The organism is Ruegeria sp. C11, from assembly GCF_056537725.1.
In genome coordinates this window covers 450,552-652,248 of sequence record NZ_JBQFSB010000001.1, presented here as the reverse complement: position 1 = coordinate 652,248, position 201,697 = coordinate 450,552, and the positions used below count along the sequence as shown (strand labels likewise).

Annotated in this window: 206 protein-coding genes, 1 tRNA gene, 1 pseudogene and 3 riboswitches (1 of these 211 running past the window's edge); of the genes and pseudogenes, 87 read left to right on the top strand and 121 right to left on the bottom strand. The window is 58.8% G+C overall.

Annotation, left to right across the window (positions count from 1 at the left end):
* Positions 1–481 (bottom strand): PLP-dependent aminotransferase family protein (locus ACR0NA_RS03305; RefSeq protein ID WP_480725959.1); only part of this gene is annotated, 481 nt, incomplete at its 3' end.
* 168 nt (positions 482–649) lie between these two features.
* On the opposite strand from ACR0NA_RS03305, the gene ACR0NA_RS03300 reads away from it, so the two are divergent.
* Positions 650–1,411: an NAD kinase gene (locus ACR0NA_RS03300; protein WP_480725956.1), complete on the top strand. Its 762-nt coding sequence runs from the start codon at positions 650–652 to the stop codon at positions 1,409–1,411.
* A 333-nt stretch (positions 1,412–1,744) separates the two neighbouring features.
* Here ACR0NA_RS03300 and ACR0NA_RS03295 read toward each other — a convergent pair whose 3' ends face one another.
* Both ACR0NA_RS03295 and prpE read right to left on the bottom strand, forming a co-directional pair.
* Positions 1,745–3,178 carry an amidase family protein gene (locus ACR0NA_RS03295; RefSeq protein ID WP_480725954.1) on the bottom strand — a complete coding sequence of 478 codons (1,434 nt, stop codon included), beginning with the start codon at positions 3,176–3,178 and terminating at the stop codon, positions 1,745–1,747.
* 89 nt (positions 3,179–3,267) lie between these two features.
* A complete protein-coding gene (gene prpE, locus ACR0NA_RS03290; RefSeq protein WP_480725952.1) occupies positions 3,268–5,157 on the bottom strand; it encodes a propionate-CoA ligase PrpE in 1,890 nt (629 codons plus the stop codon).
* Between the two features lie 424 nt (positions 5,158–5,581).
* Between prpE and ACR0NA_RS03285 the strand changes: the two genes are divergently transcribed.
* Entirely contained in the window at positions 5,582–5,935 is a 354-nt protein-coding gene (locus ACR0NA_RS03285) for a hypothetical protein (RefSeq protein WP_480725950.1), read from the top strand.
* A 44-nt stretch (positions 5,936–5,979) separates the two neighbouring features.
* Here the strand turns inward: ACR0NA_RS03285 and ACR0NA_RS03280 are convergent, their stop codons facing one another.
* Positions 5,980–6,369 (bottom strand): GFA family protein, encoded by a 390-nt coding sequence (locus tag ACR0NA_RS03280; protein ID WP_480725947.1) that lies wholly within the window; start codon positions 6,367–6,369, stop codon positions 5,980–5,982.
* Between the two features lie 45 nt (positions 6,370–6,414).
* Positions 6,415–8,688: an NADP-dependent malic enzyme gene (locus tag ACR0NA_RS03275; protein WP_480725945.1), complete on the bottom strand. Its 2,274-nt coding sequence runs from the start codon at positions 8,686–8,688 to the stop codon at positions 6,415–6,417.
* 143 nt (positions 8,689–8,831) lie between these two features.
* Between ACR0NA_RS03275 and ACR0NA_RS03270 the strand changes: the two genes are divergently transcribed.
* From ACR0NA_RS03270 to upp, 6 genes are all read left to right on the top strand, one after another.
* A complete protein-coding gene (locus tag ACR0NA_RS03270) occupies positions 8,832–9,917 on the top strand; it encodes a cupin domain-containing protein (RefSeq protein ID WP_480725942.1) in 1,086 nt (361 codons plus the stop codon).
* A 105-nt stretch (positions 9,918–10,022) separates the two neighbouring features.
* Positions 10,023–10,415 (top strand): cytidine deaminase, encoded by a 393-nt coding sequence (locus ACR0NA_RS03265; protein ID WP_170651537.1) that lies wholly within the window; start codon positions 10,023–10,025, stop codon positions 10,413–10,415.
* Positions 10,416–10,419: 4 nt separating this feature from the next.
* Positions 10,420–11,727, top strand: a complete 1,308-nt coding sequence (locus tag ACR0NA_RS03260) for a thymidine phosphorylase (protein WP_480725939.1) — start codon at positions 10,420–10,422, stop codon at positions 11,725–11,727.
* Positions 11,724–12,935, top strand: coding sequence for a phosphopentomutase (locus ACR0NA_RS03255; RefSeq protein ID WP_480725936.1), 1,212 nt, complete (start codon positions 11,724–11,726; stop codon positions 12,933–12,935). The genes ACR0NA_RS03260 and ACR0NA_RS03255 overlap by 4 nt, the downstream gene beginning before the upstream one ends.
* A complete protein-coding gene (locus ACR0NA_RS03250; RefSeq protein ID WP_480725933.1) occupies positions 12,932–13,918 on the top strand; it encodes an adenosine deaminase in 987 nt (328 codons plus the stop codon). Before ACR0NA_RS03255 ends, ACR0NA_RS03250 begins: the two co-directional genes overlap by 4 nt.
* The gene (gene upp, locus ACR0NA_RS03245) at positions 13,915–14,547 is read left to right on the top strand and encodes a uracil phosphoribosyltransferase (protein WP_170651541.1); all 633 of its coding nucleotides are present in this window, start codon (positions 13,915–13,917) and stop codon (positions 14,545–14,547) included. Before ACR0NA_RS03250 ends, upp begins: the two co-directional genes overlap by 4 nt.
* Positions 14,548–14,571: 24 nt before the next feature.
* Here the strand turns inward: upp and ACR0NA_RS03240 are convergent, their stop codons facing one another.
* Positions 14,572–15,585, bottom strand: coding sequence for a hypothetical protein (locus ACR0NA_RS03240; RefSeq protein ID WP_480725931.1), 1,014 nt, complete (start codon positions 15,583–15,585; stop codon positions 14,572–14,574).
* 153 nt (positions 15,586–15,738) lie between these two features.
* On the opposite strand from ACR0NA_RS03240, the gene ACR0NA_RS03235 reads away from it, so the two are divergent.
* The 3 genes from ACR0NA_RS03235 to ACR0NA_RS03225 all read left to right on the top strand — a co-directional run bounded on the left by ACR0NA_RS03235 (position 15,739) and on the right by ACR0NA_RS03225 (position 18,302).
* Positions 15,739–16,674 (top strand): DMT family transporter, encoded by a 936-nt coding sequence (locus ACR0NA_RS03235; RefSeq protein ID WP_480725929.1) that lies wholly within the window; start codon positions 15,739–15,741, stop codon positions 16,672–16,674.
* Between the two features lie 9 nt (positions 16,675–16,683).
* Positions 16,684–17,334: a sulfotransferase family 2 domain-containing protein gene (locus ACR0NA_RS03230; protein WP_480725928.1), complete on the top strand. Its 651-nt coding sequence runs from the start codon at positions 16,684–16,686 to the stop codon at positions 17,332–17,334.
* 185 nt (positions 17,335–17,519) lie between these two features.
* Positions 17,520–18,302 (top strand): Hint domain-containing protein, encoded by a 783-nt coding sequence (locus ACR0NA_RS03225; protein ID WP_480725926.1) that lies wholly within the window; start codon positions 17,520–17,522, stop codon positions 18,300–18,302.
* Positions 18,303–18,357: 55 nt separating this feature from the next.
* On the opposite strand, the gene ACR0NA_RS03220 is transcribed toward ACR0NA_RS03225, so the two are convergent.
* From ACR0NA_RS03220 to ACR0NA_RS03180, 9 genes are all read right to left on the bottom strand, one after another.
* The gene (locus ACR0NA_RS03220; protein ID WP_480725924.1) at positions 18,358–20,559 is read right to left on the bottom strand and encodes a 3-hydroxyacyl-CoA dehydrogenase NAD-binding domain-containing protein; all 2,202 of its coding nucleotides are present in this window, start codon (positions 20,557–20,559) and stop codon (positions 18,358–18,360) included.
* The gene (locus ACR0NA_RS03215; protein WP_480725922.1) at positions 20,552–21,040 is read right to left on the bottom strand and encodes a cupin domain-containing protein; all 489 of its coding nucleotides are present in this window, start codon (positions 21,038–21,040) and stop codon (positions 20,552–20,554) included. The genes ACR0NA_RS03220 and ACR0NA_RS03215 overlap by 8 nt, the downstream gene beginning before the upstream one ends.
* Positions 21,040–22,251 carry an acetyl-CoA C-acetyltransferase gene (locus ACR0NA_RS03210; RefSeq protein WP_480725920.1) on the bottom strand — a complete coding sequence of 404 codons (1,212 nt, stop codon included), beginning with the start codon at positions 22,249–22,251 and terminating at the stop codon, positions 21,040–21,042. Before ACR0NA_RS03210 ends, ACR0NA_RS03215 begins: the two co-directional genes overlap by 1 nt.
* Before the next feature lie 11 nt (positions 22,252–22,262).
* Positions 22,263–22,901: a glutathione S-transferase family protein gene (locus tag ACR0NA_RS03205; protein ID WP_480725918.1), complete on the bottom strand. Its 639-nt coding sequence runs from the start codon at positions 22,899–22,901 to the stop codon at positions 22,263–22,265.
* 315 nt (positions 22,902–23,216) lie between these two features.
* Positions 23,217–23,429 (bottom strand): hypothetical protein, encoded by a 213-nt coding sequence (locus ACR0NA_RS03200; protein ID WP_170651550.1) that lies wholly within the window; start codon positions 23,427–23,429, stop codon positions 23,217–23,219.
* 55 nt (positions 23,430–23,484) lie between these two features.
* Complete coding sequence (locus ACR0NA_RS03195) at positions 23,485–25,266, bottom strand: acyl-CoA dehydrogenase C-terminal domain-containing protein (protein ID WP_480725915.1); 1,782 nt, start codon at positions 25,264–25,266, stop codon at positions 23,485–23,487.
* 45 nt (positions 25,267–25,311) lie between these two features.
* Positions 25,312–25,713 (bottom strand): MerR family transcriptional regulator, encoded by a 402-nt coding sequence (locus ACR0NA_RS03190; RefSeq protein WP_170651552.1) that lies wholly within the window; start codon positions 25,711–25,713, stop codon positions 25,312–25,314.
* A 213-nt stretch (positions 25,714–25,926) separates the two neighbouring features.
* Entirely contained in the window at positions 25,927–26,115 is a 189-nt protein-coding gene (locus tag ACR0NA_RS03185) for a hypothetical protein (protein WP_170651553.1), read from the bottom strand.
* 151 nt (positions 26,116–26,266) lie between these two features.
* Positions 26,267–26,635 carry a MerR family transcriptional regulator gene (locus tag ACR0NA_RS03180; RefSeq protein ID WP_170651554.1) on the bottom strand — a complete coding sequence of 123 codons (369 nt, stop codon included), beginning with the start codon at positions 26,633–26,635 and terminating at the stop codon, positions 26,267–26,269.
* Positions 26,636–26,751: 116 nt separating this feature from the next.
* Here ACR0NA_RS03180 and ACR0NA_RS03175 point away from each other — a divergent pair, with 116 nt between their 5' ends.
* Genes ACR0NA_RS03175 through ACR0NA_RS03165 form a run of 3 tightly spaced genes read left to right on the top strand, consistent with a single transcriptional unit; the run spans position 26,752 to position 29,013 of the window.
* Positions 26,752–27,171, top strand: coding sequence for a PaaI family thioesterase (locus ACR0NA_RS03175; protein WP_480725910.1), 420 nt, complete (start codon positions 26,752–26,754; stop codon positions 27,169–27,171).
* Positions 27,172–27,690, top strand: coding sequence for a PaaI family thioesterase (locus ACR0NA_RS03170; protein WP_170651556.1), 519 nt, complete (start codon positions 27,172–27,174; stop codon positions 27,688–27,690).
* Between the two features lie 6 nt (positions 27,691–27,696).
* The gene (locus ACR0NA_RS03165) at positions 27,697–29,013 is read left to right on the top strand and encodes an MATE family efflux transporter (protein WP_480725908.1); all 1,317 of its coding nucleotides are present in this window, start codon (positions 27,697–27,699) and stop codon (positions 29,011–29,013) included.
* 3 nt (positions 29,014–29,016) lie between these two features.
* Here the strand turns inward: ACR0NA_RS03165 and arsC are convergent, their stop codons facing one another.
* The 4 genes from arsC to ACR0NA_RS03145 are packed head-to-tail and all read right to left on the bottom strand — an operon-like array spanning position 29,017 to position 31,176.
* Positions 29,017–29,358, bottom strand: a complete 342-nt coding sequence (gene arsC / locus ACR0NA_RS03160) for an arsenate reductase (glutaredoxin) (RefSeq protein ID WP_480725906.1) — start codon at positions 29,356–29,358, stop codon at positions 29,017–29,019.
* On the bottom strand, positions 29,355–30,413 hold the full coding sequence (locus ACR0NA_RS03155) for a quinone-dependent dihydroorotate dehydrogenase (RefSeq protein WP_480725904.1): 1,059 nt from the start codon (positions 30,411–30,413) through the stop codon (positions 29,355–29,357). The genes arsC and ACR0NA_RS03155 overlap by 4 nt, the downstream gene beginning before the upstream one ends.
* Positions 30,410–30,841, bottom strand: coding sequence for a DUF1330 domain-containing protein (locus tag ACR0NA_RS03150; RefSeq protein ID WP_480725902.1), 432 nt, complete (start codon positions 30,839–30,841; stop codon positions 30,410–30,412). The genes ACR0NA_RS03155 and ACR0NA_RS03150 overlap by 4 nt, the downstream gene beginning before the upstream one ends.
* Positions 30,838–31,176 (bottom strand): DUF952 domain-containing protein, encoded by a 339-nt coding sequence (locus ACR0NA_RS03145; RefSeq protein ID WP_480725900.1) that lies wholly within the window; start codon positions 31,174–31,176, stop codon positions 30,838–30,840. Before ACR0NA_RS03145 ends, ACR0NA_RS03150 begins: the two co-directional genes overlap by 4 nt.
* A 107-nt stretch (positions 31,177–31,283) precedes the next feature.
* Between ACR0NA_RS03145 and ACR0NA_RS03140 the strand changes: the two genes are divergently transcribed.
* The gene (locus ACR0NA_RS03140; protein WP_480725898.1) at positions 31,284–32,861 is read left to right on the top strand and encodes a bifunctional metallophosphatase/5'-nucleotidase; all 1,578 of its coding nucleotides are present in this window, start codon (positions 31,284–31,286) and stop codon (positions 32,859–32,861) included.
* A gap of 56 nt (positions 32,862–32,917) precedes the next feature.
* Here the strand turns inward: ACR0NA_RS03140 and ACR0NA_RS03135 are convergent, their stop codons facing one another.
* On the bottom strand, positions 32,918–34,663 hold the full coding sequence (locus tag ACR0NA_RS03135) for a tetratricopeptide repeat-containing sulfotransferase family protein (protein WP_480725896.1): 1,746 nt from the start codon (positions 34,661–34,663) through the stop codon (positions 32,918–32,920).
* A gap of 324 nt (positions 34,664–34,987) precedes the next feature.
* Between ACR0NA_RS03135 and mnmH the strand changes: the two genes are divergently transcribed.
* Positions 34,988–36,040: a tRNA 2-selenouridine(34) synthase MnmH gene (mnmH, locus tag ACR0NA_RS03130; protein ID WP_480725893.1), complete on the top strand. Its 1,053-nt coding sequence runs from the start codon at positions 34,988–34,990 to the stop codon at positions 36,038–36,040.
* On the opposite strand, the gene selD is transcribed toward mnmH, so the two are convergent.
* From selD to ACR0NA_RS03095, 7 genes are read right to left on the bottom strand one after another with little or no spacing between them, the layout of a single operon-like run.
* Positions 36,031–38,190: a selenide, water dikinase SelD gene (gene selD / locus ACR0NA_RS03125; protein WP_480725892.1), complete on the bottom strand. Its 2,160-nt coding sequence runs from the start codon at positions 38,188–38,190 to the stop codon at positions 36,031–36,033. The two genes, mnmH and selD, sit on opposite strands and share 10 nt — an antisense overlap.
* A gap of 5 nt (positions 38,191–38,195) precedes the next feature.
* Positions 38,196–38,582 carry a Na+/H+ antiporter subunit G gene (locus ACR0NA_RS03120; protein WP_170651566.1) on the bottom strand — a complete coding sequence of 129 codons (387 nt, stop codon included), beginning with the start codon at positions 38,580–38,582 and terminating at the stop codon, positions 38,196–38,198.
* A 7-nt stretch (positions 38,583–38,589) separates the two neighbouring features.
* Positions 38,590–38,859, bottom strand: a complete 270-nt coding sequence (locus tag ACR0NA_RS03115) for a K+/H+ antiporter subunit F (protein WP_480450125.1) — start codon at positions 38,857–38,859, stop codon at positions 38,590–38,592.
* Complete coding sequence (locus ACR0NA_RS03110; RefSeq protein ID WP_480726005.1) at positions 38,856–39,353, bottom strand: Na+/H+ antiporter subunit E; 498 nt, start codon at positions 39,351–39,353, stop codon at positions 38,856–38,858. Before ACR0NA_RS03110 ends, ACR0NA_RS03115 begins: the two co-directional genes overlap by 4 nt.
* Positions 39,353–40,897, bottom strand: coding sequence for a monovalent cation/H+ antiporter subunit D (locus ACR0NA_RS03105; protein WP_480725889.1), 1,545 nt, complete (start codon positions 40,895–40,897; stop codon positions 39,353–39,355). Before ACR0NA_RS03105 ends, ACR0NA_RS03110 begins: the two co-directional genes overlap by 1 nt.
* Entirely contained in the window at positions 40,894–41,253 is a 360-nt protein-coding gene (locus ACR0NA_RS03100; protein WP_170651569.1) for a Na+/H+ antiporter subunit C, read from the bottom strand. The genes ACR0NA_RS03105 and ACR0NA_RS03100 overlap by 4 nt, the downstream gene beginning before the upstream one ends.
* On the bottom strand, positions 41,253–44,123 hold the full coding sequence (locus ACR0NA_RS03095; RefSeq protein WP_170651570.1) for a monovalent cation/H+ antiporter subunit A: 2,871 nt from the start codon (positions 44,121–44,123) through the stop codon (positions 41,253–41,255). The genes ACR0NA_RS03100 and ACR0NA_RS03095 overlap by 1 nt, the downstream gene beginning before the upstream one ends.
* A gap of 224 nt (positions 44,124–44,347) precedes the next feature.
* Between ACR0NA_RS03095 and ACR0NA_RS03090 the strand changes: the two genes are divergently transcribed.
* On the top strand, positions 44,348–44,824 hold the full coding sequence (locus tag ACR0NA_RS03090) for a rhodanese-like domain-containing protein (protein WP_480725885.1): 477 nt from the start codon (positions 44,348–44,350) through the stop codon (positions 44,822–44,824).
* Positions 44,824–45,639 carry a CE1 family esterase gene (locus ACR0NA_RS03085; protein WP_480725883.1) on the top strand — a complete coding sequence of 272 codons (816 nt, stop codon included), beginning with the start codon at positions 44,824–44,826 and terminating at the stop codon, positions 45,637–45,639. The genes ACR0NA_RS03090 and ACR0NA_RS03085 overlap by 1 nt, the downstream gene beginning before the upstream one ends.
* Here ACR0NA_RS03085 and mdoH read toward each other — a convergent pair whose 3' ends face one another.
* The 7 genes from mdoH to ACR0NA_RS03050 form a co-directional block, all read right to left on the bottom strand.
* Complete coding sequence (mdoH, locus tag ACR0NA_RS03080; RefSeq protein WP_480725881.1) at positions 45,640–47,511, bottom strand: glucans biosynthesis glucosyltransferase MdoH; 1,872 nt, start codon at positions 47,509–47,511, stop codon at positions 45,640–45,642.
* Positions 47,508–49,007, bottom strand: a complete 1,500-nt coding sequence (locus ACR0NA_RS03075) for an OpgD/OpgG family glucan biosynthesis protein (protein WP_480725880.1) — start codon at positions 49,005–49,007, stop codon at positions 47,508–47,510. The genes mdoH and ACR0NA_RS03075 overlap by 4 nt, the downstream gene beginning before the upstream one ends.
* Positions 49,004–50,221 carry an OpgC family protein gene (locus ACR0NA_RS03070; protein ID WP_480725879.1) on the bottom strand — a complete coding sequence of 406 codons (1,218 nt, stop codon included), beginning with the start codon at positions 50,219–50,221 and terminating at the stop codon, positions 49,004–49,006. Before ACR0NA_RS03070 ends, ACR0NA_RS03075 begins: the two co-directional genes overlap by 4 nt.
* 29 nt (positions 50,222–50,250) lie before the next feature.
* Complete coding sequence (locus ACR0NA_RS03065) at positions 50,251–51,621, bottom strand: tetratricopeptide repeat protein (protein WP_480725878.1); 1,371 nt, start codon at positions 51,619–51,621, stop codon at positions 50,251–50,253.
* Between the two features lie 180 nt (positions 51,622–51,801).
* Positions 51,802–52,986: a CaiB/BaiF CoA transferase family protein gene (locus ACR0NA_RS03060; protein ID WP_480725877.1), complete on the bottom strand. Its 1,185-nt coding sequence runs from the start codon at positions 52,984–52,986 to the stop codon at positions 51,802–51,804.
* Entirely contained in the window at positions 52,973–54,592 is a 1,620-nt protein-coding gene (locus ACR0NA_RS03055; protein ID WP_480725876.1) for a thiamine pyrophosphate-binding protein, read from the bottom strand. Before ACR0NA_RS03055 ends, ACR0NA_RS03060 begins: the two co-directional genes overlap by 14 nt.
* Positions 54,593–54,670: 78 nt before the next feature.
* Positions 54,671–55,135 (bottom strand): DUF302 domain-containing protein, encoded by a 465-nt coding sequence (locus tag ACR0NA_RS03050; protein ID WP_480725875.1) that lies wholly within the window; start codon positions 55,133–55,135, stop codon positions 54,671–54,673.
* 130 nt (positions 55,136–55,265) lie between these two features.
* Here ACR0NA_RS03050 and ACR0NA_RS03045 point away from each other — a divergent pair, with 130 nt between their 5' ends.
* The gene (locus tag ACR0NA_RS03045; RefSeq protein ID WP_480725874.1) at positions 55,266–55,640 is read left to right on the top strand and encodes a DUF1636 family protein; all 375 of its coding nucleotides are present in this window, start codon (positions 55,266–55,268) and stop codon (positions 55,638–55,640) included.
* Here ACR0NA_RS03045 and ACR0NA_RS03040 read toward each other — a convergent pair.
* The 9 genes from ACR0NA_RS03040 to cbiE form a co-directional block, all read right to left on the bottom strand.
* Entirely contained in the window at positions 55,628–56,122 is a 495-nt protein-coding gene (locus ACR0NA_RS03040) for a hypothetical protein (protein ID WP_480725873.1), read from the bottom strand. The two genes, ACR0NA_RS03045 and ACR0NA_RS03040, sit on opposite strands and share 13 nt — an antisense overlap.
* Before the next feature lie 64 nt (positions 56,123–56,186).
* The gene (locus ACR0NA_RS03035) at positions 56,187–56,885 is read right to left on the bottom strand and encodes a CbtA family protein (protein WP_480725872.1); all 699 of its coding nucleotides are present in this window, start codon (positions 56,883–56,885) and stop codon (positions 56,187–56,189) included.
* Positions 56,886–56,889: 4 nt separating this feature from the next.
* On the bottom strand, positions 56,890–57,060 hold the full coding sequence (locus ACR0NA_RS03030) for a CbtB domain-containing protein (protein WP_170651581.1): 171 nt from the start codon (positions 57,058–57,060) through the stop codon (positions 56,890–56,892).
* Positions 57,061–57,096: 36 nt separating this feature from the next.
* A riboswitch (cobalamin riboswitch) is annotated at positions 57,097–57,304 on the bottom strand.
* A 43-nt stretch (positions 57,305–57,347) separates the two neighbouring features.
* Positions 57,348–58,091: a precorrin-6A synthase (deacetylating) gene (cobF, locus tag ACR0NA_RS03025; RefSeq protein ID WP_480725871.1), complete on the bottom strand. Its 744-nt coding sequence runs from the start codon at positions 58,089–58,091 to the stop codon at positions 57,348–57,350.
* Positions 58,084–58,812, bottom strand: a complete 729-nt coding sequence (gene cobA, locus ACR0NA_RS03020; RefSeq protein ID WP_480725870.1) for a uroporphyrinogen-III C-methyltransferase — start codon at positions 58,810–58,812, stop codon at positions 58,084–58,086. The genes cobF and cobA overlap by 8 nt, the downstream gene beginning before the upstream one ends.
* On the bottom strand, positions 58,809–60,131 hold the full coding sequence (locus tag ACR0NA_RS03015) for a cobyrinic acid a,c-diamide synthase CobB (protein ID WP_480726002.1): 1,323 nt from the start codon (positions 60,129–60,131) through the stop codon (positions 58,809–58,811). Before ACR0NA_RS03015 ends, cobA begins: the two co-directional genes overlap by 4 nt.
* A complete protein-coding gene (gene cobM, locus ACR0NA_RS03010) occupies positions 60,118–60,912 on the bottom strand; it encodes a precorrin-4 C(11)-methyltransferase (protein WP_480725869.1) in 795 nt (264 codons plus the stop codon). Before cobM ends, ACR0NA_RS03015 begins: the two co-directional genes overlap by 14 nt.
* Complete coding sequence (locus tag ACR0NA_RS03005) at positions 60,909–61,277, bottom strand: cobalamin biosynthesis protein (protein WP_480725868.1); 369 nt, start codon at positions 61,275–61,277, stop codon at positions 60,909–60,911. Before ACR0NA_RS03005 ends, cobM begins: the two co-directional genes overlap by 4 nt.
* Entirely contained in the window at positions 61,274–62,473 is a 1,200-nt protein-coding gene (gene cbiE / locus ACR0NA_RS03000) for a precorrin-6y C5,15-methyltransferase (decarboxylating) subunit CbiE (protein ID WP_480725867.1), read from the bottom strand. Before cbiE ends, ACR0NA_RS03005 begins: the two co-directional genes overlap by 4 nt.
* Here cbiE and ACR0NA_RS02995 point away from each other — a divergent pair.
* The gene (locus ACR0NA_RS02995) at positions 62,472–63,236 is read left to right on the top strand and encodes a cobalt-precorrin-6A reductase (RefSeq protein ID WP_480725866.1); all 765 of its coding nucleotides are present in this window, start codon (positions 62,472–62,474) and stop codon (positions 63,234–63,236) included. The two genes, cbiE and ACR0NA_RS02995, sit on opposite strands and share 2 nt — an antisense overlap.
* On the opposite strand, the gene cobJ is transcribed toward ACR0NA_RS02995, so the two are convergent.
* From cobJ to ACR0NA_RS02955, 8 genes are all read right to left on the bottom strand, one after another.
* Positions 63,209–63,961 (bottom strand): precorrin-3B C(17)-methyltransferase, encoded by a 753-nt coding sequence (cobJ, locus tag ACR0NA_RS02990; protein ID WP_480725865.1) that lies wholly within the window; start codon positions 63,959–63,961, stop codon positions 63,209–63,211. The genes ACR0NA_RS02995 and cobJ overlap by 28 nt on opposite strands.
* On the bottom strand, positions 63,958–64,686 hold the full coding sequence (locus ACR0NA_RS02985; protein ID WP_480725864.1) for a precorrin-2 C(20)-methyltransferase: 729 nt from the start codon (positions 64,684–64,686) through the stop codon (positions 63,958–63,960). Before ACR0NA_RS02985 ends, cobJ begins: the two co-directional genes overlap by 4 nt.
* A complete protein-coding gene (locus ACR0NA_RS02980; RefSeq protein WP_480725863.1) occupies positions 64,683–65,312 on the bottom strand; it encodes a precorrin-8X methylmutase in 630 nt (209 codons plus the stop codon). Before ACR0NA_RS02980 ends, ACR0NA_RS02985 begins: the two co-directional genes overlap by 4 nt.
* A complete protein-coding gene (locus tag ACR0NA_RS02975) occupies positions 65,312–66,439 on the bottom strand; it encodes a cobalamin biosynthesis protein CobG (protein WP_480725862.1) in 1,128 nt (375 codons plus the stop codon). Before ACR0NA_RS02975 ends, ACR0NA_RS02980 begins: the two co-directional genes overlap by 1 nt.
* A complete protein-coding gene (gene cobN, locus ACR0NA_RS02970) occupies positions 66,436–69,729 on the bottom strand; it encodes a cobaltochelatase subunit CobN (protein ID WP_480725861.1) in 3,294 nt (1,097 codons plus the stop codon). The genes ACR0NA_RS02975 and cobN overlap by 4 nt, the downstream gene beginning before the upstream one ends.
* 6 nt (positions 69,730–69,735) lie before the next feature.
* Complete coding sequence (cobW, locus tag ACR0NA_RS02965; RefSeq protein WP_480725860.1) at positions 69,736–70,791, bottom strand: cobalamin biosynthesis protein CobW; 1,056 nt, start codon at positions 70,789–70,791, stop codon at positions 69,736–69,738.
* Entirely contained in the window at positions 70,788–71,168 is a 381-nt protein-coding gene (locus tag ACR0NA_RS02960; protein WP_480725859.1) for a DUF1636 family protein, read from the bottom strand. The genes cobW and ACR0NA_RS02960 overlap by 4 nt, the downstream gene beginning before the upstream one ends.
* A 94-nt stretch (positions 71,169–71,262) precedes the next feature.
* A riboswitch (cobalamin riboswitch) is annotated at positions 71,263–71,471 on the bottom strand.
* Positions 71,472–71,543: 72 nt separating this feature from the next.
* Positions 71,544–72,428: a LysR substrate-binding domain-containing protein gene (locus tag ACR0NA_RS02955; RefSeq protein ID WP_480725858.1), complete on the bottom strand. Its 885-nt coding sequence runs from the start codon at positions 72,426–72,428 to the stop codon at positions 71,544–71,546.
* 121 nt (positions 72,429–72,549) lie between these two features.
* Here ACR0NA_RS02955 and ACR0NA_RS02950 point away from each other — a divergent pair, with 121 nt between their 5' ends.
* Positions 72,550–73,515, top strand: a complete 966-nt coding sequence (locus ACR0NA_RS02950; RefSeq protein WP_480725857.1) for an NAD(P)-dependent oxidoreductase — start codon at positions 72,550–72,552, stop codon at positions 73,513–73,515.
* 428 nt (positions 73,516–73,943) lie between these two features.
* Here the strand turns inward: ACR0NA_RS02950 and ACR0NA_RS02945 are convergent, their stop codons facing one another.
* The 3 genes from ACR0NA_RS02945 to ACR0NA_RS02935 form a co-directional block, all read right to left on the bottom strand.
* A complete protein-coding gene (locus tag ACR0NA_RS02945) occupies positions 73,944–75,038 on the bottom strand; it encodes a sterol desaturase family protein (protein ID WP_480725856.1) in 1,095 nt (364 codons plus the stop codon).
* A gap of 400 nt (positions 75,039–75,438) precedes the next feature.
* Positions 75,439–76,272: a heparin lyase I family protein gene (locus ACR0NA_RS02940; RefSeq protein ID WP_480725855.1), complete on the bottom strand. Its 834-nt coding sequence runs from the start codon at positions 76,270–76,272 to the stop codon at positions 75,439–75,441.
* Positions 76,273–76,621: 349 nt separating this feature from the next.
* Positions 76,622–76,695 (bottom strand) — tRNA-Cys (locus tag ACR0NA_RS02935).
* A gap of 267 nt (positions 76,696–76,962) precedes the next feature.
* Between ACR0NA_RS02935 and ACR0NA_RS02930 the strand changes: the two genes are divergently transcribed.
* The 3 genes from ACR0NA_RS02930 to ACR0NA_RS02920 all read left to right on the top strand — a co-directional run bounded on the left by ACR0NA_RS02930 (position 76,963) and on the right by ACR0NA_RS02920 (position 80,098).
* Entirely contained in the window at positions 76,963–77,616 is a 654-nt protein-coding gene (locus tag ACR0NA_RS02930; protein ID WP_480725854.1) for a protein-L-isoaspartate O-methyltransferase family protein, read from the top strand.
* Between the two features lie 94 nt (positions 77,617–77,710).
* Positions 77,711–79,129, top strand: a complete 1,419-nt coding sequence (locus ACR0NA_RS02925) for a TolC family outer membrane protein (protein ID WP_480725853.1) — start codon at positions 77,711–77,713, stop codon at positions 79,127–79,129.
* A gap of 75 nt (positions 79,130–79,204) precedes the next feature.
* Complete coding sequence (locus ACR0NA_RS02920; RefSeq protein WP_480725852.1) at positions 79,205–80,098, top strand: hypothetical protein; 894 nt, start codon at positions 79,205–79,207, stop codon at positions 80,096–80,098.
* Positions 80,099–80,101: 3 nt separating this feature from the next.
* Here the strand turns inward: ACR0NA_RS02920 and ACR0NA_RS02915 are convergent, their stop codons facing one another.
* Together ACR0NA_RS02915 and ACR0NA_RS02910 are read right to left on the bottom strand one after the other, a co-directional pair.
* A complete protein-coding gene (locus ACR0NA_RS02915) occupies positions 80,102–81,559 on the bottom strand; it encodes a cobyric acid synthase (RefSeq protein ID WP_480725851.1) in 1,458 nt (485 codons plus the stop codon).
* A gap of 160 nt (positions 81,560–81,719) precedes the next feature.
* On the bottom strand, positions 81,720–82,040 hold the full coding sequence (locus ACR0NA_RS02910; protein ID WP_146347248.1) for a DUF6280 family protein: 321 nt from the start codon (positions 82,038–82,040) through the stop codon (positions 81,720–81,722).
* Positions 82,041–82,259: 219 nt separating this feature from the next.
* Between ACR0NA_RS02910 and efp the strand changes: the two genes are divergently transcribed.
* Positions 82,260–82,823 (top strand): elongation factor P, encoded by a 564-nt coding sequence (gene efp / locus ACR0NA_RS02905; protein WP_170651600.1) that lies wholly within the window; start codon positions 82,260–82,262, stop codon positions 82,821–82,823.
* 78 nt (positions 82,824–82,901) lie between these two features.
* On the opposite strand, the gene ACR0NA_RS02900 is transcribed toward efp, so the two are convergent.
* Positions 82,902–83,846: an ABC transporter transmembrane domain-containing protein gene (locus tag ACR0NA_RS02900; RefSeq protein ID WP_480725850.1), complete on the bottom strand. Its 945-nt coding sequence runs from the start codon at positions 83,844–83,846 to the stop codon at positions 82,902–82,904.
* A gap of 113 nt (positions 83,847–83,959) precedes the next feature.
* Complete coding sequence (ygfZ, locus tag ACR0NA_RS02895) at positions 83,960–84,697, bottom strand: CAF17-like 4Fe-4S cluster assembly/insertion protein YgfZ (RefSeq protein WP_480725849.1); 738 nt, start codon at positions 84,695–84,697, stop codon at positions 83,960–83,962.
* A 73-nt stretch (positions 84,698–84,770) separates the two neighbouring features.
* On the opposite strand from ygfZ, the gene ACR0NA_RS02890 reads away from it, so the two are divergent.
* Positions 84,771–85,448: a TIGR04283 family arsenosugar biosynthesis glycosyltransferase gene (locus tag ACR0NA_RS02890; protein ID WP_480725848.1), complete on the top strand. Its 678-nt coding sequence runs from the start codon at positions 84,771–84,773 to the stop codon at positions 85,446–85,448.
* 7 nt (positions 85,449–85,455) lie between these two features.
* Here the strand turns inward: ACR0NA_RS02890 and ACR0NA_RS02885 are convergent.
* A pseudogene (locus ACR0NA_RS02885) lies at positions 85,456–86,211 on the bottom strand (hypothetical protein); the annotation flags it as partial.
* Positions 86,212–86,393: 182 nt separating this feature from the next.
* On the opposite strand from ACR0NA_RS02885, the gene ACR0NA_RS02880 reads away from it, so the two are divergent.
* Positions 86,394–87,164 (top strand): alpha/beta hydrolase, encoded by a 771-nt coding sequence (locus tag ACR0NA_RS02880; RefSeq protein WP_480725847.1) that lies wholly within the window; start codon positions 86,394–86,396, stop codon positions 87,162–87,164.
* Positions 87,165–87,182: 18 nt separating this feature from the next.
* On the opposite strand, the gene ACR0NA_RS02875 is transcribed toward ACR0NA_RS02880, so the two are convergent.
* A complete protein-coding gene (locus tag ACR0NA_RS02875; protein ID WP_480725846.1) occupies positions 87,183–87,464 on the bottom strand; it encodes a hypothetical protein in 282 nt (93 codons plus the stop codon).
* 359 nt (positions 87,465–87,823) lie between these two features.
* Here ACR0NA_RS02875 and ACR0NA_RS02870 point away from each other — a divergent pair, with 359 nt between their 5' ends.
* Both ACR0NA_RS02870 and ACR0NA_RS02865 read left to right on the top strand, forming a co-directional pair.
* Positions 87,824–88,060 (top strand): DUF2188 domain-containing protein, encoded by a 237-nt coding sequence (locus ACR0NA_RS02870; protein ID WP_480725845.1) that lies wholly within the window; start codon positions 87,824–87,826, stop codon positions 88,058–88,060.
* A gap of 2 nt (positions 88,061–88,062) precedes the next feature.
* Positions 88,063–88,701 carry a hypothetical protein gene (locus tag ACR0NA_RS02865; RefSeq protein ID WP_480725844.1) on the top strand — a complete coding sequence of 213 codons (639 nt, stop codon included), beginning with the start codon at positions 88,063–88,065 and terminating at the stop codon, positions 88,699–88,701.
* A gap of 24 nt (positions 88,702–88,725) precedes the next feature.
* Here ACR0NA_RS02865 and parE read toward each other — a convergent pair whose 3' ends face one another.
* Together parE and ACR0NA_RS02855 are read right to left on the bottom strand one after the other, a co-directional pair.
* On the bottom strand, positions 88,726–90,684 hold the full coding sequence (gene parE / locus ACR0NA_RS02860; RefSeq protein ID WP_480450072.1) for a DNA topoisomerase IV subunit B: 1,959 nt from the start codon (positions 90,682–90,684) through the stop codon (positions 88,726–88,728).
* Between the two features lie 146 nt (positions 90,685–90,830).
* Positions 90,831–91,652 (bottom strand): class I SAM-dependent methyltransferase, encoded by an 822-nt coding sequence (locus tag ACR0NA_RS02855; protein WP_480725843.1) that lies wholly within the window; start codon positions 91,650–91,652, stop codon positions 90,831–90,833.
* A 254-nt stretch (positions 91,653–91,906) separates the two neighbouring features.
* On the opposite strand from ACR0NA_RS02855, the gene ACR0NA_RS02850 reads away from it, so the two are divergent.
* Positions 91,907–92,515: a carboxymuconolactone decarboxylase family protein gene (locus ACR0NA_RS02850; protein WP_480450070.1), complete on the top strand. Its 609-nt coding sequence runs from the start codon at positions 91,907–91,909 to the stop codon at positions 92,513–92,515.
* A 66-nt stretch (positions 92,516–92,581) separates the two neighbouring features.
* On the opposite strand, the gene ACR0NA_RS02845 is transcribed toward ACR0NA_RS02850, so the two are convergent.
* A complete protein-coding gene (locus tag ACR0NA_RS02845) occupies positions 92,582–93,460 on the bottom strand; it encodes an alpha/beta fold hydrolase (RefSeq protein WP_480725842.1) in 879 nt (292 codons plus the stop codon).
* A gap of 154 nt (positions 93,461–93,614) precedes the next feature.
* Between ACR0NA_RS02845 and ppk2 the strand changes: the two genes are divergently transcribed.
* Entirely contained in the window at positions 93,615–94,544 is a 930-nt protein-coding gene (gene ppk2, locus ACR0NA_RS02840; protein WP_480725841.1) for a polyphosphate kinase 2, read from the top strand.
* Positions 94,545–94,548: 4 nt separating this feature from the next.
* Here the strand turns inward: ppk2 and ACR0NA_RS02835 are convergent, their stop codons facing one another.
* Positions 94,549–95,190 carry a TIGR02453 family protein gene (locus ACR0NA_RS02835; protein ID WP_480725840.1) on the bottom strand — a complete coding sequence of 214 codons (642 nt, stop codon included), beginning with the start codon at positions 95,188–95,190 and terminating at the stop codon, positions 94,549–94,551.
* A 103-nt stretch (positions 95,191–95,293) separates the two neighbouring features.
* Between ACR0NA_RS02835 and ACR0NA_RS02830 the strand changes: the two genes are divergently transcribed.
* Positions 95,294–96,658 carry an MATE family efflux transporter gene (locus tag ACR0NA_RS02830; protein WP_480725839.1) on the top strand — a complete coding sequence of 455 codons (1,365 nt, stop codon included), beginning with the start codon at positions 95,294–95,296 and terminating at the stop codon, positions 96,656–96,658.
* Positions 96,659–96,674: 16 nt separating this feature from the next.
* Here the strand turns inward: ACR0NA_RS02830 and ACR0NA_RS02825 are convergent, their stop codons facing one another.
* A complete protein-coding gene (locus ACR0NA_RS02825; protein WP_480450066.1) occupies positions 96,675–97,076 on the bottom strand; it encodes a hypothetical protein in 402 nt (133 codons plus the stop codon).
* 13 nt (positions 97,077–97,089) lie between these two features.
* A complete protein-coding gene (locus tag ACR0NA_RS02820; RefSeq protein WP_480726000.1) occupies positions 97,090–98,292 on the bottom strand; it encodes a pyridoxal phosphate-dependent aminotransferase in 1,203 nt (400 codons plus the stop codon).
* Between the two features lie 90 nt (positions 98,293–98,382).
* On the opposite strand from ACR0NA_RS02820, the gene ACR0NA_RS02815 reads away from it, so the two are divergent.
* The 3 genes from ACR0NA_RS02815 to ACR0NA_RS02805 all read left to right on the top strand — a co-directional run bounded on the left by ACR0NA_RS02815 (position 98,383) and on the right by ACR0NA_RS02805 (position 99,605).
* A complete protein-coding gene (locus ACR0NA_RS02815; protein WP_480725838.1) occupies positions 98,383–98,772 on the top strand; it encodes a helix-turn-helix domain-containing protein in 390 nt (129 codons plus the stop codon).
* Positions 98,772–99,029, top strand: coding sequence for an FAD assembly factor SdhE (locus tag ACR0NA_RS02810; protein WP_480725837.1), 258 nt, complete (start codon positions 98,772–98,774; stop codon positions 99,027–99,029). The genes ACR0NA_RS02815 and ACR0NA_RS02810 overlap by 1 nt, the downstream gene beginning before the upstream one ends.
* 78 nt (positions 99,030–99,107) lie before the next feature.
* On the top strand, positions 99,108–99,605 hold the full coding sequence (locus tag ACR0NA_RS02805) for a MarR family winged helix-turn-helix transcriptional regulator (protein WP_480450063.1): 498 nt from the start codon (positions 99,108–99,110) through the stop codon (positions 99,603–99,605).
* On the opposite strand, the gene ACR0NA_RS02800 is transcribed toward ACR0NA_RS02805, so the two are convergent.
* The 3 genes from ACR0NA_RS02800 to ACR0NA_RS02790 are packed head-to-tail and all read right to left on the bottom strand — an operon-like array spanning position 99,599 to position 101,465.
* Complete coding sequence (locus ACR0NA_RS02800) at positions 99,599–100,339, bottom strand: DUF1194 domain-containing protein (RefSeq protein ID WP_480725836.1); 741 nt, start codon at positions 100,337–100,339, stop codon at positions 99,599–99,601. The two genes, ACR0NA_RS02805 and ACR0NA_RS02800, sit on opposite strands and share 7 nt — an antisense overlap.
* Positions 100,336–101,040: a DUF1194 domain-containing protein gene (locus tag ACR0NA_RS02795; protein ID WP_480725835.1), complete on the bottom strand. Its 705-nt coding sequence runs from the start codon at positions 101,038–101,040 to the stop codon at positions 100,336–100,338. Before ACR0NA_RS02795 ends, ACR0NA_RS02800 begins: the two co-directional genes overlap by 4 nt.
* Positions 101,037–101,465 carry a VOC family protein gene (locus tag ACR0NA_RS02790; RefSeq protein ID WP_480725834.1) on the bottom strand — a complete coding sequence of 143 codons (429 nt, stop codon included), beginning with the start codon at positions 101,463–101,465 and terminating at the stop codon, positions 101,037–101,039. The genes ACR0NA_RS02795 and ACR0NA_RS02790 overlap by 4 nt, the downstream gene beginning before the upstream one ends.
* Before the next feature lie 200 nt (positions 101,466–101,665).
* Between ACR0NA_RS02790 and thyX the strand changes: the two genes are divergently transcribed.
* Complete coding sequence (gene thyX, locus ACR0NA_RS02785) at positions 101,666–102,577, top strand: FAD-dependent thymidylate synthase (protein WP_480450059.1); 912 nt, start codon at positions 101,666–101,668, stop codon at positions 102,575–102,577.
* Positions 102,578–102,637: 60 nt separating this feature from the next.
* The gene (locus ACR0NA_RS02780; protein ID WP_480725833.1) at positions 102,638–102,940 is read left to right on the top strand and encodes a hypothetical protein; all 303 of its coding nucleotides are present in this window, start codon (positions 102,638–102,640) and stop codon (positions 102,938–102,940) included.
* 97 nt (positions 102,941–103,037) lie between these two features.
* On the opposite strand, the gene ACR0NA_RS02775 is transcribed toward ACR0NA_RS02780, so the two are convergent.
* Entirely contained in the window at positions 103,038–103,244 is a 207-nt protein-coding gene (locus ACR0NA_RS02775; protein WP_170651631.1) for a cold-shock protein, read from the bottom strand.
* A 215-nt stretch (positions 103,245–103,459) separates the two neighbouring features.
* Here ACR0NA_RS02775 and ACR0NA_RS02770 point away from each other — a divergent pair, with 215 nt between their 5' ends.
* Entirely contained in the window at positions 103,460–103,777 is a 318-nt protein-coding gene (locus ACR0NA_RS02770; RefSeq protein WP_480450058.1) for an ArsC/Spx/MgsR family protein, read from the top strand.
* A gap of 41 nt (positions 103,778–103,818) precedes the next feature.
* Positions 103,819–104,187 carry a hypothetical protein gene (locus tag ACR0NA_RS02765; RefSeq protein ID WP_170651633.1) on the top strand — a complete coding sequence of 123 codons (369 nt, stop codon included), beginning with the start codon at positions 103,819–103,821 and terminating at the stop codon, positions 104,185–104,187.
* A 2-nt stretch (positions 104,188–104,189) separates the two neighbouring features.
* On the opposite strand, the gene ACR0NA_RS02760 is transcribed toward ACR0NA_RS02765, so the two are convergent.
* The 5 genes from ACR0NA_RS02760 to thrS form a co-directional block, all read right to left on the bottom strand.
* Positions 104,190–104,708, bottom strand: a complete 519-nt coding sequence (locus ACR0NA_RS02760) for a DoxX family protein (RefSeq protein ID WP_480450057.1) — start codon at positions 104,706–104,708, stop codon at positions 104,190–104,192.
* Positions 104,705–105,466, bottom strand: a complete 762-nt coding sequence (locus ACR0NA_RS02755; protein WP_480725832.1) for an HvfC/BufC N-terminal domain-containing protein — start codon at positions 105,464–105,466, stop codon at positions 104,705–104,707. Before ACR0NA_RS02755 ends, ACR0NA_RS02760 begins: the two co-directional genes overlap by 4 nt.
* Positions 105,463–106,320 (bottom strand): MNIO family bufferin maturase, encoded by an 858-nt coding sequence (gene bufB / locus ACR0NA_RS02750; RefSeq protein WP_480725831.1) that lies wholly within the window; start codon positions 106,318–106,320, stop codon positions 105,463–105,465. Before bufB ends, ACR0NA_RS02755 begins: the two co-directional genes overlap by 4 nt.
* A gap of 74 nt (positions 106,321–106,394) precedes the next feature.
* The gene (locus ACR0NA_RS02745) at positions 106,395–106,697 is read right to left on the bottom strand and encodes a BufA1 family periplasmic bufferin-type metallophore (protein ID WP_170651637.1); all 303 of its coding nucleotides are present in this window, start codon (positions 106,695–106,697) and stop codon (positions 106,395–106,397) included.
* A gap of 221 nt (positions 106,698–106,918) precedes the next feature.
* Complete coding sequence (gene thrS / locus ACR0NA_RS02740) at positions 106,919–108,877, bottom strand: threonine--tRNA ligase (RefSeq protein ID WP_480725830.1); 1,959 nt, start codon at positions 108,875–108,877, stop codon at positions 106,919–106,921.
* 202 nt (positions 108,878–109,079) lie between these two features.
* On the opposite strand from thrS, the gene ACR0NA_RS02735 reads away from it, so the two are divergent.
* The 5 genes from ACR0NA_RS02735 (at position 109,080) to ACR0NA_RS02715 (ending at position 112,661) form a co-directional block, all read left to right on the top strand.
* The gene (locus tag ACR0NA_RS02735) at positions 109,080–109,829 is read left to right on the top strand and encodes an alpha/beta fold hydrolase (protein ID WP_480725829.1); all 750 of its coding nucleotides are present in this window, start codon (positions 109,080–109,082) and stop codon (positions 109,827–109,829) included.
* The gene (locus ACR0NA_RS02730; RefSeq protein ID WP_480725828.1) at positions 109,829–110,821 is read left to right on the top strand and encodes an alpha/beta hydrolase; all 993 of its coding nucleotides are present in this window, start codon (positions 109,829–109,831) and stop codon (positions 110,819–110,821) included. The genes ACR0NA_RS02735 and ACR0NA_RS02730 overlap by 1 nt, the downstream gene beginning before the upstream one ends.
* Entirely contained in the window at positions 110,821–111,246 is a 426-nt protein-coding gene (locus tag ACR0NA_RS02725) for a VOC family protein (protein ID WP_480725827.1), read from the top strand. Before ACR0NA_RS02730 ends, ACR0NA_RS02725 begins: the two co-directional genes overlap by 1 nt.
* Before the next feature lie 20 nt (positions 111,247–111,266).
* Entirely contained in the window at positions 111,267–111,881 is a 615-nt protein-coding gene (locus tag ACR0NA_RS02720) for a hypothetical protein (RefSeq protein WP_480725998.1), read from the top strand.
* A gap of 69 nt (positions 111,882–111,950) precedes the next feature.
* Entirely contained in the window at positions 111,951–112,661 is a 711-nt protein-coding gene (locus tag ACR0NA_RS02715; RefSeq protein WP_480725826.1) for an alpha/beta fold hydrolase, read from the top strand.
* On the opposite strand, the gene ACR0NA_RS02710 is transcribed toward ACR0NA_RS02715, so the two are convergent.
* Complete coding sequence (locus ACR0NA_RS02710; RefSeq protein ID WP_480725825.1) at positions 112,658–113,242, bottom strand: DUF6151 family protein; 585 nt, start codon at positions 113,240–113,242, stop codon at positions 112,658–112,660. The two genes, ACR0NA_RS02715 and ACR0NA_RS02710, sit on opposite strands and share 4 nt — an antisense overlap.
* A 3-nt stretch (positions 113,243–113,245) precedes the next feature.
* A complete protein-coding gene (phaZ, locus tag ACR0NA_RS02705; protein WP_480725824.1) occupies positions 113,246–114,520 on the bottom strand; it encodes a polyhydroxyalkanoate depolymerase in 1,275 nt (424 codons plus the stop codon).
* Positions 114,521–114,619: 99 nt separating this feature from the next.
* Between phaZ and ACR0NA_RS02700 the strand changes: the two genes are divergently transcribed.
* The 4 genes from ACR0NA_RS02700 (at position 114,620) to ACR0NA_RS02685 (ending at position 118,469) form a co-directional block, all read left to right on the top strand.
* A complete protein-coding gene (locus tag ACR0NA_RS02700; protein ID WP_170651645.1) occupies positions 114,620–116,422 on the top strand; it encodes a class I poly(R)-hydroxyalkanoic acid synthase in 1,803 nt (600 codons plus the stop codon).
* Between the two features lie 132 nt (positions 116,423–116,554).
* A complete protein-coding gene (locus ACR0NA_RS02695; RefSeq protein WP_170651646.1) occupies positions 116,555–117,001 on the top strand; it encodes a phasin family protein in 447 nt (148 codons plus the stop codon).
* 136 nt (positions 117,002–117,137) lie between these two features.
* Positions 117,138–117,695, top strand: a complete 558-nt coding sequence (gene phaR, locus ACR0NA_RS02690; protein WP_480450048.1) for a polyhydroxyalkanoate synthesis repressor PhaR — start codon at positions 117,138–117,140, stop codon at positions 117,693–117,695.
* Between the two features lie 12 nt (positions 117,696–117,707).
* Positions 117,708–118,469 carry a trypsin-like serine peptidase gene (locus tag ACR0NA_RS02685; RefSeq protein WP_480725823.1) on the top strand — a complete coding sequence of 254 codons (762 nt, stop codon included), beginning with the start codon at positions 117,708–117,710 and terminating at the stop codon, positions 118,467–118,469.
* Positions 118,470–118,472: 3 nt separating this feature from the next.
* On the opposite strand, the gene ACR0NA_RS02680 is transcribed toward ACR0NA_RS02685, so the two are convergent.
* The 6 genes from ACR0NA_RS02680 to ACR0NA_RS02655 all read right to left on the bottom strand — a co-directional run bounded on the left by ACR0NA_RS02680 (position 118,473) and on the right by ACR0NA_RS02655 (position 124,891).
* A complete protein-coding gene (locus tag ACR0NA_RS02680) occupies positions 118,473–119,687 on the bottom strand; it encodes a DegT/DnrJ/EryC1/StrS family aminotransferase (RefSeq protein ID WP_480725822.1) in 1,215 nt (404 codons plus the stop codon).
* A gap of 112 nt (positions 119,688–119,799) precedes the next feature.
* Positions 119,800–121,104, bottom strand: a complete 1,305-nt coding sequence (locus ACR0NA_RS02675; protein ID WP_480725821.1) for an NAD(P)/FAD-dependent oxidoreductase — start codon at positions 121,102–121,104, stop codon at positions 119,800–119,802.
* 24 nt (positions 121,105–121,128) lie between these two features.
* On the bottom strand, positions 121,129–122,487 hold the full coding sequence (locus ACR0NA_RS02670; protein WP_170651651.1) for a glutamine synthetase family protein: 1,359 nt from the start codon (positions 122,485–122,487) through the stop codon (positions 121,129–121,131).
* A complete protein-coding gene (locus tag ACR0NA_RS02665) occupies positions 122,487–123,167 on the bottom strand; it encodes a type 1 glutamine amidotransferase (RefSeq protein ID WP_480725820.1) in 681 nt (226 codons plus the stop codon). The genes ACR0NA_RS02670 and ACR0NA_RS02665 overlap by 1 nt, the downstream gene beginning before the upstream one ends.
* A gap of 57 nt (positions 123,168–123,224) precedes the next feature.
* Positions 123,225–124,544, bottom strand: a complete 1,320-nt coding sequence (locus tag ACR0NA_RS02660; RefSeq protein ID WP_480725819.1) for a glutamine synthetase family protein — start codon at positions 124,542–124,544, stop codon at positions 123,225–123,227.
* A gap of 65 nt (positions 124,545–124,609) precedes the next feature.
* Positions 124,610–124,891: a GDCCVxC domain-containing (seleno)protein gene (locus ACR0NA_RS02655; protein WP_480725818.1), complete on the bottom strand. Its 282-nt coding sequence runs from the start codon at positions 124,889–124,891 to the stop codon at positions 124,610–124,612.
* A 265-nt stretch (positions 124,892–125,156) separates the two neighbouring features.
* On the opposite strand from ACR0NA_RS02655, the gene ACR0NA_RS02650 reads away from it, so the two are divergent.
* Positions 125,157–126,587, top strand: a complete 1,431-nt coding sequence (locus tag ACR0NA_RS02650; protein ID WP_480725817.1) for a tetratricopeptide repeat protein — start codon at positions 125,157–125,159, stop codon at positions 126,585–126,587.
* A 99-nt stretch (positions 126,588–126,686) separates the two neighbouring features.
* Here the strand turns inward: ACR0NA_RS02650 and ACR0NA_RS02645 are convergent, their stop codons facing one another.
* The 11 genes from ACR0NA_RS02645 to secG form a co-directional block, all read right to left on the bottom strand.
* The gene (locus tag ACR0NA_RS02645) at positions 126,687–127,493 is read right to left on the bottom strand and encodes an ABC transporter permease subunit (protein WP_170651655.1); all 807 of its coding nucleotides are present in this window, start codon (positions 127,491–127,493) and stop codon (positions 126,687–126,689) included.
* Positions 127,490–128,377, bottom strand: a complete 888-nt coding sequence (locus ACR0NA_RS02640; protein WP_480725997.1) for an ABC transporter permease — start codon at positions 128,375–128,377, stop codon at positions 127,490–127,492. The genes ACR0NA_RS02645 and ACR0NA_RS02640 overlap by 4 nt, the downstream gene beginning before the upstream one ends.
* 81 nt (positions 128,378–128,458) lie before the next feature.
* Positions 128,459–129,208 carry a transporter substrate-binding domain-containing protein gene (locus tag ACR0NA_RS02635; RefSeq protein ID WP_170651657.1) on the bottom strand — a complete coding sequence of 250 codons (750 nt, stop codon included), beginning with the start codon at positions 129,206–129,208 and terminating at the stop codon, positions 128,459–128,461.
* 32 nt (positions 129,209–129,240) lie between these two features.
* On the bottom strand, positions 129,241–130,017 hold the full coding sequence (locus ACR0NA_RS02630; protein WP_480725816.1) for an ABC transporter ATP-binding protein: 777 nt from the start codon (positions 130,015–130,017) through the stop codon (positions 129,241–129,243).
* A 128-nt stretch (positions 130,018–130,145) separates the two neighbouring features.
* Positions 130,146–130,898 carry a phosphate/phosphite/phosphonate ABC transporter substrate-binding protein gene (locus tag ACR0NA_RS02625; protein ID WP_480725815.1) on the bottom strand — a complete coding sequence of 251 codons (753 nt, stop codon included), beginning with the start codon at positions 130,896–130,898 and terminating at the stop codon, positions 130,146–130,148.
* On the bottom strand, positions 130,895–131,332 hold the full coding sequence (locus ACR0NA_RS02620; RefSeq protein ID WP_480725814.1) for a tellurite resistance TerB family protein: 438 nt from the start codon (positions 131,330–131,332) through the stop codon (positions 130,895–130,897). Before ACR0NA_RS02620 ends, ACR0NA_RS02625 begins: the two co-directional genes overlap by 4 nt.
* 20 nt (positions 131,333–131,352) lie before the next feature.
* Positions 131,353–131,802 (bottom strand): tellurite resistance TerB family protein, encoded by a 450-nt coding sequence (locus ACR0NA_RS02615; protein ID WP_480725813.1) that lies wholly within the window; start codon positions 131,800–131,802, stop codon positions 131,353–131,355.
* A 42-nt stretch (positions 131,803–131,844) separates the two neighbouring features.
* The gene (locus ACR0NA_RS02610) at positions 131,845–132,138 is read right to left on the bottom strand and encodes a DUF1330 domain-containing protein (protein WP_480725812.1); all 294 of its coding nucleotides are present in this window, start codon (positions 132,136–132,138) and stop codon (positions 131,845–131,847) included.
* Positions 132,139–132,204: 66 nt separating this feature from the next.
* A complete protein-coding gene (locus tag ACR0NA_RS02605) occupies positions 132,205–132,981 on the bottom strand; it encodes an isocitrate lyase/PEP mutase family protein (protein WP_480725811.1) in 777 nt (258 codons plus the stop codon).
* A gap of 106 nt (positions 132,982–133,087) precedes the next feature.
* A complete protein-coding gene (locus ACR0NA_RS02600) occupies positions 133,088–134,731 on the bottom strand; it encodes a CTP synthase (protein WP_480725810.1) in 1,644 nt (547 codons plus the stop codon).
* Positions 134,732–134,889: 158 nt separating this feature from the next.
* Positions 134,890–135,255: a preprotein translocase subunit SecG gene (secG, locus tag ACR0NA_RS02595; RefSeq protein ID WP_480725809.1), complete on the bottom strand. Its 366-nt coding sequence runs from the start codon at positions 135,253–135,255 to the stop codon at positions 134,890–134,892.
* Positions 135,256–135,405: 150 nt separating this feature from the next.
* On the opposite strand from secG, the gene nthA reads away from it, so the two are divergent.
* From nthA to ACR0NA_RS02570, 5 genes are all read left to right on the top strand, one after another.
* Positions 135,406–136,020 (top strand): nitrile hydratase subunit alpha, encoded by a 615-nt coding sequence (gene nthA, locus ACR0NA_RS02590; RefSeq protein WP_480725808.1) that lies wholly within the window; start codon positions 135,406–135,408, stop codon positions 136,018–136,020.
* A complete protein-coding gene (gene nthB, locus ACR0NA_RS02585) occupies positions 136,017–136,694 on the top strand; it encodes a nitrile hydratase subunit beta (protein WP_480725807.1) in 678 nt (225 codons plus the stop codon). The genes nthA and nthB overlap by 4 nt, the downstream gene beginning before the upstream one ends.
* A complete protein-coding gene (locus tag ACR0NA_RS02580; RefSeq protein ID WP_480725806.1) occupies positions 136,691–137,026 on the top strand; it encodes a nitrile hydratase accessory protein in 336 nt (111 codons plus the stop codon). The genes nthB and ACR0NA_RS02580 overlap by 4 nt, the downstream gene beginning before the upstream one ends.
* 225 nt (positions 137,027–137,251) lie before the next feature.
* On the top strand, positions 137,252–138,547 hold the full coding sequence (locus ACR0NA_RS02575; protein ID WP_480725805.1) for an adenylosuccinate synthase: 1,296 nt from the start codon (positions 137,252–137,254) through the stop codon (positions 138,545–138,547).
* On the top strand, positions 138,547–138,789 hold the full coding sequence (locus tag ACR0NA_RS02570) for a DUF2842 domain-containing protein (protein ID WP_480725804.1): 243 nt from the start codon (positions 138,547–138,549) through the stop codon (positions 138,787–138,789). Before ACR0NA_RS02575 ends, ACR0NA_RS02570 begins: the two co-directional genes overlap by 1 nt.
* Positions 138,790–138,915: 126 nt before the next feature.
* Here ACR0NA_RS02570 and rpiB read toward each other — a convergent pair whose 3' ends face one another.
* Together rpiB and ACR0NA_RS02560 are read right to left on the bottom strand one after the other, a co-directional pair.
* The gene (gene rpiB, locus ACR0NA_RS02565) at positions 138,916–139,365 is read right to left on the bottom strand and encodes a ribose 5-phosphate isomerase B (protein WP_480725803.1); all 450 of its coding nucleotides are present in this window, start codon (positions 139,363–139,365) and stop codon (positions 138,916–138,918) included.
* 239 nt (positions 139,366–139,604) lie between these two features.
* Entirely contained in the window at positions 139,605–141,296 is a 1,692-nt protein-coding gene (locus ACR0NA_RS02560) for a hypothetical protein (protein WP_480725802.1), read from the bottom strand.
* A gap of 122 nt (positions 141,297–141,418) precedes the next feature.
* On the opposite strand from ACR0NA_RS02560, the gene ACR0NA_RS02555 reads away from it, so the two are divergent.
* Complete coding sequence (locus ACR0NA_RS02555; protein WP_480725801.1) at positions 141,419–142,126, top strand: thiamine diphosphokinase; 708 nt, start codon at positions 141,419–141,421, stop codon at positions 142,124–142,126.
* Here ACR0NA_RS02555 and ACR0NA_RS02550 read toward each other — a convergent pair.
* The 4 genes from ACR0NA_RS02550 to ACR0NA_RS02535 form a co-directional block, all read right to left on the bottom strand.
* Entirely contained in the window at positions 142,071–142,979 is a 909-nt protein-coding gene (locus ACR0NA_RS02550) for a DMT family transporter (RefSeq protein ID WP_480725800.1), read from the bottom strand. The genes ACR0NA_RS02555 and ACR0NA_RS02550 overlap by 56 nt on opposite strands.
* Before the next feature lie 51 nt (positions 142,980–143,030).
* Entirely contained in the window at positions 143,031–144,404 is a 1,374-nt protein-coding gene (locus ACR0NA_RS02545; RefSeq protein ID WP_170651675.1) for an L-serine ammonia-lyase, read from the bottom strand.
* Between the two features lies 1 nt (position 144,405).
* Positions 144,406–145,107, bottom strand: a complete 702-nt coding sequence (locus tag ACR0NA_RS02540) for a glutathione S-transferase family protein (RefSeq protein WP_480725799.1) — start codon at positions 145,105–145,107, stop codon at positions 144,406–144,408.
* Between the two features lie 90 nt (positions 145,108–145,197).
* Positions 145,198–145,974: a methyltransferase domain-containing protein gene (locus ACR0NA_RS02535; RefSeq protein WP_480725798.1), complete on the bottom strand. Its 777-nt coding sequence runs from the start codon at positions 145,972–145,974 to the stop codon at positions 145,198–145,200.
* 127 nt (positions 145,975–146,101) lie between these two features.
* Between ACR0NA_RS02535 and rpiA the strand changes: the two genes are divergently transcribed.
* The 6 genes from rpiA (at position 146,102) to ACR0NA_RS02505 (ending at position 152,487) form a co-directional block, all read left to right on the top strand.
* On the top strand, positions 146,102–146,890 hold the full coding sequence (gene rpiA / locus ACR0NA_RS02530; protein ID WP_480725797.1) for a ribose-5-phosphate isomerase RpiA: 789 nt from the start codon (positions 146,102–146,104) through the stop codon (positions 146,888–146,890).
* 286 nt (positions 146,891–147,176) lie between these two features.
* Entirely contained in the window at positions 147,177–148,535 is a 1,359-nt protein-coding gene (gor, locus tag ACR0NA_RS02525; RefSeq protein ID WP_480725796.1) for a glutathione-disulfide reductase, read from the top strand.
* Positions 148,536–148,619: 84 nt separating this feature from the next.
* Positions 148,620–149,774, top strand: coding sequence for an FtsH protease activity modulator HflK (gene hflK / locus ACR0NA_RS02520; RefSeq protein ID WP_480725795.1), 1,155 nt, complete (start codon positions 148,620–148,622; stop codon positions 149,772–149,774).
* The gene (hflC, locus tag ACR0NA_RS02515) at positions 149,774–150,652 is read left to right on the top strand and encodes a protease modulator HflC (protein WP_480725794.1); all 879 of its coding nucleotides are present in this window, start codon (positions 149,774–149,776) and stop codon (positions 150,650–150,652) included. Before hflK ends, hflC begins: the two co-directional genes overlap by 1 nt.
* Positions 150,652–150,846 (top strand): DUF2065 domain-containing protein, encoded by a 195-nt coding sequence (locus ACR0NA_RS02510; RefSeq protein WP_480450019.1) that lies wholly within the window; start codon positions 150,652–150,654, stop codon positions 150,844–150,846. The genes hflC and ACR0NA_RS02510 overlap by 1 nt, the downstream gene beginning before the upstream one ends.
* A gap of 201 nt (positions 150,847–151,047) precedes the next feature.
* Positions 151,048–152,487 (top strand): DegQ family serine endoprotease, encoded by a 1,440-nt coding sequence (locus ACR0NA_RS02505; protein ID WP_480725995.1) that lies wholly within the window; start codon positions 151,048–151,050, stop codon positions 152,485–152,487.
* Positions 152,488–152,714: 227 nt separating this feature from the next.
* Here the strand turns inward: ACR0NA_RS02505 and ACR0NA_RS02500 are convergent, their stop codons facing one another.
* The 5 genes from ACR0NA_RS02500 to ACR0NA_RS02480 form a co-directional block, all read right to left on the bottom strand.
* On the bottom strand, positions 152,715–153,383 hold the full coding sequence (locus ACR0NA_RS02500) for a Crp/Fnr family transcriptional regulator (protein WP_480725793.1): 669 nt from the start codon (positions 153,381–153,383) through the stop codon (positions 152,715–152,717).
* Positions 153,384–153,515: 132 nt separating this feature from the next.
* Positions 153,516–154,121 carry an inner membrane-spanning protein YciB gene (locus ACR0NA_RS02495; protein ID WP_480725792.1) on the bottom strand — a complete coding sequence of 202 codons (606 nt, stop codon included), beginning with the start codon at positions 154,119–154,121 and terminating at the stop codon, positions 153,516–153,518.
* 17 nt (positions 154,122–154,138) lie between these two features.
* Entirely contained in the window at positions 154,139–155,041 is a 903-nt protein-coding gene (locus tag ACR0NA_RS02490) for an EamA family transporter (RefSeq protein ID WP_480725791.1), read from the bottom strand.
* An 88-nt stretch (positions 155,042–155,129) separates the two neighbouring features.
* Entirely contained in the window at positions 155,130–156,284 is a 1,155-nt protein-coding gene (gene ftsY, locus ACR0NA_RS02485) for a signal recognition particle-docking protein FtsY (RefSeq protein ID WP_480725790.1), read from the bottom strand.
* Positions 156,285–156,342: 58 nt separating this feature from the next.
* Positions 156,343–156,981: a lysoplasmalogenase gene (locus ACR0NA_RS02480; protein ID WP_480725789.1), complete on the bottom strand. Its 639-nt coding sequence runs from the start codon at positions 156,979–156,981 to the stop codon at positions 156,343–156,345.
* A 167-nt stretch (positions 156,982–157,148) separates the two neighbouring features.
* On the opposite strand from ACR0NA_RS02480, the gene ACR0NA_RS02475 reads away from it, so the two are divergent.
* On the top strand, positions 157,149–157,538 hold the full coding sequence (locus ACR0NA_RS02475) for a hypothetical protein (RefSeq protein WP_480725993.1): 390 nt from the start codon (positions 157,149–157,151) through the stop codon (positions 157,536–157,538).
* Positions 157,539–157,545: 7 nt separating this feature from the next.
* Here the strand turns inward: ACR0NA_RS02475 and ACR0NA_RS02470 are convergent, their stop codons facing one another.
* Positions 157,546–158,187, bottom strand: a complete 642-nt coding sequence (locus ACR0NA_RS02470; protein WP_480725788.1) for a glutathione S-transferase family protein — start codon at positions 158,185–158,187, stop codon at positions 157,546–157,548.
* A gap of 3 nt (positions 158,188–158,190) precedes the next feature.
* Positions 158,191–159,681, bottom strand: a complete 1,491-nt coding sequence (xseA, locus tag ACR0NA_RS02465; RefSeq protein WP_480725787.1) for an exodeoxyribonuclease VII large subunit — start codon at positions 159,679–159,681, stop codon at positions 158,191–158,193.
* 87 nt (positions 159,682–159,768) lie between these two features.
* On the opposite strand from xseA, the gene purD reads away from it, so the two are divergent.
* Both purD and ACR0NA_RS02455 read left to right on the top strand, forming a co-directional pair.
* A complete protein-coding gene (purD, locus tag ACR0NA_RS02460; protein WP_480725786.1) occupies positions 159,769–161,031 on the top strand; it encodes a phosphoribosylamine--glycine ligase in 1,263 nt (420 codons plus the stop codon).
* 158 nt (positions 161,032–161,189) lie between these two features.
* A complete protein-coding gene (locus tag ACR0NA_RS02455; protein WP_480725785.1) occupies positions 161,190–161,804 on the top strand; it encodes a LuxR C-terminal-related transcriptional regulator in 615 nt (204 codons plus the stop codon).
* A gap of 12 nt (positions 161,805–161,816) precedes the next feature.
* On the opposite strand, the gene ACR0NA_RS02450 is transcribed toward ACR0NA_RS02455, so the two are convergent.
* Both ACR0NA_RS02450 and ACR0NA_RS02445 read right to left on the bottom strand, forming a co-directional pair.
* Positions 161,817–162,683: an FG-GAP repeat domain-containing protein gene (locus tag ACR0NA_RS02450; protein WP_480725784.1), complete on the bottom strand. Its 867-nt coding sequence runs from the start codon at positions 162,681–162,683 to the stop codon at positions 161,817–161,819.
* Positions 162,683–163,006 carry a 2Fe-2S iron-sulfur cluster-binding protein gene (locus ACR0NA_RS02445; protein ID WP_170651693.1) on the bottom strand — a complete coding sequence of 108 codons (324 nt, stop codon included), beginning with the start codon at positions 163,004–163,006 and terminating at the stop codon, positions 162,683–162,685. Before ACR0NA_RS02445 ends, ACR0NA_RS02450 begins: the two co-directional genes overlap by 1 nt.
* Before the next feature lie 128 nt (positions 163,007–163,134).
* Between ACR0NA_RS02445 and ACR0NA_RS02440 the strand changes: the two genes are divergently transcribed.
* Positions 163,135–163,506, top strand: a complete 372-nt coding sequence (locus ACR0NA_RS02440) for an OB-fold nucleic acid binding domain-containing protein (protein WP_480725783.1) — start codon at positions 163,135–163,137, stop codon at positions 163,504–163,506.
* 115 nt (positions 163,507–163,621) lie between these two features.
* Positions 163,622–164,353, top strand: a complete 732-nt coding sequence (locus tag ACR0NA_RS02435; protein ID WP_480725782.1) for an NAD-dependent epimerase/dehydratase family protein — start codon at positions 163,622–163,624, stop codon at positions 164,351–164,353.
* A gap of 119 nt (positions 164,354–164,472) precedes the next feature.
* Here the strand turns inward: ACR0NA_RS02435 and ACR0NA_RS02430 are convergent, their stop codons facing one another.
* Complete coding sequence (locus ACR0NA_RS02430; RefSeq protein ID WP_480725781.1) at positions 164,473–165,180, bottom strand: creatininase family protein; 708 nt, start codon at positions 165,178–165,180, stop codon at positions 164,473–164,475.
* 189 nt (positions 165,181–165,369) lie between these two features.
* Positions 165,370–166,068 (bottom strand): glutathione S-transferase N-terminal domain-containing protein, encoded by a 699-nt coding sequence (locus ACR0NA_RS02425; protein ID WP_480725780.1) that lies wholly within the window; start codon positions 166,066–166,068, stop codon positions 165,370–165,372.
* A gap of 126 nt (positions 166,069–166,194) precedes the next feature.
* Positions 166,195–166,272: riboswitch (SAM riboswitch) on the top strand.
* Between the two features lie 64 nt (positions 166,273–166,336).
* On the opposite strand from ACR0NA_RS02425, the gene metZ reads away from it, so the two are divergent.
* From metZ to ACR0NA_RS02400, 5 genes are all read left to right on the top strand, one after another.
* Positions 166,337–167,527 (top strand): O-succinylhomoserine sulfhydrylase, encoded by a 1,191-nt coding sequence (gene metZ / locus ACR0NA_RS02420; RefSeq protein WP_480725779.1) that lies wholly within the window; start codon positions 166,337–166,339, stop codon positions 167,525–167,527.
* A 463-nt stretch (positions 167,528–167,990) separates the two neighbouring features.
* Complete coding sequence (gene folE2, locus ACR0NA_RS02415; RefSeq protein ID WP_480725778.1) at positions 167,991–169,094, top strand: GTP cyclohydrolase FolE2; 1,104 nt, start codon at positions 167,991–167,993, stop codon at positions 169,092–169,094.
* A gap of 301 nt (positions 169,095–169,395) precedes the next feature.
* On the top strand, positions 169,396–170,223 hold the full coding sequence (locus ACR0NA_RS02410; RefSeq protein ID WP_480725777.1) for a hypothetical protein: 828 nt from the start codon (positions 169,396–169,398) through the stop codon (positions 170,221–170,223).
* 52 nt (positions 170,224–170,275) lie between these two features.
* On the top strand, positions 170,276–171,724 hold the full coding sequence (locus tag ACR0NA_RS02405; protein ID WP_170651700.1) for a TrkH family potassium uptake protein: 1,449 nt from the start codon (positions 170,276–170,278) through the stop codon (positions 171,722–171,724).
* Positions 171,724–173,310, top strand: coding sequence for a thiamine pyrophosphate-binding protein (locus ACR0NA_RS02400; RefSeq protein ID WP_480725776.1), 1,587 nt, complete (start codon positions 171,724–171,726; stop codon positions 173,308–173,310). Before ACR0NA_RS02405 ends, ACR0NA_RS02400 begins: the two co-directional genes overlap by 1 nt.
* A gap of 56 nt (positions 173,311–173,366) precedes the next feature.
* On the opposite strand, the gene ACR0NA_RS02395 is transcribed toward ACR0NA_RS02400, so the two are convergent.
* Positions 173,367–175,112 (bottom strand): serine protease, encoded by a 1,746-nt coding sequence (locus tag ACR0NA_RS02395; RefSeq protein WP_480725775.1) that lies wholly within the window; start codon positions 175,110–175,112, stop codon positions 173,367–173,369.
* Positions 175,113–175,319: 207 nt separating this feature from the next.
* Here ACR0NA_RS02395 and ACR0NA_RS02390 point away from each other — a divergent pair, with 207 nt between their 5' ends.
* A complete protein-coding gene (locus ACR0NA_RS02390; protein ID WP_480725774.1) occupies positions 175,320–176,249 on the top strand; it encodes a glycine--tRNA ligase subunit alpha in 930 nt (309 codons plus the stop codon).
* Positions 176,250–176,257: 8 nt separating this feature from the next.
* Here the strand turns inward: ACR0NA_RS02390 and ACR0NA_RS02385 are convergent, their stop codons facing one another.
* Positions 176,258–176,890 carry a MarC family protein gene (locus ACR0NA_RS02385; protein WP_480725773.1) on the bottom strand — a complete coding sequence of 211 codons (633 nt, stop codon included), beginning with the start codon at positions 176,888–176,890 and terminating at the stop codon, positions 176,258–176,260.
* A 91-nt stretch (positions 176,891–176,981) separates the two neighbouring features.
* Here ACR0NA_RS02385 and ACR0NA_RS02380 point away from each other — a divergent pair, with 91 nt between their 5' ends.
* The 9 genes from ACR0NA_RS02380 to glmM all read left to right on the top strand — a co-directional run bounded on the left by ACR0NA_RS02380 (position 176,982) and on the right by glmM (position 189,276).
* Positions 176,982–177,509, top strand: a complete 528-nt coding sequence (locus ACR0NA_RS02380; protein WP_480725772.1) for a DUF6446 family protein — start codon at positions 176,982–176,984, stop codon at positions 177,507–177,509.
* 5 nt (positions 177,510–177,514) lie between these two features.
* Complete coding sequence (gltS, locus tag ACR0NA_RS02375) at positions 177,515–178,723, top strand: sodium/glutamate symporter (protein ID WP_480725991.1); 1,209 nt, start codon at positions 177,515–177,517, stop codon at positions 178,721–178,723.
* A 9-nt stretch (positions 178,724–178,732) separates the two neighbouring features.
* The gene (gene glyS, locus ACR0NA_RS02370) at positions 178,733–180,952 is read left to right on the top strand and encodes a glycine--tRNA ligase subunit beta (protein WP_480725771.1); all 2,220 of its coding nucleotides are present in this window, start codon (positions 178,733–178,735) and stop codon (positions 180,950–180,952) included.
* Between the two features lie 69 nt (positions 180,953–181,021).
* The gene (locus ACR0NA_RS02365) at positions 181,022–183,583 is read left to right on the top strand and encodes a putative PEP-binding protein (protein WP_480725770.1); all 2,562 of its coding nucleotides are present in this window, start codon (positions 181,022–181,024) and stop codon (positions 183,581–183,583) included.
* Between the two features lie 186 nt (positions 183,584–183,769).
* A complete protein-coding gene (locus ACR0NA_RS02360) occupies positions 183,770–184,423 on the top strand; it encodes a cell wall hydrolase (protein ID WP_480725769.1) in 654 nt (217 codons plus the stop codon).
* A gap of 73 nt (positions 184,424–184,496) precedes the next feature.
* Positions 184,497–185,873 (top strand): multicopper oxidase family protein, encoded by a 1,377-nt coding sequence (locus tag ACR0NA_RS02355; protein WP_480725768.1) that lies wholly within the window; start codon positions 184,497–184,499, stop codon positions 185,871–185,873.
* 104 nt (positions 185,874–185,977) lie between these two features.
* A complete protein-coding gene (locus ACR0NA_RS02350) occupies positions 185,978–186,898 on the top strand; it encodes a dihydroneopterin aldolase (protein WP_480725767.1) in 921 nt (306 codons plus the stop codon).
* Positions 186,895–187,893, top strand: coding sequence for a dihydropteroate synthase (gene folP, locus ACR0NA_RS02345; RefSeq protein WP_480725766.1), 999 nt, complete (start codon positions 186,895–186,897; stop codon positions 187,891–187,893). The genes ACR0NA_RS02350 and folP overlap by 4 nt, the downstream gene beginning before the upstream one ends.
* A gap of 36 nt (positions 187,894–187,929) precedes the next feature.
* Positions 187,930–189,276 carry a phosphoglucosamine mutase gene (gene glmM / locus ACR0NA_RS02340; protein ID WP_480725765.1) on the top strand — a complete coding sequence of 449 codons (1,347 nt, stop codon included), beginning with the start codon at positions 187,930–187,932 and terminating at the stop codon, positions 189,274–189,276.
* On the opposite strand, the gene ACR0NA_RS02335 is transcribed toward glmM, so the two are convergent.
* Complete coding sequence (locus ACR0NA_RS02335) at positions 189,273–190,193, bottom strand: DMT family transporter (protein WP_480725764.1); 921 nt, start codon at positions 190,191–190,193, stop codon at positions 189,273–189,275. The genes glmM and ACR0NA_RS02335 overlap by 4 nt on opposite strands.
* On the opposite strand from ACR0NA_RS02335, the gene ACR0NA_RS02330 reads away from it, so the two are divergent.
* Positions 190,192–190,830 carry a hypothetical protein gene (locus tag ACR0NA_RS02330; RefSeq protein ID WP_480725763.1) on the top strand — a complete coding sequence of 213 codons (639 nt, stop codon included), beginning with the start codon at positions 190,192–190,194 and terminating at the stop codon, positions 190,828–190,830. The two genes, ACR0NA_RS02335 and ACR0NA_RS02330, sit on opposite strands and share 2 nt — an antisense overlap.
* Before the next feature lie 62 nt (positions 190,831–190,892).
* On the opposite strand, the gene ilvC is transcribed toward ACR0NA_RS02330, so the two are convergent.
* Positions 190,893–191,915: a ketol-acid reductoisomerase gene (ilvC, locus tag ACR0NA_RS02325; RefSeq protein ID WP_170651715.1), complete on the bottom strand. Its 1,023-nt coding sequence runs from the start codon at positions 191,913–191,915 to the stop codon at positions 190,893–190,895.
* A gap of 131 nt (positions 191,916–192,046) precedes the next feature.
* On the opposite strand from ilvC, the gene ACR0NA_RS02320 reads away from it, so the two are divergent.
* Together ACR0NA_RS02320 and ACR0NA_RS02315 are read left to right on the top strand one after the other, a co-directional pair.
* Positions 192,047–192,502: an Lrp/AsnC family transcriptional regulator gene (locus tag ACR0NA_RS02320; protein WP_170651716.1), complete on the top strand. Its 456-nt coding sequence runs from the start codon at positions 192,047–192,049 to the stop codon at positions 192,500–192,502.
* Positions 192,499–192,957: an Lrp/AsnC family transcriptional regulator gene (locus ACR0NA_RS02315; RefSeq protein ID WP_170651717.1), complete on the top strand. Its 459-nt coding sequence runs from the start codon at positions 192,499–192,501 to the stop codon at positions 192,955–192,957. The genes ACR0NA_RS02320 and ACR0NA_RS02315 overlap by 4 nt, the downstream gene beginning before the upstream one ends.
* A 7-nt stretch (positions 192,958–192,964) precedes the next feature.
* Here the strand turns inward: ACR0NA_RS02315 and ACR0NA_RS02310 are convergent, their stop codons facing one another.
* Positions 192,965–193,666, bottom strand: coding sequence for a GntR family transcriptional regulator (locus ACR0NA_RS02310; RefSeq protein WP_170651718.1), 702 nt, complete (start codon positions 193,664–193,666; stop codon positions 192,965–192,967).
* 230 nt (positions 193,667–193,896) lie between these two features.
* Between ACR0NA_RS02310 and ACR0NA_RS02305 the strand changes: the two genes are divergently transcribed.
* Positions 193,897–195,024, top strand: a complete 1,128-nt coding sequence (locus ACR0NA_RS02305) for an aminotransferase class V-fold PLP-dependent enzyme (protein ID WP_480725762.1) — start codon at positions 193,897–193,899, stop codon at positions 195,022–195,024.
* A 13-nt stretch (positions 195,025–195,037) separates the two neighbouring features.
* On the opposite strand, the gene ACR0NA_RS02300 is transcribed toward ACR0NA_RS02305, so the two are convergent.
* The 3 genes from ACR0NA_RS02300 to ACR0NA_RS02290 all read right to left on the bottom strand — a co-directional run bounded on the left by ACR0NA_RS02300 (position 195,038) and on the right by ACR0NA_RS02290 (position 197,288).
* Positions 195,038–196,234: a UbiH/UbiF family hydroxylase gene (locus tag ACR0NA_RS02300; protein ID WP_480725761.1), complete on the bottom strand. Its 1,197-nt coding sequence runs from the start codon at positions 196,232–196,234 to the stop codon at positions 195,038–195,040.
* Positions 196,235–196,308: 74 nt separating this feature from the next.
* The gene (locus ACR0NA_RS02295) at positions 196,309–196,557 is read right to left on the bottom strand and encodes a hypothetical protein (protein WP_170651723.1); all 249 of its coding nucleotides are present in this window, start codon (positions 196,555–196,557) and stop codon (positions 196,309–196,311) included.
* An 86-nt stretch (positions 196,558–196,643) separates the two neighbouring features.
* A complete protein-coding gene (locus ACR0NA_RS02290; protein WP_480725760.1) occupies positions 196,644–197,288 on the bottom strand; it encodes a pyrimidine 5'-nucleotidase in 645 nt (214 codons plus the stop codon).
* A 99-nt stretch (positions 197,289–197,387) separates the two neighbouring features.
* Here ACR0NA_RS02290 and ACR0NA_RS02285 point away from each other — a divergent pair, with 99 nt between their 5' ends.
* Positions 197,388–198,029 (top strand): GntR family transcriptional regulator, encoded by a 642-nt coding sequence (locus ACR0NA_RS02285; protein WP_480725759.1) that lies wholly within the window; start codon positions 197,388–197,390, stop codon positions 198,027–198,029.
* Between the two features lie 3 nt (positions 198,030–198,032).
* Here ACR0NA_RS02285 and ACR0NA_RS02280 read toward each other — a convergent pair whose 3' ends face one another.
* Both ACR0NA_RS02280 and carA read right to left on the bottom strand, forming a co-directional pair.
* Positions 198,033–199,913: a glycosyltransferase gene (locus ACR0NA_RS02280; RefSeq protein WP_480725758.1), complete on the bottom strand. Its 1,881-nt coding sequence runs from the start codon at positions 199,911–199,913 to the stop codon at positions 198,033–198,035.
* An 81-nt stretch (positions 199,914–199,994) separates the two neighbouring features.
* A complete protein-coding gene (gene carA / locus ACR0NA_RS02275) occupies positions 199,995–201,161 on the bottom strand; it encodes a glutamine-hydrolyzing carbamoyl-phosphate synthase small subunit (RefSeq protein WP_480725757.1) in 1,167 nt (388 codons plus the stop codon).
* A 183-nt stretch (positions 201,162–201,344) separates the two neighbouring features.
* Between carA and ACR0NA_RS02270 the strand changes: the two genes are divergently transcribed.
* Positions 201,345–201,697 carry the 5' portion of a GatB/YqeY domain-containing protein gene (locus ACR0NA_RS02270; protein ID WP_480725756.1) on the top strand. It continues 133 nt past the right edge of the window, so the window shows 353 of its 486 coding nt (coding positions 1–353); the start codon lies at positions 201,345–201,347; its stop codon lies beyond the right edge, outside the window.

Below are 201,697 nucleotides of genomic sequence, written 5' to 3'. Positions count from 1 at the left end.
TCAGGTTGTCCTGCTGGCGCACGCCGTAATGCACCGCGTTGAACCACTTGCCCGACTGGTTGGGGGCCGCGCCGTGGGTCAGGTGACCGCCTGCATCAAGGCTCATGCCCAGAATGGTGTCGCCGGGTTTGATCAGTGCCTGAAACACACCCTGGTTGGCCTGGCTGCCCGAGTTCGGCTGAACGTTGGCAAAACCGCAGCCGAACAGTTCCTTGGCGCGGTCGATGGCCAGGTTCTCGGCGATATCGACGAACTGGCAACCACCATAATAGCGGCGACCGGGATAGCCTTCGGCGTATTTGTTGGTCATCACCGAGCCCTGCGCCTCCATCACGGCGGCGCTGACAATGTTCTCGCTGGCGATCAGCTCGATCTCGTCGCGCTGGCGGCCAAGTTCAGACGTGATCGAACCGAAAAGCTCGGGGTCACGATCCGAAAGAGACTGGGTAAAGAAACCGGTATCACGAAGATTGGCGTTCATGGGGGCTCCACATGGCTTGAGACTGTTTGGCGAATTTCCTATCGGAAACCGAGTGTCCGAGAAAGGCTGTAAAGCGACGAATTGGCCCGCAGTGGCGTCAACTCTGGCCTCTGGCGGAAAGGTATGTTTGTTTCGGAACCAAATGCGCAACACCGGAAACCGGAAAATATGAAAAAAAGAATCGCCTTTCTGGCCAGTGACGCCCAAGTCGCCCAATCGGCGCGCGAGATGCTGAAAGGCCGATACGGGAACGTCGCGCCCAGAGACGCCGATGTCATCGTGGCGCTGGGGGGGGATGGTTTCATGCTGCGAACACTTCACAGCACTCAGCATCTCAGAACGCCGGTCTATGGCATGAACCGGGGCACCATCGGATTCCTGATGAACGAATATGATGACACCGATCTGCTGACACGACTGTCCGAGGCGGAAGAGGAAATCATCAATCCGCTCGCCATGACCGCTATGGACCAGTCCGGAAAAATTCATGAGGCGCTGGCAATCAATGAGGTTTCGTTGCTGCGCGCAGGGCCGCAGGCAGCACGGTTGAAAATATCGGTGGATGGTCGATTGCGGTTGGCTGAACTTGTCTGCGACGGCGCGTTGCTGTCTACGCCAGCTGGTTCGACAGCCTATAATTATTCAGCACATGGGCCGATATTGCCCATTGGATCTGACGTTCTGGCTTTGACCGCCATTGCCGCGTTCCGTCCGCGTCGCTGGCGGGGCGCGCTCCTACCCAAGACGGCGCATGTACGGTTCGACGTCATGGAGGCAGACAAGCGTCCGGTGATGGCGGACGCTGACTCGATCTCGATTCCGGATATCGACTGGGTCGAGATTCGTTCCGAGCCAACCATCGAACATCGCATCCTTTTTGATCCGGGGCATGGTCTGGAAGAACGCCTGATTTCCGAGCAATTTACATAAACTTCACAATCTGAGCGGGATTTTCTTGTTCTTATGTGAACAAGATCACAGGCGGAACATTAAGTTTAAGATAATCTGAACTTGCCCGGAGATTACGTCCCGGTGGGAGTGAGTGGCCACCAAGCGACGTGTCAGATGATTGCGCAGTTTTCGCGCTGGCGAGGGTGGGTGGTACTACGCTCGTCATCACAATCCGGGAATATTTTAGAACGACAGGCCCCGGGTTGAGATCCCCGGGGTCTATTTTTTTGAAAAGACTGTTAAGGATGTACCGGCCGCTGCGCGTACGGGCCGGGTTTGATTTTCACATTGGACCAAACGCCTGTCTGCGCACTAACCGTCCATTTTTTTCCACAGCACTTCGGCCATTGCCCCAACACGGGCCTCGATTTCGATGGCGGCGTCAACGGCCAGATCTTCGCGCCATCGGCGCGCTGCCACCTGCACATTGATAGGTTGTGGGCCACTGGGAAGGTTTGCAAGACGGGCAGGAACGCAAGCAGCAGGCAGGCCGATAAAGTTCATCGCATAGGAATAGACTGCACACCCCAGAACTTCATGAACGCCTTCGACCCCTTCCGTGTCGCGGTCGGGTCTGAAAAACGGCTGCGGCAGGAACGGTGACAAAACCAGAGGGTAATCCTGCATGAACATCGACCATTCGCGGGCATAGTGGCTGCGTCGCGCCAGCATTTCGATCAGTTCTGTTCCGACAATCGGTGGGAATTCCTGAAAATAAACCTCGAAAATATCGCGGATGGTTTTCGATCCGGCCGCTTCGATATCCGACTGCATCAGGGTCAGAACTTCGCCCATCAAAGTGCGATAGCCTATGCGGCCACATTCGAAGACGTCGGGTGGTGAGACCTCTTCGACGTGATACCCGGCGTCAATCAGGGCGTCCCGAGCCGTATCCAGTGCCTTATCAACCTCGGGGTGCAATTCGTACCCGAAGGTGTTCTTTGTGAAGGCAACCTTTATCTGCTGATCCAGTGCCGGACCCCGCCAGGGAATGGGCGCATGGAAAGGGTCACGCGAATCCGGCGCGATCAGACTGGGCATGGAAAGATGCAGGTCCGCTGCCCGTCGTGTGATCAGGCCCTGAACCGACATGGATTGCGCCAGCAAGCCACGTTCTGCCTTTTGGCTGGGGTTCCATGCCGGTACGCGGCCCAGACCGGGTTTCACGGTGACCGCGCCGTTGGCCGCTGCCGGAAATCTCAAGCTGCCACCGATGTCGTTTCCATGTGCGAGTGCACCGATCCCGGCCATGACTGCAGCACCCGCCCCACCGGATGAGCCTCCCGGCGAGATGTGGCGCCCCCACGGGTTATGCGTCCGGCCATGAAGCGGATTGTCGGTGTCGGCGCGAAAGGAAAACTCTGGTGTGTTGGTTCGCCCGATCACAATGGCGCCTGCCATTTGCAGGTTGTTGACGACCGGGGCGTCATCAGGTGCGATCACATCTTTTAGGGCTACAACGCCATTGGTTGTTGCATGCCCCTTTTGATCAACGTTGACTTTGATAGTAACGGGGATGCCGTGCAAAGGCCCCGGACTGGCACCTTGCGCCCGGGCGACGTCCAGATTCCGGGCACGCTCAAGGGCTTCGCTGCTCAGGTCCTCGACAACCGCGTTCAGGTCGGGATTCACCTTGTTCATGCGGTCGATTGAGCTTTGGACCGCAGCTTCGGCGCTCAGGTCGCCGCTTCGTGTCAACTCGCTCAGTTCCGTGGCGCTCAAGCGCCATGTCTCATTTTGTGCCATGTGCCCTCCCTCTGAGGGCACAGTAGGTGGTGCGGGTCAAGTTGCAAGCGTATTGCGATGCCAGGGTGGTGTTTGACACCCTGGCGACATCACTGTGCGTATCCAATCGTCTGTAAGGCGGATTTGATTTCGTCCAGAATGGACGGATCGTCGATTGTGGCAGGCATCTTGTAGTCCTTGCTATCCGCAATCGATACCATGGTCCCTCGCAGGATCTTGCCCGAGCGGGTTTTGGGCAGCCGATCTATGACAACGGCCTGTTTGAATGCCGCGACCGGACCGATCTTTTCCCGCACCATCCTGACCACATCCTGTACCACGTCGCCGTGGTCGCGCTCTGATCCGGAATTTAGGCACAGAAAGCCGACGGGCATTTGTCCCTTTAACTGATCGGTGACGCCGATAACGGCGCATTCCGCGACGTCTGGATGCGCGGCCAGAACTTCTTCCATGGCGCCTGTAGACAAACGGTGCCCTGCAACGTTGATGACGTCATCCGTGCGCGCCATGATGTACAGGTACCCGTCCTCATCAATCATGCCCGCATCACCGGTTTCATAATATCCGGGGAAGTGCTCCAGATAGGATTTTTTGAACCGGTCTTCGGCATTCCACAAGGTTGGCAAAGTGCCCGGGGGCAAGGGCAGTTTGACCGCGATCGCACCCAGTTCACCGGGTTTCATCGGATGGCCGCCTTCGTCCAGAATCTGAACGTCGTAGCCGGGCATAGGTTTTGCGGGCGAGCCCAGTTTGACGGGCAGTTCTTCAATTCCCAGCGGGTTGCCCGCAATGGTCCAGCCGGTTTCCGTTTGCCACCAATGGTCGATCACAGGAACCTTCAGGGCATCCTGCGCCCATTCGATCGTATCGGGATCTGCGCGTTCACCTGCCAGATACAATGCGTTGAGGCAGGACAGGTCGTACGATTTCAGCAACTCTCCCTTCGGGTCTTCGCGCTTGACCGCACGGATAGCGGTCGGGGCGGTGAAAAAGCTTTTGACGTTGTGTTCGGAAATCACCCGCCAGAAAGTTCCGGCGTCAGGGGTGCCGACCGGCTTACCCTCAAACACGATTGTCGTGTTGCCGTGGATCAGAGGTGCATAGCAGATATAGGAATGGCCGACGACCCAACCCACATCCGAAGCTGCCCAGAATACGTCACCCGGATCGACGTTGTAGATGTTCTTCATCGTCCAGTTCAGCGCTACAAGGTGGCCTGCAGTCGGGCGCACAACGCCTTTGGGTGCGCCAGTCGTGCCAGAGGTATAAAGGATATACGCTGGATCATTGCCGGCGACGGGCACACATTCGGCGGGTTCGACACCGTATTGAAATCCGTGCCAGTTGAAATCCCGGCCTTCGACCAGTTGCGCCACTTCCTGTTCGCGCTGGAAAATTACGCAGAAGTCCGGCTTGTGGCTGGCCATGTCGATTGCGCCATCCAGCAGAGGTTTATAGTGCACCACGCGGCCCGGCTCCATCCCGCAGGAGGCGGCGATGATGGCCTTTGGTTTGGCATCATCAATGCGCACAGCCAGTTCGTTGCTGGCAAAACCGCCGAACACCACTGAGTGCACTGCGCCAAGACGCGCACAGGCCAACATCGCCTCCAGCGCCTCGGGAATCATCGGCATGTAAATAATGACGCGATCACCTTTTTCGACACCTTTTGAGCGCAAGGCACCGGCCAGATTTGCCACACGATTTCTCAGTTCGACATATGAAATTTCGCGTTTTGTGTGCGTAATCGGGCTGTCATAGATGATGGCCGCCTGTTCACCGCGCCCATTCTCGACATGACGGTCAACCGCATTCCAGCAGGTGTTCACCTTGGCATCGCAGAACCATTCATAGAGCGGGGCGTTCTCGTCAAAAAGCGCTTTGGTCGGCGCTTTTACCCAATCGATCCCCTTGGCTGCTTCCAGCCAGAATGCTTCGGGGTCGTTCTCCCAGCTCTGATAAACGTCCTGATATGCCATTGCGTCCTCCTCCCACTCAGCTTGCGGAATGTGTTAGGCATACTGAATGTATCGGGCAAGCGGCAGAAATGACGGCGCGTCAGTTTATCGCAAAAAATTTGCAATGATCACGTAATTTCAGTTGCAAATTTTTGCAAACTTCTGTTTTTTGGCGAAAATGACCGCAAATTTTCCACATTCTGAATAGTTGCAAATTTTCTTCTGCAAAACCAAACAACCCGCCACCTCAATATTGCCGATCCTAGTCGTCACAAATGCAAAAGTGGCTAGTTCGCGAAAGCGTTCGATTTACATTGTTACGCGGCGTCAGATTGTCGGATTTCCATTTTTTGCTGCCCTCCAAATCCTTATATGAGCTTTGCCAAGGCAGGAGAGAGCATCTTGAATACCGAGGCATAGTTCCAAAATTTCAAGGATTACCGCTATGAAAAAGCTTATGCTTGTCGCTTTTCTTGGTCTTTCTGCTTGTGCCCAATACCCGATGCAAAAACCTCTGGCAGTCGATGGCACGCGGAATGCTAATTTTGGCCTCGATGAAACAGAGTGTCGAGCATTGGCTGCGAACTATCAACCAGGCAAGCAGGGCGCGGACATTGCCTATGGCGCGGTTAGCGGAGCTGTCACGGGGTGGTCGTTGGGTGAAAGAGAGGACGTTGTAACAGGAGCCTTGGGCGGAGCGATTGTTGGAGCCGCCCGAGGACAATACAATGATGAACTGATCCGGCGGCAAGTATTGGTGAACTGCATGCAGGGTCGAGGACATAAAGTGATCGGTTGATAACTCCAGCCACGAATTCACGGACATTGAAGGCCACAGGGTTTTTACCCTGTGGTTTTCGCGTAGCGTGGTAATCTGTCTTGAATGTTCAGCCAATGCAGATGGTCGGAGTGAAAAACGTGAAACTTTGGCGGCAGATCGTCCGGGTTTTCCAGGGTCGCCGTATAAAGGTGGATGTTCACTGGGTCCCGTTCGGTTCGATAGGCCATCTGCGTTCCGCAGGTACTGCAAAACAGGCGCTCCACGCCTTGCGACGAGTTATAGACGCTTGGTGTCTGGCCAAGCCACCTGACCGAGTCATGTGGTAAACCCAAAAAGGCGGTAACTGGTGATGCGCAGTTCCGGCGGCAGTCGGCGCAGTGGCAATAGCAACTCCAGGCCGTTTCGCCATCGCTTTCCCAGCTCACCGCTTTGCAGTGGCAATGCCCTTTCATTTCTGACCTCCCTGAACAGGCGGCCGTCCATCGGGGCCGCCGCCGTCAACCGTAATGTGCGACAGGCGTTCCGGCAATGGCGGCCATGTTCAACAGTCCGCGCGCCGTGATGGAAGGCGTGACGATGTGCGCCTTGTTGCCCATGCCCATCAGGATTGGGCCAACCTCGATCCCGTCAGCTTTCATCTTGAGAATATTGCGAACACCGCTTGCTGCATCGGCATGGGCAAAGATCAGCACGTTGGCCGCCCCTTCAAGCCGGGAATTCGGGAAAATCCGTTGCCGCAGTTCAGGGTCAAGCGCGACGTCCAGATTCATCTCGCCCTCATAGGTGAAATCGCGCGGCTTGCTGTCGAGAATTTCGATAGCTTCACGCAGTCGCTTTCCCGAACCCTCAGCCTGGTTTCCGAATTGAGATTGCGAGCAAAAGGCGATTTTGGGTTCCAATCCGAAACGGCGCACATGGCGCGCCGCACCCAGTGTAATTTCGGCCAGTTCTTCCGGGTTGGGCAACTGCCGGACATGCGTATCGGCGATGAACAGAGGGCCATCCTCAAGGATCATAAGGGAAAGGGCGCCATGCGGGCGCAGATCGCCGTTGTTGAGTACCTGCTCGACATAATTCAGATGCCAGCGATACTCTCCGAACGTGCCGCAAATCATGCTGTCGGCTTCGCCTCGTTGCACCATGATCGCGCCAATGGCTGTTGAATTCGTGCGCATGATCGCCTTGGCCAGATCGGGCGTCACACCACGGCGTTCCATGATCTGGTGATACGAATTCCAATAGTCATAGTAGCGCGGATCGTGTTCCGGGTTCACGATCTGGAAATCCTGACCGGGGCGGACCACAAGGCCAAGCCGCTCGCAACGGGATTCGATCACTTCAGGACGGCCGATCAGAATTGGGGTTTCCGTGGTTTCTTCGAGGATCGCCTGAGCGGCGCGCAGCACGCGCTCGTCTTCACCTTCGGCAAACACAATCCTGCGCGACGCGACCGCGGCGGCCTCGAAAACGGGGCGCATCAGCAGAGCGGATTTGAAGACCGTCTGATTGAGACGTTCCTTGTAGGCTTCCAGATCGTCGATGGGCCGTTTGGCTACGCCGCTTTCCATCGCAGCCCTGGCAACCGACGACGAGACGACGCCGACGAGGCGCGGATCAAAGGGCTTGGGGATCAGGTAATCCGGTCCGAATGTTAGTTGCTCACCCTTATACGCTGCGGCCGCTTCGGCGCTTGTGGTTGCGCGGGCCATATCCGCGATGCCGTCCACGCAGGCGATTTGCATCTCATCATTGATCTCGGTTGCGCCGACGTCCAATGCCCCCCGGAAGATGAACGGAAAGCACAGCACATTGTTGACCTGATTGGGAAAGTCACTGCGGCCGGTGGCGATAATTGCATTCGGGGCCACTTCACGGGCAGCTTGCGGCAGGATCTCCGGGGTCGGGTTAGCCAGTGCAAAGATGATCGGCCTGTCCGCCATTTTCTCGACCATCTCGGGCTTCAGGACATTCGGACCTGACAGGCCAAGAAACAGATCGGCGCCTCCGATTACATCGTTCAGTGTCCGCAGATCGGATTTTTGCGCAAACTGGTCCTTGTGCGGGTTCATGTCCTCGGCTCGTCCTTCGTAGACAAGACCATGAATGTCGCAAAGCCAGATGTTCTCTCGTTTGACACCAAGCTTGACCAGCATGCTGAGGCAGGCAATGCCAGCCGCGCCGCCGCCCGTGGAGACGACCTTGATATCCTCGAATGACTTCCCGGCCACGTGGAGCGCGTTCTTGGCCGCTGCGCCCACAACAATCGCCGTGCCGTGCTGATCATCGTGAAAGACCGGAATGTTCATCCGCTCACGGCACAGCTTTTCCACGATGAAACAGTCAGGAGCTTTGATGTCCTCAAGATTGATCGCACCGAAAGTGGGCTCCAGTGAGCAGACAATATCCGCCAACTTCTCCGGGTCGGGTTCGTTCACTTCAATGTCGAAACAGTCGATACCGGCGAATTTCTTGAACAGAACCGCCTTGCCCTCCATGACGGGCTTGGATGCCAAGGCACCGATATTGCCCAGCCCCAGAACGGCGGTGCCGTTAGAAACAACCGCAACCAGATTGCCCCGCGCGGTATAGCGTTCTGCGTTGGTTGGGTTCTCCTTGATCTCAAGGCTCGCCTCGGCCACCCCCGGCGAATAGGCCCGCGCCAGATCGCGTCCGTTCGCCATCGGCTTGGTCGCCTTGATCTCGAGTTTTCCCGGTTTTGGAAATGCGTGATATTCAAGGGCTGCCTGGCGTAAACTTGGGGTGTCTGACATCTTGCAAGCTCCTTGTGGGATTTAGTTTAGTGCTAAACTAAATTTGACGTTGGGGGAACAGGGGAATTCAGGCCACAGGGTCGCAGGCGGCTTCTTGCAAATCTCGGGACCTGCGGCCAATCTCCGGCACAGAGGAGATTTGCATGACCGACACCATAGGCGAAATCCGTTTGCCAACCAATGAGCTGCGCGATGACATCCCGTTCTTTACAAAGGTGCTGGGGATGCGGATGGACATGATCTATCCCGCTGACGATCCGCGTGTGGCCGTTTTCTCCGGACATGGTTTGCGCCTGAGGATCGAGAAGGACGCGCCCGAGACACCCGGTACCATCCGAATTCTGACTGAAGACCCGGATGGCTTTGCGGATGGCACCCGCAGCATGGTTGCGCCAAATGGAACGCGAGTAGAAATCGAAGAGCGTAATCCGCCGATGGTCATGCCGGAAACAGTCCATTCGTTTGTCGTTAGGCGGCTCAAGGATCAGGCGCCTTGGATTATCGGCAGGGCAGGGATGCATTATCGGGATCTGGTGCCGTCGCGTCTGGGGGGCTCAATCATTGCCAGCCATATCCGCATTCCCGATGGCGGGCCGGTTCCGGATATGGTCCACTTTCACAAGGTCGGTTTTCAATTGATCTTTTGCATTCACGGCTGGGTAGACGTGGTCTACGAAGATCAGGGAGATAAGATGCGCCTGACGGCTGGAGACTGCTTTATCCAGCCGCCGGAAATCCGTCACCGCGTTCTGGAAGCATCAGATAACGTGCAGGTGATCGAAATAGGTGTCCCAGCCGAGCATGTGACCGAAATCGACCACGACATGGATTTGCCGACGCCACACTATCGTCCTGACCGGGAATGGCAGGGGCAGCGCTTTGTCTACAATCAGGCCAGAGACGCGGAATGGGTACCGTTCCGTCTGCCTGGATATATCTGCAGGGATACGACGATCGCGGAAAACACCAAGGGTGTTGCCGGGGTACAGGTTGTCCGCAAGGGAGATGGCGATCCGGAATGGGCAAGCCACGACGCCGACATACACTTTACGTTCGTGATGAATGGTGAGGTCACGCTTGAAGGCGAGGGGCGCGATTCATTTCGGCTGGAACAGGGCGATGCCTTTGTCATACCGCCTGGAATGCGAACCCGCCTTGGCGATCCGTCCGATGACGTAGAATTGCTAGAGGTCACTTTGCCGGGCACTTTCCAAACGATTTTGAACTAGGCTGAAAGCTGCGACGGAAAACGCGGTTCAGGGGCTTCAATTCCCAAGGTGCTTTCATTTAGGTTAGGGCATTCTGACCAGATGATCAAAAATTGGGGAATCGCCATGCAGCTCAAAGATGCCGCCCTGAAAGTCCGTGAAAATGCCCACGCACCCTATTCTAACTTCAAGGTGGGCGCGGCGATCCGTTCCGGTTCAGGGGCGGTCTTTTCGGGATGCAACGTTGAAAACGTGGCTTACCCTGAAGGTACATGCGCCGAGGCTGGCGCGATTGCCGCTATGGTTGCCGCCGGTGAAAAAGAACTGACCGAGGTCTATGTCGTGGCAGACAGTCCGGTCCCGGTCACGCCCTGTGGTGGCTGTCGGCAGAAACTTGCGGAGTTTGGTAAGGGTGATGTGGTTGTCACTATGGCGACCGTAAAAGGGGCTGAAGCCACGTTGACTATTTCTCAGCTCCTCCCGGGTGCCTTCGACGCTGCACAGATGGCGGAGTCCTGAAACGATGGATGCCCGTTCGATCATCTCGAAACTGCGCCGCCACGAAGTTCCCGGTCAGGAAGAACTGATTTGGTTCGCGCAGGGGCTGGCTGACGGCAGCGTCAGCGATGCACAGGCCGGAGCCTTTGCCATGGCCGTCTGCATGGGCGGGCTTGGGGCTGAGGGGCGTGCCGCATTGACCGTGGCCATGCGGGACAGTGGCGACGTGTTGCACTGGGATCTGGATGGTCCGGTGATCGACAAACATTCGACTGGTGGGGTTGGTGACTGCGTCTCTCTGGTGTTGGCACCTGCGCTTGCAGAATGTGGGGCCTATGTCCCAATGATTTCGGGGCGGGGTCTGGGCCACACAGGCGGAACTCTGGACAAGCTTGAGGCGATCCCCGGGGTGACGACACAGATCGGTCAGGATAGGCTGATTCAGATACTGCGGGAAACCGGCGCAGCGATTGTCGGGGCGACGGCGCAGATCGCGCCTGCGGACAAGCGGCTTTATGCAATTCGGGACGTGACTGCGACCGTAGAGAGCCTGGATCTGATCACGGCTTCGATCCTGTCCAAGAAACTGGCGGCCAGCCCGGATGCGCTGGTGCTGGACGTCAAGGTCGGCAGCGGCGCATTCATGAAAACGCCCGAGGACGCGCGAAAACTGGCCGTGGCCCTGTCGGAAACGGCAAACGCCGCAGGGTGCCGGACATCGGCTTTGATCACGGACATGAACCAACCTCTGGCGTCTTCGCTCGGTAACGCCTTGGAAATCAATGAGGTTATGAAGGTGCTGACCGGCGGGCGCGAAACGCCGCTTTCCAAGATATCTGCCGAACTGGGCGGTGTACTGCTGTCTGACGCGGGGATGACAGCGAACGCTCAGGAAGGTCGCGACAGGATTAGGGACGTGATCCGGGACGGGCGCGCCGCTGAGCGGTTCGGGCGGATGATGGCGGCAGTTGGCGGCCCTGTTCAATTCGTTGACACATGGTCCCGTTTTTTGCCCGAAGCCAACGTCATACAGGAAGTAACTGCGCCCATTGACGGGTATGTCACTGCAATTGATGGCGAGGCGCTGGGACTTGCCGTGGTCGCCCTTGGCGGCGGGCGTCAGGTCGAAAGCGATGTGATTGACCCGGCTGTCGGCCTCTCGAATATCGTTCGGCTGGGGGATAAAGTGTCAAAAGGCACCCCGATTGCCGTGGTTCATGCAGGGCGCGAGGATGCGGCGCGGCATGCTGCGCTGTCGGTGCTGCGCGCAATCCAAATTGGCCCTGATGCGGTTGTCACGCCTGAACTCGTCCACGAAAGGATTTCATCGTGACGCGCGCATTTGTGGTGGTGATGGATTCTGTAGGCATCGGCGGTGCGCCGGATGCCGGTCGGTTTTTCAATGGCGACGTGCCGGATACCGGCGCCAACACGGTAGCACATATCGCGCAGGCTTGTGCCGAAGGTCGGGGAGAGGAAGGCCGCTCGGGAGCGCTGCAGTTGCCGAACCTGACCGCTTTGGGATTGGGGGCGGCGGTTCGGTTGGCCTCTGGCGATCAAACACCCGGGCTGGGAACAGCTCCCAATGGTCTTTGGGGGTGCGCACGGGAACATTCGCCGGGCAAGGACACGCCTTCAGGGCATTGGGAACTGGCCGGATTGCCGGTGCCGTGGGACTGGCACTATTTCCCGGACACGGTTCCGGCTTTCCCCGAGATGCTCGGACAGGCAGCGGCAGAGTTTGCGGGTACAGACGGCATTCTTGGCAATTGCCACGCCTCCGGTACCTCGATCATCGCTGATCTCGGCGCTGAGCACATGCGAACGGGCTGGCCCATTTGCTACACATCGGCTGACAGTGTTTTCCAGATCGCCGCACACGAAGAGACATTTGGCCTCGAACGTTTGCTGGATTTGTGCAAAGCGCTCGCCCCGCGCCTGCATCAGATGAAAGTAGGCCGGGTCATTGCGCGGCCATTTGTCGGATCGCCCGAACAGGGTTTCACGCGCACGACCAATCGCAAGGATTTTGCCATCCTGCCGCCCGCGCCGGTTCTGACGAACTGGGTGCAGGATGCCGGACGGCGCGTTCACGCGGTGGGAAAGATTGGCGACATATTCTCGATGCAGGGGATCGACACATTGCGCAAGGGCTCGGACGCAGAACTCATGCGCCACTTGACCGACCTTGTGGATACGGCGGAAGAGGGCAGTCTTACCTTCGCCAATTTTGTGGAATTCGACAGCCTTTTTGGGCACCGGCGTGACATCAGTGGATATGCCCGCGCGCTTGAATGGTTTGATCGTGAAATCGGTGCGATTTTGCGGAAGCTGCGGCCGGGCGACCTGCTGCTGCTGACAGCGGACCACGGTAATGATCCATCTTGGACAGGTACGGATCACACGCGCGAACAGGTTCCGGTACTGATTGCCGGGCAGGGCAGTGGCGAGATCGGACAGATTGATTTTGCAGATGTCGCCGCGAGCGTCGCGCAGCATTTGGGCGTTCCGTCTCAGGGGCCGGGAAGGAGTTTTCTGTGAACGTCGCCGATTTACCCAAGGTCGAATTGCACCTGCACCACGAAGGCGCTGCGCCACCGGCATTCATTCGGCAGTTGGCGCACGAAAAGCGCATTGACCTGAGCGGGATATTCAAAGCCGACGGCACTTATGATTTCCGGGACTTTGCCCATTTTCTAAGTGTATATGAGGCCGCGTGCGAAGTTCTGAACTCTCCTGAGGATTTTCGGAGGCTGACCCTTGCCATTCTGGAAGAAAGTGCGGCGAACGGGGTGGTTTATTCCGAAACCTTCCTCAGCCCCGATTTTTGCGGTGGTGGTGATGTCCACGCCTGGCGTGATTATCTGAATGCGGTCAGGGATGCGGCGGATGAGGCCGAGCGAAAGTTTGATATTACGCTGCGCGGGGTCGTAACCTGCGTTCGGCATTTCGGGCCAGACAAGGCGAAACACAGCGCCGTCTGCGCGGCGGAAACGGCCGGGGACTGGATCACCGGTTTTGGTATGGGTGGCAACGAAGCTGTTGGGCGTCAGAGCGATTTTGCCTGGGCGTTTGATTGCGCGCGCGAGGCAGGTTTGCGCCTGACCACCCATGCAGGCGAATTTGGTGGTCCCGAAAGTGTACGCGAAGCGGTTCGCGATCTGCGGGTCGAGCGTATCGGCCATGGCGTGCGCTCCATCGAAGACCCGGACCTGGTCCATGAATTGGCAGATCGGGAAATAACGCTGGAGGTTTGCCCCGGATCGAACGTCGTGCTGGGACTTTTCCCCGATTTTGCGTCACACCCGATTGCCCGGTTGCGCGAGTGCGGGGTCAAGGTCACGGTATCAACCGATGATCCGCCGTTTTTCCATACCACCATGCGCCGTGAATATGAGATGCTGAACAAGGCTTTCGGCTGGGGCGTTGAAGATTTCGCCGCACTCAATGATACGGCACTGAATGCGTCATTTTGCGATGAGGAAACCCGTGCGCGGGTCAAGAAAAAACTGGAGAAGACATGAGCGAACATTTGACCGTCGTCGATCACCCACTGGTGCAACACAAACTGACGCTCATGCGGGACAAAGGCACGTCGACCGCATCGTTTCGCCAGCTTCTGCGTGAAATTACGCTGTTGCTGGCCTATGAGGTCACGCGTGAGATGCAATTGACAACGCGTCACATCGAAACCCCGATGGAGGAAATGGACGCGCCGATCCTTGCCGGTAAGAAACTGGCTCTGGTCTCGATTCTGCGCGCCGGAAACGGGATGCTGGACGGGGTTCTTGAACTGGTCCCTTCAGCTCGCGTAGGTTTTGTCGGTCTGTATCGTGACGAGGAAACGCTTGAGCCGGTTCAGTATTATTTTAAGGCTCCCGAAGGGTTGAAGGATCGTCTGGTCATCGCCGTTGATCCGATGCTTGCCACCGGCAATAGCTCAGCTGCGGCCATCGATTTGCTGAAAAAAGCCGGCGCGACCGACATCCGGTTCCTCTGCCTGCTGGCTGCCCCTGAAGGTGTCGCACGTATGAAAGAAGCTCACCCGGATGTAAAAATCGTGACCGCAGCGCTGGATCGCGAACTGAACTCCAAAGGTTACATCATGCCGGGTCTGGGGGATGCTGGCGATCGGATGTTCGGAACAAAGTAACGGGCAGGGCATCTGCCTCCCGAATTATTCGATGCAAATGTTCTGCAGCCGGACCCAATCACGGTCCGGCAGTACCTGTTCCAACGAACGGCCCGCCATCGGGTCAGCCTCGATCAGACCTAGAACGGTTTCTCCGGTAATGTCTCTGGCGTAGGCGTAGGGCGTCGAGGGCATTGCCGTTTGCGCAAAAACGGCAAGCAGTTCACTTTCGGGAATTTCAGGCCTTGGTTCGTTCAGAATTTTTTCACTGTACCGATCGACAATTTCCGGTGTCAGTTCTCCGGTGGTCAGTAACCGGAACGCGGCGGTTGGCCCGGCCCGATCCAGCAACTCGGTCAGGGGGTCGGAATTCTGAGAACGCGCGCGTTCGGCGATGACATAACCTGCGGCCACTGCGGGGTCTTCGTGATCTTCAACCAAAGCCCTGTTTAAAAGGACGATACCTCCGGGCAGGGCGAGGCTGTCCGTAACCCCTGCGGGCAAAATGACAATTTTGCGGATGCCGGTCCTTTGTGCCAGACGTTCCAGCGGAAGCTGCGCATCGTCGGAACGGCACGCACGCCCGGCGACCCGCTCAATTCGCTGCAGGATCATGTCACCGATGTCCTGTCTCTTGATTTCAGGCACGACCGAAACGACGTGGCTTTGCAGCGCTGCGGGTAACCACAGGATCATAACCGCAACCACTGCCGCAACAACACCAGCCACGCTGAGCCACCGCAAACGCCCGGGATGTGGGCGGGCCCGGTCGATGGCGCGTTGCAGCCGGTCAATTGCCTCGATCATCATGGTCTCGGATTGCTGCAGCTCCAGCGTTTCCCCGGGATCGCCGTCAGGATTGAAAACGGCCGGGTACTCTCCGGGGTTTTGCCGTTCAATTGCGGCCAGCGACCAGTGCGTTAGCGCCTTATCGTTAAAATCCGATATGGTCAGAGTGGCCTCGCCAATCGAAATGACAACCTCGCGCCGCTGTTCCTCGGGCGATGGTCTCCACAGACCGGTGGCTTCGATCCGTTCGTACTGTGTCAGTGCCGTCATTCGGGTGAAATATGCTCGTTATTATTTACCGGCAGCTTAGCATGCCAAAATCGTGTGGGGCAAACTTGTTGCACGAAGAACCAAAAATGTGGTCGATGGCATTTAGAGTATTTGAACGCCGGTTGGCTGTTGATGAACCCGGTAGGAGTGTGAATGCAGGCATCAGATCATTCTTCACCTGTCATGGCCTCGGTGCTGATGGTGGGCGCCATGGCAATCATCGGTGTCATCGACAACTTTGTTGTGCGCGTGGCAGAAACCCTTGGCCTGTGGCAGTTTCATTTTTCCCGTGCGTTGCTGATGCTTCCCCTGATCGGGTTGCTGTCACTGATTGGACTTGGCGGTTTGCGCCCGCAACGCCTTGGGTTTGTAGTACTCAGAAGCGTGTTGATCGCCACAGCGATGCTGTTTTACTTTAGCGCGCTGGCGCTTATGCCGATTGCGCAGGCGCTGGCTGGCCTGTTCACCTCTCCAATCTTTGTTCTTTTGATTTCTGCGCTGGCGATGAAACAGAAAATCGGACCCTGGCGAATAGGTGCAGTCATGGTCGGGTTTGTCGGAATTCTCTGCGTTTTGCAGCCCGACCCGAACGCATTCGATGTAAAAACTTTGATCCCGGTGGCTGGCGGATTTTTCTATGCGCTAAGCGCCATTATCACGCGCAGTCACTGCGCAGAGGAAAGCACTGTGTCCCTGTTAAGCGGCATGGTTTTGGCGCTGGGCCTGTCCGGTGCTGCCGGCCTTGTCCTGTTTTCCGTCTTTCCGGTTGAAACACCTGATGGCCCGGCCGGATTTGTTACGCGCGGTTGGGTTTGGCCAATTGAAGCGGCTGCCCCGTGGATCGCTATTCAGGCTGTGGGATCTACGCTTGCCGTTTTCATGCTGATCAAAGCCTATCAGTTGGGAGAGCCCTCTTATGTCGCGGTCTTTGAGTATTCTGTCATGATCTTCGGGCCGGTTTTTGCGTGGGTATCGCTTGGGCAATCGTTGGGTGTGTTGCAGATTGCAGGCATCGGCCTGATTGCATCCGCAGGCGGGATACTTGCCTGGCGATCGGGCCGGCTGGCGACCGAGGTTCAGCCTGGATAGACGATTGCAATGATCATCTCGACCGGCCGGAGATATGTTTTTGTTCACATCCCCAAAACTGGCGGTACATCGCTTGCGCAGGCGTTAGAGCAAAGGGCAATGAAGGACGACATACTGCTGGGCGATACACCCAAGGCCCGAAAGCGTCGAAAGCGCTCAAAGGCGTTTTCATCACAAGGACGGTTGTGGAAACACTCGACCCTGCGCGATATCGAGGGGGTGATCCCACCCGATCAGTTGTCCGACCTTTTTACGTTCACGTTGGTACGCAACCCGTGGGACCGGATCGTCAGCTATTATCATTGGCTAAGAGTGCAGAAGTTCGACCATCCAGCGGTTTCGCTATCTCAGAGATTAGATTTCCAGTCGTTTGTTCTGCATCCGTCGACCTTGGCATCATTCCGGAAAAGCCCGGCAAGTGCCTACATGCGTCGTGCTGCAGGGGCTGAACAGTGCGATCTCTATATCCGGATCGAACACTTTCGCGAAGATGTCGGTCCTTTGATCGATCATCTGGGTTTCTCATTTGAACTGCCGCATCTGAACCGATCCACGCGGGCGGCGGATTTCCGGCAGTATTATCGATCTGCAACCGCAGAGGCAGTCGCCGACGCCTGTTCGGAAGATATTCGAAGATTCGGATATCAGTTCAGTCAATGACGTGCGGCGTGTTTCTAGGGCTGGGTGAATTTCTGCCAAATTAGCGGCTTTGTTTCCTGATGCGTTGGAAATCGCTCAATCGGGGCGGGAAATAGACGCAAATGTGTCGAAAATAAGTCGGGCGTGCCACTGGCTGTGCTACCCAGTTTGGACAAAGGTTGTGTGCCAACAAGGGGGTAGGGCACGTGTTGGAGTTAAAGGGTATATCTGGTTATCCAATTTTATTGGAAGATGATGAGCAGGCAGTTTCAGAGACCTGCGCATCAAGTTGCGGCGCAGGTTTGCTGCACGGAACCAAAGTCGCGACAGTACGGGGGTGGAAACCGGTCGAGGGTCTGGTGGCCGGTGATCTGGTCAGGACACTAGATCAGGGGTTTCAGCAGGTACTGAGTGTAAATCACGAAGAGATGTTTCTGCCGACCGAAGGGTTGCTGGCCAGGCATCTGCCAGTCCATGTTCCCGCGAACACGGTTTATAACGGGCGTTCCGTTTGGTTGTTGCCCGACCAGAACATGCTGGTCGACACCCGCGGAACAGGAAGTGAGTGTGAAAGCCGTCATGCTGCTGTCCCTGCCCGAAATTTGAATGGTTTCCACGGCATGAAATCACATTACCCGGGGCAGCATCTGAAGGTCGCAACGCTGCTTTTTGCCCGGGAGGAAGTGGTTTTTATCGAAGGTGGCATGCTTGCACACTGCCGCTCGATCAGCCCGAGCTTGCGGGTGAGGCGGGCTAAGATTTCAGAGAAATATCCGGTTCTGGACGGTGAAGACGCGACAGAGCTGGTAAATAAGATTGCGCAAATGGGCGGTACCTCTGCCCTTGCAAACCAGTTGGGCGTTCTGCCAGCGCCCATAACGCAGGATCCGGTTTTTCCGTTGCGGCCAGTTGGTGGTGTCCGTCGTCCTCATCGACCCGGAAGGCCCAAACTGTTGCCGTTGTTCCTGCGGTCTGAATGGCAGATCTAACCAAGCACTAAAAGAAAGATGCAGGCGCCCGGTTTCGGGCGCCTGCATCACCATTTCAGGCGGCTTTGGCTTCGGGGTTAAACCGGCCGTAAAAGCTCTGGTTCTTCTCCGCCATTTCCCGCAACAGAGGCGGGCAGGCAAAACGCTCGCCATATTTCTCGGCCAATTGATCACAGCGCTCTGCCGCGTAGGGTGTGCCGATAATGTCCAGCCAGCTGAGTGGGCCACCGGACCAAGGTGCAAAGCCCCAGGCCAGGATCGCACCCACGTCGCCTTCGCGGATGTCTTCCAACACGCCTTCTTCCAGCGCGCGCACCGCCTCCAGCACCTGTGCGAACATCAGACGTTCCTGAACCTCGATCAGGTCGGGCTGTTCCTCGGCCAGCGGATACTTTTCCTGCAGACCTTTCCAGTATTCAACGCGTTTGCCCTTTTCGTCATAGTCGAAAAAGCCTGCGTTCGCCTTGCGGCCCAGACGGCCCTGTTCCTCCATCCAGAAGATCAGATCGTCTGCCGCGCTTGCAGGATAGGCATTTCCCATTGCGGCCTTGGTTGCACGGGCAATCTTGGCGCCCAGATCAATCGACGTTTCGTCGGTCAGTTGGATCGGACCCACAGGGAACCCCAGTTGCCGCGCCGCATTGTCGATGAGGGCAGGCGTCACACCTTCGGTAATCATCCGCGCGCCTTCGTTGACATAAGGAATGATGCAGCGGTTGCAGTAAAAGAAGCGTGCATCGTTGACCACGATCGGCGTTTTGCGGATCTGGCGCACGTAGTCCAGAGCCTTGGCGACCGCACGATCCCCGGTTTCTTTGCCCTTGATGATCTCGACGAGGAACATCTTTTCGACGGGCGAGAAGAAGTGGATGCCGATGAACTGATCCGGGCGCTCCGAGGCTTTGGCCAGATCGGTGATCGGCAGGGTCGATGTGTTCGAGGCAAAGATGCAATCTTCGGGGATGATCGCCTCGACCTTTTTGGTCATCTCAGCCTTGACGCCTACGTCTTCAAAAACAGCTTCGATGATCAGGTCACAACCCTTCAGGTGATCCAGATCCGGGGTCGCGGTGATGCGGGCCAGCATCGCCTCTTTCTTCTCAACCGTGGTCTTGCCGCGCTTGATACCCTTGTCCAGATGGGCCTCGGTATAGGCTTTGCCCTTGTCGGCGGCGGCCTGATCGCGGTCGATCAGAACCACTTCCATCCCCGCCTGTGCAGATACCAACGCAATACCTGCACCCATCATACCCGCGCCCAGAACGCCGATTTTATTGACCGACTGATCCGGCACGCCTTGCGGACGTACAGCGCCTTTCTCCAGTGCTTCCTTGTTCAGGAACAGCGAACGGATCATCGCGCCCGAAGACGGGTTCATCAGGACCGAGGTGAACCAACGCGCCTCAATCTTCAGGGCGGTGTCGAAATCGACCAGTGCGCCTTCGTACACCGCGCTCAGCAGAGCCTTGGCAGCGGGGAACGCTCCTTGTGTTTTGCCATTCACCATTGCCGAAGCACCGACGAAGTTCATAAAGCCCGCAGGGTGATAGGGCGCGCCGCCAGGCATTTTGTAACCCTTGGCGTCCCAAGGCTTGACCAGATCGGCGTCTTTTGCGTTCAACACCCATTCCTTCGCTGCAGCCATCGGGTCGGCGGCAATCTCGTCAATGTAGCCTGCGCCTTTCGCCTTTTTAACGTCCAGCATCTTGCCTTCCAGCAGCAGCGGAGCCGCCGCAATGGCACCAACCTTGCGCACCATCCGCGTTGTGCCGCCTGCGCCGGGGAAGATGCCGACCATGATTTCGGGCAGGCCGTACTTCGCCTTGGGGTTTTCGGCCGCAAAGATGCGGTGCGTGGACAGGGGCAGTTCCATACCGATGCCCGCTGCGGTGCCGGGCAGAACAGTGGCAATCGGCTTGCCGCCCTTCTTGGTCTTGGGATCCATGCCCGCCAGCTCGATCTTGCGCAACAGGGCGTGCATCTGCATCGTACCCTCGAACAGACCCTTGGCCGGATCGTCGCCCGCCTGTTCCTTCATCACCGCCAGCAGGTTCAGGTCCATGCCGCCCGCGAACGAGCCTTCCTTGCCTGACGTAACAACGATGCCTTTGATCTCGTCATCGGCAAGCGCCTGATCAATACAGTCGTTGAGTTGCTGGAGTCCTTCAAAGGACATCACGTTCATTGTTTTTCCGGGAACGTCCCAGGTGATGATCCCAACGCCATCTGTGTCTTTGGTCAGAGTGAAATCAGTCATTGTCATCTCCAATCTGGTCAGCCGTCAGCGGGCTGCCATCCTTGCGGGTGAAGGAGAATCCGTTCTCATCATCCTTCACCATCATGTCTATGTCGCTGTAATAGCCGGTCTCTGTCGGGGTCCGTGTGCCCACCACCAGAAAGGTTGCGGGCGCATCGGTCTTGTTCACAAGGTGATGGCCATTGGCCTCACCTGCGGGCCAGGCGGCGCAATCGCCGGGCTGCATCTCATGCTCACCATCGTCATCGATCAGCACGCAGGTGCCGCTGAGCATGATGGCAAATTCGTCCTGCTCCATATGGTAATGACGCAGCGAAGACATGCCTTGCGGTTCAAGCCGCACGACGTTGACCCCATATTGGGACAGCCCGCCCGCATCGCCCACACGCTGTACGAAACGACCCGCAGTCGCCTCGGCCAACTTACCGGGATAGGACGAGCCACCCTTGAACGGGATCTGAGAGAGATCCAGCTTGGGCATCAGACCCGCTCGATAATGGTTGCCGCACCCATGCCGGACGCGATGCAGAGCGTGGCCAGACCGGTTTCCTTGTCCTGACGCTCCAACTCATCCAGCAATGTGCCGATAATCATAGCGCCGGTCGCGCCCAGCGGGTGACCCATTGCGATGGAACCGCCATTGACGTTAACCAGTGCCGGATCGACGTCAAATGCCTGCTGGAACCGCAGAACGACCGAGGCGAAGGCTTCGTTCACTTCGAACAGGTCCAGATCGCTGATCTTCATGCCATTGTCGGCCAGTATCTTCTCGGTCACCGGAACAGGGCCGGTCAGCATGATGGTCGGATCGGTACCAATCTTGGCGGTTGCCTTGATGCGGGCGCGGGGCTTGAGGCCGTATTTCTCACCGAATTCCTTGTTGCCGATCAGTACAGCCGCCGCACCGTCCACGATGCCCGAGCTGTTGCCCGCATGGTGGATGTGATTCACGCGCTCAAGATGCGGGTATTTCAGCATCGCAACCTTGTCGAAGCCCGGCATCTGCTCACCCATCATCGCGAATGAGGGGTTCAGAGCGCCAAGGCTCTGCATGTCCGTTCCGGGCCGCATGTATTCGTCGCGGTCCAGAATGGTCAGGCCGTTTTGATCCCTGACGGTGATGACAGACTTTTCGAACCGATTGTCTGCCCATGCTTCTGCCGCACGTTTTTGCGATTCAACTGCCAGCGCGTCGGCTTCGTCACGGCTAAAGCCATACTCGGTGGCGATGATGTCGGCCGAGATGCCCTGAGGCACGAAGTAAGTGTCCATCGCCAACGAGGGGTCAACAGCGATCGCCGCGCCATCGCTGCCCATGGCCACGCGGCCCATCATCTCGACACCACCGGCGATGTATGCGTCGCCTGCGCCGCCTTTGACCTGGTTTGCTGCCAGATTGACGGCTTCCATTCCGCTCGCGCAAAAACGGTTGATCGCCAAGCCGGGGATCGACTGATCCAAATCCGAAGCGAGCACCGCCGAGCGCGCCAGACAGCCACCCTGTTCCATCACTTGTGTGACGTTGCCCCAGATCACGTCCTCAACGGCGTGGCCTTCCAGATTGTTCCGCTCTTTAATCGCGTTCAGGGTCAGGGCGGACAGGCGTACCGAGGTCACCTCGTGCAGGCTGCCATCCTTGCGGCCCTTGCCGCGCGGGGTGCGCAGGGCGTCATAGATATATGCTTCGGTCATGGGTCTTCTCCTCAAGCTCGATCCGACGGATTGCCGGGCATCAGGTCATAGGGGTGTTTCCAGCCGGGCTGCTCGGACAGGCGGGTCAGCCAGGCGTCGATATGGGGCCAGTCGGCGCGATCAAAGCCGAAAGGTTCAGGGTAATAGAGGTAGCCGCAACAACTGATATCGGCATTTGTCACACCGTCGCCAACGATCCAGTCGCGACCTTCAAGGTGATCATTCAGCACCTGATAGGCTGCCTTCAGCCGACCCTGATTAAATGCAATGACATCGGGATTTTGGTGCTGCTCGGGAAGGAAGTTGATCAGAAAACGCGTCAACCCGGCCATTGAGCTGAGCTTGTGATTGTCCCACAGCACCCAGCGCAGAATGTCATAGTTCTCTTCTCGCGATCCGCCACCAAACTTGCCAGATTTCTCAGTTACGTAAGCCTGAATCGCGCCTGACTGGCTGGTGCGAAAATCACCGTCAATCAGGACGGGAGCTTCGCCCATTTCGTTGACCTTTGCACGGTATTCCGGGGTGCGGGTTTCACCTTTGAAAAAGTCGACAAAGACCGGCTCCCAGTCCAGTCCGGACATTTCCAAAGCCAGCGCCGCTTTGTATGAATTTCCACTTTCTCCGAAGCAGTGAAGTTGGATGGCCATGCGATTGCCCCTCCCAAGGCGTGTGTGGTTAGGTCGGTATTTCCGTATTTGGAGCGAGAAGAAGTGTGAAGTACTCTTTTTCTCGTAATGATTTCCTGCAGTTAATGCCCTCTAATCCCTTGGGCGGTACAGGCTTCCGAGCCGATGACCGTACGAGGAGAAGCCCTGCTGTCCCGGCTGAGTGCCGCCAAGTGAGATCAGTTCCCGGATGGCGGGGTGGACATGCCCGTCCAATTTCTTCTTGTTCCAAATACAGCCGCCTGAGGCGGATGGAACATGTGGCACGGGCTTTGGGATGCTTGGGTCAGACATTGTTCACCGTTTGCGAGCTTCAAGTTCGGAATTGAAGATACGCAGCCGGTGGGTCAGATTTTCCTCATCAATGACACTGTTGAAGTTCTCAAACAGGAAAGACAGCGCCTCACCCTCGTCCAGCCCGGCCTCTCGTGCGAACCCCTTTAGTTTGCGGTATCCGTCCTCGGTCATTGCGATGGGAAAACGTCGGGTCAGGCGAAAGCGTTTTGGCATGTCTTGTCCTCTGGATGGCTGGTTCCGGATAACGGTATCCGGAACCAGACTGAGATCAGAAATTCGCCGCGTCCAGAGCCATAACCGTATCCGCGCCTGATTGAATTCGGGTCAGGTGCGTAGCGGTGGCCGGCAGGCGGCGTGCCATGTAGTAGCGGCCAGTGTTGATTTTGGTTTCGTAGAACTCTTTGTCTGTTGCACCTGCGTCAAGCATGGCTTGCGCAGCTTTCGCCATACGTGCCCATACCAGCCCCAGACAGACATGCCCGAACATGTGCATGAAGTCGTAAGATCCGGCCAGCGCATTGTTCGGGTTCGCCATGCCGTTTTGCATGAAATACATTCCCGCTGCCTGCAGGTCCTTGGATGCGGCTTTCAGAGGTTCGATGAACGCCTTGTCATAAGCCTCGTCTTGGCCAGCGTTTTCCTTGCAGAAGGTTTTGACCATCTCAAAGAACGCCATGACGTGCTTGCCGCCGTCCTGCGCCAGCTTACGACCAACAAGGTCCAGCGCCTGAACGCCGTTGGCACCTTCATAGATCATGGCGATGCGGGCGTCGCGGGTGTACTGTGACATGCCCCATTCTTCGATGTAGCCATGCCCGCCATAGACCTGCTGGGCCTGAACGGTCATGTCATAGCCTTCGTCCGTCAGAAAGCCCTTGATGACCGGTGTCAGAAGCGAAATCAGGCCATCGGCATCTTTTTCTCCGGAGCGATGCGCCTGGTCGAGCAATGTGGCGCCCCACAGAATGAAACCACGCGCGCCTTCCGTGAAGCTTTTTTGATCCATCAGGTTGCGGCGGATGTCAGGGTGCACAATCAGCGGGTCGGCCGGGCCGTCGGGATTTTTTACGCCTGTGACGTCACGTCCCTGCAGGCGGTCTTTGGCATACTCCAACGCATTCTGGAACGCGGCTTCGGCCTGGCTGAGGCCCTGCATGCCGACGCCCAGACGCGCTTCGTTCATCATGGTGAACATCGCGCGCATGCCTTTGTGCTCTTCGCCCAACAGCCAGCCAGTGGCTTCGTCATAGTTCATGACGCAGGTCGAATTGCCGTGGATGCCCATCTTTTCCTCGATCTTGCCGACCGAGACTCCGTTGCGTTCGCCCAGCGAACCGTCCTCTTTGATGAGGAATTTCGGCACGATGAACAACGATACACCTTTGATTCCCTCGGGGCCGCCCGGAATTTTGGCCAGCACCAGATGGATGATGTTATCCGCCATGTCGTGATCGCCGGACGAGATAAAGATTTTCTGGCCGGAAATTTTGTAGCTGCCGTCACTTTGAGGTTCCGCCTTGGTGCGCATCAGGCCCAGATCAGTACCGCAATGCGGTTCGGTCAGGTTCATGGTGCCGGTCCATTCACAGCTGACCATGTTGGGCAGGTAGGTATTTTTCTGCTCGTCAGTGCCATGCGCCAGAATGGCCGAGGCGGCGCCGTGGGTCAGGCCCTGATACATCACGAATGCCTGGTTCGCCGCCGAGAACATCTCGCCAACCGCCGACCCCAGAACGTACGGCATATTCTGTCCGCCGTATTCTTCGGGCATATCCAGGCCGGTCCATCCGCCTTCCTTCACTTGCTCGAACGCGTCCTTGAAACCCGTTGGCGTGTAGACCACACCATTTTCCAACCGGCAGCCTTCGGTGTCGCCGACCACGTTGAGTGGGTGGAGCACATTGCTTGCCAGCTTCCCGGCCTCCTCCAGCACGGCGCCGGTGAACTCGGCTTCCAACTCAGCGTAGCCGGGGATGTCGAGTTCCGAGACTTTCAACACTTCGTGCAGAATGAACTGGGTATCTTTTGTTGGCGCATTGTAGACGGGCATTGGGGACTCCCTGATTATTCACATGTACGGGGACGGGCGAGTGGATCACTCGGCCGCGTTTTTTTCCTGTTTCATCGAGGCGATCGCTTTTTCGCCCCATCTCAACTGTTCCTTCAGATCGTCAATCGCCTCATTCAGCTCGTCGCGGCGTGATTCCATGTCAGCAAGGCGTTCACAGGCGATTTCGTATGTGCGCGTCATCTGCGTCAGCTGCTGGTCTCCGACGTGATACAGGTCCAGAAGCTGGCGAATTTCCTCAAGGCTGAAGCCAAAGCGTTTGCCGCGCAGGATCAGTTTCAGGCGGGCGCGGTCGCGCTTGGTGAACAGCCGCTTTTGTCCTTCGCGGATCGGAAACAGCAGCTCTTTGGCTTCGTAAAACCGCAAAGTGCGCGGCGTGACGTTGTATGACTCGCACATTTCGCGAATGGTCATCAGATCTTCGGTCATTGTTCAAACTCTCATCGCTTGCGTCTTGAACTATGAGTTGCGCAGTCGATGTCCCATTTACAACATGACATTGACGTTTACGTAATGCAGACGCTGCGTCACAAAATTGTTGACGTAAGATCAATTCACGTAAAGCGACGTGGGAGTAGTTTTATTTCGTCGCGAACATGGATGTTCGCACCGTTTCCAGTGGAAATGGATTGGTTTTGCATACTATCGGGCCGTGCCACCACGCGAGCCGGAATAATGATCGCGCCTGGCCTGACGCCTTGCCCTGACCTGTGCATCCCACTCTTCCTGGGAAACACCGGGCGGTGCTGTGCCGTACCCAGAGGGGCCGACATCGCACCCGGCGGTTATGGCGGTAATTGCGCAAAGAAACAGGGCTTGCGTGAATTTCATCATCGGTTCTCCGATCACTCACTGCCGGTCAGGCGTGTATGAAAGTCCGCATCACCGGCCAAAATACCGGTATCAGCATGCGATGAGGAGTTGATCCAATCAACCTGTGACGAGCACAGCTAACGATCAAGTGAGGCGTCGTCAGAAACGCTTAGCCCAGTATTTTTGAGGTCTGGTCGCGAAGCCGCTGCAACTCTTCCATGGCTTCGTCCAGTTGCTGCCGCTGCTGGCGCAATTCATCCATCTGGCGGTCGGCCATTTCAACAAATGTCGCCATCTGCGCCTCGTTCCCCTGATCTTCGTAGATCAGCAGCCACTGACGAATCTCTTCCAGAGGGAAGCCGAATTTGCGCCCGCGCATGATCAGTTTCATTCGGGCACGCTCGCGGGCGCCGTAAAACCGGGATCGGCCTTCGCGATCCGGCTGCAGCAGCTCGATATATTCATAGTAGCGCAGGGTACGCGGAGTTACATCGAACTCGGCACACATCTCTTTGAATGACAAACGGTTGTCGGACATTCCTGTTCTCCTCGCGTGCAACCTAGGGCGTCGCGGCGGCAAGCGCAACAGGTGGGCTTGCCCTTTGCGCGGCCCGCGGCTCATAAAGGGGTAACGAGAGGACAGGACCAAACCGAATGGCCGACAAAACAGTACTTGCACGTCAATTCATCCAAGCGATCCCGCATGCAAAGGCCCTGGGGTTGACCTTGACGCACATTGGCGAGGGCGAAGCGGAAATATCCATGCCCTATAATGAGGATCTGATAGGTGACCCCAGAACCGGCGTCATCCATGGTGGCGCGGTATCGGCGATGCTTGATACGTGCTGCGGCGCGGCCGTGATGAGCCATCCTTCGGCACCGGGCGGCACTGCAACCATTGATCTGCGAATCGACTACATGCGTGCCGCGACGCCCGGACAAAGCATCACCACTCGCGCAACCTGTTACCAAATCACCCGCAATGTGGCCTTTGTACGGGCCACTGCAATGGACGATGATCAGGAACGTCCGGTTGCCGCTGCATCCGGTGCTTTCACCGTGGAGGGTCGTTAAATGGCGCGCCCCCGTCCCGAACCAATGCAGGTCGTCAAGCAACGTCGCGACGGTGCGCTCAAGGCACTTGTCGAAGGGGTGCCGTATATCCGGTTCCTCAACATCAGTTTTGACCGGCGCGGCGACGAACTGACTGGTGTGCTGAACTTTGACGAGAAGCTGATTGGAAACCCGTTTCTGCCAGCAATTCATGGCGGCGTGACGGCTGCATTCCTTGAGGTGACCGCTGTCATAACCCTCAGCTGGGAACATTTGTTTCCGAAAATCGAAAGCGGGGAGATCGACGCAAGTGAAATTCTGAATGACGAGAGCATCCGCTTTCCGAAAACCATTGATTTCACAGTGGACTATCTTCGCTCAGGTTTGCCGCGAGATGCCTACGCGAGGGCCTTTATCAACCGGGCAGGGCGGCGATATGCGTCCGTTCGGGTCGAAGCGTGGCAGGACAATCACGCCAAACTGTTTGCGCAGGGAACCGGCCATTTCCTGATGCCGCAACCTCGAACCACCAAGGCCTGAGAAAACATGCAGGACTCGTCCGCGCCCATCACGCACCGGCGGGTACTGAAGATCGCGCTACCCATCGTTTTATCCAATGCCACCGTTCCGATTCTGGGTGCGGTGGATACTGGCGTGGTCGGGCAAATGGGACAGGCCGCGCCGATTGGCGCCGTTGGTATTGGCGCGGTGATATTGGCCTCGATCTATTGGATTTTTGGCTTTCTCCGGATGGGCACGACCGGTCTGGCGGCTCAAGCCCGGGGGTCGGGCGATACAGCTGAAACAGGCGCCTTGCTCATGCGTGGCCTGATGCTGGGCGTCACTGCCGGGGTCGTGTTCATTCTGGCGCAAGTTGCTGTTTTCTGGGGGGCGTTTTCTCTGGCCCCTGCCAGTGCCGAAGTCGAGGCTTTGGCGCGGGATTATCTTGAAATCCGCATCTGGGGTGCTCCGGCCACCATCGCGCTTTACGCGGTTACCGGCTGGCTGATCGCGGTCGAGCGGACGCGCGGTGTCTTTATCCTGCAAATCTGGATGAACGGGTTGAACATCCTGCTCGACCTTTGGTTTGTTCTTGGTCTGGGATGGGGTGTCGAAGGCGTTGCTGCGGCCACATTGATTGCAGAGTGGACCGGTTTGGCCTTGGGACTGTGGCTGTGCAGGGACGCATTTGGCGGAAACCAGTGGAGGGATTGGCCCCGAATATTCGATCCCGCCCGTTTGCGCCGCATGTTACAGGTCAATGCCGACATCATGGTACGCTCGGTGTTGTTGACGGGGTCGTTTACGACGTTCCTGTTCGTCGGTTCCGATCTGGGCGACGTTAACCTCGCCGCCAATCAGGTGCTTTTGCAATTTCTGGAAATCACGGCCTTCGCTCTGGATGGGTTTGCGTTTTCAGCCGAGGCATTGGTTGGCAGCGCTGTTGGCGCAAAGGACCGCCATCAGGTCCGGCGCGCATCCATCATGGCGTCGCAGTGGGGCGCGGGCGGAGCGGTTGCACTGGGAGTGACGTTCTTTTTGGCCGGGCCGGTTCTCATCGACATTATGTCAACATCGCCTGAAGTTCGGGCGGCCGGTCGGGAATTCCTGTTCTGGGCAGCAATCGCGCCGGTTGTGGGGGTTGCCAGCTGGATGTTCGATGGAATCTATATTGGTGCCACGTGGACACGGGATATGCGGCAGGCAATGATCCAGTCGGTCGCCATATACGTCGTCGCGCTTTTCGTTCTGGTTCCGACCTTTGGCAACCACGGCTTGTGGGCAGCGCTTATGGTTCTGAACATCGCCCGCGGTCTGACACTGGGACTGCGTTACCCCAGACTTGAGGCCCGTGTGGCCTGAACCTTATATCAGATCCAACAGCCTTTCGGTCGGCCGCCCGATTACCGCTTTGCCACCTGAAATCGCCAATGGCCGTTCGATAAGTATGGGGTTCGCGGCCATTGCCCTGATCAGCGTTTCGTCGGAATCTGTCTTTGACAGATTGAGTTCCCTGAACAGCTTCTCACCGGTTCGCATCATTTCAACAGCCGGGATATTCAATGCCTGTTGCGTGGCTTTCAATTCCGGTTCTGAAGGTGCGTCCTCAAGATATTTCCGAACGGTCACATCGACCCGACGCTCTTCCAACAGAGCCAGCCCGGTACGAGACTTTGAACAACGCGGATTATGCCAGTATTCGATCAAAGCCAGTCCTTTCGTTTGGTGCCGACGGCCTCGGCCACGTTTGCAAATCCGTCACGGGCCAAAAGCTGATCCAGACCTCGTGCAATTTCAGCGGCCAGTGAAACACCACCAAAAACCATCGCCGTATAAAACTGTACTGCAGACGCACCGGCCTGAATTTTGGCGTAGGCTTGTTCGGCCGAACCTATACCGCCAACCCCGATCAACGGAATGTCTCCGCCTGTCAATTGACTCAGGCGGGCCAGCACGCGGGTCGATTTTTCAAAAAGCGGTTCGCCTGACAGCCCACCCGCCTCGTTGCTGTGGCTGCTTTTCAACCCTTCACGAGAAAGCGTTGTGTTTGTTGCGATCACGGCATCAACACCAGTTTCGCGCGCCACTTCTGCAATATCCTCAATCTCGGCGTCTGACAGATCCGGGGCGATTTTGAGAAAGATCGGCAGGCCTCGCGTCAGGCCGTTGCGGGTTTGAATCACGCCGGCAAGAAGGGCGCTCAGTGCCTCTTTGCCTTGCAGATCCCGCAGTTTTTCAGTGTTGGGCGAAGAGACATTGACCGTCGCAAAATCCAGATGATCCGCGCAATGGGCCAGCACTTTGGCAAAGTCACCGGGGCGGTCGGTGCTGTCTTTGTTTGCGCCCAGATTCAGGCCGATGACGGCGTCCGTGGGACGGTTTGCTAGCCGCCGGGCCATCACCTCCATCCCTTCATTGTTAAAGCCAAAGCGATTTATTGCGGCACTGTCCTCTGTCAGACGAAACAGGCGAGGCTTTGGGTTGCCGGGCTGCGGGCGGGGCGTTACTGCACCAACTTCAATAAACCCAAACCCCGAACGGGAGAGGGGGGTCAAAGCCTCGCCGTTCTTGTCAAAGCCAGCGGCAAGCCCAACCGGATTGGGTAGGTCCAGCCCTGCGACCTTGGTGCGCAGACGCGATGAGGTCACCGGCCCGGGAGTTGGTGTCAGGCCTGACTTCAGGGCCTTGATGGACAATCCATGCGCTACCTCGGGGTCCAGCCTGTGCAGGGCTGCCAGCCCAAGTTTCTCGACCAGTTTCATCCAAACGACTTCCCGCTATCTGCAGGGGCACATCGGATCAGGCGTGAAGTTTCCACCGCCGCCTGTCGGTGAACCACCGCTTTTCTATATTCAGGGTCCGTCACCATCTCTAGAAAGGCGTTTACGGTTGGGTAGCGTGCAACAAATATCTCGTCCCAATCTTCGGAATCCGGCCCGATGAGAATGGTCTGAAAAACTCCACGCCAGACGATTGAGGCCCCAAGACACGCAATGATCGGCGCCGTCTCGGCTCCGTAGCGCCCATAGGCTTCGGCCCCGGTAAGATCGGAACCGGCCAGGTCGTGCCCTTCGGGATAGGCGGCCTTTGCGCGGAATTTCACGAGATTCAGCATCTCGATCGGCTGATCCCGGTCCAGCGCCTTGAAGGTTTCGAACTGCTCGCGCTCGGGGTCTACATAGTTGCTCATTTCATATCCTCGGGGAATCTGTGTACGCCATCCTCAAACGGAAGGGGGGCAGACCAAACCACATCTGTCAGCCTGATATTGCGGTACAGATGAGGAAATAGCGCGCCGCCACGCGAGGGTTCCCATTTCAGATCACCGCCTAGGGTTTCGCTGTCACAGGCCAGAAGGGTTAACCCCTTTTCCCCGGCAAAGTGTTTTGCCGCAGTTTCTGCGGCCTGTTCCGCCGTTGAAAAATGGACGTACCCATCGGCCACGTCGATTGGCGCCCCCGAGGTTTCCCCGCATTTCTGCAGGGCATTCCATTCATCGGCCCGGAAAATCTTGTAAATCAGCATGTGGCTCTGATGCCTTGCGCAACGTCCGGAATCAAGTCGCATTTCCCTGTTTGACTCTTTCCCGCTGCCAGCGCACGATTTCCGCAATCAACTTCAGGGAGATATACATGTTCACCCGTTTTCTGGCTTCTGCTGCCGTTCTCGGCCTGACCGCAGGTATGGCCGCTGCCGAGTACAAACTGACCATTCTGCACACAAATGACTTTCACGCCCGGTTCGAGCCAATCAACAAGTATGACAGCGCCTGCGAATCCGAAGACAATGCCGAAGGAAAGTGCTTTGGCGGATCAGCCCGCCTTGTGACCGCGGTTCAGGATGCGCGTGAACGCGCCGGGAACTCGATCCTCGTGGATGGGGGCGACCAGTTTCAGGGATCGTTGTTCTACACGTACTACAAGGGGCAGATGGCTGCCGAGTTCATGAACCGCTTGGGTTACGATGCGATGACTGTCGGCAACCACGAATTCGACGATGGGCCGGAAGTGCTGCGTGGATTTGTCGATACCGTGGATTTTCCGGTTTTGATGTCAAACGCGGATATTCGGGATGAGGAACTGCTGACCGACAAGATCAAGAAATCGACCGTGATTGAGGTGGGCGGCGAAAAGATCGGCTTGATCGGACTGACGCCCGAAGACACCCATGAACTGGCCTCACCTGGACCGAATGTCACATTCAGCGACCCGGTTCCGGCAGTGCAGGCAGAAGTGGACAAGCTGACTGCCGAAGGCGTCAACAAGATCATCGTACTCAGCCACTCGGGTTATGGGGTGGATCAGCGCGTCGCGCAGGAGACCAGCGGCGTGGATGTGATCGTGGGCGGACACTCGAATACATATCTGTCCAACGTTTCCGAAAAGGCGGCCGGACCGTACCCGACGGTAGTCAACGGTGTTCAGATCGTGCAGGCCTATGCCTACGGGAAGTTTCTGGGCGAGTTGAACGTGACCTTTGATGATGAGGGGAACGTGGTCGAGGCGGCAGGTGAGCCACTGATCATGGACAACACGGTGACCGAGGATACCGCTGCGCTAGAGCGCATTGCGGAACTTGCCAAGCCGCTCGATGAAATCCGCAACAAAGTGGTGGCAAATGCGGCGGCGCCCATTGAAGGCGACCGCTCTGTCTGCCGGGTTCAGGAATGCGAAATGGGCAACCTTGTCGCTGATGCAATGCTGGATCGGGTGGCTGATCAGGGCGTGACAATCGCGATTGCCAACTCCGGCGGTTTGCGGGCGTCGATTGACCCCGGCGACGTGACCATGGGCGAAGTTCTTACCGTTCTGCCATTCCAGAACACGCTCTCGACATTTGAAATCAGCGGCCAAGGGGTCATCGACGCGCTGGAAAATGGCGTTAGCCAGGTGGAAGAGGTCAAGGGCCGTTTCCCGCAGGTGGCTGGCCTTACATTCACTTGGGACCCGGCGATTGCGCCCAATGAGGGGCGAGTGACCGAGGTCATGGTGGCTGACGGCGACAACTTCGTTCCCATCGATCCGGCAGCGACCTATCTGGTGGTGACCAACAACTATGTCCGCAACGGCGGCGATGGCTATTCGGTATTTTCGGGCGACGACAAAAACGCCTATGATTTCGGGCCTGATCTGGCGGATGTGACGGCCGAATACCTGGCCGCGAACGCACCGTACCAGCCCTATCTGGATGGCCGTATCCAACAGAAATAAATTTGCAAAAGGTCAGAGCGGCACTGTAACGCCGCTCTGCACCGTGGATTGGAAATTCACCCTAGGTTTGGCCAAAGTGATTTATCCAAACCCTCAATAAATGGCGCGAGCATCCTCTCATGCTCGCGCCACGCACCTACTGACCGGGTGTGCACAGGTTGCCTTACCTGAGTGGCGCTGAGCGTCAAAACCGCTCCGGCCGATTCATGAGGGCGGGTCATGCTCTCCAACCATTCCAACTTACAGAATTCTGCGATCCGTCGGCTGCTGGTGTCGATATCGGCCACCAAATCTTCATAGCTGACATCCAAAATTTGTTCGGGAAAAACGTTCTTCCAGTGGTTTGCCAGAGCCGCATACTGATTGAATTTATGCGCCATCGCTTTCAGATCGTATGCGTAAGACAAGGCCGATCCGGAAAAATGCGCCTGCCAGAGCGACAACGCCAGATCACGGGGATCACGGCGCATGTTGATGATCCTGCAACCCGGTAACGAGCTGATCAAAAAGCCGACCAGTCGATAATTCTCTGGCATCTTGTCTACACGAACGGTGGCGTTTTGGCTTTGGTCTGGCTGATCGACGTCATAAGAAATGCGAAATTCACTCTGCTCATTCGGCCCGAAAGGTTGGCCACTATTAATCACAGGCGCAAGCAGACGTCCCGCGGAGTTTCGTTCGCCCAGAGAATAGACGTTCGGGTGGCAAGCAAGTATCGCTTCCACCAAAGTCGTACCCGAGCGAGGCAAGCCGACAATAAAAACCGGTCGAGGACTGCCGCTTCCATGCGGTTCGCTAGGAGCGGGATGGCTCTGAAAACGCTCAATCAAAGATGAAGTCAGATTGTCTTCGTATTCCTGATTGTAAGAGTGAAAGGCTGCGAGATTTTCGTTGGCCTGACGTATATAGGCGGCGAAGTCACCTGAATTAGAAGATGATTTGGCGATGGTCGCCAAAGCGAAATTCAGGCTCGCTCTATCAATGCCAGGGTTTTCGGCGACCTTTAGCGCCTTTTTAGCTTCGGCTGAGATTCTTTCGCCGAACTTATCAGCGCTTAGCCTAGCCAGTTTCTCCAGTGCGGATGGTTGGCCGGGTTTCAGTTCCAGAATCGTCAGGCAGGTATCAACGGCCTCTTCCGTCTGACCGGTTTCCTCCTGATGAGCGGCAAATCGTAACAGCGCGGATACGTTTTCCGGGTCCATTTTTATTGCAGCCCGGATGGCCGTGTCCGCCTCGTCGTGCCGCCCCGAACGGGCCAGAAGTTGGGAGACCTCAACCAAAGCTTCGATACGATTTGGCTCAACCGCCAGAATTCGCTCATAATCGGCGATTGCCTCAGCCTCTTTCCCGAGTGCCATATGAATCCGCGCTCGCATCGAAATTGCGCGTAGGTTCTCGGGACTGGCCGTGGCAACAATGTTGACTTGGTCAAGGGCCGTTTGCGCATTGCCGTCTGCCAGACAGGCCTCGGCCTTTAGGAACCTTGCGGCAGTGTCTTTGGGATTTTTCTTCAACAAATCATCCAATTGCACCAATGCTGCTCCGGGACGGTTCAAAAATATCAATTCCTGGCCTAGATTGCGCCGAGCATCGTGAAATGCAGGTGCCAGCTTGAGCGCCTTTTGAAAGTGCAGGACAGCCTCTTTATGATGTCCTTTCGCGCTGGCAGCTATCCCGGCAATGTTCTGAAACTCGGGGCGATTGGGGAATTGCTTTATCCCACGCAAAGCGTGCTTCCGAGCAGTCACAAACTGCCCGGACTTTACGGCGTTCAGCGCTTTTCCAATGAGGTTTTGATACATGTCCGAAAGTCTTTGCTATTGAGCAATGTAACGGAAGTATGACGCTGAGCTTGCTGAGACAAGGCGAGAATGAACTATGATTTCAGCCAAAGCAGAAAATGATCACCGGATGTATGCGGGCAAAAAGCTGGAACAGATGCGCGTTATGATTTAGCCGGGTTGTGAGAACGCTTTTAACATTCTTAGTGTTGTGTTTGCCAGAAACTCAATCTGGCATGCGGATCAGAGTTGATCGCGCTGATCGAAAACAACGTAGTTTGATGGTGCAGGTCACAGAAAGTTCTGACCCTTTCCCTTTTACCCGGCGCGCGATACACCGCATCCATGGCCTTGAAATTCAATACTCTGCCTGAACTTTACGGGCATGCCTTCGACGCGGTGATCGACGTGCGCAGCCCGGCAGAATATGCCGAGGATCACCTGCCGGGCGCTATCAGCCTGCCGGTTCTGGACAATGATGAACGCGCCCGCGTTGGCACCATTTACGTGCAGCAAAGCCCTTTTCTGGCAAGAAAATTGGGTGCGGCGCTGGTGTTTCGCAACGCGGCCAACCACATCGAAAACAGCCTGAGTCACCACGAAGGTGCATGGCGGCCGCTGGTCTATTGCTGGCGTGGCGGTCAACGCTCGGGTTCGTTCACGTGGATGTTGCAACAGATTGGCTGGCGCGCCGAGGTGGTAGATGGCGGGTACCGAACTTATCGCCGTCTGGTGAACCGGTATCTCTATGATGATCCGCTGCCGTACCGCCTGATAGCGCTGGACGGTTATACCGGAACCGCCAAGACCGACCTGCTTGCGACCTTGCACGCAAGGGGGGTGCAGGTTGTGGATCTTGAGGCGCTGGCAAATCACCGGGGGTCGCTGCTGGGCGAAAAACCCGGCGGCCAGCCAAGTCAAAAGGCCTTTGAGTCTGCCGTGGCGGCCGCCTTTTGCAAACTTGATCCTGCACGCCCTGTTATTGTCGAGGCGGAGTCATCAAAAATCGGCGAGCGCATTTTGCCGCCCAGCCTCTGGTCGGCTCTTCGCAGCGCACCAAGAATTGAAATCCACGCCTCAATTGCTGTGCGCACGGACTATCTGGTCTCGGCCTATAACGATATTCTGAGCGACGCCGAAAAATTACGGGATCGCTTGTCCCCGCTGCGATTTCACAGAGGGCACGAGGTGGTGGATGAATGGCTAAACCTGATTGATGCGGGGGACAAGCACGCGCTGACCCGCGCGTTAATGGAACAGCATTATGACCCTGCCTACGCAAAGTCCCGAAAGGCGCACAAGGCCTTGGCGGTGGCTAGGATCGACGTTCCGGCGTTGGATGACAAAGCGTTGCAGGTGGCAGCAAAGCGGATCGAGGAATTTCTGGATCAGATTTGAATGCGCAATCCCGGTTCTGCAGTCACCTCTCCGATGATCACAGCCGGATAACCCGCGTTTTGCAGATGGTTCAGGACTTCCTCGGCTTGTTGCGCAGGGACCGTCGCCAGCAATCCGCCTGCTGTTTGTGGGTCATACAGAAAATCGGCCTTGTCCCCTGTCGGCAAGTCAGGTGCGATGGCCCGGTTGTCAGTAAAAATGCTGGAGCGGACGCCTTGTCGGGCAAGCGACAGTGCTCCTTTCATCAGGGGAATGGCATCCAGATCGACAATTGCCCCGCATCCCGATGCGTCGCACATTCCCTTCAGATGGCCAGCCAGCCCAAAACCGGTGACATCTGTCATTGAGTTCGCCGAAGACAGTATGCGGGCTGCTTCGCCTTGCGGCTGGCTCATGTGATCATACGCTGCAGCCACCCAGGCGCCGTTGGCTTTTCCAGCCATCTCAGCCGCCATCAACACTCCGCTGCCAAGTGGTTTGGTCAGTATCAGCATGTCACCCGGCCGGGCACCAGACAGCGTGATCGGTTCAGCGTCACACAGGCCAGTCAGAGTGAACCCGATAGTCATCTCGTCACCCAAGGAACTGTGTCCGCCCACGATCTCGGCACCGGCAGACTTAGTCACTTCCGTGGCAACCGTCATAATCTCGGCCATCGTTCTGCTCTGCAATTCAGGCGACATGCGCGGCAGGATGATCGTTACCGTTGCGGCCTGGGGCTGTGCGCCCATTGCCCAGATGTCGCCAAGTGCGTGGACAGCGGCGATGCGAGTCATCGTGGCCGGGTCGTTGGTGAGGCCGCGCAAGTGGTCCGTCGTCATCACTTGTCTGAGCCCGCCGGTGATCAACAGGGCGGCATCGTCGCCCGGCAGCGGAATGACATCTGAACGCTCAGGTGCTGGCATGCCTTTCAGCGCCGACCGCAACGCGCCGCGCCCGACCTTGGCCCCACACCCTCCGCACATCGGCTTGTCTCCGATGGCTTCGCGAAGGCCCGCCGCATGGGCGGCGGGTAGCGCCGGTGTTGCCATCTGGGGCAATTCGCGGAACCGGTTCATAAAGTTCTGATCGATACGGTCTTTCCATCGCCACATCAGGGGCCCGCTGAACGAGGTTCCAAGCCGTTCCGCCAGAGCCGATTTTCCGCCCAGCGACACGAGTTTCAGATAGTCTTTTTGCGGGCGGTATCGACGCATTTTTCCCGCACCCAGAACCGCTCGCAGATTGTCGTACAAAACCGGCGCCTCACGCACCGCGTAAACGCCTGCTTTGGGGCGGGGATTGCTACTCAGGTGGGCGCAGTCCCCGGCCGCAAACACGGCGGGATCGCTGGACTGGAGATAGTCGTTCACCGCAACATACCCCTCATGCAACGCCAACCCGGTATCGGCAATCCACCCGTGTGGTCGTGCGCCTGCTGCACCAGTGATAAAATCTGCCTCAACACGGCGCCCGTCGCCGAGTTGCAGGTGGTCCGCGGCCACCTTGGTAACCTGGCAGTGTTCGATGATTTTGATCCCCAGATCACCCATCGTTCGCCGGATTGTTGCGCTGGCTTTCGGGCTGGTCGCAGACAACGCCGCTGCACTGTCGATCAGTGTTACCTGTGCTGGCCGACCGCGGGTCCTTAGTGCATAAGCCATGGCCAGCACCAACTCGGCCCCCGCCACACCGCCGCCAATCACCGCGACAGAGGCCAGACCGTCGCTGGCAAGGTAGTCTTTCCATCGGGCCGCGAAAGGGCCAAGCGGTTTGGCCGGGACAGCATGTTCAGCAAAGCCCGGCAGCGTTGGCATTTCAGAGGTGATGCCGACATTGACCGAGGCCGCGTCGAACGCAATCGGTGGGCGGCCCGGCACATGCACCTGACGGCGGTCCAGATCAATTCCTTCGACACCACCCAGTATAACGCGTGCGTCAGCAAAGCGTGCTAGGCGGACCAGATCGATGTCCAAGTCATCTCGCGTGTAGTGGCCAGCGACAAACCCCGGCAGCATCCCCGAGTAGGGTGCGGTAGGACCGGTGTTGATCACAGTGACCCGAGCCCCCGGCAAAGGGTTCATGCCCCATTTCCTGAGAACCAGCGCATGAGTGTGTCCCCCGCCGATCAGTACCAGATCGCGGGTCAATGGCAGTGGTGGCGTGTGCATCTGATTCAGTTCGTGCTGTGATCCGGTACGTCTTCGGCCTGCTCGACCGCGTGTGTCGCCCAAAGTTCATCTTCGCCCGCGTCCGGCAGGTTTTCAGGCTTTTCATGCCGGTGGATGTGCCATTTTGCAATGAACAGGGCCGTGATCGGTGCGGTAAGAAACAGGAACAGGGTGATCAGAAGTTCATGCAGCGACAGGTGTGGTTCGAGCAGAAGGGAATGAAAGATAGATGCAAGCAGTACGCCGCCCACGCCCAGCGTCGTTGCCTTGGTTGGGGCATGCAGCCGTGACATCGGATCCTTGAGCTTGATCATTCCGAACGATCCGACAAAGCCGAAGATACCCGAGACGATCAGGAAAAAGGCGATCAGGAATTCGAAGATATATGCCATTCCGCCCTCACTCGATGATATTGCCGCGCAGCATGAACCGCGCATAGGCCACGGTTGAAACAAAGCCGAGCATGGCAATGATCATTGCGGCCTCAAAGAATATTTCCGTTCCCAGTCTCAGCCCGTAAAGGATCATCAGCGCGATCGTGTTGATCACCATCGTATCCAGCGCCAGAACGCGGGTTCCGACACCTTCGGCGGTAATGATCCGCCACAGGCACATCATGATGGCAGCACCAAAACAGGCGAAGGTGAAATAGATTGCATAGGTGATCATTCGAAAATCTCCTTCAATCGGCGCTCATAGCGGCTTTTGATCTGGTCCCGCACGGCATCGGGATCAGGGGCGTCGAGGCAATGCACCAGCAGGTTGTGCCCCTGCGCCGACAAATCGCAACTGACCGTACCCGGGGTCATGGTGATCGTGCCGGCAAGCACCGTAATCGCCTCGGGTGTACGCAGTTCCAGCGGGACGCAGATCCAGTTCGGCTCACGCGCCGCATCCCGCTTGAACAGGATGATCCGGGCGACTGTGATGTTCGCAATCACGATATCCCACAGCACCACCAGCACGTATTCGACGATCATGGGCCAGTTGCGCAGCTTTGGACGGTCGGGCCAGTAGGGTTGTGTGATGAAAGGAATGACAATTCCCAGTATCAGGCCGAACACAAGTGAATTGAGTGATGGCGAGTTTGCCAGCAGCATCCAGACCAGCGTCAATAGAATGGTCAGGTGGGGATGAGGGAAAACCCGGCGTAGCAGTTTCATCATTCTTCCCCTCCCAGTACGGCAGAAATATATTGCTCAGGTGCGAACAATTGCGCTGCTGTATTTCTGGAATAATCCAGCGCGGGCCCCGCGAACAGAGTCAGCAGCACCAGACCCAAGACGGCACCGAAAATGGCGGTAAATGCCAGACCGGGCTGTGGTTCCGGCGCGGGCAGGGCAATGGCCTTTTCCTCGTTTTCGGGGTCTTGTTCGGTATTGTGCTGCTCGTCGTGGCTTTTCCAGAAGATCAGAGAGCCCGCCCGTGCGAGGCCCACGATGGTCACGAAGGATCCAATCAGGATCACGGCCCAGACCGCGTTGGCGTCGGGTGCGTCACGTGATGCGTCCAGCACCAGAAGTTTGCCGATGAAACCGGATAGCGGTGGCATCCCGGCCATAGCGATGGCACCCACAAAGAACAGGGCCGAGATCAGCCCGCTTTGCGGCATCGGAGGTTTCGGTTCGATGCTGCCGCCCTGACGCTCCATCACCAGATCGGCGACCAGGAACAACAAAGCGGTCGCAAAGGTCGAGTGGACGATATAGTACAACGCGGCGGCGGTCGCCGCTTCGCTGAACAATGAGATGGCAATCAGCAGCGTCCCCATCGAGGCTATGGCGCAAAAGGCCACCATGCGCGCGATATGCCGGGCACCAAGTATGCCGATTGTTCCCACCGCAAGCGTAAGTAACGCCGCAGGTTGCAGCCAGTCTCCAACCAGACCTTCGGTGATGGAAACGTCCGGACCGAATACCAGCGTGTAGACCCGCAGGATCGAATACGCGCCGACTTTGGTCATGATCGCAAACAGGGCGGCCACAGGAAGCGGTGCATTGGCGTAACTGGCAGGCAGCCAGAAATGCAGCGGTAGAACGGCGGCTTTGATACAGAACACCAGTAGCAAAAGAACGGCGCCGACCCGTATCAGTGCCGTATCCTCGGTCGGCAGCTCTGCCACCCTGACGGCCATGTCGGCCATGTTCAGTGTCCCGGTAACAGAGTAGATGGTGCCAAGCGCGAAAAGGAACAGGGTCGAACCCAGAAGGTTGTAGGTAACGTATTGCACGCCTGCCTTCAGCCGGACCGCGCCACCGCCATGGGTCATCAGGCCATAGGATGCGATCAACAGAACTTCGAAGAACACGAACAGGTTGAATGCGTCACCAGTCAGGAATGCACCGCAGACGCCCATAAGCTGGAACTGGAACAACGCGTGGAAATGTTTGCCTCTGTCGTCCCATCCGGACGCGATGGCATATAGTACGATCGGTATGGCCAGAAGCGCCGTCAACAGCACCATCATGGCTGACATACGGTCAAGGACCAGGACGATTCCGAACGGGGCAGGCCAGTCGCCCAGTTCGTATACGTGAATATCCCCGCCCGAAGCTTGCGCCGTAATCGTCAGCGCGATGCCAAGCAGGCCCACAACGCCTGCGACCGAGAAGATGCGTTGAAGGTCCAGATGATAACGCAGGACCATGATGATGAACGGGGCCAGGATCGCCGGAAGGACGATGGGCGCAACGATCCAGTGGTTCATGCGTCTTCTCCCGGCGCGTCCACGCTGTCCTGCGCGGTCATGTCGATATGGTCATCCTTTGACGACAGATAGGCGCTGAGCGCGATCATCACGATCACCGCAGTCATTCCGAACGAGATCACGATGGCCGTCAGCACCAGCGCCTGAGGCAAGGGATCGGTATAGGGCACATCCTCGTATTTGTTCAGAACCGCAGGTGCATTCAGAGCCAGCCGACCTGTTGCGAACAGGAACACGTTCACCGCATAGGTCAGCAGTGACAGGCCCAGAATGACCGGGAAAGTGCGGCGACGCAGGATCAGAAATATCCCGGCGGCGGTCAGAACGCCTACGGCAGAGGCAACCAGCGCTTCCATCAGGCCTGCTCCTTTTCTTGTTCTTCTTCAGGCAGATCGTCCCTCAGCGGGTTGATGTCCATCGGGAATTCCTGCGCCATGCCGGGCTGCCAAGCAAAGCGTGACAGACTGTCGAGAGCCAGCATGACCGCACCCAGAACCGCCAGGAACACGCCCGTGTCGAACAGCATCGCTGTCGCCCACTCGAACTCTTCCAGCGGTGGCCAGTGAAGATAGCCGAAATCGCTGGTCAGGAAGGGCCGTTCATTGAACCATGCTCCCAGTCCTGTTGCCGCTGCGATCAGTACGCCCCAGCCAATTGTGCCGTGATAGTAGAAGCGCTGCCGTTCGATGGCCCAGGTGTAACCGCTGGCCATGTATTGCATGAGATAGGCGATGGCGACGATCAGTCCGGCGATGAAGCCGCCTCCGGGCTGGTTATGACCGCGGAAGAAGATATAGGCGCCAACCATCAGTGCGATGGGCATCATTACGCGGGTGGCGACAACCATCATCAGCGGATGTGAGTCGCCGGATTGTGGCCAGTGCGGTTTACGGTTCAGCAGATAGGCGCGAACGTTTGTGGATAGAACACTCTCTGTCAGGGCAAAGATAACCAGCGCGGCGATGCCCAGCACGATGATCTCGCCAAAGGTATCAAAGCCCCGGAAATCCACCAGTATCACGTTGACCACATTGGTCCCGCCACCGCCTTTGTACGAATTGGCCAGATGGAAATCCGAGATCGTCGGAAAGGCAAAGTCGCGCATCATCAGGGCATAGATCAACCCGCCCGAGCCGATCCCGGCCACGACCGAAATGGCAGCGTCCCGCCAACGGCGTGCGGCGGAACTGTCCCACGGGGTTTCTGTCGGCATGAAATTCAGCGATAGCAGCAACAGGATCATCGTCACCACTTCGACCGAAATCTGGGTCAGTGCCAGATCTGGGGCCGAGAGATAGTTGAACGCCATTGATACGATCAGGCCGACAACGCCGATCAGGACCAGCGACAACAGGCGGTTGCGATGGAACCACATGATGGCCAACGTCGCGCCGACCAGACAGACCCAGCCGATGATCGGGATAATCGGTGCAGGCAATGGAACCCGGGTCTCAACGCCGATGGAGCCGGTGGAATAGGCGTAATATCCCAGGCCCACGGTAAAGGTGATCATGATAATCGCGTAGCGGCTGATGACGCCATTGTGCAACTCGTCCGTGATCCAGCGGCTCAGGGCAGTAAAACCGTGAATAACGGCATCAAAAATCGTCTTGGCTTCTGGTCGCGGCAGTGCGTTCCAAATCTGCTCGCCCCGACGATGCAAGGACAACAGGAACAACCCGCCCACAGTAGCAACTGCCGACATGTAAAGAGCAGGGGTGAAACCGTGCCAAAGCTTCAGTGAGTAATAGGGCAGCTTTTCGCCCCCGATCACGGCGCTGGACACCACGGCGACCAGTGGCCCAACGATTGCATTCGAATACAAGCCGATCAGCACCACGAGCACCACTAGGAAAGCAGGTGCCAGCCACATGCCCACGGGTGGATCGTGCGGATGCGCGGGATAATCGTTACGTTCAGGGCCAAGGAATACATGTCCTATGAACCGGAACGAATAGGCGGCGGAAAACAACGCCGCCAGCAGCGCCAGACCGGGCACCAGATAGTGTGAATTCAGCCAAGTCGTATGGACCGTCTCCTCCAGCATCATTTCCTTGGACAGGAACCCGTTGAGCGGTGGAAGGCCGGCCATGGACAGGGCTGCGATACCCGCGATGGTGAAGGTGATCGGCATCAGGTGCCGCAAGCCGCCCAGCCGTTTGATGTCGCGGGTGTGTGCCTCGTGATCGACGATGCCCGCCGTCATGAAGAGGGCCGCCTTGAAGGTCGCGTGGTTGATGATGTGGAAAATGGCCGCGACGGCGGCAATTTTGGTGCCAAAGCCCAGTAGCATTGTCACCAGTCCCAGATGCGATACGGTCGAAAACGCCAGCAGCGCTTTCAGGTCGTCCTTGAACAGAGCAATTACAGCCCCGATCAGCATGGTCACCAGACCGGTCGTCGCCACGATATAGAACCACGCATCGGTGCCCGACAGAACCGGCCACATGCGCGCCATAAGGAATAGGCCCGCTTTTACCATCGTGGCTGAGTGCAAATAGGCCGACACCGGTGTCGGCGCGGCCATCGCGTGTGGCAGCCAGAAGTGAAACGGGAATTGCGCGGATTTGGTAAAACAACCCAACAGGATCAGAACCAGTGCAGGCAGGTAGTAGGGAGAGGCCTGAATGAGTTCACGATTTTCAAGGATCACGCTGAGGTCATAAGACCCCACGATATTGCCAAGGATCAGCATACCCGCGATCATCGCCAGTCCGCCCGAACCGGTAACCGCAAGTGCCATACGCGCGCCTTGTCTCCCCTCGGGCAGGTGTTTCCAATACCCAATCAGCAGGAACGAACTGAGAGAGGTCAGTTCCCAGAAAACAAGTAATAACAGGATGTTGTCGCTAAGAACAATTCCGACCATCGCGCCCTGAAACAGCAGCAGATAGGTATAGAACTGCCCCATCGGGTCTTCTCGTGACAGATAGAACCTTGCGTAAAGGATGATCAGCAGACCGATGCCCAGGATTAACCCGGCAAACAGGAAGCCCAGCCCATCCAGCATGAAATTCGCATTCAGCCCCAGACCGGGAATCCAGTCGAAATGGGCAGTGACCACCTCGCCACGCATGACCGCAGGCGTGTGAATCAGCAAACCGGCAAAGGCCAGAAAACTTGTTAACCCCGCCGACGATGCGGCTGCATTTCGTCCGGCACGGATCAACAGGGCCGGAAAGACAGCTCCGAGAAAAGGAAGGGCCGCGATAAGGAATAGGGACAAGTGCGATACTCCGGTCTGGGCGGTCAAAGTGGTTCTGATTTTGTAAGGATAATTCTCATAGTGTCCAGCTATTGCGGGAAATTCGATGTTTCATAGGGCCAGTCTGCGGCGAAGAATAATCCGCATAGGCACATGACGTGAACTTGATTGATGAAAAAGTGGAAATGGCAGAATTTGCTGCTTTGCTGTGATATTAGCCGCATAAGAAGCAAGGAGGTCGCGTAGTGAACGAGAAGGCTGGCCATTCCAAAACCCGGCGCTGGCTATTGCTGGCGGGCGCTGCGGCAGTGGCGGGTGGGTTGGCCGTTCGCGAATACCGTTTGATTCCACCGGATTATGACGGCGGTAGCCTGACAGTTGATGAGGCGCACAAACAGGCCCTATCCGGCAAGATCATCCTGGTCGATATAAGAACACCCCGTGAATGGCGCGCCACTGGTATCGGGGATGGTGCACATCCGGTCGATATGCGCCGCGATGATTTTGTCGAGACGGTTGCGCACCTTGCGGCAGGGGATCGGGGTGCCCCGATCGCACTGATCTGTGCGCGCGGAGTACGCTCTGCCCGAATGAGTAAATTTCTGACCGAAGCAGGCTTTACCAACATCATTGATGTGCCCGAAGGAATGTTGGGTTCGGCATCCGGACCTGGATGGGTGCGGGCGGGTCTTCCCGTTGCGAATTTCAAAGGGGACACGTGATGAGTAAGAAACTGTGGCTGGCCTTGTGCTTTGGCTTTTTCGGACAGGCCGCACAGGCCACCTGCGGGGATGAGGAAGGGCATTGTGAGGTCGCGTCGGGAGCGTATCATATTGAGTTACCAAGGACGGAAACTCCTCCCTTGGTGATATTCCTGCACGGGTATGGCGGCAGTGCTGCAGGCACGATGAAAAACCGCAATATGGTCGACCCTCTACTGGCTCGGGGGTACGCGGTGATGGCACCTGAAGGGGCCATTCGAAATGGCAGGAAAAGCTGGAACTTCTATCCGGGCTGGGAAGGGCGGGATGAGGCTGCTTTTCTGACTGACGTGGTCGCGGACGCCGTCGAGCGTTTCGGGATTGACGGTGACCGGGTTGTTCTGGGCGGATTTTCCGCAGGTGGGTTCATGGTGAACTATCTGGCCTGTGCTGCACCCGAAACCTTTTCTGCTTATGCGCCCGTTTCCGGCGGGTTCTGGCGGCCACATCCAGAGGAATGCAAAGGGCCGGTGCGCTTGTTCCATACTCATGGTTGGACCGACAATGTCGTCCCGCTGGAAGGCCGGTATCTTGGGGGCGGTCGGTTTCAGCAGGGCGATATCTTTGCGGGGCTGGAGATATGGCGCTCAGCAAATGAATGCGTCGACAATAGGCCCGACGCCTTCGGTACAACCGGCCCATTCATGCGCCGCAAGTGGACCCGATGTGCGGATGGCAGTGCGTTGGAGTTCGCCCTGTTTCCCGGGGGGCACACAGTTCCGAAGGGATGGGCCGACATGATGGTAGACTGGTACGAAGGCCTGCCCGGCAGTTGATCATTCCGCCGGGGTCATTACTGCTTTGCCTTCGATCACCCGTTTCAATTCGTCCCGGTGACGTCGAGCGGATCGGGTAATTGCGGGTTCGCGAAAATCCTCACGCATACCCACCATACGACGTGCGGCCTTGGCGGATACACCGCTCAGCGCGGACAAAGGGATTGCCAGCGCCAGACTGATGGCAATCGGCGCCAGCCAGACAGAAACCAGCCCGGCGGCAATACCAACACTCAGGGCGATGCCACTGACGGTCTCCAGCGCGTGACAGAATATCAGCGTGCGCAGTCCATAGGTGCCACCATCGCGCGCCTGAGGCGACCAACCCTTTTGCAGGCCAAGCGCGGTGCGGAACACGGCAATCATCTGTTGCACCATCATAATCGGCGCATAGAGGACAGACAGGATGACCTCGAACAGGAACGATGTGGCGAACCGGCGACCGCCACCAAATTCGGAATAGCGTGTGCCACTTAGGGGCAGGGCGGCCACACCCAGAATTTTGGGGGCCAGCAGCATGGCGTACATAACCAGAATGATCAGCACGTGCCGGGTTTCCGACATTTCCGGCCATTGCGGGAACAGCGGGTTGTCCGGGCTGAAATAATGCAACACCGAGGCATCCCTGCCCTGACCAATCAGCGCCCACATGACAAGCAGGGCGAACCACAGCGGAGACATCAGATAGCCAACCGCGCCATGAAACATGTGAAACCGCGATACAGCCCTGAATCCACGTGAGCGTAGCAGCTTGAGATGTTGCAGATTGCCCTGACACCAGCGGCGGTCGCGCAGGACATGGTCGATCAGCGTCGGTGGCGTTTCTTCATACGAGCCACGGATGCGCGGCAGGAACCGCACACCCCACCCGGCGCGGCGCAGCAGTCCGGCCTCGACGAAATCGTGGCTCATGATCAGCTTTTCCTGCCCGCCGAACGACCGCAACTTGGGCAGGCCTGCACTGCTGGCAAACGCCCTTGTGCGGATAATGGCATTGTGACCCCAGTAGTTACCTTCCTGACCACACCAGCGCGCCAGCCCTTCAGCAAAGGCGATGCCATAGACGCCATTGGCGAATTGCTGCATGCGGGCAAAGACGGATTGTGCCCCGATCAGCTGCGGATAGCTTTGGATCAGGCCCGCACCGGGGTCGCGGGACAGCGCGTCGGTCAATCGAACGATTGCCCGTCCGGTCATCAGGCTGTCGGCATCCAGAACCAGCATCGCGTCCCAGTTGGCGCCCCAGCGGCTGACCCAGTCGGCGATGTTGCCCACTTTGCGATCCGTGTTCTGTTCGCGCCGCCGGTAATAAAGCTCCAGACCGGGGGCGAGGGTGGTGCGCAGTGCCTCGACGCTGGCCTGTTCCTGTGCCGCTATTTCCTCGTCACGGGTGTCCGACAAGATGAACATGGCATAGTGATGCTGCCCGCCGCGCGCGCGCAACTCCTCCAGCATCGTGCGGGCATTGCCCAGAACGAACCACGGAACCTCGTTATAGACTGGCATCAGCAAGGCGACCCGCAATGGTTGCGAGTTGGCCTGCCGCTTTGGGCGTTCCTGCCGGGAAAGCGAGGCCATTCCAAGCAAAACGGTGCAGACAGTGAAAGAAATCCAGAAGAAATTGAATGAGATCAATGCCAGCAGCACACCTTCGATCAGGTTGATCCCTTGCGCGCTGAACCAGTCAGTCATGATCCACAACAACGTCAGGGTGGCGACCATTGCCGGGGAAAAGGCCAATGCGCGCCAGAAGCCCGCCGACTGGCGCTGGGCGCCCGAAGGCACATGCGCATCGCGAAACCTCGATCCGAAATCCTGCGCGGGCATGGCCAGGGCGGCCTCGGGCGGCATGATATGCAGATCGCGTGTCATGTGGTCCATCTGTACAGCCAGACCTCGGAAGCGGGTTGCTTACCAAGCCGCAGCTGAGCCCTCAGTTCGACGTGATCGCGGTCGCCGGGCTCAAAGGAAAAGGCCAGCCGAACACCGCCGGTGTCGGGATTTCGCTGCAGCACACCCTCAGAAGTTTCTGTATGGGGCGACTGCACAAAGATGTTGAGCGCCTCGATGTCTTCGAACAGATCGCTAGCTTCGAAATCGATCACGGCCAGACGTCCTTCGCCGAACGTGTTTTCACCCATGGCCGTATTGATGACGCGCGGCATTGCAGTGCGTTGCGGCTCTTCACCCCAGATCAGGCGATAAGACATGTCCACTTGCTGGCCAGCGGCATATGCCTCGGCAGGGCGCCAATACGCGACAATGTTGTCATAGATTTCCTGATCGGCGGGTATTTCAACCAGAGTGACCGTACCTTTGCCCCAGTCCCCTTTGGGTTCCACCCAAAGACCGGGGCGCTTGTGATAGTTGGCCTCAAGGTCGGCATAGTCCGAGAATTCTCGTTTGCGCTGAAACAGACCGAAACCGCGCGGATTGGTGTCCACGAAAGACGAAATCTGCAGTCGGGTCGGGTTGGCGAGCGGTCGCCAAAGAACCTCTCCTGCGCCATTGCTGATCAACAGGCCGTCGCTGTCATGCACCGCCGGGCGGAAGTCGTCGAAACGGTTGTGGTTGGTCTGATCGTACAGGAACATCGACGTGCCGGGCGCGATACCAACGTGTGTCAGTTCCGTGCGCGGGAAAAGGGTGGCTTCGACATCCATGATACAATCGTCACCGGCCGAAACGTCGAACCGATAGGCTCCGGTCACACTTGGGCTGTCCATCAGAGCATGTACGATCATATTGCGCTGACCGGGCGCCGGGCGTTCCAGCCAAAAGCGGATGAACTCCGGGAATTCCTCGCCATCGGGATCGCCGGTTTTCAGGGCCAGGCCACGTGCAGACAAGCCGTAAACTTCGTGCAGTCCGATGGCCCGGAAATAACTCGCGCCCTGAAACACGCAGAACTCATCGGTCTTTCCGGGGCGGTGCATCTCGGTCCGCAGCCGTAGGCCGGAAAAGCCAAGGGTTTCGTCCACCGGCAATTCCGGCACCTCTTCCGAGCGGGTGAACATTTCAAGGTCGAATATGACCGGGGTGGTCATGCCGTTTTCAACGGTCGACACCTGAACCGTGCGCGGAAAATAAAGGCCCGACGTGAAGAAATCCACGTTGAAGGGTGTTTCCGTTTCAAACCATAGCGCCTTGTCCAGCCGGAACCGGATCGAACGGTACTGCTGATAGGTCAGATCCTGCCATTCCTGCGGCACCATCGCACGCTCGGCGTAGGGACGGCTGGCCAGATCGCGGGCCAGTTTGATGACATCGCTCCGGTCAAAAGGAACCTCGCCGCCGGTGGCAAAAGTGGCCGGGGCAAAGGCAAGCGCCGAAGTCGACGCGAGAAATGCGCGACGTGTAAAATTCATTTTTTGGTCTTCCAAGGATGTGACTTAAACCACGCGGCCAGATAGGCCACGCCGATGATCATGGCAAAGCCAATCATGTTAGCGGCAAACACACTGGCAGAATCCCGCCCAGTCTGGTCCAGTCCAACGCCGATAAGTCGCGCAGCAGCCATGGAAAAAACGAAAACTGCCAGCGATTGCTGCCCGACTTTGGTGATGAGCTTGAGTATGAATTGCCAGATTCGCGCGCCGATCCCATGGCCGGTGGCGATCAGACGATGCCCATGTTCACCCGCGGCGACCCAACCCAGATAAGCCAGCGACAGGAAGTGGATGTACCGGAACAACCCGAATTCGGTCTTCCCTCTCAACACTTCCGTCAGAGGCCAGACCTTGCGGATTTCAGCGGCGATATCAGGGTTCCATGCTTGAACCCACAGGAACACTTTCCACGATCCGAATGGTGCCGACAGGATCAGGAAGAGGGCTGCGGCCCAGATCAGGGTTTTCGATACAGGCGGTGCGGGCAACCAGCCGCGCATGAAGGCAAAGCCAGTGAAGAATAGCAGTTGCCAGCCAAAGGGGTTGAAGAACCATTGCCGATCCGACCACGGCTCGGCCGGAAGGGCAAGCGCGCCGGTCTGGGCCACGAACCAGATCCCGAGCGATGTAACGGCCACCGCCCAAAAGCCGATCTGTGACAGCCCCATGAAAAGCGGCATCAGCGCCAGCACCACCAGATACATTGGCAGAATATCAAAGTAGTTCGGGACATAGGTAAGCGTGAACATGCCAACCATGTTTGGCATGGGATCCTCAAAGAAATGCTGCAGATTCAGTGAAGAAACATAGCTTTTGTCGAACCAGCCGGACAAATCCAGTGCAGCCATAGACGCCGCAACAAAGAAGAACAGACCGATATGCGCCCAGTAAACCTGCCAGATGCGAAAGACGACACGCGCGGTTCCCATCCACCATCCCTTGCGCAAAAAGGCGCCGCCAAAGGCGATGGCAGACGCCATGCCCGAGCAAAAGACGAAAATTTCGGTAGCATCGGAAAAGCCGAAACGCGCGGGTATCCATTTGGCCCAGGGGTCGTTTGGAATATGGGCAATCAGGATAATGAACATCGCGATGCCGCGATAAAAATCCAGTCGCGGATCGCGCGTGCGGGCAGGGGTCGCGGACGAGGCCGCGACCTGAGCGAAATCAGTAGCGGGCGATACAGTCGCCATACGTTCTCTGTCCTTCTTGAGTCTTCTTGTTATTCGGCGGGAACGCTTTGTGCGTTGCCTTCACCGCGGGCCGCCGCGATCAGGTCGCGACGCGCAAGGGCATAGTTGTCCTCGCCTCCGGCGCGTTTCGCGCGGCGGTCATCCAGAATGCGTTCAACCGCGTCCAGACGTCCTGCGCGCAGGCCTGCGTCGATCGTGATACGTTCGAACACATCGCGCTGCGCATGGCTGCCTCCTGCCTGCTGCATCGACCCGCGCGCGTTCAGCAGGTGGTCAAATGCCTGCCCATACTGCCCGTCACCAAACGCTTCGAGCCCCTGTGCTGCGGCAAGCCCCGGATCAGCCATGCGGCGGGTCATGTCGTCGCCTGCCATTTTGGCGTCGTTGTGGATGCGCTTCAACATTTTCGCCGTGGCATCCGATCGGTTGTCGCCGGTCAGGGCCAGCAGGTAGTGCAGATCGGCGAAGATCAGGCAACCGTCTTCGGTGCGGGCCGCGCTGAGGTCAGCCAGCTCTTCCCAGCGGTTGCCCACATCGACACCCTCAAGTTCCAGCCGCGACAGCAAGGAAGTGGCATTCGATATGTCGCGATAGTCGTCGGTCTTGTCCTTGCGGATTTCCGCGTCATACAGCTCCATCACCGGATCAATCTGACCCATGTCCAGATGCATCAGCGCCTTGTGCCACCAGACGTGATAACGGAAATTGTTACAATGCGCCCAGGCATCCTCGCGACCAGCCAGCCATTCCAGCCCTTCGGCGGCATTACCTGTCATGTCATGGACATGCGCCACTGCGTGCAAACCCCATGCATCGTCTGACACCATCCACAGGGCCTGACGGCCTGCGATTTCTGCCTTTTCGTAGGCACCTGTTTCTTCCAGTGCAAAGGCATGGCAGCCCAGCAAATAGCCGCGCCCCGGATGGTCCGGAGCATAAGCAGGCATCACACGTTCGATGGACCGGCGCATTCCCTGCGCATCGCCCAGAACAAAGCGCGTCGCATGGCTGAGTTTCATCGCCAGTGAGTCATCGGGGTGTGCGCGCAACACGTCTTCGAATTTCTGAACGGATTGGGTCGGTTTACCTGCTAGCCACAGACGCAGCGCGTCTACATACAGGCGTTCACGGGCGGATGCCGGCTGTCGCGTCATTGCGGCCTCGGCCGTCGCAAGCGCTTCAGTTGCAATGGCAAACAACTCGCGCCGCCCCAGAAGCAACGTGAACAGGCCTTTGATCGCGTGTGCCAAGGCGAAATCCGGTTCCTGTTCCAGAACGCGGCCCAGATGCTGCGGCGTAACCGCAGAGTGCGCCATGAAACCCAGCAGAACACCATCCCATGCGTCAACGCTGTCTGCACGGGTTATGCTGTTCACTTGTCCGAAAATGTCTTGTTTCATTCCTGGGTCCAATCCAATTGCGTGATTTCGCTGTTGTTGATTTATCAGACTGTATTGGTGCGGCGTAACAGTATCGACGCTGCTCTCGAATTGGTGAAATCCTGTGTGTGTAAAAAGCGAAAAAAACCGCCGATTCAAGGGCATGTTTCAGCGAACCCCCGCCGAAGAACGCTTAGTGTTTCAATCTTCGAAGGGATTTTCCGCGTTCAGGACCCTCAATGTGTCCGCTCCGAACGTGGGCGGAGCATGGCGAAATGTTACAGGTGTTTTCGACAATTTCAGCGGATTGCCTATCAATTGCACTTCACCCGGATCGGCCCGCATGGCGATCTGCATCTGCCGAGCTTCCACCTGATCCGACGCAAAAACCTGATCAAGCGACTGGACAGGTCCGACCGGAACTCTGAGTTTTTCGAGCGATTCAATAACATGCCGGGTCGCAAGGGTTTGAACTGCAGGCCGCAGAATCGCGTTGAGAGCGTCCCGGTGTTCCAGTCGTGCCGGATTGGTGGCAAACCGTGGATCTTCCGGCAAATCCTCGCGTCCGATAAAGCGACAGAAACGCCTGAACTGGCTGTCGTTGCCAACCGCCAGAATGACGTGCCCATCGGCGGTCTGGTAGACGTCGTAGGGCACGATATTTGGATGCCCGTTTCCACGCCGCTGAGGAACTGTGCCGGATGTCAGATAGTTCACACCTTCGTTGATCAGCCAGGCCACCTGCGCGTCAACCAGTGCAAGGTCGATCTGCTGGCCTTCACCAGTAAGGTCGCGGTGGCGCAGAGCGGCAAGGATACCGACAGACGCATACATTCCACACATCACGTCAGCGATACCGACGGCGACTTTCATCGGGCTGCCATCAGGCTCGCCCGTCAGTGACATGATCCCGCCATATCCCTGTGCCATCAGATCATAGCCAGGCTTTGCGGCATTCGGGCCGGTCTGCCCGTACCCCGAAATCGAACAATAAACGAGGCCCGGTAGCTCTGCTGACAGGGATTGGTAATCCAGACCGTACTTGGCCAGCCCCCCCGGCTTGAAATTCTCGATCAGAATATCGGCATGGGCAGCCAGGCGGTGTATGGTTGCCTGACCTTCCGGAGTGGTTATGTCCACTGCCACGGATTTCTTGTTGCGGTTGGCGGACATGAAATAAGCACTCAGGTCCGAGCTATTACCATCGTCATCCACGACATAGGGAGGACCCCACTGACGGGTATCATCGCCACCGGTGGCCGGGTTTTCGATCTTGATGACGCTGGCGCCCAGATCACCCAGCAATTGCGTGCATGTCGGCCCGGCAAGAATGCGACTGAGATCCAGAACCTTGACGCCATTCAGCGGTCCTTCAGATGCGGTCATCATAACCTCCCCGGTCAATCTCCGCAGCAATCACGGTAAACCGATCCGCCTGCACGGCCTGTTCCAGCGCTTTGCGCAATTCGGCACGGTTGCGAACAGTCACACCATTGCCGCCAAAGGCGCGACCCATAGCGGCAAAGTCGTGGCGGTCGAAGTCAACGCCAATATTGGCCATCTGACGCCCGCGCTGCTTCAGTTCGATCAACGCGAGGCTGGCATCAACAAACACCAGAAAGATGGGGTTGCCACCCATCTCGGCTGCGGTGGACAACTCACCCGCGACCATCAGAAATCCTGCGTCGCCTGAAAAGCTGATGACCGGTCGGGTGGGCGCGGCCAGCTTCAGGCCTATGGCCATCGGTACGGCGCAGCCCATCGTACACAGCGCCGAGGACTGGATCAGTCCGCGCGCCTCGGGACAGGACCACATCTGACTAAGCAGGATGCGGTGCGCGCCGCTGTCGGCGGTGGCCAGCGTTTCGGGCGGCAAGGTCGCGCGTGTTTCGGCAATGATCGCCGCTGGCCCCCATTCATCATCAACCGGAAATGCCTGCGCCAGTGCAGCCTTGGCCAGTTCGGGTTCTCCATTGGGCCAGGTTGCACAAGCAGGGTTTCCTTTGGCAATGGCCTCAAGCGTGGCACCGGTATCGGCCACCAGATTCAGACTGGCCTGATGCATGTAGTGATCATTGACCACGGCCGCGATATCGATGACCCGCTTTTTGTCCGGGTCCCAAATCTCGCGCCAGCCGGGGCGCATTTCGATCGGATCATACCCGAGGCAAAGGATCAGATCGGCTTGCTCCACCAGCGGAATCAAATGCTTGTCGGCCAGTGGTGACAAGCCTGCTCCGCCCAGGCACAGAGGGTGATCTTCGGGCACGGCCCCCTTGGCCTTGTAGGTGGTTACGAACGGGATGCCGAAATGTTCCAGAAATGCCTGCACGATGGCCTTGGAGTCGTCATAGAGTACATCCAGACCGATGATTGCCAACGGGCGTTCAGCCTCGGCAACCCATTTCCGTGCCTTCTCAAGGCAGGTTCCTTCGGGCGCGACCGGCGCGGCCCTGGCCAGCCGCCGGCGCTTGGTGCCGTTTACACGGGTGTCTGCGACCGAGATGGGAACATCGATATGAACAGGACCTGGACGGGCCTGCGTGGCAAGGGACACCGCCTTGTCAGCAATGATATCCGCCCCTTCGGCAGTCAGACAGAATGTACCCTTGGTGATCGAGCGATAGACCTGACTGTGGTCCATCACCTGATGCGTATAGGTCAGCGCCTCGTCCGCATCGACACATCCGGTCAAAACGATCATTGGCACTCGGTCCTGCAGGGCGTTGGCGACCACATTGATACCGTTCATCGCGCCGGGCCCGAGCGTGGCCACAAGAATGGCCGGAGCGCCGTCGCGGTGATGAACGCCTTCGGCCATGAACCCGGCCGAGTTCTCGTGCTTGGCCAGATGAAAGGCAATTCCGGCCCGTTCCAGCGCATCCACCAGCGTCAGAACCTCGCCGCCGGGCATTCCGAAGGCGTGGCGACACCCTGCCTCATAAAGTCTTGTGGCCAAAAGGTCCGCGGCGCGGGGGGGGTGATCCTGCATCAGTATGCTCCGTTCATCTTGCTGTGCAGCAGATTGCGGAGGCAGCGGGCGGGTGCAAGCCGGATCACGTCAGTGTGACTATTTGATTGCGGATTCCGCGATGTCCTGAAACTTTTGGTCCAGTTCCCGGGCAATTCCGGCCAGAGCCTCGCCGCCTTCTTCGGCATAGGGTGAAAATACATGGCTGGGTGTCTTGTAGGAAAGGGTGGATGTTCCGTCCTCATTTTCGGTCACGTAGAAACGGATCGGCGCCTCGATCATGGCGGCGGTCGAGGTTTCCAGAACGCGCACCGCGTAGTCATTGTTGAAGGCACCGATCACCCGGTTGCCCGGAATGTTTATGCCTCGTGCTGCTGCGGCCTTAGTCGGTCCGGCCTGTGTGACGACTATCAGGTCGTTGGCCTTTACTGATGCGACAACGTCCGGCACCAGTTCATCGTAGGACTTGTCAGTCGGATACACGGCCCAACCGTCGCGCGGCTGCAAATCATCGGCCCAGGCGGGCAGGGCCAGCAGACACAATGCTACCCAGTGTGGTTTCATTTTTCGCCCTCCGGTGTCTTCACGGGGACTTGATGCCAGAATTCCGCTTTGGATGCGCTCACATTCCCGTGTGTATCCGCGCGTTGAGTGCTTGCACACCGCCAGCGAAAGCCGCAGTAACAGTGAAAACATGGACGAGGGCGGGATGAGTTCAGAGCGGATGAGGCTGATGATCTGCAGCAGCTGTACCGGGGCACGGGATCGTGACGCCGAATGGCTGGCTGTGCGCGCGGCGTTGGCGCGCGCTGGATTGGAAGATCACGTTCAGCTTGGCGAACACGCCTGTTTCAGCAGCTGCGAAGAACCCGCAGTGCTTGCACTGCAAGGTGAAGGCATGGCCTCATATGTGTTTTCCGGGATCGATGTGCAGGCTGATGCAGATGATATTGCTGCAACGTGCCAAACTTATCTGAACAGCCCCATGGGCTGGATTGAAGACGCCCGGCCTTGCGGGCGACTTCGTTTATGTCTGCGCGCGCGTATTCCGGCGCTTCACTCCACCTGAATCGTCAGTTTGGCGCTGACAGGTACGTCATCCACTGCCAGCGGGCTGTGGCTGTTGGCGTTCAGCGACACCTCGACCTCGACCTCGCCTTTCGGCAAATCCGGGATGTGCATCCAGTTGCCATAAAGGCGCGCCAGTTTGGCTCCGTTGACATAGACATGCGCGTGACCTTCGCCCGGCCTGTCATCAGCCGAGGCATTTTCCGGCGCGAAACGGAAATTCTGCGGTTGGACATGCAAATTCCAACCTGCCATCGGGTCTTTGATCAGGTCGATCTCCAGCCCCGGTGCATTGGGTCCGGCGGGCAGGCTGATGGTTTTGGAATGGTCATGCGCTGCAGCTTCGGCATGCGCGCCGCCGTGATGAGATGGGTCCGAATGATCATGACCATCAAAGGTAACACCATTGGCTGCAGCCAACACAAACCCGGCGCCGCCGCCAAAGACCAGACCAATGGCAAAAAGTGCAAGTGAGCGGGACATTTCTTTTCCTTGCGAAAATGAAACGCCCGCCGGAGTTACTCCGGCGGGCAAACTTCATACATGATCAGGTGTTAGCTTCTGCGCCTTTGCTTTCGCTTTGCCAGAAAAAACCTGCAAATGCACCGACCAGAATCCACGCCACTAGACCGATGCCGAAAGCGCGCGCGGCGAACAAGGCGCCGATTTCGGTTGGCACAGGACCAGTGAACACATCGGGTTCAGGTGCGCCGATGACATGCGGAGCCAGCAAAAGGATCGCTGCAATCACATAGCTGATGATATTGCCCCCAAAGGCAATCAGCCACATGGCCACGGCTGCGGCGGCTGCAGTTGCCCACCACCAGATCTGCCGGTCATAGACATCGGCTGCAGCAACACCGGGCACTTCAGGCGCCAGTGAGAAACCCGGAGCGAAGTGAAGTGCAATAAAACCGGCAAGGCCCCACAACACGCCGGTTCGGCCGTTGACCTCGTGCCCCTGACCTTCGGCAACCGACATCAGGGCGACCAGAGCCAATGCATACCCTGTGTAGATAAACATCGTGAAGATCACACTCAGCGCGTCGCGCTGAAGGTCGGAAAACATGCCGGGCAGATCGGGATGGGCTGAAACAGCTTCTCCGCCGAAATGAACCAGTTCACCGGACTCGTAAAGTTCCGCGTGCAGTAATACCGGCTGCACGAATGCAAGCTGCAGCAGAGCGGCTATCAGCCCTGCTGCAGCACCAGCGAACAACGCGCTGGTCAGAATGCGACTGAACATGGTCTCAGTGGCAGGGAAAGCCGGTTGCGTGACGCACGTCGTGTGCGGCGTCGTGCAGGGCCGATGCCTGAACGTGGCCAGCCAGAGTAACGATCCCCAGACCCAGAACCACAGCGAAAATGGCGGGAAGGATGCCTGTATTCGCGGCGGATGCCTTAAGCGTTTTTGTCGTCATTTCTTGTCCTCCTGTGCCGCCGCACCCGACGGCCGGTTTTTAGTTTCTCGCCTGGCAGGTCTCCTGGCTTGCGGGTCGGTGCCTCTGTTCGCCTTCCCCCCGAGGATCGGGAGTGGCCGGTTGAACAGGGGCTCACCGCTTACAGTCGCGGGGGCGGCTCTGGCTTTGACTTTCACGAAAGTCGCACCAAATTCCCTCTTAGCATCCGGATTGCTCCGGCGGGACCAGACCCTTCCATTTAGCCGTTAAGGCGACTAAGGCGCAATCTTCATTTGCGACCTTTTAGGTCAGTTCTCGCGCTTTTTCAGCAAATAGATATCCATGATCCAGCCATGCGCAGCCCTGTGCATCGCGCGGTTGGCCAGAATCTCCTGGCAAACTTCATTCAAGGGGCCTTTGATCAGGATTTCCTCTTTCATCCCGACGTAAGCGCCCCACCAGATGTCATAATCGGCCATCTCAAGGCTCTGGAACGAGCACTCTCCGTCCAGCATCACCGCCACTTTCGAAGCGTGTTCCGGCCAGCCTTCCTCGCGGATTCTCCGCCCAGTGGTCACAACGTATGGTGCGCCCAGATCATTGATCGGAATCGAATGGGCTGCCGTCAACGCTTGCAGCGCGGTAATGCCGGGGATCACGCGGGTCTCTGGTTGCGGGTCCAGTCGTGAGGCGATTCGAAGCGAACTGTCATAAAGCGACGGGTCGCCCCAGATCAGCAGGGCGACATGACGTGCGTTAGGATGGGCCGAGATCGCTTCCTGCCAGCGCAGGGCAATGGCGTCATGCCATTCGTCCACACCACGAAGATAGCCATCGTCGGAGCGGCGCTTTGGGATATCGAAATAGGCAATCTGGGGTGGGGTGTCCGTCACTGAAGCAATGATTTCTTCCCGCAGCCCGGCCAGATCGGCTTTGTTCTCGCCCTTGCGGGGAATGAGGATCAAGTCCGCAGCCTGAATGGCTTTTGCGCCCTGAAAGGTCACATGGTCGGGGTTGCCGGTGCCGATACCGATCAGGGTCAGGTCAAACATCGTCGAACTCTGCCAAGGGGCCGTACAGGATCAGGGCAGGGGCTGTGCCGATCTCAGCCGCCAGCTGCTCGGACAGCGCGCCAACCGTCGCGCGGTGCAATTTTTGATCAGGTGTTGAAACCGACTCGGCCATCAAGGCGGGCGTATCCAGCGGCAGGCCGTGTTCGTGCAGTGCGTCGACCAGCAAAGGAAAAGTGCGTTTGCCCATGAAGACCACCGTCGTCGCATCGGGATCGGCCAGCGCAGGCAGGTTCAGGTCTGTGGGTAACTGGCCGCTGACATCATGGCCGGTGACGAATTGCACCCGCCGGGCGGTCAGGCGCCGTGTCAGCGGGATGCCCGCCGCCGCTGCCGCTGCGACAGCTGAGGGGATGCCGGGGATGATTTCATACTCGATCCCGGCGGCGCGTAGGGCAACGAGTTCCTCTTCCAGCCGTCCGAAAAGCCCTCCATCGCCAGATTTCAACCGAACGACGCGGGCGCCGGTTTTCGCATAATCCACCAGCAGGCGGCTTACATGGTCCTGTTTGGGCGAAGGGCGGCCCGCGCGTTTGCCAACGCCCACCAGATCGGAATCCTCGCGCGCATGGCTCAGGATGGGGCCGCTGCTGAGGTCGTCAAACAGCACCGCATCGGCCTTTTGCATCCGGTCCACGGCCTTGAGCGTCAAAAGTTCCGGATCGCCGGGACCCGAACCGATGAACGAAACGAAACCGCTCATGCTGAGGCCTCCGCGATCAGGTGAAAGAATGTGCCGGTCACGTTGCCGCGCACCGATCCGGTCTGCGGGCCTTCTGCGCCTTCTGCATCGAATACCCGTGCCAGCGGCGCGTCAGGCTGTTCCACGATCGAGGAATAGTGGAACTCATGCCCTCGTAAGTCCGTTCCCGTCGCAAACCCGGGCATGGGCGCAAGCAGCTCTGCCTTGCGATAGCCAAGGTTGAACTTGCGCTTTTCATAAGACGTAACCAGCCCCAGTAGGCCAGCCATTTGGTGCCGAACACCTTCCTTGTCGATCAGGGCCTGACCCAGGGCCATATACCCTCCGCATTCACCGTGCACCGGCTTGGTCTCGGCGTGTTTGCGCAACCCGGTCAGAAATGTCCCAGCAGAGGTCAGAGTGCCCGCATGCAATTCCGGATAGCCTCCGGGCAGCCAGACCAAATCGGCATCCGCCGCTGGGGCTTCATCCGCCAACGGCGAAAACGGTAGGATTTCCGCCCCGGCCGCGCGCCAGCCTTCCAGCAAATGCGGATAGGTAAAGGAAAACGCGGCATCCCGGGCCAGTGCGATTCGTTGGGCCGGGGGCCGCGGCAGCGCGGTTGACGATGGCCCATTGGGGCCTGAGGAAGCCGCCCGTTTGATCGCCTCCAAATCCACATGTTCGCGCAGGAACGCGGCGTATCCTACAATCGCGCTTTCCAGATCAGGATGTTCCACGGCTTGAATTAAACCAAGATGCCGCTCGGGCAGGGTCAGGTCTCCACGACGCGGCAGGACACCGAGAACAGGCAGGCCCGCGCGTTCCATTCCCAGCCGGGTCAGACGCTCATGCCGTGGGCTGGCACAACGGTTCAGGATGACACCGGCAAAGGGCAGGTCGGGGTTGTACATCCGAAACCCAAGCGCAGTTGCAGCCGCTGATTGCGCCTGACCGCCCACATCCAGCACCAGCACAACCGGCCAGTCCATCCGCTGCGCGGTTTCGGCGCTGGAGCCGTGCCCAAGCTCTCCGGGCTTTGCAACGCCATCAAACAGACCCATCGAGCCCTCGGCCACAACAATATCCGCCCCTTCGGCCTGCGCCGAAATTGCGTTCAGCAGGGGCTCACCCATCGCCCAGCTATCCAGATTGAACGAGGCACGCCCCGCCGCCGCCCGGTGAAAGGCCGGGTCGATGTAATCCGGGCCGCTTTTGAATGGCTGCACGGTCAGGCCGTCTTCGGCCAGCGCCCGCAGCAGGCCCAGCATGACGGTCGTCTTGCCGGTGCCGGAAGAGGGCGCAGAGATCAGAAGGCCCGGCGGGTTAGTCATCACCATGACTCCAGCTCGACCACGGGCTGTCCGCGCTTTGTGGGCGATAGCGGCGGTCATAATCCTTTGAATACAGGCAGCTTTCGTCAAACCCTTCGCCAGCCAGCGCTGGCCCCACCATGATCAAGGCGGTGCGAGAGATGCTTTCGTCAAGTGCCTCTTTCAGTGTGGCCAATGTGGCGCGAATGATTCGCTCATCCGGCCAGCTGGCGCGATACACCACGGCCACCGGGCAATCCGCGCCATAGGCGGGTGTCAGATCTTCAATCACCTTGTCCAGATTTCCGATCGACAGGTGGATGGCCAGGGTCGCGCCGGTACGGGCAAAATTTTCCAGCGTTTCACCTTCGGGCATCGAGGACGCGCGACCGGGTGTCCGGGTCAGAACCACGGACTGCGCCAGTCCGGGCAGGGTCAGTTCGGTGCCCAGCGAGGCCGCCGCCGCGGCAAATGACGGCACGCCGGGGGTCACGCTGACGGGAATTCCCATCTCTTTCAACCGCCTGATCTGTTCACCCATGGCCGACCAGACCGACAGGTCGCCCGAATGCAGCCGGGCGACATCCTGACCGGCCTTATGTGCGGTCTCGATCTCAGCCATGATCTGATCCAGATCCATTGGCGCGGTGTTCACGATCTTTGCACCTTCGGGGCAGTGGCCCAGAATCTCTTCGGGCACCAGCGATCCGGCGTAAAGGCACACTGGGCAGGACGCGATGATATCGCGCCCGCGCAGGGTCAGCAGGTCGGCGGCGCCTGGTCCGGCGCCGATGAAATGAACGGTCATGTCAGTCCTCCGATGGCGACGGCACACGTGGCAAGCCGGTCGTCCGAGATGTGTCTGGGTGAGGTCAGCCGCGCGCCGGATCCGGCGGCGGCAAGGGCGGATGCTTCGGCCACGCTGCCGGTGCCGTAGGTGGCGCGGCTGCGGTTCGAGCAGGTGAGCGTGCGCTGTCCCGCCAGATCGGCAGGCGCGACGAAATGCAGGGGCAGGGCGGCGGCCGTGGCGAATTCCACAAGTGCGGCATGGCCTTTTTTGTCGGCAACGGTGGCCAGAGCATCGACATTCTGTCCGGCACTGGCCCGTTCAAAGGCCGCGCGCAGGCTTTCCGCTGTTGCCGTCGAAGAAAAGCCTAAACCCGCGACGATCATAGGGTCACGCTCCACTGCACAACCGGATAGGCTGATTTCCAGCCGCGCCGGGGCCCCAGAGCCGAGGCTTGCGCCAGTTCGATGCGCAAAAGCTCTCCACCCAGCTTTTCCTGCCATTGCGCCAGCAGGGCTTCGCTTTCCAGTGTCACCGCGTTGGCGACCAGCCGTGTGCCAGCGGGCAGGGCGGAGTGCAGCCACTCCAGCAGTTCTGTGCTGAGACCGCCGCCGATGAAAACCACGTCCGGCAAGGCAAGACCACCCAGCGATCCGGGCGCAGTGCCGTGCACCACGTTCAGCCGATCCTGCCCGAGAGTATCGGCATTGCGCCGAATGCGGTCTGCGCGGTCTTCGCGGGGCTCGATCGTAGTGGCGGTCAGGGTCGGATCACACATCAGCCATTCGATGCTGATCGATCCTGTGCCGCCACCGATGTCCCACAGGTGTTCGCCCCGTTGGGGGGCAAGCGCCGATAGGGTCAGTGCCCGAACAGGGCGTTTGGTGATCTGGCCGTCGGTCTCAAAAATCTCGTCCGGTTTGCCCGAGGCCTTTGGGAAAGCCCGCCCTTGACCGGCAACTTCAAGCCCGACGCAGACCGGGTGGTCGAATCCGCCTAGCAGAGCCTCGGTCAGTGACACGCTGCGCGCGCGTTCGCGCGGCCCGCCGAGGGCTTCCATTACATGCAACTGCGTATCAGCAAAACCGGTATCGGTCAGATAGGTCGCCAGTTCCGCCACGGCCTTGCCGTCACGCAGCAACAGGATCGCGCGCATTCCGGGGGCCAGATGAGGGCGGAGTCGGGTCAGCGGCGCCGCATGCAGGCCAAAGGTCTGCGTGCTTTCCAGCGGCCAGCCCAATCGTGCAGCGGCCAGCGAAAAGGTGGATTGACCGGGCAGGGCCGTCCACTCCTCTGCCTCAAAATTGCGAGCGATCACCGATCCCGCGCCAAACCAGAACGGATCACCCGATGCCAGAACAACAGTCGATCGCCCCCGGAACCCGGTGAGGATCGGCAAGCCATCGGCAAATGGAACCGGCCACTCGACCATTTCCGCGTCGCTCGCGGGAATCAGGGACAGATGCCGCGGCGGGCCCATGATGATTTCGGCGCGCTCCAGCACTTGACGGCTTGCGGGGGGCAGGCCATCCAGTCCATCTTCGCCCAAGCCCAATACGGTCAGCCACGGAGCCTCATGCATGACCAACCTCCTGATCCCCAATGTACTTATTTTGGGTGGTACGACCGATGCCAACGCGCTGGCCAAAACCGTGGCCGAACGGGGTATCCCGGCGACCTACTCCTATGCCGGACGGGTGGACAACCCGCGCCATCAGCCCTTGCCGGTGCGCATCGGCGGATTTGGCGGGGCCGAAGGTCTGGCAAGCTATCTGAGAGACAACGCGGTTACCCATGTTGTCGATGCCACCCATCCCTTTGCAGCCCAGATGAGCCGGAATGCCGTTGTGGCCTGCCGCGAAACCAAAGTGTCGTTGGCAGCTTTGACCCGCCCGGCGTGGCGCGCGCAGGACGGTGATTGCTGGCATCACGTTGCCGACATTGAGGCTGCCGTTGCCGCCTTGGCTGGCCCGGCCCAGAGGGTCTTTCTGGCCGTTGGCCGGATGCATCTTGAGGAGTTCGCTATCCAGCCCCAACACCACTATCTGCTGCGATTGGTGGATGAGCCCGATGCACTGCCCCTGCCGAACAGCGACGTGGTTGTATCGCGTGGACCGTTTACCGAGGCGGATGACCGGGCGCTGATGCAGAAACACGGAACGGAACTGGTGGTGTCCAAGAACGCGGGCGGCACCGGTGCACGCGCCAAGCTGGACGCCGCGCGGGCGCTGGGCTTGCCGGTGCTGATGATCGACCGCCCGGCCTTGCCGAAGCGGACCGAGCTGTCGAGCGTGACGCAGGTTCTGGACTGGTTGGATCATTCCGGTGTGAACCTCGGGGTGTAGACGATCGGGGCACTGTCGCGTTCGATCACGCGGGTCAGGGATGAGCCCACAATGACCACCGTCTGCATGTCGGCCATGTCCGGAGTGGCCTCGGCCAGTGTCGAGATGCGGATCGCTTCATCGGCGCGTGAGACCGCGCGAGCGAACAAGATCAGACGCTCGGGTTCGCATTCCTCACGCAGGATTTCCAGCGTCTTTACAAACCCTTCCGGGCGGGACTTTGAGCGCGGATTATAGAAAGCCATCGCGAAATCCCCCTGTGCGGCAAGACGCAGACGTTTTTCGATCAGGGACCATGGTTTCAGATTGTCGCTGAGGTTGATGGCGCAAAAATCATGACCAAGCGGCGCACCGGCCCGCGCCGACGCCGCGAGCATCGCAGTGATTCCAGGCAGCACGTCAATGGGGATTTCGCGCCATTCAGCCGGGCCATTCTCCAGAGCCTCAAATACCGCCGCTGCCATCGCAAAAACCCCGGGATCGCCTGAGGAAACGACAACCACCCGTTTCCCTTCGGCGGCCATCTGCAACGCGTGCTCAGATCGGTCGATCTCAACCCGGTTGTCACTGGCGTGCAGCGTCAGGCCGGGGCGTTCCGCCACACGCGCGACATAGGGGATATAGCCGACCACATCCGTAGCCTCGGCCAGCGCGGCCGAAACTTCAGGCGTCACCAGTTCTTCGTTGCCGGGCCCAAGGCCCGCGATCTTGACCCAACCGCTCATGGCCGCCGCCCCTGACCATGCACGATGATGATCGAGAAATATGGGGTAACCTTGTCGCAGGCCTCGGACAGTTTTGTAACTGTCTGGTTCGGCATCTGCGCGAACTCAACAATCCAGGCACGGTCAAACAGGCCGGCGGTTTTCAGCGCCCGTTTCACCTTGTCGATATTGCGCCCGATCTTCATCACCACCAGCGCGTCCGTCTGCGCCATGCGCCGTGCCAGATCGTCCTCTGGCAGGGTGCCGACCAGTACGGTCAACACGTCATCGCCCCATGTGATTGGGTCGCCGGTCGCCGTCCACGCGCCGGACATGCCGGTGATGGCGGGAACAACTTCGACTTCAGCTTCATCGCGCAAGCGGCTGTAAAGGTGCATGAATGACCCGTAGAAGAACGGATCGCCTTCGCACAGCACGACAACGTCCTCACCTTGATCCGACAGGGCTTTCAGATGCGCGGCGCAGTCCTTGTAGAACGCCGAAAGCAACTCGTTATAGCGCGGATCGGTCACGGGGATTTCCGTGGTGACCGGATATTCCATCGGGAATTCCACCGCGTCGCCGGGGATCATGCCGTTGACGATCTTACGCGCCTGACCACTGCGGCCCGGTTTGCGAAAGAACGCAACATGGCGCGCATTGCGCAGCAGGCGGTCGGCCCGAACGCTCATCAGGTCCGGATCACCGGGACCGAGGCCCACTCCGTATATCTTGCCCGCGTTCATTCGGCGCGGCTCGCGATGGCGTTGACAGCCGCGACGGTGATCGCACTGCCGCCCAGACGGCCTTTGACGATGCAGGACGGAACTGGCTGCGCCTCCCACAGGGCGTCCTTGGATTCGACAGCGCCGACGAAGCCCACAGGGCAGCCGATGATGGCGGCGGGGCGTGGGCAATCGGGGTCTTCCAGCATGTTCAGCAGGTGAAACAGGGCGGTCGGCGCGTTGCCGATGGCGACAACCGCGCCTTCCAGATGCGGACGCCAAAGCTCCAGAGCAGCGGCGGACCGGGTGTTGCTCATCTCGGCGGCCAGTGGGCGCACACGTTCGTCATGCAGAGTGCAGATCACCTCGTTATCGGCGGGTAGGCGAAACCGGGTCACACCTTCGCTGACCATGCGCGCATCGCACAGGATCGGCGCGCCGTTTTCCAGGGCGGTACGGGCTGCGTTTACAAATCCGGGCGAGAAGTGCACGAATTCCTCCAGCCCCACCATCCCGGCGGCATGGATCATGCGGACGGCGACCTGTTCCTCGTCGGCGTCGAAACGGGCCAGATCGGCTTCGGACCGGATGGTGGCAAAGCTCTCCTTATAGATCGCCGCGCCATCGGTTTCATATTCATAGGGCATCAGGTCAGGTCCATGGTCATAAGTGTTTCGGGGGTCAGCCCACGCTGGCTGGGCTCATCCCCCGCGCGGCCTTGTTTGACAAGATCAAATCGTCCATCGTGGCCGACCAAAGTGATATCCGCAGCGCTCATCCGGGCGCAGCCTTTGGCGCAACCCGACACGTGCAGACTGCCGTCAACATGAGGTGCCAGCAAACGTGCGATCTCACGCGTTTCCGCTTGCGCCTGCGGGCAGAACGGTGCCCCGGTGCAGGCGTCGGTTGTCATAAGCGGGTCCGTGCCATCTGTCACAAAGTCCCGGGCGGGTATCGCCGCCCCGCCTTCCAACAAGATCAGCCGCCACGGGGTGACCCGCAAGGCGGATGCGCCCGACGCCGCGATCAGGTCGGCCAAAGGCCGCGCGGGCAATTGCCCGAACGCCGCGCCGTACAGATTTCCCAGATCGCAGGGGCCGGGCTGGATCGGATCACCAATAGGTCCGGGGATGCAGCCTTGCCAATCTTTTGGCAGGTTCAAAGCCGCGATAACGCGCGCCATACGTCGGGTTTCGGCGGTGTAATTCTCTGAAAACCAACGGGCTAGCGCGATCAGTTGATCAATGGCCACTGCCTCGGGCACGCGTCGACCGGTGTCAGTTCCATCCGCACGCAGGATCAGGCCATTCGAGCTCATCTCCAGCCGGATATCCGCTGAATCAGCAGTCAAAAGTCGCGTTGGCCCAGTATCAACAGCAAAACCGAATTTGGCTGGCAAAGCAGGTAGTTCTGCAAGCCGGTCGATCAATTCCTGCGCCAACCGCGCAGTCAAATCACCCGCCTGATAAAGGGGCGAGACCAGAATGTTGCGCCGTACCTCGATACCAGGTTCGGCATCCAGCAAGTTCAGGGCGGCAAGCTCAGCCAAAAGCGCCTGATGATCGGCTTCGGCCACACCTCGCAGTTGCAGATTGGCACGGTTGGTCAGGTCGATGGTGCCGTTTCCGAAACGCTCGGCCAGCCTGCAAAGCCCCATGGCCTGATCGGCAGTCAACCGGGCCAGCCGGGGGCGCACCCGCACGACCAGACCGTCGCCGGACATCATCGGGCGATGTGCGCCGGGGCACCAGCCCTGTACGATCGGGGCGCTCATCTCAACCCCTCCAGATCGGCACGGATCGAGTTGCGGCGCGTGTTCCAAAGACCGGCCTCCAACAGCGCGCGGAACCGGTCCTGCATCGCCTGATGCGCCTGCGGGTTGGCTTCTTGCAGGAACGCGTCCACCTCGGCGTCGCCAAGGGTTGCGTCATGATAGAGGTCGAACAGATGCGGCGCGACCGTGCCCGACAGATGGGCGAAGGACGCCATGTGATCCAGCGTTGCGGCGATCTCGGCAGCCCCGCGGAACCCGTGCCGCTGCATTCCCGCGATCCAGTCGGGGTTGGCCGCGCGGGCATGTACAACGCGGCTGATTTCCTCGGGCAGGGTACGCGCGCGCGGATTGTCCGGGTTGGTATTGTCCAGATGGTACAGCTGGGCTTCGCCGCCAGTGATCTTCTTGGCGGCGGCAAACCCGGCCTCGTGCGTGGCATAATCATTGGCCAGCAAGAGGTCGGTTTCGGTCAGATCCTGCAAATGCACAAAGCTGTCCGCGTTGGCGACGCGCTGAGTGATCCCGTCGACATCCTGCGCGATATGCTCACCTTCCAGCGCGAATGAGCTGGCATCCAGCCACGCCTGTCCGGCCTGCGCGCGGGCATCGTCTGTATAGGTTTCGGACAGATGCGTCATGTTCAGGCCATAACTGCCGGGGGCCGGGCCAAAGACCCGCGCAGCAGGAGCCTGACCGGCATAGGGGTTCCAATCCGCTGCCTCGTCACGTTCAGAAAGCGCTCGGACGGCCTGACCGTAAAGCGCCGAGAGTGTCGGGAACACGTCCCGGAACAGGCCCGAGACACGCAGGGTTACGTCCAGACGCGGGCGGCTGAGGTCGGTGATCGGCAGGACCTCAATGCCTGAAACCCGTTCCGAGCCCTTGTCCCAGACCGGTTTGACACCCAGCAGGTGCAGCGCCATTGCGAATTCCTCGCCTGCCGTGCGCATGGTGGCCGAACCCCAAAGGTCGACGATCAGCCCCTTGGGGTAGTCGCCTTCCTCTTGTAGATGCCGCCGTACCAATTCCTCGGCCAGCTTCACGCCCTGAGTATAGGCGGCACGGGTGGGCACCGAACGCGGGTCGGTTGTGTAGAGGTTGCGCCCTGTGGGTAGCACATCCGACCGACCGCGATAGGGCGAGCCCGAGGGGCCAGCCTCGATCCGTTTGCCTGCCAGCGCATCCAGCAGAGCCGCGCGTTCAGCGTGGGCAGAGGGGGCAGGATCGAAATTGCCCGACACCTCGGGCACGCGGCCAAAGACATGCAGCCCATCGCCGAACTGGCTTTCCTTGATGTCACAGACAAAGCGGTCGATGCGAGTGATTGCCTCGGCGGTGCAGGTCGCCTGATCGAGACCCAGATCGCTTTCCAACCCGATGGCCTGTGCCTCATCCCGGATATCCGCCTGCAACCGGTCACGGCGCTTGGGGTCCAGCCCGTCCGCGTTAGAGAATTCATCCAACAGCGATTCCAGCCGCACCATTCGGTCGGGCGTGCCGCTTTCCTTCATCGGGGGCGGGATGTGGCCCAGCGTGACGGCTCCGATCCGGCGTTTGGCCTGCGCGGCCTCGCCAGGGTCGTTGACGATGAAGGGGTAGATCACCGGCAGATCGCGGATCAGCGCCTCAGGCCAGCATTCCCCAGACAAGGCGACCGATTTGCCAGGCAGCCATTCCAGCGTGCCGTGTGCGCCGATATGGATCAGCGCATCCGCACCCAGTCCTTTGCGCAGCCACAGATAGAAGGCGACATAACTGTGGCGTGGGGTGCGCGAGAGGTCGTGGTAATCATCATCGCGCAGTTCCGGCGTGCCGCGTTCAGGCTGCAGTGCGACCAGCGCCTTGCCGCGACGAAGGGCGGTGAAATGGAAGGCACCTTTATTGAATGTCGGGTCGTCTTGGGGCTGGCCCCAAACGGCTTCGAGATCCGCACGCAGTTGTTCCGGCAGGTCCGCCAGCGCGGTTAGATAGTCCTGCAGGGGCCACTCAATCCGTGCATCCAGCAGGGTCTCGGCAATGGGTTCCGCAGGCGCGGTGTCATAGCCTTCGGTCTGCAAATCGGACAGCATCGCCTCGGCCGAGGCCAGTGCGTCCAACCCCACGGCATGCGCCATTTGCCAATCTTTGCCCGGATAGGTCGACAGCACCAGCGCGGGGGACTGATCCGCCTTAGGCGTGTCGGTCAGGGACAGCCAGCCGCCGACACGATCGAGGATGGCCTCGATCCGCTCATCTTCGGCCCGGTGGGCAAAGCGCGAATATTCCAGATGCGGGTCGCGCTTGCCGGGTTCCTTGAACGACGCGATACCAGCCGAAATGCGCCCGTCCACTTCGGGCAGCACCACATGCATGGCCAGGTCAGCGGGGGACAGGCCACGTTCCGCCTCGGCCCATGCTTTGCGCCGCGAGGTGGCCAGAGCGACCTGAAACACCGGAACGTTGGCTGCATCTAACGGCGACGTTCCCGATGCGCCTTTGCCTGAGAATGAGGTGGCGTTGATGATCGCAGACGGGGCCAGAGCCACGACCTGTTCGCGCAGCCAATCGGCAGCAAGCGGAGCTTTCAGTGAAGGCGCAAACAGGCCCACAGCGTCGAACCCGCGCGCGCGGAGGCTGCGGATCAGGGCGGCGACAGGGGCGGTGTCTGCCGAGGTCAGATAGGCCCGGTAGAACGTCACAAGGATGCGTTTTGTATCGCCCGAGAACGCCTTGTCCACGGGGATCACGCCACGATCCGGGCACCATGCGCCGCATTCGGGAAGGGTCTTGGCACCCATCACCGGACCGGCGTACAAGCCCGCCGCCAGCGCCATCTGGGCCAGCGCGGCCTGCGCTGCGACCTCGCCACCCGTGTCACACAGATGCGCCAGCCGCCGCAGGGTCGAGACGGGCAGGGTCGAATAGTCGTCCAGCCGCGTATCCTCGCGCCCGTCCGCGGGCAGCACGGCCAATGCAATGCCCTTGGCCTGCGCCAGTGCCAGCACCTGCTGCACCCCGTAGGACCAGTAGGGTACACCACCGATCAGGCGGATCAGGATACCTTTCGCGCCTTCCAGCGTCTGTTCGACATAAGTATCGACCGACAGTGGGTGCTTCAGTGCCGTCAGGTTGGCCAGCCGCATCGTCGGCATCCGCCCCTCGGGTCCGCCACCGCGATGCCAGCCTGCCGCGAAAGCGCCAAGGTCGCTGTCCGAAAAGGACAGCACCACCAGATCTGCCGGGCTCTGGCCCAGATCGGTCGGGGTCTCGGTTTCTTCTAACCCGTGGCTTTCGCGGAAGACGACGTGCATGTGCGGTTACTCGGCGGCCTCGGCAACACCCACGAGGATATCGCGGATTTGGGCCTCTTTGATGTCGTCATGCTCGGCAATGACCACCAGACGCGAGCGACGCTCTTCGCCGGGTTCCCACGGGCGGTCATACTGGTGCCGCACGCGTGCGCCAACGGCCTGCACCAGCAGGCGCATCGGTTTGCCCTGAACGGCGGCATAACCTTTGACGCGCAGTATGTTCAGCTCGTTGGCCAGACGTTCGATATTGGCGACCAATTGAGCCGGATCGGTCTGTTCCGGCAGTTCAACGATGATGCTTTCGAAATCGTCATGCTCGTGATCATGATGGCCGTCGTGATGCGACGGACGGGCGTCCATGTCATCCTCGGCTGCGGCCTCAAGCCCCAATACGACGCGCACGTCAACGGCACCTTCGGCCACCTCGACGACGGGCAGGGGGCGCGGAGCCTCAGCTGCAATGATCTCTTTGGCCTTGGCAACGCCTTCCGGACCGGCCAGATCGGGTTTGGTCAGCAGGATAATGTCGGCACACGAAATCTGGTCCTCGAACACTTCGGACAGCGGCGTTTCGTGGTCAATCGAGTCATCGGCCAAGCGCTGTGCATCCACAGCTTCGACATTCGGAGCAAAGCGACCGGCGGCCACGGCTTCGGCATCGGCCAGAGCGATCACGCCGTCCACGGTGATTTTCGAACGGATATCCGGCCAATCAAACGCCTTCAGCAGCGGCTTGGGCAGCGCGAGGCCGGAGGTCTCGATCAGGATGTGGTCGGGGCGTGGCTCCAGCGCCATCAACGCCTCGATAGTCGGGATGAAATCATCGGCCACGGTGCAGCAGATGCAGCCATTGGCCAGTTCCATGATGTTTTCCGCCGGACAATCCGGGATCGCGCAGGATTTCAGGATGTCACCATCGACGCCCACATCACCGAATTCGTTGACAACAACGGCCAGACGCTTGCCTTGCGGGTTCTGCATCAGGTGGCGCACCAGCGTGGTTTTGCCCGAGCCCAGAAAGCCGGTGATCACAGTAACGGGGAGTTTTTCGAGGTTGCTCATTTCAGGGCTCCAATCGGGGGAATGCGGGCCGCACAGTTTTTGCGGAAATGTTCAGGACGTTCGCGCCACTTCACCAGACCGTCTTCGGTCTCAAGATATTTGGTGGTGCCTTCGACGATGGTTTCGACGTGGTCGGTTTCGTTCAGGTTTTCGTAGACAAAAGTCCAGCGGGATGGGCCGCCGCGCAGGACAATGGAACAGCCCTGATCGCAGTTCGACAGACATTCCACCGCTTTGAGGTTTACTCCGTCAGGCAGCTCGGCCTGTTCCAGCGCTTTGTGCAGCAAGGTGCCAGGGCGCTTCGCGTCGTCCTCGATAGGCAGCCCACGACGGCACGTGGTGCAGACCAGCAGCTCGACTGGCGCGGTCTCGGTCATGTCTCTCATCCCCCCAAATCCTCTTCGCGGGGGACGGGGTTTCATGCGGGCCACGTATCACGACATGGACCCGGCACCGGAACACCCCGCCCGGTTACATCTACGGCTGCTGGCAGGTCTCCCGGCTTGCGGATGTCAGAGCTCTGGCTCTGGCAGATGTCCCGCCTTCCCGGCCTTGCGGGCCAGTGGCTTTGGGCACCCTCTCCGGTCACGGTCGCGGGGGCGGCTGCGTTTGACGGAAAACCGCTGACGCATTCCCTTTTCATCCATTTAAAAATGGACACCAACGCATGCGACATGCGGCACGGGCAGGGGGCTTGTCAAGCGTACTGGCGCCCTTGTGACACGCCGCATCCGAAAAGCGACTTGAGGCAGTCAGTCAGCGTCATGGGTCGCCAAACGCTCCTGCAACCATGCCTCGAACAGCCGCGCAGGAGTGGACGGCTGCGACCCCGTTGTCGCGCGGATCAGGTAATGTGACTGGGCAAATGGAATCGGCGGCCCCACCAATTGCAGCGGCGCGCCCTGCGTGATGGCGTTGCGGGCAAACCGGGTTAGAACGGTGGCATAACCCGCGCCTGCCATCACCAATTGCAGCGCGGCCACCGTCGTGTCCACAGAATGACGGGCCGAATTCTCGGCAACGGCGAGGCCATTGGCCTCGAAATATCTTGCCCAGTTATCCTCATATCCCAGAATATGAACCAGAGGTCCGTTTCGCAGGTCTTTGAGCCCGGGGAGCGGGTCACCAGCACGACAAACAGGCACAATGGTTTCAGAGCAGAGCTTTTCGGCAATCACGCCGGGCCAGTCGCCATATCCCAGCCGAATTTCTACATCCACGTCCCCCGGAGCAACGCTGTCATTCCAGATATGGGACACAAGGCGCACGGGAATGTCAGGGAACTGGCGACAGAACTCAGGCAACTCGGCTGCAATCCAATAGGTGGCGGTTGAAATGGCCGCCCTGATGGTCAGGCTTTGCCGGGTCGCCGGGCCAAACAGACTGTTGGTGCTCAGTGCGATGTCGGACAGCGCCCGCCGGACAGTCAGCGCATAGGACTGTCCCAGTTCAGTCAGGTCCAGTCGGCGTGCATTGCGAGTGAACAGTTTTTCCCCAAGTTCAGCCTCAAGCGACCTTATGTGCAGTGAAACCGCTGTTTGCGTCAGGCCCAGTTCCTGCGCGGCGACAGTAAAGTTCAGATGGCGCGCGGCGGATTCGAAACTGCGCAACCAGGCCGGATTTGGGAGGCGGTCCATTTATCACCAAAAAAATTTTATGATTGCGACTGTTATTATTCGTTTCTGTTGCCCTTATCCAGCATTGATAATCCGCGTGTGAATCGCGAATGCGCAAATGGCCACTCTGGGAGGAATAGGCATGAAAGTTGGCTTCATAGGTTTGGGAAACGTGGGCGGCAAGCTTTCGGGTTCGCTGTTGCGCAATGGGGTCGATCTGACCGTTCATGATCTGAACAGGGATCTGGTCGAGGAATTTGTAGCTCGTGGAGCGAAAGCGGCGGACAATCCAGCGCAGTTGATGCGCGACTGCGACGCAGTGATAACCTGCCTGCCGTCGCCTTCCGCTTCGGACGCGGTGATGCAGCAGATGTTGCCCGAGGTGAAAGAAGGCAAGATCTGGATGGAGATGTCCACCACGGATGAGGCCGAAGCAAAACGCCTTGGCGCTATGGTCATCGAACGTGGCGGTGCGGCAGTGGATTGCCCGGTCTCGGGGGGATGCCACCGGGCGGCGACCGGCAACATCTCGATTTTCGCAGGCTGTGATCGCGCGACGTTCGAACAAATTTTGCCATTTCTGACCACGATGGGCCGCCGTATCCTGCATACCGGCGACCTGGGCTCTGCTTCCGTCCTTAAGGTTTTGACCAACTATCTGGCCACCGCCAACCTGATCACCTGCGCCGAAGCGTTGGTCACCGCAAAAGCGGCTGGCATGGACCTGAACACAACCTATGAAGCTATAAAGATTTCGTCGGGCACCTCGTTTGTGCATGAAACCGAAAGCCAGGTGATCCTGAACGGTTCGCGCGATATTTCATTCACCATGGATCTGGTCAAAAAGGATATCGGCCTGTTTCAGGAAGTAGCGGACCGGGCCGGTGTTCCGCTGGAGATGAACCCGGTGATGATCAAGATTTTCGAAGACGGCATCGCCCGGTACGGTGACCGCGAATTGTCTCCGAACATCATCCGCCGTCTCGAGGATGCAACGGGTATCGACGTCCGCGCCCCCGGATTTCCAACCGAAATGCTGGATGATGAGCCGGAAGAAGCAGGATACGAAGTGATCCCACAAGGTAAGGAGTTGAAAGCAGCAGAGTAATCCGCAAGTAAGTTCAGGTGCGGGCAGCCTGTGGAACAGGTTGCCCGTAGAATTGTTCTTGCTGGTTCATGCCTTATGTTAGTGTTCTGTGTAACAGGACGCTGCCAAAGCGTGGAGGATGCCATGGCCTGCTCTCGAACTATTATTGCCCTGGTCGTTGTGTGCATTTTGGCCGGATGCGAAACCGGGACGGGGCCGATCGGATCATCCGATGTTTCGCGCTCTGACTACGAGCGTCACAAGGCCAATCGCCAATCCTATATGTATCAGGGCTTGTAATAACCAATCCGCAACGGTCTTTCCTTCGCGGCGGGCGGTGAGCGGCTTAACCCAACATCAGCTTTGAGCGGCACGTGCATTCAGTGGCCGATGGGCCGCTTTCTGTGTTCGCTCCGCCGACTTTCTTAATCGGCGGCAGATTGTGTTGTTTACCTGTCCTCGGTCTTGAATCGCCCAGAGCCGCCATCGCGTGAAACGACCAGCGGCAGGTCATTCGGACTTGCTGCTTCCTCTGGGGGCTTGCTCTCCTTCGGACGCATGTGCTTGGGCGGAAACACAAACACATTGCGCCAGCCGCTTTTGAACAAAGCGTAGGCGTTCTTGAACGGTCGAAAGTACAAGGCTCGGGGGCTGTTCCAGGTGCCGTCTTCTCCATTCCCCAGGCCATAATCCAGCGTTTCCCGAGTTTTTGGCGAGTACAATGTACCAGCCGCCCAATCCCAGAACGCAAAAATGAATCCCATGTTCTTGTCCCAATGGCGGATGGCCTTGGAGTGGTGGACTTGATGTTGTGCCGGGCTGACAACAAAGTGCTGCAGCCAATTCGGATACCGAAGCCAGACATGGCTGTGCCGCAGGTTGAACGCGGCAACGAAGAAGACGAACATAATAACGTTCAGCTGAAACAGACTGAATTCACGCGCGCCGCTTCCAAAATATTGATCCAGCAAACCAAACGTTACACCCACTGCGAACGCACCCATCAGCGAGGAAACCGCTTCTTCGAACGGATGCATACGCACGGCCGTCAATGGCGTCATGACCTCGGCTGAGTGATGGACTTTGTGAAATTCCCACAAAACAGGAACTTTGTGGAAAATATAGTGCCCAAACCAAAGCGCACCATCAAATGCCAGAGTGATCGCGATGGTGTAAATCAAGGTTACACCCCACGATGGTTGTTCGGGGCCTGCAGGAGCCGGTCCAAATACGGTTTCAACGATGTGAACCCAAAAATGTGCCTGAATCAGGATCGATGCATAGATCGCGGCAATGATCGATTTATTGATAAAGAACATAAAATAATCGGCTTTGGCAGAGTCGTGGGTGACGACATCCCATGGCACCAGCCAGTTGAGTAATCCTTTAACTCCCGACTGTCCGCGTGCAGACCGTTCACGCCAATAGATGAAAATGGCAAAGGCCAGTGCCGTAGCCAGATAGAAAATCGACAGTCGTTGAGTTGGGTCGAACAGCAGTTCCACAGGATGGCGGATCGCCGCCAGAATACTATCACCAGTCATTGCCTCGAAATCCTGCCCGAGTATTTTGATTTTGCACTTGCTTACTAAAACGACGTGGCATTTTTGGGGCGGTATTGCGATTGACATTTGGTGTCTCGCAAGGCCGCACATCGTCCTGTGCGTGCGGCTACGCTTTGCATTTGCCAGATCAATCGACCCGGTTGATTTCTTACGTTTCTTCCGACTTTGAATTTGCCGACGCAATTCAAGCAAGACCGTCAATGCGTGTGTGCCGGTCACGGGCTCGACCAATGGATAAATCAAACGGATTGGTCGTTTCTCTATGCCGTTGCGGTGACCTAATTCAGCTTGCTGACGAAGCTACGAGTAGCGGTTTCAGGCTACGTACTCTTGGGTCGGGCTTTGTGAACCAGCCATCTTTGCGCTTCGGCCAATGGATCTATCGAAAAAGATCATCCCGTTTTTTCGACCTGTGTACATTCGCGTAGTAAACAGTTCCTGAGCGTATTATGCCCGGCCCTCGGCTGTTGGCTAGGTAAGTGCCAAAGCTAAAGTAGTTTTTGTTAGACCTTTTGCCAGCTTCGTTGATGTTGTTCGGGTCTAAGTTTGGGCCACGATGGCTCAGTTTTTTAGTGCCATCGATATATACGTCAAAAACGCCATCCCCGCCTTCGCTCCAGTTCACAAACATTTCGACACGTGTCCATTTGCCTTTAACAGTCGGCATTTCAACGATTTTCTTAACCGCGACCCCGTCACAGTCGTGGTTTTCCAATGCGCCTACATTCTTGAATGTTACAAGATACAGGGCGTTTCCATGATCCGGGCGCGTCCAGTGTCCTACTGCGGCATGTGGGCAGCGTTCAGATTTCCATTGTGCAAAGATATTCCAAGCCGGTTTCTGTTGTCCCTGTGTTGGGTAACTTTGAGGGATCAATATGTCAAAGCCGTACCAGACAGGGCTGGGTTGCGGAAATGCACTTTGAAGTGATTTTCCATTTTTCTTTTCCCTAAGCTCGCTTCGCACGCTGCCATAGTCGCAATCACCCTTACCGCTTTTATCTGTGTACTTCTTGGATTTGCATTCCCCGCCGTAGATCGAGAATGAATGCACAAACTTTGCGTCGATGCCCTCAACCTTTTTGAGTTTTTTGTATGACTTGGGAAGATTTTCTTGTTTCTGCTTGAAACCATCAAAGTCAGCGCCTGCTGCGGCTTGTATCGGACTTGAAATTGCAAGAACGGCAGAAAATAGAAGTGCTCGAATATACATATAACATCCTGATATTATGCGACAATGATGCTATCTGAAACTTGTGGGTTGGCAAGCGCGTTTTTTAATTCCAAGGGGGGAGAATGTTCAAAACTCCAGCCGTGGAATACGACAAAGAAAGGACGTGTTAGATCGTTACTGGACGTTCGGACGACGGGTTGAAGTCATTCGATGGGCACGCAACAGAAAGCATGACTCGGAAATATGCCGGTGAATCTCGGCAGGTCCTGCATGCACGCAATGCGGCGGAGGAGCGATCCGACACTAAGAATGAACAGGGGGGGACGTGAAAGATGATGCCCTTGGTGATACCCCAAAAGGAGGAGAGCAGCTATGTCATTGAATATGTTGGAGGCGAGTACCGGAATCGAACCGGTGTACACGGATTTGCAATCCGCTGCGTCACCACTCCGCCAACTCGCCTAAGGTGGTGTAAAAAAGGGCTTTAGCCGAGTCGCGATGTGGGCGCAAGTGCAGTCTCCAAACAATTGTCCAAACAATCATGTTTCGGTTCCGTTCTGCGGATTCTCTGATCCGATTCTCTTGATATACTAGATAAGTATCAAATTCGCGCGGATTGGCGGTCAGGCAAACTTGCTGACTGCGACCGGATTTCATACCTGAAGGCGTTGCTGGTGCGACCGGGATGTGGCAAAAGCCGGTAACCGAGGGATAAATAAGAGCGATCCAATGACAGATTTCGCAGCCCGCCGCCGGACGATGGTCGATACCCAGGTTCGCCCGTCCGATGTGACCAAGTTCCCGATCATCGATGCCATGCTGTCGGTGCCGCGCGAAAAGTTCGTGCCGGATGCCTTGCGCGAAGCCGCCTATGTCGGCGATCTGATGGATATCGGGAATGGTCGCTGCCTGCTGGAGCCCAGAACCCTGGCCAAGATGCTGGATGCGCTCAACATTTCCAATGAGGAATTGGTTTTGGATATCGCACCGGCCTTGGGATATTCGACCGCTGTGACGGCTCGTATGGCCCAGCTTGTCGTGGCCGTCGAAGAGGATGAGCAACTCGCATCCGAGGCGCAGGACCTTCTGACGGAAACCGATGTGGACAATGCTATCGTTCACACCGGACCGCTTGCCCAAGGGGCTGCAGAACACGGACCTTACGATGTAATACTTGTTCAGGGCGGCGTTGAACGCGTCTCGGACGAATTGCTGGATCAACTGAAGGATCATGGCCGCATCGCGTGCGTGTTCATGGAGGGCGATCTGGGGACTGTTAAAATCGGCCACAAGGCCGGAGGGCGCGTCACATGGCGTTTTGCTTATAACGCAAGCGCACCGATTTTGCCGGGATTTTCTGCAGAGTGTGCATTTTCGCTATAGTTCGCGAACGGATTTCTGAGGCATCTTGATTAGTTCAAGTCAAAGGCGCAAACTGCCTGTTGGGCAGGTTTTTTTGATTTGAGAGGAACAACAAATGCGCAGAGCGACAGGAAGAAAAGCCGTCAAGGCTTTCGTGTTCGCGGCGGGGCTGGCATTGACCATAGCTCCGATAAAGCAGGCATCGGCCGATAATCTCACGGACGCGTTCATTGGCGCCTATAACACGAGCGGGCTGTTAGAGCAGAACAGGGCATTGTTGCGGGCCGCCGACGAAGATGTGGCGATCGCGCTTTCGGCGCTGCGCCCGATCATCGACTGGACCGCAAGGGTCAACCGGGATTATACTCGAACACGCACCAGCGGGGTCGTCGTCACGACGGAACCGTCACGATTTTTCACCGGACTTACGCTGAGCCAACTGATCTACGACGGTGGTGCATCCATTCTGGGCAAACAGTCGGCACAGGAAACCGTGCTTTCGACGCGTCAATCCCTGATCGATATCGAACAACAGGTTCTGTTCCGGGCGGCAATAGCTTATCTGGGCGTTCTGCTTCAGGAAGAAACCGTCGGGATTCAGGAAAACGACGTAAATCTCTCGAGTGAGGAACTGAGGGCGACTCAGGACCGCTTTGAAGTTGGCGAAGTGACACGTACTGACGTGGCCCTATCCGAGGCTCAGTTGGCAAGTGCCCGCTCAGAGCTTGCGGATGCGAACGGTGATCTCGACACTGCGCGGGCCGAGTATGTGAACGCCGTTGGCAAACAGCCGGGACGGACCGCCGGGCAGCCAAGCCTGCCGAATTTGCCGCGCTCGCTGTCCGAAGCTGTAAGTCTGGCGCAGCGAAATCACCCTGCGATTCTTTCGGCACAACATCAGGTTCGAGCCTTGGATCTTGTCGTTGAACAACAGCGTGCCGGTCTTGGGCCGAATGTGCGTTTAGAGGCAGATGCCGGGATCAGCGAAGACTTCGACAACGATGACTACCAGAATGACGCAGGGGTGGCCTTCACCTTCCGTCAGCCGATTTATGCCGGTGGTCGACTGGCCGCGAATGTGCGCCGCGCAATGGCAAGCCGGGATGCCTCGCGGGCGAATTTGCTGAATGTTCAAAAGGACATCACCCAGGGTGTAACCGACGCTTACGTCCGGTTTGAAACCGCGACAGCCAGCCTGACGGCATCGACCGAACGCGTTCGCGCGTCGCAGGTTGCCTTTGACGGTATTCGCGAAGAGGCGACGTTGGGTGCGCGGACCACACTGGACGTGCTGACAGCTCAGCAGGATTTGCTGGACGCGCAACTCTCGGAAGTTTCGGCAAGGACCGAGCGTTCGCTGGCAGCTTATCAGTTGCTGCAATCGCAAGGATTGTTGACCGCCGAGCGGTTGGGTCTTGCAGTGCAGATCTATGACCCGACGCTTTACTACAATCTGGTAAAGAAGGCTCCGGCGAAGGTCAGCCGGCAAAGCCGCGACCTGGATCGCGTGCTCAAAGCGTTGCGTCGGGACTGACGGTGATCGCTACCTGTTGTGAGCTGGCATTTGATTGGCTACACTTGAGCCCGAGGGTTAGAGCGGTAGAGAACAATGTCAGATAGCGTCGCAAAAGCAGAGATCGAGGACGTTCTGTCCTCGGTCAAACGGTTGGTCAGCGAAGAGGGGCTTTCGGAGTCGTTTGAGTCGTTGCAGTCAGCCAAACGCAAACCAGGTCGGCTGGTTTTGACCGAGGCGCTGCGTGTTACTGGTCCGGCGATCATAGACGAAGATGATGAACTGCTGATTCTGTCGCAGGATGAACTGGATGCGTCTTCGGCGCCGGAGCCGTCCGAGCAGGGTTCGTTGGACTCGGAGGCAGGTCAGCCGATGTTGCTACGCCCGTCCGACATCGTAAAAGATGAGGTCCACGCGGCTGATCCGTCCCTTGCCGACGAAGCTAAAACCCCTCAGCCGGAAGACACTCAGATGCGAGGGGCCGGTGACAATCCCGTTCGTGAGGACCTTGCCGATAGCCTGAGTGCAAAGATCGAAGCTTTGGAGGCAGCGATCGCGCAGACCGAGGATCAGTGGGAACCCGACGGCGAAAGCGACGATGCATATTCTGGAACGCGCATTCGGCCCATGATGTGGACCCGTCCAGAGGCATCAGCGAAGGACCATGAAAATGCCGAGTCGGAAAAGGACAAGTATGATGATGCCGACGGCGCAGGCGAAACGGCAGATGAAGTATCCACGCCCGACGAACGCGTGATGTTTTCCCGCAGAAGATTTGAACCGAGTGGCGACACCCCTGAAACCAGCAACAACAATGCCGGGTCAGACGAGGGCAAGGGGGCTTTGGACGAAAACGCGCTGCGTGCCTTGGTGTCGGAAGTCGTCCGCGAGGAATTGCAGGGTGTATTGGGTGAGCGGATCACACGAAACGTCCGCAAGCTTGTCCGCCGCGAGATACTTCGCGCCTTGGCGGCAAAAGAGCTCGAATAACGATCAAGTCAAATTGACGTGGCCAGACAACGACAGCAGCTGGTCCAGGTTCATGTGCTTTTCCAGATGATCTGCCAGTGCATTCAGTGTCTCTTCCACTCCGTCCTCATAGGCAGACTCTGACTTTACGCCCAAACCGGCAAGGTAACTTGCCCGGAATTGGTCGGAAGAGAACATTCCATGCAAATAGCTGCCACGAATGCGGCCATCGCTGCTGACAGCGCCTTCGGACCGTCCCTCAACTTCCAACCAGGCGCGTGAGCAATCCGGGCCGTCAGTGCGGCCCATGTGTATCTCATACCCGCTGACGGGTTCGCCGTTTGGCAGGGCCTTTGCGGTGGTCAATCGGACGCTCTTTTCACCAGCCATAACCGTGTGAACATCAAGCAATCCCAACCCTTCCACGTCCCCCGGGCGACCATCGACGCCTTCCGGGTCTGAAATGGTTTTGCCAAGCATCTGATAACCACCGCACAGCCCCAATACATGACCTCCACGGCGAACATGGGCGTATAGATCGACGTCCCAGCCCTGAGCGCGGAAATATTTTAGATCACCGATTGTCGACTTGCTGCCGGGCAACAGGATCAAATCGGCGTCGCCGGGCAGGGCGCGGCCCGCGGGAACGATTTCGACGCTGACGCCGGGCTCGCAGGACAGGGGGTCAAGGTCATCAAAATTCGCCATCCGCTCAAGCTGAGGTACGGCGATTTTGCAGCCGCCACCATCATGTGAACGGATGTCCATCATATCTTCGGCAGGCAGCCTCCATGCGTCGTGAAACCACGGAACCACCCCAAGACAGGGCCAGCCGGTACGGGCGGAAATCTCGTCGCGGCCTTCGTCAAACAGGCTTACATCACCTTTGAATCGGTTGATGGCAAAGCCCCGGATCATTGCCCGATCCTGCGCATCCAGAACTGCCTGTGTGCCCACGATCTGTGCAATCACGCCACCACGATGGATGTCGCCGACAAGAACCACCGGGACGCCAGCCTTGCAGGCGAATCCCATGTTGGCGATGTCACCTTGCCGAAGGTTGGTTTCGGCAGGGCTTCCCGCACCTTCGATCAGCACTAGATCGGCATCGGCGCACAGGCGGCCAAAGCTTTCCAGGGCGGCGCCCAGCAGTTTGGATTTGTCCTTGCGGTAATCCCCGGCCTTCATCGTGCCAGCGCGACGGCCCTGAACGATGATCTGCGCTCCGGTATCCGTTTCGGGTTTCAGCAGAATCGGGTTCATATCCGTGTGCGGGGATCTGTTTGCGGCCCTTGCCTGCAGCGCCTGAGCGCGACCGATCTCACCACCATCTTCAGTGACGGCAGCGTTATTGGACATGTTCTGCGGCTTGAACGGTGCCACACGCAGGCCGCGCCGTGTGAAAGCGCGCGCCAGACCAGCTACGATCACCGATTTTCCGACGTTGCTGCCGGTTCCCTGAATCATGATGGCGCGAACCATGGCGACCTCCTGCGTTCCTGCGCAGATGACCTGAATTCGCAGTCGGAGGAAAGTCCGGAAAGGTCCGATTGCCGACCGAAACCGACGAACAGTCTGATGCAGGAAACAAAAAAGCGCGCCGCTGATGCGAGCGCGCCTTTTTTATAAGGTTGAAGTGGTGTTAAGCCGCTTCAGCCTGCTGTGCGGCATTGCGCCGTTCACTTTCTTCACGCGACAGCGCGACCGATGTCCGCACACCGCGGCCAACAAAATCCATCAGGCCGCTCACAACGCGTTCGTTCGGGTCGATCCCCGCGCAGGTCAACACTTCGCGCCCATCGCGCGACCGTGCCCAGCGGGCTATTTGTTCCGGTCCGTTGCCATATTTCTTGTCATCGGCAATGGCATCATCCAGCGCTGCCAATACAACAGCCGCGAACAGCTTGCGAGCACGGTTTCCCTGCTCGTTGTTAAAGGCGGTGCCGTCAACGAAATCTCTCATCTCGTCTTCCTTGTTTTTCTTGCTCTTGCAATTTTCGGCGTGGCGGTCCTTATGACCTATTAGGCGCGATTCGGATACACTTATTATGCATAGTTGCGTTGCGTCATTTGCATGGCTTTCTGCAACTGCAGCACTAGGTGTCGTTGTCTTGCAAGGGCCGCTCACGCCAGATATAGGGAGCGCAACTGCCGCATCAACCATGTGTGAAGGATTTAAGCTATGCCCAAGATCAATGGGAACGAAATTCGCCCCGGTAATGTTCTGGAGCATAACGACGGGCTGTGGGCCGCGGTAAAGGTCGATCACGTGAAACCCGGCAAGGGTGGGGCATTTGCCCAGGTCGAACTGCGCAACCTGCGTAATGGTTCGAAATTGAACGAACGCTTCCGTTCCGCCGACAAGGTCGAGCGGGTTCGTCTTGAGCAAAAAGATCAGCAATTCCTGTACGAATCCGACGGTATGCTGGTGTTTATGGATTCCGAAACATATGAGCAGATCGAATTGCCTGCAGAGCTGCTGGGCGATCGCCGTCCCTTCCTTCAGGACGGCATGACGATTGTTGTGGAGTTCTACGAAAACGAAGCACTGAATGCCGCACTGCCACAAAAGGTGACCTGCAAGATTGTCGAGACAGAGCCGGTGGTCAAAGGGCAGACCGCTGCCAACTCATTCAAGCCTGCGGTTCTGGATAATGGTGTCAAGGTCATGGTGCCGCCGTTCATCGGGCAGGATGAAATGATCGTCGTGAACACCGAATCCATGGAATATTCCGAACGCGCATAACGTCGCGTCATCGTCTATTTGCAAGCATTGCCAGGCGGGCTGTGTCGACATCGGCGCAGCCCGTTTTCCTGACAGAGACTACTTTCTGACCCGGATGTGACGATAACGTTCCGGATGGCTTCCGAACAGTTCCAGCAACAGATCATACTTAATGCGGTTGGCACTGACCTGTCGGTAGAACGCGATCAGGAATGAGGTCGGCCCCTGAATACGGGTCAGCCCGCTTGTGGCGGCGACAACCGTTCCGACATCGGTTTTGCCGTTCATGACCAGCCATCCCCCCAGAACAAGAATGCCCACCGTGCCGGCGCCGTTGATCGCACTCAGCAGGAATTTGGCGGACAGTTTCCAAATGAACATCTTGCGGCGGGTTTCATAGATCGCGTCAAATCGTTCATTGATTTCCTGCGCAACCTTGTCGAGGTCTTCGACGGTCATGTTGTCGGTCGACGCGCGCAGGATGCGTACACGCTCAGCCACGAAAATGTTCACTTTCCTTTGGGAAATAAGGACAATCGCAATTTGCGGCAGGATCATCGAGATCGCTATGAGGCCCAGCCCCGGCTGCGTGGACGAGATGTAGCCGATGACGCTGATAAGGGTCCCGATTTGCACAACGGGATCGGAAAATGCACCGCCTGCGAATTTGCCCAGCTCTTCTGCTTCGGCGGAAATGGCGGTGCTCATCGTGCCGTGGCGAACGTCTTCGCCAGTTTCCCCTACATCAGCCGCGCGGACGTACAGGCGCTGGCGGATCAGCCGAATGATATCTTCTCCCAACGTTCCGGAGCGATAGCCCAGTAGCCATTTAAGGGCGAGGCTCAGCAGGATCACTCCCATCATCCCTGATCCGAGGAACAGGATTTTGTCTTTTTCGATATCCTGCGCTGTCAGATGGTTGATGATGTCCCGCTGAAATTCCAGGGGGACCGCCGCAAGGGCGGCAATCGCCAGCGAAAGCAGGATCAGAATGATCTGGCGGCCGGAACTGGCCCGCCAGATGGCTGCGTAGAGCTTTAACATGTACCTAACCCGGTCAGAAATCTGAGCGGAGTTTGAACCCGGTCGCCACCAAGTTCAAATAGATGCCAGCAAGCGTCGGTCAGTCGTGCCGCATTGGCCACATGAATGTCAGATCATTCGGGCAGGCGAACAATCGTATCGCCCGCGCGCATCTCTCCCTTAGCGCGATCCATGCGTAGGTAGGCGATTGCCCTGTCACCGGATTGTGTAAATAAAGTGCCGGCCGGTTTTCCATCGGATGTGATCTCGGTCCCCAAGGGAGCATGACCCTGAATCGAGACGGTCCGAAGCCCCTTGCGCAGTTCTGTCTTGTGCTTCATCCGCGCTGTAACTTCCTGCCCGACGTAACATCCCTTTTTGAAATCCACGCCGTTCAGCGTTTCAAACCCGGATTCCAGAATATAGCTGTCGGAGGTCAGTTCGATGCCGGTCTCAGGGATGCAATGCGCCACCCGGATCGAATCCCAGTCGCTTCCGTCATCGCTTTCGGGATCGGAGGAGTATGCGCGCCACCCCATATCCGGATGTCTTGGGTCAAGAAAAGCGCCCTCAGGTACCGGTCCGGTTCCCCGCTGGACGTTCAAATCCGTCGGTTCGATCATCACATCGGCCCGTAATTTGTACATCCCAAGCCGTTTGATCAGCCCGTCGGCAATGCTTTCGTCAACATCCAACAAAACCGAGCTGCCATCCCGCCTCAGAAAGAAATCCGCCAGATATTTGCCTTGCGGTGTCAGCAACGCGGCATAGACAAGGCCTTGATCCAGCCGCTGCACGTCGTTGGTGATCAGACCCTGCAAAAAGGTGTCCGTGTCCTTGCCGGACAGGCGCAGAATGCGGCGGGTGGGCATGGGATGGTCCTCGTCATTTCCTCGGACCCCGTGATATAGGAGATCGCGCAGCCATGACCAGAGGTTATCAGACGTGCCCGCACCGATCAGCATCGTGATTCCAACACTGAATGCCGGTGACGACCTGATGCCGACGCTGGAGGCCCTGATGGAAGGGCTTCAGGCTGGCTTGATCCGAGAGCTGGTGATTACCGATGGCGGGTCAACGGATCATACCCTAGACATCGCCGAAGAAGCCGGTGCGCATGTGGTTGCCGGGGCACCGTCCCGGGGCGGCCAACTGCTGAAGGGATGCAAGGCGGCAAGTGGGGATTGGTTGCTTGTTCTGCATGCGGACACTGTGCTCGAATCTGGGTGGAGCGAGGTTGTGGCAGAGCACTTGAGCACTTCGGATTCCCCGGCCGCGTTCCGTCTGGCCTTTCGTGCCAAGGGGTTCTGGCCGGTATTTGTGTCAGGTTGGGCCAACTGGCGTAGCCGATTGTTTTCAATGCCTTACGGGGATCAGGGGTTGCTGATGACACGCCGCCAATATGAGGCAGCAGGCGGTTATCCGGATCAACCGCTAATGGAAGATGTGGCACTTGTCCGAGCCCTGTCAGGCGTCACACTCTTGCCTGCTCGTGCGGTTACGAGCGCGGAGCGCTATGTTCGCTCAGGCTGGTTTCGGCGTGGGGCACGGAATCTGTATACTCTGACGCGATATCTTCTGGGGGCAGATCCTGAGAGGCTGGCGCAGTCGTATCGGCGCTGAGGCTGGCGCGCAGTTCGATGATGGATTTGCCCAGTCGGAACGGTGCGGCAAAGCTGACAAGACATAGTGCGATAATCTGCAACACTAGGATATGCGCGTTGGCCTGAAGGTACTCCCATTCGTCTTTCAGTTTTCCAACCTGCTCGATCAGATCATCGTAACTTTGCGCCAAAATTACGTAATCACCTGCAATTGTTGGAACTTTTCGCCGCATATTGTCGATTGCCGTCTGGGTGGCCTCGTCCACCGAGGTGAAGACCAGAAACTGCTCAATATCAAACGCATCTGCCTTGGCCGCCATGTTGCGCACCTCGTCCATTTCGTCTCTGGCCTGACCGCCGAACAGGAAACGCAGGCCTTGCAGTGGGGCCACTTCATTGGTCACCGCGATGAACAATGGCAGCTCAGCGTTGCTTGCGGTTGAGGCCGACAGGAACTCGACCTTCTCACATAATACTGAAATATCAGTATCATAGGCGGGGTCACAGAACCGCAGACGGAACCGCGCGGCGTCACGGTCAAAGGCCAGAGTGGCGGCATAGGCCACGTCGATCTGCCGGTCCAGCCGCGAACTGTCCGAGGTATAAAGCCCTGCCAGCACCGCCACCAGCGCGCCGATTCCGCCGAGAACAACCCAGACCAGATCGGCCAGTTTCCATGCCCGGTGACCGGCAGGTTTGCGAAACAGAAATGCGGTACCGACCGATCCGATCAGAAAGAACAGGATCAGCAGGGGTAACTGGTTTTCGGTTATGAACGTCATGGGGGAAGTTTACGGGGTGCGGGCAATCAGGCAACCGGGTTCACGAAGATGTAGGGCGGGGGTGTTTCTTCCGTTTTGTACATGCCCCTGGGGTGGGATTGTCAGGTTTGTACAAGCCCGTCCGGCTTGCCGCGCGCCTTTTTTCGATCCCATACTGAGGGTGGGAGATGAGGGAGCATTTGATGACCAGAGAGATTGTTCTGATCCACGGTGCCTTTGCCGGTCCGTGGTGCATGGAAGGTTACGCGGACTTCTTTCGCGATCGGGGCTGGACGGTGCACACGCCCGCGCTGCGCTATCACGGGGGCGACCCAAAGGCGGAACCTGATCCGGGGCTGACCGATACCAGCGTGATGGACTATGCCAATGACATTGCGGCGTTTGTCGAAGAGCTGGACAGCAAGCCGGTGCTGCTTGGCCATGCCATCGCCGGGGTGGTGGCGCAGCAGGTGGCGGCACGCGGGCTGGCCAGCGCCATCGTTCTGATCAATCCCAACGCGCCGTGGGGGACGTTGCCGGAAACCGACGACGAACGCGCGGTGCCGCGCGCGCTGATGGAGGCCGGGGCGTTCTGGAAACAGCCGATGCGGGTAGAGTTCGACCTGATGGCCCCCTTTGCGCTGAACAAGATGCCCGAGGCACAGCAGCATGAGGTCTTTGACCAACTGGGTGCGGAAAGCGGGCGGGCGATGTTCGAGATGTTCTTTTGGATGTTCGACGACCACCACGCGATGAAGGTCGATATGGACAAGGTCGACTGCCCGGTTCTGGTGGTCTCGGGCGCCGAGGATCGGGCGGTGAACCCCAACACCTGCCGCGCATTGGCCGAAATGTACGGAGAACGCGGGACATTCCTGCTGGCCGAAGGCCACGCGCATTTCCTGTTCATGGAACCGGGATGGCAGACGGTCGCCAGCCAGATCGCAGGCTGGCTGGACGAAAAGGTAGGGTAAAATACCTGCCCGGGCGTCTTATTTGCTGACCTGAAAGGTACTTTGCGGTTTCCAGTGCAGGGTGCCGTCGTCCTTGCGCGTGCAGCGCAACAGCCGTTCCTCGCGCGTTCGGGTGGTCGAGGTCACGGTATTGTCGCCGACCAGCAGGATGAAGGCATCCTGAGAATAGGCCATGCCGTCGTAATAGCAAAACCGCGTTTCCGCGCCGTCCGGAATGGGGGATGCGGTGCTGAGCATCTGCTGTGCGGGGGCTTGGGTGGCCAGAAAGGTCAGAGCCAGCCCGAGGGTCAGTGTTTTCATGTCGTCCTCCCGTTCGAAATCACGTGTTCGTTGAAATTGGGTCTTGGACGCTCGGAACCTCAAATGTCGTTCTTGGGTGACAGATTGAGGGGAAGTGTGAACGGGATCAGCGGGTTAGGCAAGGGGGTTAGCGGGTGCCGGGCTGAAGCCCGGCCTTCGGAGCGGCGAGGTGTCCCGCGTTATCCTCCCAGTGCATGATGCGAAGTATCATGCATGCGCTTACCCATCTCATCGAAACGACGAGGTCAAATGTTTCCCTGGTATTCGCTTCCATGACATATTCACATAATTTCAACTCAGAAGTGAAACCTGATCATTGAATGCTAAGACATTAGAGCATATCCTAAAACTACCTTCCGATGGAGATTCAGATGGCTCAAAAAGGACTGCATGTAACTCCACGCAACGGCAAATGGGCCGTTCGTGCAGCTGGAGCTTCGCGTGCGTCTAGAGTTGTTTCGACGCAAAAGGAAGCCGAGACAATAGCCAAAGAGCGAGCCAAGAGGGACGGCGGCGAAGTTTACGTACACGGGCGTGACGGTAGAATTCGCGAAAGAAGTACCTACGGCAAAGACCCCTATCCGCCGAAAGGTTAGAATTGGAAGACTACGAGAACTCGGTTTTTATCAATTGCCCATTTGATGAAGATTTCGCTCCCATATTAGAAGCAATGTTGTTTTGTGTCGTGAGGGCTGGATTAAAGCCCCGTCTTGCTTCTGAGCGTCTGGAAGCAGGCGAAAACCGACTAGACAAGATTCTCGAGATAATTGGAAACTGCAAATATTCCATTCATGATTTGAGTCTGGCGATTGCTAAGGACGCTGGCGAATCTTTCAGGATGAATATGCCGTTTGAATTGGGACTAGATATGGGGCGCCGTAAAGCCCCCGATCCTGAAACTGCCGATAAACGTTTTATTATATTTGAAGACAAGCCCTATGAGCTAAAGCGTTGCTTGTCGGATTTGGCAGGCACTGATGTAGCGTACCACAAAAAAGACTTCAGAAAAGTAATCAAATGCTTGAGAGACTTTTTCCGAGTGGAGGCAGGGTGTGCTCTACCCGGCCCAACAGCTTTAGAGAATGAATACTACGATTTTCAAGGGTGGATGGTTGAAAAGAAAATCAACGAAGGCCACACCGAAGAGGAAGCTACACAACTTCCTACTCAAGAGCGCCTTGATGAAATGGTTGTCTGGAACACGTTAGGACGCCCAATAAAATTGGAAGACGATTAACTAAGCGCCCTTGAGCTTCCACCCTCAAACATCCAACTCCTCCACAAACCGCGCGTTCTCCTGAATATACTGGAACCGCAGTTCGGGTTTTTTGCCCATCAGGCGCTCGACCAGATCGCCGGTTTCGCCGGGTTCGTCCTCGTCGATAGTGACCCGGATCAATTTCCGGGACGCGGGGTCCATCGTGGTCTCTTTCAGGTCCTTGGCGTCCATCTCGCCCAGACCCTTGAAGCGGGATACGTCGATCTTGCCCTTGCCGCCCAGACCTTTTTCAAGCCACTCGTCGCGCTCGGCCTCGTCCAGGCAATAGACGCGCTTGGCGCCTTGGGTCAGGCGGTAAAGGGGTGGGCAGGCGAGGTACAGGTGGCCTGCGTCGATCATCGGGCGCATCTGGGTAAAGAAGAACGTCATCAGTAGCGAGGCGATATGCGCCCCGTCCACATCCGCGTCGGTCATGATGATGACCTTGTCATAGCGCAGATCGTCGACGTTGAACTTGGTGCCAAGGCCAACACCCAGCGCCTGCGTCAGGTCGTTGATTTCGGCATTGGTGCCTAGTTTCGAGCTGGCCGCGCCCAGCACGTTCAGAATCTTGCCGCGCAGGGGCAGCAGGGCCTGTGTCTTGCGGTCGCGGCCCATCTTGGCCGAGCCACCGGCCGAGTCGCCCTCGACAATGAACAGCTCGGTGCCGTCGCGGTTGGTGGCGGAGCAGTCCACCAGCTTGCCGGGCAGGCGCAGTTTCTTGGTGGCGGATTTGCGGGCGGTCTCTTTTTCCTGACGGCGGCGCAGGCGTTCTTCGGACCGCAGAATCAGGAAGTCGAGGATGGCCCCGGCGGATTTGGTGTCGGCGGCCAGCCAGTTGTCGAAATGGTCACGGACGGCGTTTTCGACCAGCCGCTGTGCCTCGACCGTGGCGAGGCGGTCCTTGGTCTGACCGACGAATTCGGGCTCGCGGATGAAACACGAGACCAGCGCGCAGCCCCCCGTTATCAGGTCCTCGCGGGTGATCTGCGCGGCCTTCTTGTTGTTGATCAGCTCTCCGTACGCCTTGATTCCCTTGAGGATCGCGGCCCAGAAGCCCGCAACATGGGTGCCACCTTCGGGCGTGGGGACGGTGTTACAGTAGGACTGGATGAACCCGTCGCGCGACGGCGTCCAGTTGATTGCCCATTCGACCTTGCCGGGGGTGTTGAATTTCTCCTGAAAGTCCACGGTGCCGGCAAAGGGTTGCTCGGCGTAGGTGGAGGAGCCGTTCATCGTCTCCTTCAGGTAGTCCGACAGGCCGCCGGGGAAGTGAAAGGAGGCCTCGGTGGGCGTCTCGCCGTCGTCGATGGCGGATTTCCAGCGGATTTCCACGCCCGAGAACAGGTAGGCCTTGGAGCGGATGGATTTGAACAGGCGGGCCGGTTTGAACTTGTGATGGCCAAAGATGTCCGCATCCGCGTGGAAGGTGACGGTGGTGCCGCGCCGGTTGGGTGCCGCGCCGACCTTTTCGACCGGGCCAAGGGGGATACCGCGCGAGAACCGCTGTTCGAACAGCTGCTTGTCACGCGCCACCTGTACGACCATCGAATCCGACAGGGCGTTGACCACTGACGCGCCCACGCCGTGCAGACCGCCCGAGGTCTGGTATGCTTTTCCTGAGAATTTGCCGCCTGCGTGCAGGGTGCACAGGATCACCTCAAGCGCCGATTTGTCCGGGAATTTGGGGTGTGGGTCGATCGGGATGCCCCGCCCGTTGTCGCGCACGGTCAGGGCGTAATCTGCGTGCAGCTCGACCTCGATCCGGTTGGCGTGGCCAGCGACGGCCTCGTCCATCGAGTTGTCGAGGATTTCGGCGACCATATGGTGCAGCGCACGCTCGTCCGTGCCGCCGATATACATACCGGGGCGTTTGCGCACGGGTTCCAGCCCTTCGAGCACCTCGATCGAGGAGGCGTCGTAGGTGGTGGAGGCGCTGGGCGTCAACAGGTCGTCGGGCATAGGTGCTGCTCTTGTTTTTGGGTTTGGCCCATTATGGCAGGTGATGTGTGCCGGGGGAAGAGGGGCGCGAGGTGTTGTGGCGATTTGAGAGTGAGTAGTGGGGTGGAGGCCTGCTGTGCGGACAAAGCTTCCATTCGCAATCAGCGTTAGGTTTCGCAGATGAAGCGGTAAGTTAAAATACGCCGCTCATCGAGGCCCAAAAGTTGATTTTTCACCATTTCTTTGGCGGTGTCTCCGAACAGAACTTGAGTTGTTACTGGCAGCGATTTGTCGGGCTTAGGCTGTGTAGTTCTTTCAAAAAGCCAAGTGTAGCTTTCAGCTGTTGAGTCTTCCTCGCTCAAGATTTTGAAACCCGCATCCAAAAGATAACTGGTCATTTGTCTTGGAGTTGCGAGATGGCTAATAGAGGGCTCCATTGCCCAAGGAGTCGGATACGAAACGCTACCGCCATCGCCTTGAACTATGTCATAGATGACCAATCGCGCTCCCGATTTGAGGACACGATGCGCCTCTTTATAGACTGCCGTCTTGTCCGGGATATTCATGGCGACATGGACTGTGACCGCGCCATCAAAGAAATTGTCTGGAAATGGAAGGTTTGTTGCATCGCCCTGAAGGAACTTGGTTTTTTGACTGAGGTCGAACCACTTAGAAATGGCGTTGGCTGCATCACAAAACTCTTGAGTCAGATCAACGCCAACAACGCTGGCCTCAGTTTCTTCGGCAATCGTTCTGGCCACGCCGCCTAAACCGCTGCCGATATCAATGACTTTTGCGTCCGGTGTCAGATTCAATTGCTCTACTAACTGCAAGGTCGCCTCTCTGCCTCGAAAATGAAACTCGTCAATTGGTTCAAAGTCAGCGGCACACAGTTCAGTCAGATCTATACCGCAATCCCTCAAACTGTTTGCAATCTTGTCAATCAAACTGCTGCCGTGACCATAGTGACTGGATACTGGTTCTCTCATTTTCCGTCCTCTTCATCAGGTGCACTGATTTTGACTGACCGAAGATACCGCTTGGCGGCGGATATCTGAGTTTAACACATCCTGCTTCCAGCCCTGAAACTTTGGGCGCATTATGTCTGCTAAGGGCTCGGACCTGCCGTTCATTGCCTACTGCTTCACCTCGTTGCGTCATCGCTGGAAGTTTGCCTCGTAACCGGTTCGAATTGTTACTAGGCTGCGCCTGACGTTCAATCGAGAGGAAAGACAGGTACCGCATGAGCTGGATCAGGACAGTGCCGTTTGAAGAGGCGACGGGCAAGCTGAAGAAATTGTATGAGCGGGTGACCGGCCCGGACAACAATGTAGACAACATCATGATGGCGCATTCGCTACGGCCGCATTCGATGGAAGGCCATATGGCGCTGTACAAGAACGTGCTGCACCACACCGGAAACAAGATTCCGAAGTGGTTTCTGGAAACGCTTGGTGTCTGGGTCAGCTCGCTGAACAAATGCGCCTATTGCGTTGAACATCATTTTCAGGGTTTGCAACGGCTGTTGGGAGATGCCGAGCGGGGAAATGCGATCCGGGCCGCGATCGAGGCGCGCGATCCCGATGCTGCGCCGCTGGACGGGGCGCAGATCGCGGCGATGCGGTATGCGCAGATACTGACCGAGGATCCGGCGGCGCTGACGGAAAATGACGTCGAAACCCTGCGGCGCGCGGGTTGGGACGACGGCGAGATTTTGGAGATCAATCAGGTCAGCTCGTATTTCTCGTATGCGAACAGGACCGTTCTGGGGCTTGGATGTTCGACCAAGGGCGATGTTCTGGGCCTGTCGCCGAACAATTCGGACAACCCCGAGGATTGGGGACATCGGTGAGGACAGGAGCGAGAGGCGCTGCCTCTCGCTCTCTCCGGAGTATTTTCGGCCAGATGAAGAAGCGGATCAGCGTGGCTGTATCCAGTTCAGAATTTCAGCAGCGACCGTCTGAGGTTTTTGGTGGTGCAGCCAGTGATCCGTGCCGGGGATCGGGATGCGCGTCAGGTCGGCTGCGAAGTCTTCGAGGCCTTCGGTTGCTTCGGGCAGGAGGGCCATGTCATCCGGTCCCCAGAGCAGCAGGTGCGGACAGGTCACGTTGAGCCGGTCGAGCGGCAGCTTGGGCAGATCGGTTCGCGGTTTGCCCGGCTCGGCCACTATAAGGGGCGAGGCGCGGTACCAGTTCAGCATCGCGTTCAGGCGGCCCGGACGTGCCCATTCCGTGCGATAACTCTCCATCCGGTTATCGGACATCCAGTCCACTCCCATGCCGTGGCGGAAGAATTGTTCAAGCTTTTCGAAGTTGTTGGCTGCCAGCCAGTCGGCGGAGTCTTCGGCCCTCAGCTGGTTGATGTACTGGGACGCTGCGGATTGCGAACCTCCCGCGGCCATGGCGCGCTGAAACGGTACGGGGTGGACGCCGTTGGCGATGATCAGGCGGCTGACCAGCTCGGGGCGGAACATGGCAAGGCCATAGGCGACGGATGCGCCCCAGTCATGGCCGAGCACGGTAACCGGCGCGCCCAGTTGTTCGATCAGGGCGGCCATGTCTGAAACCAGTTCGGACAGGACATAGTTTTCGGTACCTTGCGGCGCCCAGCTTTGACCGTATCCTCGCTGGTCCGGGGCGATACAGTGGAAGTTCTGCGCGAGATGCGGGGCGAGATCGACCCAGGCGCCGCCGTATTCCGGAAAGCCGTGCAGCATGAGCAGTGTTGGAAGGCCGGGATCGCCCCATTTTCTCAGGAAAAAGGGCTGGCCGTTCAGGTCCGTGGTTTCCGTTAACATTCCGCCCTCCTTCGGGGTGCCCATCAATTCTGGTGGCATGACCACAGCATTTTGATTTTTCCGGTGTTTGTGAAGCTTTTTTGACACCAGTCAACGCAGGGTCATTCCGGGGCTGATAGGCTTTGGCCGGACAGTGAACCCGAGGAGAGAATTTATGGACGCCGTGGCCCAAAACGAACAGAAGCCGGAGGAAATCAAGGTAGTGCCGGTTGACAAGCCGCACGTGTCCGAGCCCAGCCCGGAGAAAATCCGGCAGGCTTTCGAAAGTGGCAGGTATCCGTACCCCCGGAAAATGGCACGCCGGTCCTATGAGATCGAAAAGGCGAAATTGCAGGCTGAGTTGCTGAAGGTTCAATTGTGGGCGCAAGAAACCGGCGAGCGGTTTGTGCTGTTGTTCGAAGGGCGCGATGCCGCTGGCAAGGGCGGAACGATCAAGCGGTTCATGGAACATCTCAATCCGCGTCAGGCCCGTGTCGTCGCGCTGAACAAGCCGACCTGGGAAGAGAAGGGGCAGTGGTATTACCAGCGCTACGTGCAGGAACTGCCGACGGTCGGGGAAATGGTGTTCTACGACCGGTCCTGGTACAACCGCGCAGGGGTCGAACGAGTGATGGGTTTCTGTTCCCCCAACGAGTATCTCGAGTTCATGCGCCAGACGCCGGATCTGGAGCGGATGCTGGTGCGGTCTGGGATCAGGTTGTACAAATACTGGTTCTCGGTCACCCGCGAAGAACAGTTGCGCCGGTTCAAAAGCCGTGAAACCGATCCGCTGAAGCAGTGGAAACTGTCACCGATCGACAAGGCCAGTCTGGATAAATGGGACGATTATACCGAGGCGAAGGAGGCGATGTTCTTTTACACGGATACAGCCGACGCGCCGTGGACAGTGGTCAAATCGAATGACAAGAAACGAGCGCGGCTGAACTGTATGCGTCATTTCCTGTCAACGTTGGAGTATCCGGGAAAAGACCACGACTTGGTTGGTGAGCCCGATCCGCTGATCGTGGGTCAGGCGCATCATGTCATTCATCAGTCCGAGCATATTCTGGGCACCGCGTTGCATCCGGATACGCGCGCAGGCTGATCGGTCATATTCCGGTTGTCAGAAGGCGCAACAGGGGGCTGAGGGCCTGATAAGTATCACTGAGGGCTGCCTGCGGTGCCGAAAATGAAGACTGAGGCATATCCTGCCAGACGGTTATGGATTTTCGGCGCAACAGGGCGCCCTGCGGGTGATCCTTGTCGAACGGCGCCGGGACGCGTTTGAGTTCCGGTTCGTCGATCCGGTACCCCTGCGACCTGTATTGATCCAGCAGGGCGGCCAGTTCGGCGCCTGTGTCCGAGGCTGCCGCCTTTCGCCACGCGGTCAGTGCGGCTTTGTCGAAACTCATCGCGCCGCCGCCCACCGAGACATAATCCTGTGAAATTCCGAAGAAAAACCCAACCTTCAACGCACCATCACCGGGCAGGGACCAGAGCATGTGAAGATGGGTGTGATAGGGTGTTTTGTCTTTGGAAAAGCGCACGTCCCGCTGCGGGCGGAACAGCTTTGTTCCGGTTCCCTGTCCGATCTGGTGTGCGAATTGCTCCATCAGCAGGGTCGCGGGGGTTTTGAGGTCCGCCTCGTACTGCGCCTTGTGCTCGGTGAACCACGCGCGGGTGTTGTTTGCAGCAAGCTGCGCCAGAAAAGAGCGGGCATCGGGAATGAGGCGGGCGAAAGGGTCGGACATCGGCGGGCTCCTGCTGGTTCGGTCAGTTTAGCGCCAGAGTCTCGGATTGAAATATCTTGCATACCCCTTGCGAAATTCGGCGGGCATTTCTAAGCGTGGTCGAATGAGCAAGGTGATGACATATGGCGGCCATGTCCGCGCAATTGCGGTATTGGGCCTGCCACTGATCGGCGGGCATCTGGCGCAGTTTGCCATCGGCCTGACCGATACGGTCATGCTGGGCTGGTACGGGGTCGAGGCGCTGGCGGCTGTGACGCTGGCCAGCAGCTATTTCTTTGTCCTGTTCCTGTTCGGTGGCGGATTTGGCCTGGCCGTCATGCCGATGGTGGCGACTGCAGCGGCCGAGGAGGATGAAACCAGCATTCGCCGGTCGACGCGTATGGGGTTGTGGTTGTCCCTGCTTTACGGGGCACTGACAATGCCCTTGCTGTGGTGGTCTTACCCGATCCTGATCGCCCTGAAACAGGAGCCGCAGACCGCCGCGATGGCGTCCGAATATCTGCGGGTCGCGGGGTGGGGATTGTTCCCGGCCTTGCTGGTGATGGTGCTGAAATCCTATCTGGCCGCGCTGGAGCGGACGCAGATCGTTCTTTGGATCACCGTGGCGGCGGCGCTGGTCAACGGGGTGACGAACTATGCCCTCATTTTTGGCAACTGGGGTGCGCCCGAGCTTGGCGTCATGGGGGCCGCCATCGCGTCGGTCGTGACGCAGGCCGTATCGCTGGTGGCCGTCGTGGTTTACGCGGTGCGCGTATTGCCGGAACACAGCCTGTTCCAGCGGTTCTGGCGCCCCGATTGGGAGATGTGGTTCCGCGTCCTGCGGCTGGGTGTTCCCATCGGGTTGACCTTGCTGGCCGAGGTGTCGCTGTTCGCAACATCCGCCGTCATGATGGGTTGGATCGGACAGGTTCCGCTGGCGGCGCATGGTATTGCGCTGAATCTGGCCTCGGCGACGTTCATGGTGCATCTGGGGCTGTCGAATGCTGCCACGATCAGGGCGGGCAACGCGCTGGGCCGCAGGGATCGGGCCCATCTTGAGAAGGGTGCGATTACGGTGACTGCGATGTCTCTGATCGTGTCGATCCTGACGATCATCCTGTTTCTGACCTGTGCCGAGCCGTTAATTTCGCTGTTCATGGAGCCGGACAATCCGCAGCGCCCGCAGATTCTGGCGATTGGCAGTGGTCTGCTGGCGATGGCGGCGCTGTTCCAGCTGGTGGATGGCGCGCAGGTGATCGCGCTGGGACTGTTGCGCGGATTGCAGGACGCGAAGATCCCCATGGTGATGGCCGCGCTAAGCTATTGGGTCGTGGGCATCCCGGCCTCTTACTACTTTGGCTTCGTGCAGGACATGGAAGGGATCGGCATCTGGCTGGGCCTTGTGCTGGGCCTTGCCTTTGCGGGGGTATTGCTGATGGCGCGGTTCTGGATGCGATCGGTACAGCAGGTGGGCGTGCCTGCGGAATAACAGGTGCCGCCCGAGGTCAATCCTTTGACTGACGATCCGCCATTTTCCTGACGAGGACCGAGCGCAAATCGTGCATGGCCATCAGCAGGCGGTCGGTGACCTCGTCCAATTGCGCCTCGGTTGCCTTGGACTGCGCCCATTGGGTGGTCAGGTTGAGGTGATCGACGGTGCGGTGAATATCGTCGATGTCCCGCTGCGCCAGCAGGGCCCTGCGGTCGTCCATCCAGCTTTCGATGCGGGCTTTGTCCTGATCCGTCAGCTCGCGCCCGCCCTGTGGCTTGACCTCGCCATTGCGGATGTTGATGACGGCGATCTGCTCCATCTCGATCCGCTGCTGGCGGTTTTCGGTATTCACGCGGAACACGGCAGCGCCGTTTTCGCGGGTGCGGAAGTAGTATTCGGGCAAGCTGACGGACATCGCTGGCCTCCGATCAGGTCAGGGCGGCGCAGAAACGCTGAATTCGGGTGCAGGCCGTGGTCAGCGCCTCGTCCGAGGTTGCATAGCTGACCCGGAAGTTCGGCGACAGGCCAAAGGCCGCCCCGAAAACAACTGCCACGTCGGCCTCTTCCAGCAGCGCGGTTGCGAATGCTTCGTCGCTGTCGATCACAGTGCCAGCCGGGGTCGTCTTGCCGATCAGCCCGGCGATGGAGGGATAGACATAAAAGGCGCCTTCGGGAGTGGGGCACGTGATGCCGTCAACCTCGCTCAGCATCGACACGACCAGATCGCGGCGGCGTTTGAAGGTTTCGTTGTTGGGGGCCAGAAACGCCTGTGTGCCGTTCAGCGCCTCGACCGCAGCCCACTGGCTGACGGAGCAGGGGTTGGACGTCGACTGAGACTGAACCTTGCGCATGGCGGCGATCAGTTCGACCGGACCAGCGGCATAGCCAATGCGCCAGCCGGTCATGGCATAGGCCTTGGAGACGCCATTGCAGGTGAGCGTGCGGTCATAAAGCTGCGGTTCCACCTGCGCGGGGGTGCAGAATTCGAACCCGTCATAGGCCAGATGTTCATACATGTCGTCGGTCATGACCCAGACATGGGGATGGCGCAGCAGGACATCGGTCAGCGCCTTCAGCTCATCGCCGCTGTAACCCGCGCCGGTTGGGTTCGAGGGCGAGTTGAAGATGAACCACTTTGTGTTGGGTGTAATTGCATCCTCAAGCTGCTGCGCGGTCAGCTTGAAGCTGTTGTTCAGGCTTGTTTCGACAATGACCGGTGTGCCACCCGCCAGCAGGACCATATCCGGATAGCTGACCCAATAGGGGGCGGGAATGATCACCTCATCCCCGTTATTCAGGGTGGCCATCAGCGCATTATACAGCGTCTGCTTGCCGCCCGTGCCCACGGAAACCTGCGCTGGTGTGTAGTCCAGCCCGTGGTCACGCTTCATCTTGGCGCACACCGCCTGCTTTAGTTCCGGGATACCATCGGGGGCGGTGTATTTGGTCTTTCCCGCTGCAATCGCGGCGACTGCGGCGTCCTTGATGTTCTGCGGTGTATCGAAATCGGGCTCGCCCGCGCTGAGGCCAATCACGTCGCGGCCCGCTGCCTTCAGCTCTGCCGCTTTTGCCGTCATTGCAATCGTGGGCGATGGTTTGACGCGGGACAATGTCGCAGACAGGAAGTTCATGGGGGCCTCGGTTTGTATGTTCAGCCTGTCTGTCATAGGGTGCGCCCGAATGACGATCAAGCGCTATGAAAAGACGGAATTGGAGACCCCATGAGTGAGAATGAAGACTGGTATGGACCGGACGCAGCCACCTTTGGGGATCGCCTTGCCGGAGCGCGTGACGCGGCAGGTATGAACCAGGCACAATTGGCGCGGCGTCTGGGTGTCAAAAAGGCCACCATCACCGCATGGGAAAATGATCTGTCCGAACCGCGCGCGAACAGGCTGTCGATGATGGCCGGTATGCTAAACGTTTCGATCAAGTGGCTGCTGACCGGCGAGGGCGAGGGGATGGTTGCGCCCGATGAGCTGAGCGAAGAGGCAGCGGACATGGCGTCGATTGCCGCAGAGTTGCGGGCCATCCGTGGTGAGATGCGCGCAAGTATCGAACGCGCAGCCAGACTGGAAAAGAAACTGCGTCAGATGATGGAGCAGGCATAGTGACCGAGACGCGCGACACCCGGATCAGGCGCATGAAGATGCGGTCGATGCGTCGGGGGATCAAGGAGATGGATCTGATCCTGTCCGCATATGCCGACCGTAACCTTGCGGCGATGGATGATGCGGGGCTGGAAGTTTATGACGCCCTGCTGCACGAGAACGATCAGGACCTGTATCAGTGGGTGACGGGGCAGGTCGCGCCGCCCGCGCCTTACACCGATCTGGTCGCGGATATCGCGCAAACGTTTCAAAAATAGATCAAAACCCGGCTTAACCTATTTTTCGGGAATTCGGTTCATCGTGCAGGACACAGCGCGAGTGAATCGGAGGATCGGATGAGTATGGAAATGCAGGTTGCCGTGCCCGCAACCAGGGGTTTCATGACCGGGTATCTTGAGGCTTTGGCCCTTGTCGAGCGGCTTCACAGGCTGCTTCTGGATGTCATCAAGGATGAGTTCGAGCGGGTTGGCGTGCTTGAAATCAACGCGGTGCAGGCCTTGCTGCTGTTCAACATCGGCGATCATGAGGTGACCGCCGGTGAGCTGAAAAGCCGGGGCTACTATCAGGGCAGTAACGTCAGCTATAACCTGAAGAAGCTGGTTGAAATGGGCTATATGCACCATCAGCGGTGTGAGATCGACCGCCGTTCAGTGCGGGTTCGGCTGACGCCGAAGGGGCGTGAAATTCGCGACATCGTGGCCGAGCTGTTCTCGCGCCACGCGGACGGTTTGCAGGCCAGAGGGGTATTGGGTGCCGACGGGGTCGAGGACATTACCAGTGCGCTGAGGCGTGTGGAACGGTACTGGACCGATCAGATCCGCTATATCTATTGAGAGGATGTTAGCGTCGGTTGTCCGACTGTGAAGGTGTGCGACAAAACAAGGCTTTGTAGCTCTTTCTTAAGCTTTCGGGCCATGGCGTCTTCGAACGCGGCAAAGCCAAGGGCGGTTTCGACGAACGCGTCCGGTCCAAGAATGACCCAGGCGTTGTAATAGGCGGAAAGCTCACCGATCTGAACATAGCGTTTGTCCCCGGCAACGGGGTCATCGGCACCGATGACCAGCCCGTTGATGGTGATGCCGGAGTTTTGCAAAGCGGCCTTTGCGGCGCGTGGATGGGGGCCAATGTTGTGTTTGCCGTCGCCGGACAGATCCAGAGTGCGCTTCCAGCATGCCTGCTGGCGGGCCAGCAAGGACGCCCCGAACTGCATCACCGACCCGACAGCGGTACCGGGCGGTGCGGGCGAGCGGGTCATGTTATCGAGGGTTCCGGCAATAGCGTCGAGGGTGCTTTCATCCCTCACATCGATCCAGTCTTGCAGCATTCTTTGATGGCCGGGTTCGCTCCATTCAAAGATGGCCAGCCGGACCGGGGCTGTGGGTTGGGCGAGAAAGGCCTCTCTGACATCCGGCCGCCGCAGCGCGTTTGCTAGCCCACCCCGTTGCAGACGGTATTCGCTACTGTCAACCGAGCCCGAGACGTCCATGCCCAATGCCAGCGCCTGACGGCATTCGGCCGATAAAGGAGGCGCCGCAAGGCACAGAAGCACCAGCAGCGCCCGGATCATTCGTCTGTCCGGTCGTCGATTGCCCCGATCACCATCCCAGAGAGTTCGCGTTCCAGCTTGCGGCGCATGGCGCGTTCGAAATCCTCGAACCCTTGCGCAATCTCAAGAAAAGCACCGGGGCCGTGCAGGACGTTGTTTTCAAAGAACGGGATAAGGAACAGTTCCCCTTCAAAATCGGCGGCATTGATGACCAAACCGTTGACCACCGTGTTCTCGAAGGGAAAGTGCCTATAGGCCGAGTCCGGTCCGTAGCCGTCATTGTTAGACCCGTCACCCGACAGATCAATGGTCTGGAACAAACAGCGCGGCGCCTGCTGCATCAGCGTCGCACCGAATGCCAGCGCATAGCCCATCGCCGTTGCAGATCCGCTGTCAGACCGGACGGATTGCTGAACAGTTGTTGCCGCCAGCAGCAGGTCGACTTCGGTCTCGATCAGCGTCCAGTTCAGTATGACGCGTTGGGTTGAGCGACCGCTCCATTCATAAACCGCCAGAGCGACCGGCATGGGAGAGGCGAAGAACGCCCGGGTGACTTCTGGCGCTACCAGCGCTGCAGCCAGCCCTTGCCGCTGCAGTGCATCCTCGGCCGCGTCCACTGAGGTCGAGATGTCGATGGCCAAAGCGAGGGCCAGACGGCAGGTGTCCGCCTTAAGGGGGCTGGCCAGAAGGGCCAGACCCAGTGCTGTCAGCCAGCGGATCACCAGTGGCCAGTGCTTTCCATGCTGGTCCAGGGCTCGGCCGGGTCCAGCGCATCGCCGTTTTGCAACAACTCGACCGAGATGTTGTCGGGTGAGCGCACGAACGCCATGCGTCCGTCGCGTGGTGGGCGGTTGATCGTCACGCCGTTGTCCTGCAGGTGCTGGCACATCTCATAGATATTATCCACACCATACGCGAGATGCCCGAAATGGCGGCTGTCGCTGGGCAGGGCATCGTCACCGTCCCAGTTATGGGTCAGTTCGATCGGAGCGTCCTCCTGACCGGGAGGGGCCATGAAGAGCAGCGTGAAACGGCCGCCTTCGCTTTCGTATCTGCGGGTTTCCTGCAACCCGAGAAGTTCAAAGAACGCCTTGGATTTTTCCAGATCTTTCACGCGGATCATTGTGTGAAGATATTTCAGTGCCATTATCGGGCATCCCTTGCCAGTGTTTTGCTGGTCCGAAGCTTAGCGCGCTGTCCGGCCCTGTCGAGGGGCGCGGCAGAAGAAATGAGGCGAGGACCGCCCGCATCGGGTTTTGCGCCCATAGGACGCACGATATGGCGGTTCCTGTTCCGAGGCGGTCGAGATATAGTGGTGAGCGACTCATTTCAGGAAAGGACTTCCACATGCCGCTTTCGCCCGAGCAACTGGCCGAGATCGAAGCGCAGCGCGCGCAATCTCATCAGACACGCCGCGTTGTTGCGCCGGGAATGGAAGAGCATCTGTATACCGCGCATCCGGTTCTTGATCACGGATTTGTCCGTGTCATCGACTATATGGGCGACGATGCCGCGATCTGTCAGGCGGCGCGGGTGTCTTATGGCAAAGGCACCAAGTCGGTGCAGAACGATGAGGGGCTGATCCGCTATCTCATGCGGCACTGGCATTCGACCCCGTTCGAAATGTGCGAGATCAAGCTGCATGTGAAGCTGCCGGTTTTTGTTGCGCGTCAGTGGATTCGCCATCGGACTGCCAACGTCAATGAGTATTCCGCGCGCTATTCTATTCTGGACCGTGAATTCTATATTCCCGCGCCGGAACATGTCGCGGCCCAATCCGAGGTGAACAATCAGGGGCGGGGAAGTGCGTTGGAAGGGGCCGAGGCCGCGCAGGTGCTGGAACTGCTCAAGGCCGACAGCGCGCGGTGTTACGATAACTACGAGGCGATGATCAGTCAGGACGGGCAGCAGGGATTGGCGCGCGAACTGGCGCGGATGAACCTGCCTGCGAATATCTATACGCAGTGGTACTGGAAGGTCGATCTGCACAACCTGTTCCATTTCCTGCGTTTGCGGGCGGATGCGCATGCGCAGTACGAAATCCGCATCTATGCGGAAACTATGTGCAAGGTTGTCGCTGACTGGGTGCCCTTTGCCTACAAGGCGTTCGAGGATTATCGGCTGGGGGCCGTGAACCTGTCGGCGCAAATGGTCGACTGTCTGCGCCGGATGCTGAAGGGCGAGAACGTGACACAGGAAAACTCGGGCATGTCGGCGCGGGAATGGCGCGAGCTTGAGGCGGTTATCCGCGAAGGCTGAGCTGGCAGCGCGCATATCGTTTGTCTATACATTGCGTCATGATGCTGTTACATTGGCCTCATGGCGCAGTTTTCAAAAACCGGTTTGATCTGCCTTGTGGCCTTGCTTGCTGGGCCGGTCTCAGCAGCCTCACCGATTGCCGAGGTGATCTGTGAGCCGACGGACAGGATGCGGCAGAAACTGTCGCACCAGTTTGGCGAGACGCGGACCGCGTCGGGGATGCGGGGGCCTGAACAGATCATGGAGGTCTGGACCAGCACCGACGGCGACTGGACGCTGGTGGTCACCTATGCAAGCGGGACTTCCTGCATCGTGGCGATGGGCGAGAACTGGTTCACACAGCCCGAGCGTGATCCGGCCTGACACCGAACCCATATCGTTTTGGAGATTTTGATGGTTAACGGCCGGAAATTGGCCGCTAACCTTGTTTAGATACGCCCGCGCAAAGGCGGGATGGGTATTACAGCGGTTTCAAATCAGCCGCCATCATGCGGCCGTCGCGTCCGTCCTGCAATTCGTACGAGACTTTCTGATTGTCAGCGAGCCCAGTCAGACCGGAACGTTCTACGGCCGAGATATGAACAAACACATCCTTGCCCCCCTCGTCAGGAGCGATAAAACCATAGCCTTTGGTCGTATTGAACCACTTCACGGTGCCAGTTGGCATTTTTCCGTGTCTCCTTCTACTTACACGTGGTCCCAAAAAGTAATGGGATAGTAATTGACGTCATCACTGCCGAAACGTGTTTCGCACTCACTCGAAACAGTCACGACCGCGGGTTTCGCCCTTTTCAACATTGCATGGTGATGTAAAAAATCAAGAATTACGCAAAGAAACCCGAAATTTTGCCTGATCTTTTGGGAAAAGAAAGTGGAGCGATTATGCGCCTGTATGGCCTGAAAAACTGTGATACCTGCCGCAAGGCATTGAAATCATTGCCGGAAGCAGAGCTTGTGGATGTGCGGGCACAGGGTGTTCCGCCCGAAACCATGATGCAGGCGCTGCAGGCATTCGGCGAAGCTTTGCTTAACACCCGTTCCACCACTTGGCGTGGATTGAGTGAATCCGAGCGCGCACGCCCACCGATTGAGTTGCTGACTGACCATCCGGCGCTGATGAAGCGGCCGCTGATCGAGCGTGACGGGCAATTGTATCTGGGCTGGACGGCGGATACGCGCGATGCTCTTGGCGTTGCGTGAAAACGTAACTATCTGCGTTACCGTGGTTTTGGAGACTGTAGATGCGTAATGCCGCAATGATATTGGGTGTCGTCGCCGGGCTGATCGGAATGATCGTCGGGTTTTTCGGGTTCGGCTATGTCGAGGTGATCAAGCAGTTCGGGGAAATTGATGGTATCGCCGAGCAGGTCGAAAACGCCGAACTGATTCAGGTGATGTCGATCCTTGCGCCGATGCTTGCGATTGCGGGTGGGGCGATGGCCCATGCGCGTGCCCTGGTGGCGGGCATTCTGCTTATGCTGTCGGCGGCGGGGATGTATTATGCGTTTGGATTCAACGCCTTTACTATGTTCCCGATCTCATTTGCGGCGCTTGGTGGTATTTTGGGGCTCGCCGCGGGAAAACCGGACGAGCCCAAGGCACATTTCTGAGGTCAGGAGATGCGTAGGATGCGGTCCAGCGAAAGCGGGCCTGCGCCGTTGATCACAAGAACAAGCAACAGGAACGTCCACATCGTGCGCTGATCCATCAGGCCCAGCGAGTTGTCGAACAGGCTGCCCAGGGCGACACCATGGCCAGCGACGTCTACAATTGTCTGAACCCAGATAAAGCCGATCATGGCAACAGCGGACAGGCGAGTCAGCAGGCCGACGAGGATCAGGGCGGGCAGCACAAACTCGGCTATCGTGCCAAAGAAGATGATGATCCGCTGAAAGATATTCATCTGGGTGACGTCATACAGAACCGCTTCGGCAGCTTTGGGGAAAATCTGGCCGAAAGCGCCTGCGGACGGAGAAAAGATCGACCCGTCGATCTTGAGCATTGCCGAATTCCAATAATAGAACAGAAGGACCGCAGCAAAAACAAGTCGCGCCAGCGTCGGTGTCAGAAAATCTGACGACCGGTCGAGTTTCCCGAGGACGCTGTTGTGAAGGGTGATCAGCGCAGTCATGTATCCAGCCTTTCGATAGTCACAGAAGTTATCGCACCACCCTGCAGAAGCAGTGCGAGTGTGGCACCCAGATCAAAATCCGGATCCGCGGACGAAACCTTTTCATAAGCTTCGCCAATGGTTTGTCCCGATTGCAGGGCTGCAATCCATTCCGCTCCGCCTGCGGGCAGAAGGTGTGGCATCGGGTCGAATTCGGGCCGGACGACCAAAACGTCCTGCGCACCCGGTTCGGGTTTCGGTGCAGCCTCTTCAGTATTGAAGCGCCAGATCGCATGGATCGGCCAAGGCGAACGCAGCACCTGCAGGGCGGGGGCAAAGGTCAGCCTTGCCTGCATCAGGTCTTCGGGCGGAACGCTCAGGGCATCGGGGGAAATGGCCTGTGCGTCGGCTGCGTGATACGAGCCGCGCAGCGCCAGTTCCAACCGGGCGACATCGGGCAGATAGCCAAGGTGGGAAAGCTGCTCCATACCGGCAAGAAAATCTGGGAAGGCATCGCCATAGAACATCATCAGCGGCGAGGATGGGGGGTGGCGGCGCAGGAAGATGCCCGCCAGACCATCCATATTCTGCGACCCCAGCAGTTTGGCTATGACCGGAAACGCTTGATGCATCGCTTCGGTCAGCGAGACGGCCACATTATTGCGATAAACGCTGAAGCGGCGACCCGCGGGGCGCGCGTGCGCATCGCTGAGGCCGGATGGAACCGGTATTGATGCATCGAGAATGGCATCATGGAGGGTTGTTTGCGAAACGGTCATAATGGAATCCGTGCCAGCGCGTTTTCGGCGCGCACGGCCTCGTGCCGCAGAACGGGCCAGTCCGGGACATCCGTGTCCCATTCGATGAGGATGGGTTTGGGGCCGGAGCGTTCCAGCACATAGTCAAGCAAGGCCCAGACCGGATCGACGACTTCGCGCCCGTGGCTGTCGATCAGCAGGGGATGGCCATGGTCATCCTCATCCTCGTCATGACCGCCCAGATGAATCTCGCCAACTTTTTCCAGCGGATAGGCGTCGATATAGTCCTGGGGTGAGAAATCCAGATTTGTGGCGGACACGAAGACATTGTTCACGTCCAGTAGCAGGCCGCAGCCGGTGCGGCGGGAAATTTCGCGCAGGAAATCGGGCTCGGACCAGGTGCTTTCCTGAAAGGCCAGATAGCTGGAAGGGTTTTCCAGCAGCATTTTCCGCCCGACCGTGTCCTGAACCTGTTCGATGTGATCGCAGACACGGGTCAGTGTCGCGTCGGTGTAGGGCAGGGGCAGAAGGTCGTTCAGGAAATGGCTGTCATGGGTGGACCATGCCAGATGCTCGGAAAAGCTGGCCGGGTTCAGCCAGTCCACCAGATGTTTCAGCCGGGCAAGGTGATCTGCGTCCAGCAGTCCCTCGCCGCCGATCGACAGGCCGACACCATGGACCGAAATTGGAAACTGTTCAGAAAGGTGGCGCAGTTGCGCCAGAGGCCGGCCACCATCGCCCATGTAGTTTTCGGCGTGGATTTCCAGCCATGTGACCGGCGCGGCGTCATCCAGTATCTGCGAGAAATGCTGTGGCTTGTAGCCAACACCGGGCGCTGACGGCAAACGATTTGATCTTTGCGCGTTATCCAGCATTGGTCAGGCTCCCGGTTTGAAAAATGAGGGCGGGCGATCTCAGATTGCCCGCCCCTACATTCATATTGCCAGTTTTATGCTGGCAGGTCGCGTTCCAGCGCCTCAAGCGAACCCTTGCGGTCGGAACCGTCAGCCTGTGCAGGCAGTTCGAGGGTTTCGCAGGTGCCCGCATCGACCAGGGTCCATGCGTTACCCTGATAATCTACGGTCGAGGTGCCGGCGCAGGTGGTTCCAGGGCCGGCGGCGCAGTCATTCTCACCGGCCAGCGACACTCCATAGCACTTTTCTTTGGCTTGTGCGGAGGCGGTGGTGGCGGCGCCAGCGACTGCGGCTGCAACGGCACCTGCGATGGCAAGAGTTTTTGCTGTGTTCGACATCTCGGTAATCCTTATTGGTGACTGCGTATGTCTGTTTGTGACAGGACTATAATTAACGCCTTGGCCGCGAAGTTAAATTCACGAGCCCGTGTCTCACATACCCGTCAGGGAGTGTCATGCACTATTGAATGTTAATAAATTGTTTTTCAACGAAAAATTAGAAAATATTTCAATCCGGCCCCTAGTGCGGGGCCGGATTTCCGGCGTTTTGCCGCCGAATGTTACAGCAGGTCCGGCGGGGTCGCGGCGCGGCCCAACTCAATTGTTACAGCCTCAAGCGGCTGAACCTGCGTCTGCTTTTCACCCAGACGGCGGACGCTGACGGTGCGCTCTTCGACTTCGCGATGACCAACGGCCAGAATGATCGGCACTTTGCCCACTGAATGTTCGCGGACCTTGTAGTTGATCTTTTCGTTGCGGATATCCGCCTCGGCGCGGACGCCTGCGGATTTCAGCGCTTCGACAACTTCCATCACATAGTCATCTGCGTCCGAGGTGATCGAGGCCACGACAACCTGACGTGGGGCCAGCCAGAACGGCAGCTTACCGGCGTGTTCTTCGATCAGGATGCCGATGAAACGTTCGAACGATCCCAGTGTCGCCCGGTGCAGCATCACAGGACGGTGCTTGCCGCCATCAGCGCCGATATAGGTGGCGTCCAGACGTTCTGGCAGAACGAAATCCACCTGATGTGTGCCACATTGCCAGTCACGCCCGATCGCGTCAGTCAGGACAAATTCCAGCTTGGGCCCGTAAAAGGCACCTTCGCCGGGGTTCAATTCCGGCTCAATGCCAGCAGCGCGCGTGGCGCTGAGCAGCGCGGCCTCGGCCTTGTCCCAGACCTCATCCGAGCCTGAGCGTTTCTCGGGGCGATCCGAGAATTTGACCGAGAATTTCTCGAAACCCAGATCCTTGTAGATTTCCGACAGGAAGCGGATGAATTCGGCGGTCTCGGATTCGATCTGTTCTTCGGTGCAGAAGATATGCCCATCATCCTGCGTAAATCCGCGTACGCGCATGATCCCATGCAAGGCACCCGAGGGTTCGTATCGGTTGCACGAGCCGAACTCGGCCATACGCAGAGGCAGGTCACGATAGGATTTCAGGCCCTGATTGAAGATCTGCACGTGGCACGGGCAGTTCATCGGCTTGAGCGCATTGATCGCTTTTTCGCGGGCATGCTCTTCGTCCACTTCGACGATGAACATGTTTTCCTGATACTTGTCCCAGTGGCCCGAGGCTTCCCACAGTTTGCGGTCGACGACCTGCGGGGTGTTGACCTCGACATAACCGCCTTTGCGCTGCTGCCGACGCATGTAGTCCTGCAACTGGGTGTAGACGGTCCAGCCGTTGGGGTGCCAGAAAATCTGGCCCGGGGCTTCCTCCTGCATGTGGAACAGGTCCATCTCGCGGCCCAGCTTGCGGTGGTCGCGCTTGGCGGCCTCTTCCAGCATGTGCAGGTGCGCCTTGAGCTTTTCCTTGCCGGTGAAGGCCACGCCGTAGATGCGTTGCAGCATCGCGCGTGAACTGTCGCCACGCCAGTATGCGCCCGCGATGCTCATCAGTTTGAAGGCGTCGCCGGGCAGCTGGCCGGTGTGCTGTAGGTGCGGGCCGCGGCACAGGTCCTGCCAGTCGCCGTGCCAGTACATGCGCAGCGGTTCGTTGCCGGGAATGGCTTCGATCAGCTCGACCTTATAGGGCTCGTCATTGGCGGTGTAGAAATCGATCGCGCGCTGACGGTCCCAGATTTCCGTGGTAACCGCGTCGCGCTTATTGATGATTTCCTTCATCTTTTTCTCGATCAGGCCGAGGTCTTCGGGCGTGAAGGGTTCGGCGCGATCAAAGTCGTAGTACCAGCCGTTCTCGATCACCGGGCCGATGGTGACCTTGGTGTCAGGCCAGATTTCCTGCACGGCGCGCGCCATGATATGGGCAAAGTCGTGGCGGATCAGTTCGTTCGCCTGAACCTCGTCCCTCATGGTGTGAATGGCGATGTCGGCATCAGCTTCGATGGGCCATTGCAGGTCCCAGTGCTGACCATTGACCGTGGCCGAGATGGCCTTTTTGGCCAGAGAGGTGGAGATGTCAGCAGCGACCTGCGCGGGCGTTACGCCTGCGTCATAGGAACGTGCATTGCCATCGGGAAAGGTGAGTGAGACGGATTTTGCATCCAGGGCCATGGCTGGCTCTCCTCGTCGGTTTGGCGCCCACTGAACGCCCGGTTGCGGGTTATGTGTGTGCAGGTCATGTGGCAGGCGTGTGCGCGTGTGTCAAGGGAGGAAGCAAGGAGCCAGACCCGCCGTATTTGGAACAAGAAGAAGATTGGGCGAATTGCACTTGGGCACGTGGCGTGCATGATGCGGCAAAAGGTGTGAGGTCATTATGGCGGCTACGAATTTTCTGGAAACGGTGCAGGGGCGGAAGCTGGCCTATCACAAAAGCGACGGGGCGGGGCCGACCATCGTTTTTCTGGGTGGGCTGAAGTCGGATATGGAGGGCACCAAGGCGGTGCATCTGGAAGCCTGGGCGCAGGGGCGCGGGCAGGGGTTTCTGAGGTTTGACTATTCCGGGCATGGCGAAAGTTCGGGTGCATTCGAAGATGGCTGTATCGGGGACTGGCATGAAGACACGATAGAGGCGGTATCGGCGTTGACCGATGGGCCGCTGATCGTTGTCGGATCGTCCATGGGCGGGTGGCAGGCGTTGCTGTTGGCCCGCAGGATGCCGGAGCGGATTGCCGGAATGGTCACCATCGCGGCTGCGCCAGACTTTACCGAGGACGGATATTGGGCGTCGTTTACGCAGGAACAGAAGGCGGCGCTTGAATCCGTGGGTCACGTGGAACTGCCATCGGATTACATGGAGCCCTACATCATCACCAAGCGGATGATCGAGGATGGGCGGCAGCGTCTGGTCTTGCGCGATCCGCTGAACCTGCCATTTCCTGTGCGGTTTCTGCAGGGTACGGCGGATACTGCGGTTTCCACCGAAACGGCGGTGCGGCTTTTGGAGCATGTCAGCGGGGAGAATATCCGGCTGCTTCTGGTCAAGGATGCCGATCACAGGTTTTCGGATGGGCCGTGTCTGGGCCTGATCGAAGATGCCGTTCTGAATGTGATGGGGGAAGGCTGATGCGCCGCTTTGGCTGGATTCTCGGGCGCGTTCTGATCTCGCTGATTGTCGTCGGGGGTCTTGTCTACTGGTTCGGACCGAGGGAAGAGGTGAACCTGACGCCCCGCTTTGATCCGCGCAAATTCGGTGAAGGGGTGCAGGTGTATTTCGAAAGCACGGAATCGGCCTTTGACGATATCGTGCCGGGTGTCGAAAAACGGGTGATCTGGCAGGAGGGCGCGAAAGAGCAGCGGACGCCGTATTCCGTTTTGTATATCCACGGTTTCTCTGCCACGTCCGAAGAAATCAGGCCCGTGCCGGATCGGGTTGCTGACGCGTTGGGTGCCAATCTGGTCTATACCCGCCTGCAAGGCCATGGGCGGGGCAGTGCCGCGATGGCTGAGGGGACGGCCTCGGGCTGGATGGAGGATACGGCAGAGGCATTGGCTGCAGCGCGCGCCGTTGGCGAGCAGGTTATAGTTATCTCGACCTCAACAGGCGGGACTTTGGCTGCGGCTGCGGCCCTAGATACCGAGTTGAGCGAAAGGGTGGCGGCGATGGTTTTTGTCTCGCCGAACTTTGGCGTCAATACCGTGGCCGCTTGGGTGCCGACCCTGCCATGGGCGCGGCACTGGTTGCCTGCCCTTTTGGGAGGGGAACGCGATGTGTCCAGCCCTGACCCGGACAAGAACCTGTATTGGACCACCCGCTATTCATGGGAGGCGATTGTGCCCATGTCCGCACTGGTGGCCGAGGTTTTTGCGCTTGATTTCGAAAGCGCACAGATTCCGGCGCTGTTCTGGTTCTCGATGGACGATCAGGTCGTAAGGCCAGACCTTACGCAGGAAGTTGCGGAAAACTGGGGTGGTTCGTCCAAGGTGCAACTGGTGACGATGGGGCCGGAGGACGATCCGTCCTCGCATGTCGTGGCCGGGGATCTGATGTCGCCTGGGCAGACTGATCCGATGACCAAGGGGATACTTGAGTGGCTAAAAGAGCAGGGGATAGAGTGATGGAGCAGCGTGTAAGCTTGATCACGGTAGGGGTCGAAGACCCGGAGGCCGCTGCCGGATTCTATGAGATGCTTGGCTGGCGGCGGGTCGACAGCCCGGATGGCGTGATCGTCTTTGATCTGATTGGTCAGACTTTGGGGCTTTATCCGCTGGCGGCTCTGGCCAAGGATATCGGCGTTGATATTGCGACACTGGGGCAGGGGGCGCTGACCCTGAGCTATAACTGCCCGGCGAAAGAGGATGTTGCGGCCTTGCTGAAACGGGCAGAGGAGGCCGGGGCACAGATTCTGAAACACGCAGCGGACGTGTTCTGGGGCGGCCATCACGGATATTTTCGCGCGCCGGACGGAACGATCTGGGAAATCGCCTTTAACCCCTTTTCCTCTCTGGGGCCCAACGGCGAATTCCGCTGGAACGGATACTGACAATGCGCAAACCGGGGAGCATGTGGAGCCTTGAGACCCTTGGACGCGTGCGTCTGTCCCGGCATTTCTACATGCGGGATTTTCTGTATTCCGAGATCGGAAGTTTTCACGAAAAGCAGAACATTCCCGAAAACCCGGACCTTGCCATCGAGACGGGACGGGCGTTTTGTCAGACGTTGCTGGACCCGCTTGAGGAGACCTTTGGCCGGGTTGCGGTACGCTCGGGCTATCGGTCGCCTTCGCTGAACCGGTTCGGCAATGAAAACAAGCTGAACTGCGCCCGCAACGATCATCCGCTGGAATGCCATATCTGGGACCGCGGAGAGGGGGACGCGCGGATTGCCGGGGCGTCGATCGTGATCCCGTGGTTTGCGGATCGCTATGATCAGGGGCGCGACTGGCGGGATCTGGCGTGGTGGATGCACGACCATCTGGATTACTCGGAAATCTGGTTTTTTCCCAAGCTGTGCGCGTTCAATCTGGTGTGGCGCCCAAAGCCTTTGCGGCGGATCGACAGTTACATCGCGCCGCGCGGACGTCTGTTGATCGCGGGGGAAGAGCCGGAAGAGACGTTGCAAACCCGGCGCACGCGATACGCCGATTTTCCGCCGTTTCGGGGGATTCTCTATCCCTGAACTTCCTCTTGCCGGACACGTGCAGTACCTTCATCGTGAGCAAAAAGTCCATTTGAGCAAGAGGCAGAAATGATCGAACCGCTGGTGTTGTTGCCTGGAATGATGTGTGACGCGCGGCTGTATCGGCATCAGTTGCAGTACCTGTCCCGGGACCGGGCTGTGATGGTTGCTCCGGTTTCGGGCGGTGAGCGGATTGAAGAGATTGCATCGGGGCTTTTGGATCAACTTCCATTCAGGTTTGCGCTGGCCGGTCTGAGCATGGGTGGCGTTGTGGCGCTGGAGATCATTCGTCGCGCGCCGGATCGGGTGTCACGCCTGTGTCTGATGTCGACGGACGCCCATGCGGATACGCCGCAGATTGCGGCCAGTCGGGAACCGCTGATCGTCGGTGCGCAGGCCGGGCGGCTGGAGGACGTGATGCAGCAGGTGATCCGCCCCGAGACGCTGGCTCCGGGTCCGGACCGCATGGCCATCCTTGACGAGATGTTGACCATGGCGAATGAGATGGGCCCCGATCTGTTCGTGCAGCAGATGCGCGCATTGCAAAGACGGCCCGATCAGCAAAGCACGCTACGCAAGATCAAGGTGCCAACACTGATCCTGTGCGGGGCGCATGACGGATTGACGCCGCCCAAAAAGCACACGTTCATGGCCGAATTGATACCGGGGGCAGAGCTGCAGGTTGTTGAAACTGCAGGTCATTTGCCCACGCTGGAAACGCCGGAGATTGTAACCGAAGCGTTGGAAAGTTGGATGAAGGCACCGGTGCGACTGTCTTAGTCGTAAAGCCTGTTGCGTTCTTCTTTTGTCAGGATTTTGGGCTGGGTGACAGGTTCGCCGGTTTGCGCGTCAAAGAACGGGGTCTTGCGCCAGCGTCCTGAAACGCGCGCCGATACCATGCGGCAGACAAGTCCCCAGACTGCCGGGGCGATATTCTGGTGTTTTCGTTTGCCGGTGTCGTCAGGCACAAAGCCCCGTGTCACGACCGGCCCCAGACTGTCATTTTCCGCAACCCGTCTAGTGTTGAACCCCGCAAAGGGGCGTTTGGGTGTCGTCATGGTTGTTGCGATGGGGGTGTTGCAGCAGCCTGCATACCATCTGAACATGCCATTCGGACTTAGGCGCATTGCAGCCAGATTATCAGCGCCCTCGCTGATCACGACGGCGTCCGGGCTGAGTTGAAAGATATCAACGGGGCCGGGCGCCGGGTCGGGCTGATCAAAATACAGTTCTGCCGCACGGCAATCGGGGCAGTAACAGACGACGTGGGTGCCGGATTTGACACCCGCTGCCGTGATATGGCCGCGCAATGCGCCGCATTCGCAGGAAAACCCCAGATCCGTGACGGTTTTCCCGGTCATGGATCAGGCCGCCGTGTTTTTGTTTGCTGCGCGGCGGCTTGGTTTCTTACGGCTGTTCTCGTTCATGAAATCGATCACCAGCGGGCGGATATTGTCGCGCCAGCTGCGGCCCGCAAAGATACCGTAATGGCCTGCACCGGGTTCCACATGGCTGGCCTTTTTGCTTTCCGGCAGGCCGGTGCAAAGGTCCAGTGCGGCGATACATTGGCCCGGTGCCGAAATGTCATCATTCGCGCCTTCGACGGACTTGACGGCAACGTCGGTAATCTTGCCGATATCCACCTTGTGGCCAGCAACCACGAATTCATTCCGGGCGATCTCGCGGTTCTTGAACACGCGTTCCACCGTGGACAGATAGAATTCGGCGGTCATGTCCATGACGGCCAGATATTCGTCGTAGAACCGGTTGTGGGCGTCGTGATCCGACGCCTCTTCACGCATGACGCGTTGAATCTGATCGGAAAACGCCTTGGAGTGGCGGTCGGAGTTCATCGACATGAACGAGGCCAGTTGCAGCAGGCCGGGATAGACCATGCGGCCCACGCCCTTGTACTTGAAACCGACGCGCTGGATCATGGTTTCTTCCAGCTGGCCCATGGTAACCCGGCGTCCGAAATCGGTCACTTCGGTCGGGGTGGCGTCGGGATCGACCGGGCCGCCGATCAGGGTCAGGGTGCTGGGCTGGGCCTTGGGGTCGTGCTCGGCCAGATAGGCGGTTGCCGCCAGCGTCAGCGGTGCAGGCTGGCAAATCGCAATGACATTTGTGTCAGGCCCGAGCGCCTTCATGAAATCGACAAGATAAAGCGTGTAATCCTCGACATCGAACTTGCCTTCGGACACAGGGATATCACGCGCGTTATGCCAGTCGGTTACGTAGACCTCGCAATTCACCAGCAGGCTTTTGACGGTCGAGCGCAGCAGGGTGGCATAGTGACCGGACATGGGCGCAACAAGCAGCACTTTGCGCGGTTGTTCTTCGCGGCCATTGACCCGGAAATGGATCAGGTCGCCGAACGGGCGTTCAATGACGGTGGTAATGTCGACAAGGTGATCCTTGCCATCTTCGCAGGTGAAGGTGCGGATGCCCCAGTCGGGCTTGACGATCATGCGCTGAAAGGTGCGTTCCGTAACCTCGCCCCACGCTGCCATCCAGTTGAAAGCAGGGTTTGGCACCATGGAAAACAGCGGGTAAGATGCCATCGAACTGGCCGTTGCGCCCAACCACTGGTTGGTATTGCGCATGGTTTCCATGAGGTCGTAGGTCATCATGTAGCGCATAAAAAGGGACTCCTGAGTGTTCGGACCATTCGCCGCTTTGCCCCACGCAACTTACGACGTTATTCTGCGTAGCAGCGAGGTTAGGGGGGATTCCTTAAAATGACAACTACCGACGACCAGACACCGGAATTGACCGAAGAACACCTTGAACGGCTTAAGGAAAACATGGGCAAGGTCGAAGAGCTGTCAAAGCGGCTTGTCGAAGTCATGGCCGGAAAAAAGCCGCACACCCCCGCGCTGGACGGTCCGAATCAAGAGCTTTTTGCAAAAGCAGCAACGGCCTATTGGGCCGAAGCCATGCAGAACCCCGCCAAACTTCTGGAACAGCAGATCGAATATTGGGGAAAATCGGTTCTGAACTTTGCCGAGGCGCAGCAGGCCCTGACCAAGGGCGAGGTCGAAGCCGAGGAAAGCGCCCCCAAGGACAGGCGGTTTTCCAACCCGATGTGGGAAACCAACCCCTATTTCCGGTTCATCCGCCAGCAGTACCAGACAAATGCGGAAACAATCACTCAGGCGGTGGCCTCGGTCGAGGATCTGGATGACAAGGACAAGCGGCGGCTGACCTATTTCTCGCAGCAGATCGTCGACATGATGGCCCCCACGAATTTTCTGGCGACGAATCCGGATGCGCTGGAAAAGGCAGTGGAGACCGAAGGGCAATCGCTGATCAAAGGGCTGGAAAATCTGGTCTCGGACCTTGAGGCCAACAATGGCGAACTGGTGGTCAAGCTGGCCGATGAAAGCGCGTTCGAGGTTGGAGGTAACATCGCCACGACGCCCGGTGACGTGGTGTACCGCAACCGGATGATGGAACTGATCCAGTACAAACCGGTGACCGAGACGGTATATGAGACCCCGATCGTTCTGTTCCCGCCATGGATCAACAAGTTCTATATCCTTGACCTCAAGGCGCAGAACAGTCTGATCAAGTGGATCACCGAACAGGGCTATACCCTGTTTGTCGTCAGCTGGGTCAATCCTGACGAGTCTTTTGCCGAGACCGGAATGGAAGATTACATTCAGGATGGTTTCCTGACCGCGATTGATGAGGTCAAGAAAATCTGCAAGGTCAAACAGGTGAACGCAGTCGGCTATTGTATCGCCGGAACGACGCTGAGCCTGACCCTGTCGCTGATGAAGCAGCGCGGCGACAAATCGGTCAAGTCGGCGACGTTCTTTACCGCGCTGACGGATTTTTCCGATCAGGGAGAATTCACGCCATTCCTTCAGAACGATTTCATCGACGGGATCGAAGAAGAGGTGAACAAGGAGGGGCTGCTGCGGTCATGGATCATGGCGCGGACCTTTTCCTATCTGCGGTCGCGCGACCTGATCTATACCCCGGCGATCCGCAGTTACATGATGGGTGAAACCCCACCGGCCTTTGACTTGCTGTACTGGAACGGCGATGGGGCGAACCTGCCTGCGAAGATGGCGATCCAGTATCTGCGCGGCCTGTGCCAACGCAACGAAATGGTGACGGACGGTTTTGAGCTTTTGGGGCACAAGTTGCATGTGCGGGATGTTGATGTGCCGCTGATGGCCATCACCTGCGAAACCGACCATATCGCAGCCTGGAAGGCCTGTTACCGCGGAGTGCAGCAAATGGGCTCGCGCTCCAAGACCTTCGTGGTTTCAGAGTCGGGCCATATTGCAGGCATCGTGAACCCGCCCAGCAAAAAGAAATACGGCCATTATACCAACCCCGATCTGAAGGCGGATGCAGATACCTGGCTGAAGGATGCGGATTATCACGAAGGGTCGTGGTGGCCGATGTGGGAAGCATGGCTGAAAAAGCGGTCGGGCAAACAGGTGGCCGCGCGCGATACCGGCGATTCGGATCATCCGCGACTGGCCCCGGCACCCGGAACTTATGTTGTGGCAAAGCCAAGCTGTTGAAATTTAAGTGAAACGTAAATTATTCTGCATTGCAGCAAGAAAAAACTTGAAATGCTGCGATGCAGAAATCATATTCTCATCAAGCCGATGGAAAACGGGGTGGGCCCGAACCCGGCAATGAGGATTGATACAATGGCAAAGACCCAAGACTTTACCGCGACCCTGAAAGACATGATGGGTGCATTCCCGGTTGACACTTCCGCTCTGGAAGGTGCTTTCAAATCGACCGCTTCGCTGAACGAAAAGCTGTCGGGTGTTGCTCTGGACGCAGCTGAGAAATCGGCAGAAATCTCGAACAAATGGACCAAGGAAACCCTGGCCAAGCTGAGCGAGATGTCGAAAGCAAAAGCTGAGCCTGCGGACTATGCAAAAGCAGCAACCGATTTCGCAAGCGCATCGGCTGAAGTCGCCGCCGAAAACATGGCCGCCTTCGCTGAGATCGCCAAGAAAGTTCAGACCGAAACCGTCGAACTGCTGATGGCTGCTGGCAAAGACATCTCGGAAGATGCAACTGCCGCTGTTAAAAAGGCCACCAACGACGTGACCGCTGCTGCCAAGAAAGCTTCGGCTGGCAAGTAAGCAATTTTCGCGACACGCACCCTCTCCTCCCTTTAGGTGTGATCGCGCTGGGCAGGTCTTTTGACCTGCCCTTTCTTTTTGTGCTGCAGTCGCATAACCTCTGCTGCAACGCATCATCCTTGGGGAGGGAACACGGGTGGCAGACCAAGAAAAACCGCTGCTGATCAAGCGCTACGCAAGCCGACGGCTGTATAACACCGAAACCAGCGATTACGTCACGCTGGAGGACATCGCCGGATTCATTCGGGATGGCCGCGAGGTTCAGATCATCGATCTGAAAACCGGTGACGACCTGACCCGACAGTATCTTTTGCAGATCATTGCCGAGCATGAAAGCCGGGGCGAAAACGTGTTGCCGGTCAATGTGCTGAACGATCTGGTGCGCAGCTACATGGTGCCGGGCGGGGGAATGATGCCCCAGTTCCTGCAATCCTCGTTTGAGATGCTGCGCGAAAATCAGGCCAAGGTGATGGAGAACATGAACGCCATGAACCCGATGTCCCAGATGCCGGGTTTCGAGGCGATGCAGGCGCAGCAACAGGCCTTTCTAAAGGCGATGACCGGTGGATTGTCGGGCAACTGGTCCGCGCCGGACAAAGAGGACAGCGATGACAAGCCAGAACAGAAAGAAGATCTGGACGACATCAAAAAGCAGCTTGCCGATCTGCAGCAGAAACTGTCCAAACTCAGCTGATCTGCCTGCCGCATGAGGTGGGCGGCCCTGATCTGCGCCGTGCTTTGGGCGGCGGCGGTGCAGGCGCAGGGACGTTTTTCAGAACCTTGGGTGACTATCTGCGCCATGGGGACGGATGCATCTGCAGGGTGTGAGGCCATTCGGTCCCGTGAAATCCTTGATGCGGCGGCTGACCCGTGGCGGGCCATCGGAAGGGTGAATTTTTCCAGCAGGGATATCCGATCGCACTGCACCGGTGTTCTGGTATCCGAAAGGCTGGTTCTGACGGCCGCACATTGCCTGTACAACCGGGCGCGCAAGCGTTGGATACCGCCGTCAGGCATCCGGTTCGCAGCCGGCTATCAGCGGGGTCAGGCCGAGGCGGTTTCCGTGGTGCAATCCTATCACATGAGCCCGGAACAGGGCGTTGAAGGCGGTTTCAACGGCCGTGCCGATCAGGACTGGGCAGTTCTGGAACTGGCGGCGCCGCTGGGCGAACAGGTCGGATTTTTGGGGATGACCACGGCGAGGCCGGGCGATGCCTTTGTCGCCGGCTATCCCGGTGTGCGCCCCCATGTTCTGAGCAGAACAGGAACCTGCGCACCCGAACCCGCGCAGGGGGGTGTGCTACATGCGATTTGTCCGGTGATGATGGGTGATTCCGGCGCGCCATTGTTGGAGATGTCCGACACCGGGCCGCAGGTGGTTGGGATATTGTCCCGCGTCGCGCCGACCCCCGAAGGGATAGACGCCTTGTTTCTGTCCGCAGATCTGTTCGATCTGCGCGAGGATTGATGCTCAGGTTCCGTAAGCCGGGATCGGGCTGCTGACCTCGGCCACCGAGTCCAGCAGGATACCGGCGATCACATCCAGTTCGTCGCGCGTCAGACGCACGGGCAGGCGCACATCACATGCGTTCATCAGCATGGCGCGGGTCTGCGGCAGGTCGACCTGCTCCGGCAGGAATTGCCAGTTCCAGAAGGCGCGGGCGTTGTCCTCGCTCAGGCCAAAGACCTGAACTTTGACGCCACGTGCCTCGGTCGCGGCGGCAAAGGCGCGGATTTCGGCCTCGTCCAGACCTACCAGATTGAACTGGATGGAATCCGGCGCACGGTGCTCCGGCTCCAGCGGGGCAGGGACGTGGATATAGGGCGAGCTGTTCAGGCGTTCCGCCACATAGTCGTGATTGGCCAGCCCGTCGCGCACCCGTCGCGCAAGCTCGGGGATTTGCGGGCGGATCACGGCGGCGCTGAGGTTGCTCATCCGCAGGTTATAAAGCGGCAACTGGTTCTGCCAACGGGCAAAGGCCTGTTCCAGTTCAGGCGAGTTGTCGCCGCGCGGGCCTTTGTGCTTTTTCCAGTTGTGCTCATAAGCGCCGGACATGATCACCGCGCGGGCCACCAGATCGGCGTCGTCTGTGATCAGGATGCCACCTTCGCCCGCGTTGATCATCTTGTAGGACTGGAAGGAAAAGCAGCCCACTTTGCCGATGGTGCCGATGTTGCGGCCATGCCAGGTGGTGCCCAGCGAATGCGCGGCGTCTTCGACCACAGGGATGTCGCGCGCATCGCACAACTCCATGATGGCGTCCATGTCCGAGGTGTGCCCGCGCATGTGACTGATGATGACCGCCTGCACATCGTCCAGTTTGGCCGCGAAATCTTTCATGTCGATGCGATAGTTATCGCCCACTTCGCACAGAACCGGAATGCAGTCCGCGTGGATGACCGAAGACGGGACCGCAGCGAAGGTAAAGCCGGGGATCATAACCCGCGCATCGCGCGGCAGGCCCAGAGCCTTGAGCGACAGGAACAAAGCCGCCGAACAGGATGACACCGCCAGCGCATATTTCGTGCCCAGAAGTTCCGCAAATTCGGCCTCAAGCAAGGCGACCGGGGCGTCTTGCGGGGCGGTATAGCGGAACAGGTCTCCGGACTGCATCAGCGCGTCGATAGCCTCACGCGCGGCTGTTGGGATTGGCTCGGCGTCATGGACGTTGGGTGGCAGTGTCATATTTGGAATTCCCGAATTCTAACTTTTGGAAATATAAAATCACAAGCCGCACATGCCAAGTACCCAAATGCGACTTCGGCGGAATTTCACCAAATTGTTGCGTTTGGACGGATCAGATGCCCAGCCGGTCGCGCAGGGCGTACCAGGTCATGGCCATCACCAGCAGCGGAGTGCGAAGCGCAGGCCCGCCGGGGAAGGGTTGGGCGGGGACGCGCGACAGGGTGTCGAACCCTTCAGCCTGCCCCTGAATCGCCAGTGCCATAAGCTGCCCGGCGTGGGTTGCGGTGCCGACCCCGTGGCCGGAATAACCCGACGCTGACAGGATATTGGGCGCAATCCGGGCCAGATAGGGCATGCGCCGCATGGTGATGGCCAGAGTGCCACCCCAAGCGTATTCGATTTTCACGTCCCTGAGATGCGGGAAGATACCGGTCATCGGTTTGCGGACCGTGGCCGCAATGTCGCTGGGAAAGCGGTAGCCATAGCTCTCACCGCCGCCGAACAGCAGGCGTTTGTCGGCGCTGAGGCGGAAATAGTTGATCACGAATTTCGTGTCCGCGACGGCCACGTCCTGCGTTAGAACCCGCGCCGCATCATCGCCCAGCGGTTCGGTGGCGGCGATGAAGTTGTTGATCGGCATCACACGCGACGCGACCTTGGGGTTGAGCGACCCGAGATAGCCGTTACAGGCCAGAATGACATGATCCGCTTTGACACGGCCTTGCGCTGTTTGAAGCGTGGCGGGACTGCCTTCTGCAATCTCCAGAACCTCGGTTGCTTCATGAATGCGCACGCCCGCTGCCGCCGCTGCCCGCGCCAGTCCCAACGCATAGTTCAAGGGATGTAGATGCGCCGCACCTAGATCCAGATAGCCGCCCCGATAGGCGGGCGACGGACACAGGGCATGGCCCGCATCCGCGTCCAGCGGTTCGATCTGATCGTATCCGTATCTGTCCGACAAATGGGCCGCGTGGTCGTGCAGTTCATGCCGCTCAGCATCGCTGAAGCCCAGAGATGCAATACCCGGTTTCAGGTCGCAATCGATGCGGTGCCTTTCGATCAACCCCTTGACCAGATCCTTGGCGTCCTCAGCCAGATCCCACAGCTTTGCGGCGTCCGCGTCACCCACCAGGCGTTCAAGATCTTCCTGATCCATCCGTTGTGCGCTGCCCAACTGTCCGCCGTTGCGCCCGGACGCGCCAAAGCCGACGCGATGCGCCTCGAGCAGAATGACGTCGAACCCGGCCTCGGCCAGATGCAGGGCGGCGGACAGGCCCGTGTAGCCACCGCCGACGACGCACACATCTGCGGTCACGTCACCCGCCAGCGCCGGAAAGCGATCCATTGGATGAGCGGTGGCGGCGTACCAGCTGGGCGGGTATTCCGCCTTTTGGTCATTGGAATAAAGCAGGTTCATCCGGTCTTGCCTTCTGGTGCAGCCTCAGACGTTCAGAAGAAGGTGCTCGCGCTCCCACGGAGAGATCACTTGCAGGAACTCTTCGTATTCCGCGCGCTTCACGATGCTGTAAACGCGGGCGAATTCCGGCCCCAGAACTTCGTGCAAGGCTTCGGCAGTGTCGAATAGGTCCAGCGCGCTGCCCATCACCTGTGGGATGTCCCCTTCGCCATCGTAGGCATCGCCATAGAACTGGCGGCGCGGGCGCTCCTGTTGAATCAGACCCAGATAGCCACAGGCCAGCGAAACCGCGATGCCCAGATATGGATTGCAGTCCATGCCCGCGATACGGTTTTCAATCCGGCGGCTGTCGGGGCCGGACAAGGGTACACGAATACCGGTGGTGCGGTTGTCGCGCGCCCATTCCAGATTGATCGGTGCCGCATGATCTTTCACGTAGCGACGATATGAATTCACATAGGGTGCCATGACCGCCAGACCGGCGGGCAGATGATTCTGCAATCCGGCAATGAAGTGATAGAAAGCATCCGTTTCGCCCCCTTGCGGCCCCGAGAACATGTTCTGGCCGGTTTCCATGTCGATGATCGAGTGATGGATGTGCATGGCCGAACCGGGTTCGTCTTCGATCGGTTTGGCCATGAAGGTGGCAAAGCAGTTGTGGCGCAGCGCGGCTTCGCGGATCAGGCGTTTGAAATAGAATACCTCGTCTGCCAGTTTCACCGGATTGCCGTGGCGCAGGTTGATTTCAAGCTGTCCGGCGCCGCCTTCCTGGGTGATGCCGTCGATCTCGAACCCCTGATGTTCGGCAAAGTCATAGATGTCATCGATCACCGGCCCGAATTCGTCCACGGCCGTCATTGAATAAGCCTGACGCGCGGCGGCGGGGCGGCCCGAACGGCCCATCATCGGTTCGATCTCTTTGGCCGGGTCAGCGTTGCGGGCGACCAGAAAGAACTCCATCTCGGGCGCAACGACCGGCTTCCAGCCTTTGTCCAGATACAACTGTACAACGCGTTTCAGCACATTGCGCGGACTGAAGGGGATGGGTTCGCCGTCGCGGTCATAGGCGTCATGAATCACCTGCAGGGTCCAGTCGCCAGTCCAGGGCGCAGCGGATGTCGTCGAGAAATCGGGTTTCAGGATCATGTCCCGTTCGATGAACCCGTCGTCACCCGCAGCTTCGCCCCAGCCGCCGGTGATGGTCTGGTAAAAAATGCTGTCGGGCAGGTGGAAATAGGATTGCCGCGCGAATTTTGTGGCTGGCACCGCCTTGCCGCGCGCGATGCCCGGCAGATCTGAAATGATACATTCCACTTCGTCCAGACGCCGCCCGTCAAGATACGTGCGCGCCGCCTCCGGGATGTTGTCTGTCCAGTTGGCCATCAGGCCCTCGCTTTCTTCAGAAAGCCGGCCATGTGCCGACCAATCTCAGAGTTGTCGTTGGGACCGTCCTGACGGTTAGCAGCCTCAGTCAGCAGGTCGTCGGGAACGACGCCTTTGCCCCGAGTTTCAATCAGCCCGTGCAGGAAATCGTTGGAGTATTCCGGGTGCGCCTGAACGGTCCAGATCGTATCCCCATAGGCTACCATCGCGTTACGGCAGAATTCGTTGCGTCCCAAAACCGTTGCGTCAGGGGGCAGGTCGGTCACCTGATCCTGATGCCAGGCGTTCAAAGTGACTTTATCGCCGTTCAGGTCGTATTCGGTGCGCCCGACAGCCCAGCCGCCAGAGAACTTTTCGACCTTACCGCCCAGGGCCTGTGCGATGATCTGATGGCCAAAGCAGACACCAATCAGGGGCTGCCCTTGCTTTTGAATGTCACGGATCAGATCTTCAAGCCGCGGAATCCACGGATGGTCCTCATACGCACCGTGGCGCGAGCCGGTGATGACCCAGCCGTCCGCGTCGTTAACACTCTGCGGAAACATACCGTCTACGACTGAGAAGGTTTCGAATGTGAAATCGTTGCCGTCCAGCAGGTGGCGGAACATCTCGTCATAATCCCCGGTCGTGTCGATCAGCGCATCGGGGGCGTGGCCGGTTTGCAATATGCCGATTTTCATAGGTCACCAAATTTGATCAAATTCACCCTAGCCAAGACTATCAGAGCGGGCAAGGGGTCATACGGTCTCGAGGTAGCTGAGCCAATGTTCTTCGATGGGCCTGTCGGCAAAGCGCGCGATCTCCTGCCGCTTGGTCATGGCCAGATAGCGGATAAGTTCGGGCGCGAAGATGCGCGCCATCAGAGGATCGGTTTCGAATGCCGTGATGGCTGATGCCCAGTTGGGTGCCAGTTGCGGCAGGCCATCGATTTCGTAGGCGTTACCGGTAATCGGCGGGGGTGGTTGCATCGCGTCATCGACACCGATCAGCGCTGCGCCGAGAACGGCGGACAGCATCAGATACGGGTTGATATCCCCGCCAGCCACGCGATGTTCGATGCGCCTTGCCGAGGGGGCACCACCGGGTATGCGGATGGCAGCGGTTCGGTTTTCAAACGCCCAGCAGGCACCCATAGGGGCGTGGGCGCCGGGGACGAGACGCGCATAGGAATTGCCGTGCGGCGCAAATATCAGAGTGCTGCCGGGCATCGCCGCGACGCATCCCGCGACGGCCATTCCGAGGGATTCGGTTCCGTCAGGGCCTCCATCGTCAAACACATTGCGGCCCTGCTCATCGACCACCGAGAAATGAACGTGCATTCCATTGCCCGCGTCATCCGCATACGGCTTAGCCATGAAGGTGGCCGCGAACCCATGTTTGCGGGCGAGGCCGCGGACCAAAGCCTTAAATAACCACGTATCGTCGGCGCAGCGCATGGCGTTCTGATGGTTCAGATTGATCTCGAACTGACCGATCCCGCCTTCGGAAATGGTGGTCTGAGCGGGAATTCCCATCGCTTTGCAACCATCGTAGAGCTCGGTGAAGAACGCGTCGAAGTCATCCATTTCAGCCATGGACAGCACCGATTCAGCCGCAAGCCTGCGGCCCGTAACGGGGTTGAACGGGGGTTGCGGCTGAGGGCCGGATGCGTCGAGCAGCGTGAACTCAAGCTCGGTCGCGGCGATCACCGACCAGCCGCGCGCAGCGTAGCGGTCCAGGACCGAGGAGAGGGCGTGACGGGGGTCTCCGGCAAAGGGGATGCCCTGATCGTAATGCAGACACATGGGCACAAGCGCGGTTGGCGTGTCGAGCCAAGGCATCGGCACCGGCCCGCGATCCGTAGGCAACAGCATCCCGTCAGCATCGCCTGTTTCAAAGACCAGCGGACTGCCGTCGATATCGACCCCCCACAGATCTACGTTGAGCGCGGAAAAGGGCATTCGCACCGCGCCTTTGTCCAGCTTGTCCGCATAAGATGGCGGTACACGCTTGCCGCGCATCTGTCCGTTGAGGTCACAGGCGGCAACGCGGAATGTGTGCAGGGCGCTCAGGTCCATGAGGGTCTCCAATGCTCTTGCCCCTGAGATTTAGTCGCGCACCCACTTGTTGTCACGATATTTGATCAAATTTTTCTGCAAGACCCGTTTCCCGGCCACGACCGGCTGAAACGAGTTTCTTCCGGTTTGTACATCCATCCGCAGCAAGATTGTCCGTTTTGTACAGGCGGGCAGGGTGCGGTTCCGTATGAGCAATAGACGCAGCAATCGCCCGGTCTGGGCCGCAGAAGCGCGCCGCAATTCCTGCACTCGTAGAACCACTGGCACGCATCCGTCGGCATCCGCTCGGATCGGGTGTGGCCACAATCGGGGCAGGTGATGGTGCTGTGCAGAGTAAGTTCGGTCATGGGGTCTGAACGCTAAGGTTGGTGACAATCTTAGCCCAAGGCATTGAAAACTCCATGTCGAATATTTTGAGCTTTGCAAAAGGAAACGGGCCTGAATGCCGAGATCAAACTGCGGGATAAACAGCGGCTGTGATCGGGAATGTCGCAAATGGCGAAAAAATGCAGGCGAAATGAGGGATGAAGTATTGCCCTGATATTAGTTTCGGACAATCATCCAAAAAAGTTTATTTAGCTACAATGGTTTGCAATACTTTCTGGAGGATCAATGACGAGTTCAGTGTTTACCTATAACGGCGCAGATTCATATAGCAGCTTTCTAGCCCCTCAAAAGAACCTCGATGGCTTTAGCCTGCTGGTCGACCTGCATATGGCGCAATCGCTGTCGACGCAGACCCGACTGGCCGAGCAGGGCTTGCAGGCAATGAATGACATGTCTGGTCAAGTCATGAGCTTGCGAGGAGACATTCAGGAGGTGAACAGTTCGATCCAGGAAATGTCCAGTGTCATGCAGCACGGGTTTTACCAGGTTTCGCTGGAGCTGAATGACATCAAGGACACGCTGGAGGAATTGCTGAAGGTCGCCAAAACCCCGGATCAGACCTGGGCAATGGAACAGTATTCGATTGCCAGTCAGGCCTATGAGCGCGGCCATTTTGAAGAGGCGCTTGATTACGTGAGCCGTGCCATTGACGGTCACGGAGAACGCTCGGGCTTTCGACTGGAATACAGGTTCCACTTTCTGCGCGGGCTGATACGGCTTGGCGGTCCGGGGCACACCGACATGAATATCGTCGATCCTGTACTGGCAATCGAAGATTTCCTGAACGCGGCCAAATACGCCTCGCACCACGAGGACGAGGTGCAGTCGCGGTGTTACGCGATGGCAGGCTGGGCGTGTTATTGCGCGGGCCGCATGGAGGATGCGCGCACGTACCTTGAAAAGGCGCTGACGCTGAATCAACGGAACTATTCGGCCAAATACGATTACGCCAAGCTTCTGTATCATGAGGGGGACACAGAGACGGCGGGCGATCAGTTTTACCATGCCCTGATCGGGGATTGGAAATATGGGCTGCGTGCAGCCTCGGACGAGGATTTCCTGAAGCACAAAGCAGCAGTTCAGGATGTGATCGAGCATCGCCGCCGGGAACTGGTGAACGATATCAAGCGGGTAAAGGTGAACTTTACGCGTCTTGAATATGAGAAGCGCCTGAACATTGCTGCGCAGTACGACGTCAATATGAGCCCCGAGCCGGTAGAGCATTTTAACGAACTGGTCGGTTTCGAAGATGAGCCGATCGACCGTTTGCTTGAGATCGACTATGGGGCCGAAGTCATCAGTCACGACGCGCAGCGGATTATCAATGCGGCCCGTGACCAGCTGCAAGCGAAGGCGGATGAAGGCAAAGTTAATGCCAAAAGGACGACGTCGGATATCTGGACGATGGGACCTGTCTACGCCATTATGGCTGGGTTCTTCGTGTTCCTCATCACCTGGATTGTGACCCTGATCAACGACGGGTTTGTAACGGCCTTGTTCCTGGGGACGATATTTGGCGGTGTACTGGGCGTTGCGACTGCGCTTGTCACTGCGGTGGTCATCATGCCTCTTATCACTGGCGCCACAGCGATGACCGTGCATGCCAAGGCAAACCAGACCGCTTTGGACATCAAATCCATAATCAAAGATTTCTGAATCGGAATACGGGACGCCCCATCGCTTGCGAACATGGTTTACGCATGATGGGGCGTGTCAAAGTGTGTCTGGCGCTGCAGGGGCTGTGAAACACAAAGCTTAGCGCGCCAGATTCAGCCGGAACCGCATCTTGGCCTGTTTCGCAACCGGCAGGTGGCGGTTGAGGCGCTTGTTCACCTGACCAAAGCCCCAGACGATCACCAGCGTCAGCAGGATGAAATAGAACGCCAGAATCGGATACGGGATGAACGGGTTGAACGTCTTGTCCGCAAAATAGCTGGCGTAATACAGGGCATCGCCCCGTTGCTGCCAGGCAGGGAATGCCGAAAAGAAGACCAGCGTGGTGGCGTGGAACAGAAAGATCGCCTCGTTCGTGTAGGCGGGCCAGGCCAGACGCAACATGGTCGGCCAGACAACCCGGCGAAAGCGGGACCAGCCGGACATGCCATAGGCATCCGCCGCCTCGATATCACCCTTGGGGATCGACCGCAGCGCGCCATAGAAAATCTCACCCGAATAGGCGGCAGTGTTCAGGAACAGAACGATCAGCGCCCCCAGCCATGCCGAGGTGAAGGCGTCGAACATCGGATAGGTCTTCTTGAGCGACAGGAACAGGAAGTAGGCAAAGAAGAACTGGATGAACAGTGGCGAGCCGCGGAAGATGAAGATGAACCATTCTGCCGGTTTGCGCAGCCATTTGTTCGGTGAGGCTTTTCCAACCGCCAGTGCGGTGGCGAGGAAAAAGCCGGTGGCCAGAGCCATGATGCCGAAATAGACATTCCAGATCATGCCCGAGCCGATCAGTGTGAACTGTTCGCACAAGGTGAAGTCGCTGCGCGGCAATAGGCGTTCGCCAAGGCCCAGCGAGCGCAGGCCGTAGTCCTGAATGGTTTGCAAGCAGCTCATGCCGTGGTCTCCTTGCGCAACAGCTCGCCACCGGATGTGGCCTGACCGTGGGACAGTCTGCGCATCAGCCGTTCCAGTCCGATTTCCGAGACGCGGGTCATACCGAGGTAGAAGATCAGCAGGAACAGGAAGTACCACATGCGCCAGTCGCCATGCGGATAGGCAGTGAATTTCGAGGTCTTGGTGCCGCCCAGTTCACGGGCCCAGTACACGATGTCTTCGATACCCAGCAGGAACAGCAGCGGGGTGGCCTTGATCAGCACCATCCACAGGTTCGAAAGGCCGGGCAGGGCATAGACCCACATCTGCGGAACGAGGATGCGCCAGAAGGTCTGGCGGCGGCTCATGCCATAGGCTTCGGCAGTCTCTAGCTGAGCGTGGGGCACGGCGCGCATCCCGCCGAACAGGACGTTGGCGGCGAAAGCGCCGAAAACGATGGAAAAGGTGATGATGGCAAGGAAAAAGCCATAAATCTCGTGAACCCATTCCGGGGCGCTACCCAGAGGCAGCTTGGCGGAGGGGCAGACGAGAAAGTCGTTGCCCTGACGGATCGGGTCGGTCCAGTCGGGGCATAGGACCTGATGGCGCATCCATTCGAACCCCTGGTCCAGCGCGATCACGAAGAACAGGAAGAATGCGATATCCGGCACACCGCGCACGATGGCGATGTAACCTTTTCCCAGCCAGCTGAGAGGCGGGAAATGTGACCGGGCTGCCATTGCGCCCGCAAAACCAAAGCTCAGCGCGACGGGTGCGGTGACGGCCAGCAGGCCAAGAACCTTGAGAAACGACAGGTAGAACGACCAATGGACACCGTTCGTCAGATAGCACGAGAACCAGCGGAACGTGCTAAGCGTGTCGGGATCAGCGCAATAGGAGAACATTAGGCGTCTTTCGAGCGTCGTACCGGACCTGCGGCCGGGAACGGTTCGGCGCAATGAATGCGCCGAACCGATTGGTACAAATTAGTTTGTGACGACCGAGCCGTCGGCGTTGTAGGTCGGTACGCCTTCGCCGAACCATTTGACGATCAGTTCGTTCAGTGAACCGTCCGCCTTCATCGAGGTGATGGCCTCGTCAAACTTGCCGCGCAGTTCGCCATCGGATTCGCGGATACCCAGGCCGATGCCGCCGCCCAGCGGAACGTCGTCGCCTACAAAGACCAGCTCACCGCCCGATTCCTCGACGATCGGCACAAGGAAGTCCTTGTCGGCAAACACCGCGTCAGCTTCGCCATTGCGGACCGCTGCGATGGTTTCTTCAGGTGTCGCGAATTCAACCAGAGTTGCGCCGGATTCGGCCACGTGGCCCGCCTGAATTGTTGCGGTCTGAGCTGCAATGATGCCGCCGGTCAGATCAACACCGTCCGATGCGCCGGCATAGGCAGACGCGGCAGGCGGGAAGTAGTTCTGGGTGAAGTCGATGACCTCATCCCGCTCATCGGTGATCGACATGCCCGCGATGATGGTGTCGTAGTTGCCCGAGACCAGATTCGGAATGATCGAATCCCAGTCGTTCTTGACCCATTCGCACTCAAGGTTGGCGCGCTTGCACAGTTCGTCGCCCACTTCACGCTCGAAACCATCGATCTCGCCGGCGTCATTGATGAAGTTGTACGGAGGGTAGGCGCCCTCGGTGCCCATGCGGACGGTGTCGGCCATGGCCATGCCAGCGCCAAGCGCCAGTGCCGCAGTGGTCAGAATCAGGTTTTTCATTGGTTTCTCCCCAGTTTAGTTCTGTCCTGAAGTTATGCCGCCTTGGTGGCGGAAAGAAAGCCCTGAAGCCGTGCGGATTCAGGGGTAGTGAAGATGTCCTCGGGCAGGCCTTCTTCTTCGATAAGGCCCTGGTGGAGGAATACGACGTGGCTGGAGATATCAGCCGCCATCTTCATGTCGTGGGTCACGATGATCATGGTCCGGCCTTCGGCAGCCAGATCCTTGATCACCTTAATCACTTCCTGTTCCAGCTCGGGGTCGAGCGCGGAGGTGGGTTCGTCGAACAGCAGCGCCTCGGGTTCCATGCAGAGGCCGCGGGCTATGGCAGCACGCTGTTGCTGGCCACCCGACAGTTGTGCCGGGTAAACATCGCATTTGTCACCGATGCCAACCTTTTCCAGATATTTGCGCGCGCTGTCCTCAACCTCGGCCCTGTCGCGGCCCAGAACGGTCACGGGCGCTTCCATCACGTTTTGCAGGATGGTCATGTGCGCCCACAGATTGAACTGCTGGAATACCATCGACAGGTTGGTGCGGATGCGCAGCACCTGTTTAGGGTCCGCCGGGCGTCGGTTGTGACCCGAGCCGGACCAGCGAACCGGTTCGCCCTTGAACAGGATCTCGCCCTGCTGGCTGTCCTCAAGCAGGTTGCAGCAGCGCAGAAGCGTGGATTTTCCGGACCCCGACGAGCCGATCAGTGAAACCACGTCGCCCCGATGCGCGGTGATGTCCACTCCTTTCAACACTTCCAGCTGTCCGAAGCTTTTGTGAAGGTTCTTGATCTCGATGACGGGAGCGGATTCTGTCACGGGCGGTCCAGATGTTGTTGGCATTATTGGTGCGGTACTAGGGCCGAAAAATCAGCGTAATGCAATGCGCAAATGACAAGTTCCGGGCCCGAAACGACCGAATTGACCAGACGTTCTGGCCAAAATGGTCAGCGCGTGGGCAGGAATGCGTCGGGCGCGGGCGGAGTGGGAACCGCAAGATAGGTGTCGGCGGCGATGTCGATCAGCCCCTGAAGGTGCAGCGCCTTGCGATCTTCTGCCGACAGATCCGCGATTGCGGCCCGAACGGCGCTGGCCACAAGGGCGGCGTCGCGACCGTTTGCGGTGATGTAGGGCAGGGCGGGTGTCGGGTCGGTCCGCGCAACCTCGCGCAGTTTTCCGGCCAAGTCGGAATGTTCTCTGAGCAATTCCCACGTCAAAGCGTCAAGCGAGGCGTAGTCGGCCAGCCCCTCGGCCACGGCCTGTGCAGACAGGGCGTGCCCGCCGGTTTCATGCAGGGTGGCAGGCGCCAGTCCAAGGCCCGCAAGGTGGGTCACCGGGGCGGCCCAGCCTGATTGCGACAGAGCCTCGTTATAGGCGAACGTGCCACCAGTCAGGGCAGTCAGATCGCGGGCGTCTTCACGCCGGGCGACGAAGACCGAGCAGTAATATCCGGGCGGGCATCCGGGCAGGGCATAATCGGGGGTGCCGACGAGTTGGACTTTGCCGTGCAGGCGCGTTCGGTACGGCATTCCGCAGGTCTGGGCAAAGATCAGATCCGGATCATGCCAGATGTCCCAGAAATCCCGGCCTCGCGACAGTTTGTCGTGTCCATCACCCAGATGCCCCCGAATCAAATCCCACAAGCGGTCATTGGCGGGTTGCAGGGCGGGCATGTCGTACATACCCAGCATTGCGGTCATGATTTGGCTGCCCTTTGGCGGGCCAGCGCCGAATCGACGTCGCTGACGCCCAGCAGGCTGACCACAAGGCGCAGCAGCGAATCCTCTTCGCCGGTGCGCTGGCCATCGGCCAGCACGACAGACCACAGCGCCTCGACCACGCCCAGCCGGTCGTCATAGGGGACGGCCTCTTTTATGGCGCGGGTAAAGCGGACGGTGTCGGGGGCTTCGGCCTCCAGATCTTCGGCCTTGGCGCGCAGACCGGCGGCCTCGAACGGAGACAGCCCATAACGCTGGGCGGAAATCCGATCGATCCGGGCCATTTCGGTATCGGCATAGTCGTTGTCGGAGCGGGCGATGCGCACCAATAGGGCCGTGAGGGCGAGGCGGGCGTCATCCTCGGCCAGTGGGTCGGGCTGCGGCTTTGTCAGCCGGGAAAGAAAATCACTGAACATGATTGGGATATATGCTGATCCTAGCTGGCATCCAAGCGGCTTTGCATCCGCTCGCGCGCCGCTTGGCTGTCGTTGTAGCTGAGGCCCATGGCGATCCGGGCCTCTTCGACGATCTTCATTTCGCCTTCATCCGAGTTTCCGTCGGCCAGTACGACCTCCCACAGGGCATCCAGCGCGGCGAGGCGTTCCTTAAGATCTGTGGTTTCTCGGATCAGCTTGCCGAAGGTATCGGTATCAGGCGCGGCAGCGTGCAGCTTTTCGCAAGTGGCGCGCACCTTGGCGGCCTCGATGGCGTTGTGCTGATAGAGGCGGGCAAGAATCTTGTCGATCAGGCCGATTTCCTCGACCTTGTAGTCGCGGTCGGCCTGCGCCACGCGCACCAGAAGGGCACCAAGCGCCAGTTCCGCATCGGGATCGGGCAGCTTGTCGTGTTGCGGGGGGCGGAAGGCCTGGAAGAACTTCTTCAACATGGGCATAGGCTAGTCCATATTTTGTGGGTCGCCAAGCGGGTTCTACCCGTCATAGCCCCGGATGATCACAAGATCGCTCATGGCAACCGGATCGCGCAGGGATTTGGCGTGCTGGTAGGCGTCACTTTCGTAACAGGCAAGCGCATCCTCATAGCTGGGAAATTCGATCACAACGGTTCGCGACCGCGAGACGCCTTCCTTGACCTCGTGGTCGCCGCCACGCACCAGGAAGCGTGCACCATATTCGCCAAAGGGCTCGGCATTGGCCGCGATGTAGTTTTTGTATGTTTCCATGTCGTCAACGTCGACATGGGCGACCCAATATCCTTTGGTCATTGCATCCTCCTGATTGGCCTGCGCTTGCAGGGTGCTGTCAGATCGAGGGAAATGCAATCCCGCGTGTCAGTTGGCCTGAGCCAAAGCCTCGCTTGCTTGTTGCTGCAACCATGCGGTCATGCGCCGATAGGGCACCGGGCCATAGCTGATACGCGCAACGCCTAGAGCAGCCAGAGTGGGCGTATCGGGCGTGCCGGGCAGGGCGATGATGTTCACCGGCAAGTCAACCGAATCGCACAGGCGGGCGATCAGTTCCTCATCCTTGAGGCCGGGGGCGAAAAAGCCGTCGGCCCCGGCATCGGCAAAAGCTTTGGCGCGGGTGATTGCATCGTCCAGCATGGCGTCGTCGTGCGTGTCAGGGGCAGCCTTGAGAAAGATGTCGGTACGGGCGTTGATAAAGACGAGCACCCCGGCTGCGTCACCGCCCTGTCGCACGGCCCTGACCCGCTGGGCTTGCGCGGCGACGTCGTAGAGCCCTGTGCCGCCCACAATCTGGTCTTCGAAGTTGAAGCCGACAACGCCGCAGTCCAGTGCCCGTTGCACGTTTTCGGAAATTCCGGCGGGATCTTCGGCATAGGCCCCTTCGAAATCCAGCGTCACGGGTACATCGACCGCATCCACGATCCGCCGAGCGTTGCCCAAGACCAGATCGAACGGAATATTTTGACCGTCCTTATATCCCTGCGCCATGGCAACCGGCGCGCTGCCCGTGGCAATCGCCTGTGCACCGGCGTCGCGCACGGCGGCGGCGCTGCCCGGATCCCAGATGTTGAACAGGATAACGGGATCGCCCTTTTTGTGCAGACCGGCAAATGTTTCGGCAAGTTGCGTCTGGCTGGTCATGGGGAATCTCCTGTCTGCGATTTGCCAACAGTTAACCCCCATGACAGGGCATTGCGTAGAAGTTTTTTTGCGTGCGCCGTCACTTTGCGGTGACGACATGCCCGGATCAGACCAGACGCGACGTGTCCTTGGCCGCGCGCACGAAGTCCTTGAACAGGGGGTGCGGATCGAAAGGTTTGGATTTCAGCTCGGGGTGGTACTGGACGCCGATGAACCACGGGTGATCCGACCATTCGACGATTTCCGGCAGGCGGCCATCCGGTGACATGCCGGAGAAGTTCAGGCCAGCGGCCTCAAGCTTGTCGCGGTACTTGATATCCACCTCATAGCGGTGGCGGTGGCGTTCCTCGATGCTGGTGCCGCCATACACCTCGGCCACTTTCGAGCCTTCGCCCAGAACCGCGTCATAGGCGCCCAGACGCATGGTGCCGCCTTTGTCGTCACCCACTTTGCGTTCGACCTTGTGGTTACCCTGCACCCATTCCTTGAGGTGATAAACAACTGGCTCAAAACGTTTTTTACCGGATTCGTGGTCGAATTCCTCGGACCCTGCTTCGGTGATGCCGGCGGCGTTCCGGGCGGCTTCGATCACGGCCATCTGCATGCCCAGACAGATCCCCAGATAGGGCACCTTGTGTTCGCGCGCATATTGGGCGGCCTTGATCTTGCCTTCGGTACCACGCTCGCCAAATCCGCCTGGGACGAGGATGGCGTGGAAACCTTCCAGATGTGGCGCGGCGTCTTCTGTGTCGAAGATTTCGGCATCCACCCATTCGACCTTGACCCTGACCCGGTTGGCCATGCCGCCATGGGTCAGCGCCTCGGCAATCGATTTATAGGCATCTTCCAGTTGGGTGTACTTGCCGACGATGGCAACCTTCACTTCGCCTTCGGCGTTGTGGATACGGTCGCTGACATCTTCCCATTTGGCCAGATCGGGTTTGGGGGCGGGGCTAATCTGGAACGCGTCCAGAACCGCCTGATCCAACCCTTCCTTGTGATAGGCCAGCGGGGCGTCGTAGATGGTGGATAGGTCCTGCGCCGCGATCACGCTGTCAGGGCGCACGTTGCAGAACAGGGCCAGCTTTTCGCGTTCCTTTTTAGGGATCGGCCCTTCGGAGCGGCAGACCAGAATGTCGGGGGCCAGACCGATCGAGCGCAGCTCTTTCACCGAGTGCTGGGTCGGCTTGGTTTTCAGCTCGCCCGACGCCTTGATGTAGGGCAGCAGCGTCAGGTGCATGAAAATACACTGACCGCGCGGCTTGTCCTGACTGAACTGACGGATGGCTTCAAAAAAGGGCAGGCCCTCGATATCGCCGACGGTGCCGCCTATCTCACACAGCATGAAATCGACCTCATCCTCGCCGATGGCGATGAAATCCTTGATCTCGTTGGTAACGTGCGGAATGACCTGAATGGTCTTGCCGAGGTAGTCGCCGCGACGTTCCTTTTCCAGCACGTTTGAGTAGATGCGGCCGGAACTGACCGAGTCTGTCTTGCGCGCCGCAACCCCGGTAAAGCGTTCGTAGTGGCCAAGGTCCAGATCGGTTTCCGCGCCATCATCGGTAACGAACACTTCGCCATGTTCGAACGGCGACATGGTGCCGGGATCGACGTTCAGATAGGGGTCCAGCTTGCGCAGACGGACCGAATATCCGCGTGCCTGCAACAGCGCGCCCAGGGCCGCCGAGGCCAGTCCTTTACCCAAGGACGAAACCACACCACCAGTGATGAAAATAAATCGCGCCATGTTTTCGGCTGCTCCCGTGAGACGTCAAAATCAGCTGCCCGACGGTTCCGAAAAACCGCTGCATCACGGGACTTCACATATAAAGGATTCGCGCCAATAGCGCAAGAGAACCGCAAGATGCTGTTGCAGTTCTCTTTTAAGTTTCTAGGTCTAGTGGATCAGTCGGCCTGCGGAATCAGCGGCGCGTTGTCGCCCTGTGTCGGAGGCAGCAGATCATCCGCCGACGGAACCGCCGGTGTGCTTTCTTCGGTCGCCGCAGGTGCCGGAACGCCCAGACGGTCGATCACCGAGCTGCCTGCGGATTTTTGCGCGGCCAGAATGGTCATGGTGATGGACGTCACGATGAAACACGCCGCCAGAATCCAGGTCACCTTACCCAGAGCGGTCGCTGCGGCACGCCCGCTCATGGCGCCGCCACCGCCGCCGCCCATGCCCAGGCCGCCCCCTTCGGACCGCTGCATCAGAACAACGGCAATCAGGCCAAGGGCCAAAAGGAGATGGATGATGAGAATGACGTTTTCCATGGTCTTCCTGCAGAGCGTGGCGTGTATCGCGTGGTATCTATGCAAGTTTGCAGGCAGGAGCAAGGGAGGAGTTGGCATCACGACCCGTGATTACCAGCATCACACCAAAGGGGCTGGACAGCAGGGGCCGAGGTCGCGCAGGCTGCGGCCATGCCTCATGACGATCACGACCATCCGCACGCCCTTCTACCGCCCGAACCCGCACTTCGCGTCAAGGCGCTGGAAACGATTCTGACCCGCAAGGGGCTGATCGACCCGGCGGCGCTGGACGAGATTATCGATACCTATGAAAACAAGATCGGCCCACAGAACGGCGCACGTGTTGTTGCCCGGGCCTGGGTGGACCCGGAATTCAGGCAGGCGCTGCTGGCGGATGCGACAGCTGTGGTGTCCGAGCTGGGATATTATGGCCGGCAGGGCGAACATATGGTTGTCGTCGAAAACACGCCCGATCAGCACAACATGGTCGTCTGCACCTTATGCAGTTGTTATCCATGGCCGCTGCTCGGTATTCCGCCCGGCTGGTACAAATCGGACGCATATCGCGCCCGCGCCGTGCGCGAACCCCGCAAAGTGCTGGCCGAGTTCGGAGTGACCCTGCCCAAAGACAGTTCGGTTCGTGTCTGGGATTCAACCGCCGAGATTCGCTATCTGGTATTGCCGATGCGTCCTGAGGGAACCGATGACCTGAGCGAAGATGAACTGGCCGCGCTGGTGACCCGCGACAGCATGATCGGAACCGGCTTGCCCAAGGTGCCATCATGACCCGTGTTCATGACATGGGCGGGCGGTTCGGTGACGGCGCAATTCATCCCGAATCCGAAGATGATCCGGTTTTTGCCGAGGACTGGCACGCGCGGGCATTGGCGGTGACGTTGGCCGCCGGCGCGCTGGGGCAGTGGAACATAGACGTGTCGCGCCATGCACGCGAACGGTTGTCACCGAAGGATTACACACGGTTTTCCTATTACGAAAAGTGGATTTCCGCACTGGCTGATCTGCTGGTGGAAAAGGGCGTTCTGACTTTGGACGACCTGCGCGGATCAGAGAGCGATCAGCCACACCCTCTGTCGTCGAAGGCCATGAAGGCGGCAGCGGTTGCCGGGGTTCTGGCCAAAGGCGGTCCGGCAGATCGCGCGGAAGGACCTGAACCGCTGTTTTCCGCCGGACAGGCCGTGCGTGCACGCATTCCATCAGACAACGCACTGGTGACGGGTGGTCATACCCGTCTGCCGCAATATGCCGCTGGTGCGTTGGGATATGTCTATCGGCTGCACGGGACACACGTCTTTCCCGACAGCAATGCGCATGGGCTGGGAGAGGCGCCCGAGCCGCTCTATGCCGTGCGCTTTCATGCGCGTGAGCTGTGGGCGCATCCGGAGCATCCCGACGATGAGGTCGTGCTGGACCTCTGGCAAAGCTATCTGGAGCCCGCATGACCGCGTGCCCTACCCACTCCGCACCCGAACCGGTTTTCGAACAGCCATGGCATGCGCAGGTCTTTGCGCTGACAGTTGCATTGAACGAAGCCGGGCGCTTTGACTGGCCCGACTGGGCGGCCAGGTTTTCGGACACACTGGCCCGTCATGGCCTCGCGCGCGAACTGGATGGCGGTGACGATTATTTTCAGGCCTGGCTGGAAACATTGGAATCACTTCTGGCCGAGTGGGGGGATGCCGCGCCGGATGACGTATCGACGCTGCGTACGGCGTGGGAGGATGCGTATCTGACGACACCGCATGGCAAGCCCGTCCGTCTGACGCAGCAGTAAAGAGGGGGCTCTGCCCCCGCCGCCCTTGTGTGCCTCCGCGGAGTATTTTCAGCCAGATGAACAGGGGAACCGCACTTCATCTGGCCCAAAATATTCCCGCCGTAGGCATCGTGCGTAGCGCGATTGTAAACAAGTTGGTCAGTTGCGTCCGAATTACCGGTTTCCCTGCCGCGATCACCTCGTTATATCACCCGGGTTTGATAGTTCAGCGCAAAAGGACCGGATATGGCCAATGTGGTTGTTGTCGGCGCCCAGTGGGGCGACGAAGGAAAAGGCAAGATCGTCGACTGGCTCAGCGAGCGGGCGGATGTGATCGCGCGTTTTCAGGGCGGGCACAATGCCGGTCATACGCTGGTCATTGACGGTGAGGTATACAAGTTGAACGCGCTTCCGTCGGGTGTTGTGCGCGGCGGCAAGCTGAGTGTGATCGGGAACGGTGTTGTGCTGGATCCCTGGCATCTGGTGGGCGAGATCGGATCGATCCGCAAGCAGGGGGTCGAGATCACGCCCGAAACACTGATGATCGCGGAAAACACACCGCTGATTCTGCCGATTCATGGCGAGTTGGACCGGGCGCGGGAAGAGGCTGCCAGCAAAGGCACCAAGATCGGCACCACCGGTCGGGGCATTGGCCCGGCGTACGAGGATAAGGTGGGTCGCCGTTCGGTACGCGTGGCGGATCTGGCTGATGACGCAACCCTTGAGGCGCGTGTGGACCGGGCGCTGCAGCATCACGATCCACTGCGCAAGGGTCTGGGAATCGAGCCGGTCGACCGCGACGCGCTGATCGCGCAGCTGAAGGAGATCGCTCCGCAGATTCTGCCTTTTGCCGCACCGGTCTGGAAAGTGCTGAACGAAAAGCGCAAGGCGGGCAAGCGTATCCTGTTCGAAGGGGCGCAGGGCGCATTGTTGGATATTGATTTCGGAACATATCCGTTTGTGACGTCTTCCAACGTGATTGCCGGGCAGGCGGCGACCGGGGTTGGTATAGGACCGGGCTCGGTCGATTTCGTGCTTGGGATCGTCAAGGCCTATACCACTCGGGTGGGTGAGGGGCCGTTCCCGACCGAGCTGGATGACGAGGACGGTCATCGTCTTGGCACCCGCGGGCATGAGTTCGGCACTGTGACCGGTCGTAAGCGCCGGTGTGGCTGGTTCGACGCCTGTCTTGTGCGCCAGACCTGTGCGACCAGCGGTGTGAATGGCATTTCCCTGACCAAGCTGGACGTTCTGGACGGTTTCGAGACCCTGAAAATCTGCGTGGCATATGAACTGGACGGCGAGCGTCTGGATTATCTGCCGACAGCCGCTGACCAGCAGGCCCGCTGTAAGCCGATCTATGAAGAGATGCCGGGTTGGAGCGAATCCACCGAAGGCGCGCGCAGCTGGGCTGAACTGCCGGCAAATGCCATCAAATACGTGCGGCGGGTCGAGGAACTGATCGAATGCCCGGTTGCATTGCTGTCGACCAGCCCGGAGCGGGAGGACACCATTCTTGTGACCGACCCGTTTGCCGACTGATGGGCGAGGATGAAAAGAAGGGCCTGAGTTACAAGGCCCGGCGGCGTTGGTCGCTGGTGATCCTCTTGCTTGGTCTGCCACTTTATATTGTGGCGGTTGTGACAGTTGTGAACTGGCTGGACCGCCCGCCGCTGTGGCTTGAATTCGTTGTCTATGTCGTGCTGGGGATTCTTTGGATTCTGCCGTTCAAGTTCGTGTTTCGCGGCGTTGGCAAGGAAGACCCGGACCAGAATACGGACTAACTGCAACCGGTATATGCCGATTACCGCACCTGCCTGCCTTCGAAAGCAACGGGTTTCCTGAGCAGGTGCGGTGGTCAGCGTGATACGGTTGTGCCGGACATGGCCCGGAGGGCTCCGGAGAACGGGTTACGCTTCGGGTGTTTCGATCATCGCGACCCGCGTCGCGTGCCGACCGCCTTCGAAGGTGGCGCTCAGGAAGGCGTCTACGATCTCAATCGCCAGCCCTTCTCCCACCACGCGCGCACCGATCGAAAGCATGTTGGCGTCGTTGTGCTGGCGGATCATGCGGGCCGAGAACGTGTCGGTACAGACACCGCAGCGAACGCCCGCCACCTTGTTGGCCGCCATCATGATGCCCTGGCCGGTACCGCAAAGAACGATGCCAAGCTGGCAATCGCCCGAGGCTACCAGCTGCGCCGCGGCGTGGCCGTGTTTGGGATAGTGCGTGCTTTCGGGTGTTACAGGTCCGATGTCGACCACTTCCCAGCCTTGTGCGCCGATATGATTGGCGATGACCTGCCGGAGCTGAATAGCGGCATGGTCGCTTGAGAGGGCGATACGGTGGTTGGCTGGCATGAGAGGAACTCTTTGGTTCGTCACGGCGGTTTGGCCGTAACAGGTTGGGTGGTTGTTTCGCCGGTATTACCGTTTCGGACGGAAACGGAAGAAATCTGCCCGGCATTTCGCCCCGGCCCAATTCCACATTCGGGCTGCGGCATCAAGGTGACAAAACCGACCGGCAGGTAAGAGTGCATGGAAAATGACAAGGGCCAGAGAAAACCTCTGGCCCTTGTCATTCAGAACATTTGGGTTGCTCAGCCGGCGGCGCGTTTGTCGTCCGGGCGGAAACCGATCTGGGTGGAGGCGGCGAAGCGGCCACCGCCTGCCTTTTCAATCTTGCCGTCGCGCAGAAGCTGGCCGAACGAGCGCAGGCTTTCCTCGCGGTTGAAGTCGTCCTGCTTGAGCGCGCGTATCTTGTTCATCAGCTGCGGACGCGAGAACTGTTCCTGCCCTTCGATGAAGGAAAGATAGGCGGCTGCCGCTTCAAGCAGGTCAGGCAGGGATTGCGCCCCCTGTTCCTTGGCAAAGTGGGCAAAACCACCATCGCGGGATTCGCCGGCATCATCTTCGGTGGTGACGCGGCGCGGCACGACCGGGCCTGCGTCGGCCTCTTCCGTGTCGATCCGCTGCTCTGCCACCAGTTTGAGCGGCATTGCACTGTCGGATTCGGGACGCAGGCTGGTCACTTCGATTTCCGGACGGCGCGGGCTGACGACCGAAGCAAGATCATCGCGATACTCTTCGTCCGTCTGGTGGGCGTCGGCACCGTCGGTCTTTTCGGCCTCGGTTGCCGCGACCGCTGCGCGCAGATGCGAATAGGTTTCGCGATTGCCGCTGGTGTCGGGGTCTTCCATCCGCTCGTCAGCTTTGACCAGCAGGCGCGACACGTCCTCTTCGACTTCCGGTTCGCTGCGCTGTGCGGATTGCGTGGACAGGTGCGCTTCAACGTCGGACAACTGGTCCAGAAGGCGGATTTCGTCTTCGGCGGTCAGGAAACCGGCGGCCGGATGCAGGTCGTCCTTGGCTTCATCCTGAGCGTCAGATGCCTCGTCTTCGTCCTCGTCCATAATATTGCGGATGTCATCTTCTTCCGCATCTGTTTCCTCGGCATCATCTTCAGAGGTTTCGTCGAGATCCGAAAACAGAACGGTGTCCTGTGTTTCGGGCTCCTCTTCGTACTCTTCCTGAACATCTTCGGGCTGAGGCTGAGCGGCATGAACTTCGGCGGGTTCCTCGACCTCTTCCGGTGTAACCTCAGATTCATCCTCAACAGGCGCCGCCTCTTCGGCAGACGGAGGGGTTTGTTCGGCTTCGAAGTCCACCGCACTCAGCGCGCCTGCTTCGAAGGCGGCCGAGATCGCATCCTTCGGCGCTTCCTGAGGGGCATGGAAGCCGGTGTCGAGATCTTCGGAATACCCTTCGGCGCTGTCGTCCGAATGCGAAACGACGGCGCGGATGCGCTGCAGTTTGGCGGCGATGCTGTCTGCCGCGGGGGGAGGCAGATCATCAACGTGTTCAGCTACAGGGATTGCATCGGCGGGGGGGGGCGCCGAGGCGGAGTTGACGACGGTCAGGTCCGGCGATGCTGCCGGAGGGGTGGTGGCAGCGGGGGGAACTGCCTGTGCTTGCGGCGCGGTAGGGGCCGCAGGTGGTTGCGGGGTCTGTGCGGTTACGGCAGGCTGAGGCGTATCCTCGGTCGCGCGCAAAAGCAGGCCGCTTTCGCTTTGACTGGCTTCGACGCGGCGCGAGGCGTCGCGCTGTGCGATACGGGTCAGCATTTCGGCGTCTGGCTGAGGCGGCTCGGATCCGAAATAGCGGTCATCTGCCGCCAGATCCCGGAAATATTCGGCAATCGCCTTCATCGTCTCAAATGAATCGTCGAACCCTTCCAAAGTGCACGAGAATGTTCCGTATGAGACGGTCAATACCTTGTTGTTCTGTACCATCAGACGCACGTCCTTTACAAACTACAGAGCCGTGCCACCCGAAGCCGGGCGTCAGAATCGACTCGAAACTTTGTAAATCAACGTATCATTTTGTGGTCTCAATGTGTCCAAATCCGGATAAAATGGTCAATGTGTCGAAAAATGACGCGATTGTATGCTCAGATGGGCCAATTTCGCTGGTTGGCGGGGGGCATATCGGACCTGATGACCTGAATCTGGCGCTGAAACACACCGACCGGGTGGTGGCGGCTGACGGAGGGGCAGAGGTGATTCTGGAGTCAGGCCGTGTTCCCGACGCGGTGATTGGCGACTTTGATTCGCTGCGGCCCGATCTGAAAGACCGGATTCCGACGGATCGTTTGTTTCCGATCAGTGAACAGGACAGCACCGATTTTGACAAAGCCCTGCGCAGTATCGAAACCCCGCTTGTGCTGGGGGTCGGGTTTCTGGGCGCGCGGGTGGACCATCAGCTTGCGGTGTTCAACACGATGATCCGATTGCAGGATCGGTCTTGCATATTGCTGGGCGAGCGCGAGGTCATCTTTCATGCGCCACCGCGTATTGCATTGAAGATCGAACCGCAGAGCACGGTTTCATTGTTTCCATTTCGTCGCGTAACCGGGACAAGCCAGGGGTTGGAATGGCCCATAGACCAGCTGGTTCTGGAACCGGACGGTCAGGTTGGTACTTCGAACCGGGCGCTATCTGACGTCGCGCTTGAAGTGGACGGACCGGGCTTGTTGGTGATGGTGCCACGCAGCGCGTTGGAAGAGGTCATGCGGGCGTTTCTGTCGGGCCGGTGCGGGCGGTGGCCCGCTCGCGCAGAATGACATAGAGCCCCGCGGCAATGGTGATGCAGATGCCGACGGCCGCCAGCCCGTTCGGCAGGTCGTGAAAGATCAGCCAGCCAAACAGGGTGGCGACGGGGATTTCCAGATATTGCATCGGCGCAAGCGTAGCCGAAGGCGCATAGCGCAGCGACCATGTCATGAGCAGATGGGCGACAGTCCCGATCACTCCGATCCCCAGCAGCAGCCAGATGACGACACTGTCGACGGGGGGCAACAGGGATTGGCCCTGTTCGGGCTGATATGCCAGAACCGGCAGCAGCATGACCGAAGCCATTACCCCCGAAACGGCCTGCAGAGAGATCGGGTCGGTTTCTTTTGCCAGCTTGCGCGTCACCAGCATGAACAGGGCAAAGACCACCGCCACAAGAAGGGGCAGCAGGGCGGGTGCGCCGACCTCGGAAAAGCTGGGCTGGATGACCAGCAGCGTACCGGCGAAACCCACGACGCAGGCCCAAAGACGACGGTGGCCGACCTCTTCGTCCAGCACGTATTTGCCCAGAAGCAGCATGATGAACGGCATCACGAAGGCAATGGCGATTGTATCGGCGAGTGGCAGATATTTCAGAGCCGCAAACATGGCGCTGATACCGATGATGTGCAGGACCGTGCGCAGGGCGACAAGACCCAGCGCGCGCGCGGGCATGTGCCAGGGGCGCGCAGTCAGTATCACCAAAGGCACCAAAATGGCCGCCTGAATGACGAACCGGGCAAACACAAGCGGTCCCAGCGGCATGGTTCCGCCCAGCACTTTGGCCAGCGCGTCGCCAAGCGGCGCGAGAACGCAAAAGCCGAGCATCAGCAAAATGCCGAGAAAGGGACGATCCTGAGTCATAAGGGGCACGCTATGTCAGCGCGCCCCTGCTGGAAAGACCGAATGAGAAACTCAGCAGTTGGGAACGTTAACCGCCAGGCCGCCGAGCGAGGTTTCCTTGTACCTCTCGTGCATATCGTGACCGGTCTGACGCATGGTTTCGATAGCGGAATCGAGCGGTACGAAATGCTGTCCGTCGCCGCGCAGCGCCAGTGATGCGGCCGAAACCGCCTTGATCGCGGCAAGGCCGTTGCGTTCGATGCAGGGCACCTGCACCAGCCCGGCCACCGGATCGCAGGTCATGCCAAGATGATGCTCAAGTGCGATCTCGGCGGCGTTTTCTACCTGTTCCGGTGTACCACCCATGACGGCGCACAGCCCGGCGGCGGCCATGGCCGAAGCGCTGCCGACCTCGGCCTGACAACCCGCTTCGGCCCCCGAGATCGAGGCGTTGTATTTGATCAGTCCGCCAATGGCGGCGGCGGTCAGCAGGAAATCCTCGACATGGCTTTCGGACGCACCGGGAACGTGATCGAGGTAATAGCGCAAAACCGCAGGCATGGTGCCCGCCGCGCCGTTGGTCGGGGCGGTGACGACCTGACCACCAGCGGCGTTTTCCTCGTTCACGGCCATGGCGTAAACGCTCATCCAGTCGTTGATGGTGTGCGGAGCGTTCAGGTTCATGCCGCGTTCGGCCAAAAGGGCCTCGTGAATGCCCTTGGCGCGGCGGCGGACGTTCAGGCCGCCGGGCAGGATGCCGTCGGTGGACAGGCCGCGTTCGATGCAGCCGTTCATCACCTCCCACAGGCGTGCCGTGCCTTTGGCAAAACTGTTGGGGCAGCCGCGCGCGATTTCGTTTTCGCGCTTCATCTGGGCAATGCTTTTCCCGCTTTCCTTGGCCATTTCGAGCATCTGCGCGGCGGAGGTGAAGGGGTAGGGTACGGACGGGCCGTCATTGGTGTCCTTGCCCTCGGCCAGTTCTTCCTCGGTCAGGACAAAGCCGCCGCCGACCGAGTAATAGACCTGCCTCAGGATCACGTCGCCCTGTGCGTCGGTAGCCATGAGGATCATGCCGTTTGCGTGGCCGGGCAGTGTCTGGTCGTAATCAAAGATCAGATCGGCCTTGGGATCGAATTTGAGCGTCGGCAGACCTTCGGGCGTGACAGAATGGGTTTCGGCAATCGCCGCCAGCGCCGCCTCGGCCTTGTCGTTGTCATAGGTGTCGGGCACGAACCCGGCGAGGCCAAGGATGGTGGCGCGGTCCGTGGCGTGGCCCACGCCGGTAAAGGCCAGCGAGCCGTGCAGCGATCCTTTGAGGCCCGCAAATTCGAAAGGCGAGGCGCGCATCAGGTCAAGAAACCGCGCAGCCGCAACCATCGGCCCCATTGTGTGTGACGAGGAGGGGCCGACGCCCACTTTGAACATATCGAAAACTGAGAGGAACATCTTAGGTTGCTGAGCCTTCTGGAGGGGTGGCGTAGGTGGGCGATGTGAACGGTGTAACCCCGAGCCCCTCGGCGCCAATCGCGGCGCGGGTTGCGGGGCGGGTTTCCAACTGCATCAGGATCTTCTGCAGATATGGGGTGTCGGCAAGCTGATACCAACTGCGGTCCGTCTTTGCCGGATATAATGCCATCCACCGCATCATGCAGGCAAGATACCAGGTCAGAACCGACGGTTCGTCTGCGTTCAGCCACGAGGGTGCGCGTTTGGCCTCGGCTTCCAACAGTTTGAGGTGTTGCCGCAGCCGGGGCCGGATGCCTGCCCGCAGGGTTTCGGCCTGCGAGGGGTCGATGTATTTTTCGGCATAAAACAGGATGCGCAGATCGGCGTGCACCGTGTTCGAGGCAAAGAAGAGCCATTTGAGGAACGCCGCGCGTTCGGTGCTTTCCGGCGGTGGGGCCATGTGCCCGTGCGTGTCTGCCAGCCACAGCAGAATGGCGGCGGTTTCGAATATCGGGCCGTGCGGCGTTTCCAGCACCGGGATCAGACCGTTTGGATTGAGCGCACGATAGGCCGCGCTGTCCTGCTCGTAATTACGCCGATCCACCAGAACGGTTTCGTAGGGCAGGCCCATCTCTTCCATCACCAGCCGGATCACCAGCGAGGCGTTGTCAGGGGCGTAGTGAAGGCGATAGCGCGTATCCATACCGCCTGTTTAAGGGGCGCGGTCGATTCACAAAGCCTTGATTGCGACGTTTCCAATCGGAAACGCGTATTTTGGGGATATGTTTCGCTGTCAGGGTTTGCGGGCGACCCAGATGAAATGAGTGATGGACATGAAAAAACGCCCCTGTTCAGCAAGGCTGTGCTGTTCGTGGGACCATGCGTTGGTTTCTTCTTCGGACATATGGCCGTTCTGTATCGCGTAGGCACTCATCAGTCGCATTATCATCTGAGCTTGCCCGTCGGGTCGCAGCGTTGTGTCGCAAAACACCAATGGCTCGACCCGGTCGGCTTCGAAACCGCATTCGCGCAATTTTTCAGGAAGGATCGCAGGAACGCAGCGGTCGGCAAGGTGCAGGTCCCAGATTTCGATCATGCGTGACATTCGATCAGGGTGCGCGCTGTGCCAGCACAGCGTGTCCCAGTGCATATCTCCAATGACAAGCCTGCCGCCCGGGCGCAGAACCCGATACAGTTCGCGAAGCGCAGGGCGGGCGTCAGAGAAATACTCGAAAACCTGAAGGGAAACCGCCTTGTCGAATTCATTTTCGGCAAAGGGAAGGTTTTCGGCGGTTCCCTCGATCAGGTCGATTGTGTCGAATTCGGCGCATCGGGCGCGCGCGGCGGACAGCATGTCGTCGCTTGGATCGAGACCAACGACCCTGCCACCAGCGCCCACCGCACGCGCCAGTTCGATCGACAGCAAGCCGTTGCCGCAACCAAGGTCAAGGATGGTATCGCCCGGGACCGGAGAGAGCGCCCTTAGATTGGCGGCGCGGCGGCGGGTCACGTCCGCGCCCTGATAGGCGTTATCCAGCAGGCGTGTGGTGGCTTCGTCGAATTGCAGCATGTATTGCCCCCTACGGGAAAGGATACCGAATTTTCCGGGTTTCGAGAAGGAAACCGCCCGCGGCCCCCTCGCGCAGGGAAGGCAGTTTGCATATAAGGGCACAAATACTGCTTTCTGCGAGGCTGCCATGACCGGAGAACTGTCCCCCATCGACAATGCCAAATACGTCAGCGCAAGGCGCGCCGCCGACATGGTCGAAGACGGGATGCGCGTAGGGTTGGGCACCGGATCAACAGCGGCCTGGCTGGTGCGTCGTCTGGGCGAAAGGGTGCGTGACGAAGGGCTGCGGATCAGGGGGGTGCCGACATCAACCCGCACGGCACAACTGGCGCGTGAGGTCGGGATCGAGGTTGTTTCGCTGGATCAGGCGGGATGGCTGGATATCACCATTGATGGCGCGGATGAGTTCGATGGTGAACTGAACCTGATCAAGGGTGGCGGCGGGGCGCTGTTGCAGGAAAAGATCGTGGCCACCGCCAGCGACATGATGGTGGTGATCGCCGATGCCGGGAAAGAGGTTGAAACGCTGGGGGCGTTCCCGCTGCCGGTCGAGGTGATCCCTTTTGGCTGGCAGACCACGCGGTCGCTGATCGAGGAAACGCTGGATTCGATGGACGTGCTGGGTAGCTCGGCGGCGCTGCGGATGAATGGCGAGGCGCCGTTCGTAACCGATGAAGGCAACCACATTCTGGACCTGCATCTGCAACGGATCGGCAACGCACGCCAGTTGGCGCTGGTTCTGAACCAAATCCCCGGCATCGTGGAAAACGGTCTGTTCATCGACATCTGCGATCGGGTCGTCATCGGCCACGGCGATGGCCGGGTCGAGCTGCGCGACATCAACGAAGGCACGATCGAGCTGGACCGGCTGGGAGAAGAAAACAACGACAACCTGTTTTCGGACCTGAAGGATTGACGCTTGTATAATAACCGACGTTTTGTCTGCGGGAAGCGCAAGGCAGGCGTATATTTCGCGAGCATTTTCGTTATGTGGACTCGGGCTTTTGGAATTTCCGTTGAAACGGATACCGCAACGCATATGTGACCAGTTCATCTACGCGCTGCACCAGTATCGGCCGGATTTGGACGCCCCATGGCAGGATCAAATCGATCGCCGGAAGGTACTGGACAGTGGCGCGCGATGAGTTACACCCCTTGCAAGGCTATGTAGCGCTTGCGGAAATATGGAAGAGGCAGGGTAAATGAGCTTTGATTACGATCTGTTCGTCATCGGTGGCGGCTCGGGCGGAGTACGCGCCGCGCGTGTGGCGGCAGGGGAAAACGGGGCCAAGGTGGCGCTGGCCGAAGAAGACCGCTATGGCGGCACCTGCGTAATCCGCGGCTGCGTGCCGAAAAAGCTGATGGTCTTTGCCAGTGAATATTCCGGAATGGTCGAGGATGCACAGGCGTATGGCTGGGATGTCAAACCGGGTGCGTTCGACTGGACTGCTTTCCGCGGCAAACTCCATGCCGAGCTGGACCGGCTGGAAGGCGTCTATCGCAACATCCTCAAAAACAACGGCGTCGAAAGCTTTGATCAGCGTGCGCGTCTGGTCGATCCGCATACGGTCGAGTTGGCCGATGGCACACGAAAGACTGCCAAGCATATCCTGATCGCAACGGGCGGCCGTCCGGTCGTGCCAGAGTTTCCGGGCTCGGAACTGGCGATCACCTCGAACGAGATTTTCCATCTGGACAAGCTGCCGGGGTCGATGCTGATCGTTGGCGGTGGCTATATCGCCAGTGAATTCGCGGGCATCATGAACGGTATGGGGGTCGAGACCACCCAGTTCTATCGCGGCGCTCAGATTCTGCGCGGTTTCGACGAAGAAGCCCGCGGATTGATCTGTGAAGAGATGCGCCAGAACGGTGTCGACGTTCATCTAGGCACCAACGTGCTGGAGATGGCGAAAGACGGGGACAAGATCCGTGTGAAGGCCACGGATGGCACCGAACGACTGTTCGACGTCGTGATGTATGCCACGGGCCGTTCGCCCAATGCGGACGATTTGGGGCTGGAAGAGATCGGGGTCGAGAGGGGCCGTAAGGGCGAGATCGTCGTGGACGAATACAGCCAGACCGGCGTGCCCTCGATTTATGCTATCGGTGACGTGACTGACCGGGTGAACCTGACCCCGGTTGCGATCCGCGAAGGCATGGCCTTTGTCGAAACCGTGTTCAAAGCCAACCCGACGCCGGTTGATCACGAGCTGATCCCGACGGCGATCTTTACGCAGCCGGAAATGGGAACCGTGGGCCTGAGCGAAGAGGACGCGGCGGCGCAGGAGCCGATTGAGGTTTATGCGACCTCTTTCAAGCCGATGCAGCAATCCTTTGCCGGACGGTCGCAGCGTGTGTTGATGAAACTGATCGTCAGCAAGGCGACGCGCAAAGTACTGGGCTGCCATATCGTGGCGCCGGGTGCGGGCGAAATGATCCAATTGGCCGGAATTGCGGTCAAGATGGGTGCAACCAAGGAAGATTTCGACCGGACCGTGGCCGTTCATCCGGTCATGGCCGAGGAATTGGTTACAATGCGGCAACCTGTACGCAGCGCTTGATTTGCAAGCTGGCGTACACACGTTACAAGTGACTTCGTGATCACGCGGGCCGGAACACCGGTCCAAACAAAGGAAAGACGAAATATGGCGGGCAACAGCGGTGGCCCCTGGGGGGGCGGAGGCTCATCCGGAGGCGGAGGAAATCGGGGTAACAACGGGGACGGGCGACGCCCGCCCGAAGGTGATGGCCCGCAGATTCCCGAGATCGATGAGCTGATGAAAAAAGGTCAGGAGCAGTTGCGCGTGCTAATGGGCGGGCGCGGCGGCGGTGGCCGTGGCGGCGACGGCAAGGGTGCAGGCGGCGGTGGTCCGGTCTTTACCAAAGGGACCGTGGCGCTGGGCGTTCTGGTGGCCGCTGGCCTGTGGGCCGCAGCAAGCTTTTACACCGTCAAGCCGGAAGAGCAGTCGGTTGAACTGTTTCTGGGCGAGTTTTCGTCCATCGGCAATCCGGGTCTGAACTTTGCGCCCTGGCCGGTGGTAACGGCCGAGGTGATCCCGGTTACCCGCGAACAGACCGAAGATATGGGCGGTGCGCGCGGCAGCGATGACGGCCTGATGCTGACCGGCGACGAGAACGTGGTCGATATCGACTATCAGGTCGTGTGGAATATCAACGACCCCGCCAAGTTCCTGTTCAACCTGCGCGATCCGCGCCCGACGATCCGGGCCGTGTCGGAATCGGCGATGCGCGAGATTATTGCACAGTCTGAACTGGCGCCGATCCTGAACCGAGATCGTGGTATTATTGCGGATCGTCTGCAGGAACTGATCCAGTCCACGATGGACAGCTATGATTCCGGGATCAACATCGTCCGCGTCAACTTTGACAAGGCTGACCCGCCGCAGGACGTGATCGCGGCCTTCCGCGACGTTCAGGCTGCTGCGCAGGAACGGGATCGTTTGCAGAACGTGGCCGATGCCTATGCCAACCGCGTGCTGGCCGAAGCCCGTGGTGAAGCCGCGCAGGTTCTGGAAGAAGCCGAAGCCTATCGCGCCCAGCAGATCAACAGTGCACAAGGTGAGGCCAGCCGTTTCAGCGCGGTTCTGGAGGAATATTCCAAGGCGCCGGACGTGACCCGCAAACGCCTGTATCTGGAGCGGATGGAGCAGGTTCTGGGCGATGTTGACAAGATCATTCTGGACGAAAACGCCACCGGAGATGGGCAGGGCGTCGTGCCTTATCTGCCGCTCAATGAATTGCGCCGAAACAGCGAACAAACCGGGCAGGAGAACAACTGATGCGTAAATCGACTTTTGTTCTGCCGGTCATCGTTCTGGCAATCATCGTTGGCTTGTCCTCGATCTTTATCGTAGATGAACGCGAACGGGCGCTGGTGCTGCAGTTCGGGCGCGTGGTCGCGGTCAAGGAAGAACCCGGTCTGGCGTTCAAGATCCCGCTGATTCAGGAAGTAGTGCGTTACGACGACCGCATTTTGTCAATTGACGTGCAACCGCTGGAGGTCACCCCCCTGGATGACCGCCGTCTGGTGGTCGACGCCTTTGCGCGTTACCGGATTTCCGACCTGAACCAGTTCCGTCAGGCCGTTGGCGTCGGCGGTATCCCGGTGGCCGAGGATCGTCTGGACCGCATTCTGCGCGCTGAAACGCGCGAAGTGCTGGGTTCGGTTTCGTCCCGCGACATCCTGAGTTCGGACCGGGCGGCGCTGATGCTGCGCATTCGCAACAGCGCGATTGCAGAAGCACGGGCGTTGGGCGTCAACGTGATCGACGTACGCCTGAAAGCCACTGACCTGCCGCAGGCCAACCTTGAAGCGACGTTTGACCGGATGAAGGCCGAACGTGAACGCGAAGCCACCGACGAACGGGCGCGCGGTAACGAGGCGGCGCAGCGTGTTCGTGCGCAGGCTGACCGGACCGTGGTCGAACTGGTCTCGGACGCCAATCGCGAAGCCGAGATCATCCGCGGTGAGGCCGATGCCGAACGCAACGCCATCTTCGCCGAAGCCTTCGGCAAGGATCCGGAGTTCTTTGAATTCTACCGGTCCCTGTCTGCGTATGAGCGCGCGCTTCGCGGGGGTAACAGCTCGATGGTGCTGAGCCCGGATTCCGAGTTCTTCAACTATCTGAAGTCGCCAACAGGACAGGCGACCCGCTGATGGGAATGATCCTTCTGGCCTTCGGGCTGGTGCTGATTGTCGAGGGGCTGGCCTATGCGCTGGCCCCTTCGCTTATCGAGCGGATGCTGGAGGCGCTTCGTGCCTTGCCAGAAAGTGCCCGGCGGACCGTTGGTCTGTTATGCGTGGTCAGCGGTTTCATCCTGCTGTGGGGGGCCTATCAACTGGGGTTCTGAGAACCGGTTGGTTACGGTGCGCTCAAATGCCGGTGAATTCCCCGCTATCGCGAGTTGCGGGCCGGGCCAAACTGACTACATTGGACCCTAAGAACCGGTTGCCGTACGCGGCAGCCCGATAACAGGTTGGTGACAAGGAGACCCCCAGTGCAAGCAAAGGCACGCAGTATTACCCTTGGGCGGGACGATGCAATCATAAGAATGCGGCTTCTCTGGCTAGCGTTTCTGGGTGTGGTTTTCGTTCTGGTGCAGTCGCTTGCGGCGCAGGCCCGTCCCGAAAGCCTTGCGCCACTGGCGCAAAAGATCAGCCCGGCTGTGGTCAACATCACCACGACAACCCTTATCGAAGGGCAGACTGGGCCGCAGGGCATCGTGCCCGAAGGGTCCCCGTTTGAAGATTTCTTTCGCGAGTTTCAGGATCGCAATGGCGACGACGAAAACCGCCCGCGCCGCAGCAATGCGCTGGGATCGGGGTTCGTGATTTCGGAAGATGGCTATATCGTCACCAACAACCACGTCATCGCCGAGGCGGATGAAATTCTGGTCGAGTTCTTTCCCGGCGATGGACAGCCGAAAAAGGAACTGCCTGCCAAGGTGATCGGTACCGATGAAAAGACCGACATCGCCCTATTGAAGGTCGAGGCACAAGGTCCTTTGAAATATGTGACTTTCGGCGACAGCGACACCGCCCGCGTCGGTGACTGGGTCATCGCAATGGGCAACCCACTAGGACAGGGATTTTCGGTTTCCGCCGGCATCGTGTCCGCACGTAACAGAGAACTGAGCGGGTCGTATGACGACTACATTCAGACGGACGCGGCGATCAACCGAGGGAACTCGGGCGGGCCGCTGTTCGACATGAATGGCGAAGTGATTGGCGTGAACACTGCGATCCTGTCGCCCAATGGCGGATCGATCGGCATTGGTTTTTCGATGGCGTCCAATGTCGTCGTCAAAGTGGTGGATCAGCTGCGCGAATTTGGCGAAACCCGCCGGGGTTGGCTGGGTGTGCGCATTCAGGATGTGACCGAGGATATGGCCGAAGCGATGGGGCTGGATAAACCCGGCGGCGCGCTGATCAGCGACGTTCCTGATGGTCCGGCAAAAGAGGCCGGACTGGCGGCCGGTGACGTGATTCTCAGCTTTGACGGCGTTGAAGTGAAAGACACGCGCGGTTTGGTGCGTCAGGTAGGCGAGACGACAGTCGGCAAATCGGTGCGCGTCGTTGTGCATCGCGATGGCGGGACGCAGACCATTCTGGTGACGCTGGGCCGCCGCGAGGATGCTGAACGCCAAGAGAATGGCGACGACGCCGAAGCGCCCAACGAGACTGGGGATGAGAACAAGACCATTCTGGGTCTCACGATTGCGCCGTTGACCGATGACTCTCGTAGTGAACTGGGGCTGGACGCGGATGCCGAGGGTCTGGTCGTCACCAATGTCGATGAGGCGTCCGAGGCCTATGCCAAGGGTCTGCGGTCCGGTGATGTGATCACCGAGGCGGGTCAGCAAAAGGTGACGTCGATCCCGGACCTGGAGACGCGCATGGAAGAAGCCCGCGAAGCCGGTCGCAAGTCGCTGCTGTTACTGGTGCGTCGCGGTGGGGAACCTCGCTTCGTGGCTCTGAGCCTGGAAGAGTAATTGCCCTCTACACGGGATTGGAAAAGGCCGGAGCTGCAGCTCCGGCCTTTTTCGTGGCCCTTATCAAATTAAAAGAGCCATATGCCGGGGCATATGGCTCTGTTACAGGGAGAGGCCAGTCGGACAGATATCGGGGATGATCATCCAGCCTCAGTCGGTAACCTTAATCAAGTTAGCAGCATCGGCACGAGACGTCTGTGAAGCGGATCACAGGTGTGGGCATAGGCTCAGATCAGGTCTGAATCCGCCAGTTCCCGCAGAGCCTCAAAGTCATGGATGGCAAGCCCCCCGCGCGAGACCTCGACCACGTCGTCGCGTCGCCAACTGGACAGCGTCTTCGAAACCGCTTCGCGCGTTGCACCCACAAACTCGGCCAGTTCGCTTTGGGACAGCATGATCCGGCCAGCCTGATCGTCCTGCAATTGAGCCAGATACAGCAGCTTGCGCGCCAATCTGACGGGCATGGGAAGAAAGACCTGTTCGTTGAGCTGTGCGCCCATCCACCGCATCCTCAGGCCGGCCAGACGGATCAGATCGCCAGCAAGTTCGGGGTGGTCTTGAATTTGAGCCATCACATCGGTTCTGCGCACGCGCAGGACACGCGAAGGTTTCGCCGCCGAGACGGTGGCCGTGCGTGGGCCGTTGTCAAACAGAGCGATTTCGCCAAACACCTCGCCGGGGCGCATGAGGACCAGTGACAGCTTGCGTCCGCTCATGGCGAGAAAAGACACTTCCAGTGTGCCCGTGAGAATAGCGTAAAGCGCATCCCCCTCATCCCCTTGTTCGAACAGAATTTCCCCTCGTTGCAATACGATTTCGGACGCCTGAGCTGAAAGCATAGCTTTCAGTCTTTCCGAGGCTTCCGACAGAAATCCGGTGTCGGGAAAGGTCGTCATGCGGGGGTGGTACTCCTGCAGCGGTGGGTGGTGGTCCCATTTTCCACAGCTTGGCGGCTAAACCAAGGAATTTGTCGGGCATTTTCCTAAACTTGATGTAAACGTTAGGGCAGCTGATCCGGTGAAGCTGGCCTACTGGCGGTCCGGGTCATCCATATAGCTTTGCAGCATGTTGAACTGCAGCATCAGAAATACCATGAGCGCGAGTGGGAAACCAAAGGTCTCGATCTTGACCCACAGATCGGTGGACATCGTGCGCCAGACCACTTCGTTGGCGGCAGCCAGCACCGCAAAGCAGGCGCAAAGGCGGCGGGTCAGGATCATCCAGCCTTCATGACGCATGGGCAGCATCTCTTCGAGAACGTAGGCGAGATAGGACTTTCCCTGAAGCAGACCGATGCCCAGAATTGCCGAGAAGAAGCCGTAGACAAGCGTCGTTTTCATCTTGAAGAACCGCTCGTCGTTGAACCAGGCGGTGAGGCCGCCAAAGAAGATCACCATGAAGGCGGTGAATATCTGCATCTTGCTGAGTTTGCCGGTAAGAAACCACAGGATACCCATTGCCGCCAGCATCAGTGGTACGAACAGGATGGTGGCGACGATAAAGCCGGAATATTCGATGCCGCCGATCAGGAAACTATCGTCACGCAGGCGCAGGTAGATGAAGAAGAAGGCCAGAGGGGGGCCAAGCTCCAGCACCTGTTTGAGGAATGGGTTGATGTCTTTCTTGTCGGTCATTGAGTCCATCCTGCTGCTCATCCCCCCATTTCAACTATTACCGCGCCTAATGCAATCAATGCCATCAGTGCGATTCGCCTTGGGCCGACCGTTTCTTTCAGTACCAGCCAGCCGATCAGGGCGGCAAACACGGTTGAGGTTTCGCGCAGAACCGCTGCTTCGCCTACCTTGTCGAGGCGTGTGGCCAGCATTATGGCGCCGAATGACATGAATGCGACGATGCCACCAGAGATGCCCCGTACCATCAAGGGTCCGGGCGTGGGCGGGTTGATCATGGCGCGCCATCTGAGGAAGGCGTAGAACGGCAGGACGGCGCCATCGATCATGAAGAACCATGCCAGAAAGGTGAAGGGATCCGCCGTGGCGCGAATGCCGTAGGCGTCGTAGGTCGTATAAAGAGCAACGAAGAGGCCGGTTGAAAACGCTAGTGCCAGCGCAATGCCAAGCGTGTCGCGGTTGGTTTCCAGATAACGTAAATTATAGGCGGCAAGCCCGAAAATCCCGGTCAGCAGGACCGCGACACCCAGCCACTGGGTAGCCGAGAACACCTCGCCGAACAGCAGATAGGCCCCGATCACGGTGAAGAGCGGACCAGTGCCGCGCACCACAGGGTAGACAACCGTATATGACCCCTTGGTATAGGCCATCGCCTGCAGGATTTTGTAGAGGATGTGGATGGCCCATGCAGTTGCGAAAATCGGCCACATATGGGGTTCGGGCCAGGGCACGACAAACAGGGCAAACGGCGCGGCCATAAGGCTGTACGAGGCATCGATCGCACCGCGCGACAGCCATGGGTCGTGTCGGCCCTTTTGCAGGGCGCCGAATACGGCGTGCAGAAAGGCGGCCATCAGCGCAAGGCCGAGCGCCAGCCTGTGCCCGGCCTCGGTACCTTCGAGGGAGATCAACCAGTCGCTCACGATGCGGCCTTTCGCGGGGTGGATATAGTGGGGGGCTGTCTGCCCCTCACACCCCCCGAGAGTATTTGAGGCCAGATGAACGGTCGGGTCAGGTTGGGTCCAGGCCGGTCAGGGCGGCGGCGAATTCTTCGGGGTCGAATGGGGCGAGGTCGTCGATCTGTTCGCCGACGCCAATCGCATGGATTGGCAGGCCGAACTTGTCTGCCAGAGCAACCAGAACGCCGCCCTTGGCGGTGCCGTCCAGTTTGGTCATTACCAGGCCCGAGACGTCAGCAAGGTTGCGGAAGGTTTCGACCTGGCTGAGGGCGTTTTGCCCGGTGGTTGCGTCGAGGACCAAGAGGGTATTGTGGGGAGCAGTTTCGTCCTTTTTGCGGATGACGCGGACAATCTTGGCCAGTTCCTCCATCAGGTCGGCACGGTTTTGCAAGCGGCCGGCCGTGTCGATCATCAGCAGATCGGCGCCTTCTTCCTGTGCCTTGGTCAGTGCATCAAATGCCAGAGAGGCTGGGTCGGATCCTTCGGGTGCGGTCAGGACGGGGACGCCTGCGCGTTCGCCCCAGACCTGAAGCTGTTCCACGGCGGCGGCGCGAAAGGTGTCGCCAGCGGCAATGACGACCTTTTTGCCTGCGGATTTGAACTGGCTGGCCAGCTTGCCGATGGTGGTGGTTTTGCCCGAGCCGTTAACGCCGACGACAAGGACCACCTGAGGGCGTTTGGGATAGATGGGCATGGGGCGGGCCACAGGCTCCATCACGCGGGCCACCTCCTGTGCGAGAAGCTGTTTGATTTCACGGGTCGAGAGTTTTCTGCCAAGGCGGCCCTCGGCCATGTTGGCGGTGACACGCAGGGCAGTATCGACGCCCATGTCCGAAGCGATCAGCAACTCTTCGAGTTGTTCAAGCATGTCGTCGTCCAGCGTGCGGCGGATAACCGTGCTGCTGTCACCGCGGCTGAACAGACGGCCCAGTAACCCCTTGGATTGCGGGCTGTCCGGGATTTCCGTAGGTGCAGGCGATGGCGTGGGATCGACCGGCTCTGGCGACGGAGTTTCGACCGGCTGCGGGGCGGGCGCGGGTTCGGGAACTTCGGGGACAGGCTGCGGCTCGGGCTCCGGTTCGGGGATCACCGGGTCCGGGGTGGGGGCTGTTTCTTCGCCGCCGTCTTCGACGATGGCTTCGAGCCCCTGTTCGAGGCGCGAAGAGGATTTGAAAAGCCGGTCCTTGAGCTTTGAGAAAAACGCCATGTCTGGTCTCCGCAGGTGTTATCCCCACCTAATGCGGAATTGCGGCAGTTGCAAAGGGTCAGGAAAAGGCGAACAGAAATCCGGCCTGTGCGCCCCAGTAGAGCGGCCAGACGAGGTATGGGGTGATCCTGAGTGCGGGGTGGCCATCGGGCAACATGAATTTCTCGGTCGCAAGGATCAGGTCCGAGGCGATGAAGGCCAGCGCCGCAGGCAGGGCCCAGCGCAGGTTTCCCGTTTCGGGCAGGGCAAGGACAGCGATTCCCATGCCGAGAATGATCGGGATGTAGGCCAGCACCGGAACTTTGAGTTCGCCTGCGCGAGGGGCAAGCAGCGTGGCCATGACGATGCCCAGAACGATGAGGGTCCAAAACACACCCGGCTGGTCGAAGATCAGTGTGGCGCCGCTGGTCGGGTGGCTGAGGAACAAAAGAATATAGGCGATGTGCCCGGCGGCGAATGCGCCGATGCCCGCCATGAAGGTGGCCTCGGTTTCGCGTGACAACAGAGCGTCCCCTGTGGCGCAGAGTGTCAGGCCGAGGCACAACAGCCATGGGCCACCGGCAATCAGCGCCGAAAGCGCGAGAAGCGCGACCGAGGCGGTTTTCAGGATGCTGCGCAGTGTGCTTGCGCTGTGAGCTACCATTGAGAGATAGGCAAGGGCGCTGGCTGCCGCGATCCAGAACAGTAGAATTTCCATGTATTTTCCCAAGCTGCCAACGGTAAAGGCGTTACGCCATTGGCAGCTTGGGATGGATGGTTTCAGTGACTCAATACTGACGTCGAGTTAATCCGGCGGGATCGGGCTGAGTAGCACGCTGCTGAATGGCAACGTCGGCCCTGATCTGCCACAATCAGTGCATGTTGATGCGTTTATCGATTCTGTTGTCTCTGACTGCGCAGACCGTAGCGGCGGCTGGTCCGATGTCGGGAGAAGAATTTGACGCCTACACACGCGGTAAGACGCTGTATTACGGATATGACGGCGTAGCATATGGGGTCGAACGCTATTTGCCGGACCGGCGGGTGATCTGGTCTTTTCTGGATGGCGATTGCAAGGAAGGCATCTGGTATGAGCGCGAGGGGCAGATCTGTTTCATCTACGAAGACCGGCTGGACCCACAGTGCTGGGTTTTTATCCGATCCGCGTCCGGAATAATTGCGCAGTTCGAGGGGGACCCCGAGGCGACCGAGTTGTATGAGGCTGCGGATACAGGTGAAGAAATGGTTTGCCACGGCCCTGATGTTGGCGTCTGATGCCGGTTCAGCCGGGTTTCAGTTCCTCGTAGCTGATCATGACATGTTCCCGATATGCGGGTCGTTCCTTGAGCATCCGGTAATAGCGTTCCAGATGCGAAAATGAGCTGCGCTGAATCTCAATATCGTAATACCTGAACAGGATGTGCCCAAGCTGGATATCGGCCAGGGTGAACTCGGGCCCCGCGATGTGGGTGTTTCGGGAGAGTTGCGCATCGGCGATTGCAAGCTTTGCCTCCAGCAATGCGACTGCCTGTTTGATTGCGTCTTCGTCCCGTTCGCTTTCCGGGACCCGGGTGACCTGCCAGAATACGGGAACGGTGAATTGCATGGCGACGTTCAGTTTGGCCCATTCGGCCCATTTGTCGATTTCGGCGCGCTGCACCGGATCACTTGGCCAGAAGCTGTCAGGGCCGTATCGCGCGGCCAGATAGCGCAGGATCGCACCGGTTTCCCAGATCGGCGGGTTAACCCCGTCTTGTAGCACCGGGATCGTTCCGTTTGGGTTCAGGTGCAGAAACTCTGGGGTATCCAGCCCGCCAAACCGGTGGCCCAGATCATACTGTTGGTATGGCAGCCCCAATTCGCCAACAGACCACATCAGGGCCTGAACATTGGATGATGTTTTCCGGCCCCAGATTTTCAGCATGGTTCAGAACAATGTCCCCTGATCGGGCGGGGTCTGAGCGGGCTTTTTTGCGGCCGGTTTTGCGGCCTCTGCTTTGCCGGTGGTCAGGCGGCCATCGGCGAATTCGATTTCCAACACTGCGTGTTTGGAGGCCTCGGCCTTGGTGGTCATCACCTGTTTATCCGCGCGCACCACGGCATAGCCACGGTCCAGCGTTGCCTTGTAGCTGAGCGTTTCGCGCAGACGGTCCGTCGCGTCCAGTTGTTGACGCAAGCGGTCGATGCGCGTGGATTGGGCGGTGTTCAGACGGTCGGTCAACCTGTTCAGCGTTTCGCGCTGGCTCTGCAACTCTCGCTCAATCGGGCGCAGAGACAGGCGCGAGGACAAGTTGCGGCAGCGGTCACGACGCGATTCGACCAGCGCGCGCAGGGTCGAAGGGCGCAGGTGTGCCGACACATCCAGCAGTTTCACGCGCCGGTTCTGTACCCCCCGGATCAGTGCGTTGGGCAGACGTTCCGACACCTGATCCAGCCGCTGCCGGGGCGTATCCAGCAGTGTTTCGGGGCGTGGCAGGGCACGGGACAGGTCGCGCAGGCGCTGGGCACGGCGCTGAACGGCATCCGTTGCAGCGCGGGACAGACGCGCGCCCTGTTCGTTGGTCCAGGCGAGCAGTTCCATCCGTACCGGCACGGCCAGTTCGGCTGCGGCGGTTGGGGTTGGCGCGCGGCGATCGGATACAAAATCGATCAGTGTCGTGTCGGTCTCATGCCCAACGGCCGAGATCAGGGGGATTTGAGACGCCGCTGCCGCGCGGGCTACGATTTCTTCGTTGAAACCCCAAAGGTCCTCGATTGACCCGCCGCCGCGCGCGACAATAAGCAGATCAGGACGGGGCAGGGCGCCGCCGGGTGTCAATTGATTGAACCCTTCGATGGCACGGGCCACTTCGGGTGCGCAGTTCGCGCCCTGAACGGCCACCGGCCAGATCAAAACCTTGCGGGGAAAGCGGTCACGCAGGCGATGCAGGATATCACGGATCACCGCGCCCGAGGGCGAAGTGATCACGCCGATGATCTGCGGCAGATAGGGCAGCGCCTGCTTGCGTTCGGGGGCAAACAGCCCCTCGGCTTCAAGCTGTTTCTTGCGCTTTTCCAGCAGGGCCATCAGTGCGCCCTGACCGGCGACTGCGACCTCGTCGACATTCAGGTTGTATTTCGATTGCGCCCCAAAGGCGGTGAGCCTGCCGGTGACGACGACCTCAAGCCCTTCTTCGGGAACAACAGACAGCCCGGCGATCTGACCCTTCCACGTGGTGCAGGCCAGTACGTTCCGGTCGTCCTTGATGTCATAGTACAGATGCCCTGAACGCGCCTTGAACACGCGCCCGACCTCGCCGCGCACACGGATTCGTCCGAAGGACCCTTCGAGAGTGCGCTTCACCTCGCCCGAGATTTCGGAAACGGTATATTCCGGGGTGTTCTGGCCGGGAATGGGGTCGTCAAGCAGGTCGGACATTTCAGCACCCCGAGTCAGTCTTGTTTCGTCAGCCCACCCAGCTTAGAACGCCGCGAAGGCGAGGCCAAGCAGATCGGAGACCACCACATGAATATCCTCATTCTCGGCAGCGGCGGGCGCGAACACAGCCTGGCCTGGGCGGTGATGCAAAACCCCAAATGCGACCGTTTGATTGTGGCACCGGGCAATGCAGGGATCGCACAGATCGCGGACTGCGCCGCGCTGGATATCGAAAATGGCGGCGCGGTCGTCAGCTTTGCCGAGGAAAATGCGATTGATTTCGTGATTGTCGGTCCCGAAGCGCCGCTGGCCGCTGGTGTGGCCGATCGTCTGCGTGAGGCGGGCGTTCTGGTATTTGGGCCCTCGGCCGAGGCTGCGCGGCTGGAAGCTTCAAAGAGCTTTACCAAAGAGATCTGTGACGCCTCGGGCGCGCCCACGGCGGCTTATGCCCGGTTTACCGAGGCTGACCCGGCCAAGGACTATATCCGAGAGCAGGGCGCGCCGATCGTGGTAAAGGCGGATGGTCTGGCTGCGGGCAAAGGCGTAATCGTGGCCATGGACGAGCAGACTGCACTGGATGCCATCGACGACATGTTCGGCGGTGCGTTTGGCGGGGCAGGGGCCGAAGTGGTGATCGAGGAGTTCATGGAGGGTGAAGAGGCATCGCTGTTTGTCCTGTGTGATGGTGAGCATGTTCTTTCCGTCGGCACGGCGCAGGACCACAAACGGGTGGGCGAAGGCGATACCGGCCTGAATACCGGCGGCATGGGTGCGTACTCTCCGGCTCCGGTTCTGAGTGCCAAGATAGAAGCCCGTGCGATGGATGAGATCGTGCGCCCGACGATGGCCGAGATGAAGCGGCGAGGAACGCCGTTTCAGGGCGTGCTGTACGCGGGACTGATGATCAAGGACGGCCAGCCCAAACTGGTCGAATACAATGTACGTTTCGGTGATCCTGAATGTCAGGTTCTGATGATGCGGCTGGGTGCGCAGGCGTTTGACCTGATGCATGCGGCGGCCGAAGGGCGACTGGACAATGCACGCGTAAACTGGGGCGACGATCACGCGATCACCGTAGTCATGGCGGCCAAGGGGTATCCGGGGTCCTATGAGAAAGGGACGCAGATCAAAGGATTGGGCGATCTGCCCGAAGACAGCCGGAACATGGTGTTCCATGCGGGTACGAAATCCGATGACGGGGCCGTGCTGGCCACGGGTGGGCGTGTGCTCAATGTGACGGCACGGGGCGATACATTGCAGGATGCCCGCGATCGGGCTTATGCCATGGTCGATGGCATCGACTGGCCCGAAGGATTCTTTCGCCGCGATATCGGCTGGCGGGCGCTCTGACCCGAGTGTTCCCGTGCACCGACGCCGCATCAGAGATGCGACATCAGGGGCTTGGGTCGGGCAGGCCGCTGATGCGGCCTGCGGCAGCGCGGTGGGAAACCTGAACGGTTTTCTTTCGCCTTTTCGTCGGGTTATGATCCTGCCGGAGGAGACGGGATTTGCACGGACCTATCGACAAGTCGGAATTGGACGCCGCATATGCCGCGCGTGAATTGCGCGCTTTGGCTTTTGATTGGGTGCCTGTCGGCATTGTCGTGACCGAAGCACGTGTGATCCGCGAGGTGAACCACCGCTTTTGCGAGATGTTCGGATATACCCGCAAAGAGCTTCTGGATCGTTTGTTCGTCTTTCTCTACCCGACCGAGGAAGAGTTTTCGAACATTCTGCACCGCGGTGACAAGGAACTGGGCGAGGGCAACCTGTATTGGGACGAACGGGTGATGCGCCGCAAGAACGGTGATCTGTTCTGGTGCCGGGTCAGGGGACAGACGTTCACGCCCGAGGACCCGCTGGCAAGGGCGGTCTGGAGCTTTGCCGATCTGTCGGAAATCCGCCGGTATCAGCCGCTGACCCGGCGCGAGCGCGAAGTGTATTCATTGCTTGGAGAAGGGCTGACCAGCAAGGAAATCGCCCGCGAGCTTGATCTGAGCTATCGCACGGTCGAAGTGCACCGGGCGCGATTGCTCAAGAAATTCGGCGTGAACAATACCGCCGCCCTGTTCCAGTCGCTTGGCGATATCGAAGGCAACCATGTAGTACGCCCTCAGCCCTGACGGGATGTGGGCCTAGTTGCAGGCCATGGCCCTTTCCAAAGCTGGCTGTGAGAATTTACCGATTGGGACGCGTGTCCAGCCATCGTCGTGCCGGACCAGCACAAGTTCCGTCCAGTCCGAATTGGCCAGTACAAGTTCTGGCCCGTTGCCGCAGTCCCGCAAGCCGCCCGATATGAAATTCTGGCCGATCTTGTGATTGGTAAGCCCCGGGATTGTTGCGATTTCTGTCAGCGCTTCATTCTCATAACGCCAGATACGCAAAACTTTGGCCAGGTGCGGGCGATCAACATAGGCGATTTCAACGTTCCCGTCGCCGTCAAAATCCGCCGCACCTGCGGGCGCAAGCCAGCGATTTTTTCTTCCGATGTAATGGGTAGCGGCGACAAGTTGAAGTTTGTAGCCGTCCCGGTCGGCATATATCGCCAGCTGTGCACCCTTTTCGGCGTGGCTGCGCACGGTAATGATTTCCGCGCTTTGATCCCGGTCCAAATCCACCAGTCTGGGGGCAATGTCTTCGAATACATGAAGATCGTCCAGCAGTACGGATTTTGTCCCACAGAAGTCCGCAGATGGGTGGCTGGAGTGCACAGAGAGCTGGGTGTATTCGATGGCGTCCCCGAGAACGCCATGCGCATAGCGGCTGGTTTCGCCGCTGTACCACGCCGAAGAGACAGTTTGCCCCGGGCAGGCTGAGGACAGGCCGCTTTTGCAACCCGGTGTGACGACATATGAGCCGTTGGAAATTCCCCAATGACTGGGCGATTTTCGGCAGGCCTCGGCTGCGCTAGAAAAACCCAACCACAGGCCCAGCGCCAACGCCGCGCCGCGGGCATATGCGTTCCATCGGCGCACGGGCAGGCGTGGAGCCTGCCCTGACATCAGATCTGCTTTTCGGGCATCTGCACAACCAGACCGTCCAGCGCGTCCGAGACCTTGATCTGGCAGGTCAGGCGCGAGCGTGACGAATCGGGTTCATAGGCAAAGTCCAGCATGTCCTCTTCCATGTCGTCCTTTGCGGGCAGTTTTTCCACCCAGTCAGGATGGATGTAGACATGGCAGGTCGAGCAGGCGCAGGCGCCGCCGCAATCGGCCTCGATACCGGGGATGTTGTTGTCACGGGCGCCTTCCATGACAGTCAGTCCATTAGCTACTTCGACGGTATGCTCGGTGCCACCGTACTCGACATAGGTGATCTTTGCCATTTGCTCGAGTCTTCCTTTTGCGATGTTCGGAACCTTCCTTAGTCAAGGGATTTACGTGTTTCCAGTCTCATTTGCGACCCTTAATGGCAGGTATGGACATTAGTGGCTTTTGTTCTATTTTTGTTCTCATGAGCGCCGTCTTTGCCAGAATGCCGGTCCCTGTCCGGGACTGGCCACGCCCGCCCGCTTGTCTGCCTGCCAACCGGCTGGAGGAACCGCCCGAAGGTGCGCGGGTGACGGTCGCTGGGCTGGTGATCCTGCGACAGAGGCCGGGGACGGCCAAAGGGGTGATTTTTGTCACGCTTGAGGATGAGACCGGCATCGTGAACGTGGTGGTCTGGCGCAAGATCTACGAACGCTTCCGCCGCGCCGTGATTTCGGGGCGCCTGCTGCGCGTCACCGGCCGGATGCAGCGCGCGCATTCGGTGACCCATGTGATCGCGGAAGAGGTCGAGGATATCTCGGAGATGCTGGATCTGCTGGTGCGGGGAGAGGGGTAGGTCTGCAATGCGGACTTTCCCCCCAAAGGACAAAGTCAACTGAAGGTCCGCTTTCCTTTGGCTCGTGATCTCTTTAGAACTTGCCGCCTAGGCGAAGCGTTTGCTGGGAAAGAAAATGCGGAAGATTTTGGTAACAGGCTCCTCCGGTCGGATTGGGCAGGCATTTTTTGCTGCGTATCAGGAGCGGTATGAGTTTGTAATGACCGATTTGAAGGAACCCACCCGCTCAATTCCGGGCCCACATCGGTTTACGCAATCTGATCTTTCTGACGCCTATGCAGCGGACGCTTTGTGCCAAGGAATGGACGCTGTTGTGCATCTCGCTGGTGTTCCAGACCCGGATGCTGAGTTTGATGATGTGCTTCCAGCCAACATTTTGGCGACAACCTATTTGATTGAAGCCGCTCGTAAAGCACTTGTCAGCCGCTTCGTCTTCGCCAGCAGTGCGCAAACTATAGAAGGCTACCCTGTAGACCGGCAAATCGTACCGGGGATGGCGGTCGCTCCGGCCAATCTCTACGGTGTCTCCAAGTGTTATGGGGAAGCACTGTGTTCACTTTATGCAACGCGACACGGCATGTCCTGCGTCTCATTACGAATTGGAGCGTTCGAACCTGCTGACGGTCCGCCGCTTGAAACCAAACGCGATCTGAGCGCGTGGCTTAGTCATCGAGATGCAACTCACCTGATTGATTGCGCGATCCAAGCTGAGATCAATGGGAGTTTCATTGCACACGGCATTTCCAACAATCGATTTAAGCGACTTGATTTGACTGAAACCTGCAAAGTTCTGGGATATGCGCCGCAGGACGATGCGTTTTCAACCTTCCCGATACCCTCCACCTAAAGCCGACTCCCGTCGGCGGCGCGGAAACAGTCGAAAAGGGCTCAAAGCGGTCATCGACCAAAAAATCTCACCGCTTGAACAAACCCCCTGCGCCTGCCTTTGGAAACCTCCTTACTGCCTTATTGTTGGGCATCTCGAAGGCGCTGTACCTGCGCCACCGCCGCTTCGATCTTTAGCTGAATCAAGGCCTCACCGATTTCTGATGATGCAAGATCGGGACGGCCATCAAACCCCGAGGGCCAGCCTGCGGGTACCGCAAGAGGTATGCGGTTCGCCTCATTTGGTTTGACGAACAAAAGCTCGGAAGTATCGCGTAGTCCGGCATGTGATCCGATCTGCTCTTTATCGAACCCCAAGCTTTCAAGATGCGCAATTTGACCGTTATTGCCGTGATAGTCGGAAATGTGGCGCACTACGACACCAGCAGGTGCGAATTCAGCGCTCATTGTGGCGGCTACCTTGGACTGTGCAGCCTGATTTCCCCCGCTATCTCCGATCAGAAGAATCTCATCAAACCCGTGCACAGCAAAACTTCGAACCGTAGCTTCAAGCAGTTGTTCAAAGATTGCTTCTGGTAGGGAAATGGTTCCCGGCCACTGCATGTGACCAGTAAGCGGCCTGTCAAAATCGCCTTCGGGCACATACGCCACGACTGGCGCAACCAGTGTGCCTCCTAACCTCTCGGCAATCTGTCTGCTCGTGTGTGCCACAACAAAGTTGTGTTTCCCAAGAACGGCATGAGGCCCGTTCTGTTCTGTGCCCCCCGTCGGAATGATGATCGTCCTGTAACCAGCTTCAAGCGAGGCATGAACTTCTGGCCAGGTCATCTCTTCCAGAAACAGCTGATTGGGCCGGAATGTTGAGGAGGCAGCCTGAAAATAGCCTGCTGTAGCGAAGGCAAATCCTGCCAGGCAAAAGACCCAAAAATTCCTGCCGTACAAAAAACGGCGCACGCGAAATCCTTTCTGATCTCTCCCAGCAGCCTGGGATTTGTAGATCACTAACCTGTAGGTCAGTCACCGCTTGAACAAAACCCCCTGCGCCTGCCTGTCGCGGTGGTCCCCGCGCAGTTCCGCATGCAATGCGCGTCCGGCTTGTACGCCCGGGCGGGCGCTCATCATGTCCAGCCAGCGGGCAAAATGGGGTTTGTCGTGCAGTACCTGCTGCTGACCCTCCCACAGGCTGGCCCAGCCCCAGACCGACATATCGGCGATCGAATAGAAGTCTCCGGCGATAAACTCGTTCTCGGCCAGACGCCGGTCCAGCACGCCATAAAGGCGGCCGACCTCGGTGCGGTAGCGGTCTTTGGCGTAGGGCAGGTCCTGCGGCGGGTCCAGCTGGGGGGCGTATTTCAGGAAGTGATGTGCCTGACCGGCCATCGGGCCGACGCCGCCCATCTGCCACATCAGCCATTCTTCGACCGCGATCCGGTCGCGCTCGGTTTTGCCATAGAACCGCCCGGTCTTGCGGGCCAGATACATCAGGATCGCGCCGCTTTCGAATACGGAAACGGGTTTGCCGCCCGGCCCGTCGGGATCGACGATGGCGGGCATCCGGTTGTTGGGGGAGATTTTCAGGAATTCGGGGTCGAACTGGTCGCCCTTGCCGATATTGATCAGGTGGGTGTTGTAGGGCAACTCCATCTCTTCCAGCGCGATAGAGACTTTCCAGCCGTTCGGCGTGGGCCAGAAGTAGAATTCGATCGGGTCCGCCATGTGTCCTCCGCAGGTATCCGGAACCGGATGATGACGGTTTCGGTGAGAAGGGCAAGTGAGGTTACAGAACCGTGACCGCACGCAGTGCAGGGTTGACGCAGTCCCGCCCGAGGCGTATGCGCAACACAGGAACCACGTGGCGATTTGTTACCGGATTGCGGGCCACGCTAAACAACACCGCTAAAAGGTCAGGATGAAAGACCCCTTTCGCTTGGCCGCGTCTGGGGTTTTTTGTTTGCCTCCCGCGCTGGAGGCGGAAAGGAATGAGATGAGCAAGAGCTGGAACAAGCGCACACAAGCCGTGCATGGCGGTATCCGCCGCAGCCAATATAACGAAGTGAGCGAGGCGATCTTCCTCACCCAGGGTTTCGTCTATGAAAATGCCGAACAGGCAGAGGCGCGGTTCATCGAAACCGGCCCGGACGAGTTCATCTATGCCCGCTATGGCAACCCGACAGTTTCGATGTTCGAGCAGCGGATTGCCGCGCTGGAAGGGGGCGAGGACGCGTTTGCCACCGCTTCGGGTATGGCTGCCGTTAACGGCGCGCTGGTTTCGATGCTGAAGGCCGGAGATCACATCGTGTCGGCCAAGGCGTTGTTTGGCTCTTGCCTGTATATCGTCGAGAACATTCTGACCCGCTATGGCGTGGACGTGACCTTTGTCGACGGCACTGATCTGGACCAGTGGAAGGCGGCCATCCGCCCGGACACCAAGGCCGTGTTCTTTGAATCCATGTCAAACCCCACGCTTGAGGTGATCGACATCGAGGCGGTGTCGAAGTTGGCCCATGCGGTGGGCGCCATTGTCGTCGTGGACAACGTGTTTTCGACGCCAGTGTTCTCGCGCGCGATTGAACAGGGGGCGGATGTTGTCGTGTACTCGGCCACCAAGCACATCGACGGTCAGGGACGAGCGCTGGGCGGTGTGATCATCGGCACCAAAGAGTTCATCCGTGGCACGGTTGAGCCGTACCTGAAGCATACTGGCGGTGCGCTGAGCCCCTTCAACGCGTGGATCATGCTGAAAGGGCTTGAAACCATTGCGCTGCGCGTGAATGCGCAGGCCGAGACCGCGCAGAAAGTGGCCGAGGCGCTGGAAGGGCACCCGGCGCTGGAGCGGACGCTGTACCCCGGCCTCAGCACCCACGCCCAGAACGAACTGGTGCAAGCGCAACTGGGCGGCAAAGGCGGGACCGTGCTGTCGCTGGATATCAAGGGCGGAAAGGCAGCCGCATTTGCGTTCCTGAACGCCATGACGATTCCGGTGATTTCGAACAATCTGGGGGATGCGAAATCCATCGCCACCCATCCGGCGACGACGACCCACCAGCGTCTGAGCGAAGAGCAGCGGGACGAGTTGGGGATCACCCCCGGTCTGATCCGCATGTCCATCGGGTTGGAAGACGCCGATGACCTGCTTGCCGATATCGGACAGGCACTGGACGCTTCTCAGAAATAAACTCAGTTCCCCCGGCGCGCATGGCGTTCCGGGGGACTACCACTCAGGCGCGGCCGTAAAAACCCATCATCTTGATCACCGGCTTCACGGCAAGATGAGGGCGCATGAGGCCGTCCAGATTGAACATTCCATCCTGCGTCAGATCCAAGCGGCAGCGATCAACCAGTGCGTTTCAGGCGTCGCTGTTCGGGGTGGTCGATGGGAAATCGGTTAAGATCAAGAATGTCGCGCACAAGCTCCTAGCAAGTCATCTGTGCTTTCGACGGCAGCGCGCCGGGCTGATTACGCGTCAAAACTCTCTACACGCCAATCCGGGACAGTATTGCGGCGTATTCAAACCTGAAAGGACGGTTTTGGCACATGCAAGGTATGATCCGGGCTGATATTTCGCGCGTATCGGGCTAGACTGGTAAAAGCCGCGAAGTCGTTTATACAGCGGCGATCAAATGAGGAACGCCGATCAATGAACCTCCATACGCGCGACATTGACGAAAATCCGAACCGCGATGACGCGGCTGAAGCGCTGAAAGTGCTGCGGAAATGGGCGCAATCCGCGTCCGAGGCCGAGATCAGCCAGCTTGATCCGGCGGTTGCGCGTCTGATTCCGGGTCTGGTGCCGGTCAACTATCCATCGTTGTCGCGCGAATATCCCGAAAATTTTGTTGTGGATGATGCCTACAAGGCGTCATTGCCCGACCTGCAAAATGGCCCCTCCAGCCTGATCCGGGGCGCAAGGCAGCAGATTCAGCATGTGGGCATTTCGAACTTTCGCCTGCCGATCCGGTTTCACCGCAAACACGGTGACGACCTGACGCTTGAGACGTCCGTAACCGGAACCGTCAGTCTGGAGGCCGAGAAAAAGGGCATCAACATGTCCCGGATCATGCGGTCGTTCTACAAGCATGCCGAACGCACCTTCAGTTTCGAGGTCATGGCCTCGGCGCTGGACGACTACATGACCGATCTGGACAGCTTTGATGCGCGCATTCAGATGCGTTTTTCCTATCCGGACCGGATCGAAAGCCTGCGGTCCGGCCTGTCGGGCTATCAGTACTATGATATCGCTCTGGAACTGGTTGAGCAGAGTGGGGTACGCCAGAAGATCATGCATCTGGACTATGTCTATTCGTCGACCTGCCCATGCTCGCTGGAACTCAGCGAACATGCCCGTTCAAGTCGCGGACAGCTGGCGACGCCGCATTCGCAACGGTCGGTCGCCCGCATCTCAGTTGTTGTCGATGAAAAGGCGGATTGTCTGTGGTTCGAGGATGTGATCGCGCTTTGCCGCCGTGCCGTGCCGACTGAGACGCAGGTTATGGTCAAGCGCGAGGATGAACAGGCATTTGCTGAACTGAATGCGGCCAATCCGATCTTTGTCGAAGATGCCGCGCGTCTGTTCTGCGCCGAATTGCTGGCCGATCATCATGTCGGAGATTTCCGGGTAATCGCCAGCCATCAGGAAAGCCTGCACAGCCATGACGCTGTCTCGATCCTGACGCAGGGTCCCACTTTTGCGGCATCAAGCCTTGATCCGCGGCTGTTCGGTACCCTGTTTCACGTCGGCTGAGCGAAAGTAACGGCCCGAGCAAAGGGCAATTTCTGATCAATTTCAGGGCAGTGGTCGCCGTCCAGCGGATTTTTGCCGCAGTGCGGCGAATTATGCTGCGCTTGCGCAGGGAAACGCGTTATTCTGCGGCTGAATGCAGCTGCAGCACGCCAGCGCAAGTCGCGGTGATGCTGGTCCGACATTGGGGGCCGAGACGTGCGACGCCTGGGACTGCAATACCTGATGATCCGCCCGATTTCACTGGGTGGGGCTAGGACATTTCTTATTTTTGCGCTGCATCCCTTCAGAGGAGAGAGAAGCAATGAATCTTATTTCCCAGCCGCTTGAATTTCAGGCTGCCGCCATCCGGATGGCGGGATATGCAGTGGTAAGCCAGATGCAGGTCATGCAAATCCTGACACGCTCGGCTTTGGAACTTCCGATGGCGCAGGTGCAGGCGCTTCACACAGCGGCAGCGGCTCCTTCGGCAAAGGCGGACACACCAGCAAAGAAGGCGCCGACAGCACAGGCTGTCAGCAAATCCAGACCTGCCGCCCCAAAGGTCGTCAAAGCCAAACCCACGCCTGTCAGGAAAGCGACAACACCAGCTGAACCCAAGCCGGTGGAGAAAGCCGTTACAAAGCAACGTGCGACGCGAAAGGCGCCTGCGCGACGGATTAGCGCCACTGCGCAAAATAAGACGCGGGTGACGACACCACCGGCAAAGACCGAAGCCGTAGCAAAACCGGCAAGTGTTGAGGCGGCAAAGCCAGTTGTAGAATTCAAGGCGTCCGCACCGGCTTCCGGTCAGGCCGCACCCGTCGCGAAGCCAACAGCCAAGGTGGCACCCGCAGCTAAGCCTGCACCTACTGCCAAGGCCACACCTGCAACCAAAGCGGCACCCGTAGCCGAGCCTGCACCTGCTGCCAAGGAGGCCCCTGCGGCCAAAGCGGCACCGGTAACTAAGCCTGCATCTGTAGCCAAGGCGGCACCTGTGGCGAAGCCTAAGCCTGCAGCTAAGACGGCATCTGCGGCCAAACAAGCCGCCGCATCCTCCGTCGCGGAACCCAAAAAGGCACCTGTTCGTCGCACCCGGGCTCCATCCAAACCCCCGGCAATTCCGGGCGGGGCCACCAAAAGCGACAGCTGAAGAACGCCCATCGGCTTGACACGGTCGGTCAGGCGCGCCAACGCTGCGCCTCATGATGGATCTGCGTCCGGTCGGATATGTAATTGGTCTGCTGGTCGCCCTTCTAGGGGTGACCATGCTTTTGCCGATGCTGGCAGACCTGGCCGAGGGCCGGGGCGAGTGGCATGTCTTTCTGGAAAGCGCAGTCATCACGATTCTGACCGGCAGCGTGCTGGCGCTGAGCTGTTCCAACGGTGTTGGCGAAGGTCTGACGATCCGCCAGACCTTTCTGCTGACAACCGGTGTTTGGGTGGCGCTGCCGTTTTTCGGCGCGATACCCTTTGTCTTCGGTGAAACCGAACTGCGGTTTGTCGATGCGTTCTTTGAGGCGATGTCGGGGCTGACAACAACGGGTTCCACCGTATTGTCCGGCCTCGACACGCTGCCGCGCGGGCTGCTGCTGTGGCGCGGTGTCCTGCAATGGCTGGGCGGGATCGGGATCATTGTCGTGGCCATGGTTTTCCTGCCCGAGCTGCGCGTGGGCGGGATGCAGATCTTCCGCTCGGAAGGTTTTGAAACCATGGGGAAAATCCTGCCGCGCGCGCAGGAGATCGCCGGGCAAATTTCGCTGATCTACGTGTTTCTCACCGTTGTTTGCGGTCTGGTCTACGCCGGTATGGGTATGACCTTTTTCGATGCAGCGGTTCACGCCATGACCACGATCGCAACCGGTGGGTTCTCGAACTATGACGCATCCTTTGGCGCGTTTTCGGGGCCAGCGGAATATGCCGCCGCAGTCTTTATGATCCTCGCGGCCCTTCCATTTGTCCGCTACGTGCAGTTCGTGAACGGCAACACCACACCGATGTGGCAGGACAGCCAGATCCGGGGCTTCATGATAACGGTGTTCGTTCTGGTCGTGATCATGGCCGTGTTTCTGGCGTCCACGGTCACTCAGGACTGGGAACAGGCGTTTCGCGAGTCACTGTTCAACATCACCTCGATCATCTCGGGAACCGGGTATGCCAGCGCCGATTACATGACCTGGGGCAGCTTTCCGGTCATGGTCTTTTTCCTGATCGGCCTGATCGGGGGGTGCGCTGGTTCGACGGCCTGTTCGATCAAGATTTTCCGGTATCAGCTGTTGTTTGCGTCGATCAAAACCCAGATCAGCCGAATCCGCTCGCCCCACGGTGTGTTCATGCCGCGCTACGATGGCCGTCCGGTGGGGCAGGATGTTCTGACCTCGGTCATGAGCTTTTTCATGTTCTTTGTCGTGACCATGGGCGTTTTGTCATGGGCGCTGGCGCTGACCGGCCTGGATTACATAACTTCGGTTTCCGGGGCAGCGACGGCGCTGGCGAATGTAGGTCCCGGTCTTGGCAATCAGATCGGTCCGACCGGAAACTTTGCCGGGCTCAGCGATACCGCCAAGTGGTTGCTGACCGCTGGCATGTTGATCGGTCGGCTTGAACTGCTGGCCGTCTACGCAATCTTTACCGTTCAATTCTGGAGAGGCTGATGAAAAGACCCCTTGGCGCGCAAATTTCCCACATGCTCAGGGATCGGGGCGTCGATACCATTTTCGGCATCCCCGGTGTCCACAATCAGGAGATGTATCGCGGCATCGAAGAGGCCGGTATCACCCATGTTCTTGCGCGGCACGAACAGGGAGCCGGTTTCATGGCTGACGGCTATGCCCGGGCAACCGGAAAACCGGGGGTAGCCTATGTAATAACCGGGCCGGGCCTGTGCAACATCATGACACCGATGGGACAGGCCTACAGCGACTCGGTGCCGATGCTGGTTCTGTCCTCTTGTCTGGATGAAACGCAGGCACGGCGCGGGCAATTGCACCAGATGAAGGATCAGCGCGCTGCGGCCGATACGGTGTGCGACTGGTCGCATCAGGCGAACTCGGCGCAGGCGGCTTATGGGCTGGTCGAGCGCGCGTTTGAAGAGTTCGAGCTGAAGCGCCCACGCCCCAAGCATATTCAGGTACCGATCACCAGACTGGAAGCCGAAGCCGACCCGGCACCGTTTCCCAATCAGGCCGCCTTGCGCACCAAGGCGTTGAAACCGGATATCGGCTCTGTGCTGTCTCTGCTGAATGTGGCGCGCAGGCCGTTGTTCATTCTTGGCGGCGGCGCGCGGTCGAACCTGTGGCGGCAGATACTGAACCAGTTGGGGGCGGCCTGCTTTACCACTTATGCAGGGCGCGGCATGGTCGGAACGGGCTATGCTCTGGATTTCGGTTCGATGCTGCCCCGCCCGGGCAGTGCGGACATCATCGCCTCTGCGGATCTGGTGGTCGCAGTCGGCGCGGAACTGGGCGAGGTCGATCTGTGGCGCGATGAACTGGGCCATACGGCAAACCTGATCCGTGTCGATCTGGACCCTGAGGTTCTGGCCGACGGTCAGCGCGCGCTGGTCAAGCTGCAGGCCGACGGTGAAAGTTTTGCCCGTACCTTGTGGGAGGTGACCGAGGATGCCAAACCCGCAACGGGTTGGACCCATGAAGAGGTCGCCGAGGCACGCGCTAGATGGCGAGCCGAGGTGGACGCGGAACGCCCGGGCATCGTGCCTGTGGCTGACGCCCTGCGCGCGGCCATTCCAGCCGAGGCGATGATCTATTCGGACATGACCCAGTTCGCCTATGTCGCCAAGGAAATCTGGGACATGCACTACCCCTATCTATGGCATCATCCGACCGGTTTCGGCACGCTGGGATACGGGCTGCCTGCCGGGATCGGTGGGGCAGTGGCCCGCCGAGGCAAGCCTACGGCAGTTATTGCCGGCGATTATGGGTTTCACTACACGATGCAGGAGCTTGGGGTCGCGGTCGAGCTGGGCCTGTCTTTGCCGATCATCCTTTGGGACAACGGCAAGCTCAAGGAAATCGAGGACAGCATGGTACGCGGTCAGATCGCGCCCAATGCGGTCATCGCCCGCAACCCGGATTTCTGCAAGCTGGCCGAAGCATTTGGTGCGGCCTCTGCCCAACCAAAATCGCTGGAAGAGATGCAGCATGTCGTGCGCGCGGCCTTCGACGCACCCGGGCCGACCCTTATCCGCTTGACGCCTGATATTCTTGATCCCCAAAAATAACAGCGCCGGGATCATGTCCCGGCGCCGCTTCGTTTGTTTGCTGCCCCGGGGCAGGGTCATTCCCAACAGTGCACCAGCACGGTCATGCCGGTGGCTCGGCGGCTCAGCTCGTTTGGTGAAATCTGCGCCCCGTTTTCGGCGGTTTGCCCACTCACCCCGGCCTTTTCCAGAATTCCGGTCAAAGCGGTGGTGCTGGCAGCAAGGCTAACGTTTTCGGGAAGGGTGCGGCCGGTATCAGCAGCAGGCAGCAACATGCCCACGACCGAACCGTTGGCGTCGAACACCGGGCCGCCCGCGTCCCCGGCCAGTGCGGTCAGGTCCAGACGATTTACGCTGTCCTCACCATTCAGTCCGCGAACATCCGACACCTGCCCATAGGTCAGGGTCGGTGCACCAAGTGCGCCTTCATATGAAAAGCCGGACACGGCAACCTCGGCGGAGATCCGGGGGCGGGAGGGGCTGAACTCAGCAACCGACATCGGGGCAAGGGCTTGTCCGGGGCGCAACACGGCAATACCGAGATCGGCGTCGCTCCACGCGACCTGCACCGCGTGATTGTCGTCCAGGGTGATCCGCGAACAGGTTTGCGTGACTTCGGCCACGGTCAACACGGTACCGGTGCCATCGGCAAAGAAACCCGACCGGGACATGCGAGGTTTGCGGATTTTCAGCCCAGCCATCAGGTCGATCGCCTGATCCGCATCTGCGCCGGCGCTGGCATCCAGCACGCCGTCGGTACGGGTAAGGCTGGCCTTCATCGCCGCCAGAACGCGGGCGCGGCGGGCCTCGTCGCCCTCGGGCCAGATCAGGGTAAAGCCCTTGATTTTTCCTTCTTTCAGGGCCGCTTCGGTGTAGGACACGATCCCGTTGCCGCGCCCTTCGATCCGGAACCAGTCGCCTTTGCGTTCGCGCGGACCATCCAGCGGAACGATCTCAAGCGACTGCATCACCTCGTAAAGGGCGCGAAGCGTGGATTTGCTGCCTTCCTGACTGATCAGCAGGGCGCTTGCACCCAGATCTGAATTGCTGGTGAAGTGGGCAAAGGGCGCCTCGTACCGGTCGAAGTGGATTGCACCCATGGGCAGGTCCAGTTCGATACCGGCAGTGGGGTCGATATAGCGCTCCATCCCGACACTGATGAGTGGCTGGTTGTATTCGTCCATCAGCACCTTGCGTTGCTGGGTCGTCAGAACACCGGTGGGTTCAAACCCGTTGAACCGCTGCCAGGATTCCATCGAACGACGTGTGCCGGAGCCGAACGCGCCGTCGATGGTGGAATTGTAGAAACCCGCCGCCTGCAATGCGATCTGCAGGTTCTTGCGTTCCTGCGCCGTCAGCAGACGTTCCTTGCGCAGGGCCTGTGACCGGGTTTCATCGGTGGGTTCGGTGTTCAAAGCCGTTTGGTGCTGTTCGGTCTGCGGGTCCGGTTGAACCGGGGCGGTGACGACACCGCGGTCCAAAATATTTGCCCCGATCGGCCAGAATTGCTGTCCAAGCGAGCCCGAGAAGGTGATGAAACTGTCTGACGGGATCTGACGTTCGGCCCGATAGACGCGCAGCACCTGCTCGGCATCTGGCCGCAGATAAGGTCCGATGACGATGGCGTACCAGCCGCTGGCCAGACGAAACCCGTTCACGTCAGGCAGCGAATTTGCGTAACCCTGCGCCCGTTCCTGCGCTTCGCGCAGAGTTGGCTGGGCTTCGACCTGAACCCAGACGCCGTTATCCTGACCCTGCTGAGCAAATGCAGCAGGCAAGCCAAACAGGAAAATGAAAATAATAGCCGATAATACTCGTGTCATCTTTGGTCCAGTGTTCCGGATTGTATCGTTCTTTGCCGCACCATAAGCAGGAATCTTTTAAAAACGCCATGCTCTGGAGAAGGGGAAAATACGGTGTGGCGGCGCAGTGACAGCATATGCCATTGGGCCGTTGACGCCCTTTGGCCCCTTGCATAGGAAGGGCGCAACCGACCGGAACCGGGCCGATCCGCGCCCAAAGGGAATGTCATGACCGATACGTCCAGCGCACCACGTTCTTTTCAGGAGATTATCCTGCGGCTTCAGAATTACTGGGCCTCGAAAGGATGTGCCATCCTGCAGCCCTATGACATGGAGGTCGGGGCAGGGACGTTCCACCCCGCAACCACGCTGCGCGCGTTGGGTTCCAAGGCATGGGCCGCGGCCTATGTGCAGCCCTCGCGCCGCCCGACGGATGGCCGCTATGGTGAAAACCCGAACCGGTTGCAGCATTATTACCAGTATCAGGTGCTGATCAAACCCAGCCCGCCGGTTCTGCAAGAACTGTATCTGGGCTCGCTTCAGGCGATTGGCATCGACATGAACCTGCATGACATCCGCTTCGTCGAAGATGACTGGGAAAGCCCGACGCTGGGGGCTTGGGGTCTTGGTTGGGAAGTCTGGTGCGATGGGATGGAAGTCAGCCAGTTCACCTATTTCCAGCAGGTCGGCGGCCATGACTGCGCACCGGTTTCGGGCGAGCTGACCTATGGTCTGGAGCGTCTGGCCATGTACGTTCTGGGCATTGATCACGTGATGGACATGCCTTTCAACGATCCACAATCGCCCAGTCCGCTGAGTTATGGCGACATCTTCAAACAGACCGAAGAGGAATACGCCCGCTGGAATTTCGACGTGGCCAATACCGAGGTTCTGTTGCGTCATTTCGAGGAAGCCGAAGCCGAGTGTGCGGCCATTCTGGCGCAGGAGCACACCGATCCGAAAACCGGCAAGCGCATCATCATGGCGCATCCCGCATACGATCAGTGCATCAAGGCCAGCCACATCTTTAACCTGCTGGACGCACGTGGGGTCATCTCGGTGACGGAACGGCAGGCTTATATCGGCCGCGTTCGCGCCCTTGCCAAGCAATGTGCGGATGCGTTTGTCCTGACCGAGGCCGCCGGGCACGCAGCCTGATGGCCCATTCAGGCGAGACCCGGAAGCAGCGCCTTGAGGCCATCTGCGATCATGCTGATTGCGATGGCCGACAGAATCATGCCCATGAAGCGGCTCATGATCACACGCGCGTTTTCCGACAGCCGCTGGGCCAGCGCCGAGGCATTCCAGAATGTCACAAGCAGCAGGAAGACAACGGCCAGAAAGACGCCCGCATAGACAATCGCCTCACCGGCACCGGACACATGGTGTGCGTAAAGGATAAGTGTCGTGATCGAACCCGGGCCGACGAGAATGGGAAAGGCCAAGGGATAGAAAGCGACGGTTTCCGGCGAAGGATAGGATCGTTTTTCACTTTCGGTCCCGTGGTGCGAACTGCTTTCGGCGCCGTTCAGCATGTTCAGCCCGATCATCAGGACCACAAGGCCGCCCGCCACGCGCAGATCGTCCACGCTTATCCCGAAAAGGCCAAGAGCCTGATTGCCGACAGCCGCAAAGGCGCCACCAAGGACGATGCAGTAAATGGCTGTTTTCACAGCGACTTTACGTTGGTCGGAAACCGAAAGCCCGTCAGTGACGCTCAGGAAAACGGGCAGGTTGGTAAACGGGTTCATGATCGCAAACAATGCGCCGAAAAAGCCGACGGCAAGGGTCGTATCCATTCAATGCGCCTCACTTCAACCCGCTACGCATCCAAACCTGTCCTATTTTCGACGATCTTGAAAGAGGCAGCATGAGCAAGAAGGCAAAGGTATGACGGGAAAACTACTGGCCATCATTCTCATCGTTTGCGCCGTGATCGCAGGTGCAGGCATGTATTATCTGCAGGTCTATGGTTTCTATTACGACGTTCAGGCCCGTCCCGGTCAGGATGTCGTTCTGGTATCGCAGGCAGAAGGGGAGTCCATTCCGATCCCCTACGCCGGGTTCCGGGCCATCGACGCCGACAGTTCTCCGATCCGCTACAGGGCGTGTTTTGAAACCGATCTGGGTCTGGATGAGTTGTCAGCTGGTTTCGAACCGGCAGAAGGCCCCGAGCCGTTGACGGCCCCCGGCTGGTTTGACTGCTATGACGCGGTGACGCTTGCCAGAGCGTTGGAGGCTGGGCAGGCGCGGGCGTTCATCGGCATCAAGAACGTACACTTCGGCGTTGACCGCATCGTAGCCGTGACCGCAGACGGGCAGGGCTTTATGTGGCACGCTTTGAACAATTGCGGGCAAAAAGCCTATGACGGCACCGTCGTTGGCGAGGAATGCCCGCCGCGGCCTGAAGGGCAGTAACCATGCTGGCCGAACCCATAGCGATACCAGGCTTCATCACGGTCACGGCGGGGTTCGCCGTTTACCTTGCCGGGTCGGAGATCAACGACCGGGTCGAAGCGCTGAGACGCTATAATATCCCGGAACCGGTGACGGGTGGACTGTTGGCATCGCTGGCTTTCCTGGTCCTGTATTTGTTGGCTGGGATCGAGTTTAATTTCTCGCTCGAGCCCCGCGACTTTTTACTGGTTCTGTTCTTCGCAGGCATCGGCCTGAATGCGCGGTTCTCTGACCTGATTGCGGGCGGAAAACCGCTGTTTCTGCTGCTGATCCTGACGCTCGCCAGCATGATCCTTCAGAACGTCATCGGTGTGGCTGGGGCCGTGATTTTCGGGTTTCCGGCACAGGTTGGGGTACTTTTCGGCTCGGCCTCGTTGATCGGGGGGCATGGTACCGCCATCGCGTGGGCGCCGCAGGTGGCCGAGGCCACCGGTCTGAATGGCGCGCTGGAACTGGGGGTTGCCGTCGCGACGCTGGGTCTGGTTCTGGCGGCTCTGGTTGGTGGCCCGGTCGCGAAATATCTTGTCGAAAAGCACGACCTGACCCCATCGCGGCCGGACGAAGAACTGACGATCGGCGTGGCCGAGGACGATTTTCGGCCCAACGACATCGATCACCGGTCGATCATGCGGGTTCTGTTGTACCTGAACGTTGCGATCATGCTGGGCTATGGCGCGCATCAGGCGGTTCTGGCAGCGGGGATCAACCTGCCGCTGTTCGTGCCCTGCCTGATCATGGCCATCCTTGTCGCCAACCTGCGCGCCGCGATTTTCCCGCATTTGCATCCCATATCCCAGACACCGGCGCTGGGCCTGATATCCGAGTTCTCGCTGGGCGCGTTTCTGGCAATGTCACTGATGAGCCTTCAGCTGTGGACAATCGCGGGTCACGGGCTGGCCATCGTCGCAATCATGACGGCGCAGACGCTCTTTACGGTGGCGTTCGTGATCTTTGGCCTCTTCGTGATAATGGGGCGCCGATATATGTCGGCGGTTCTGGCCTCGGGATTTGCCGGGTTTTCGCTGGGCGCGACACCGACCGCTATCGCCAATATGACCGCCGTGACCAAGCAATATGGCCCGTCGCCTATTGCCTTTATCGTGCTGCCCCTTGTATCCGCATTCTTTGTGGATATCGCCAATGCCATCGTCATCCAGACGATCGTCAATTTCTAAGGACCGACTATGCCCGACCTGCTGATCGAACTGTTTTCCGAGGAAATCCCCGCGCGCATGCAGACCCGCGCCGGTGAAGACCTGAAAAAGCGGATCACCGATGGTTTGGTCGAGGCCGGTCTGACCTATGCCAACGCCGCTTCCCTGACCACACCGCGCCGTCTGACGCTGGCGGTCGAGGGCTTGCTGGCCCAAAGCCCCACCATCCGCGAGGAACGCAAGGGGCCGAAAGTGGGCGCGCCGGACAAGGCCATCGAAGGGTTCCTACGCGGTGCGGGCCTGACCCGCGATCAACTGGAAGAGCGTGAGACCCCGAAAGGCGCGGTGTATTTCGCCACCATCGAGAAAGCGGGACGTCCTGCAGCCGAGATCGTGGCCGAAGTGCTTGAGGCAACGATCCGGAATTTCCCCTGGCCCAAATCCATGCGCTGGGGCAGCGGCAACATGCGTTGGGTGCGCCCACTGCATTCGATCCTGTGCATCCTGACCGACGAAACCGGCGCGCAGGTGGTGCCGCTGGAGGTTGAGGGGATCAAATCCGGCGACACGACCGAAGGCCACCGTTTCATGGCGCCGGGCAGGTTCTCGGTCACCTCTTTCGAGGATTACGCCGCCAAGCTGAAACGCGCCTTTGTGGTGCTGTCACCGCAGGAACGCGCCGAACACATCTGGAACGACGCGCAGAACATGGCCTTTGCTGCCGGTCTGGAAGTGGTCGATGACAAGGGCCTGCTGGACGAAGTTGCAGGGCTGGTCGAGTGGCCCGTCGTGCTGATGGGGCAGATTGACGACGAGTTTCTGGAACTGCCGCCCGAGGTGCTGCAAACCTCGATGAAGGAACATCAGAAGTTCTTTTCGGTTCGTAATCCCAAAACCGGCCGGATTGAGCGGTTCATTACCGTCGCCAACCGCGAAACAACCGACAACGGCGCAACCATTCTGGCGGGGAACCAAAAGGTGCTGTCGGCGCGTCTGGCGGATGCCAAGTTCTTCTGGGAAAACGATCTGCGCGTCGCCAAATCGGATATGAGCCAGTGGACCCGCGCGCTGGAGAATGTGACCTTCCACAACAAGCTGGGTACACAGGCCGAGCGGATCGAGCGTATCGCGGCACTCGCCCGCGAACTGGCCCCGGTGACCGGAGCGGATGCCGATCAGGCCGAGAAGGCCGCGCGTCTGGCCAAGGCCGATCTGAATTCCGAGATGGTCTATGAATTCCCCGAACTTCAGGGGCTTATGGGGCGGTACTACATCGAAGCTGCGGGCGAGGATGCTGCCGTGGCTGCGGTGGCGCAGGAGCATTATTCGCCGCTCGGTCCGTCGGACGATGTTCCCACCTCGCCTCTGTCTGTGAACGTGGCGCTGGCCGACAAGCTGGACACCCTGACCGGGTTCTGGGCGATTGATGAGAAGCCGACCGGTTCAAAAGACCCGTTTGCCCTGCGCCGGGCCGCGTTGGGGGTAATTCGGTTGGTGTTGGAGAATGATCTAAGAATGCGACTAGATCGCTTCTTCGATAGCCAGTTGCTTCGCGCTGAATGCTTTATTGATGACAGTTTGCCTGTAGAAGAAGTCTCTGAATTGCTGAAGGAAATTGCAGAGCATGGCGTGTTTGGAGCAGCATTCCAGACTGTTAAAGAAAGACTTGAGGGTCTGCCCGGGACTGCCTTTCTTGAGCTTGAGAAAAAAGTACCTGATATTTCGGACAATCTTCTCTCCTTCTTCCACGACCGCCTCAAGGTCTTCCTCCGCGACGAGGGCATCCGCCACGACGTCATCGACGCCTGTATCGCGATGGAGGGCAATGACGACCTCAACCTGTTGGTCAAACGTGCCCGCGCTCTGAATGCGGTGATCGCGACAGAGGATGGTGAGAACCTCGTGCAGGGCTTCAAGCGCGCCAACAATATTCTGACGCAGGCCGAAGAGAAGGATGGGGTGGAATATTCTTACGGCGCGGACCTCAAATTCGCGGAAACCGACAGCGAAAAGGCCCTGTTTGCCGCGCTTGAGGCTGCGCAGGCCAAGATCGACCCGGCGCTGAAAGCCGAGGATTTCCCGACCGCCATGTCCGCCATGGCCGCGCTGCGCGGACCCATCGATGCGTTCTTTGAGGATGTGCAGGTCAATACCGACAACGACATCCTGCGCCGCAATCGCCTGAACCTGCTGAGCCAGATCAGGCAGGTCTGCTCCAGCGTTGCGGACCTGACCAGAATCGAAGGCTGATCACTGCGGCGCGCGGCAACGCGCGCCCGACATCGCCCTTGCGCCACTCGCGCAGGCCCTTATGCTGCGTTGAAACCAAAAGGTGCCGCAGTGCAGAATAATCCGCATACCACGCTAATCACATCTACCGCGCCCGTTGCTGCCAACACCCATGGCGGCCGCGCGAAATGCCTGCAACGTCTGGTCCGGCTTGAACTGCCGGTGCCGCGCACCGTCGCGCTGTCCTTTGACTCGGTGCATCATATCGCCGAAGGCCAGATGCCCGACATCGCCGCCATTCTGGAACAATTCGACCCCACGGCGCTGCTGTGTGTACGGCCCAGCTCGGAAGATCCGGACTGGGGCGGGCCGGGGGCCGTTCTGAATATCGGCATGAACGATGCGCGCTATGTTGATCTGTCGGACCGGATGGGCGTCGAGGCGGCGGCGGCGCTGTATCTGCGGTTCGTGCAAAGCTATGCCATCCACGTGGCGCGGCTGGATGCGGATGTGTTTGACGATATCGAGGCCGATGGCCGCGAGGGGCTGCGCCAGTCGCTGCGCGCCTATGAGGATGAGACGGACGAAGCCTTTCCGCAGGATCGCGGCGAACAGTTAAGCGCCGTGTTGCGATCCATGGCCCGCGCGTGGGAGGGGACCTCAGCCCGTTTGCTGCGGCAGGCCAAGGGTGCACCGGCAGATGCCGGGCTTGGGCTGGTCGTGCAAGAGATGATCCCCGGTGTCGGGCAGGGCGAATGCGGTTCGGGCGTGTTACAGCTTGTCGATCCGGTTACCGGAATGCCGCAGATCACGGGGCGGTATCTGAGCCAGAGCCAGGGGCGCGACGCGCTGGGCGAGGGCGTATCGGCGCTGTATCTGGAAAAGGACCCGCGCGGAACCGCGCTTGAAGATGTGGCGCCCGACGCCTTTGCGGATCTCAAATCCCATGCCGCGTTGATGCGTGAGAAACTGCGCGAGGAAATGCAGGTCGAGTTTGTGATCGAAAGCGGTCACGTCCATATCCTTGATGGTGTCCGGGTACAGCGCAGCGCTCGCGCCGCTATGCGCATCGCCGTCCGGCTGGCCGAGGACGGTATCATCACACCGCAAGAGGCGGTGATGCGCGTCGACCCGCATTCTTTGAACGAGTTGTTGCACCGTCAGGTGCATCCTGAAACGGAACGCGATGTTCTGACCACCGGGATCGCGGCCAGCCCCGGCGCAGCAACGGGGAAAATCGTGTTTACCGCAGCCGAAGCGCAGGCCAGCGCAGCACGTGGCGAGCCCTGCATTTTGGTGCGGCGTGAAACTTCGCCCGAGGATGTGCGGGGAATGCATGCCGCCGTCGCCGTTTTGACCGAAAAGGGCGGGATGACCAGCCACGCCGCCGTGATCGGGCGCGGTCTGGGATTGCCTTGCATCGTAGGCGCGTCCGAGATGCGGTTTCAGACTAAGAAAAAAATACTGACCGCTCCGGATGGGCGAGTTTTCAAGACCGGAAACATCCTGACCATCGACGGCAGTTCTGGTCAGGTTCTGGCCGGTCAGCCCGAGATGCTGGAAGCCGCGCTTGATGATTGTTTTCAGACGCTGATGGGGTGGGCCGATGCCGAACGCGACATCGGCATCCGTGCCAATGCGGACACGCCCGCTGATGCGCAAACAGCACGAAACTTTGACGCACAGGGTATTGGGCTGTGCCGAACCGAGCATATGTTCTTTGACCCGGGCCGCCTGACGGTGATGCGCGAGATGATATTTGCGCAAACCTCATCCGGGCGGGCGGCAGTTCTGGAACGCCTGTTGCCGATGCAGCGTGATGATTTTGTGCAGCTGTTCCGCATCATGGAAGGGCAGCCGGTTTGTATCCGCTTGTTCGATCCGCCACTGCACGAGTTCCTACCGACAACCCGCACCGGGCAGAGAGAACTGGCCGAAGCGCTTGATTTGCCGGTTTCGGATGTTGAGCGCCGCGTCGAGGCCATGCGCGAATACAATCCCATGCTGGGTCTGCGCGGTGTTCGGCTGGGCGTCACCCTGCCGGAAATCTACGACATGCAGGCGCGCGCGATTTTCGAAGCGACCGTCGAGGCCAGCAAAAACGGCGCAGCAGTGGTGCCCGAGGTCATGATCCCTCTGGTTTCAGCCAAACGCGAGGTTGAGCTGGTCAAAGCCCGCATTGATACGGTGGCCGCATCGGTGGCGTCCGAACAGGGGCAGGATTTCGATTACCGCCTTGGTGTGATGGTGGAAACGCCTCGGGCCTGCCTGCGGGCCGACGAAATCGCGCCCAACACAGCGTTTTTGAGTTTCGGTACCAACGACCTGACACAAATGACCTATGGCCTGTCGCGCGATGACGCAGGGCGGTTCATGTCGGCCTATGTGCGACAGGGGGTGTTTGTGGAGGATCCGTTCCATGTTTTGGACCACGACGGCGTCGGCGAATTGCTGAAACTCGGGGCCGAGCGGGGAAGGGCGGCGCAGCCGGATGTTACGCTTTCGGTTTGTGGTGAACATGGTGGTAACCCCGAATCAATCGCGATTTGCAGGGCCTTGGGCTTTGACTATGTGTCCTGTTCACCGTTCCGGGTTCCGGTCGCTCGGCTGGCTTCCGCTCAACTGGCGATTTCGTCCAAACTTGGGGGTTGACACAGCGCAAGGCCCCAAGGATTAGTGGGTTTGGGATGGACCTGTGGTTAAAGTTTTTGACCTTGCGGGCGAATTTCCTCTTGCAATTTTTTGTGATCTGGACGTCTCGCATCGTCTGGGGTAGAAGCCTCGTCGCGCCCGCCGGGGGAGGGTATGGCGCGTTAGTGCCTGTGCGAGGTTTTCTGAATGCTACGCTATGTTGTTGCTGCTGCCATTTCGATGGCAATTGTTTTGCCGAACGTATCCTTCGCCGAGAGGGAGTCCGCAAGAAATGGATCGATCGAAGTTGTGTCCAGGAATGATCCGAGCGATATGCCCGGGCAAAAGTTCCGGGATTATCTGTCTGTTTTCAAATCCAAGGACAAGGTCGAACCGGTTCAGGTAAGCTATACCAAGAACTGGCTGGACGAGCGTCCGAAAGCGTCAGGTGACGAAAATTGGAAGTGCCTGGCCGAGGCCCTGTACTTTGAAGCCCGCGGCGAGAGCGTCAAGGGTCAGTTTGCGGTTGCCGAAGTCATACTTAACCGCGTTGAAAGCAGCCGCTTTCCCAATTCGCTTTGCGGCGTGATCAAGCAGGGAACCGGCCGCAAATATCAGTGCCAGTTCACTTATACCTGTGATGGGCACAAGGAAATCATCTCTGAAAAGCGGGCATATGAGCGCGTTTCCAAGGTTGCGCGAGCCGCGATTGATGGGGTGTCCGTTGGTCTGACCGATGGCGCAACTCATTACCATACGAAGGCGGTTCGCCCTTCATGGTCGCGCGTCTACAAGGAAACGGCCCGGATCGGTGTGCATATCTTTTACCGCCACAACTATCGCACAGCGAGCAGCAACTGATTGACGCACCCGCGCTGGAACTTTTATGGCGCGCGAAAATCTGAACCCTATATTGCGGGCCAGGAGGCCCGCAATGCGTTTTAACCGAAGACAATTCCTTCAGACTGCAACCGCGATTTCGTTGGTTCCGGCGACTGTCCGGGCGTCCTTACAGACTCTGGAGGCGCGCGAGGCGGATCAACAGATCGCGCCTGACGGTTATGGTCCGACGCAGATTTGGGGATATGAAGGCAGCGCGCCGGGGCCGGAAATCCGGGTGGCACAGGGTGCACGTGTTCGGCGCCAGTTGATCAACAGCCTGCCGCAGCCAACCGCCGTGCATTGGCACGGAATTCGCATCGAAAACGCAATGGACGGCGTACCCGGCCTGACACAGGACGTCGTGAAGTCGGGGGATCATTTTGACTACGATTTCGTTGCACCGGATGCCGGAACATATTGGTATCACTCTCATAACCGGTCGATGGAGCAGGTGGCGCGCGGGCTTTATGGCCCGCTGATCATTGATGAGCCCAGTCCGCCCGACATTGATCGGGATATGACCCTTATGCTGGATGACTGGCGTATCGATCCCGACACCGTTCAGATCGCAAGTGATTTCGACAACGGGCATGACCTGAGCCATGCGGGCCGGCTGGGCAATATCGTCACGGTGAACGGGCGTTTTGACCCGATCTATCCGGTCAAACGCAACGAACGGCTGAGGTTGCGGATTATCAACGCGGCAAATGCGCGGATATTCGAAATTGGAGTGCAAGGGCTGAAGGGATGGATTGCGGCCGTGGACGGGATGCCTTTGGCGCAACCGCAGGAAATCACTGGCGCGTTTCCGTTAGCGCCTGCTCAACGCGCGGACCTGATTGTGGACGTAACGGCAGAGGTCGGCAGTGCCGCCAATCTTGTGAGTATCGAGCGGGATGGCAGTTTTGGTCTGACCCGGTTCGATGTTTCTGGTCAACATTCTCGGAGCGCCCGGGCGGGCATAAAACCTTTCCCTGCCAACAGTATGCCAGACGTCGTTGATGTGAATAATACACAGCAGCACCGGATGGTTCTGCAGGGCGGCGCCATGCGCTGGCTGGAAAAGGCCCGCATTGGTGAGGTTGAATTATCGGGCCGCGAACTGGCCGATCTTGGACGGTTCTGGGCGTTGAATGGTCACGCCGAGCGTCCCGAAGCACCGTTTCTGGATGCAGCCAGAGGTACCGTGCACCGGATCGATTTTGTCAATGAAACCATGTTTCCCCACGCCATGCACTTGCACGGCCACCACTTTCGTTTTGTTTTGGCGGACGGCACATTAGGGCCGTGGCGCGATACCGTTCTGGTGGACCGGGGCGATAGCCGGCAGATCGTGTTGGTGGCGGATAATCCGGGCGACTGGCTGTTGCATTGCCATATGCTGGGCCATGCCGCTTCGGGTATGATGAGTTGGTTTCGCGTTACCTGACGCCGCATTCAAGCGCTGGTATGGCGTTTGCGTGGGTGCTATAGGCCCGCGCAACGTATAATTTGTGCAGACCTGTCTGCAGAGCCCGAAAAGGCCGAAAAACCATGAGTTCTGAAATCCGTCTTGCCTTTGCGCACCCCTCGGAACGGTCCGAGGCGACCGCGCCCCTTGGCCCGCTGGACCGCATCTCGTTGCGTGACCACATTGTCGAGGTCGAGATCGGCGCCTTTCAGGCCGAGCGGGGCACCACCCAGCGCATTTGCTTTAACATCGTGGTCGAAGTAAAGCCACTGACAGACCCGATTGACGACGACGTCGATCGCATCCTGTCTTATGACCGCGTGACCGAAGCCATCGCCTTCGAGCTTGCGGCAGAACGTCTGAACCTGCTGGAAACTCTGGCCGAACGTGTGGCCGAACGTATCCTGCTTGAACCGCAGGCCGTACGCGCCTTTGTTCGAATCGAAAAACTGGATCGCGGCCCGGGCGCGCTGGGTGTCGAGATCGTGCGCGGCAAGGATGCAGTTCACCACGACGTCACCGAGGAAGAGCGCCCGCACCCGCGTCTGGTGTTTCTGGCGAATGAGGCCATTGCATCCGAAAACCTTTCCGTCTGGATTGATCAACTGGAAAGCCGGAAGCGACCCCTGATCCTGTGCGTCGGCGCTGCCGAGGTGCCGGTTTCCCAGACCGGTCACGCAATGACGCAGCGGCGGATCGATCTTTTGGCCATCGAACAGAACGCCTGGGTTCTGGCCGCCCGGGATCATCGCTGCGTGGTCGTTTCCACCCGGACCGAACTGGACTGGGCGATGAAGAACGGACAGATCTGCGTCTGGGCCCCGTCGAAAATCGTGCTGGATGCGGTGGACGGCCCTTCGGCCAAGCCATCTGATGCCGTGGCGCTGGCGGCATGGTTCGCGGCCACGTTCGAGGCCAGCGAAATGCTGGTGATCGGCGGTGAGCTGCCGGACAAGCCCAGCGTTCCCTTGCGGGCCGTTCCGGTGGAGCAAAGTCAACTGTGACCCGATACTGCCGTCCGCTGGTGCAAAACGGGCGTGTGCGTCCTGCTGAGGCTGTTTCGCTGGCCGGCCAGGATTTGTGGTTTACCCATGTCGAGGTGTTAAGTCGCGATGCCGGATCAGAGGTCGTTGCGGTTTCAGATATTTCCTCCGAGGCGCTTTTACGTCTGTCCAGCCCGCGTGCACCGATCGCCGGGCTCGGTATGAACCAACCGCACATCATGGGCATTCTTAACGCCACACCGGACAGCTTTTCAGACGGTGGCAGGCACAACTCGGTAGATTCTGCGCGGTCTGCGGCTGCAGAAATGGTTTCTCATGGAGCAACAATTCTGGATATCGGGGGGGAATCTACACGGCCCGGTGCGAATTTTGTGCCCGAAGACGAAGAAATTTCGCGGACCGAACCGCTGGTCAGGGCCATTCGGGATGCAACCGATGCGCTGATTTCCATTGATACCCGCAAGGCAGAGGTGGCCAAGGCCGCATGTGCGGCAGGTGCCGGTTTGGTCAATGACGTAACCGGATTTACCTTTGATCCGGACCTTGCCCCTTTTTGCGCTGCAGCGCAGATGCCCGTATGTGCCATGCATATTCAGGGCGACCCCGCGACCATGCAGGATGATCCGCAATACGATGATGTTCTGCTGGATGTGTATGACTTTCTTGAAAACCGCGTGAAGCATCTGGAAGGCTTGGGGATGGACCGGCGGAAGATCGTCGTCGATCCGGGTATCGGTTTTGGAAAGAGCGAGGAACACAATCTGACCCTTCTCAAAAATCTGAGCCTTTTTCACGGGTTGGGATGCGTTCTTCTATTGGGTGTGTCGCGCAAGGGTTTCATTGGCCGGATTGGGAATGAACCGCGCAAAGACGCCCGCGCGCCGGGTTCGATTGCTGTGGCGTTGGCAGGGCTGGCGCAGGGCGTGCAGATCATTCGGGTGCATGACGTTGCCGAGACGGCTCAGGCCTTGCGCCTGTGGGCTGCCGTCCGGTAGGTCTGTCTCGTCAAAGGACCATTGGAGACACAACTGATGCGCAAGCTGTTCGGAACCGACGGGGTGCGGGGCACCGCAAATACCCATCCGATGACCGCCGAAATGGCCTTGCGCATCGGCGCGGCGGTCGGGAGGTATTTTCGCAGGGATTCCTCGGGCGTGCACCGGGTGGTGATCGGCAAGGATACCCGTCTGTCCGGCTATATGTTCGAAAATGCGCTGACGGCGGGTCTGACATCGACCGGAATGAACGTGCTTTTGCTGGGTCCGGTGCCGACCCCGGCAGTTGGTCTGATGACCCGGTCGATGCGGGCGGATCTTGGGGTCATGATCTCGGCCAGTCATAACCCTGCAGATGACAACGGCATCAAGTTCTTTGGTCCAGACGGTTTCAAGCTGTCGGATCAGGCCGAGATCGAGATCGAAAAGCTGATCGACGAAGGCGTGAATGCTGCACAAGCTCACAACATCGGTCGCGCCCGGCGGGTGGATGATGCCCGGTTCCGATATGGTGAACGGGTCAAATCCTCGCTGCCGCGCGATTTGCGGCTGGATGGGCTTAAGGTGGTGATCGACTGCGCGAATGGCGCAGCGCACCGAACCGCGCCCGAGGTCCTGTGGGAACTGGGCGCCGACGTCATACCGGTTGGAATTGCCCCCAACGGCAAGAACATCAACCTCGGCTGCGGGTCCACCCAGCCGCAGGTTGCCTCGGAAACAGTGGTCGCCCATGGGGCGGATGTAGGTATCTGCCTTGACGGAGACGCGGACCGGGTCGTGGTGATCGACGAACAGGGCAATGTTGCTGATGGTGATCAGTTGATGGCCCTGCTGGCGTCGCGCTGGGCTGCATCCGGTCAGTTGAAAGGCGATGCGCTGGTTGCAACGGTCATGTCGAACCTCGGCCTTGAACGGCATCTGCAATCGCAAAACCTGCGCCTTGAGCGCACGGCGGTCGGTGACCGATATGTCGTTGAGCGGATGAGAGAAGGTGGTTTCAACCTTGGCGGCGAACAGTCGGGCCATATCGTGATGAGCGATTATGCAACCACCGGCGACGGTTTGATGGCGGGGCTGCATTTTCTGGCTGAAATGGTCTTATCGGGCCGGTCTGCTTCGGAACTGGCGCGCCAGTTTGAACCGGTGCCGCAGCTGTTGAAGAACGTGCGTTTTGGTGAGGGGCTGGCGCCGCTGGATCTGCCGAAAGTTCAGAACGCCATCGCCGAGGCCGAAGGGGCGCTGAACGGAAAGGGGCGGCTGTTGATCCGCAAATCCGGCACCGAGCCGCTGATTCGTGTGATGGCAGAGTGCGAAGACGAGGTTTTGCTGGAACGCACGGTGGATTTCGTTGTGGAAGCTGTTTCCAGCGCTGTGTCCGTTTAGGTCCGGGTGAACAGTCTGCGTAATGCGCCGAACTGACTGAGAACCAGCCCGGCAAGAATAAGCAACAACGCCCACAACAACGTCGGCGGCAGCGGTTCGCCCAGAAACACCGCGCCCAAAATCACCGCCCAGACCGGAACCTGATAGTTTGTCAGGCTCATGAAAACCGGCCCGGCCGTGCGTACGACGGTCACGCGCAAAATGTTCGCTGCCGCAGTCGGCACCATGCCAAGAAACGCCACCAAAAGTAATGTACGTCGGTCGGGCAGGGTGGGCGGTCCTTCCGCAATCCATGCCATTGGCACAATTGCAACCGCTCCGATCAACAGCAAGACGGTGGACAGCCCGATCGGATCTACCGGAGGAAGTCGGCGCATCAGAATGGACCCGATCGCATAGCAGGCAGCGGCGGACAGGCAGGCCAGCCGTCCCGGCAATTCGCGCGCCGAGCCAGAGCTTTCAAACGCTTGCGATCCGATCAGTAGCGCCACACCCGCAAAGCCAATGCCGAATCCGACCGCCCGTCGCAGGCTCATCCTTTCGCCGGGCACAAAAAAATGCGCCAACGGAACGATCATCAGGGCTATGGAGGCCATTGAAACACCGGTAAAGCCCGAGGTGACATATTGCTGGCCCCAGGAAATCAGGGAAAACGGCACGGCCGAGGACAGCAGTCCGATGATGATCAGAGAAATCAGGCAGTCCCGATCCGGCGGAGCGGCCAGCAACCGCCCGCCCATGGCCTGCCACAATACCGTGCTCAGCAGGGCACCAAATCCGATCCGATAGGCGGCCAGCCAGAATGGTGTCATGTTTTCCAGTGCAAGCTCGATGACAAGAAAAGTGCCGCCCCAAACAAAGCCCAGGGCCGCGATCATGGCCCAGCTTTTCAGTGTGATCTGTGGGGTTTCGGTCATGCGTGATCCGGTCGAAAACTACTTGCGGCTACTTAGCGGGAAGGACGCGGTGTCTGCGTGGAAACATGCCTTGTCATTCGAAAATACACAAAGGATAAATGGCGCAATTATAATATGTTGTGGAGACTTTTTTGTGCAGAAATTCGTAAAGAGAACCCTGGTGGCCGCTGCTTTGATTCTTGGTGCCGGCACCGCAATGGCAGACATGTCCGTTGCGTTGCAGGGCGGATGGGATGGCAAGCGCGTACCGAAAGGGCAGCAATGCACATTGTTCGGGGGCAAGGGGGCAACTCCGCCGATGCAGGTGAGCGGGCTGCCAAATGGTACGGCCTGGGTCTATGTCGAATACAACGACCGTAGCTATCGCCCGCTTTCAAAAAACGGCGGTCACGGGGTAATCGGATATCCTGTCAAAGGAAGTTCGGCCGAGTTGTATTCGGTGCCCGGACTGAAGGGTAGTCTGCCAGGCAAGGCAAAGGTGATTTCGGCTGCACGCGGCACGGGTCAATATGAATCCGCAGGCTATCTGCCACCATGCTCGGGTGGCAGGAACAACCTCTATTTTGCAGTCATCAAGGCGATGTCATCTGACGGCAAGACCCTTGAGAAAAAGAAGATCGAACTCGGTCGTTACTGATTGATGCGAATAAAAAAGGCGCCCGATTTGGGCGCCTTTTCAGATGCTGCGGCATCTGTTGATCAGTTCTTTTCCTGATCGACCAGCTTGCCAGCCGAAATCCACGGCATCATGTCGCGCAGTTTCTTGCCAACCTGCTCGATCTGATGCTCGTCATTGTGACGGCGGGCCGCTTTGATGGTCGGCTGACCAACAGCGTTTTCCAGCATGAAGTCGCGCACGAACTTGCCGGTTTGGATGTCCGACAGGGTCTCTTTCATCGCTTTCTTCGTCTGCTCATAGGGCAGAATGCGCGGGCCGGTGACGTACTGGCCGTACTCGGCAGTGTTCGAGATCGAATAGTCCATGTTCGCGATGCCGCCTTCGTAGATCAGGTCAACGATCAGCTTGGTTTCGTGCAGGCACTCGAAATAGGCCATTTCAGGAGCATAACCTGCCTCCACCAGCGTCTCGAAACCGCAACGGATCAGTTCGACGATACCACCGCACAGAACCGCCTGTTCGCCGAACAGGTCGGTTTCGCATTCTTCGCGGAAGTTGGTCTCGATGATGCCCGAACGTCCGCCACCAATGGCCGAGCAGTAGGACAGACCGATTTCCAGCGCCTTGCCGGTCGCGTCCTTGTCCACGGCAACCAGACAGGGCACGCCGCCGCCTTTGACATATTCGCCGCGTACGGTGTGGCCGGGGCCTTTGGGGGCCATCATGATGACGTCGACGCCTTCTTTCGGCTCGATTAGGCCGAAATGCACGTTCAGGCCGTGTGCGAATGCGATTGCAGCGCCCGGCTTGATGTTGTCGTGGACGTATTTCTTGTAGGTCTCGGCCTGCAGTTCGTCGGGCATGGTGAACATGATGACGTCGCACCAAGCCGCCGCTTCGGCGATACCCATGACTTCCAGACCTTCGGCTTCGGCTTTCTTGGCCGATGCGGAACCCTCGCGCAGAGCGACGACAAGGTTCTTCGCGCCCGAATCGCGCAGGTTCAGTGCGTGGGCATGACCTTGGCTACCGTAGCCCAGGATCGCCACTTTTTTGTCTTTGATCAGGTTGATGTCGCAATCGCGATCGTAATAGACGCGCATTTCGCCGGTCCTTTCAGTTTTGATTGTCGTGCTTTTATCGGGCCGAAACAGTATTGGCGATGGCGATGGGATCGAGTATTCCGGAATGATCGAAAGAATAATTCGCAGTTCTGGAAAAAGTTGAAAAAATCATGCTGGACGATACCGACCGGCGTATCCTGCGTCATTTTCAGGCCGAACCCAGCCTGTCCACCGCTGAACTGGCTGAACGTTGCCGGATCTCTCAGGGCGTGTGCTGGCGCCGGATCGAAAAGATGCAATCCGCAGGGATCATCGAAGGTCAGGAGGCGGTCATTGACTGGACGGCCCTTGGCTATGCCGTTGAGGTATCGTTGCGGGTGACGTTGGACAAAACGCAGCCGCGTGCCTTTGATGAATTCATTGCCGGGGCGCGTCAGGTGCCCGAGGTGATCGAGATTCAGACGTTTCTGGGCCGGGTGGACGTTCGTTTGTCAGTTTTGGCGCGTGATATGTCACACTATCAAAAGCTGTATCGCGACCGAATCCTGCCCTTGCCGCACATCGCGGATATCGAGGCGCTGATGCATATCGCGCGGGTGAAACGTGATGAGGTTCTACCGGTATGATCGAGCTGGACGATGTTGACAGACAGCTTTTGCGCGCACTGGCGCAGGACGCTACGCAAAGCGCAGGCGCGCTGGGACGCAAGTTCGGGCTGTCCCAGCCGGCGACGTGGCGGCGCATTCGGCGTCTGGAGGATGCAGGTGTCATCAAAGGGCGCCGGTTGCGTTTGAATGCCGAGGCGCTGGGATTTGGTGTCACTGTCTTTCTTGGCGTGAAACTGGCGCGGAAAGGGCAGATCAGTCTGGAGGATTTCGAGCGCGCCGTCAGCGCCATCCCCGAGGTGCAAACCGTCGAACATGTTCTGGGGCTCTATGACTATCGTCTGCGGGTCGTTGCCCGGGATCTTTCAGATTTCGAGCGGGTTTTGCGGCGACGGATCATGACTTTGCCCGGCGCCGGTGATGTCGAGGCAAATGTTCTGCTGAGCGAGGAGCGTCTTCCTGGCCCCATCGGATGACCCGGTGTCAGTAACTGGTTCTGACGCAAAAACCGGGTTGGTGGGTCATGCGGGCAAACGTCACGGGCTGTCCGGTAAGCCGGGTGGTGCGCTCCAGCTGGATCATCGGTGCGCCCGTCGTCGTCCCCAAAAACTCCGCCAGCCTTCCATCGGCCGAGATGGCGCAGAATGCGACATCTGCATCGGTGAAGGGCGCCGCGCTCAACAACCATTCATGAGGGCCGGATTCACTCAGATCCGCCTGCTCAACGTCGGGTAGAACCTCGATATTGATCCAGCGTTCTTCCAGTTGATAGGGGCGATTGTCTGCGTAATGCATACAGACGACGTGCAGGATGCGGGTGTCGGATGCCACGCCAAGTTGCGCGGCCAGCCACGCAGGGCTGAGGATCACGTTACGTTCAACCAAGCAATACCGATATTCCGAGTTCTGATCTTCGATCATCTGCCGGGTCAGCGAAATCTCAAGCTTGGCTTGTTTGGAGGGTTCTTTCTTTACCCTGGTGCCGCTTTTTCGCTTACGCTCGACAAATCCCTGATCTGCAAGTTCGCGGAGCGCGCGGTTTACGGTGGCTCTGGCGCAATTGAATTCTTCGGCCAGTTGCGTTTCCGTTGGCAACAGTGAACCCTGAGGCCAGACACGGCTTTCGATACGCCGTTTCACCTCGTCACGTATGACCTGGAAACTTATCCGTTTTTGAACCGTCACGCGACCTCCGTCGTTCTTGTTACGAGTGTGCATATCTGTTCAGAAACACGCAGGAGTGTAAAGGTGCCGTAATGCTGTTTGGCGCCATTTCTCAATGCCTTGACTACTCATTTTTGGTGAGTTGACTGGTCTAGAGGCACTTGACCTTGCGTCACTTGAATTGAATTTTGCGCTTTACCAACCCGGCTGCCACGTTCAGAAATTCCGGGACCAGTCAGAAAGGACAAAACATGCCTGCACTGCTTGAAACCGTCGACCCTGACGGCCTCGAGGAATTCTCGGTCGTTTTCACCGATCGCTCGCTCAATCATATGTCCGCGGCCTTTCAGCAGGTGATGCGGGATATCTCGTCCTTGCTGGGCGAGGTTTATAATGCCGACGGAGTGGCGGTGATCCCGGGTGGCGGGACCTACGGGATGGAAGCAGTCGCCCGCCAGTTTGCACGCGGTGCCGATGTGCTGGTGGTACGGAATGGCTGGTTTTCCTATCGCTGGAGCCAGATTTTTGAAACCGGCGGCCTGACGGCATCAAGTACCGTGATGAAAGCCAGGCAAACAGGCAACTCAAATCCATCACCATTTGCCCCTGCACCGATCGAAGAGGTCGTGGCGACCATTCGGGAACAGCGTCCGGGCATCGTGTTTGCGCCGCATGTTGAAACCGCTGCCGGTGTGATCCTGCCAGACGACTACATCACCGCCATGGCCTCCGCCGCGCACGAGGTCGGCGCGTTGATGGTGCTGGACTGCATCGCCTCGGGCTGTGTCTGGGTAGATATGAAGGCGACAGGTGTCGACGTCCTGATCTCGGCCCCGCAAAAGGGGTGGAGCGCGTCGCCCTGTGCCGGGCTGGTCATGTTGTCCGAGCGGGCCGGGGCGCGCCTGGACGAAACGACTTCGGACAGTTTTGCCATAGATCTGAAGAAATGGCGCCAGATCATGCAGGCGTATGAGAACGGCGGTCATGCCTATCACGCGACCATGCCGACGGATGCCCTCCGCGCATTTCGCGATACGATGTTGGAAACCAAGGACTACGGCTTTGAAAAGCTGCGCGAGGCGCAGTGGGCGCTGGGCAATGGCGTTCGCGCGATGCTGAAGGACAAGGGGGTCGTTTCAGTGGCTGCCGAAGGGTTCGGAGCGCCGGGCGTTGTCGTAAGCTATACTTCTGACCCCGAGATCCAGAATGGCAAGAAATTCGCCGCACTGGGCATGCAGATCGCAGCAGGCGTTCCCTTGCAGTGTGATGAGCCCGCAGGCTTTAGCACCTTCCGGCTGGGCCTGTTCGGTCTGGACAAGCTCTATGATGTGGATGGCACCATTTCCCGGCTGAGACGAGCACTGGATCAGGTGCTGTAAATTCGATTGGGCCTCAGCGCACGCCGAGGCCCATCTGCATCAGTGTCTTTCGTACCGGTGCCAGTGAATAAAGCGCGTTCAGGCCCATGGCCCGGGCGTCCCGCAGGGCGCGGGTTTCAACCATCGAGGCACGGTTCAGCAGGTCGATTCCTTTGACCCGCAATTCGACCTCGGTATGGCGGGCCTTGTGGTAGGCATCCAGCATCTGCGCATCGCCAAGCCCGTCGGGCCGCGCCTGTGCCAGTTCCAGCAGGCAGCGCAAGTCGCCCAGTGACATGTTCAACCCCTGCGCGCCGATGGGTGGCACGACATGTGCAGCTTCTGCCATCAGCGCCACACGCTCGCCCGACAGCCGCTCTGCGGACTGACTGATGATCGGCCAGATGGTGCGGCGCGAAGCAAGTTTGAGCGGACCGAACAGGCCACAGGACCGTTCTGTCATGGCGGCCTCGAACTCTTCGGGGTCCAGGTTCAGCAATTCCAGCGCCCGTGGCCCGCGTTCCATCCAGACAATCGCCGAGGATGGTTGACCTTGCCAGTCGGGCAGGGGCACTAGTGTGAACGGCCCGCCCGAACGATGGATTTCGGTCGAGACGTTGTCATGGGCGATCGGATGCGTGACGGCAAAGGCCAGCGCCTTTTGACCATAGCGGGTCGTATGAACGTCAATTCCGGCGGCCTCGCGCATGGGCGAGTTCCGGCCATCTGCGGCAATCACCAACTTGCACCGGATGCGGCTGCCGTCGCTCAGGCCTAAGCGCGCCTCAGCAGTGCGCGTGAACAGGCTGCTTGTGCCTGTGCCGGGGCGAAAATCCACATTGGGCAGTTCGGCCAGACGTGCGACCATCTCGCGCCGCAGCAGCCAGTTCGGCAGATTCCATCCAAACGGCTGATCGGAAATGTCGGCAGCGTTGAAGTCCCTTACCACCCGGGGTTCGGGAACATCTCCGCCCGCATCCACGATGCGCATGACCTGCAGCGGCGCGGCATATTCTGCCAGCCGCGCCCACAGACCGCATTGCTCCAGCAAGCCGCGCGAGGGTTGCAGGAATGCGGTGGTCCGCAGATCAGACCCGTCGACATCCCGTTCGGTAATCGGCGGGCTGGGGTCGACGCAGACGACGTCAAAACCCGCCGCACCAAATACCGCCGCGGCGGTCAGCCCGGCAATGCCGCCGCCGGAAATCAGGATGTCACAGCTGTCAGTCATGGTGAGTATCTCCGTTGCTGGCGAACCCTATGGTCGATCCGCGCCGGATACCAAGTGACATCCTGTCCCGCTTGTCAGCCGCGCGAGATGAGCAAAAGGATCAGAAACATCACTGGCACCATGGCCAGCGCGGGCAGGTACAGCCCCGGCAGGCCGAACAGCATGATCGAACAGCCCCACATGCCAACGATCGCGGCGACAGTGTACCACAAATCCTCGGGCTGCCCGTCGGCCACATCCCGAGCCATCCAGCCAAACAGGGGGATGGAATAAACCAGACGCTGCCATATGGGCAGGCGGCGGGGCATTTCGATCGCGCTCATGGGACTCTCCGTTCTGTTCGTCGCTGCGGCGGATATAAGTGCCGGGCAGTGACTGTATCAGGCGCAGATCGTCGCAGTCTGACGGATTAGCAAAGGCGGCCAAGAAACCCCGTCAGGTCGTCCGTATGATGGTGGATGAAATCGGCATCATGAGGCTCTGGCGCGACATGCACCGTGCGCATTCCCATTTGATGGGGGGCGGCAAGGTTGCGTGGATCATCTTCGAACATGGCGGCCTTTGTCGCGTCGATTCCGTCTTGCGCAAAGATCGCCTCGAACGCGTCCCGCTCCGGTTTCGGACGATAGTCGGCGTGTTCCACCCCATAGATCGCATCGAACAACCCGCTTAGCCCTCGCGCCGCGAGTACCCTTTCGGCATAGGGCGCGCTGCCGTTGGTATAGACGATACGCCTTCCGGGCAGTGCACGGATGTGATCGGCCAGCGCCTTGTCAGGCTCCATGTGGCTCATGTCGACCTGATGAACCGCATGCAGATAGGGAACGGGATCAAGATCGTGTTCGGCCATCAGCCCGGCCAGCGTTGTCCCGTATTGCCGCCAGTAATGAGACCGCAGGCGGTCGGCCTCGGTCTTTTCAACACCAAGGGCCTGTACCACATAGTTGGTCATCAGCACCTCGATCTGATCGAACAGGCGCATGTGTGGCGGGTACAGAGTGTTATCGAGATCGAACACCCATTGGGTGACGTGGGCGAATGCAGGCTTGACCATGCCATGGGTTTAGGACGCGATGGCGCGGTTTTCAATGCCCGGGCTTGATCGCGTGTCGGTGTGGCGGATAGACAGTTCCGAACAGGGAGAAAACGACAGATGAGTCAGACCAACAAAGACGCCTATAGCCTGATATTGGAAGCAATAGACGTAGGCGTCTATAAACCCGGCGATCGTCTGGTTGAAATTGAACTTGCCGAACGGTTCGGCGTGTCGCGCACGCCGATCCGCGAGGCACTGCAACGTCTGGAAACGCAGTCTCTGCTGGAACGGGATGGGCGGTCACTGATCGTGGCCTCTCTTGACCACAACCAGATGGCGGAGTTGTACGTTGTCCGGCGCGAGTTGGAAGGGCTAGCGGCGCGTCTTGCCGCCCGTCATGCGACCAAAGAGGAAATTCAGGTTCTACGGGATATGGTGCAGGAGGACGATGCACTGGTGAATGACCCGACCGCTCTGTCCCGCGCCAATCGCAGGTTCCACGAACAGATTCATCTGGCGTCACACAATCGCTATCTCGTTCAGCAGCTTGATCTTGTGCACCGCACAATGGCTCTGATGGCAACAACGTCGCTTGCGGCGCAGGGCAGGGGTGAAATCGCACAGGGTGAGCATAAGGCCATAGTCGAAGCGATTGCTGCCCGGGACGAGGATGCGGCAGACAAGGCGCTGACGGATCATATCTCGATTGCCTTCATGACCCGCCTCAAGCAGGACGCGGATCGGCGGGAAAGCCGCTGAGGATCAGAGCACGGCGTTTTCTTCGTCGGCATGCCCGTGTTCTGTCTTGTCCCAAAAGAAAGGTTTGGCCGCCAGTTCCCACAGGGCTTTGTAGGCGGCCACGACCCCCAGTGGATAGTACAGCACCATAGTCGGCACCCACGGGATCAGGAATCGCCGCTGTCGCGACGACACACCGATCACGCCGATCAACAGATTGAGCGCCTCTGCCACCAGAAACAGGACTGTGCAGCCAAGTATCAGCTGGGAAGAAAATAGGCTGGTAACAGGTTCCGGCAGGCCAAGGAAAATCAACCAGAACGCCCAGAGCACCGGGGCCAGAAGGAATTGCCCCAATGTGCCAAGAAAGAATGCCTGCACCCCCAGAAATTGTTTCACCCCCAGATCGCGCAGCAAACCGGCGGGCGAGCGCATATGCACCAGATATGTGACCATGAATCCCTTTAGCCACCGCGAACGCTGTTTGACCCAGGGCCATGCACGAAAATTGGCCTCTTCATAGGTAACGGCATCAATCATTTCTGACCGGTATCCGGCGCGGCACAGCCGGACCCCAAGGTCCGCGTCTTCGGTTACGTTATGGGCGTCCCAGCCGCCAAGTTCCTCCAGTACTTCGCGCCGGAAAAAGAAGGTGGTTCCGCCCAGCGGCATCACAAGGCCCATTCTGGCTATTCCGGGCAGGATGACGCGGAACCAGCCACAATATTCGATGGTGAAGCAGCGCGAACGCCAGTTTGTGCGGGGGTTGTAGTAGTCCAGAATACCTTGCAGGCAAACGACATCCCTTGGTGTCTGCCCAAACCGCTGGACAACCTTTTCGATCTGATCCGGGGCCGGGGCGTCCTCGGCATCCCAAACGCCCAGTATTTCTCCGCGACAGAAATCCAGCGCATAGTTCATCGCCCGCGGTTTTGTGGTCAAACCGTTCAGGCCGGGGACTTCGATGGCGCGGACCCAGCTGGGCAGGTCGATCTGGGCAAGGGCATCCCGGGTCACATGGTCTTTTTCTTCAAGGACCAGAATTACGTCCAGCAGAGAACGCGGGTAGGTCAGACGTTGAAGCCGGCGTATCAGCACATCAGCCACGGCGCGCTCCTGATAAAGCGGGACCAATATCGAAACGCAGGGCAAACGGTGATCGGCGGGGGTGGGTTCGGTCTTGGCGGACATGCGGCCAATCCGGTCCTGAACAAAGGCGATCAGGCCTGCAAACCGCAGCATCATGAATAAGATTAAGGTGATAAGCGCAATTACAAACAGGATTGTGAAGCCAGACTGAGGTGCCAGCACAAAAACACAGGCCGCCATGAGAAACAGGGCCGCGCAAGACGTCCGTGATGAAGGTGTCCAGGTTCGGCAACTTTGCGAAGGCTCAACACGCCTTTCGGCCGCCAGCGCCAACGGGCGAGAGTATTGGCTGGCAATGGCAGCGTCGATTTGATCCATGCTGGCGAGAACGGGAACAAACGTTTGCCCCTCTGCCTGCAACGCATCACGTATTTCATTGAACCGGTCTGGCCGGAACGTAGCGATCAGGACAATCGGTCCAATGCGCATCCAAGGAATAACGTTATTCTTCAGCCAAAACTCAACGGGCTGCATCGCACAAAGCGCGGCATCTGGTGGCGTGGCCTGCAGGTCTGCAATCTGCATCCCGTTCTGTTCGGCCAGCGCGTCCAGCACCTCGCCCCGGTTCACCCAGCCTTCACCCACAAGGATTTCACCCAGCGGTGCGTTCTGACGGGATTGCAGGTGCAGCGCCCGCTGCAACTGCGCATCGTCAATAACACCGCGCGTGGTCAGAATCCGCCCCAGCGGCACCGGTGGCCGCATGCGGGCAACCGGGTGGGCGGGCGCTAGGCGTTGGAGGTTATGTTCACTCATCAAGCCACTCCGGCGCTTTGGACTGGCGCCAGAGTTGCTCGAACAAGGTTAATGGCCCGTTAAGGCTGATTATGCAGGTTGTTACACCTGTTCTTTTCTCTCGGCCATTGCGGCCGAGAACCGTTCGAACAGATAAAAACTGTCCTGCGGTCCGGGTGAAGCCTCGGGGTGATACTGAACCGAATAAACAGGGCGGTCGGTCATGCGGATACCGCAGTTCGATCCGTCGAACAGCGACTTGTGCGTCTCCGTCACACCATCCGGCAGCGACTGGGCGTCAACGGCGAAACCGTGGTTCATCGACGTGATTTCGACCTTGCCGGTCTCCAGGTCCTTGACCGGGTGGTTTGCGCCATGGTGGCCGTGGTTCATCTTGATGGTCTGGCCACCAAGCGCCAGCGCCAGCATCTGATGGCCAAGGCAGATGCCGAAAACAGGCAATTCGGTGTTGTCCAGAATCTCTTTGATCATCGGCACGGCATATTCGCCGGTTGCGGCCGGGTCGCCGGGGCCGTTTGACAGGAACACGCCATCCGGGTTGTGGGCCAGCACTTCGGCAGCGGTTGCCGTGGCCGGAAGGACGGTGACATCGCATCCGGCGGACGCAAGGCAGCGCAAAATGTTGCGCTTGGCACCATAGTCGATCGCAACAACCTTGTGTACCGGTGCTTCCTGGCGTGCATAGCCGTCCGGCCAGGCCCAACGCATCTCATCCCAGCGATAGCTTTGCGAGCAGGTGACTTCCTTGGCCAGATCCATGCCCTCAAGACCTGCAAATCCACGCGCAGCCGCGACCAGAGCTTCGATATCGAAGTTGCCGTCGGGATCGTGGGCCAGGGCGACATGCGGCGCGCCCTGTTGCCGGATTGCGCGGGTCAGGCGGCGGGTGTCGACGCCACCGATGGCGATCCGTCCCCGTTTTGCCAGCCAGTCCTTGAGTTCCTCGGCCGAGCGCCAGTTTGACGGCTCGGTCGGGTCCCATTTGACGACCATGCCTTCGGCAACTGGATCACCGGTCTCGTCATCCTCGGGGTTGACGCCGACGTTTCCGATATGGGGGAAGGTGAAGGTCACGATCTGCCCCGCATAGGACGGGTCCGTCATGATCTCCTGATAGCCGGTCATCGCGGTGTTAAAGCACAATTCCGCAACTGTTTGACCTGTGGCGCCGAAGCCGTGTCCGTAGAACAGTGTTCCATCGGCCAAAGCCAGACATGCGGTGGGCTTGGACGTGGCATTCTGGGCCATGGCGCGACTCTCCTGCTGGGTAAATCGGCGCATTCCTAAGGGGGTTGAGCCGCTGGGTCAAGTCTGATCAATTTTTGGGCTATTGTTATTTTTCAATAGGTTAGCATATATGCTCTGCTGTTGTGTCGCGCTTTTTGTTTCGATATGTTCAGGTTTCCGGTTCCATGGGGATGGGCAGATCATATGGATATGCGAACAAGGGTGAACAACGCCCTTAAACAGGCAATGAAAGACAAGGCGGCTGAAAGGCTGTCGACCCTGCGTTTGATCAATGCTGCGATCAAGGACAGGGATATCGCGACGCGCGGCTCTGACAATGAAGAAGCCAAAGGTTGCGGCGATGCCGAGGTGCTTGAAATCCTTGGGAAAATGACCAAGCAGCGCAAGGAAAGCGCGCGTGCCTATGAAGAGGGCGGGCGTCTGGATCTCGCCGAGCGTGAACTGCGTGAAGTTGCCGTCATCGAGGAATTCCTGCCCAAGCAGATGGACGATGACGAGGTAACGGCGGCCATTCACGCAGCGATTACAGCAACCGG

Excerpts from the sequence above, each read along its gene's own strand:
- nthB (WP_480725807.1), top strand. The coding sequence starts at position 136,017 with ATGACCCGTGTTCATGACATGGGCGGGCGGTTCGGTGACGGCGCAATT.
- ACR0NA_RS03135 (WP_480725896.1), bottom strand. The coding sequence starts at position 34,663 with ATGTATCAAAACCTCATTGGAAAAGCGCTGAACGCCGTAAAGTCCGGG.
- ACR0NA_RS02625 (WP_480725815.1), bottom strand. The coding sequence starts at position 130,898 with ATGACCGCAATGCTGGGTATGTACGACATGCCCGCCCTGCAACCCGCC.
- ACR0NA_RS02790 (WP_480725834.1), bottom strand. The coding sequence starts at position 101,465 with ATGGCACTGAAATATCTTCACACAATGATCCGCGTGAAAGATCTGGAA.
- ACR0NA_RS03065 (WP_480725878.1), bottom strand. The coding sequence starts at position 51,621 with ATGAAACAAGACATTTTCGGACAAGTGAACAGCATAACCCGTGCAGAC.
- ppk2 (WP_480725841.1), top strand. The coding sequence starts at position 93,615 with ATGGACGCCGTGGCCCAAAACGAACAGAAGCCGGAGGAAATCAAGGTA.
- ACR0NA_RS03145 (WP_480725900.1), bottom strand. The coding sequence starts at position 31,176 with ATGCTGATTTACAAGATTTTCCGGGCCGATGAATGGAATGCCCTGCAG.
- ACR0NA_RS02280 (WP_480725758.1), bottom strand. The coding sequence starts at position 199,913 with ATGAGTGAACATAACCTCCAACGCCTAGCGCCCGCCCACCCGGTTGCC.
- ACR0NA_RS03070 (WP_480725879.1), bottom strand. The coding sequence starts at position 50,221 with ATGGCGACTGTATCGCCCGCTACTGATTTCGCTCAGGTCGCGGCCTCG.
- ACR0NA_RS02645 (WP_170651655.1), bottom strand. The coding sequence starts at position 127,493 with ATGAGCTGCTTGCAAACCATTCAGGACTACGGCCTGCGCTCGCTGGGC.
- ACR0NA_RS02825 (WP_480450066.1), bottom strand. The coding sequence starts at position 97,076 with ATGTCCGTCAGCTTGCCCGAATACTACTTCCGCACCCGCGAAAACGGC.
- ACR0NA_RS03045 (WP_480725874.1), top strand. The coding sequence starts at position 55,266 with ATGGACGAGGGCGGGATGAGTTCAGAGCGGATGAGGCTGATGATCTGC.
- ACR0NA_RS02475 (WP_480725993.1), top strand. The coding sequence starts at position 157,149 with ATGCGTTTATCGATTCTGTTGTCTCTGACTGCGCAGACCGTAGCGGCG.
- ACR0NA_RS03210 (WP_480725920.1), bottom strand. The coding sequence starts at position 22,251 with ATGACCGAAGCATATATCTATGACGCCCTGCGCACCCCGCGCGGCAAG.
- ACR0NA_RS03185 (WP_170651553.1), bottom strand. The coding sequence starts at position 26,115 with ATGAAATTCACGCAAGCCCTGTTTCTTTGCGCAATTACCGCCATAACC.
- ACR0NA_RS03055 (WP_480725876.1), bottom strand. The coding sequence starts at position 54,592 with ATGCAGGATCACCCCCCCCGCGCCGCGGACCTTTTGGCCACAAGACTT.
- ACR0NA_RS02330 (WP_480725763.1), top strand. The coding sequence starts at position 190,192 with ATGCGTGATCCGGTCGAAAACTACTTGCGGCTACTTAGCGGGAAGGAC.
- ACR0NA_RS02995 (WP_480725866.1), top strand. The coding sequence starts at position 62,472 with ATGACCAACCTCCTGATCCCCAATGTACTTATTTTGGGTGGTACGACC.
- ACR0NA_RS03030 (WP_170651581.1), bottom strand. The coding sequence starts at position 57,060 with ATGACGACAAAAACGCTTAAGGCATCCGCCGCGAATACAGGCATCCTT.
- ACR0NA_RS03035 (WP_480725872.1), bottom strand. The coding sequence starts at position 56,885 with ATGTTCAGTCGCATTCTGACCAGCGCGTTGTTCGCTGGTGCTGCAGCA.
- carA (WP_480725757.1), bottom strand. The coding sequence starts at position 201,161 with ATGGCCCAGAATGCCACGTCCAAGCCCACCGCATGTCTGGCTTTGGCC.
- ACR0NA_RS02300 (WP_480725761.1), bottom strand. The coding sequence starts at position 196,234 with ATGACTGACAGCTGTGACATCCTGATTTCCGGCGGCGGCATTGCCGGG.
- phaZ (WP_480725824.1), bottom strand. The coding sequence starts at position 114,520 with ATGCGCTACATGATGACCTACGACCTCATGGAAACCATGCGCAATACC.
- purD (WP_480725786.1), top strand. The coding sequence starts at position 159,769 with ATGAATATCCTCATTCTCGGCAGCGGCGGGCGCGAACACAGCCTGGCC.
- ACR0NA_RS03215 (WP_480725922.1), bottom strand. The coding sequence starts at position 21,040 with ATGCCCAAGCTGGATCTCTCTCAGATCCCGTTCAAGGGTGGCTCGTCC.
- ACR0NA_RS02430 (WP_480725781.1), bottom strand. The coding sequence starts at position 165,180 with ATGACCTGGCCAGAAGTTCATGCCTCGCTTGAAGCTGGTTACAGGACG.
- ACR0NA_RS02815 (WP_480725838.1), top strand. The coding sequence starts at position 98,383 with ATGAGTGAGAATGAAGACTGGTATGGACCGGACGCAGCCACCTTTGGG.
- ACR0NA_RS02350 (WP_480725767.1), top strand. The coding sequence starts at position 185,978 with ATGAGTTCTGAAATCCGTCTTGCCTTTGCGCACCCCTCGGAACGGTCC.
- cobA (WP_480725870.1), bottom strand. The coding sequence starts at position 58,812 with ATGAGCGGTTTCGTTTCGTTCATCGGTTCGGGTCCCGGCGATCCGGAA.
- bufB (WP_480725831.1), bottom strand. The coding sequence starts at position 106,320 with ATGCTGGATAACGCGCAAAGATCAAATCGTTTGCCGTCAGCGCCCGGT.
- thrS (WP_480725830.1), bottom strand. The coding sequence starts at position 108,877 with ATGGCCCTGGATGCAAAATCCGTCTCACTCACCTTTCCCGATGGCAAT.
- ACR0NA_RS02660 (WP_480725819.1), bottom strand. The coding sequence starts at position 124,544 with ATGGACCTGAGCGCCCTGCACACATTCCGCGTTGCCGCCTGTGACCTC.
- ACR0NA_RS02960 (WP_480725859.1), bottom strand. The coding sequence starts at position 71,168 with ATGACCGAGACCGCGCCAGTCGAGCTGCTGGTCTGCACCACGTGCCGT.
- ACR0NA_RS02665 (WP_480725820.1), bottom strand. The coding sequence starts at position 123,167 with ATGAAAATCGGCATATTGCAAACCGGCCACGCCCCCGATGCGCTGATC.
- ACR0NA_RS02820 (WP_480726000.1), bottom strand. The coding sequence starts at position 98,292 with ATGAACTTCCTGTCTGCGACATTGTCCCGCGTCAAACCATCGCCCACG.
- ACR0NA_RS02710 (WP_480725825.1), bottom strand. The coding sequence starts at position 113,242 with ATGACCGGGAAAACCGTCACGGATCTGGGGTTTTCCTGCGAATGCGGC.
- ACR0NA_RS02425 (WP_480725780.1), bottom strand. The coding sequence starts at position 166,068 with ATGGCGGACCCGATCGAATTCTACTTCTGGCCCACGCCGAACGGCTGG.
- cbiE (WP_480725867.1), bottom strand. The coding sequence starts at position 62,473 with ATGCATGAGGCTCCGTGGCTGACCGTATTGGGCTTGGGCGAAGATGGA.
- ACR0NA_RS03165 (WP_480725908.1), top strand. The coding sequence starts at position 27,697 with ATGCAGGACTCGTCCGCGCCCATCACGCACCGGCGGGTACTGAAGATC.
- ACR0NA_RS02380 (WP_480725772.1), top strand. The coding sequence starts at position 176,982 with ATGACGGGAAAACTACTGGCCATCATTCTCATCGTTTGCGCCGTGATC.
- ACR0NA_RS02830 (WP_480725839.1), top strand. The coding sequence starts at position 95,294 with ATGAGCAAGGTGATGACATATGGCGGCCATGTCCGCGCAATTGCGGTA.
- ACR0NA_RS03170 (WP_170651556.1), top strand. The coding sequence starts at position 27,172 with ATGGCGCGCCCCCGTCCCGAACCAATGCAGGTCGTCAAGCAACGTCGC.
- ACR0NA_RS02450 (WP_480725784.1), bottom strand. The coding sequence starts at position 162,683 with ATGTCAGGGCAGGCTCCACGCCTGCCCGTGCGCCGATGGAACGCATAT.
- ACR0NA_RS02355 (WP_480725768.1), top strand. The coding sequence starts at position 184,497 with ATGCGTTTTAACCGAAGACAATTCCTTCAGACTGCAACCGCGATTTCG.
- ACR0NA_RS02395 (WP_480725775.1), bottom strand. The coding sequence starts at position 175,112 with ATGACACGAGTATTATCGGCTATTATTTTCATTTTCCTGTTTGGCTTG.
- ACR0NA_RS02295 (WP_170651723.1), bottom strand. The coding sequence starts at position 196,557 with ATGAGCGCGATCGAAATGCCCCGCCGCCTGCCCATATGGCAGCGTCTG.
- thyX (WP_480450059.1), top strand. The coding sequence starts at position 101,666 with ATGCCGCTTTCGCCCGAGCAACTGGCCGAGATCGAAGCGCAGCGCGCG.
- ACR0NA_RS03050 (WP_480725875.1), bottom strand. The coding sequence starts at position 55,135 with ATGAAACCACACTGGGTAGCATTGTGTCTGCTGGCCCTGCCCGCCTGG.
- rpiB (WP_480725803.1), bottom strand. The coding sequence starts at position 139,365 with ATGCCAGCCAACCACCGTATCGCCCTCTCAAGCGACCATGCCGCTATT.
- ACR0NA_RS02730 (WP_480725828.1), top strand. The coding sequence starts at position 109,829 with ATGCGCCGCTTTGGCTGGATTCTCGGGCGCGTTCTGATCTCGCTGATT.
- folE2 (WP_480725778.1), top strand. The coding sequence starts at position 167,991 with ATGAACCTCCATACGCGCGACATTGACGAAAATCCGAACCGCGATGAC.
- metZ (WP_480725779.1), top strand. The coding sequence starts at position 166,337 with ATGAGCAAGAGCTGGAACAAGCGCACACAAGCCGTGCATGGCGGTATC.
- ACR0NA_RS02770 (WP_480450058.1), top strand. The coding sequence starts at position 103,460 with ATGCGCCTGTATGGCCTGAAAAACTGTGATACCTGCCGCAAGGCATTG.
- ACR0NA_RS03195 (WP_480725915.1), bottom strand. The coding sequence starts at position 25,266 with ATGCCCGTCTACAATGCGCCAACAAAAGATACCCAGTTCATTCTGCAC.
- ACR0NA_RS02445 (WP_170651693.1), bottom strand. The coding sequence starts at position 163,006 with ATGGCAAAGATCACCTATGTCGAGTACGGTGGCACCGAGCATACCGTC.
- glyS (WP_480725771.1), top strand. The coding sequence starts at position 178,733 with ATGCCCGACCTGCTGATCGAACTGTTTTCCGAGGAAATCCCCGCGCGC.
- ACR0NA_RS02285 (WP_480725759.1), top strand. The coding sequence starts at position 197,388 with ATGAGTCAGACCAACAAAGACGCCTATAGCCTGATATTGGAAGCAATA.
- ACR0NA_RS02765 (WP_170651633.1), top strand. The coding sequence starts at position 103,819 with ATGCGTAATGCCGCAATGATATTGGGTGTCGTCGCCGGGCTGATCGGA.
- ACR0NA_RS02675 (WP_480725821.1), bottom strand. The coding sequence starts at position 121,104 with ATGAACCTGCTTTATTCCAATGACCAAAAGGCGGAATACCCGCCCAGC.
- xseA (WP_480725787.1), bottom strand. The coding sequence starts at position 159,681 with ATGTCCGACCTGCTTGACGACCCCATTCCCGGCCAGAACACCCCGGAA.
- ACR0NA_RS02715 (WP_480725826.1), top strand. The coding sequence starts at position 111,951 with ATGATCGAACCGCTGGTGTTGTTGCCTGGAATGATGTGTGACGCGCGG.
- cobJ (WP_480725865.1), bottom strand. The coding sequence starts at position 63,961 with ATGAGCGGTTGGGTCAAGATCGCGGGCCTTGGGCCCGGCAACGAAGAA.
- ACR0NA_RS02900 (WP_480725850.1), bottom strand. The coding sequence starts at position 83,846 with ATGTTAAAGCTCTACGCAGCCATCTGGCGGGCCAGTTCCGGCCGCCAG.
- ACR0NA_RS03205 (WP_480725918.1), bottom strand. The coding sequence starts at position 22,901 with ATGGCCATCCAACTTCACTGCTTCGGAGAAAGTGGAAATTCATACAAA.
- ACR0NA_RS03140 (WP_480725898.1), top strand. The coding sequence starts at position 31,284 with ATGTTCACCCGTTTTCTGGCTTCTGCTGCCGTTCTCGGCCTGACCGCA.
- ACR0NA_RS02575 (WP_480725805.1), top strand. The coding sequence starts at position 137,252 with ATGGCCAATGTGGTTGTTGTCGGCGCCCAGTGGGGCGACGAAGGAAAA.
- nthA (WP_480725808.1), top strand. The coding sequence starts at position 135,406 with ATGCCTCATGACGATCACGACCATCCGCACGCCCTTCTACCGCCCGAA.
- ACR0NA_RS02805 (WP_480450063.1), top strand. The coding sequence starts at position 99,108 with ATGAGTATGGAAATGCAGGTTGCCGTGCCCGCAACCAGGGGTTTCATG.
- upp (WP_170651541.1), top strand. The coding sequence starts at position 13,915 with ATGAGCGAACATTTGACCGTCGTCGATCACCCACTGGTGCAACACAAA.
- ACR0NA_RS02700 (WP_170651645.1), top strand. The coding sequence starts at position 114,620 with ATGACAACTACCGACGACCAGACACCGGAATTGACCGAAGAACACCTT.
- ACR0NA_RS03230 (WP_480725928.1), top strand. The coding sequence starts at position 16,684 with ATGATCATCTCGACCGGCCGGAGATATGTTTTTGTTCACATCCCCAAA.
- ACR0NA_RS02975 (WP_480725862.1), bottom strand. The coding sequence starts at position 66,439 with ATGAGCGCCCCGATCGTACAGGGCTGGTGCCCCGGCGCACATCGCCCG.
- cobN (WP_480725861.1), bottom strand. The coding sequence starts at position 69,729 with ATGCACGTCGTCTTCCGCGAAAGCCACGGGTTAGAAGAAACCGAGACC.
- ACR0NA_RS02845 (WP_480725842.1), bottom strand. The coding sequence starts at position 93,460 with ATGTTAACGGAAACCACGGACCTGAACGGCCAGCCCTTTTTCCTGAGA.
- rpiA (WP_480725797.1), top strand. The coding sequence starts at position 146,102 with ATGACCGGAGAACTGTCCCCCATCGACAATGCCAAATACGTCAGCGCA.
- ACR0NA_RS02570 (WP_480725804.1), top strand. The coding sequence starts at position 138,547 with ATGGGCGAGGATGAAAAGAAGGGCCTGAGTTACAAGGCCCGGCGGCGT.
- ACR0NA_RS02610 (WP_480725812.1), bottom strand. The coding sequence starts at position 132,138 with ATGACCAAAGGATATTGGGTCGCCCATGTCGACGTTGACGACATGGAA.
- ACR0NA_RS02875 (WP_480725846.1), bottom strand. The coding sequence starts at position 87,464 with ATGAAAACACTGACCCTCGGGCTGGCTCTGACCTTTCTGGCCACCCAA.
- ACR0NA_RS02545 (WP_170651675.1), bottom strand. The coding sequence starts at position 144,404 with ATGTTCCTCTCAGTTTTCGATATGTTCAAAGTGGGCGTCGGCCCCTCC.
- ACR0NA_RS03300 (WP_480725956.1), top strand. The coding sequence starts at position 650 with ATGAAAAAAAGAATCGCCTTTCTGGCCAGTGACGCCCAAGTCGCCCAA.
- ACR0NA_RS03015 (WP_480726002.1), bottom strand. The coding sequence starts at position 60,131 with ATGGTGATGACTAACCCGCCGGGCCTTCTGATCTCTGCGCCCTCTTCC.
- ACR0NA_RS02580 (WP_480725806.1), top strand. The coding sequence starts at position 136,691 with ATGACCGCGTGCCCTACCCACTCCGCACCCGAACCGGTTTTCGAACAG.
- ACR0NA_RS02620 (WP_480725814.1), bottom strand. The coding sequence starts at position 131,332 with ATGTTCAGTGATTTTCTTTCCCGGCTGACAAAGCCGCAGCCCGACCCA.
- ACR0NA_RS03115 (WP_480450125.1), bottom strand. The coding sequence starts at position 38,859 with ATGATCACCTATGCAATCTATTTCACCTTCGCCTGTTTTGGTGCTGCC.
- secG (WP_480725809.1), bottom strand. The coding sequence starts at position 135,255 with ATGGAAAACGTCATTCTCATCATCCATCTCCTTTTGGCCCTTGGCCTG.
- ACR0NA_RS03240 (WP_480725931.1), bottom strand. The coding sequence starts at position 15,585 with ATGACGGCACTGACACAGTACGAACGGATCGAAGCCACCGGTCTGTGG.
- ACR0NA_RS02385 (WP_480725773.1), bottom strand. The coding sequence starts at position 176,890 with ATGGATACGACCCTTGCCGTCGGCTTTTTCGGCGCATTGTTTGCGATC.
- ACR0NA_RS03085 (WP_480725883.1), top strand. The coding sequence starts at position 44,824 with ATGAGTAAGAAACTGTGGCTGGCCTTGTGCTTTGGCTTTTTCGGACAG.
- ACR0NA_RS03100 (WP_170651569.1), bottom strand. The coding sequence starts at position 41,253 with ATGGAAGCGCTGGTTGCCTCTGCCGTAGGCGTTCTGACCGCCGCCGGG.
- cobW (WP_480725860.1), bottom strand. The coding sequence starts at position 70,791 with ATGAGCAACCTCGAAAAACTCCCCGTTACTGTGATCACCGGCTTTCTG.
- selD (WP_480725892.1), bottom strand. The coding sequence starts at position 38,190 with ATGCACACGCCACCACTGCCATTGACCCGCGATCTGGTACTGATCGGC.
- ACR0NA_RS02410 (WP_480725777.1), top strand. The coding sequence starts at position 169,396 with ATGAATCTTATTTCCCAGCCGCTTGAATTTCAGGCTGCCGCCATCCGG.
- ACR0NA_RS02290 (WP_480725760.1), bottom strand. The coding sequence starts at position 197,288 with ATGGTCAAGCCTGCATTCGCCCACGTCACCCAATGGGTGTTCGATCTC.
- ACR0NA_RS03280 (WP_480725947.1), bottom strand. The coding sequence starts at position 6,369 with ATGAAAGGGCATTGCCACTGCAAAGCGGTGAGCTGGGAAAGCGATGGC.
- ACR0NA_RS02955 (WP_480725858.1), bottom strand. The coding sequence starts at position 72,428 with ATGGACCGCCTCCCAAATCCGGCCTGGTTGCGCAGTTTCGAATCCGCC.
- ACR0NA_RS02510 (WP_480450019.1), top strand. The coding sequence starts at position 150,652 with ATGGGAATGATCCTTCTGGCCTTCGGGCTGGTGCTGATTGTCGAGGGG.
- ACR0NA_RS02315 (WP_170651717.1), top strand. The coding sequence starts at position 192,499 with ATGATCGAGCTGGACGATGTTGACAGACAGCTTTTGCGCGCACTGGCG.
- ACR0NA_RS02670 (WP_170651651.1), bottom strand. The coding sequence starts at position 122,487 with ATGGCCAACTGGACAGACAACATCCCGGAGGCGGCGCGCACGTATCTT.
- ACR0NA_RS02655 (WP_480725818.1), bottom strand. The coding sequence starts at position 124,891 with ATGACCGAACTTACTCTGCACAGCACCATCACCTGCCCCGATTGTGGC.
- efp (WP_170651600.1), top strand. The coding sequence starts at position 82,260 with ATGCCCAAGATCAATGGGAACGAAATTCGCCCCGGTAATGTTCTGGAG.
- ACR0NA_RS03155 (WP_480725904.1), bottom strand. The coding sequence starts at position 30,413 with ATGAAACTGGTCGAGAAACTTGGGCTGGCAGCCCTGCACAGGCTGGAC.
- ACR0NA_RS03180 (WP_170651554.1), bottom strand. The coding sequence starts at position 26,635 with ATGTCCGACAACCGTTTGTCATTCAAAGAGATGTGTGCCGAGTTCGAT.
- ACR0NA_RS02335 (WP_480725764.1), bottom strand. The coding sequence starts at position 190,193 with ATGACCGAAACCCCACAGATCACACTGAAAAGCTGGGCCATGATCGCG.
- ACR0NA_RS03005 (WP_480725868.1), bottom strand. The coding sequence starts at position 61,277 with ATGATCGTCGCGGGTTTAGGCTTTTCTTCGACGGCAACAGCGGAAAGC.
- ftsY (WP_480725790.1), bottom strand. The coding sequence starts at position 156,284 with ATGGCGTTTTTCTCAAAGCTCAAGGACCGGCTTTTCAAATCCTCTTCG.
- ACR0NA_RS02745 (WP_170651637.1), bottom strand. The coding sequence starts at position 106,697 with ATGTCGAACACAGCAAAAACTCTTGCCATCGCAGGTGCCGTTGCAGCC.
- ACR0NA_RS02835 (WP_480725840.1), bottom strand. The coding sequence starts at position 95,190 with ATGTCCGACCCTTTCGCCCGCCTCATTCCCGATGCCCGCTCTTTTCTG.
- ACR0NA_RS03060 (WP_480725877.1), bottom strand. The coding sequence starts at position 52,986 with ATGACCGCATCTGAAGGACCGCTGAATGGCGTCAAGGTTCTGGATCTC.
- ACR0NA_RS03105 (WP_480725889.1), bottom strand. The coding sequence starts at position 40,897 with ATGAACCACTGGATCGTTGCGCCCATCGTCCTTCCGGCGATCCTGGCC.
- ACR0NA_RS03120 (WP_170651566.1), bottom strand. The coding sequence starts at position 38,582 with ATGGCATATATCTTCGAATTCCTGATCGCCTTTTTCCTGATCGTCTCG.
- ACR0NA_RS02615 (WP_480725813.1), bottom strand. The coding sequence starts at position 131,802 with ATGTTGAAGAAGTTCTTCCAGGCCTTCCGCCCCCCGCAACACGACAAG.
- prpE (WP_480725952.1), bottom strand. The coding sequence starts at position 5,157 with ATGGCATATCAGGACGTTTATCAGAGCTGGGAGAACGACCCCGAAGCA.
- ACR0NA_RS02980 (WP_480725863.1), bottom strand. The coding sequence starts at position 65,312 with ATGCCCTATGAATATGAAACCGATGGCGCGGCGATCTATAAGGAGAGC.
- ACR0NA_RS02440 (WP_480725783.1), top strand. The coding sequence starts at position 163,135 with ATGAGCGCCGTCTTTGCCAGAATGCCGGTCCCTGTCCGGGACTGGCCA.
- ygfZ (WP_480725849.1), bottom strand. The coding sequence starts at position 84,697 with ATGCCCACCCGCCGCATTCTGCGCCTGTCCGGCAAGGACACGGACACC.
- ACR0NA_RS02320 (WP_170651716.1), top strand. The coding sequence starts at position 192,047 with ATGCTGGACGATACCGACCGGCGTATCCTGCGTCATTTTCAGGCCGAA.
- ACR0NA_RS02555 (WP_480725801.1), top strand. The coding sequence starts at position 141,419 with ATGGTCAATGTGTCGAAAAATGACGCGATTGTATGCTCAGATGGGCCA.
- ACR0NA_RS02940 (WP_480725855.1), bottom strand. The coding sequence starts at position 76,272 with ATGTATATTCGAGCACTTCTATTTTCTGCCGTTCTTGCAATTTCAAGT.
- ACR0NA_RS03190 (WP_170651552.1), bottom strand. The coding sequence starts at position 25,713 with ATGACCGAAGATCTGATGACCATTCGCGAAATGTGCGAGTCATACAAC.
- ACR0NA_RS03175 (WP_480725910.1), top strand. The coding sequence starts at position 26,752 with ATGGCCGACAAAACAGTACTTGCACGTCAATTCATCCAAGCGATCCCG.
- ACR0NA_RS02550 (WP_480725800.1), bottom strand. The coding sequence starts at position 142,979 with ATGACTCAGGATCGTCCCTTTCTCGGCATTTTGCTGATGCTCGGCTTT.
- ACR0NA_RS02305 (WP_480725762.1), top strand. The coding sequence starts at position 193,897 with ATGCCTGCACTGCTTGAAACCGTCGACCCTGACGGCCTCGAGGAATTC.
- ACR0NA_RS02650 (WP_480725817.1), top strand. The coding sequence starts at position 125,157 with ATGACGAGTTCAGTGTTTACCTATAACGGCGCAGATTCATATAGCAGC.
- ACR0NA_RS02985 (WP_480725864.1), bottom strand. The coding sequence starts at position 64,686 with ATGAACGCGGGCAAGATATACGGAGTGGGCCTCGGTCCCGGTGATCCG.
- ACR0NA_RS02850 (WP_480450070.1), top strand. The coding sequence starts at position 91,907 with ATGAGCTGGATCAGGACAGTGCCGTTTGAAGAGGCGACGGGCAAGCTG.
- parE (WP_480450072.1), bottom strand. The coding sequence starts at position 90,684 with ATGCCCGACGACCTGTTGACGCCCAGCGCCTCCACCACCTACGACGCC.
- ACR0NA_RS02915 (WP_480725851.1), bottom strand. The coding sequence starts at position 81,559 with ATGGTTCGCGCCATCATGATTCAGGGAACCGGCAGCAACGTCGGAAAA.
- ACR0NA_RS03220 (WP_480725924.1), bottom strand. The coding sequence starts at position 20,559 with ATGACTGATTTCACTCTGACCAAAGACACAGATGGCGTTGGGATCATC.
- gor (WP_480725796.1), top strand. The coding sequence starts at position 147,177 with ATGAGCTTTGATTACGATCTGTTCGTCATCGGTGGCGGCTCGGGCGGA.
- ACR0NA_RS03275 (WP_480725945.1), bottom strand. The coding sequence starts at position 8,688 with ATGTCAGACACCCCAAGTTTACGCCAGGCAGCCCTTGAATATCACGCA.
- mnmH (WP_480725893.1), top strand. The coding sequence starts at position 34,988 with ATGGCCTTGAAATTCAATACTCTGCCTGAACTTTACGGGCATGCCTTC.
- ACR0NA_RS02855 (WP_480725843.1), bottom strand. The coding sequence starts at position 91,652 with ATGAGAGAACCAGTATCCAGTCACTATGGTCACGGCAGCAGTTTGATT.
- ACR0NA_RS02910 (WP_146347248.1), bottom strand. The coding sequence starts at position 82,040 with ATGAGAGATTTCGTTGACGGCACCGCCTTTAACAACGAGCAGGGAAAC.
- ACR0NA_RS02950 (WP_480725857.1), top strand. The coding sequence starts at position 72,550 with ATGAAAGTTGGCTTCATAGGTTTGGGAAACGTGGGCGGCAAGCTTTCG.
- hflK (WP_480725795.1), top strand. The coding sequence starts at position 148,620 with ATGGCGGGCAACAGCGGTGGCCCCTGGGGGGGCGGAGGCTCATCCGGA.
- ACR0NA_RS03235 (WP_480725929.1), top strand. The coding sequence starts at position 15,739 with ATGCAGGCATCAGATCATTCTTCACCTGTCATGGCCTCGGTGCTGATG.
- ACR0NA_RS02760 (WP_480450057.1), bottom strand. The coding sequence starts at position 104,708 with ATGACTGCGCTGATCACCCTTCACAACAGCGTCCTCGGGAAACTCGAC.
- ACR0NA_RS02695 (WP_170651646.1), top strand. The coding sequence starts at position 116,555 with ATGGCAAAGACCCAAGACTTTACCGCGACCCTGAAAGACATGATGGGT.
- ACR0NA_RS02880 (WP_480725847.1), top strand. The coding sequence starts at position 86,394 with ATGACCAGAGAGATTGTTCTGATCCACGGTGCCTTTGCCGGTCCGTGG.
- ACR0NA_RS02755 (WP_480725832.1), bottom strand. The coding sequence starts at position 105,466 with ATGACCGTTTCGCAAACAACCCTCCATGATGCCATTCTCGATGCATCA.
- ACR0NA_RS02500 (WP_480725793.1), bottom strand. The coding sequence starts at position 153,383 with ATGACGACCTTTCCCGACACCGGATTTCTGTCGGAAGCCTCGGAAAGA.
- hflC (WP_480725794.1), top strand. The coding sequence starts at position 149,774 with ATGCGTAAATCGACTTTTGTTCTGCCGGTCATCGTTCTGGCAATCATC.
- ACR0NA_RS02800 (WP_480725836.1), bottom strand. The coding sequence starts at position 100,339 with ATGATCCGGGCGCTGCTGGTGCTTCTGTGCCTTGCGGCGCCTCCTTTA.
- ACR0NA_RS02640 (WP_480725997.1), bottom strand. The coding sequence starts at position 128,377 with ATGTTCTCCTATTGCGCTGATCCCGACACGCTTAGCACGTTCCGCTGG.
- ACR0NA_RS02405 (WP_170651700.1), top strand. The coding sequence starts at position 170,276 with ATGATGGATCTGCGTCCGGTCGGATATGTAATTGGTCTGCTGGTCGCC.
- ACR0NA_RS03285 (WP_480725950.1), top strand. The coding sequence starts at position 5,582 with ATGAAAAAGCTTATGCTTGTCGCTTTTCTTGGTCTTTCTGCTTGTGCC.
- ACR0NA_RS02635 (WP_170651657.1), bottom strand. The coding sequence starts at position 129,208 with ATGAAAAACCTGATTCTGACCACTGCGGCACTGGCGCTTGGCGCTGGC.
- ACR0NA_RS02720 (WP_480725998.1), top strand. The coding sequence starts at position 111,267 with ATGTGGAGCCTTGAGACCCTTGGACGCGTGCGTCTGTCCCGGCATTTC.
- ACR0NA_RS02390 (WP_480725774.1), top strand. The coding sequence starts at position 175,320 with ATGACCGATACGTCCAGCGCACCACGTTCTTTTCAGGAGATTATCCTG.
- ACR0NA_RS02535 (WP_480725798.1), bottom strand. The coding sequence starts at position 145,974 with ATGCTGCAATTCGACGAAGCCACCACACGCCTGCTGGATAACGCCTAT.
- ACR0NA_RS02680 (WP_480725822.1), bottom strand. The coding sequence starts at position 119,687 with ATGACACTGCCACCCAACGTCCATGACGCCGAGCCAATCCCAACAGCC.
- cobM (WP_480725869.1), bottom strand. The coding sequence starts at position 60,912 with ATGACCGTTCATTTCATCGGCGCCGGACCAGGCGCCGCCGACCTGCTG.
- ACR0NA_RS02505 (WP_480725995.1), top strand. The coding sequence starts at position 151,048 with ATGCGGCTTCTCTGGCTAGCGTTTCTGGGTGTGGTTTTCGTTCTGGTG.
- ACR0NA_RS02360 (WP_480725769.1), top strand. The coding sequence starts at position 183,770 with ATGCTACGCTATGTTGTTGCTGCTGCCATTTCGATGGCAATTGTTTTG.
- ACR0NA_RS02920 (WP_480725852.1), top strand. The coding sequence starts at position 79,205 with ATGTCAGATAGCGTCGCAAAAGCAGAGATCGAGGACGTTCTGTCCTCG.
- ACR0NA_RS03270 (WP_480725942.1), top strand. The coding sequence starts at position 8,832 with ATGACCGACACCATAGGCGAAATCCGTTTGCCAACCAATGAGCTGCGC.
- ACR0NA_RS02470 (WP_480725788.1), bottom strand. The coding sequence starts at position 158,187 with ATGCTGAAAATCTGGGGCCGGAAAACATCATCCAATGTTCAGGCCCTG.
- ACR0NA_RS03040 (WP_480725873.1), bottom strand. The coding sequence starts at position 56,122 with ATGTCCCGCTCACTTGCACTTTTTGCCATTGGTCTGGTCTTTGGCGGC.
- ACR0NA_RS02725 (WP_480725827.1), top strand. The coding sequence starts at position 110,821 with ATGGAGCAGCGTGTAAGCTTGATCACGGTAGGGGTCGAAGACCCGGAG.
- ACR0NA_RS03295 (WP_480725954.1), bottom strand. The coding sequence starts at position 3,178 with ATGGCACAAAATGAGACATGGCGCTTGAGCGCCACGGAACTGAGCGAG.
- ACR0NA_RS02600 (WP_480725810.1), bottom strand. The coding sequence starts at position 134,731 with ATGGCGCGATTTATTTTCATCACTGGTGGTGTGGTTTCGTCCTTGGGT.
- ACR0NA_RS02780 (WP_480725833.1), top strand. The coding sequence starts at position 102,638 with ATGGCGCAGTTTTCAAAAACCGGTTTGATCTGCCTTGTGGCCTTGCTT.
- ACR0NA_RS03200 (WP_170651550.1), bottom strand. The coding sequence starts at position 23,429 with ATGCCAAAACGCTTTCGCCTGACCCGACGTTTTCCCATCGCAATGACC.
- ACR0NA_RS02685 (WP_480725823.1), top strand. The coding sequence starts at position 117,708 with ATGAGGTGGGCGGCCCTGATCTGCGCCGTGCTTTGGGCGGCGGCGGTG.
- ACR0NA_RS02925 (WP_480725853.1), top strand. The coding sequence starts at position 77,711 with ATGCGCAGAGCGACAGGAAGAAAAGCCGTCAAGGCTTTCGTGTTCGCG.
- ACR0NA_RS03260 (WP_480725939.1), top strand. The coding sequence starts at position 10,420 with ATGGATGCCCGTTCGATCATCTCGAAACTGCGCCGCCACGAAGTTCCC.
- ACR0NA_RS03075 (WP_480725880.1), bottom strand. The coding sequence starts at position 49,007 with ATGAATTTTACACGTCGCGCATTTCTCGCGTCGACTTCGGCGCTTGCC.
- ACR0NA_RS02495 (WP_480725792.1), bottom strand. The coding sequence starts at position 154,121 with ATGACCGACAAGAAAGACATCAACCCATTCCTCAAACAGGTGCTGGAG.
- ACR0NA_RS03150 (WP_480725902.1), bottom strand. The coding sequence starts at position 30,841 with ATGAGCAACTATGTAGACCCCGAGCGCGAGCAGTTCGAAACCTTCAAG.
- ACR0NA_RS02400 (WP_480725776.1), top strand. The coding sequence starts at position 171,724 with ATGAAAAGACCCCTTGGCGCGCAAATTTCCCACATGCTCAGGGATCGG.
- ilvC (WP_170651715.1), bottom strand. The coding sequence starts at position 191,915 with ATGCGCGTCTATTACGATCGCGATTGCGACATCAACCTGATCAAAGAC.
- ACR0NA_RS02560 (WP_480725802.1), bottom strand. The coding sequence starts at position 141,296 with ATGGTACAGAACAACAAGGTATTGACCGTCTCATACGGAACATTCTCG.
- ACR0NA_RS03265 (WP_170651537.1), top strand. The coding sequence starts at position 10,023 with ATGCAGCTCAAAGATGCCGCCCTGAAAGTCCGTGAAAATGCCCACGCA.
- ACR0NA_RS02540 (WP_480725799.1), bottom strand. The coding sequence starts at position 145,107 with ATGGATACGCGCTATCGCCTTCACTACGCCCCTGACAACGCCTCGCTG.
- ACR0NA_RS02930 (WP_480725854.1), top strand. The coding sequence starts at position 76,963 with ATGACAGATTTCGCAGCCCGCCGCCGGACGATGGTCGATACCCAGGTT.
- ACR0NA_RS02870 (WP_480725845.1), top strand. The coding sequence starts at position 87,824 with ATGGAGATTCAGATGGCTCAAAAAGGACTGCATGTAACTCCACGCAAC.
- ACR0NA_RS02435 (WP_480725782.1), top strand. The coding sequence starts at position 163,622 with ATGCGGAAGATTTTGGTAACAGGCTCCTCCGGTCGGATTGGGCAGGCA.
- cobF (WP_480725871.1), bottom strand. The coding sequence starts at position 58,091 with ATGTTTGACCTGACCCTGATCGGTATCGGCACCGGCAACCCCGACCAT.
- ACR0NA_RS03110 (WP_480726005.1), bottom strand. The coding sequence starts at position 39,353 with ATGAAACTGCTACGCCGGGTTTTCCCTCATCCCCACCTGACCATTCTA.
- ACR0NA_RS02735 (WP_480725829.1), top strand. The coding sequence starts at position 109,080 with ATGGCGGCTACGAATTTTCTGGAAACGGTGCAGGGGCGGAAGCTGGCC.
- ACR0NA_RS02605 (WP_480725811.1), bottom strand. The coding sequence starts at position 132,981 with ATGACCAGCCAGACGCAACTTGCCGAAACATTTGCCGGTCTGCACAAA.
- ACR0NA_RS02480 (WP_480725789.1), bottom strand. The coding sequence starts at position 156,981 with ATGGAAATTCTACTGTTCTGGATCGCGGCAGCCAGCGCCCTTGCCTAT.
- ACR0NA_RS02775 (WP_170651631.1), bottom strand. The coding sequence starts at position 103,244 with ATGCCAACTGGCACCGTGAAGTGGTTCAATACGACCAAAGGCTATGGT.
- mdoH (WP_480725881.1), bottom strand. The coding sequence starts at position 47,511 with ATGACACGCGATCTGCATATCATGCCGCCCGAGGCCGCCCTGGCCATG.
- glmM (WP_480725765.1), top strand. The coding sequence starts at position 187,930 with ATGCGCAAGCTGTTCGGAACCGACGGGGTGCGGGGCACCGCAAATACC.
- ACR0NA_RS02945 (WP_480725856.1), bottom strand. The coding sequence starts at position 75,038 with ATGACTGGTGATAGTATTCTGGCGGCGATCCGCCATCCTGTGGAACTG.